General features: G+C 74.1%; 210 protein-coding genes, 1 other RNA gene, 1 pseudogene and 1 riboswitch (1 of these 213 only partly in view). Of the genes and pseudogenes, 84 read left to right on the forward strand and 128 right to left on the reverse strand.

Annotated elements, in window-relative coordinates:
- Positions 1–143: 143 nt before the first annotated feature.
- From ACLE50_RS06135 to ctaC, 3 genes are all read right to left on the reverse strand, one after another.
- Positions 144–1,040 carry a hypothetical protein gene (locus tag ACLE50_RS06135; RefSeq protein WP_410942414.1) on the reverse strand — a complete coding sequence of 299 codons (897 nt, stop codon included), beginning with the start codon at positions 1,038–1,040 and terminating at the stop codon, positions 144–146.
- Between the two features lie 514 nt (positions 1,041–1,554).
- Positions 1,555–1,953, reverse strand: coding sequence for a cytochrome c oxidase subunit 4 (locus ACLE50_RS06140; RefSeq protein ID WP_410942415.1), 399 nt, complete (start codon positions 1,951–1,953; stop codon positions 1,555–1,557).
- Between the two features lie 17 nt (positions 1,954–1,970).
- Positions 1,971–2,921, reverse strand: a complete 951-nt coding sequence (gene ctaC, locus ACLE50_RS06145) for an aa3-type cytochrome oxidase subunit II (RefSeq protein WP_410942416.1) — start codon at positions 2,919–2,921, stop codon at positions 1,971–1,973.
- 306 nt (positions 2,922–3,227) lie between these two features.
- Between ctaC and asnB the strand changes: the two genes are divergently transcribed.
- A complete protein-coding gene (asnB, locus tag ACLE50_RS06150; RefSeq protein ID WP_410942417.1) occupies positions 3,228–5,174 on the forward strand; it encodes an asparagine synthase (glutamine-hydrolyzing) in 1,947 nt (648 codons plus the stop codon).
- 94 nt (positions 5,175–5,268) lie between these two features.
- Here asnB and ACLE50_RS06155 read toward each other — a convergent pair whose 3' ends face one another.
- The 3 genes from ACLE50_RS06155 to ACLE50_RS06165 form a co-directional block, all read right to left on the reverse strand.
- Positions 5,269–6,204 (reverse strand): carbohydrate kinase family protein, encoded by a 936-nt coding sequence (locus tag ACLE50_RS06155; RefSeq protein WP_410942847.1) that lies wholly within the window; start codon positions 6,202–6,204, stop codon positions 5,269–5,271.
- 146 nt (positions 6,205–6,350) lie between these two features.
- Positions 6,351–6,731: a HesB/IscA family protein gene (locus ACLE50_RS06160; RefSeq protein ID WP_410942418.1), complete on the reverse strand. Its 381-nt coding sequence runs from the start codon at positions 6,729–6,731 to the stop codon at positions 6,351–6,353.
- Positions 6,732–6,863: 132 nt separating this feature from the next.
- Complete coding sequence (locus tag ACLE50_RS06165; protein WP_410942419.1) at positions 6,864–8,024, reverse strand: glycerate kinase family protein; 1,161 nt, start codon at positions 8,022–8,024, stop codon at positions 6,864–6,866.
- Between the two features lie 36 nt (positions 8,025–8,060).
- Between ACLE50_RS06165 and ACLE50_RS06170 the strand changes: the two genes are divergently transcribed.
- Positions 8,061–8,732, forward strand: coding sequence for a DUF3043 domain-containing protein (locus ACLE50_RS06170; protein ID WP_410942420.1), 672 nt, complete (start codon positions 8,061–8,063; stop codon positions 8,730–8,732).
- A 54-nt stretch (positions 8,733–8,786) separates the two neighbouring features.
- Here the strand turns inward: ACLE50_RS06170 and ACLE50_RS06175 are convergent, their stop codons facing one another.
- On the reverse strand, positions 8,787–9,407 hold the full coding sequence (locus ACLE50_RS06175; RefSeq protein WP_410942421.1) for a VOC family protein: 621 nt from the start codon (positions 9,405–9,407) through the stop codon (positions 8,787–8,789).
- A gap of 41 nt (positions 9,408–9,448) precedes the next feature.
- Here ACLE50_RS06175 and ACLE50_RS06180 point away from each other — a divergent pair, with 41 nt between their 5' ends.
- Entirely contained in the window at positions 9,449–11,437 is a 1,989-nt protein-coding gene (locus ACLE50_RS06180; RefSeq protein ID WP_410942422.1) for a bifunctional adenosylcobinamide kinase/adenosylcobinamide-phosphate guanylyltransferase, read from the forward strand.
- A complete protein-coding gene (locus ACLE50_RS06185; RefSeq protein ID WP_410942423.1) occupies positions 11,434–12,312 on the forward strand; it encodes an adenosylcobinamide-GDP ribazoletransferase in 879 nt (292 codons plus the stop codon). The genes ACLE50_RS06180 and ACLE50_RS06185 overlap by 4 nt, the downstream gene beginning before the upstream one ends.
- Positions 12,313–12,369: 57 nt before the next feature.
- Here the strand turns inward: ACLE50_RS06185 and ACLE50_RS06190 are convergent, their stop codons facing one another.
- A complete protein-coding gene (locus ACLE50_RS06190) occupies positions 12,370–13,212 on the reverse strand; it encodes a cobalt-precorrin-6A reductase (protein ID WP_410942424.1) in 843 nt (280 codons plus the stop codon).
- 19 nt (positions 13,213–13,231) lie between these two features.
- Between ACLE50_RS06190 and ACLE50_RS06195 the strand changes: the two genes are divergently transcribed.
- A complete protein-coding gene (locus ACLE50_RS06195) occupies positions 13,232–13,933 on the forward strand; it encodes a haloacid dehalogenase type II (RefSeq protein WP_410942425.1) in 702 nt (233 codons plus the stop codon).
- Between the two features lie 27 nt (positions 13,934–13,960).
- Here ACLE50_RS06195 and ACLE50_RS06200 read toward each other — a convergent pair whose 3' ends face one another.
- From ACLE50_RS06200 to ACLE50_RS06210, 3 genes are all read right to left on the reverse strand, one after another.
- Positions 13,961–14,704 (reverse strand): ABC transporter ATP-binding protein, encoded by a 744-nt coding sequence (locus tag ACLE50_RS06200; protein WP_410942426.1) that lies wholly within the window; start codon positions 14,702–14,704, stop codon positions 13,961–13,963.
- Positions 14,701–15,519: an ABC transporter permease gene (locus tag ACLE50_RS06205; RefSeq protein WP_410942427.1), complete on the reverse strand. Its 819-nt coding sequence runs from the start codon at positions 15,517–15,519 to the stop codon at positions 14,701–14,703. Before ACLE50_RS06205 ends, ACLE50_RS06200 begins: the two co-directional genes overlap by 4 nt.
- Positions 15,516–16,550, reverse strand: coding sequence for an ABC transporter substrate-binding protein (locus tag ACLE50_RS06210; protein ID WP_410942428.1), 1,035 nt, complete (start codon positions 16,548–16,550; stop codon positions 15,516–15,518). The genes ACLE50_RS06205 and ACLE50_RS06210 overlap by 4 nt, the downstream gene beginning before the upstream one ends.
- Positions 16,546–16,658: riboswitch (TPP riboswitch) on the reverse strand. Its footprint overlaps the gene before it by 5 nt.
- A gap of 128 nt (positions 16,659–16,786) precedes the next feature.
- Here ACLE50_RS06210 and ACLE50_RS06215 point away from each other — a divergent pair.
- A complete protein-coding gene (locus ACLE50_RS06215) occupies positions 16,787–17,764 on the forward strand; it encodes a hypothetical protein (RefSeq protein WP_410942429.1) in 978 nt (325 codons plus the stop codon).
- Positions 17,765–17,816: 52 nt separating this feature from the next.
- Here ACLE50_RS06215 and ACLE50_RS06220 read toward each other — a convergent pair whose 3' ends face one another.
- Positions 17,817–18,293: a hypothetical protein gene (locus ACLE50_RS06220; RefSeq protein WP_410942430.1), complete on the reverse strand. Its 477-nt coding sequence runs from the start codon at positions 18,291–18,293 to the stop codon at positions 17,817–17,819.
- Positions 18,294–18,433: 140 nt separating this feature from the next.
- On the opposite strand from ACLE50_RS06220, the gene ACLE50_RS06225 reads away from it, so the two are divergent.
- Entirely contained in the window at positions 18,434–20,137 is a 1,704-nt protein-coding gene (locus ACLE50_RS06225) for a choline dehydrogenase (RefSeq protein WP_410942848.1), read from the forward strand.
- 126 nt (positions 20,138–20,263) lie between these two features.
- Here ACLE50_RS06225 and ACLE50_RS06230 read toward each other — a convergent pair whose 3' ends face one another.
- The gene (locus tag ACLE50_RS06230) at positions 20,264–20,452 is read right to left on the reverse strand and encodes a DUF7455 domain-containing protein (RefSeq protein ID WP_410942431.1); all 189 of its coding nucleotides are present in this window, start codon (positions 20,450–20,452) and stop codon (positions 20,264–20,266) included.
- Between the two features lie 391 nt (positions 20,453–20,843).
- Between ACLE50_RS06230 and ACLE50_RS06235 the strand changes: the two genes are divergently transcribed.
- Positions 20,844–21,704 (forward strand): EamA family transporter, encoded by an 861-nt coding sequence (locus ACLE50_RS06235; protein ID WP_410942849.1) that lies wholly within the window; start codon positions 20,844–20,846, stop codon positions 21,702–21,704.
- Positions 21,705–21,799: 95 nt separating this feature from the next.
- Here ACLE50_RS06235 and ACLE50_RS06240 read toward each other — a convergent pair whose 3' ends face one another.
- Entirely contained in the window at positions 21,800–23,530 is a 1,731-nt protein-coding gene (locus ACLE50_RS06240) for a DEAD/DEAH box helicase (protein ID WP_410942432.1), read from the reverse strand.
- A 158-nt stretch (positions 23,531–23,688) separates the two neighbouring features.
- Positions 23,689–24,312: a class I SAM-dependent methyltransferase gene (locus tag ACLE50_RS06245; protein WP_410942433.1), complete on the reverse strand. Its 624-nt coding sequence runs from the start codon at positions 24,310–24,312 to the stop codon at positions 23,689–23,691.
- Between the two features lie 154 nt (positions 24,313–24,466).
- On the opposite strand from ACLE50_RS06245, the gene ACLE50_RS06250 reads away from it, so the two are divergent.
- The 3 genes from ACLE50_RS06250 to ACLE50_RS06260 are packed head-to-tail and all read left to right on the forward strand — an operon-like array spanning position 24,467 to position 27,466.
- Positions 24,467–25,984, forward strand: coding sequence for a hypothetical protein (locus tag ACLE50_RS06250; RefSeq protein WP_410942434.1), 1,518 nt, complete (start codon positions 24,467–24,469; stop codon positions 25,982–25,984).
- A gap of 46 nt (positions 25,985–26,030) precedes the next feature.
- Entirely contained in the window at positions 26,031–26,888 is an 858-nt protein-coding gene (locus tag ACLE50_RS06255; RefSeq protein ID WP_410942435.1) for an alpha/beta fold hydrolase, read from the forward strand.
- Entirely contained in the window at positions 26,885–27,466 is a 582-nt protein-coding gene (locus tag ACLE50_RS06260; protein WP_410942436.1) for a GNAT family N-acetyltransferase, read from the forward strand. Before ACLE50_RS06255 ends, ACLE50_RS06260 begins: the two co-directional genes overlap by 4 nt.
- A 9-nt stretch (positions 27,467–27,475) precedes the next feature.
- Here the strand turns inward: ACLE50_RS06260 and ACLE50_RS06265 are convergent, their stop codons facing one another.
- The 3 genes from ACLE50_RS06265 to ACLE50_RS06275 all read right to left on the reverse strand — a co-directional run bounded on the left by ACLE50_RS06265 (position 27,476) and on the right by ACLE50_RS06275 (position 29,129).
- Complete coding sequence (locus ACLE50_RS06265) at positions 27,476–27,727, reverse strand: DUF3039 domain-containing protein (RefSeq protein WP_410942437.1); 252 nt, start codon at positions 27,725–27,727, stop codon at positions 27,476–27,478.
- 47 nt (positions 27,728–27,774) lie between these two features.
- Positions 27,775–28,173 (reverse strand): DUF3099 domain-containing protein, encoded by a 399-nt coding sequence (locus tag ACLE50_RS06270; protein ID WP_410942438.1) that lies wholly within the window; start codon positions 28,171–28,173, stop codon positions 27,775–27,777.
- A gap of 86 nt (positions 28,174–28,259) precedes the next feature.
- Positions 28,260–29,129, reverse strand: a complete 870-nt coding sequence (locus ACLE50_RS06275; protein WP_410942439.1) for an alpha/beta fold hydrolase — start codon at positions 29,127–29,129, stop codon at positions 28,260–28,262.
- A 38-nt stretch (positions 29,130–29,167) separates the two neighbouring features.
- On the opposite strand from ACLE50_RS06275, the gene ACLE50_RS06280 reads away from it, so the two are divergent.
- A complete protein-coding gene (locus tag ACLE50_RS06280) occupies positions 29,168–30,958 on the forward strand; it encodes a GNAT family N-acetyltransferase (RefSeq protein ID WP_410942440.1) in 1,791 nt (596 codons plus the stop codon).
- Between the two features lie 6 nt (positions 30,959–30,964).
- Here ACLE50_RS06280 and ACLE50_RS06285 read toward each other — a convergent pair whose 3' ends face one another.
- Genes ACLE50_RS06285 through ACLE50_RS06295 form a run of 3 tightly spaced genes read right to left on the reverse strand, consistent with a single transcriptional unit; the run spans position 30,965 to position 33,248 of the window.
- Entirely contained in the window at positions 30,965–32,155 is a 1,191-nt protein-coding gene (locus ACLE50_RS06285; RefSeq protein ID WP_410942441.1) for an AMP nucleosidase, read from the reverse strand.
- A gap of 22 nt (positions 32,156–32,177) precedes the next feature.
- Complete coding sequence (locus ACLE50_RS06290) at positions 32,178–32,615, reverse strand: ArsR/SmtB family transcription factor (protein ID WP_410942442.1); 438 nt, start codon at positions 32,613–32,615, stop codon at positions 32,178–32,180.
- A gap of 27 nt (positions 32,616–32,642) precedes the next feature.
- Positions 32,643–33,248, reverse strand: a complete 606-nt coding sequence (locus tag ACLE50_RS06295; protein ID WP_410942443.1) for an HhH-GPD-type base excision DNA repair protein — start codon at positions 33,246–33,248, stop codon at positions 32,643–32,645.
- Between the two features lie 58 nt (positions 33,249–33,306).
- Between ACLE50_RS06295 and ACLE50_RS06300 the strand changes: the two genes are divergently transcribed.
- The 3 genes from ACLE50_RS06300 (at position 33,307) to ACLE50_RS06310 (ending at position 35,786) form a co-directional block, all read left to right on the forward strand.
- A complete protein-coding gene (locus ACLE50_RS06300) occupies positions 33,307–34,887 on the forward strand; it encodes a DUF7782 domain-containing protein (protein ID WP_410942444.1) in 1,581 nt (526 codons plus the stop codon).
- Position 34,888: 1 nt separating this feature from the next.
- Positions 34,889–35,359 (forward strand): D-aminoacyl-tRNA deacylase, encoded by a 471-nt coding sequence (gene dtd / locus ACLE50_RS06305; protein WP_410942445.1) that lies wholly within the window; start codon positions 34,889–34,891, stop codon positions 35,357–35,359.
- Positions 35,360–35,501: 142 nt separating this feature from the next.
- The gene (locus tag ACLE50_RS06310) at positions 35,502–35,786 is read left to right on the forward strand and encodes a YggT family protein (protein WP_410942446.1); all 285 of its coding nucleotides are present in this window, start codon (positions 35,502–35,504) and stop codon (positions 35,784–35,786) included.
- Between the two features lie 28 nt (positions 35,787–35,814).
- Here ACLE50_RS06310 and ACLE50_RS06315 read toward each other — a convergent pair whose 3' ends face one another.
- The 4 genes from ACLE50_RS06315 to ACLE50_RS06330 form a co-directional block, all read right to left on the reverse strand.
- Complete coding sequence (locus tag ACLE50_RS06315) at positions 35,815–37,092, reverse strand: patatin-like phospholipase family protein (protein ID WP_410942447.1); 1,278 nt, start codon at positions 37,090–37,092, stop codon at positions 35,815–35,817.
- A 93-nt stretch (positions 37,093–37,185) separates the two neighbouring features.
- Entirely contained in the window at positions 37,186–37,563 is a 378-nt protein-coding gene (locus ACLE50_RS06320) for a hypothetical protein (RefSeq protein ID WP_410942448.1), read from the reverse strand.
- 123 nt (positions 37,564–37,686) lie between these two features.
- A complete protein-coding gene (locus ACLE50_RS06325; RefSeq protein ID WP_410942449.1) occupies positions 37,687–38,094 on the reverse strand; it encodes a helix-turn-helix domain-containing protein in 408 nt (135 codons plus the stop codon).
- Between the two features lie 176 nt (positions 38,095–38,270).
- Entirely contained in the window at positions 38,271–40,055 is a 1,785-nt protein-coding gene (locus tag ACLE50_RS06330; protein ID WP_410942450.1) for a PHA/PHB synthase family protein, read from the reverse strand.
- Positions 40,056–40,298: 243 nt separating this feature from the next.
- Here ACLE50_RS06330 and ACLE50_RS06335 point away from each other — a divergent pair, with 243 nt between their 5' ends.
- From ACLE50_RS06335 to ACLE50_RS06350, 4 genes are all read left to right on the forward strand, one after another.
- Positions 40,299–41,669 (forward strand): alpha/beta fold hydrolase, encoded by a 1,371-nt coding sequence (locus tag ACLE50_RS06335; RefSeq protein ID WP_410942451.1) that lies wholly within the window; start codon positions 40,299–40,301, stop codon positions 41,667–41,669.
- Positions 41,670–41,910: 241 nt separating this feature from the next.
- A complete protein-coding gene (locus ACLE50_RS06340) occupies positions 41,911–43,053 on the forward strand; it encodes a sigma-70 family RNA polymerase sigma factor (RefSeq protein ID WP_410942452.1) in 1,143 nt (380 codons plus the stop codon).
- 143 nt (positions 43,054–43,196) lie between these two features.
- Complete coding sequence (locus ACLE50_RS06345; protein ID WP_410942453.1) at positions 43,197–43,772, forward strand: flavin reductase family protein; 576 nt, start codon at positions 43,197–43,199, stop codon at positions 43,770–43,772.
- On the forward strand, positions 43,769–44,320 hold the full coding sequence (locus tag ACLE50_RS06350) for an NAD(P)H-dependent oxidoreductase (protein WP_410942454.1): 552 nt from the start codon (positions 43,769–43,771) through the stop codon (positions 44,318–44,320). The genes ACLE50_RS06345 and ACLE50_RS06350 overlap by 4 nt, the downstream gene beginning before the upstream one ends.
- A gap of 15 nt (positions 44,321–44,335) precedes the next feature.
- Here ACLE50_RS06350 and ACLE50_RS06355 read toward each other — a convergent pair whose 3' ends face one another.
- The gene (locus ACLE50_RS06355; protein ID WP_410942455.1) at positions 44,336–45,010 is read right to left on the reverse strand and encodes an HAD family hydrolase; all 675 of its coding nucleotides are present in this window, start codon (positions 45,008–45,010) and stop codon (positions 44,336–44,338) included.
- Positions 45,011–45,145: 135 nt separating this feature from the next.
- The gene (locus ACLE50_RS06360; protein ID WP_410942456.1) at positions 45,146–45,718 is read right to left on the reverse strand and encodes a GNAT family N-acetyltransferase; all 573 of its coding nucleotides are present in this window, start codon (positions 45,716–45,718) and stop codon (positions 45,146–45,148) included.
- Between the two features lie 138 nt (positions 45,719–45,856).
- Between ACLE50_RS06360 and ACLE50_RS06365 the strand changes: the two genes are divergently transcribed.
- Entirely contained in the window at positions 45,857–47,149 is a 1,293-nt protein-coding gene (locus ACLE50_RS06365; RefSeq protein ID WP_410942457.1) for a cytochrome P450, read from the forward strand.
- A gap of 77 nt (positions 47,150–47,226) precedes the next feature.
- Positions 47,227–47,853 carry a TetR/AcrR family transcriptional regulator gene (locus ACLE50_RS06370; protein ID WP_410942458.1) on the forward strand — a complete coding sequence of 209 codons (627 nt, stop codon included), beginning with the start codon at positions 47,227–47,229 and terminating at the stop codon, positions 47,851–47,853.
- 218 nt (positions 47,854–48,071) lie between these two features.
- On the opposite strand, the gene ACLE50_RS06375 is transcribed toward ACLE50_RS06370, so the two are convergent.
- The 6 genes from ACLE50_RS06375 to ACLE50_RS06400 form a co-directional block, all read right to left on the reverse strand.
- On the reverse strand, positions 48,072–49,085 hold the full coding sequence (locus ACLE50_RS06375) for a methyltransferase (RefSeq protein ID WP_410942459.1): 1,014 nt from the start codon (positions 49,083–49,085) through the stop codon (positions 48,072–48,074).
- Between the two features lie 72 nt (positions 49,086–49,157).
- Positions 49,158–50,213 (reverse strand): ABC transporter substrate-binding protein, encoded by a 1,056-nt coding sequence (locus ACLE50_RS06380; protein WP_410942460.1) that lies wholly within the window; start codon positions 50,211–50,213, stop codon positions 49,158–49,160.
- A gap of 77 nt (positions 50,214–50,290) precedes the next feature.
- A complete protein-coding gene (gene htpG, locus ACLE50_RS06385; RefSeq protein ID WP_410942461.1) occupies positions 50,291–52,195 on the reverse strand; it encodes a molecular chaperone HtpG in 1,905 nt (634 codons plus the stop codon).
- A gap of 74 nt (positions 52,196–52,269) precedes the next feature.
- Entirely contained in the window at positions 52,270–52,908 is a 639-nt protein-coding gene (locus ACLE50_RS06390) for a class I SAM-dependent methyltransferase (RefSeq protein ID WP_410942462.1), read from the reverse strand.
- Between the two features lie 34 nt (positions 52,909–52,942).
- A complete protein-coding gene (locus ACLE50_RS06395; RefSeq protein WP_410942463.1) occupies positions 52,943–53,728 on the reverse strand; it encodes a hypothetical protein in 786 nt (261 codons plus the stop codon).
- 72 nt (positions 53,729–53,800) lie between these two features.
- A complete protein-coding gene (locus tag ACLE50_RS06400; RefSeq protein WP_410942464.1) occupies positions 53,801–54,100 on the reverse strand; it encodes a DUF1905 domain-containing protein in 300 nt (99 codons plus the stop codon).
- A gap of 363 nt (positions 54,101–54,463) precedes the next feature.
- On the opposite strand from ACLE50_RS06400, the gene ACLE50_RS06405 reads away from it, so the two are divergent.
- The 4 genes from ACLE50_RS06405 to ACLE50_RS06420 all read left to right on the forward strand — a co-directional run bounded on the left by ACLE50_RS06405 (position 54,464) and on the right by ACLE50_RS06420 (position 58,617).
- Positions 54,464–55,624, forward strand: coding sequence for an acyl-CoA dehydrogenase family protein (locus ACLE50_RS06405; RefSeq protein ID WP_410942465.1), 1,161 nt, complete (start codon positions 54,464–54,466; stop codon positions 55,622–55,624).
- Positions 55,624–56,466 (forward strand): phosphate/phosphite/phosphonate ABC transporter substrate-binding protein, encoded by an 843-nt coding sequence (locus ACLE50_RS06410; RefSeq protein WP_410942466.1) that lies wholly within the window; start codon positions 55,624–55,626, stop codon positions 56,464–56,466. Before ACLE50_RS06405 ends, ACLE50_RS06410 begins: the two co-directional genes overlap by 1 nt.
- Positions 56,463–57,668 (forward strand): ferritin-like domain-containing protein, encoded by a 1,206-nt coding sequence (locus ACLE50_RS06415; protein WP_410942467.1) that lies wholly within the window; start codon positions 56,463–56,465, stop codon positions 57,666–57,668. Before ACLE50_RS06410 ends, ACLE50_RS06415 begins: the two co-directional genes overlap by 4 nt.
- Positions 57,669–57,762: 94 nt before the next feature.
- Complete coding sequence (locus tag ACLE50_RS06420; protein ID WP_410942468.1) at positions 57,763–58,617, forward strand: aminodeoxychorismate lyase; 855 nt, start codon at positions 57,763–57,765, stop codon at positions 58,615–58,617.
- Positions 58,618–58,665: 48 nt separating this feature from the next.
- Here ACLE50_RS06420 and ACLE50_RS06425 read toward each other — a convergent pair whose 3' ends face one another.
- Positions 58,666–58,914, reverse strand: coding sequence for a hypothetical protein (locus ACLE50_RS06425; RefSeq protein ID WP_410942469.1), 249 nt, complete (start codon positions 58,912–58,914; stop codon positions 58,666–58,668).
- A gap of 266 nt (positions 58,915–59,180) precedes the next feature.
- Between ACLE50_RS06425 and ACLE50_RS06430 the strand changes: the two genes are divergently transcribed.
- A complete protein-coding gene (locus ACLE50_RS06430; protein ID WP_410942470.1) occupies positions 59,181–60,029 on the forward strand; it encodes an acyl-CoA thioester hydrolase/BAAT C-terminal domain-containing protein in 849 nt (282 codons plus the stop codon).
- Between the two features lie 72 nt (positions 60,030–60,101).
- Positions 60,102–60,425: a type II toxin-antitoxin system prevent-host-death family antitoxin gene (locus ACLE50_RS06435; protein ID WP_410942471.1), complete on the forward strand. Its 324-nt coding sequence runs from the start codon at positions 60,102–60,104 to the stop codon at positions 60,423–60,425.
- Between the two features lie 32 nt (positions 60,426–60,457).
- Here the strand turns inward: ACLE50_RS06435 and ACLE50_RS06440 are convergent, their stop codons facing one another.
- On the reverse strand, positions 60,458–61,861 hold the full coding sequence (locus ACLE50_RS06440; RefSeq protein ID WP_410942472.1) for an MFS transporter: 1,404 nt from the start codon (positions 61,859–61,861) through the stop codon (positions 60,458–60,460).
- Between the two features lie 17 nt (positions 61,862–61,878).
- Here ACLE50_RS06440 and ACLE50_RS06445 point away from each other — a divergent pair, with 17 nt between their 5' ends.
- A complete protein-coding gene (locus ACLE50_RS06445) occupies positions 61,879–62,340 on the forward strand; it encodes a MarR family winged helix-turn-helix transcriptional regulator (protein WP_410942473.1) in 462 nt (153 codons plus the stop codon).
- 612 nt (positions 62,341–62,952) lie between these two features.
- Here the strand turns inward: ACLE50_RS06445 and ACLE50_RS06450 are convergent.
- Positions 62,953–63,843 carry a LysR family transcriptional regulator gene (locus ACLE50_RS06450; RefSeq protein ID WP_410942474.1) on the reverse strand — a complete coding sequence of 297 codons (891 nt, stop codon included), beginning with the start codon at positions 63,841–63,843 and terminating at the stop codon, positions 62,953–62,955.
- Positions 63,844–64,037: 194 nt separating this feature from the next.
- Here ACLE50_RS06450 and ACLE50_RS06455 point away from each other — a divergent pair, with 194 nt between their 5' ends.
- Positions 64,038–65,174 (forward strand): MFS transporter, encoded by a 1,137-nt coding sequence (locus ACLE50_RS06455; protein WP_410942475.1) that lies wholly within the window; start codon positions 64,038–64,040, stop codon positions 65,172–65,174.
- A 55-nt stretch (positions 65,175–65,229) separates the two neighbouring features.
- Positions 65,230–65,820, forward strand: coding sequence for an NADPH-dependent FMN reductase (locus ACLE50_RS06460; protein ID WP_410942476.1), 591 nt, complete (start codon positions 65,230–65,232; stop codon positions 65,818–65,820).
- A 316-nt stretch (positions 65,821–66,136) separates the two neighbouring features.
- Here ACLE50_RS06460 and rnpB read toward each other — a convergent pair.
- From rnpB to ACLE50_RS06475, 3 genes are all read right to left on the reverse strand, one after another.
- An RNA gene (rnpB, locus tag ACLE50_RS06465) (RNase P RNA component class A) lies at positions 66,137–66,539 on the reverse strand.
- A 13-nt stretch (positions 66,540–66,552) separates the two neighbouring features.
- Positions 66,553–67,848: an FAD-dependent oxidoreductase gene (locus ACLE50_RS06470; RefSeq protein ID WP_410942477.1), complete on the reverse strand. Its 1,296-nt coding sequence runs from the start codon at positions 67,846–67,848 to the stop codon at positions 66,553–66,555.
- Between the two features lie 19 nt (positions 67,849–67,867).
- On the reverse strand, positions 67,868–69,307 hold the full coding sequence (locus tag ACLE50_RS06475; protein WP_410942478.1) for a protein adenylyltransferase SelO: 1,440 nt from the start codon (positions 69,305–69,307) through the stop codon (positions 67,868–67,870).
- A gap of 85 nt (positions 69,308–69,392) precedes the next feature.
- Here ACLE50_RS06475 and ACLE50_RS06480 point away from each other — a divergent pair, with 85 nt between their 5' ends.
- Genes ACLE50_RS06480 through ACLE50_RS06490 form a run of 3 tightly spaced genes read left to right on the forward strand, consistent with a single transcriptional unit; the run spans position 69,393 to position 71,336 of the window.
- The gene (locus ACLE50_RS06480) at positions 69,393–69,713 is read left to right on the forward strand and encodes a nucleotidyltransferase family protein (RefSeq protein ID WP_410942479.1); all 321 of its coding nucleotides are present in this window, start codon (positions 69,393–69,395) and stop codon (positions 69,711–69,713) included.
- Positions 69,710–70,045 (forward strand): HepT-like ribonuclease domain-containing protein, encoded by a 336-nt coding sequence (locus ACLE50_RS06485; RefSeq protein WP_410942480.1) that lies wholly within the window; start codon positions 69,710–69,712, stop codon positions 70,043–70,045. The genes ACLE50_RS06480 and ACLE50_RS06485 overlap by 4 nt, the downstream gene beginning before the upstream one ends.
- Before the next feature lie 31 nt (positions 70,046–70,076).
- Positions 70,077–71,336: an SLC13 family permease gene (locus ACLE50_RS06490; protein WP_410942850.1), complete on the forward strand. Its 1,260-nt coding sequence runs from the start codon at positions 70,077–70,079 to the stop codon at positions 71,334–71,336.
- A 52-nt stretch (positions 71,337–71,388) separates the two neighbouring features.
- Here ACLE50_RS06490 and ACLE50_RS06495 read toward each other — a convergent pair whose 3' ends face one another.
- From ACLE50_RS06495 to cobC, 5 genes are all read right to left on the reverse strand, one after another.
- Entirely contained in the window at positions 71,389–71,568 is a 180-nt protein-coding gene (locus tag ACLE50_RS06495) for a hypothetical protein (protein WP_410942481.1), read from the reverse strand.
- Positions 71,569–71,850: 282 nt separating this feature from the next.
- Entirely contained in the window at positions 71,851–73,026 is a 1,176-nt protein-coding gene (locus tag ACLE50_RS06500; protein WP_410942851.1) for a bifunctional RNase H/acid phosphatase, read from the reverse strand.
- A gap of 2 nt (positions 73,027–73,028) precedes the next feature.
- Positions 73,029–73,754: a zinc ribbon domain-containing protein gene (locus tag ACLE50_RS06505; protein ID WP_410942482.1), complete on the reverse strand. Its 726-nt coding sequence runs from the start codon at positions 73,752–73,754 to the stop codon at positions 73,029–73,031.
- Positions 73,751–74,911: a Nif3-like dinuclear metal center hexameric protein gene (locus ACLE50_RS06510; RefSeq protein ID WP_410942483.1), complete on the reverse strand. Its 1,161-nt coding sequence runs from the start codon at positions 74,909–74,911 to the stop codon at positions 73,751–73,753. The genes ACLE50_RS06505 and ACLE50_RS06510 overlap by 4 nt, the downstream gene beginning before the upstream one ends.
- Positions 74,908–76,002, reverse strand: coding sequence for an Rv2231c family pyridoxal phosphate-dependent protein CobC (gene cobC / locus ACLE50_RS06515; RefSeq protein ID WP_410942484.1), 1,095 nt, complete (start codon positions 76,000–76,002; stop codon positions 74,908–74,910). Before cobC ends, ACLE50_RS06510 begins: the two co-directional genes overlap by 4 nt.
- Positions 76,003–76,140: 138 nt before the next feature.
- Between cobC and ACLE50_RS06520 the strand changes: the two genes are divergently transcribed.
- A complete protein-coding gene (locus tag ACLE50_RS06520) occupies positions 76,141–76,599 on the forward strand; it encodes a low molecular weight protein-tyrosine-phosphatase (protein WP_410942485.1) in 459 nt (152 codons plus the stop codon).
- On the forward strand, positions 76,596–77,480 hold the full coding sequence (locus tag ACLE50_RS06525) for a fructosamine kinase family protein (RefSeq protein ID WP_410942486.1): 885 nt from the start codon (positions 76,596–76,598) through the stop codon (positions 77,478–77,480). The genes ACLE50_RS06520 and ACLE50_RS06525 overlap by 4 nt, the downstream gene beginning before the upstream one ends.
- Before the next feature lie 51 nt (positions 77,481–77,531).
- Here the strand turns inward: ACLE50_RS06525 and ACLE50_RS06530 are convergent, their stop codons facing one another.
- Positions 77,532–78,809, reverse strand: coding sequence for a class I SAM-dependent methyltransferase (locus ACLE50_RS06530; RefSeq protein ID WP_410942487.1), 1,278 nt, complete (start codon positions 78,807–78,809; stop codon positions 77,532–77,534).
- 49 nt (positions 78,810–78,858) lie between these two features.
- A complete protein-coding gene (locus ACLE50_RS06535) occupies positions 78,859–80,244 on the reverse strand; it encodes an FAD-binding oxidoreductase (RefSeq protein WP_410942488.1) in 1,386 nt (461 codons plus the stop codon).
- 199 nt (positions 80,245–80,443) lie between these two features.
- On the opposite strand from ACLE50_RS06535, the gene ACLE50_RS06540 reads away from it, so the two are divergent.
- On the forward strand, positions 80,444–81,148 hold the full coding sequence (locus ACLE50_RS06540; protein ID WP_410942489.1) for a dienelactone hydrolase family protein: 705 nt from the start codon (positions 80,444–80,446) through the stop codon (positions 81,146–81,148).
- A gap of 89 nt (positions 81,149–81,237) precedes the next feature.
- On the opposite strand, the gene ACLE50_RS06545 is transcribed toward ACLE50_RS06540, so the two are convergent.
- From ACLE50_RS06545 to ACLE50_RS06560, 4 genes are all read right to left on the reverse strand, one after another.
- Positions 81,238–82,224: an aldo/keto reductase gene (locus ACLE50_RS06545; RefSeq protein WP_410942490.1), complete on the reverse strand. Its 987-nt coding sequence runs from the start codon at positions 82,222–82,224 to the stop codon at positions 81,238–81,240.
- A gap of 23 nt (positions 82,225–82,247) precedes the next feature.
- Entirely contained in the window at positions 82,248–83,306 is a 1,059-nt protein-coding gene (locus ACLE50_RS06550) for a CE1 family esterase (RefSeq protein WP_410942491.1), read from the reverse strand.
- A gap of 143 nt (positions 83,307–83,449) precedes the next feature.
- Positions 83,450–84,292: a CE1 family esterase gene (locus tag ACLE50_RS06555; protein WP_410942492.1), complete on the reverse strand. Its 843-nt coding sequence runs from the start codon at positions 84,290–84,292 to the stop codon at positions 83,450–83,452.
- 812 nt (positions 84,293–85,104) lie between these two features.
- A complete protein-coding gene (locus tag ACLE50_RS06560; RefSeq protein WP_410942493.1) occupies positions 85,105–86,184 on the reverse strand; it encodes an alpha/beta hydrolase in 1,080 nt (359 codons plus the stop codon).
- Between the two features lie 84 nt (positions 86,185–86,268).
- Here ACLE50_RS06560 and ACLE50_RS06565 point away from each other — a divergent pair, with 84 nt between their 5' ends.
- Positions 86,269–87,414 carry an acyl-CoA dehydrogenase family protein gene (locus ACLE50_RS06565; protein ID WP_410942494.1) on the forward strand — a complete coding sequence of 382 codons (1,146 nt, stop codon included), beginning with the start codon at positions 86,269–86,271 and terminating at the stop codon, positions 87,412–87,414.
- Between the two features lie 34 nt (positions 87,415–87,448).
- Here ACLE50_RS06565 and ACLE50_RS06570 read toward each other — a convergent pair whose 3' ends face one another.
- From ACLE50_RS06570 to ACLE50_RS06585, 4 genes are read right to left on the reverse strand one after another with little or no spacing between them, the layout of a single operon-like run.
- Positions 87,449–88,636 (reverse strand): trans-sulfuration enzyme family protein, encoded by a 1,188-nt coding sequence (locus ACLE50_RS06570; RefSeq protein ID WP_410942495.1) that lies wholly within the window; start codon positions 88,634–88,636, stop codon positions 87,449–87,451.
- A 16-nt stretch (positions 88,637–88,652) separates the two neighbouring features.
- Positions 88,653–89,528 (reverse strand): ABC transporter ATP-binding protein, encoded by an 876-nt coding sequence (locus tag ACLE50_RS06575; protein ID WP_410942496.1) that lies wholly within the window; start codon positions 89,526–89,528, stop codon positions 88,653–88,655.
- Positions 89,525–90,637, reverse strand: a complete 1,113-nt coding sequence (locus ACLE50_RS06580; protein ID WP_410942497.1) for a FecCD family ABC transporter permease — start codon at positions 90,635–90,637, stop codon at positions 89,525–89,527. Before ACLE50_RS06580 ends, ACLE50_RS06575 begins: the two co-directional genes overlap by 4 nt.
- A complete protein-coding gene (locus ACLE50_RS06585; protein WP_410942852.1) occupies positions 90,634–91,698 on the reverse strand; it encodes a FecCD family ABC transporter permease in 1,065 nt (354 codons plus the stop codon). Before ACLE50_RS06585 ends, ACLE50_RS06580 begins: the two co-directional genes overlap by 4 nt.
- 151 nt (positions 91,699–91,849) lie before the next feature.
- Here ACLE50_RS06585 and ACLE50_RS06590 point away from each other — a divergent pair, with 151 nt between their 5' ends.
- The 15 genes from ACLE50_RS06590 to ACLE50_RS06660 all read left to right on the forward strand — a co-directional run bounded on the left by ACLE50_RS06590 (position 91,850) and on the right by ACLE50_RS06660 (position 103,709).
- Positions 91,850–92,554, forward strand: a complete 705-nt coding sequence (locus tag ACLE50_RS06590) for a dihydrofolate reductase family protein (RefSeq protein WP_410942498.1) — start codon at positions 91,850–91,852, stop codon at positions 92,552–92,554.
- Positions 92,555–92,655: 101 nt separating this feature from the next.
- The gene (locus ACLE50_RS06595; protein ID WP_410942499.1) at positions 92,656–93,135 is read left to right on the forward strand and encodes an Asp23/Gls24 family envelope stress response protein; all 480 of its coding nucleotides are present in this window, start codon (positions 92,656–92,658) and stop codon (positions 93,133–93,135) included.
- Between the two features lie 2 nt (positions 93,136–93,137).
- A complete protein-coding gene (locus ACLE50_RS06600) occupies positions 93,138–93,662 on the forward strand; it encodes a hypothetical protein (RefSeq protein ID WP_410942500.1) in 525 nt (174 codons plus the stop codon).
- Positions 93,659–94,036 (forward strand): hypothetical protein, encoded by a 378-nt coding sequence (locus tag ACLE50_RS06605; protein WP_410942501.1) that lies wholly within the window; start codon positions 93,659–93,661, stop codon positions 94,034–94,036. Before ACLE50_RS06600 ends, ACLE50_RS06605 begins: the two co-directional genes overlap by 4 nt.
- The gene (locus ACLE50_RS06610; RefSeq protein WP_410942502.1) at positions 94,033–94,212 is read left to right on the forward strand and encodes a hypothetical protein; all 180 of its coding nucleotides are present in this window, start codon (positions 94,033–94,035) and stop codon (positions 94,210–94,212) included. The genes ACLE50_RS06605 and ACLE50_RS06610 overlap by 4 nt, the downstream gene beginning before the upstream one ends.
- Complete coding sequence (locus ACLE50_RS06615) at positions 94,209–94,577, forward strand: Asp23/Gls24 family envelope stress response protein (RefSeq protein ID WP_410942503.1); 369 nt, start codon at positions 94,209–94,211, stop codon at positions 94,575–94,577. The genes ACLE50_RS06610 and ACLE50_RS06615 overlap by 4 nt, the downstream gene beginning before the upstream one ends.
- A 43-nt stretch (positions 94,578–94,620) precedes the next feature.
- Positions 94,621–95,175 (forward strand): DUF6286 domain-containing protein, encoded by a 555-nt coding sequence (locus ACLE50_RS06620; protein WP_410942504.1) that lies wholly within the window; start codon positions 94,621–94,623, stop codon positions 95,173–95,175.
- Positions 95,175–95,885, forward strand: coding sequence for an alkaline shock response membrane anchor protein AmaP (locus tag ACLE50_RS06625; RefSeq protein WP_410942505.1), 711 nt, complete (start codon positions 95,175–95,177; stop codon positions 95,883–95,885). Before ACLE50_RS06620 ends, ACLE50_RS06625 begins: the two co-directional genes overlap by 1 nt.
- Positions 95,886–95,953: 68 nt before the next feature.
- Complete coding sequence (locus ACLE50_RS06630) at positions 95,954–96,709, forward strand: SDR family NAD(P)-dependent oxidoreductase (RefSeq protein ID WP_410942506.1); 756 nt, start codon at positions 95,954–95,956, stop codon at positions 96,707–96,709.
- 47 nt (positions 96,710–96,756) lie between these two features.
- A complete protein-coding gene (locus ACLE50_RS06635) occupies positions 96,757–98,379 on the forward strand; it encodes an alpha/beta fold hydrolase (protein WP_410942507.1) in 1,623 nt (540 codons plus the stop codon).
- Between the two features lie 404 nt (positions 98,380–98,783).
- Entirely contained in the window at positions 98,784–99,467 is a 684-nt protein-coding gene (locus tag ACLE50_RS06640) for an ABC transporter permease (RefSeq protein ID WP_410942508.1), read from the forward strand.
- Positions 99,460–100,638: an ABC transporter ATP-binding protein gene (locus ACLE50_RS06645; protein WP_410942509.1), complete on the forward strand. Its 1,179-nt coding sequence runs from the start codon at positions 99,460–99,462 to the stop codon at positions 100,636–100,638. Before ACLE50_RS06640 ends, ACLE50_RS06645 begins: the two co-directional genes overlap by 8 nt.
- Complete coding sequence (locus tag ACLE50_RS06650; protein ID WP_410942510.1) at positions 100,635–101,441, forward strand: ABC transporter permease; 807 nt, start codon at positions 100,635–100,637, stop codon at positions 101,439–101,441. The genes ACLE50_RS06645 and ACLE50_RS06650 overlap by 4 nt, the downstream gene beginning before the upstream one ends.
- Before the next feature lie 98 nt (positions 101,442–101,539).
- A complete protein-coding gene (locus ACLE50_RS06655) occupies positions 101,540–102,532 on the forward strand; it encodes a glycine betaine ABC transporter substrate-binding protein (protein ID WP_410942511.1) in 993 nt (330 codons plus the stop codon).
- 193 nt (positions 102,533–102,725) lie between these two features.
- Complete coding sequence (locus tag ACLE50_RS06660; RefSeq protein WP_410942512.1) at positions 102,726–103,709, forward strand: glycine betaine ABC transporter substrate-binding protein; 984 nt, start codon at positions 102,726–102,728, stop codon at positions 103,707–103,709.
- Positions 103,710–103,716: 7 nt separating this feature from the next.
- On the opposite strand, the gene ACLE50_RS06665 is transcribed toward ACLE50_RS06660, so the two are convergent.
- A complete protein-coding gene (locus ACLE50_RS06665; protein ID WP_410942853.1) occupies positions 103,717–104,793 on the reverse strand; it encodes a DNA polymerase domain-containing protein in 1,077 nt (358 codons plus the stop codon).
- A 113-nt stretch (positions 104,794–104,906) separates the two neighbouring features.
- Here ACLE50_RS06665 and msrB point away from each other — a divergent pair, with 113 nt between their 5' ends.
- Positions 104,907–105,356 carry a peptide-methionine (R)-S-oxide reductase MsrB gene (msrB, locus tag ACLE50_RS06670; RefSeq protein WP_410942513.1) on the forward strand — a complete coding sequence of 150 codons (450 nt, stop codon included), beginning with the start codon at positions 104,907–104,909 and terminating at the stop codon, positions 105,354–105,356.
- Between the two features lie 99 nt (positions 105,357–105,455).
- Here msrB and hemQ read toward each other — a convergent pair whose 3' ends face one another.
- The 3 genes from hemQ to hemE are packed head-to-tail and all read right to left on the reverse strand — an operon-like array spanning position 105,456 to position 108,687.
- Positions 105,456–106,151 (reverse strand): hydrogen peroxide-dependent heme synthase, encoded by a 696-nt coding sequence (gene hemQ / locus ACLE50_RS06675; RefSeq protein WP_410942514.1) that lies wholly within the window; start codon positions 106,149–106,151, stop codon positions 105,456–105,458.
- 32 nt (positions 106,152–106,183) lie between these two features.
- Positions 106,184–107,617, reverse strand: coding sequence for a protoporphyrinogen oxidase (gene hemG, locus ACLE50_RS06680; RefSeq protein WP_410942515.1), 1,434 nt, complete (start codon positions 107,615–107,617; stop codon positions 106,184–106,186).
- The gene (gene hemE / locus ACLE50_RS06685) at positions 107,614–108,687 is read right to left on the reverse strand and encodes a uroporphyrinogen decarboxylase (protein ID WP_410942516.1); all 1,074 of its coding nucleotides are present in this window, start codon (positions 108,685–108,687) and stop codon (positions 107,614–107,616) included. Before hemE ends, hemG begins: the two co-directional genes overlap by 4 nt.
- Before the next feature lie 94 nt (positions 108,688–108,781).
- Here hemE and ACLE50_RS06690 point away from each other — a divergent pair, with 94 nt between their 5' ends.
- The 3 genes from ACLE50_RS06690 to ACLE50_RS06700 all read left to right on the forward strand — a co-directional run bounded on the left by ACLE50_RS06690 (position 108,782) and on the right by ACLE50_RS06700 (position 111,639).
- Entirely contained in the window at positions 108,782–109,390 is a 609-nt protein-coding gene (locus ACLE50_RS06690) for a DUF3000 domain-containing protein (protein ID WP_410942517.1), read from the forward strand.
- Between the two features lie 336 nt (positions 109,391–109,726).
- The gene (locus ACLE50_RS06695; protein ID WP_410942854.1) at positions 109,727–110,380 is read left to right on the forward strand and encodes a LuxR C-terminal-related transcriptional regulator; all 654 of its coding nucleotides are present in this window, start codon (positions 109,727–109,729) and stop codon (positions 110,378–110,380) included.
- A gap of 80 nt (positions 110,381–110,460) precedes the next feature.
- Entirely contained in the window at positions 110,461–111,639 is a 1,179-nt protein-coding gene (locus ACLE50_RS06700; RefSeq protein ID WP_410942518.1) for an HRDC domain-containing protein, read from the forward strand.
- A gap of 8 nt (positions 111,640–111,647) precedes the next feature.
- Here ACLE50_RS06700 and ACLE50_RS06705 read toward each other — a convergent pair whose 3' ends face one another.
- The 3 genes from ACLE50_RS06705 to dxs are packed head-to-tail and all read right to left on the reverse strand — an operon-like array spanning position 111,648 to position 115,411.
- On the reverse strand, positions 111,648–112,790 hold the full coding sequence (locus tag ACLE50_RS06705) for a sensor histidine kinase (RefSeq protein ID WP_410942519.1): 1,143 nt from the start codon (positions 112,788–112,790) through the stop codon (positions 111,648–111,650).
- 3 nt (positions 112,791–112,793) lie between these two features.
- Positions 112,794–113,480, reverse strand: coding sequence for a response regulator transcription factor (locus ACLE50_RS06710; RefSeq protein WP_410942520.1), 687 nt, complete (start codon positions 113,478–113,480; stop codon positions 112,794–112,796).
- Positions 113,480–115,411, reverse strand: coding sequence for a 1-deoxy-D-xylulose-5-phosphate synthase (gene dxs / locus ACLE50_RS06715; RefSeq protein ID WP_410942521.1), 1,932 nt, complete (start codon positions 115,409–115,411; stop codon positions 113,480–113,482). The genes ACLE50_RS06710 and dxs overlap by 1 nt, the downstream gene beginning before the upstream one ends.
- A 648-nt stretch (positions 115,412–116,059) precedes the next feature.
- Between dxs and ACLE50_RS06720 the strand changes: the two genes are divergently transcribed.
- From ACLE50_RS06720 to ACLE50_RS06740, 5 genes are all read left to right on the forward strand, one after another.
- The gene (locus tag ACLE50_RS06720; RefSeq protein ID WP_410942522.1) at positions 116,060–117,493 is read left to right on the forward strand and encodes a GGDEF domain-containing protein; all 1,434 of its coding nucleotides are present in this window, start codon (positions 116,060–116,062) and stop codon (positions 117,491–117,493) included.
- A gap of 72 nt (positions 117,494–117,565) precedes the next feature.
- Positions 117,566–118,735, forward strand: a complete 1,170-nt coding sequence (locus ACLE50_RS06725; protein ID WP_410942523.1) for an ROK family transcriptional regulator — start codon at positions 117,566–117,568, stop codon at positions 118,733–118,735.
- 186 nt (positions 118,736–118,921) lie between these two features.
- A complete protein-coding gene (locus tag ACLE50_RS06730) occupies positions 118,922–120,397 on the forward strand; it encodes a sugar porter family MFS transporter (protein WP_410942524.1) in 1,476 nt (491 codons plus the stop codon).
- A 13-nt stretch (positions 120,398–120,410) separates the two neighbouring features.
- Positions 120,411–121,424, forward strand: coding sequence for a carbohydrate kinase family protein (locus ACLE50_RS06735; RefSeq protein ID WP_410942525.1), 1,014 nt, complete (start codon positions 120,411–120,413; stop codon positions 121,422–121,424).
- Positions 121,421–123,826, forward strand: a complete 2,406-nt coding sequence (locus ACLE50_RS06740) for a glycoside hydrolase family 65 protein (protein ID WP_410942526.1) — start codon at positions 121,421–121,423, stop codon at positions 123,824–123,826. The genes ACLE50_RS06735 and ACLE50_RS06740 overlap by 4 nt, the downstream gene beginning before the upstream one ends.
- A gap of 10 nt (positions 123,827–123,836) precedes the next feature.
- Here ACLE50_RS06740 and ACLE50_RS06745 read toward each other — a convergent pair whose 3' ends face one another.
- The 3 genes from ACLE50_RS06745 to ACLE50_RS06755 form a co-directional block, all read right to left on the reverse strand.
- The gene (locus ACLE50_RS06745) at positions 123,837–125,177 is read right to left on the reverse strand and encodes a sensor domain-containing diguanylate cyclase (RefSeq protein WP_410942527.1); all 1,341 of its coding nucleotides are present in this window, start codon (positions 125,175–125,177) and stop codon (positions 123,837–123,839) included.
- Positions 125,178–125,226: 49 nt separating this feature from the next.
- Complete coding sequence (locus tag ACLE50_RS06750; RefSeq protein WP_410942528.1) at positions 125,227–126,717, reverse strand: MFS transporter; 1,491 nt, start codon at positions 126,715–126,717, stop codon at positions 125,227–125,229.
- A gap of 310 nt (positions 126,718–127,027) precedes the next feature.
- Entirely contained in the window at positions 127,028–127,456 is a 429-nt protein-coding gene (locus ACLE50_RS06755; protein ID WP_410942529.1) for an HIT family protein, read from the reverse strand.
- Between the two features lie 98 nt (positions 127,457–127,554).
- Here ACLE50_RS06755 and ACLE50_RS06760 point away from each other — a divergent pair, with 98 nt between their 5' ends.
- From ACLE50_RS06760 to treY, 3 genes are all read left to right on the forward strand, one after another.
- Positions 127,555–128,022 carry a PPOX class F420-dependent oxidoreductase gene (locus ACLE50_RS06760; RefSeq protein ID WP_410942530.1) on the forward strand — a complete coding sequence of 156 codons (468 nt, stop codon included), beginning with the start codon at positions 127,555–127,557 and terminating at the stop codon, positions 128,020–128,022.
- A gap of 204 nt (positions 128,023–128,226) precedes the next feature.
- Positions 128,227–130,392 carry a glycogen debranching protein GlgX gene (glgX, locus tag ACLE50_RS06765; RefSeq protein WP_410942531.1) on the forward strand — a complete coding sequence of 722 codons (2,166 nt, stop codon included), beginning with the start codon at positions 128,227–128,229 and terminating at the stop codon, positions 130,390–130,392.
- Positions 130,393–130,403: 11 nt separating this feature from the next.
- Positions 130,404–132,794, forward strand: coding sequence for a malto-oligosyltrehalose synthase (gene treY / locus ACLE50_RS06770; RefSeq protein ID WP_410942532.1), 2,391 nt, complete (start codon positions 130,404–130,406; stop codon positions 132,792–132,794).
- 158 nt (positions 132,795–132,952) lie between these two features.
- Here the strand turns inward: treY and ACLE50_RS06775 are convergent, their stop codons facing one another.
- On the reverse strand, positions 132,953–133,606 hold the full coding sequence (locus ACLE50_RS06775) for a TetR/AcrR family transcriptional regulator (RefSeq protein WP_410942533.1): 654 nt from the start codon (positions 133,604–133,606) through the stop codon (positions 132,953–132,955).
- A gap of 33 nt (positions 133,607–133,639) precedes the next feature.
- Here ACLE50_RS06775 and ACLE50_RS06780 point away from each other — a divergent pair, with 33 nt between their 5' ends.
- Both ACLE50_RS06780 and ACLE50_RS06785 read left to right on the forward strand, forming a co-directional pair.
- On the forward strand, positions 133,640–133,948 hold the full coding sequence (locus tag ACLE50_RS06780) for an EthD family reductase (RefSeq protein WP_410942534.1): 309 nt from the start codon (positions 133,640–133,642) through the stop codon (positions 133,946–133,948).
- 361 nt (positions 133,949–134,309) lie between these two features.
- A complete protein-coding gene (locus tag ACLE50_RS06785) occupies positions 134,310–135,956 on the forward strand; it encodes an HNH endonuclease (RefSeq protein ID WP_410942535.1) in 1,647 nt (548 codons plus the stop codon).
- Between the two features lie 439 nt (positions 135,957–136,395).
- Here the strand turns inward: ACLE50_RS06785 and ACLE50_RS06790 are convergent, their stop codons facing one another.
- Complete coding sequence (locus ACLE50_RS06790) at positions 136,396–136,764, reverse strand: hypothetical protein (RefSeq protein WP_410942536.1); 369 nt, start codon at positions 136,762–136,764, stop codon at positions 136,396–136,398.
- Positions 136,765–136,852: 88 nt separating this feature from the next.
- Here ACLE50_RS06790 and treZ point away from each other — a divergent pair, with 88 nt between their 5' ends.
- Positions 136,853–138,598, forward strand: coding sequence for a malto-oligosyltrehalose trehalohydrolase (gene treZ, locus ACLE50_RS06795; RefSeq protein ID WP_410942537.1), 1,746 nt, complete (start codon positions 136,853–136,855; stop codon positions 138,596–138,598).
- Between the two features lie 5 nt (positions 138,599–138,603).
- A complete protein-coding gene (locus ACLE50_RS06800; protein ID WP_410942538.1) occupies positions 138,604–139,656 on the forward strand; it encodes an ABC transporter ATP-binding protein in 1,053 nt (350 codons plus the stop codon).
- A 252-nt stretch (positions 139,657–139,908) separates the two neighbouring features.
- Here the strand turns inward: ACLE50_RS06800 and ACLE50_RS06805 are convergent, their stop codons facing one another.
- From ACLE50_RS06805 to ACLE50_RS06850, 10 genes are all read right to left on the reverse strand, one after another.
- Entirely contained in the window at positions 139,909–140,895 is a 987-nt protein-coding gene (locus ACLE50_RS06805; RefSeq protein ID WP_410942539.1) for a malate dehydrogenase, read from the reverse strand.
- A 90-nt stretch (positions 140,896–140,985) separates the two neighbouring features.
- Positions 140,986–141,471: a CoA-binding protein gene (locus tag ACLE50_RS06810; RefSeq protein WP_410942540.1), complete on the reverse strand. Its 486-nt coding sequence runs from the start codon at positions 141,469–141,471 to the stop codon at positions 140,986–140,988.
- A 2-nt stretch (positions 141,472–141,473) separates the two neighbouring features.
- Positions 141,474–142,787, reverse strand: coding sequence for an O-acetylhomoserine aminocarboxypropyltransferase/cysteine synthase family protein (locus ACLE50_RS06815; RefSeq protein ID WP_410942541.1), 1,314 nt, complete (start codon positions 142,785–142,787; stop codon positions 141,474–141,476).
- Positions 142,788–142,808: 21 nt separating this feature from the next.
- On the reverse strand, positions 142,809–143,717 hold the full coding sequence (locus ACLE50_RS06820; protein ID WP_410942542.1) for an acyl-CoA thioesterase: 909 nt from the start codon (positions 143,715–143,717) through the stop codon (positions 142,809–142,811).
- Positions 143,718–143,742: 25 nt separating this feature from the next.
- On the reverse strand, positions 143,743–145,167 hold the full coding sequence (gene pyk, locus ACLE50_RS06825; protein ID WP_410942543.1) for a pyruvate kinase: 1,425 nt from the start codon (positions 145,165–145,167) through the stop codon (positions 143,743–143,745).
- Positions 145,168–145,261: 94 nt separating this feature from the next.
- Positions 145,262–145,903 carry a DUF2461 domain-containing protein gene (locus tag ACLE50_RS06830; protein ID WP_410942544.1) on the reverse strand — a complete coding sequence of 214 codons (642 nt, stop codon included), beginning with the start codon at positions 145,901–145,903 and terminating at the stop codon, positions 145,262–145,264.
- A gap of 1 nt (position 145,904) precedes the next feature.
- A complete protein-coding gene (gene lgt, locus ACLE50_RS06835) occupies positions 145,905–146,990 on the reverse strand; it encodes a prolipoprotein diacylglyceryl transferase (protein WP_410942545.1) in 1,086 nt (361 codons plus the stop codon).
- Positions 146,991–146,994: 4 nt separating this feature from the next.
- Complete coding sequence (gene trpC, locus ACLE50_RS06840) at positions 146,995–147,840, reverse strand: indole-3-glycerol phosphate synthase TrpC (protein WP_410942546.1); 846 nt, start codon at positions 147,838–147,840, stop codon at positions 146,995–146,997.
- Between the two features lie 60 nt (positions 147,841–147,900).
- Complete coding sequence (locus ACLE50_RS06845) at positions 147,901–148,542, reverse strand: Trp biosynthesis-associated membrane protein (RefSeq protein ID WP_410942547.1); 642 nt, start codon at positions 148,540–148,542, stop codon at positions 147,901–147,903.
- Positions 148,539–150,164, reverse strand: a complete 1,626-nt coding sequence (locus ACLE50_RS06850; protein ID WP_410942548.1) for an anthranilate synthase component I — start codon at positions 150,162–150,164, stop codon at positions 148,539–148,541. Before ACLE50_RS06850 ends, ACLE50_RS06845 begins: the two co-directional genes overlap by 4 nt.
- Positions 150,165–150,219: 55 nt before the next feature.
- Between ACLE50_RS06850 and ACLE50_RS06855 the strand changes: the two genes are divergently transcribed.
- Entirely contained in the window at positions 150,220–150,846 is a 627-nt protein-coding gene (locus ACLE50_RS06855; RefSeq protein WP_410942549.1) for a TetR/AcrR family transcriptional regulator, read from the forward strand.
- On the opposite strand, the gene ACLE50_RS06860 is transcribed toward ACLE50_RS06855, so the two are convergent.
- Positions 150,804–151,454, reverse strand: coding sequence for a response regulator transcription factor (locus ACLE50_RS06860; RefSeq protein WP_410942550.1), 651 nt, complete (start codon positions 151,452–151,454; stop codon positions 150,804–150,806). The two genes, ACLE50_RS06855 and ACLE50_RS06860, sit on opposite strands and share 43 nt — an antisense overlap.
- Before the next feature lie 10 nt (positions 151,455–151,464).
- Positions 151,465–152,859, reverse strand: a complete 1,395-nt coding sequence (locus ACLE50_RS06865; RefSeq protein WP_410942551.1) for a sensor histidine kinase — start codon at positions 152,857–152,859, stop codon at positions 151,465–151,467.
- A 108-nt stretch (positions 152,860–152,967) separates the two neighbouring features.
- Between ACLE50_RS06865 and ACLE50_RS06870 the strand changes: the two genes are divergently transcribed.
- Together ACLE50_RS06870 and ACLE50_RS06875 are read left to right on the forward strand one after the other, a co-directional pair.
- Complete coding sequence (locus tag ACLE50_RS06870; RefSeq protein ID WP_410942552.1) at positions 152,968–153,921, forward strand: hypothetical protein; 954 nt, start codon at positions 152,968–152,970, stop codon at positions 153,919–153,921.
- Between the two features lie 115 nt (positions 153,922–154,036).
- The gene (locus tag ACLE50_RS06875) at positions 154,037–154,969 is read left to right on the forward strand and encodes an oxygenase MpaB family protein (RefSeq protein ID WP_410942553.1); all 933 of its coding nucleotides are present in this window, start codon (positions 154,037–154,039) and stop codon (positions 154,967–154,969) included.
- A gap of 33 nt (positions 154,970–155,002) precedes the next feature.
- Here ACLE50_RS06875 and ACLE50_RS06880 read toward each other — a convergent pair whose 3' ends face one another.
- The 8 genes from ACLE50_RS06880 to ACLE50_RS06915 form a co-directional block, all read right to left on the reverse strand.
- Complete coding sequence (locus tag ACLE50_RS06880; RefSeq protein WP_410942554.1) at positions 155,003–155,194, reverse strand: hypothetical protein; 192 nt, start codon at positions 155,192–155,194, stop codon at positions 155,003–155,005.
- Positions 155,195–155,313: 119 nt separating this feature from the next.
- Entirely contained in the window at positions 155,314–155,694 is a 381-nt protein-coding gene (gene hisI / locus ACLE50_RS06885) for a phosphoribosyl-AMP cyclohydrolase (RefSeq protein ID WP_410942555.1), read from the reverse strand.
- Positions 155,691–156,464, reverse strand: a complete 774-nt coding sequence (gene hisF / locus ACLE50_RS06890; protein WP_410942556.1) for an imidazole glycerol phosphate synthase subunit HisF — start codon at positions 156,462–156,464, stop codon at positions 155,691–155,693. Before hisF ends, hisI begins: the two co-directional genes overlap by 4 nt.
- Positions 156,464–157,213: a bifunctional 1-(5-phosphoribosyl)-5-((5-phosphoribosylamino)methylideneamino)imidazole-4-carboxamide isomerase/phosphoribosylanthranilate isomerase PriA gene (gene priA, locus ACLE50_RS06895; RefSeq protein ID WP_410942557.1), complete on the reverse strand. Its 750-nt coding sequence runs from the start codon at positions 157,211–157,213 to the stop codon at positions 156,464–156,466. Before priA ends, hisF begins: the two co-directional genes overlap by 1 nt.
- Positions 157,214–157,264: 51 nt before the next feature.
- Entirely contained in the window at positions 157,265–158,746 is a 1,482-nt protein-coding gene (locus tag ACLE50_RS06900) for a CitMHS family transporter (RefSeq protein ID WP_410942558.1), read from the reverse strand.
- Positions 158,747–158,891: 145 nt separating this feature from the next.
- On the reverse strand, positions 158,892–159,524 hold the full coding sequence (gene hisH / locus ACLE50_RS06905; protein WP_410942559.1) for an imidazole glycerol phosphate synthase subunit HisH: 633 nt from the start codon (positions 159,522–159,524) through the stop codon (positions 158,892–158,894).
- Positions 159,525–159,544: 20 nt separating this feature from the next.
- Positions 159,545–161,869, reverse strand: coding sequence for an FtsX-like permease family protein (locus ACLE50_RS06910; RefSeq protein WP_410942560.1), 2,325 nt, complete (start codon positions 161,867–161,869; stop codon positions 159,545–159,547).
- Positions 161,866–162,639 carry an ABC transporter ATP-binding protein gene (locus tag ACLE50_RS06915; protein ID WP_410942561.1) on the reverse strand — a complete coding sequence of 258 codons (774 nt, stop codon included), beginning with the start codon at positions 162,637–162,639 and terminating at the stop codon, positions 161,866–161,868. Before ACLE50_RS06915 ends, ACLE50_RS06910 begins: the two co-directional genes overlap by 4 nt.
- 109 nt (positions 162,640–162,748) lie before the next feature.
- On the opposite strand from ACLE50_RS06915, the gene ACLE50_RS06920 reads away from it, so the two are divergent.
- Positions 162,749–163,933 carry a sensor histidine kinase gene (locus tag ACLE50_RS06920; RefSeq protein ID WP_410942562.1) on the forward strand — a complete coding sequence of 395 codons (1,185 nt, stop codon included), beginning with the start codon at positions 162,749–162,751 and terminating at the stop codon, positions 163,931–163,933.
- Positions 163,924–164,589 (forward strand): response regulator transcription factor, encoded by a 666-nt coding sequence (locus tag ACLE50_RS06925; protein ID WP_410942563.1) that lies wholly within the window; start codon positions 163,924–163,926, stop codon positions 164,587–164,589. The genes ACLE50_RS06920 and ACLE50_RS06925 overlap by 10 nt, the downstream gene beginning before the upstream one ends.
- A 24-nt stretch (positions 164,590–164,613) precedes the next feature.
- Here the strand turns inward: ACLE50_RS06925 and hisB are convergent, their stop codons facing one another.
- The 4 genes from hisB to ACLE50_RS06945 are packed head-to-tail and all read right to left on the reverse strand — an operon-like array spanning position 164,614 to position 169,256.
- Positions 164,614–165,213 carry an imidazoleglycerol-phosphate dehydratase HisB gene (hisB, locus tag ACLE50_RS06930; protein WP_410942564.1) on the reverse strand — a complete coding sequence of 200 codons (600 nt, stop codon included), beginning with the start codon at positions 165,211–165,213 and terminating at the stop codon, positions 164,614–164,616.
- A 1-nt stretch (position 165,214) separates the two neighbouring features.
- A complete protein-coding gene (locus tag ACLE50_RS06935; protein ID WP_410942565.1) occupies positions 165,215–166,333 on the reverse strand; it encodes a histidinol-phosphate transaminase in 1,119 nt (372 codons plus the stop codon).
- Positions 166,330–167,673 (reverse strand): histidinol dehydrogenase, encoded by a 1,344-nt coding sequence (gene hisD, locus ACLE50_RS06940; protein ID WP_410942566.1) that lies wholly within the window; start codon positions 167,671–167,673, stop codon positions 166,330–166,332. Before hisD ends, ACLE50_RS06935 begins: the two co-directional genes overlap by 4 nt.
- Before the next feature lie 32 nt (positions 167,674–167,705).
- Entirely contained in the window at positions 167,706–169,256 is a 1,551-nt protein-coding gene (locus ACLE50_RS06945) for a hypothetical protein (RefSeq protein ID WP_410942567.1), read from the reverse strand.
- Between the two features lie 83 nt (positions 169,257–169,339).
- Here ACLE50_RS06945 and ACLE50_RS06950 point away from each other — a divergent pair, with 83 nt between their 5' ends.
- Positions 169,340–170,587 (forward strand): winged helix DNA-binding domain-containing protein, encoded by a 1,248-nt coding sequence (locus ACLE50_RS06950; protein ID WP_410942568.1) that lies wholly within the window; start codon positions 169,340–169,342, stop codon positions 170,585–170,587.
- Here ACLE50_RS06950 and nadC read toward each other — a convergent pair.
- From nadC to nadA, 3 genes are read right to left on the reverse strand one after another with little or no spacing between them, the layout of a single operon-like run.
- Entirely contained in the window at positions 170,553–171,464 is a 912-nt protein-coding gene (gene nadC, locus ACLE50_RS06955) for a carboxylating nicotinate-nucleotide diphosphorylase (protein ID WP_410942569.1), read from the reverse strand. The two genes, ACLE50_RS06950 and nadC, sit on opposite strands and share 35 nt — an antisense overlap.
- On the reverse strand, positions 171,461–173,173 hold the full coding sequence (locus ACLE50_RS06960) for an L-aspartate oxidase (protein WP_410942570.1): 1,713 nt from the start codon (positions 173,171–173,173) through the stop codon (positions 171,461–171,463). The genes nadC and ACLE50_RS06960 overlap by 4 nt, the downstream gene beginning before the upstream one ends.
- Complete coding sequence (gene nadA, locus ACLE50_RS06965) at positions 173,170–174,147, reverse strand: quinolinate synthase NadA (protein WP_410942571.1); 978 nt, start codon at positions 174,145–174,147, stop codon at positions 173,170–173,172. Before nadA ends, ACLE50_RS06960 begins: the two co-directional genes overlap by 4 nt.
- A gap of 166 nt (positions 174,148–174,313) precedes the next feature.
- Here nadA and ACLE50_RS06970 point away from each other — a divergent pair, with 166 nt between their 5' ends.
- Together ACLE50_RS06970 and ACLE50_RS06975 are read left to right on the forward strand one after the other, a co-directional pair.
- Entirely contained in the window at positions 174,314–175,057 is a 744-nt protein-coding gene (locus ACLE50_RS06970; protein WP_410942572.1) for an NUDIX hydrolase, read from the forward strand.
- A complete protein-coding gene (locus tag ACLE50_RS06975; protein ID WP_458788548.1) occupies positions 175,017–175,754 on the forward strand; it encodes an LON peptidase substrate-binding domain-containing protein in 738 nt (245 codons plus the stop codon). Before ACLE50_RS06970 ends, ACLE50_RS06975 begins: the two co-directional genes overlap by 41 nt.
- On the opposite strand, the gene ACLE50_RS06980 is transcribed toward ACLE50_RS06975, so the two are convergent.
- Positions 175,751–177,526: an ATP-binding cassette domain-containing protein gene (locus ACLE50_RS06980; protein ID WP_410942574.1), complete on the reverse strand. Its 1,776-nt coding sequence runs from the start codon at positions 177,524–177,526 to the stop codon at positions 175,751–175,753. The two genes, ACLE50_RS06975 and ACLE50_RS06980, sit on opposite strands and share 4 nt — an antisense overlap.
- A 277-nt stretch (positions 177,527–177,803) precedes the next feature.
- A complete protein-coding gene (locus tag ACLE50_RS06985; RefSeq protein ID WP_410942575.1) occupies positions 177,804–178,328 on the reverse strand; it encodes a type II toxin-antitoxin system PemK/MazF family toxin in 525 nt (174 codons plus the stop codon).
- 81 nt (positions 178,329–178,409) lie between these two features.
- On the opposite strand from ACLE50_RS06985, the gene ACLE50_RS06990 reads away from it, so the two are divergent.
- The gene (locus ACLE50_RS06990) at positions 178,410–179,447 is read left to right on the forward strand and encodes a zinc-dependent alcohol dehydrogenase family protein (protein WP_410942576.1); all 1,038 of its coding nucleotides are present in this window, start codon (positions 178,410–178,412) and stop codon (positions 179,445–179,447) included.
- Between the two features lie 82 nt (positions 179,448–179,529).
- On the opposite strand, the gene trxA is transcribed toward ACLE50_RS06990, so the two are convergent.
- From trxA to dnaE, 3 genes are all read right to left on the reverse strand, one after another.
- Positions 179,530–179,928 (reverse strand): thioredoxin, encoded by a 399-nt coding sequence (gene trxA, locus ACLE50_RS06995; RefSeq protein ID WP_410942577.1) that lies wholly within the window; start codon positions 179,926–179,928, stop codon positions 179,530–179,532.
- Between the two features lie 59 nt (positions 179,929–179,987).
- Positions 179,988–182,294: a SulP family inorganic anion transporter gene (locus ACLE50_RS07000; RefSeq protein WP_410942578.1), complete on the reverse strand. Its 2,307-nt coding sequence runs from the start codon at positions 182,292–182,294 to the stop codon at positions 179,988–179,990.
- 278 nt (positions 182,295–182,572) lie between these two features.
- Positions 182,573–186,127 (reverse strand): DNA polymerase III subunit alpha, encoded by a 3,555-nt coding sequence (gene dnaE / locus ACLE50_RS07005; protein ID WP_410942579.1) that lies wholly within the window; start codon positions 186,125–186,127, stop codon positions 182,573–182,575.
- Positions 186,128–186,479: 352 nt separating this feature from the next.
- Here dnaE and ACLE50_RS07010 point away from each other — a divergent pair, with 352 nt between their 5' ends.
- Positions 186,480–187,118 (forward strand): HAD-IA family hydrolase, encoded by a 639-nt coding sequence (locus ACLE50_RS07010; protein WP_410942580.1) that lies wholly within the window; start codon positions 186,480–186,482, stop codon positions 187,116–187,118.
- A 113-nt stretch (positions 187,119–187,231) separates the two neighbouring features.
- Here ACLE50_RS07010 and ACLE50_RS07015 read toward each other — a convergent pair whose 3' ends face one another.
- The 5 genes from ACLE50_RS07015 to ACLE50_RS07035 are packed head-to-tail and all read right to left on the reverse strand — an operon-like array spanning position 187,232 to position 191,951.
- Positions 187,232–188,029 carry a hypothetical protein gene (locus tag ACLE50_RS07015; protein WP_410942581.1) on the reverse strand — a complete coding sequence of 266 codons (798 nt, stop codon included), beginning with the start codon at positions 188,027–188,029 and terminating at the stop codon, positions 187,232–187,234.
- Complete coding sequence (locus ACLE50_RS07020) at positions 188,026–188,940, reverse strand: RluA family pseudouridine synthase (RefSeq protein WP_410942855.1); 915 nt, start codon at positions 188,938–188,940, stop codon at positions 188,026–188,028. Before ACLE50_RS07020 ends, ACLE50_RS07015 begins: the two co-directional genes overlap by 4 nt.
- A 10-nt stretch (positions 188,941–188,950) precedes the next feature.
- The gene (lspA, locus tag ACLE50_RS07025) at positions 188,951–189,643 is read right to left on the reverse strand and encodes a signal peptidase II (protein WP_410942582.1); all 693 of its coding nucleotides are present in this window, start codon (positions 189,641–189,643) and stop codon (positions 188,951–188,953) included.
- Between the two features lie 23 nt (positions 189,644–189,666).
- Entirely contained in the window at positions 189,667–191,148 is a 1,482-nt protein-coding gene (locus tag ACLE50_RS07030; RefSeq protein ID WP_410942583.1) for a potassium/proton antiporter, read from the reverse strand.
- Complete coding sequence (locus tag ACLE50_RS07035) at positions 191,145–191,951, reverse strand: class I SAM-dependent methyltransferase (RefSeq protein ID WP_410942584.1); 807 nt, start codon at positions 191,949–191,951, stop codon at positions 191,145–191,147. Before ACLE50_RS07035 ends, ACLE50_RS07030 begins: the two co-directional genes overlap by 4 nt.
- A 161-nt stretch (positions 191,952–192,112) precedes the next feature.
- Here ACLE50_RS07035 and ACLE50_RS07040 point away from each other — a divergent pair, with 161 nt between their 5' ends.
- Complete coding sequence (locus ACLE50_RS07040; protein WP_410942585.1) at positions 192,113–192,940, forward strand: HAD family acid phosphatase; 828 nt, start codon at positions 192,113–192,115, stop codon at positions 192,938–192,940.
- A 47-nt stretch (positions 192,941–192,987) separates the two neighbouring features.
- Here ACLE50_RS07040 and ileS read toward each other — a convergent pair whose 3' ends face one another.
- The 20 genes and pseudogenes from ileS to mraZ form a co-directional block, all read right to left on the reverse strand.
- Positions 192,988–196,260 carry an isoleucine--tRNA ligase gene (gene ileS / locus ACLE50_RS07045; RefSeq protein WP_410942586.1) on the reverse strand — a complete coding sequence of 1,091 codons (3,273 nt, stop codon included), beginning with the start codon at positions 196,258–196,260 and terminating at the stop codon, positions 192,988–192,990.
- A 328-nt stretch (positions 196,261–196,588) separates the two neighbouring features.
- Positions 196,589–198,361 carry a hypothetical protein gene (locus ACLE50_RS07050; RefSeq protein WP_410942587.1) on the reverse strand — a complete coding sequence of 591 codons (1,773 nt, stop codon included), beginning with the start codon at positions 198,359–198,361 and terminating at the stop codon, positions 196,589–196,591.
- 88 nt (positions 198,362–198,449) lie between these two features.
- Positions 198,450–199,439 carry a DivIVA-like cell division protein Wag31 gene (gene wag31 / locus ACLE50_RS07055; RefSeq protein ID WP_410942588.1) on the reverse strand — a complete coding sequence of 330 codons (990 nt, stop codon included), beginning with the start codon at positions 199,437–199,439 and terminating at the stop codon, positions 198,450–198,452.
- A gap of 49 nt (positions 199,440–199,488) precedes the next feature.
- Entirely contained in the window at positions 199,489–199,782 is a 294-nt protein-coding gene (locus ACLE50_RS07060; protein WP_410942589.1) for a YggT family protein, read from the reverse strand.
- A 3-nt stretch (positions 199,783–199,785) separates the two neighbouring features.
- Complete coding sequence (locus ACLE50_RS07065; RefSeq protein WP_410942590.1) at positions 199,786–200,562, reverse strand: cell division protein SepF; 777 nt, start codon at positions 200,560–200,562, stop codon at positions 199,786–199,788.
- Positions 200,563–200,667: 105 nt separating this feature from the next.
- Positions 200,668–201,375, reverse strand: a complete 708-nt coding sequence (locus ACLE50_RS07070) for a YggS family pyridoxal phosphate-dependent enzyme (protein ID WP_410942856.1) — start codon at positions 201,373–201,375, stop codon at positions 200,668–200,670.
- Positions 201,376–201,524: 149 nt separating this feature from the next.
- The gene (gene pgeF / locus ACLE50_RS07075; RefSeq protein WP_458788550.1) at positions 201,525–202,271 is read right to left on the reverse strand and encodes a peptidoglycan editing factor PgeF; all 747 of its coding nucleotides are present in this window, start codon (positions 202,269–202,271) and stop codon (positions 201,525–201,527) included.
- A 767-nt stretch (positions 202,272–203,038) separates the two neighbouring features.
- Positions 203,039–204,028, reverse strand: a pseudogene (gene ftsZ, locus ACLE50_RS07080) (cell division protein FtsZ); the annotation flags it as partial.
- 346 nt (positions 204,029–204,374) lie between these two features.
- A complete protein-coding gene (locus ACLE50_RS07085; protein ID WP_410942591.1) occupies positions 204,375–205,241 on the reverse strand; it encodes a cell division protein FtsQ/DivIB in 867 nt (288 codons plus the stop codon).
- A complete protein-coding gene (murC, locus tag ACLE50_RS07090; protein WP_410942592.1) occupies positions 205,238–206,677 on the reverse strand; it encodes a UDP-N-acetylmuramate--L-alanine ligase in 1,440 nt (479 codons plus the stop codon). The genes ACLE50_RS07085 and murC overlap by 4 nt, the downstream gene beginning before the upstream one ends.
- The gene (locus ACLE50_RS07095; protein ID WP_410942593.1) at positions 206,674–207,750 is read right to left on the reverse strand and encodes a UDP-N-acetylglucosamine--N-acetylmuramyl-(pentapeptide) pyrophosphoryl-undecaprenol N-acetylglucosamine transferase; all 1,077 of its coding nucleotides are present in this window, start codon (positions 207,748–207,750) and stop codon (positions 206,674–206,676) included. Before ACLE50_RS07095 ends, murC begins: the two co-directional genes overlap by 4 nt.
- A gap of 1,406 nt (positions 207,751–209,156) precedes the next feature.
- Entirely contained in the window at positions 209,157–210,518 is a 1,362-nt protein-coding gene (gene ftsW, locus ACLE50_RS07100; RefSeq protein ID WP_410942594.1) for a putative lipid II flippase FtsW, read from the reverse strand.
- Positions 210,515–211,966 carry a UDP-N-acetylmuramoyl-L-alanine--D-glutamate ligase gene (gene murD / locus ACLE50_RS07105; RefSeq protein WP_410942595.1) on the reverse strand — a complete coding sequence of 484 codons (1,452 nt, stop codon included), beginning with the start codon at positions 211,964–211,966 and terminating at the stop codon, positions 210,515–210,517. Before murD ends, ftsW begins: the two co-directional genes overlap by 4 nt.
- A gap of 56 nt (positions 211,967–212,022) precedes the next feature.
- Positions 212,023–213,093 (reverse strand): phospho-N-acetylmuramoyl-pentapeptide-transferase, encoded by a 1,071-nt coding sequence (gene mraY, locus ACLE50_RS07110; protein WP_410942596.1) that lies wholly within the window; start codon positions 213,091–213,093, stop codon positions 212,023–212,025.
- Positions 213,090–214,592 (reverse strand): UDP-N-acetylmuramoyl-tripeptide--D-alanyl-D-alanine ligase, encoded by a 1,503-nt coding sequence (locus ACLE50_RS07115; RefSeq protein WP_410942597.1) that lies wholly within the window; start codon positions 214,590–214,592, stop codon positions 213,090–213,092. Before ACLE50_RS07115 ends, mraY begins: the two co-directional genes overlap by 4 nt.
- A complete protein-coding gene (locus ACLE50_RS07120; RefSeq protein ID WP_410942858.1) occupies positions 214,589–216,277 on the reverse strand; it encodes a UDP-N-acetylmuramoyl-L-alanyl-D-glutamate--2,6-diaminopimelate ligase in 1,689 nt (562 codons plus the stop codon). Before ACLE50_RS07120 ends, ACLE50_RS07115 begins: the two co-directional genes overlap by 4 nt.
- A 316-nt stretch (positions 216,278–216,593) precedes the next feature.
- Entirely contained in the window at positions 216,594–218,447 is a 1,854-nt protein-coding gene (locus tag ACLE50_RS07125; RefSeq protein ID WP_410942598.1) for a peptidoglycan D,D-transpeptidase FtsI family protein, read from the reverse strand.
- Positions 218,447–219,235 carry a hypothetical protein gene (locus ACLE50_RS07130; protein ID WP_410942599.1) on the reverse strand — a complete coding sequence of 263 codons (789 nt, stop codon included), beginning with the start codon at positions 219,233–219,235 and terminating at the stop codon, positions 218,447–218,449. Before ACLE50_RS07130 ends, ACLE50_RS07125 begins: the two co-directional genes overlap by 1 nt.
- Positions 219,232–220,269: a 16S rRNA (cytosine(1402)-N(4))-methyltransferase RsmH gene (rsmH, locus tag ACLE50_RS07135; RefSeq protein ID WP_410942600.1), complete on the reverse strand. Its 1,038-nt coding sequence runs from the start codon at positions 220,267–220,269 to the stop codon at positions 219,232–219,234. Before rsmH ends, ACLE50_RS07130 begins: the two co-directional genes overlap by 4 nt.
- A 352-nt stretch (positions 220,270–220,621) precedes the next feature.
- Positions 220,622–221,053, reverse strand: a complete 432-nt coding sequence (mraZ, locus tag ACLE50_RS07140; protein ID WP_410942601.1) for a division/cell wall cluster transcriptional repressor MraZ — start codon at positions 221,051–221,053, stop codon at positions 220,622–220,624.
- A gap of 481 nt (positions 221,054–221,534) precedes the next feature.
- Here mraZ and ACLE50_RS07145 point away from each other — a divergent pair, with 481 nt between their 5' ends.
- Genes ACLE50_RS07145 through ACLE50_RS07155 form a run of 3 tightly spaced genes read left to right on the forward strand, consistent with a single transcriptional unit; the run spans position 221,535 to position 226,307 of the window.
- Positions 221,535–222,599: an AAA family ATPase gene (locus ACLE50_RS07145; protein ID WP_410942602.1), complete on the forward strand. Its 1,065-nt coding sequence runs from the start codon at positions 221,535–221,537 to the stop codon at positions 222,597–222,599.
- A 10-nt stretch (positions 222,600–222,609) separates the two neighbouring features.
- Positions 222,610–223,899, forward strand: coding sequence for a DUF58 domain-containing protein (locus ACLE50_RS07150; RefSeq protein WP_410942603.1), 1,290 nt, complete (start codon positions 222,610–222,612; stop codon positions 223,897–223,899).
- Entirely contained in the window at positions 223,896–226,307 is a 2,412-nt protein-coding gene (locus ACLE50_RS07155) for a transglutaminase family protein (protein ID WP_410942604.1), read from the forward strand. The genes ACLE50_RS07150 and ACLE50_RS07155 overlap by 4 nt, the downstream gene beginning before the upstream one ends.
- A 144-nt stretch (positions 226,308–226,451) precedes the next feature.
- Here the strand turns inward: ACLE50_RS07155 and ACLE50_RS07160 are convergent, their stop codons facing one another.
- The 3 genes from ACLE50_RS07160 to ACLE50_RS07170 form a co-directional block, all read right to left on the reverse strand.
- Entirely contained in the window at positions 226,452–226,676 is a 225-nt protein-coding gene (locus ACLE50_RS07160) for a hypothetical protein (RefSeq protein ID WP_410942605.1), read from the reverse strand.
- An 85-nt stretch (positions 226,677–226,761) separates the two neighbouring features.
- Positions 226,762–227,172 (reverse strand): DUF3040 domain-containing protein, encoded by a 411-nt coding sequence (locus tag ACLE50_RS07165; protein ID WP_410942606.1) that lies wholly within the window; start codon positions 227,170–227,172, stop codon positions 226,762–226,764.
- A gap of 362 nt (positions 227,173–227,534) precedes the next feature.
- Positions 227,535–228,296 (reverse strand): class I SAM-dependent methyltransferase, encoded by a 762-nt coding sequence (locus ACLE50_RS07170; RefSeq protein WP_410942607.1) that lies wholly within the window; start codon positions 228,294–228,296, stop codon positions 227,535–227,537.
- A 97-nt stretch (positions 228,297–228,393) separates the two neighbouring features.
- Here ACLE50_RS07170 and ACLE50_RS07175 point away from each other — a divergent pair, with 97 nt between their 5' ends.
- Positions 228,394–229,221, forward strand: a complete 828-nt coding sequence (locus ACLE50_RS07175; RefSeq protein WP_410942608.1) for a ParA family protein — start codon at positions 228,394–228,396, stop codon at positions 229,219–229,221.
- Positions 229,222–229,259: 38 nt separating this feature from the next.
- Here ACLE50_RS07175 and ACLE50_RS07180 read toward each other — a convergent pair whose 3' ends face one another.
- Positions 229,260–229,832, reverse strand: a complete 573-nt coding sequence (locus ACLE50_RS07180; RefSeq protein WP_410942609.1) for an SAV_6107 family HEPN domain-containing protein — start codon at positions 229,830–229,832, stop codon at positions 229,260–229,262.
- 56 nt (positions 229,833–229,888) lie between these two features.
- Positions 229,889–230,203 (reverse strand): hypothetical protein, encoded by a 315-nt coding sequence (locus ACLE50_RS07185; protein ID WP_410942610.1) that lies wholly within the window; start codon positions 230,201–230,203, stop codon positions 229,889–229,891.
- Between the two features lie 263 nt (positions 230,204–230,466).
- On the opposite strand from ACLE50_RS07185, the gene ACLE50_RS07190 reads away from it, so the two are divergent.
- On the forward strand, positions 230,467–230,686 hold the 5' portion of the coding sequence (locus ACLE50_RS07190; RefSeq protein WP_410942611.1) for a GNAT family N-acetyltransferase. Its footprint extends 404 nt past the window's final position; only the first 220 of its 624 coding nucleotides appear in the window; it begins with the start codon at positions 230,467–230,469; its stop codon lies beyond the right edge, outside the window.

A 230,686-nucleotide genomic window follows, 5' to 3' on the forward strand; every position in this document is an offset into this window, starting at 1 on the left:
CGCGCTCCGCACCCCCTGCCCCGAGGGGCACCCTCGTTCCCTTCGGCGGTAGCGAGGGTGCCCCTCGGGGCAAAGCGAAGGGTGGCGCCGAGGGACACCGGCTCTGTGCTGGCACGGGCCTGTACCGGGTACACGGGCGACAGTCAGTCGGGGTCCGCGACGAGGTCCGGGCGCGGGAGCAGGGCGGCGCGTTCGTAGCTCCGGCAGAGCTCGTCGACGACCGAGGCGGAACGTCTGCGGACATCGCTCGGCAGGCTCTGGACGACGACCACACCCGCCCGGCTGAGGTCGCTACGGCGCCGGACGGTACGCGCATAGTCGGCCGGACCGAGGTGGAACTCGATGGAGTCGATCTCCCAGGCCATGCCCACGTCGTCGAACCAGACGTCCACGACGGCGACGAGCTCACCGGTCGTCCGATCACGAAGCGACACATTGTGCCGCGCTCCCGGCAAGCCGGTCGTCCGCAGCAGCGCCCGGGCGTCGGCCTCGGCCACCGAGCGCACCCCGGCCGTCATCTCGGCCAGGACCGTGCGGGGCATCGCGGTGCCGCGTGAGCTGCAGTTCGCGAGCTCCGTGATCAGGTCGGCGAGCGTGCAGTGGCCGTGCTGGACGAGATCGGCGAACAGCGTCCGAACGAGGTCGCGGTCCCGGGACCGCCGCACCGTGTCGAGCGCGGCCCGCGCAACGGGGGCCAGCGGGAACCGGCCTCCGGCCGCGGCGGGGAGTCGCCGGGTGCGTTCGGCGCACAGAACTGCACCGCTCGCCCGCCGCCGATCGTGCGGGATGAGGACGTGGACGGGACCGTGTGGAGCCGCCGCCGTCCGGACCGAGTGGAGAGCCAGAGCGTCCGCGCCGGTGACGACGGCGCCCGGGCCGGCGAGCAGGACGGCAGCGGCACGGCGGTCGTCGCGGGTCACGGGTCCGTTGTCGAGTTTCACCGCGCCGGTGACCACCCTCGTCCAGGGGCCGTCCGGGCTGCACCGCCGGGAGATCGTGCGCCGGTCGACGCCTGCGTCCTCCAGCTCCCGGACTCGCACGACCCTCCGTCCGGGGAAGCGTGAGCGGATCTCGTGCGGCAGCGGCACTCGTCGTCGGGACATGCCGTGATCCTGTGCCCGGACGATGCACGTGAACCCGCGAATCAGGTCGCTGTGGATGGCTGGGCGGGCTGGGGACAGCCAGTCGCCCGTACCCACGCCGCTCGGGCCCCCGCTGCTCCGGCCGCCGCAAGTCGCTGCCGACCGGTGCTCTTCGCGCGCCCCCGTGCCCCGAGGGGCACCCTCGCTACCGCTGAACGAAGCCAGGGTGCCCCTCGGGGCACGCGGGGCGGAGCAGCCCGGTGCTACCGATGCCTCGAGGGGCCCCCTCGTCACCACCGGTGGGAACGAGGGTGCCCCTCGGGGCGCAGCGCCTCGTCGGCCCGGAGCGCGACGGCACCGAGGCACAGCGCGACGGCTCGGAGGCACAGTGCGCGGCGGTGCCCCGGGCGCCCCGCAGACGACGAACGCCCCGCCCCGGTGATCCGGGAGCGGGGCGTCGTCGTCGGGAAGGTCAGTGGTGCGCGGGCTTGCGGTGGTACTCGAAGACCAGCCCGCCGACGGCGATGAGCACCAGCGTCATCCCGACCAGCAGCAGCCAGATCTGCCAGAAGGCGATGGCGATCGCGGCGAGCGAGGCGGCCGCGGCGATGCCGAGGGGCCAGTAGCTGCCGGGCGAGAAGAAGCCGACCTCGCCGGCGCCGTCGGAGACCTCGGCGTCGGGGTTGTCCTCGGGGCGCTCCTCCAGCCGTCGCGAGACGAACCGGAAGTAGGTGCCGATGATCAGGGCCAAGCCGCCGGTCAGCCACAGCGCGACGATGCCGACGACCTCACCCGCGAGGATCGTGTAGGCGATGGCGCACAGGAAGAAGAACCCGGTGCAGATCTCGAAGATCCGGGACTCGATCTTCATCGGTGACGGGTCCTTCCTCAGCCGGTGACCTGGGCGGCGAGCTGCCCACGGTCGGTGGAGAACGGGTGCGTGGTGACCGCCTCGGGGGCGCACCACTGGCCGCAGTTCAGCGCCTGCAGGGCCTCACCGGTGGTGTAGGGCTGCCCGGACTGCGGGTTGGTCTGCGTCCGCAGCTGCAGGTACCGGTCGAACAGCTCGGGCTTGAGCGCCCGGACCTCGAAGTTCATCTGGGAGTGGTAGGTGCCGCACAGCTCCGCGCACCGGCCGACGAACGCGCCCTCGCGGTCGATCTTGTCGATCACGTAGGTGTTGTCCTGCTCGTTCTTCTCCGGGAAGGGGAAGACGTCGCGCTTGAAGAGGAACTCCGGCACGTAGAACGAGTGGATCACGTCGGGCGAGCGCTGGGTGAACTCGATCGACTTCCCGGTCGGCAGCACCAGGATCGGGATGGTGTCGCTGGTGCCCAGCGTGCTGACGGGCTTGCCGCCGGGGCCCGGGGTGTCGGGGTAGGAGAACTCCCAGTTCCACTGGAAGCCGACGATGTTGACGCGCAGGTCGGCCGGACCACCCGCGGACGGGGCGTCCTTGTCCACGAAGCCCTGCACGTTCATCGTGAAGCCCCACAGGACCGCGACGATGACCGTCGGGATCGCGGTGAAGACCAGCTCGACGGGCAGGTTGTACTGCGTCTGGCGCGGGAGCGAGCCGTCGTCGTCCTTGCGCTTGCGGTGCAGGATCATCGCCCAGAACATCGCGCCCCAGGTGATGACGCCGACGATCAGCGCGGCGACCGCGGACCAGGTCCACAGCGTCCGCATCTCGGCGGCCTCGGGGGTCACGCCGATCGGCCATCCGAAGCGGATGACCTCCTCCACCGAACAGCCGGACAGCGCGGGTACGGCCGCGACGCCCAGCAGACCGAGCTTCGCCGCCCGGGCGATCCGGGAGCGGCTCTTCGTTCGGGCCACCGCGCGCCGCCTTCCTGTCGTGTCCTGCCTCAGCCGCACTGCCAGCACGTTCTTCCTCGTCCAGCCGTCACCACGGAGGTTCGCGAGCGATCTTCCACCACCCGGATGGAGCATCGTCTTCGACCTCGCGTAGAGCCTAGACGAACGCCGCTCACCGCGCCCCCTCCGGGGTGCCCGGATCGTCCCGGCGGCGAGCGGTCGCCCCGGAGCGACGGCCAGCAGCTCACACCGTCCGGTGACGTGCGGGTGACCGCGCGGCGGCGGGGCGTGCACGACCCGTCCGGGCCACTCGGCATACTGATCGGTGTGTGCGGACTGCTGGGACTGCTGACCTCCGGGGCGGATGCCGCGACCCGGGTGGAGCCGATCGCCGACGCGTTGCGCTGTGCGCGGCACCGCGGCCCCGACGAGAGCGCGACGTGGAACGACCACGACCTCGTGCTGGGGTTCAACCGGCTCTCCATCATCGACGTCGAGAACTCCCACCAGCCCCTGCACTGGGGCCCGGTGCCGGGTGAGGACACGCGCTACACGATCGTCTTCAACGGGGAGATCTACAACTACCTCGAGCTGCGCGAGCAGCTGATCGAGGAGTTCGACGCCGTCTTCGCGACCGAGGGCGACGGCGAGGTGATCGTCGCGGCGTACCACTACTGGGGCGCCGAGGCCGTGGAGAAGCTGCGCGGCATGTTCGCGTTCGCGATCTGGGACGTGGTCGACCGCACCCTGTTCCTCGCGCGCGACCCGTTCGGCATCAAGCCGCTCTACATCGCCACCACCGGCGTCGGGACCGTCTTCGCGAGCGAGAAGAAGTCGATCCTCTCCCTGGCCGGCAGCATGGAGATGGGCCTGGACCTGGAGCCGGCGGCGCTGCAGCAGTACCTGACCCTGCAGTACGTCCCCGAGCCGCTGACGCTGCACCGGCACGTCAACCGGGTCGAGTCCGGCACCCACGTGACGGTGCGCCCCGGCGAAGAGCCGGTGCACGAGCGCTACTTCCGCCCGAAGTTCGTCTCGCTGCCCAGCCACACCCCGGCCAGCGCCGAGGCCGAGGCGATCGTGCACGGCGAGATCGCCGACGTGCTGCGCGACTCGGTGTCCAAGCACATGCGCGCGGACGTGACGGTCGGTGCGTTCCTCTCCGGCGGCATCGACTCCACCGCGATCGCGGCGCTGGCCAAGGAGCACAACCCGAACCTGATCACCTTCACGACCGGGTTCGAGCGCGAGGGCTACTCCGAGGTCGACGTCGCGGCCGAGTCCGCGGCGGCGATCGGTGTCCGGCACGTGGTGCGCACGGTGAAGCCGGACGAGCTCATGGATGCCCTGCCGCTGATCACCTGGTACCTCGACGACCCGGTCGCCGACCCGGCGCTGGTCCCGCTGTGGTTCATCGCCCGCGAGGCCCGCCAGTACGTCAAGGTCGTGCTCTCCGGCGAGGGTGCCGACGAGCTGTTCGGCGGCTACTCGATCTACCGCGAGCCACTGTCCCTGGCGCCGTTCGAGAAGGTCCCGGGCAGCCTCAAGCCGCTGATGCGCAAGGCGTCCCGCAAGATGCCGGAGGGCATGCGCGGCAAGGACCTGCTGCGCCGCGGCTCGCTCAACCTCGAGCAGCGCTACTACGGCAACGCCCGCATCTTCCGCGACGACCAGCTGCACGAGGTGCTGCGCGGCTACGACCCGCGGATCTCGCACATCGACGTCACCGCGCCGCACTACTTCGCCTCGCACGACTGGGACCCGGTCGCCCGGATGCAGCACGTGGACCTGTTCACCTGGCTGCGCGGCGACATCCTGGCCAAGGCCGACAAGGTCACGATGGCGAACTCGCTGGAGCTGCGGGTGCCGTTCCTCGACCCCGAGGTCTTCAAGGTCGCCTCGACCCTGCCGCTGTCGCAGAAGATCACGACCGGGCCGAACGGCACCACCAAGTACGCGCTGCGCAAGGCCTGCGAGGGGATCATCCCGCCGCACGTGCTCAACCGCCCGAAGCTGGGCTTCCCGGTGCCGATCCGGCACTGGCTGCGCGACGAGATGTACGGCTGGGCCCGCGACATCCTGCAGAACTCCGGTGCCGGGCACCTGATCGACCTGCAGGCCGTGCACCGCATGCTCGAGGCGCACCGTCGCGGCCCGATCGACCACTCCCGCCGGATCTGGGCGGTGCTGGTCTTCCTGATCTGGCACGGCATCTTCGTCGAGCGCCGGATCAACCCGGAGATCCCGACCCCGCAGTACCCGGTCAAGATCTGAGCCCCTGAGCACTCCTGACCACGCAGAAGGCCCCCGATCCGAACGGATCCGGGGGCCTTCTGCATTCCCACGACGGTCTGCGTTCACACGACGGTCAGGCGGGGAGGACGGGCTCCAGCTCGGTCGCCACGGCCTCGCCGAAGGCGGCGCGCAGGCGGGTCAGGGCGTTGTCCTTGTCCCAGGTCCACTCCTGCGGACCGTCGGACTCCAGCACGTAGGTCGCGATGAGCGCACCCAACTGGGCCGAGCGCTCCAGGCCCAGACCGGCGCCGAGCGCGGTGAGGAAACCGGCGCGCCAGGCGTCACCGACGCCGGTCGGGTCGACCTGCTCGGTCGGCGGGACGACGTCGACCCAGGTCTCGGTGCCGTCGGACTCGACGATCACCGCGCCCTTCTCACCGTAGGTGGTGATCCGGGTGCCGACCTTGGCGGCGACCTCCTCGGCGGTCCAGCCGGTCTTCTTGAGCAGCAGCTCGTACTCGTAGTCGTTGGTGACCAGGTACGTGGCGCCGTCGACCAGCTTCTTGGCCTGCTCGCCGTCGAGCCGGGCGAGCTGCTGGGACGGGTCGGCCAGGAACTTGTAGCCCTTCTCGCGGCACTCCTCGGTGTGCCGGATCATGGCGTCCGGGTCGGAGGCCCCGATGAGGACCAGGTCGAACCCGCCGACGCGCTCGGCGATCGGCGCGAGCTCGATCTCCTTGGACCGGGCCATGGCACCGGTGTAGAAGGACGCGATCTGGCGCATGTCGTCGTCGGTGGTGCAGACGAACCGGGCGGTGTGCACGTCGTCGAAGCTCTGCACACCGGACGTGTCGACGCCCAGGTCGTCGAGCACCTTCTTGTACTCGGCGAAGTCGGATCCCACCGCACCGACCAGCACCGGGTTCTGGCCGAGCACACCGAGCGCGAACGCGATGTTGCCGGCCACCCCGCCCCGGCGCACCGTCAGGTCGTCGACGAGGAAGCTGACCGAGATGCGGTCGAGCTGCTCGGCGAGGATCTGCTCGGAGAACTTCCCGGGGAAGTGCATGAGGTTGTCGGACGCGATGGATCCCGTAACGGCAATAGGCACGGGTGGGACCCTACGACACACGACGGGGCCCCGTCCCGGCCGTGCAGGCCGGAACGAGGCCCCGTCGAGGCTCTGACCTGGGCGGGCGCGCCGCCGGATCTAGATCAGTTGAACGAGTCACCGCAGGCGCAGGAGCCTCCGGCGTTCGGGTTGTCGATCGTGAAGCCCTGCTTCTCGATGGTGTCGACGAAGTCGATCACGGCGCCCTGCAGGTAGGGAGCGCTCATCCGGTCCACGCCGACCTTGAGGCCGTTGAAGTCGCGGAAGAGGTCACCGTCGAGCGAGCGGTCGTCGAAGAACAGCTGGTAGCGCAGGCCCGCGCAGCCACCGGGCTGCACGGCGATGCGCAGGTGCATGTCGTCGCGCCCCTCCTGCTCGAGCAGGGTGCGCGCCTTCTCGGCCGCGGAGTCGGTGAGCTCCACGCCGTGGGTCTCTGCCGTGGCGTTCGCGGTGCTCACAGCGTTCGCGGCGTTGTCTACGGTCATGACTCTCCCAACAGCGTGCGGGACCGCCGTGTTCCCGCCGGCGGCGTTCTTGCTGCCATTCATTCTACGACGGACATCCGGCCCGGGTCGCCTCCGCACGCATCCGATCCCCGGCGACGGCGGTGGGGCGCGTCACGAGGGCGCGTTCCCGCTGGTCGCAGCGCCGCCGGTGCTCCACTGCGGTGCGACGCGCGCGGCGAGCGCCTCCAGGGTCCCCGCCGGATCGGCCAGTGACGCGCCGAGCCCGGCCTCGCCGGCCACGTCGTATGCGGCGTGGATCCCGGCGGCGCGGGCGTCGTCGTCGGGGGCGCTCGCCTGCCCGGCCAGCACCAGGCAGGCGACGCCGCGCTCGGCCGCGCCGCGGGCGACGGCGGTGACGAGCTTGCCGCGCAGCGACTGCGCGTCGAAGCTGCCCTCGCCGGTGACCGCGACGCCGCCGGACTCCGCCACCGCGTCGAGCTCGGCATCGAGGCCGGTCAGCGTGCGGACCAGCCCGGCGCCGGACTCGACCCGCGCCCCGAGCGCGAGCAGCGCGGCCCCGAGCCCACCGGCGGCGCCCGCGGACGGCTCGTCCCGGACCTCGCGCCCGGCCAGCGCCGCCAGCGGTCCCGCGAACACCGCCAGCGCGGCGTCGAGCTCGGCGACGGTTCCGGGGTCGGCGCCCTTCTGCGGGCCGAACACCGCCGCGGCGCCGTGCCTGCCGAGCAGCGGGTTGTCGACGTCGGAGGCGGCGACGAGCTCGACCCCGGCGAGTGCGGGGGCGCCGTCGATCCGGTCGCACACGGCCAGGGCGGCGCCACCGGGCGGGAGCGGGAGGCCGTCGTCGTCGACCGGGACGGCGCCGAGCGCCGACAGCATCCCGGCACCGCCGTCGGTGGTGGCCGACCCGCCGAGCCCGACGACGATCCGCCGCACCCCTGCGTCGCGGGCCGCGGCGACCAGCTCCCCGACGCCGTGGGTGCAGGCCAGCCGGGCGGTCTCCGGCATCCGGTCGGCACGCGGGACGTGGTGCAGCCCGCAGGCCGCGGCGGCCTCGACGTAGGCGGTGCCGCCGGCCTCCAGCCATGCCGCGCGCACGACGTCGCCCAGCGGACCGGTCACCTCGGCGTGGTGCAGGGTGCCGCCGAGCGCGGCGTGCAGGACGGCGACGAAGCCGGTGCCGCCGTCGGCGAGCGGGACCTCCCGGACGTCGTCGCCGGGCACCGCCCGCCGCCAGCCGCGGGCGATCGCCGCGGCGGCCTCGCGGGCGTCGAGCGTCCCGCCGAAGGAATCCGGCGCCACCACGATGCGCATGCGGGCGAGGCTAGCCGCGGCCCGTATCCTGGTCGCGTGAGGTTCCTGCGCCGTTCCGAGACCCCGACGAGCACCGACGCGGCGGGCACGACCGCCACCGCCGGCGAGACCGCCACGGCCTCGCCGCAGCCGGGGCAGGGGCGCGGGCGGACCCACACCACCGAGGGCAAGGGGCACGCCACCCCGAAACGCCGTGATGCGCAGGGCAAGCGGCGCGGCCCGGCCCCGGCGCCGCCGCGGACGCAGCGGGAGGCCGCGAAGTTCGCGAAGGCCAACCGTCCGCAGAAGTCCAAGGAGGAGCGCCGCGCCGAGGCCGCCGAGCGCCGCCGCCGGATGGACGCAGGCGACGACCGCGTCCTCATGCCGCGCGACCGCGGCCCGGTGCGCGGCTACGTGCGCGACATCGTCGACTCGCGGCCGCACCTGATCGGGCTGTTCCTGCCGCTGGCCGCGCTGGTGATCATCGCCGCGCTGATCCAGTCGCCGGTGATCCAGCAGTACATGACGCTGTTCACCTTCCTCATGCTGATCGTCATGGTGATCGAGGGTGTGCTGCTCGGCCGCCAGGTCATGCAGAAGGTGCGGGCGAAGTTCCCGGACGAGGACGTGCGGGCGCTGCCGCTGGGCTGGTACGCCTTCTCCCGGGCCACGCAGCTGCGCAAGATGCGCGTGCCGAAGCCGCGGGTGCAGCGCGGCGCCGACGTCTGAGACCCGGCCCGCGGTCACCCGGAACCCGGCCGGTCCGCGATCCGGCAGCGGGGCTCAGTCCAGGAGCAGGGCACCGTGCGGCTTGTCCAGCGCGGCGGCCAGGCCGGGCCGCTCCCCCACCACGACCTCGACGAGGTCGCGCGGCTCACCGAGTGCGTCCAGCAGCGCGGTGACCCGCGCCGGGGCCGGGTGGGTCAGGCGCAGGACGTCCAGGCTCGCCGGTACCGGCAGGTCGTCGGACGGGTGGCGGGTGCTGCCCCACTCGATCAGGAACGGCAGCACACCGCCGCCGGAGTCCGGCGGGAACGCCAGTCGCCAGCTCAGCAGCTCGCCGTCGGGGCGCCGCCGCGACATCTCCCGGGGCTCTCCCGGGTCGTGCCCGGCGCAGCGGGCGGCCTCCAGCGCGGCGTCGAGGTCGTCGACGCGTACCGCCCAGGTGACCAGTGCGGACGCGGTCAGCGTGTCGATGCCGAACGGGCGCGGGGCCGCCGGCTCGGGCTGCTCCGGGTCCGGCCCGACGACCTCCAGATAGCGGCCCGGCCCGATCCCGGCCAGCCGGTTGCGGGTGCCGACGCCGACGTGCGGGCCACCGTCGACGGTGAACACCCCGCGTGCGGCGAGGTCGTCGACGGTGCGGGCGAGGTCGGGCGTGGCCAGCACCAGGTGATCGAGCACCTTCCCGACGCTACTCCGGGCGGGTACGTCACGATGTGCGCGTGACGAATCGGCTCCCCCTCCGGACGCTCGTCCTCGGCGGCACCCGCTCCGGCAAGTCCCGCTACGCCGAGGAGCTGTTCGACGACGGCGCACCCGTCCGCTACCTGGCCACCGGACGGCGGATCCCCGGTGACGCCGAATGGGACGCCCGGATCGCGGCACACGCCGCGCGTCGTCCGGCCGGATGGAGCACCGAGGAGATCACCACGGGCCCCGGTCTCGCCGCGGCGCTGGCCGTCCCGGGCCCGGTGCTGGTCGACGACCTGGCGACCTGGCTGACCGGTGTCCTCGACGACGCAGGCGCCTGGGATGCCCCGGCCGTGCCCGCCGAGGTGGACGAGACGGTGTCCGCGCTGGTCACCGCGGTCCGCGACGCGCCGGGTCCGCTGGTGCTGGTGTCGGCGGAGGTCGGCCTCGGGGTGGTGCCCGAGTCGCGTGCCGGGCGGCTGTTCCGGGACCGGCTCGGGGAGCTGAACGCGGCGCTGGCCGACGTGTGCGACGACAGCGTGCTGCTGGTCGCGGGGCGCGCGCTGTCGCTGGGTGGGGCCGTGCGGGTGGCGGCGTCCGAGGGCCCAGGTTCCGGAGCGGCCGTCTCCGGCGAAGCCGTGTCCGCAGGCGCCGGGGCCGCCGTGTCCGGAGCCGCTGCGTCCGGAGCGCCGGTGTCCGGCGACCACGTTCCCGGCGGCGCCGTCTCCGGGGCCGCCGTCTCCGGGGCCGCCGCGGACGATCCGGCCGAGCCGGGCACCCCGGCGGGCGACGTCGCGGGCACGCCCGCGCAGGTGCCCGGGGCGGTCGACCCGGCCGGGCCGGTGGCCCCGGACGTCCCGGCAGGCGACGCGGCACCGGACGGGGCCGACCCCGCCACGTCCCCGCCGGCCGTGCCCGATCCGGCGGTGCCCGATCCGGCGGTGCCCGATCCCGTCGTCCCGGCCACCGTCGAACGCCCGGACCGCACGGCCCGGCGGGAGGCGACCGCCCGCGTCGCTGCGCTCGCCACCCCCGCCGGGGGCCTGGGCCGGCTCGGCGAGCTGGGCATCTGGCTGGCGTCCTGCCAGGGGCACTGCCCGCCGCGGCCGCCGGGACGGGCCCGGGTCGTGCTGCTCGCCGCCGACCACGGCGTCGCCGAGGCGGGTGTCTCGGCGTACGGCCCGGAGGTCTCCGCCGCCCGTGCGGTCGCCGCGGCCGCCGAGCGGCTGCCGGTGACCGTCGCCGCCGCGGCGTCCGGGGCCGGGGTGCGGGTCGTCGACGTCGGCCTGGCCACCGCCGGGCACGGGCTCGGCGACGAGCACGTCGTCGCCCGCGGGTCCGGCCGGATCGACCACGAGGGCGGCGCCCTCACCGCCGTGCAGGCCCGCCGCGCCTGGGACACCGGGCGCGCGCTCGCCGACTCCGAGATCGACGACGGCGCCGACCTGCTGCTGCCCGCCACCCTGGCCGTCGGGGTGAGCACCCCGGCGTCGACGCTGGTCGCGGCCGTGACCGGGACCGAGCCGGTCGCCGTCGTCGGCCGGGGGTCCGGGATCGACGACCGCGCCTGGATGCGCAAGACCGTCGCCGTCCGTGACGCGCTGCGCCGCGCCCGCCCGCACACCCGCGACCCGCTCGCGCTGCTCGCCTCCGCAGGCGGGACGGACCTGACGGTGCTGGCCGGGCTCCTCGCCCGCGCCGCCGAGCGCAAGGTCCCCTGCGTGCTCGACGGGCTCGCCGTCGGCGCGGCCGCGCTGCTCGCCGAGGAGCTCGCCCCCGGCGCCCGGGACTGGTGGCTGGCCGCGCAGCCGTCCACCGAGCCCGCCGCCGGGATCGCGCTGGAGCAGCTGTCGCTGACCCCGGTGCTCGACCTCGCCGTCCGCGCCGAGGACGGCACCGCCGCGGTCGCCGTGCTGCCGCTGCTGGTCACCGCCGCCCGGGTGCTCGCCGACACCGCGACCGCCGGGGAGACCGGGATCGTCCCCGCCGGGGACCGGACGACCGCCGCCGCGGGCCGGTGAGCGCACGCCCGCTGTCCGGGCTCGCCCTGGCGGTGAGCTGGCTGACCGTCGTCCCGGCCCGGGTGCGCACCACCGAGGACGGTGCGCTGCCCGACGGGGTGGCCGCCGCCGCGCTGCGCTGGGCGCCGGTCGTCGGCGCGGTGCTCGGGGCCGCCGGAGCCGTGCTGTTGCTGGGCCTCACCGCGCTCGGGGTGTCGCCGCCGGTCGCGGGGCTGGTCGTCGTCGGGGCGGGGGCGCTCGCGACCCGCGGCATGCACGTCGACGGGCTCGCCGACACCGCCGACGGCCTCGGCAGCTACGGCCCGCCCGACCGTGCCCTGCGGATCATGGCCGACGGCGGTGCCGGCCCGTTCGCGGTCGTCACGATCCTGGTGGTGCTCGGCGGGCGCGCCGCTGCGCTGGCCCAGCTCGCCGCGGCCCCGGGGTGGGCGGTGGTCACCGTCTGCGCGCTCGCCGCGGCCACCGGGCGGGCCGGGTTCTGCTGGGTCGCCCGCCGCGGGACCCCCGCCGCCCGGCCAGGTGGGCTGGGCGCGACGGTCGCCGGGTCGCAGCCGTCCTGGGTGGCGCCGCTGTGGTGGGCCGGGCTCACCGTCGCCGGAGCGTTCGCCCTGGTCGCGGCGGTACGGGCGGCCGTCCCGCGCGGCTACGCGGGCTACCTGCCCGGCGCCGGTGCCGCGCTGCCGGGAACGCTCGACGGGGCCGGGCTCGCCGTCGCCGTCGCCGGAGCGGTGCTGCCGGCGGCGCTGGTCGTCGTGGCTCTGGCGGCGCACACCCGTCGGCGGTTCGGCGGGATGAGCGGCGACGTCCTGGGCGCCGCCACCGAACTGGGGACGACCACGGTGCTGGTCGTGCTGGCCGCCGCGCTCACCGGGTGATCACCGGTTGCGGAGCGGATCGCACGCTCAGCGGCGCGAACACTCCTGAACCGTCGATCATGAGCAGGGCTCACCGGGCCACAGCGCGGCGACGGCGGCGTCGACGTCGGGCACCACCGGCACCCCGTACGGCACGGCGGGCCGGTCCACCATCAGCACCGGGACCCCGCGCTCGCGGGCGGCGGTGAGCTTCGGCGCGGTCGCCGCTCCTCCGGAGTCCTTGGTGACGAGCACGTGCGGGGCGACCTCGTCGAACAGGGCCCGCTCGGCGTCGAGGCCGAACGGGCCGCGGTCGAGCAGCAGGGTGTGCCGCACCGGCAGCGGCGGGTCCGGCGGGTCGACGGCGCGGATCCAGAACGCGGCGTCGACGCCCGCGAACGCGGCCAGCCCGCCGCGGCCGGTGGTGAGCAGCACCCGCCCCGCCGGCTCCCGTCCGGCGCCCGGCCCGCTCCCGGTGGCACCCGGCGCCCCCGCGTCCGGCCGGCCCCCGCGGCCCGGGCCCGCGCCCCCCGGCAGCAGCGCGGGCAGCGCGGCCGCGGCGTCGGCGACGGTCGCGACGCGGTGCCAGCGGTCGCCGGGGCCCGCGGTCCAGCCGGGGCGGCGCAGCACCACCAGCGGGGTACCGGTGGCGGCGCAGGCGGCCGCGGCGTTGGCCGTCATCGCCGACGCGAACGGGTGCGTGGCGTCGAGCACCGCGCCGATCCGTTCGTCGCGCAGGTAGGCGGCCAGGCCGTCGGCGCCGCCGAACCCGCCGATGCGCACCTCGCCGTCGGGCAGTGACGGGCTGCGCACCGCCCCGGCCAGCGACGACACCACCCGCGCCCGCCCGGTCAGCGCCGCCGCCGCGGCCCGTCCCTCGGTGGTGCCGCCGAGGACCAGCACCGCGCGCGCGTCGTCCATGTGCAGCAGGGTAGGCGCCATGGCGATCACGACCGTGGTGTTCGACGTCAACGAGACGCTGTCCGACCTGGGCCCGCTGCACGAGGTGTTCCGCGAGCTCGGCGCACCGGACGGGTCCGCACCGCTGTGGTTCACGACGACGCTGCGCGAGGGCATGGGGCTGGCCGCGGGCGGCGAGGCCCGCCCGTTCGCGGAGATCGGCCGGAGCACCGCCGCGGAGCTGCTGCGCCGCAACGGCGCCGACCCCGGCCGGGCGGACCGGGTGATCGAGGCGTTCCTCGGGCTGCCGGTGCACCCGGACGTGCACCCCGGGATCGCCGCGCTGCGGGCCGCCGGGCTGCGGCTGGTGACGCTGTCCAACGGCGCCGCCGCCGTCGCCGAGCGGCTGCTCGGCGACCACGGCCTGCGCGCGATGTTCGACGCCGTGCTGTCGGTGGACGACGGCGTAGACAGCGGAGACAGCCAAGACAGCGGAGACGGCGGAAACGCGGGGGTCTGGAAGCCCGCCCCGCACGCCTACACCCACGCGCTCACCGGGCTCGGCGTCGCACCGGAGGAGGCCGTCATGGTGGCGGTGCACCCGTGGGACCTGCACGGCGCCGCCCGCGTCGGCATGGCCACCGCGTGGCTCGACCGCGACCGCGCGACGTGGCCGGGCTACCTGACCCCGCCGACGTTCACCGTCGCGGCGCTGCCGGAGCTGGCCGCGCACCTGGACTGACGGGCACCCGGAGCCACGGCCGGCGGGTCACGCCCGGAGCGTCTCCAGCAGCTCCGCCTCGACGGCGACGGTGCGCGGGTCGGTGAGCTGCGCGCGCGACCGCGGCCGCGGCAGGCCGACGGTGACCTCGGTGGACACGGTGGCCGGGCGCGCGGAGAGCACCACGACCCGGTCGGAGAGGAACGCGGCCTCCCGGACGTCGTGGGTGATCAGCAGGACCGTCCAGCCGAAGCGCTCGGCCATCGTCGCCAGCCACTCCTGCATGCCGGTGCGGGTCAGCGCGTCGAGGGCGCCGAAGGGCTCGTCGAGCAGCAGCACCTCCCGCCCGCCGACGACGGTGCGCAGCAGCGCGGCCCGCTGCCGCATCCCGCCGGAGAGCTCCGCAGGTCGCGACGTCTCGAACCCGGCCAGCCCGAACGGCGCGAACAGCCCGCGGGCCCGCTCGCGGGCCTCGGCGCGGCCGACGCCGGCGACCTCGAGCCCGAGGGTGGTGTTGTCGAGCACCGTGCGCCACGGGAACAGCAGGTCGCCCTGGGGCATGTAGCCGAACGGCGCGTCGTGCACCGGGGCGCCGTCGACGGTCACGCTGCCGGTGGTCGTCGCGCCGTCGAGCAGGCCGGCGAGCGCACCGAACAGTGTCGACTTCCCGCAGCCGGACGGGCCGACCAGGGACACGAACTCCCCCGCCGCGACCGACAGCGACACGTCGTCGAGGACGGGCAGGTCGCCGTAGCGCACCGAGAGCCCGTCCACCGCCACCTTCGGCGTCACCGGGCATCACCCCGGTACCAGGGCGCCACCAGCCGCTGCACCAGGTAGGTCAGCGCGAACAGCGCGATCGACAGCACCGCGGTCACCGCGACCGCGGCGAGCACCAGGTCGGTGCGGAACTGGTTGCGCTGCAGCTGCATGAAGATTCCCAGCCCGGAGCTGGCGCCCACGTACTCGGCGACGATCGCGCCGGTGACCGCGTAGGTGATCGCGATCCGCAGCGCGGTGAAGAAGCTCGGCAGCGCACCGGGCAGCCGGACGTAGCGGAACTGCTGCAGACGCGTCGCCCCCATCGAGCGCAGCAGCGCGGTCGCCGAGCGGTCGGTCGCGGCGAAGCCCTCGATCAGCCCGACGGCGACCGGGAAGAACGTCACCAGCGCGATGACCAGCACCTTCGGCAGCAGCCCGAACCCGAACCAGATGATCAGCAGCGGCGCGATCGCGATCACCGGCAACGTCTGGGAGGCCACCAGCAGCGGGGTCAGCGCTCGGCGCAGCCACGGCGAGAAGTCGACGGCGACCGCGATCGCCCAGGCCAGGGCGAGCGACACCGCGAACCCGACGACCGTCGTGGTCAGGGTGGGCAGCGTGTTGTCCCACAGGATCCCGCGGAACGCCCAGCCCTGTTCGGCCACCCGCAACGGGGAGGGCAGCACCTGCGGCCGCACCCCGGTCACGACGACGGCGGCCTGCCACACCACGAGCAGCCCGGCGACCACGCAGACGGCCGGGAGCAGCCGGCGCAGGGTGTCGCCGCGCGAGGACGGCGCGGGGGCCGCGGCCCGCCGGGCGCGCGGCGGGGCGGCGACGCTCACTTCGCCACCAGGTCGTCGGTGAACCAGGTGGAGAAGTCCGGCTTCTGCCGGACCGGCTTGCCGTCCGGGCCCGCGACGGTGCCGGTGTCGTAGAGGAACCCGGAGTACCCGGCCCAGCGCTGCAGGGTCTGGTGCCCGACACGGCCCTGCTCGTCGCGCAGGTACTGCTTCGCCATCAGCTCCGCGCCACGGTCGACGAGCGCGGGGTCGGTGAACGCGCCCGGGTTGGCGTCCTGCAGCATCTTCGACGCCGCGGCCGGGTCGTTCGCGGCGAGCTCGTAGCCGCGCTGCACGGCCTGCACGAACTTCCGGGCCTGCTCGGGGTTCTGCTTCAGCCACGGCGAGTTGCCGACGAGCACGACGTTGTAGGAGTCCGGGAAGCCGTAGTCGGTGTAGCGGAAGGTTCGCAGCGGCTCGTTGCGCGCCTGGGCTTCCACCCCCTCGACGGCGACGAAGGGCTCGGTGAAGTCGGCCTGCCCGCCGTAGAGGGCCTCGTAGGCGGCGGTGTCGAGGATCTCGGTGCGGAAGTCGCCCCGGCCGCCGTCGGCCTTGATCACGGCCTGCATCTTCTGCACCTCGCCGGGCTCGCCGAACCCGGCGTAGGTCTTCCCGTCGAGGTCGCGGGGACGCGTGATGTCGGGCCGGTCGGCCTTGACCGCGATCTCGGTGGCCCAGTGCTGCAGCACCGACATCACCGAGGTGATGTCCGCGCCGGCGGCCTTGGAGTAGGTGAACGAGCCCTGGAAGCTGACGCCGAACTCGGCGGCGCCGCTGCTGACCAGCGTGTCCGGCGAGCTCTGGTTGTAGGGCAGCACCTGCACGTCGAGCCCGGCGTCGCGGAAGTAGCCGGCCTGCTGGGCGACGAAGATCCCCAGGTGGTTGACGTTCGGCGTCCAGTCCAGCGCGATGCGGACCGGGGGCCCCTGCGGCGCGGGCCCCTCCTGCGCGGCACCGGAACACCCGGCGAGGACGAGCGCGAGCGCCGCGACCAGCGCGGGGACCACGAGACGGGTACGGGGACGTGCGAGCACCGGAGAACGGCCTCCCTACGCCGGCATCAACCGGATCAGGTTCGAACGGTCGGCGGCCGGTCCTGCCGCCCTCTCAGCCCCGGTGCGTGGGCTCCCGCGGTACGTCACGGCACTTTACGCCGTACGGGTGGGTGCGGCGACCGCCCCGGTGACGGCCCGGAACTCGCTAGGATCGTGACCGCTACGGCGACGCCCCGGGCTCACCCGGTCGGCGCACCGACCTGGGAGGGACCTGCATGGCACGCCGCGGACGGGACCGGACGGCACCCCCACCGCGCGAGCCCGTCCGGGCCGCCGCCCCCGCGCCCCCGGCCGCCGTGCCGCCGCCCGGCCCGGGCGCCGCGCTGACCCGGGTGGCGCTGCAGCTCGGCGCGACCTCCGTCGTGCACGCCGACGTGGCCGCGATGCTGTCGCACCTGTGCGAGTCCGTGGCCGAGGCCGCGGGCGTCGAGGGGGCGGCGCTGCTGCTGCGCGAGCCCGCCGACCCGCGTGACCCCGGCTCCCGGCAGGTGTTCGGCTCCGGCGCCGTCGCCACCCGGCTCGGGGAGCTGCAGCGGCGCGCGGGATCGGGTCCCGGACCGGCCGCGGAGCGTGGTGACCGCACGCTCGTCACCCCCGACCTGACCCGGTCCGGCCCGCCGGAGCTGGCCGCCGCGGCCGCCGACTGCGGGCTGACCCGGTCGCTGTCGGTCCCGGTGCCACCGGCCGGAGTGGCCTCCGGCGACGCCGGGCACGGACCGGTCGGGGTGCTGCAGCTGTTCGACGGCGGCCTGCCGGACGGGCCGCTGGCCCCGCCCGCGTCGGCGGCCGCGCTTCCCGACGGCGCGGGTGTCGCCGCACCGCTGACGACGCCGCTGTGGCCGGTGGTCGCGACGCTCGCGGCACGGCTCGCCGACCTCCGGGCACTGGCCGCCGCCGAATCGAGTGTGGGACACGCCACAACGAACTCCGGTACTGCTGCGAACGGGTCAGACACAGCCGCCCGGTCGGCCGAGAGCTCCACACCCGCGGCGACGAACGGCCACGCCGCACGGGTTCCGGCCGCCCGTCCGGAGGACGACCCCGAGAGCACCGTACGTCCGGAGGACGACCCCGAGAGCACGGTGAGGATCCCGGCCGCGCGGGACGCCCCGCCGGAACCGGGCACCGGCACCGGACCGGGGACCCCGCTCGTCCCGGCACCGCGCCGGGCACGGCACCGCCGCGAGGACTGACCCGGGCGCCGCCCGGACCCGGGCGGCCGCCCGGACCCGGTCGGCCGCCCGGCTACTCGGCCGGCCGGCGACCGGACGTACCGAGTGCCCGGCGGGCCCGGTCGAGCGCCCGGCCCGGCGCGGGATTCGGCGGCTCGTCGCCGTCCGCCCGCTCGGCGCCGGCCTCGATCCGGTCGTGTTCCTGCAGGTAGGCGGACACCCGTTGCCGGCTCACGCCGAACAGCCTGCCGATGCCGGTGATCGACTCACCTTCGGCGTGCAGGGCGACGGCCTCCTCGCGCCGGAACCGCCCACCGATCGCACCGAGGCCGTCCAGCGCGCGGGTGACGCACTCGACGATCAGCGGCCGTTCCTCGCGTGGCACGATGGCCCGCCACGGCAACCCCTCGTCCCGCCACTGCTGGAGCTGCCGGACCCGGTGCCGGGCCAGCTCCAGATCGGCGATCGAGGCCGCCAGCTGCGCGTCGAGGTCGGCCAGCGCGGCGTCCGCGCCCTGCGCGTCGCCGCCGTTCCCCCCGGTCGATCTCACGCGTCCGAGCCTACGGGTCCCCACGACGGTGACGGCACGCCGCGGCGTAGCCTGATGGGCCGCAACGGGGGTTGCTGGGCCAATCGGGGTAATTCGGACACCCTGGTCGAAACAGGAGGCGAGACGTGGCGAGTCGAGACATGGCGAGTTACGACGTCGTCATCGTCGGTGGTGGGTCGGCGGGCGCGGTTCTGGCCAACCGGCTCAGTGAGGACCCGCACTGCCGGGTGCTCGTGCTCGAGGCCGGCCGGCCCGACCACCGCTGGGACCCCACCATCCGGATGCCCGCGGCGCTCTCCCGCGCCTGGGGCAACCCGCGCTACGACTGGTGCTACATCACCGAGCCCGAGGCCGGGCTGGAGGGCCGCCGCATCGCCGTCCCCCGGGGCCGGGTGCTCGGCGGCAGCTCCACGATCAACGGGATGGTCTACCAGCGCGGCAACCCCGGCGACTTCGACCGCTGGGCCGAGCTCACCGGCGACGACACCTGGGACGCCGCGCACTGCATGCCCTACTACCGGCGCCTGGAGCGCCGGTTCTCCCAGCACCGCGTCCCGCTCGCCGACGGGGGCGCGGGCCCGCAGATCCTGGAGCGCGCCGCCGCGGTCGGCCCGCTCAACGACGCCTTCCTCGTCGCCGCGGCCGAGGCCGGGCACGCCCTGGTCGACAGCACCAACGGGCCGCGCCAGGAGGGTTTCTCCCGCACCGAGCGCACGATCTTCCGCGGACGCCGCTACTCCGCCGCCGACGCCTGGCTGCGCCCGGTCCGCGACCGGCCCAACCTGCACGTCCGCACCGAGGTCGAGGTGCGGCGGCTGCGGTTCTCCGGCAGCCGGGTCGTCGGTGTCCGCTACCGGACCGCCGAGGGGCGGGTCGCGGAGGTGTCCGCCGGCGAGACCGTGCTGGCCGCGGGCGCGATCGGCACCCCGCAGCTGATGCAGGTCTCCGGCCTCGGCGACCCGGCGCTGCTGTCCCCGCTCGGCATCGACGTGAAGGCGGCGCTGCCCGGCGTCGGCGAGGACCTGCAGGACCACCTGGCGGTGCACCTGCAGCACGCCTGCACCCAGCCGGTGTCCCTGGCGCCGCAGCGGCGGCCGTACCGGCTGCCCGGCATCGCGGCGCAGTGGGCGCTGCGCGGCTCGGGCACCGGGGCCAGCAACCACTTCGAGATCGGCGGGTTCGCCTCGACCTCGCTGGCCGACGGCGTCCCGGACGTCATGATCCTGTTCGCGCCGGTCGCGATGCGCTTCGCACCCGACGTGCAGCCCCGCGGGCACGGCTACGAGATGCACGTCAGCGTGATGCGTTCCGACGCGCGCGGCAGCGTCCGGATCATCTCCCCCAGCGTGGCGGTGCGTCCGCAGGTGCGGATGAACTACCTCGCCGACGCCGGTGACCGGCAGCGCTGGGTGGAGGCCGTCGAGATCGGGCGGAACATCCTGGCCCAGCGCGCGTTCGAGCCCTACGACGGCGGGGAGACCCTGCCGGGCCCGGACGTGAAGTCCCCCGACGAGGTGCTGGACTGGATCGCGCACCGCGCCCAGAACGGCCTGCACCCGACGAGCACGGCGCGGATGGGCACCGACCCCGGCTCGGTCGTGGACCCGGCGACCATGCGCGTGCACGGCGTCGAGGGGCTGCGCGTGGTCGACGCGTCGGTCTTCCCGGACGTGCCGAACTGCAACACCTACGCCCCGGTCGTCATGGTGGCGGAGAAGGCGTCGGACATCATCCTGGGCGCCACCCCGCCGGAGCCGGACGCGGCGCCGCCGCAGGCGCCCCCGGCCGCGGAGGCGCCGGTGCCGCGCGAGTCCGCGGCAGGCGTCGAGCACCCGGCGGTCTGAGCCGGGTACACAACCCCACAGACGGCCGCAGGGGCGGGGATCCGGTTCTCGGATCCCCGCCCCTGCGGGTTCGTCTGAAGTCCTGCTCGACGCGGCCGGACGGTCGTCCGGTTCGGTCGGCGGGCGCTACTCGGCGCCCTGCTCGACCTCCACGCCGGCCTCGCGCAGCTTGTCGGCGTGAGCACGGCCGTGGTGGTTGCAGAAGAGGAGCTCCCCACCGGAGGGAAGGATCGCGCGCACCTTGGCCGCCGCACCGCAACGGTCACAGCGGTCGGCGAGGGTCAGTTCGGGCCGGGTCAGCGTTTCGGGCTGCATAGCGGTCTCCCTCCATCGCGACGGTGGGAACTCGGGCGTCCCACCGCCGGTTCACTGTGACGACCGCACCTGGCGGATCGCCCACACTTAAGCAGACGCTCGGAGCCCCTGCACGTGTTCCCGGGGCGAGTCGCGACGTCCGTCACGTCCGGATCAAGACCCGTCCGTTCCGGTGTCGCCACGATGTACCCGCGGTGACCGACGACGTATGAAGTTCACTGCGTGTGAATCATGCGGGTCCGCGCGGCCACCCCGCAAGCGCACCACGGTTAACTCGGTGTGTCCCGCGCCACCGCCCGCGACACGGACGATCTACCGTCGAGGGGTGAGCGCACGCCCCCTCGGAGACCGCGTCCCGGCGCCCCTGCTGTTCCTGCTCGGCGGCACCTCGATGTATCTCGGTGCGGCGCTGGCCGTCGGGCTGTTCGACCGGCTCGCGCCGTCGGCGGTGGCCGAGCTCCGGCTGGTCGGGGCGGCGATCGTGCTGCTCGCGTGGCGGCGCCCGGGGCGGCGGGCGTGGTCCGGGGTGCGGCTGGTGCGGGCGGGCTGTTTCGGGCTGGCGACGGCGCTGATGAACGTCGCCTACTACGAGGCGATCGCCCGGCTGCCGCTCGGGACGGCGGTCGCGATCGAGTTCACCGGGCCGGTGCTCGTCGCCGCGGTCGCGTCGCGGCGGCCGCGGGACTGGGGCGCGGTGCTCCTCGCCGCACTCGGCGTCGCGATGATCGCCGACGTCCGCTGGTCCGGGAGCCCGGCCGGGGTGCTGTGGGCGCTGGGCGCGGCGGCGATGTGGGCGGCGTACGTGCTGCTCGGCAAGCGTGTCGCGAACGCCGGGAGCGGGATCGACGACCTCGCGACGGGCTTCGCCGTGGCCGCCGTGCTGCTGTCCCCGCTGCTGCTCCTCGGGGCGGGCCCGCAGGCCCCGGCGGTCGGCTTCGCGAACCTGGCACCGCTCGCCGATCCGGTGCTGCTCGCCCTGTCCGTCGGGCTGGGTGTGCTGTCCTCGGTGATCCCCTACGTGCTCGACCAGGTCGTGCTGCGCCGCGTCGGGCAGGCCCGGTTCGCGGTGCTGCTGGCGCTGCTCCCGGCCGCGGCCACGCTCGTCGGGCTCGTGGTGCTGGCCCAGCTGCCGGGGCTCGCGGAGGCCGCCGGGATCGTGCTGGTCATCGGGGCGGTGCTGCTGCGTTCCCGCGACGGCGACGAGCCCGTCCCCGAGCCCGCCGCACCCGCCGCGGCCGACCGGCCCGGCTGAGCCGGACCGGGCCGCAGTGGCCCGGCCTCGCCGGGCCCCGACGCTCGGCCCGGGTTGCGGGGCCGGGAGGTGTTGCGGGGCCGGGAGGTACGGCCTCAGCGCCAGGAACGCAGGGTCGCGATCCGCTCCTCCAGCTGCTCGATGCTGGCCATCGCGACCGGCGGGCCGCCGCAGGTCTTGCGCAGGTCGTTGTGGATCGCGCCGTGCGGCTTGCGGGTCTTGTGGTTGTGCAGCGCGACGAGCGTGTTGAGCTCCTTGCGCAGCGTCTGCAGCCGCTCCCGGACGTTGCCGGTGCCCCGCTCCGACGGCGGCGGGGGCGTCGGCTCGGTCGCCGGCGTCGCCCTGGCCTGGGCGCCGGTGCGCGGGGAGCCCTTCTCGATCCAGTCGGCCTGCCGCTTGGACAGCAGCGTGCGCACCTGGTCGGGCTCGAGCAGCCCGGGCAGCCCCAGGTAGTCCTGCTCGTCGGCGGAGTAGGTGGCGCCCTCGTAGATCAGCTGGTCGAGCTCGGCGTCGGCGCCGAGCGAGGTGAACGCCTGCTCCTGCTCGCCGGGCTCGTCCTTGGTCCGGTTCACCTCGTTGAGCTCGGCGTCGTTCCAGACCTCCTCGGGCCGCTGCGGCTTGCCGAGGACGTGGTCGCGCTGGGCCTCGAGCTCGCTGGCCAGCCCGAGCAGCACCGGGACGCTGGGCACGAACACCGACGCGGTCTCCCCCGGGCGCCGCGACCGCACGAAGCGGCCGATGGCCTGGGCGAAGAACAGCGGTGTCGACGCCGAGGTGGCGTAGACGCCGACGGCCAGGCGCGGGACGTCGACGCCCTCGGACACCATCCGCACCGCGACCATCCAGCGTTCCTGCGAGCGGGCGAACTCGGCGATCCGGTCGGACGCACCCGCCTCGTCGGAGAGGACGACGGCCGGTTGGGTGCCGGTGATCTGCCGGAGGACCGCTGCGTAGGCGCGGGCGGTGGTCTGGTCGGAGGCGATGACCAGCCCGCCTGCGTCGGGCATGCCGCCGTCGCGGTGGCTCTGCAGGCGTTTGTCGGCCGCGGCGAGCACGAACGGGATCCAGTCGCCGGAGGGGTCCAGCGCGGTCCGCCAGGCCATCGCGGTCTGCTCGCGGGTGAGCGGCTCGCCGAGCCGGGCACTGATCTCCTCACCGGCGCTGGTGCGCCAGTTGGAGGTGCCGGAGTAGGCCAGGAAGACCACCGGCCGGACGACGTTGTCGGCGAGGGCCTCGGCGTAGCCGTACTGGTGGTCGGCGCGGGAGCGGGGTGCGCCCTCGGCGTCGGGGACGTACTCGACGAACGGGATCGGGTTGTCGTCGGACCGGAACGGGGTACCGGTCAGCGCCAGCCGGCGGGTGGCGGGCTCGAAGGCCTCGTAGACGGCCTCGCCCCAGCTCTTCGCGTCGCCGGCGTGGTGGATCTCGTCGAGGATCACCAGCATGCGGCGGTTCTCGCTGCGGTTGCGGTGCAGCATCGGGTGCGCGGCGACACCGGCGTAGGTGATCGCGATGCCCTGGTAGTCCCGGGAGGTGCCACCGGTGGAGTTGCGGAACTCCGGGTCCAGCGAGATCCCGGCGGCCGCGGCCGCCTCGGCCCACTGGTACTTCAGGTGCTCGGTCGGGGTGACGACGGTCACCGTGTCCACGACACGGTCGTTGAGCAGCTCCGCGGCCACCCGCAGCGCGAACGTCGTCTTGCCCGCGCCGGGCGTCGCGACCGCGAGGAAGTCACGCGGGCCGGTGGCCAGGTAGCGGGCCAGCGCACTGCGCTGCCACGCGCGGAGCGGGCGGGTCTCCGGCGACACGAGCTGGGTCTGCGACACACGTCTCCCCTGGTCCGTGGGTCGTTCCCGGGCTGGGAACCTGCGAGCCCCGCACGCGTCCGGGGTCGGCACCGACCGGGCTGCGAGGCGTCGATCAGGGTAGCCGGGCGTCCCCGGGCTCCCGGGCACGGCTCGTCCTCCGGCCGGGTCGTCCCAGGTCAGCCCCGGCGCGGTCGGCGCGCCGTGTACACGAACGCCGGCGGGACGTTCGCGAGCACCGGCGGGGAGGTCACGACGTCGTGGAAGGCGGCATCCAGGTGGCGGCGCAGCCGGCGGGCCGGGGCGGCACGGCGGGTCCACACGTAGCCGAACTGGGCGAAGGCGCCGTCGTCGGTCAGGGTCCCGGCGACGACGTCGACCAGGCTGGGCGAGGTCGGCGGGTGCGCCGCCCAGGGCAGGCCGGACACGACGACGTCGACCGGGCCGAGGCCGCGCTCGGCGAGCAGCGCGGGCAGGTCCGCGGCCGGGGCGACGGCGACGTCGAGGCCGGGGTGGCGGCGCTCCAGCAGCCGGGCCAGCCGCGGGTTCAGCTCGACGGCGAGGTGCCGCCCGCGGCCGCCGAGGCGCTCGGCGAGCACGTCGGTGAACGCCCCGGTGCCCGGGCCCAGCTCGACGACCAGCGGGTCGCCCTCGAGCGGGAGCGCGGTGAGGGCCGCCGTCGCCAGTGCCCGCGAGCTCGGCACGCACGACGCGGTGGCGACCGGGTCGCGAAGGAACTCGCGCAGGAAGATCCCGGATCCGGCCGGGACGGGGCGGCGGGGGCCGGCGGGCGCGGCGGACATCGATCTCCTCGGGGGACGGCGCGGCCGCACCGGGGCCCGGCGCGGCATGATCGCGGGCCACCGTCCCGTGCCCGCCTGTCCGGATCCCGACGACAGGGTGAACGGGACGGGGCCGTCGTGTGTGACGGCGTCGCGAACGGGAAGATGGACGGCGATGAACGCGAGCGGAGCGGGTCCAGAGGTCGCCCGGGCACAGCCGACAACGCAGGCGGAGCCGGGTGCCCCGCCGCTCTCGTCGCTACCCGGGGCCGGGCTGCGGTTCGCCGCGGCGCTGGCGACCCGGCCGGTGGCGCTGCTGCGGCGCGGCGGCGGGTGGGTCGCCGACCTCGGCCGGGCCGGGCTGGGGCTGTCTCCTCGCCCGACCGGCCGCGACGACGCGACGTGCCTGCTCACCGACCCGGTCCGGCGCCGGGCGCTGCAGGCCTGGCTGGCGACCGTCGACGCCGTCGACGGGCTGGTCGACGACGCGGGCGGCGGGATCACCGGGCTCGGCCCCGACGACGCCGCCACGCTGCACGCCGCGCTGTCCGGGCTGAGCGCGTTCGTGGTGGACCCGGCGGGGCCGACGGCCGCTGTGCCCGCCCCCGCCCCGGAGCCGGAGCCGGTCGGTGCCGGACCGGTCAGGGCGGAGCGGGAGCTGGTCCGTGGCCGCGACGTCGCCGCCACCCCGGGTGCGGTCGTGCTGCGCACCCCGATGTTCGAGCTGCTGCAGTACCTCCCGGCGAGCGAGCTGGTGCACGACACCCCGCTGCTCGTCGTCCCACCGCCGGCACACCGGTACTGGCTCGCCGACCTCGCTCCGCGCGCGTCGCTGGTCGAGCACCTGCGCGATGCAGGCCTCCAGGTCTTCGTGCTGTCCTGGCGTCCCGGCGACGGCGGCCCCGGCGACACCCTCGACGCGCGGGTCGCGGCCGTCCTGAGCGCGCTCAACGCCTGCACGCGGATCACCCGCAGCCCGCGGGCGTCGCTGGTCGGGGTGCGGGAAGGTGGGCTGCTGACCGCCGCGGTGCGGGCCCACCTGGCCACCGTCGGGCTCGCCGACCGGGTCGCCGCTGCCGCATGGCTGGGCGCCACCGCGGACGACGACACCGCCGACGGCATCGCGGACCGCACCGCCGACCACACCGCCTCGGGGGACACCGTCGCTCCGGAGGCTGCGGCCGCCCCGGGGGCGGACGGCGGGACCCGCACCGGGCGGGCGCTGCGCGAGTGGGCACGCGACGTACTGCCGGTCTCCCCCGGGCTGAGCGCCGGTCTGGCGTCCCTGTCCGGCACCGGGGACGCGGCGGGGACGTCCGCCGCCCCGAACACCGGGACCGCCCCGGACACCGAGCCGGTGGTCGTGCTCGGCTCCCCCGTGGCCCCCTCGGAGCTGCCCCGGGCCGGCCTGGTCGTCCCCGCCGCGGCCGGGCAGGACGCCTGGTGGGCCGGCGACCCGGTCCCGGACGGTCCCGGGTGGGACGACCTGACGGCGTGGCTGCGGGAACACTGCGGCCCGCTGCGCGACGCGCCACCCGAGCTGGGTGGCCGCAAGCTGCCCGCGCTGTTCCCGGCCCCGGGGACCTACGTCGACCTGCACCCCGGCGACCCGCACCCCGACGACCACGCAGGCCGCAGCTCGGACGGCCGCCCCGAGGGCGCGGACCGGCCGGTGGACCTCCCCACCGGGTGAGCCGCAGCATGCGCACGGCGGGCCGGACGGCTCTACGCTGCGCGTGATGTCCACTGCCGCACCGGACCCGTCCGGTTCCCTCCCCGGCTGCGTCGAGCTCGACGTGACGGTCGGCCGCAGCTCCCTGCGCGTCGTCCGCAGGCCCCCGTCGGGGCCCGGGCCGCGCCGCACCCCGCTGCTGCTGTGCAACGGCATCGGTGCCGCCACCGACGTCCTGGACCCGCTGGTCGAGGCGCTGCCGCCGGAGCTCGACATCATCCGGTTCGACCCGCCGGGCATCGGCGGCTCCCCGCTGCCGGCGTTCCCGTACCACCTGACGTGGATGGCGCACCGCGTCGGCCAGATGCTGACCAGGCTCGGGGTGCGCGAGGCCGACGTCCTGGGCTTCTCCTGGGGCGGCATGCTCGCCCAGCAGCTGGCCCTGACCCGGCGCCGCCGGGTCCGCAAGCTGGTGCTGGCCGCGACCGCGACCGGCGGGCTGATGATCCCGGCCTCGCCGCGGGTGCTGGCCGTGATGACCTCGCCGAAGCGCCACCAGGACCCGTCCTACGTCGACGCCGTCGCCTCCCGGCTCTACGGCGGCACGTTGCGCAGCCATCCGGAGCGGGCGGCGGAGGCGCTGGGTGCGGGTGAGCGGCGCGGCCCGCTGCGCGGCTACTACTACCAGCTGATGGCGCTGACCGGCTGGACGAGCCTGCCGCTGCTGCCGTCGATCACCGCGGACACGCTGATCATCGCCGGCGACGACGATCCGATCGTCCCGCGCGGCAACGCGACCCTGCTGCAGCGCGGCATCCCGCGCTCGCGGGTCCACCGCTACCCGGGCGGGCACCTGGACATGTTGATCGACCCGAAGCCGTTCGCCGAGGAGATCGACCGCTTCCTGGCCGGCCGGGACGGGTGAGCGGGTCCGGTCCGGTGCGGCCGAGCGGGTCCGGTCCGGGGCGGCCCGCCCGCCCCCGCGTCGGGCTGCGGCGCTGCCGCCCGGACGACGCGACCGAGATCGCCGCACTGGTCGCGCTCGACGCCTCGGTCCCGGCCGGGATCCTGGGCGACACCGGTCCGGACTGGCACCGCGCGGCGGCCGCGGACCCCGACCGGCTGCACGTGGTGGCCGCGGGGACGGGCCGGGAGGTCGACGGCTACCTCGTGCTGGCCGCACCGCGCGGCCCGGAGCCGGGCGTGGAGCTGCACCGGCTCGTCGTCGCACCGGCGCGGCGCGGCAGCGGCCTCGGCCGGGCGCTGCTGGACACCGCGCTCACCCTCACCGGCGCCGATCCGGGCGCGCCGTGCCTGGACACGGGCACGACGGAGGTGCCGGCCTGGCTGCACGCCGGCCGGCTGTGGCTCGAGGTCGCGCCCGACAACACCGCGGCGCTGGAGCTCTACCGCGCGGCGGGGCTGGTCGTGGAGACGCAGCTGCCGTCGGTGCCCGGCGATCCGTCGTCGCCGGTACGGCGCCTGGTGCTCAGCCGCGGCTGAGCGGGCAGCTCAGTCGTCGCCCCCGCCGGCGGGCAGCGACTCGAAGATCTCCTTGCACTCCGGGCACACGGGCGAGCCGGGCTTGGGTGACTTGGTGACCGGGAACGTCTCACCGCAGAGCGCCACCACGACGTTGCCCAGGACCGCGCTCTCGGCGATCTTGGACTTCTGGACGTAGTGGAACATCTTCGGCGTGTCGTCGCCGGTGGTCTCGGTGCCCTCCGGCCGGGTGTCGACCTCGGGAAGAGTCGTCGTGGACATGCCCCCATGATGCCCGACGCATGTGTGTCCGGTCAGCCTGTGTCCGGTCAGCCGCCCGCGCTGCGCGGGTGCGGGACCTCGTCCGCGGGCCGCGCCCCCTGCCCCGACGGCTCGCTCTCCGCGGTGGGCGCGTCGGCGGTGTCGATCACCGGGTGCGGGCGGGACTCGAGTTCCGTGCGCTGCGGGACGTAGCGCTTCGGGGTCCGCGCGGTGCGCGGCAGCCGGTCGTTCGCCACGAGCACGGCGATCCACGGCAGCGGGACGGAGACGATGAGCAGCGTCACGGCGATCCACGGGAACTGGTAGAACGCCGCGGCCAGGATCATGCACGGGATGCGCATGCCCATCATCCATTTGTAGCGCCGCTTGCGGACCGCCAGCTCCTCCTCGTAGGACATCTGTGCGTCGGTGATGAGCACAGGTTCCCCGCGCTGCTGGTCGGCCACGTGACCACCTCCGCCACCATGGTGGCACTGGTACGGCGAACCCGCGCAGCGACCACGGTGCGGGGCGAAACGGGCGGGACGACCGGTCAGGCGCCCCGCAGCCGGCCCCACCGACGGCCGGTGTCACGGGGCCGTTCACGCACACCCTCGGGCGCCGGGTCCGCCGTCGGGTCCAGGGACTCCCAGCGGCGCAGCCGGGCCGCGTAGAGCCTGCTCCACCACACGACGTCGTCGGGGGTCGCGGCGATCGACAGGCCGGCCGCGGGCAACCGTTCGCGCAGCGTGGCGGCGGTGGACTCGGGATGCCCGGGGTCGCAGGTCCAGGCCAGGATCTGCACCGGGACGCCGATCCGCTCCAGGTCGTCGGGGAAGGGCAGGTCGGTCCGGGCGGCGCCGCGCAGGATCGTCGGGAGCAGGCCGGGGTCGACGTCGGGCTCGGTGTGCGGGCGGCCGCGGGCCGCCGGGGGCAGCAGCGAGTCGTCGGCGCCTGCGGTGAACGCGCCGATCCCGTCGGCCTCCACGGCGGCCGCGGCCCGCTCGTACTCCCCCGCCCGGGCGGCGCGGGTCTCCCACGCGGCGGGCGGCAGCATCAGCGTGAGGCTCGCGAAGCGGCCCGGGTCGGCGAGCGCGGCGTGCAGCAGGGTGCCGGTGCCCATCGACGGGCCGATGCCGTGCACCCGGCGGCCGGGCAGCACCTCATCGAGCAGGCCGAGCAGGTCGTGCGCCAGCGCGGGCCAGCGGTAGTCGGCCGGGTCGCGGGTGCCGCCGGAGCGGCCGTGCCCGCGTGCGTCGTAGCGCAGCAGCCGGATGCCGTCGACCCGGGCGGCGACGTCGAGCCCCATCAGGCTCTCCCGCCGCCGGCTGGAGGTGAGCCCGTGCAGCCCCACGACGGCCGGCCCGGTATCCCCGGTGACGTCGAAATCCAGTGCCGCACCGGCGATCTCGTACGTGCCCAACGGATTCGCCTCCGATCCTCGACGCATAGGTTAGGCACATGCGGTTGACGAACGTGACGCACCTGCGGCTCCCCTTCGGGCGGCTGCTCGGCTACGACGTCACGCTCGGCCGCAGCGGTGCCGACGTTCCGCTGTCGTTCGACCAGCGCCGCCACGTCGGGCGCGGCGACCGGCCAGGGTCCTGGATGGCGATCACCTGCCGGCTGCCCGAGGTCGATCTCGACGAGCTGGCCGAGGCGTGGCTGGCGGTGATCCGGCGGCACGGCACGCTGCGCACGGTGTTCACCCCCGGCGACGCCTTCTCCCCCGGCGACACGGGGCCGCGGCTGCGGGAGACCGAGATCCGCCCCGGGCGCTGGGTCGAGCACACCATCGCCCCCGGCCAGGCCGTCGACGACGCCGTCCGCCGTGTTCTCGACGAGCGCTGCACCCCGTACTCGGCGCCGTCGCACCGGCTGTGCGTGATCGAGACGGCGGAACGGCCGACGCTGGTCGTGGCCGCCGACCACGCCCACGTCGACATGTGGTCGCTGCTGGTGATCCTGCGCGACCTGATGCAGGGCCTCGGCGAGGCCCTGGAGCCGGGCACGGTGCTGCCGTTCGCCGAGCACACCGCGGCCCTGGCCGCCCGCGAGCCCGCTCCCGACGCGGTGCGCGACCGCTGGGCGGAGATCATCGCCGACAGCGGCGACGTCATGCCCCGGTTCGCGCTGCCGCTCGGTGAGCTCGACCCGCCGCCGCCGGAGCGCGTCGAGGTCCGGGACGTGCTCGGCGTCGACGGCTGCGCCTCGTTCGAGCGGCAGGCCCGCGAGGCGAAGGTGTCGACGCTGGCGCTGGTCACCTCGGTAATGACCCGGGTGACCCGCGAGCTGGGCCGCTCGCCGCTGCGTGCGGTGTTCCCGGTGCACAGCCGCTACGACCCGATGTGGCACGGCTCAGTCGGCTGGTTCATCACCAACTCGGTGCTCGACTCCCCCGACCCGGACCCGGCGGCGTGCGCGGCCGCGGTGCGCGAGGCGGTGCAGCTCGGTTCCTGGCCGCTCGACGACGTGCTGCAGCGGTGGGGCGGCATGCCCGAGGCACCGGGCATGTTCGCGATCTCCTGGCTGGACCTGCGCCGGCTGCCGGTCCGCATCGACCACGGCCGCCTGGAGGCCCAGTACGTCAGCGCCGCAGGCCGGGCCGACGGCGTCATGCTGTGGTTCATCCTCGACGAGGCGGGGCTGCACCTGCGCTGCCGCTATCCCGACACCGCCGAGGCGCGGGTCAACGTCGGCGCCTGGCTGGACCGGCTCGTCGCCGGGATCAGCGAGCTCGGTCACCTCGCAGGCGTCGACCTCGTGCTGGGCAGGCACCGGCTGCAGATCGTGCGGGCCGCCCGCCCGGACGTGCCCGCGGTGGTGGCGCTGCTGGCCGCGGACCCGGACGGCGCCACCCGGGAGAGCGCCGGCACGACCACCCTCACCGACCCCGCCGACCCGGCGCTCTACGACGCCGCGTTCGACGCCCTCGACCGCGACCCGGGCCGGTTCCTCGCCGTCGTCCGCGCCCCCGACCAGCGGGTCGTCGCGACCGTGCAGCTCACGATCCTGCCCGGGCTGGCGCGCCGCGGCTCCACCCGGCTGCTCGTCGAGGGGCTGCGGGTGGCGCCGGGCTGGCGCGACCGCGGGCTCGGCGCCGCACTGCTGGAGTGGGCGCACGACCACGGCCGCACCCGCGGCGCGGTGCTGTCCCAGGTCGTGACCGGCACGAACCGGGTCGAGGCGCTCGGCTTCCTGGAGCACATCGGCTACGAGCGCACCCACGCCGGGTTCGAACGGGAGCTGTGAGCGGGCTCAGGCGCCGTCCGGGCCGTTGCCCAGCAGCGGCTCGTCGGCGGAGCGGACCTCGGAGCCGGGCAGGCCGTCCGGGTGCTCGGTGCGGACCCGCTCCACGGTGTCCAGGGCGATCCCGAGGTGCTTGCGCTTGCTCGCCTCGTAGAACGCCCGTGCCCCGCCTGCCAGCTTCGGCTCGTGGTGCAGCGGCTTGTCCGACACGCACAGCAGCGTCGCGTTCGGGATCCGGTAGCGGAAGCCGTTGGCCGCGATCGTCGCCGACTCCATGTCCACCGCGACGGCCCGGGCGAGCTGCATCCGCTGCAGCGTCGCGGACTGGTTGAACTCCCAGTTGCGGTTGTCGGTGGTGTGCACGACGCCGGGCCGGTACGTCGCGTCGGCGGCGTCGAGGGCGTCCATCAGGTAGCTGTTGAGCCGCAGGCTCGGGATCACCGGGACGTCGGCGGGCAGCACCTCGTCGAGCACGTGGTCGGCCCGCTGGTAGGCGGTGGCCAGCACGAAGTCGCCCAGCTCCTGCCGGTTCCGCAGCCCGCCGCAGTGCCCGATCATGATCATCGTGTCCGGCCGCAGGACGGCCAGGTGGTCGGTGATCGTCTTCGCGTTGGCCGGGCCGACACCGATGTTGACCAGCGAGACGCCGTCGCCGCCCGGGCGGACGTGGTGGTACGCGGGCATCTGGACGCCGTCGCGGTCGGGGCGCTCGGCGTCGGGGAAGCGCTCCAGGAACGACTCGACGTGCATCGCGTAGTTGGTGAACAGCACGTGCCGCTGGAAGGACTCCGCGGGCGTGCCGGTGTAGTGCGAGAGCCGGTCCAGCGAGAGCGCCATCCGCTCCGGGCCGAACAGGAACAGCTTCTTCACCCGCAGGTCGAAACGGTCCTCGTCGAGCGCGGCGAAGAACGCGGGGTCGTCGAAGGGCACCGCGGGGCGCGCGGCGCGGACGGTGACCGTGGCACCGGCGGCGACCAGCGCGGCGAGCTCGCGGTGCAGGTAGCGGCGCACCGCCTCGGGCCGGGCGAACTCACCGGAGATCCGCGGGTTGTGCGTCGACCAGGGGCGGACGACCTCGACCTCGGGGTACCAGCCCTCGGCGTGGACGGACTCGGTCGCGTCCAGCAGGCGGTCGATCTCGCCGTCGAGCTTGTCGGCGGGGACGGGCGGGCGGACCTGTTCGATGATCGACGGCGTCACGCACCGTCTCCCTTCTGACGTGCTACGACTCGGGGGTATCCGGTGTGTCCGGTGTATCGGTGGTCACGTCGTCGTGGCCATGGGCGTGCAGCGGTCCGGGCGCGACGGCGACCTCGGAGACCACCTCCAGCAGGCGGCGGGGCAGCCCCCCGCTGAGTCGGTAGCGGACCAGCCGGCCCTGGCGGTGCGCGGTGACCAGGCCGTGCGCGCGCAGCAGGCGCAGCGCGTGCGAGACGGCGGAGTCGCTCATCCCGACGGCGACGGCGAGGTCGGAGACGCACAGGTCCCCGGCGTGCTGCAGGGCCAGCAGGATGGAGAGCCGGTTGACCTCGCCGAGGACGTCGAGCAGCGTCGCCGCCTGGGCGACCTTCTCGCCGTCGCCGAGCACCGCGACCGCGTCGCAGAGCTGGTCCGGGTCGATCACACGCGCGCCGCTCAGCGTCTCCGGAACCTTGTGCACGGCATCGATGCTAGCCCGGAACCCGGATCAGCTGCCCGCGGCCGCCTTCTTCTCGCGTGCCGCGGCCTTGATCGCCTTCTTGGTGTCGCGGACCTCCAGCAGGGTCGTGGAGTCGACGACGTCGGCCGCCGAGAGCCGGGTGTCCGGCTTGCCGTAGTCCCCGGCGGCCTCCCGCCAGCCGTCCGGGGTGACGCCGTACTGCTTGCCCAGGATCGCGACGAAGATCTTCGCCTTCTGCTCGCCGTAGCCGGGCAGGGACTTGAGCCGGCGCAGCACCTCGCGTCCGTCGGGCGCGGTACCGCCCGGGCCGGGCCGCGTCCAGATCGCGGCCGGGTCGCCGTCCCAGTCGTCGACGATCGCGCGGCACATCTCCTGCACCCGCTTGGCCATCGAGCCGCCGTAGCGGTGGATCGCAGGCGGGGTGGTGGCGATCGTCGCGAACTCCGCCGGGTCGTAGTCGGCGATCACGGCGACGTCGAGGCCGCCGAGGCGCTCGGCCAGCTTCAGCGGCCCGCGGAACGCGGTCTCCATCTGGATCTGCTGGTCGAGCAGCATCCCGATCAGCAGGGCGAGGGGGTCGCGCTCCAGCAGGGCGTCGGCCTCGGGTTCCTGGGCGATGCAGATGCCGCTCATGGCGCACAGGATCGCACGCGGTTCCGGCGGGGCGCAGACCCTCGGCGACAATGCGCGGGTGCCTCCTCCCGAGCCTCCCCGCCTCGACGCCGCGACGACGGCCCGCGTCCGCGGCTGCCTGCTCGACGCCGGCTACACCCCGGACGGTGTACAGGACCTGCTGGGCCGGTCCGCGCACGACGCGCTGACCCGCGGCGAGCCGGAGCCGGTCGCCCGCGCGACCCGCGACGGCGGTGAGCTCGGCACGCTGGTCCGGTTGTTCCTGCTGGAGGGCACCGAGCCCGAGCCCGCGGTGACCAAGGCGCTCGGCGACCTCGACCCGCTGCTGGACGGCCGGGTGCTGCGCCGCACCCCGGATGGCATCCGGGCCGCGGTCGACGTCCGGCCCTACGGCGAGGGTCCCGGCGACGACGGCGAGCCCCCGGCGGACTGGTGGATCGTGTCGGACCTCGACTCCCCCGCCGCACGGCAGGACCGCGACCACGTCACCGGGGTCGGCGGGGCGTCGCTGACCCTGGCCGCGGCGACCGTGCGCCGCCCGGTCGGGTCGCTGCTCGACCTCGGCACCGGCTGCGGGGTACAGGCACTGCACGCCTCCCGGCACGCCGCGCACGTCGTCGCCACCGACGTGCTGCCCCGGGCGCTGGCCCTGTCGGAGCTGACGTTCGGGCTCTCCGGCGTCGACGTCGACCTGCGCGAGGGGCCGTGGTTCGCCCCGGTCGAGGGGCAGCGGTTCGACCAGATCGTGTCCAACCCGCCGTTCGTGCCCGGCCCGCCGCGGGTCGACTACGTCTACCGCGACTCCGGACAGGCCGGGGACTCCGCGCTGGCCGCACTGCTCGGCGAGCTGCCCGGGCTGCTCACCGAGGGCGGAGTCGCGCAGCTGCTCGGGTCGTGGCTGCACGTGCGCGGCGAGGACTGGCCGGACCGCGTCCGGTCCTGGATCCCCGACGGCGTCGACGCGTGGGTCCTGCAGCGCGAGGTCGTCGACCCGGCCATGCACGTCGGCACCTGGCAGCGCGACGCCGGTCTCGTCCCCGGGTCGCGCGAGGCCCGGGAGCGCGCAGGCGCGTGGCTGGACTGGATGGACGCCGAGCACGTCGAGGGCGTCGGGTTCGGGTTCCTGCTGCTGCGCCGTACCGACGCCGAGCCGCGGGTGGTCGTCGAGGACCTGCCCGGTGAGCTCGGCGAACGTCTCGGCCGGGAGATGACCGGCTGGCTGGACCGCATCGACTGGCTGCGCGCCCACGAGCGCGACGACGACCTGCTCGGCGCCACCCTGCTCCTCGCGCCGGAGACGCTGCTGGAGACCGCGTCCTCGGTCGACCCCGACGGCGGATGGGCCGAGCTGCAGAGCACCGTGCGCCGCTGGGGCGGCCCCGGCTGGGAGCACCCGGTCGACGGCCCCGCCGCCGCGCTGCTGGCCGGCTGCCGCGGGGAGCTGCCGCTCTCGGAGCTGGTGGCGCTGCTGTCCTTCGCCCACGACCGTCCGGTCGACGCCCTGGTCGAGGCGACGCTGCCCGCGGTCCGCGAGTTCGTCCGGCACGGGCTGCTGCTCCCGGTCGACGGGTGGCCGCAGGGCACCGGCCCGTCCGCGGCCCGCCGTGGCCCGGCCGCGCCCGCCGGGCCGGTGGGCTGACGTGCGGGCGGTGGTGGCGCGGGTCCGTCGCGCGAGCGTCACGATCGAGGACGACGCCGGGACCCCGCTGCGCGTCTCCGGCGAGATCGGCGCCGGGCTGCTGGTGCTGCTCGGGGTGCACCGCGACGACGTCGGCCCCGACGTGACCGCACGGAAGGTCACCGCGATGGCCCGCAAGCTGCACGAGCTGCGGCTGCTGCGCGGCGAGGACGGCGGACCGGAGCGCTCCTGCGCCGAGACCGGGGCGCCGCTGCTGGTCGTCAGCCAGTTCACGCTCTACGGCGACACCCGCAAGGGCCGCCGCCCGTCCTGGTCCGCGGCCGCCCCGCCCGGCGACGCCGAGCCGGTCGTCGACGCGGTCGTGGCCGCCCTGCGCGAGCGCGGCGCGACCGTGGAGACCGGCGAGTTCGGGGCGATGATGGCCGTCGAGTCGGTGAACGACGGCCCGTTCACGGTGCTGATCGAGACTTAGGGCCGGCCCAGCGACACAGGGCCGGTCGAGCACGGAGGAGCCCGGATTCCCAGGCCCCTCTCATCGGGCTCTCAGGTCGGAACGGGACGATCGGGACACCACCCCCGTGCCCCGGGAGAACCCGGGAGAAGAGGAGCCCGCCGTGGTCGCGAACCTGCTGGGTCTGCTGCTCGTGCTGTTCCAGCTGGTCCTGGTCGCCCGGGCCGTCGTCGACTGGATCGACGTCCTGGGGCGGGGCCGCGGCGGTGCCGCGCTGGACACGGCCCGCCGGATCACGCACTCGGTCACCGAGCCGGTGCTCGCGCCGGTGCGCCGCCGGGTGCGGCCGGTCACGTTCGGCGGGGCCGGGCTGGACCTGTCGTTCCTGCTGGTCTTCGTCGCCGTGCTGATCGCGCGGATCGCGATCGTGCCGCTGATCCCGTTCTGAGTCCCGTGCGAGTCCGGGTCCGGTCCGGCTACCGCGGCGGGCCCAGGGTCAGCTCGGTGACCCGGCCGGCGTCGTCGAGCTCGGCGTCGGCCCGTCCCGGCACGCCGCCGGGCCCGCGCACGGCCCAGACCGCGCCCTCCCCGGTGCGCTGGCGCAGCGCCGGGTCCACGGTCACCTCGTCGAGCAGCTCGTCGGCGTGCCCGGCGAGCGGCACCCCGGTGCGCACCGGGAACGGCGCCGACGACCGCAGCGTCGCCCCCGGCGCGAGCGCGGCCCGCAGCGCGCCGGCGTCGTGCTCGCGCAGCGCCCGCTCGAAGGTGAGCACCGCGAGGAACCGCCCGGCCTGGTCGTGCCCCATGAGCTCCAGGCGTTCCAGGAACGCGGCGTCCCGGTCGATCGCCGACGCCGACCCGAACAGCCGTGACGACGGGATCGGGCCGGGCAGCTCCACGACCCGCACCCGGACCTGCCGGTACCCGGCGTCGTCGCGCAGCGCTCCGTCGGCGAGCAGCCGGTCGATCGTCTCCACGAACCCGAGCTCCTGATGCAGCGACAGGTTCCCGGACAGGCCGTCGCGCCGGACGGTGATCTCCAGCGGGGTCCGCGGCTCGGTGTCGATCTCCGCGGGCACCACCTGCACCCCCCACAGCTCGTCCGGCAGCGCGTCGAGCAGGTCGCGGATCGGCGGGTTCTGCGAGAACAGGCCGTCCCAGTAGACGCCGCCCGCGGTGTGCACGGCGCGGAACGCGGCCGGGATGGCCGACGACGCGAGCACCGTCTCCGAGGAGATCGCGTCGGTGCGGCTGGAGAACGCGCGGAACGCGCCGGTCAGCACGTCCACCGCGCCGAGCAGCAGCAACGGCCCGTCCGGACGGGGCGCGATCTCCCCGGTGGGTCCGAAGTCGACGTGGCGTTCGACGAGGTCGCGGAACTGGCGGGTGCCGTCGAACGGGCGCGGCACCAGGTACGGCGTCCCCGCCGGGATCAGCCCGAGCCCCTGCAGGGTGCCCGCGGTGACCAGCCCCGCGTTCTGCAGACGCTCCAGCGGGCTGCGGGCGGCGTTGTCGTCCCAGAAGGCCTCGAGCGCGTCCGCGGCGCCGGTGCGGTCGCCGTGGCGCAGCCGGTCCCAGGCGACGATCGCGCAGGCCGCCCCGCCGGACGTCCCGGAGATCCCGACGATCTCGCGGTCGTCGAGCGCGGGGTCACGCAGCAGCCGGGCCAGCACGCCCGCGGTGAACGCGGTGTGGCTGCCCCCGCCCTGGCAGGCGATCGCGACGCGGGGTCCGGTGCCGGGCGCTGTGCTCACGCCCCAGGTCTAGCGGATACGCGAACGCCCCCGCCACATCACGTGACGGGGGCGCTGCTCCGTGCTCACCCGGCGGGCCTCACCGGGTGGGCCTCACTTGGTCGTCGAGCGCGTGCTCCGGGACGACGCCGTCTTCTCGGCGGCGCCGGCGTTCTCGGCGGTTCCGGCGGCGCTCACCTGCTCGCCCACGGTCTCCGCAGCGCGGGTCGCGGACTCGGCGACCTGGTCGAACACGGAGGTCGAGGCGCCGACGACGGTCTTGGCGAACTCACGCTGCTGCCCGAGCAGCTGCTCGTAGAAGTCGAAGACGCGGTCCACGGCGGCGCCGGCGTCGGGCAGCTGCGGGCGGGTGCCGCCGGAGATCTGCTGGGCGAAGCCCTGCACGGTGTCGGTCCAGCTGCGGACGGACTCGGTGACCAGGGTCTGGCCACGCTTGGCGATGTCGGCGAACTGGTCGGTCGCTGCGGTCATCGTGACATCCCTCCCGGGATCGTAAGTCTGGTGGGACCGGGGAGATGCGAACCCCGTCGTCCTGCCCACTAAACTACGCACGCCCGTTAAGTATGTCAATCACGCCTGGTCAGCGGTGCTCGCTCAGTCCCGTTCGACGAAGCTCCGGTACACCCCGAGCAGGGCCGCCTTCTGCTCCCCCGACAGCCGGGCGTCCGCGGCGATCGCCGCCTCGACCGACACCACCGCCGGACCGGCGTCCTCGGGGTCCGGCGCCGCCTCGTGGGCCTCGTGCTCGTCGCGGACCGACCAGCCGGCCCGGCTGAGCATCTGGTCGGTGTCCAGGCGCAGCGCGTCGGCGATCGAGCGCAGCACCTTCAGCGACGGCTGGTGCAGCCCCCGCTCGACCTGGCTCAGATAGGCGTTGGACACCTTGGTCATCGCCGCCATCTCGCGAAGCGACAGCTTCGCCATCTGGCGCTGGGCGCGGATGAACCCGCCGAGCGCGTTGACCTGCGCGGTCCAGGCATCCTCCACCGTGGACTTCGTCATCGCGTCCTCCCGCTGCGCCCGCCTCGTCCGAGGCTCCTGCGGGGAGCGGTCCGCGCGGCGGGCGCCGGCGCGCGGACGGCGTACGTACACGATCCGTCGGGGGCATTGTCACCCGTCGTGCCCCGTCACGCACGTACTCCGTCCGCCGCCGGTGATCGACGACGCCCGCCGTGGAGTCAGGAGTCGATCACGTACCGGCCCGGGGCGGGCTCCAGCGGCGGGTACTCCTCGCTGCCGACGCGGGCCGGCGCCGGGACCTCCTTGCCGGCGTGCGCGGCGATCCACGGTGCCCAGTCCTCCCACCACGACGCCTTCTGCTCGGTGGCGTCGTCGCGCCAGTCCTCGGCGGAGCCGGGCAGGTCGTCGGACTCGCCGAACCAGTACCGCGACTTCGGCGACGGCGGGTTCACCACCCCGGCGATGTGCCCGGAGTTCGACAGCACGAAGCGCACCGTGCCGCCGATCTTCGACGCTCCGGTGTAGACGCCCTTCCACGGCGCGATGTGGTCGGACTCGGCGGTGACGACGTAGGTGTCGGGCAGAATGTCGGCCACGTCGAGCCGCTCCCCCGCCAGCTCCAGCTTGCCCTCGGCGAACCGGTTCTCCAGGTAGAGCGTGCGCAGGTACTCGGTCTGCATCGCGGCAGGCATCCGGGTGGAGTCGGCGTTCCAGCTCAGCATGTCGAACGGCCTGGGGTCCTCGCCGAGCATCCAGTCGTTGACGACGTAGTTCCACACCAGGTCGGTGGCGCGCAGCAGGTCGAAGGTCGTCTTCATGCTCGACGCCGGGAGGTAGCCGTCCTTGCGCATGGACCGCTCCAGCCGGTTCACCGTCCTCTCGTCGGTGAACACGCCCAGCTGCCCCGGCCCGCTGTAGTCGAGCAGGGTGTTCATCAGGGTCAGCGAGTTGACGCACTGGTCGCCGGTCGCCTCCAGCCACGCCGTCGTCGCCGAGGCGAGCGCGCCGCCCAGGCAGAGCCCGGCGACGTTGACCTTCTCCTGGCCGGTGATCTCCCGGACCACGCGCAGCGCGGTGAGCGGGCCCTCCTGCAGGTAGTCGCTCATGGTGACGTCGGCGAGCGAGGAGTCCGGGTTCCGGTAGCTGATCATGAACACGGTGTGGCCGTGCTGCACGGCCCACTCCACCAGCGACTTCCCGGGCGCGAGATCCATGATGTAGTACTTGTTGATCCACGGCGGGCTCATCAGCAGCGGGATCTCGTGGACCTTCTCGGTCTGCGGCTCGTACTGGATGAGCTCGATCAGCCGGTTCCGGTAGACGACCTGCCCGGGCGTGACCCCCAGGTCCTTCCCGACGACGAACTGGCCCGGCGTCGTCTGCCGCGGCAGCCCGCGGTTCTGCACGGTGTCGCGCAGCATGTTCCGCGCCCCGCGGACGACATTCAGCCCGCCGGTGTCGACGATCTTCTTCGGCCAGGCCGGATTCGTCACGATCGCGTTCGGCGGGGCGAGCGCCTCGATGCACTGCCCGACGAGCCAGTCCAGTTTGCGCCGCGCGGTCGGCGAGACCTTCGCGGCGCGGGACAGCTCGGTGAGCCGCTGCGCGAGCAGCGTGTGCTCCTGGCGGGCCAGGTAGTACCAGGCGTTGCCCTCCCAGGCGGGGTCGCTGTAGCGCTTGTCCTTCTCCGGCAGCGACGCCGGCCCGGTCGCGGTCCCGCCGACGGCACGGCGGCTCGCGGCGGTCACGGCCTTGGCCGAGTCGAGGCCGAACCCGAGCCCGGCGCGGACCAGCGCGCCCGGGCGCACGGCCAGCGACTTCACCGCCTCACCGAGGGCGCCGCCGAAGCCGACCGGGTCGACGCGGGCGAGAACACCCTCCGGGTTCGCGAGGTCGCGCAGGTCGCGGACGAAGCTGTCGGCCTGTCGTCGCAGCACCTCGGCCCGTTCGTCGGTGGGGGTCACGGCGGTGCCGTCGGACCGGGGCGTGGACTGCGCTGTCACGGTGAATCACTCCTGCGGTGTTTCTCGAGGCGCTGCGATGCGGAGGGCGTGCGCACATCGTGACGGGGTACTCACCGGTAGGCAGCCCCGCACCGGGAGTTCCCGACTGAGAGTCGCCTCACCTGCGCTTGACCGAGCAAGCACTACTCCGGAGTAGGTTCGCGCTTGCTTGGGATCCCGTACGCACTTACCGTTCGGTAACCGGGCACGGCCCCCGGACATCAGAGTCGATGGGAGAGGCCCATGAGCACGGCGACCCGCTCCACCCATGCCCCCACCAGGGACCGTCGCCCCCGCGTCGTTCCCGACGCCGAGCCCACCACCGGAGCCGCCACCCCGGCGGCCTCGTCCCCGGACCCGCTCCGCTACCTGCTGACCTACAACGCGACCAACATCGCGAAGGTCGTGACCGAGGTCGGGCGCGCCACCGGCGCGTACTGGGTCGACGCCGTCCAGCGCCTGGCGAAGCCCGGTGACGCCGCGCGCCGCACGGTGCTGTGGCTGTCGACGATGGCCGACCGCCGCGAGCCGGCCTGGCACCTGCCCAACGAGGCCGTGCTGTCCACGCCGTTCGCGGTGCTGCGTGACTTCACCGCGCCCGAGCACCGCGACGACGACGTCGTGGCCACGATCGTCCTGCCGCCGCAGGCCGGGCACTCCTCGACCGTCGTGGACTACTCGCCGCAGCAGAGCCAGCTGGCGATGATCCGCGCGGCCGGGCTGACCAGGGTCTACGCGCTGGACTGGCGCCCGGCGACGACGTCGACCAAGGACGTCACGATCACCGACTACCTGGAGGTGATCGACCGGTCGATCCGCCGGGCCGGCGGGAAGGCCAACCTGGTCGGCGACTGCCAGGGCGGCTGGCTGGCCGCGATCTACGCGGCGCTGCACCCGGACCGGGTCAACACGCTGACCCTGGCCGGCGCGCCGATCGACTTCCACGCCGGTGAGTCGATCATCTCGGCGTCGACGAAGCTGATGGCCGGGACGATGGGCATGGCCCCGTACAAGGCACTGGTCGCCGCGGGCGGCGGCAACATGCCCGGCTCGGCGGTGCTGTCGAACTTCATCTCGATCCAGCCGCAGTCGGAGATCTCCCGGCAGCTGCAGCTGCTGGAGAACATCGACGATGCCACGCACGTCGAGCGCTACCGGGTGTTCGAGGACTGGTTCAAGTACACCCAGGACATCCCGGGCGCGTTCTACCTGTGGCTGGTGGAGAACCTGTTCTGGAAGAACCGGCTGATCGACGGCACGCTCACGATCGACGGGGAGAAGGTCGACCTCGCCGCGATCGACTGCCCGCTGCTGATGCTGGCAGGCTCCTCGGACCACATCACGCCCGCGCCGCAGCTGTTCGCCACGGGCGACAAGGTGTCGACGCCCGCGTCGGACATCACCTACCGGACGGCGTCGGCCGGTCACCTCGGCCTGTTCATGGGCCGTGACGCGTTGCGCCACGACTGGCCGGTGCTGATGGAGACCGTGTACTCGCACTCGGTGCCGGGGAAGCCGGCGCGGAAGCCGGCCCCGGGCAAGGCCCAGCGCCGGCGCTCGAGCGTCCGGGCCGTGGAGGACCCGCGGGACACCCCGCGCGTGCCCGCGCCCTGACCCGCTCCCCGCGTGCACGCCCGGTGACCCGGGCGCGACGCCGGGTGTGCATGCCTGCACCCGAATGGTTCCCGCAACGTGATGTGAGAGACGTCACCGGCCCCGGCCGCGATTTTCCGCGGCCGGGGCCGTGTTGCGGGAACGATCTGCGCGGAGCGTGCGTTGGTGAGGGCGTAGGGCGATGAGACGGGCAGCCTGATCGGCGGTCCGGCCCGTCCCGCCCGAGCAGGGGAGGACTCACATGACGGCGACCACGACCGCTCCGGCCACGGCCACGACCCCGGCCGTTCCCGGACCCCGCCTCGGATCCGAGGCACCCTCGGCACCCGCGAAGAAGACCGGCCGCGCGGGCGCCACACGGACGAGCAGCCGCGCCACCCGCGGCACCGACGAGTCGCTGACCACCACCGTACCGGGAGCGGCGGCCGCCGTGGCCGGCGATCTCGACGCCCAGAGCCCTGCGGCGGACCTCGTCCGCGTCTACCTCAACGGCATCGGGAAGACCGCGCTGCTGACCGCGGCCGACGAGGTCGACCTGGCCAAGCGCGTCGAGGCGGGCGTGTTCGCGCAGCACCGGCTCGACACCGCTGCCGAGGACGGCTCGCTGGAGCAGCTGGACATGCAGTACCGGCGGGACCTGCGCGCCGTCGTCCGGGACGGGGAGCGGGCGAAGAACCACCTGCTGGAGGCCAACCTGCGCCTGGTCGTGTCGCTGGCCAAGCGCTACACCGGGCGTGGCATGCCGCTGCTGGACCTGATCCAGGAGGGCAACCTGGGCCTGATCCGCGCGGTGGAGAAGTTCGACTACAGCAAGGGCTTCAAGTTCTCCACGTACGCGACGTGGTGGATCCGGCAGGCGATCACCCGCGGGATGGCCGACCAGGCCCGCACGATCCGGCTCCCCGTGCACCTGGTCGAGCAGGTGAACAAGCTGGCCCGCATCAAGCGCGACCTGCACCAGCGCGAGGGCCGCGAGCCCAGCGACGCCGAGCTGGCCGCCGAGTCCGGCATTCCGGAGCACAAGATCTCCGACCTGCTGGACCACGCGCGGGACCCGGTGAGCCTGGACATGCCGGTCGGTGCGGAGGAGGAGGCTCCCCTCGGTGACTTCATCGAGGACGCCGAGGCCGCGGACGCCGAGAACACGGTGATCTCGCACCTGCTGCACGACGACCTGCGCCGGGTGCTCGCCACCCTGGAGGACCGCGAGCAGAAGGTCATCCGGATGCGCTTCGGCCTCGACGACGGCCAGCCCCGCACCCTGGACCAGATCGGCCGCGCGTTCGGGCTGTCCCGGGAGCGGGTGCGCCAGATCGAGCGCGAGGTCATGAGCAAGCTGCGGGTCGGCGAGCGGGCCGACAAGCTGCGCGCCTACGCCAGCTGACACTCCAACGCCGCCCGGTCCCGCACCCCGCCTGACCGGACAGCACACAGCAGGAGTGCCCGGCCTGCGGGACGGGCGAGACATGGGACGCATCGCGGGCCCGGCCGGTGGCCGGGCCCGCGTCGCATGCCTAGGGTCGGGGCATGTCCGGCAGCTCCGTCCGCAGCAGCTCCGCCTCCGGCGGCATCCCGGAGACCGCCACTCCGGAGACCACCCCGGAGACCGACGCCCCGCACCCGGTCACCCCGTCGTCGATGCGGGAGACCCTCGGCGCTTTCGCGTCCGGGGTCGTCGTCGTCACCGCCACGGGCGAGGACGGCCCCATCGGCTTCACCTGTCAGTCGTTCAGCTCGCTGTCGCTGGACCCGCCGCTGGTGAGCTTCGCGCCGTCGCGTTCGTCGTCGTCGTGGCCGCGGATCCGCACCGTCGGCACGTTCTGCGTGAACGTGCTGGCCGCCGACCACGAGCACCACAGCGACGGGTTCGCCCGCTCCGGCGTCGACAAGTTCGCCGGTGTCGACTGGGCACCCGCGCCGAAGGGGTCGCCGGTGCTGTCCGGTGTCGGAGCCTGGATCGAGTGCGAGCTCTGGGACGAGTACGACGGCGGCGACCACACGATCGTCGCCGGGAAGGTGCTGTCGCTGGGCACCGACCCGGAGCGGATGCCGCTGCTGTTCTACCGCGGCGGCTACCACCTGACCCCGCGAGGTGAGTCGTGAGCAGCGCACAGCGGATCATCGGTGTCGTCGGCGGGCCCGAACCGGGCGGACGCACCGCCACCGCCGTCGCCGGGATCCTGACCGGCGCCGAGGCCGAGGGCGCCGATACCGCACTGCTCGAGCTGTCGCAGACCCCGATCGCCGAGGTCACCGCCGCCTTCGCCGACGCCGACGGGGTCGTGTTCGGCAGCCCCGTGTACCGCGCGACGTACACGGCCTCGCTCAAGGCGCTGCTGGAGGCGACCGAGCGCGGGAAGTGGGGCGAGCAGACCGCGCCGTTGCAGGGCAAGGCCGCGGCGGTCGTGCTGACCGGGGCGAGCGGGCACCACTTCCTCGCCGTCGACGACCTGCGCTCGGTGCTCGCAGGGTTCTTCGCCGTGCAGGTCCTCTCCCCCGGGCTGTACCTGGACCACTCCGGCTACGCCGACCGGAGCACGCTCACGCCCGAGTCCGCCGAGCTGGCGGCGTCGCACGGGCGGGCACTGGCCGACCTGACGGCGGCGGTACGCGGCTCCGCGGCGCTGCGGGAGCTCACCCCGGTCGTCTGACCCCGGCCGCGTGCGTCAGCTGGGCAGGCCCAGCAGCGCAGGCAGGTCGGCGACGGAGTCGATCACCGTGTCGGCGCCGGCGGCGCGCAGCCGCTGCTCGGTGTGCGCTCCCCCGCGCACCCCGACCGTCAGTCCCACCCCGGCCCGCACGGCGCCGTCGATGTCGGCGGTGGCGTCCCCGGCGAGCGCGGCCTGCTCCGGGTCGACCCCGGTGGAGCGGACGGCCGCGTGCAGCAGGTCGGGGTCCGGCAGTCCGCGGCCGTCGACGTCGGCGGGTGAGAGCAGCACGTCGACCCGCGAGGAGAAACCCAGCGCCTCCACCAGCACGTCCCGCACCTCGGGGGCGAAACCACAGGTCAGGACGACCGACAGCCCCGCGTCACGCAGCGAGTCCAGCGCCTCGGGTGCCCCGGTGACCGGCCGGACCCGCCCGGCCCCGGCCGCCGCCACGAGGTGGTCGCAGAAGGCGTCGTGCGCGCGGCGGGCGCGGAACATGTCGCCGTCGAGCAGCTCGCCGAACACGGTGATCGTCGAGCGGTCCATGGTGGCGCGGGCCTGCCGGTCCAGCGCGGGATAGCCGGGCCCGTCGACCCGGACGCGGGCCGCGCGCAGCCCGGCGCGCAGCGCGGCGAGGACCAGGCCGTCGTCAGCCATCGTGGTGCCCGCGAGATCGAGGACGGCCAGTTGCACACCGAAACCCCAGTCCCCGCGGATGGCGGCCACGGTGCCGGGAGCCGACGCCCGGGTGAACCCCCGTCGACGCTCCGGAGCGCATCGCCCGGTCAGTGGCCGGACACGGTCACCGGGCCCTGCGGACGCCGCCCCTCACCACAGCTCGCCGTCGCGCCAGTCGCAGGTCAGCGCGTGCCGGGCGTCGAGCCGCATCCCGGCGTCGAGGACGTGCACGGCGCCGGACTCCTTCGGGGTGTCGACGACGCCGTCCGGGGTGAGCGCCCGCAGCGGCCCCCGCCAGGGACACCAGCCGTGCCGGCGGTAGAGCGACGCCGCCCGCTCGTCGGCCCCCAGGGCGCCGACCTCGTAGCCGCCCCGCACGAGCCGGCCGATCACGCTCATCAGCGCGCCGCCGAGCCCGCGCCCGCGGTGCGACGGGCAGACCGCGACCGACTCGACGTAGCCGCAGCGCAGCGCGGTACCCCGGTGCAGGACGCGGCGCAGCACCACCGCCGCATGCCCGACGGGCGCGGTCACCGGTCCCGCGAGGACGTGGACGCCGCCGAGGGCGTGGTCGAAGGAGGTGTCGTCGTAGACGTCGAAGGCGGTGTCGAGCAGGGCGCGCAGCGCGGTGAGCCCGTCCGGGCCGAGGTCCGCGGTGGGCAGGACCCGCATGCCGGGCAGGTCGGGCCGGTCGGACAGCTCGGGGACACCGGGATCGCGCACTGTCGCATCCTGCCCTCCCGCCCGGCGCACCGCTCCGGCGTCCCCGTCCGTGTCGCCAGGGAACAGAAACGACAGCACTCTATCGTTTCGTGCGGTAACGTCGGAACCGACGCGCACCACCACCGTCGAAGGAGCCCGATGACCGACGCCCCGGCCCGTCCCGGCCCGCAGGACACCGCCCCCGGCTACGAGGACACCGCCCCCGGCTACGGCGGCGCCACCACCGGCGTGACCACGCTCCCGCTGCACATGCGCCGCGACCGGTTCACCCCGACCTCCGACCTGGCCGCGTTCCGCGAGTCCGGGGAGATCCCCGTCGTGCCGATGGCGTTCGGGACCGAGGCGTACCTGGTCACCCGGCACGAGGACGTCCGCACGGTGCTCGGCGACGCCGCGACGTTCTCCAACGCCGAGGGCGTCGCGTTGCAGCAGAAGCGGGCCGACCAGGCCGAGCTGTCCGACGCCGAGCGCGAGCGCAACCGCGCCGGGCAGCTGCTCGCGCAGGACCCGCCGGACCACACCCGGCTGCGCCGGATGCTGACCCGCGAGTTCACCCAGCGCCGGATGTCGCGGCTGCAGCCGCGGATCGTGGAGATCGTCGAGGATCACCTCGACGGCCTCGAACGCGCAGGCCGGGGCGCGGACCTGGTGCAGGAGTTCGCGTTGCCGGTCCCGTCGCTGGTGATCTGCGAGCTGCTCGGCGTGCCCTACGCCGACCGGGCCGAGTTCCAGGCGCGATCGTCGAGGATGCTCGACCTGCAGATCCCGCCGCGCGAGCGCATCGCGCTCAACCGGGAGAGCCGCGCGTACATGTCACGGCTCGTCGAGGGCGCAGAGGCCGACCCCGGCGACGACATCCTCGGCATGCTGGTGCGCGAGCACGGCGACGAGCTCAGCCACGACGAGCTCACCGGGATCGCGGGCCTGCTGCTGATCGCCGGGCACGAGACGACGTCGAACATGCTCTCGCTCGGCGCCCTCGCCCTGATGGAGAACCCCGAGCAGGCCGACGCGCTGCGGGCCGACCCGGAGCTCGCCCGCCCGGCGGTCGAGGAGCTCCTCCGCTTCCTGACCATCGTCCACACCGGAGTGGTCCGGGTGGCGACGGTGGACACCGAGATCCGCGGCACGCCGATCCCGGCGGGCTCGCCGGTGGCCTGCTCGCTGCCCGCCGCCGACCGCGACCCGCGGACCGGGACCGAGGACCCCGAGCGGCTCGACCTGCACCGCAACGCGGCCGGACACGTCGCGTTCGGGCACGGCGTGCACCACTGCCTCGGGGCGCCGCTGGCCCGGATGGAGCTGACGACGGCGTTCCCGGCGCTGCTGCGCCGCTTCCCCGGGCTGGCGCCGGCCGGAGACGTGCCGCCGTCGGCGTTCCGGGCGTTCCACTTCGTCTACGGGATGCACAGCCTGCCCGTGACCTGGTGAGACGGCGCCGGTGCGGCGGCCGCCCGATCGGCGTGGTCGTCGCGCCCCGACGCGACCCGGGCCGCTACCGTGACCGGATGGGGACGACGACCGGCGCCGATCGGCCGCTGCGCGCCGACGCCGCGCGCAACCACCGGCGCATCGTCGAGGCCGCCGCTGCGGCGTTCGGGACCGACGGCCCGGACGTCGCCCTGGAGGAGATCGCGCGGCGCGCCGGGGTCGGCGTCGCGACGCTGTACCGGCGCTTCCGCACCCGTGACCAGCTGGTGCGCGCGGTGCTGGAGGAGGTGTTCGTCGAGGAGATCGAGCCGACGATCGCCGACGGCACCGGTGCCCCGTGGGACGACCTCACCGGGTCGTTGACCCGCGCGGTCGACGCGATCGCCCGGCGGCGGACGATCCTGCGTCTCGCCCGGGAGGCCTGCGCCTACGACGTCGAGTCCGTGCAGCGCTACACCCGGGCGCTGGACCGGCTGCTCGACCGGGCCCGCGACGCGGGTGTGGTGCGTCCGGAGCTGACGGTGCGGGACCTGTCCGCGGTCCTGGTGATGGCACTGGCCGTCGCGGGCGAGGGCAACGACGTGGCCGGCCCGGGATCCGGTGCGGCACAGGCAGCCTGCGCGGCCGCGGGACACCGGTACCTCACCCTGTTGCTCGACGGCCTGCGCCCCGGGCAGCCGTCGCTGCCGGTCCCCCCGGCCTGACCAGGCGCATCGCCCGCCCCGGGACGCGCGACACACCGGGCGACACGCGACGCGGCCGGGCAGGACGGCACTGCCCCTGTACTGACCGAACGGTGAGGGGCTACGGTCCACGGCATCCGCTCGGCAACGGCGCCGGGCGGATCCGAGCGACGTTCCGGCGGGGGTACCCGCCGGGGCGCCGACCGGATCCGCCGTGGCGGAGACGCCGCCCGCCCCCCTCAGGCCGGCGCCGCCTCCAGTACCGCGAACCCGGCGGGCAGCCGGTGCACCTGCACCGTGCGCAGCCCGGCCGCGTCGAACAGGGCGTCGAACTCGGCCCGCGTGCGCTCCTTGCCACCCACGTTGACCAGCATGTTCAGGTCCGACAGGTAGATCCCGGCCGAGGCGTCGTCACCGACGGTGTCGGGCAGCACCGGCTCGACGACGAACACCCGCCCGTCGGGGCCGGAGAGCCCCTCGCGGCAGCGGCGCAGCAGGCCGCGGCACACCTCGTCGTCCCAGTCGTGGACGATGCTCTTCATCAGGTACGCGTCGGCGCCGGGCACCGCGGTGAAGAAGTCCCCCACCTCGACGCCGGCGCGGCCGCTCACCCCGGCCCGTTCGAACGTCGCGGCGGCCTCGGCCGAGCCGGGCGCGGTGTCGAGCACCGTGCCGCGCAGGTCCGGGTTCGCGGCGAGCAGCGCGGCGAGCAGTGTGCCGTCCCCTCCCCCGACGTCGACGACGGTGCCGAACGCACCGAGGTCGACCGTCTCGGCGACCTGACCGGCGATCGGCGCGGTCCCGGCCCGCATCGCGGCGTTGAAGCTCGCCGACAGCTCCGGCTGCTCCGCGAGGTGGTCGAAGAACGGGGCGCCGAAGACCGTGTCGAACGCGGGCGCGCCGTCGGCGAGGCTGTCCTCGAGCCGGAACCAGGCCTGCACCATCGTCGGGTCGGTGAAGGCGCGGACGAAGTCCCCCAGCGCCGACGGGTCCCCCGGCGCCAGCCGGGCCAGCACCGGCCTGCCGGCGAACAGGTCCGGCGCGATCTCCGCGGTCAGCCCGAGTGCGGCGGTCGCGCGGAGCAGCCGGCGCAGCTGCGCCTCGGGCAACCCGATCTTGCCGCTCAGGTCCGCGACCGTGGCCTCCCCCTCGCCGAGTGCCGCGGGCAGCCCGATCCGCACCGCCGCCCCGAGTGTCTGCGCGGCCATGCCCCCGAAGGCCAGCCGCATCACGCCGATCCCGTCCAGCTCCATCGCCGATCCCCCCTCGGACTTAGGTCACCCTAACCTAGGGCCGGAGGAGTGGCCGGTCAATGCCGGTCGCGGTCACCCGGTCGCGAACCGGTCCGGGTGCAGCCGCCGGGCCAGCGTGGCGACGGCGTCGGCGTTGCGGATGCCCGGGCTGACCGCGGCGAACGTCGTGGTGAAGATCTTCCCGTTCCGGACGGCGGGGACCTGGGCGAGCGCCGGGGTGGCCTTGAGCTTCGCCACCAGCGGGTCGGCGGCCTCGGGGCCCTTGTCGGCGCCGCAGCAGGCGGGCACGACGATCACGTCCGGTCGGGCGGCGACCAGACCCTCGACCGAGATCTTGCGCTGCCGGCCGTCGAGCTGCGGGAACGCCTGCTGCCCGCCGGCCGCGTCGATGATCGTCGTGGCGACGTCGCCGGTGCCGAACACCCGCAGCTCACCGGAGCCGCTCGGAGCGTTGACCATCGCGACCCGCGGCCGGGCGGTGACGTCGCCGAGGCGGGTGCGGACGTCGTCGAGGGTGGCGCGCATCCGGCCGGTCAGCTCCGCGGCCCGGTCCTCGGTGCCGAGCAGCCGGCCGAGGTCGGTGAGGTCACGCTCGACGGAGTCGAACGAGACGTCGTTGGCGGCGAGGCTGCTCTGGTCGGCGCCGTCGGAGGTCGGGCAGTACTGGCTGAACAGGTAGGTCTGCATGCCCGCGGAGCGCAGCTCGGCGCGAGTGCCGAGCCCTTCGCGGCTGAACGCCCCGGTGAACCCGGCGACGACGAGCTGCGGCGCGATCCGCAGCACCTCCTCGCGCGAGGGGTACTCCTCAGGCCAGTAGACCGGCTGCTTGCGCTCCGGGTGGAAGTCCTTCGCCAGGTCCGGGAGCAACCGGTTGTCCAGGTACGCGGCGCCGACGAGCCGGTCCCCCGCGCCGAGCGCGAGGACGGCCTCGACCGCGTTGTGGAACATCGCCACCACGCGGTCGGGCCGCTGGACCGGCACGTCGACCCCGCAGTTCTGCACGGCAGCCGGTCCGGCCGCCGGGTCCGCGCCCGGCGGCGCGGGTGGCGCCGCCGCGCCGCACCCCGCGAGCGGCGCGAGCAGGACCGAGCACAGGACGACGGCCGGGAGCAGGCGGGAGCGACACACCCGCCCACCCTAGCCATACACCTGAGCGACTGTTCAGGTGTAGTGGGCGGGGTGACTCCTCCGTGTCCTCAGAGTCCTCAGAGGGTGCGCTCCAGCCGCCCCGCCAGCATCGTCACGAACTTCGACGGGTCGGTCAGCTCGCCGCCCTCGGCGAGCAGCGCCATCCCGGCGAGCAGCTCGGCGGTCTCGGTCTCGTCCTTGCCCTCGGCGTGCGCGGCACGCATCCCGACGACCAGCGGGTGCGTCGGGTTCAGCTCCAGGATGCGCTGCACCTTCGGCGGCTCCTGGCCCATCGCCCGGTACATCTTCTCCAGGGTCGGGGTCATGTCCGCCTCGTCGCCGACGAGCACCGCCGGGGACGTGGTGAGCCGCGAGGAGAGCCGGACCTCCTTGACGTCGTCGGACAGCACGCCGGCCATCCACTCGCAGAGCTCGGCGAACTCCTCCTGACGCTCCTTCGCCTGCTCCTTCTCCTCGTCGCTCTGCAGGTCGACCTGGCCCTTGGCGATGGAGTGGAACGGGGTCCCGTCGAAGCCCTCGACGGCGTCGACCCACACCTCGTCGACCGGGTCGGTGAGCAGCAGGACCTCGTAGCCCTTGGCGCGGAACGCCTCCATGTGCGGTGAGGACTCGATCGAGGACCGGGAGTCGCCGGTCATGTAGTAGATCGCGTCCTGGCCGTCCTTCATCCGCTCCTTGTAGGCGGCCAGCGAGGTGGTCCCGCCGGTCTCGCCCTCGGAGTGGGTGGTCGGGAAGGCCGACACCGACAGGATCGTCTCCCGGTTGTCCGGGTCGGAGAGCAGGCCCTCCTTGAGCGCGCGCCCGAACTGGTCCCAGAACGTCTCGTACTTCTCCGGCTGCTCGTCGCGCAGCGAACCGATGGTGGAGAGCACCTTCTTCACCAGGCGGCGGCGGATCGCCGAGATCTGCCGGTCCTGCTGGAGGATCTCGCGGGAGACGTTGAGCGACAGGTCCGCGGCGTCGACGACGCCCTTGACGAACCGCAGGTACTCGGGGACGAGCGCCTCGCAGTCGTCCATGATGAACACGCGCCGGACGTAGAGCTGGACGCCGCGGCGGGCGTCGCGCATGTAGAGGTCCATCGGCGCGATCTGCGGCAGGAACAGCAGCGCCTGGTACTCGAAGGTCCCCTCGGCGGCGAGCCGGATGGTCTCCATCGGGCCCTGCCAGTCGTGGCTGACGTGCCGGTAGAACTCGGCGTACTCCTCCTCGGTGACGTCCTTCTGGGGCCGGGCCCAGAGCGCCTTCATCGAGTTGAGCGTCTCGTCCTCGGTAGTGGGCTCGCCGCCCTCCTCCTGCGCGGGGACGGTCACCTCCATCCGCACCGGCCAGGTGATGAAGTCCGAGTAGGTCTTCACGATCCGGCGCAGGACCGACGGGTCGGCGTAGTCGTGCACGTGGTCGTCGGCGTCGGACGCCTTGAGGTGCAGCGTGACCGCGGTGCCCTGCGGCGCGTCGTCGGCCGGCTCGATCGTGTAGGAGCCCTCGCCGTCGGAGCTCCAGTGCACGCCCTCGCTCGTCCCGGCCTTGCGGGTGGTCAGTTCGACCCGGTCGGCGACCATGAACGCCGAGTAGAAGCCGACGCCGAACTGGCCGATCAGGTTGCGCTGCGACTCGGCGTCGCCGCCGGCCTCCTCGAGCTTCGCAAGCAGCTCGGCGGTGCCGGACTTCGCGATCGTGCCGATGAGGTCGACGACCTCGTCGCGGCTCATGCCGATGCCGTTGTCCCGGATCGTCAGCGTGCGTGCCTCGGCGTCCGGGACCAGCTCGATGTGCAGGTCCGCGGTGTCGGCGCCCAGATCCTTGTCCTGGTACGCGGCGAGCTTCAGCTTGTCCAGCGCGTCCGAGGAGTTCGAGATCAGCTCGCGCAGGAAGACGTCCTTGTTCGAGTAGATCGAGTGGATCATCAACCGGAGCAGCTGCCGGGCCTCGGCCTGGAACTCGATCGTCTCCGTGCTCACGTCACGGTCCTCCCCTGTGCGCGTCGTCGGTGGTGCGACGGCGATTCTGCCGAACTCCGTCGCGGCCGGGGCTGCTACCCCAGCCGCCGGATCCGGGCAAGGTGCGCCGGCACGTCCACCGTGGTCCCGGCGGGCTCGCCGTAGGACTCCGCCTGCCCGGGGGTGACGACGCCGCGGTAGGTCGTCGCCGCGATCTCCTCGACCGCCCAGTCCGGTCCGGTGAACGCGTCGGTGATCGCCGAGGCGTCGATCACCGGGCCGAACTCGGCACCGCCGGTGCGGGCCAGCGCGAGCACGTACACGACCCCGCCCGGGGCGACGAGACCGGCGAGCACGTCGGCGTAGCGGGCCTGGTCACCCGCATCGAACAGGTGGAACAGGGCACTGTCGAGCACGGAGTCGAACGTGCCGAGATCCCCCGGGGCCAGCGCGTCGACCTGTGCGAACGTCGCGTCGACGCCCTCCTGGACGGCGCGGCGGCGGGCTCGGTCCAGCGCGGCGGCCGAGCCGTCGACGCCGAGCACGTCGTAGCCGGACCGGGCCAGCAGGATCGTGTGCTCGCCGATCCCGCAGCCCGGGTCCAGCACCCGCCCGTGCAGCGCGCCGGAGCGTTCCAGGGCGACGACGGCGGGCTGCGGCCCCGGGATCACCCACGGCGGGTCACCCTCGGTGTAGGCCTGGTCGAAGCGGCTGATCGGTGGCGTGACATCCATGCCGCCCAGCGTGGGACCTGAATCTCGGTTCAGGTCAAGAGCGGCCGGGACCGGGGAGGGTCAGGGGCCCCGACGCCCTGCCCTCCGGGCGCGGGGCGGACCGCTCGAAGTCGTAGGTCCGGTCCCCGACTCGCATCAGGTCCGCGGCCCCGCTCGCACCGGGTGTCCCGGTGCCCAGGCCGACGCCGGCGGCGTAGGCGGTGGCGTCGGGGAACTCGGCGAGGACGTCGTCGATGGTCCGCTTCGGGGCGCCGTCGCGGCACTCCTTGTACGGGTCGACGCCGCCGGACACCCGGATGAAGCAGAACGAGGCGGACCCGAGGTCGTAGCGGGTCCAGCGCCCGGCCGGGCTCGACGACGGGATGAACACCAGCCCGACGAGGTCCTGCGGCTCGATCTCGCCGCCGTTCCGGTCGACGGCGATGTTCATCGCCGGTGCCGCGTCGGGGCTGCTCCCGTTGCCTCGCAACGCCCAGTAGCTGCTGTCGCGGAACGTCTCGAGCGGCCCCTCGACCTCACCGGTGGCGTAGAGCGCGCTGTCGCCGGACTTCGGCGTGTTCAGCTCCAGCGACGACGTACCGCCGCCCTCGGGGGCGCCGTAGCGCTCGGTGACCCGCCGGGTCCCGGAGCCCTTCTCGAAGGTCCCGTTGAACGGGCCGGGGTTGTCCGGGGTGACGTAGGTGGTGCCGCCGGAGGGGCCGAACAGGTCGCCGGGTGCGGCGGTGGCCGTGCCGGCCGCGGCCAGGATCGCCGTCGTCACCGCGACGGTCACGGTCGTCGCACGACCGAGCCGTCCGCGCGTCCTGGCTCCGTTCGGCATGGCACTCCTCCCCGGGCGGGACGTGGGCGTCCTGCCGTCGGCGAGCCAACGAACACCGTGGAGCCGAGATGCTCATCGGCCGCCCGGATCACGCACCATCACCCGGGCGGTGATCCGGTCGCCGATTGCGATCCCCTCGCGGTCACGCACCGCATCCTTCAGCGGAAGCAGGTATCCCCCGTCCTTGGGCCACAACGACGTCGTCCAACGGGTAGCGCCGATCTCGGCGTCGACGGGGACCATGCCCCAGCCGTAGCTGACGCCGCGGCCGAGATCGGCGACCTCCTCGGCGTCGTCGCCCGCGATGCGCAGGAAGTGGAACGGCGCCGGCCCGCGCCACTCGAACACCTCGGCCGAGAACTCCACGGTCACGACGACCTCCCCCTGCCCCTCGGTGACCCCGCGGCGCCACGTGCTCGTCATCTCCCCGCCACATGACCGTCGTCACGCCCCGGAAAAGGATCATCACCGCACCCGCGAGGCCTTGCGCCGCCACGACACCGCAGCCGAGGATGTCAGCGCTCGCCCGATAGTCGTACCCACGACGCGGGCCTGGCACCACCGGGAGGAGGCGGGATCGTGTTCCGACGTCGTTGAGCACCCCTGCCGAGCCGCCCGGTCGGGCGGTGTCCTTCGATCGCGGCGACCCTCCCGGTCCGAGCCCACTCCATGCCGAGCTGACGTCGGTGCGCGCTCCGCCGCGATCACACCCGTGACCCGCGAGGAGCGTCTTCCGTGTCCGCATCCGTCCAGTCCCCGCTCGAGCTGTCCGACGTCGTCGACAAGACGGCGAAGGCGATCGAGCAGACCGTCGCGCCAGCCGCCGCCGAGGTCGACAGCTCCGGCGCGTTCCCGCGCGCGAGCATCGACGCCCTCGCCGCCGCCGGGACCCTCGGCCTGATCAGCGCCCCCGAGGTCGGCGGAGCCGGTGGCACGCTCGCCGACGCCGCCGACGTGCTCGAGAAGGTCGCCCGCGTCGACGCGTCCACCGCGATGGTGCTGCTCATGCACTTCGCGGGCACCTCGGTGCTCGAGGCCCAGGCCCCCGACGAGATCCGCCAGGAGGTCGCCGCCGGTCAGAACCTGACCACCCTCGCGTTCTCCGAGCGCGGCTCGCGCAGCCACTTCTGGGCGCCGGTCGGTACCGCCACCCGGCAGGACGACGGCCAGGTCCGGCTCGACTCGCAGAAGAGCTGGGTCACCTCCGCAGGCGAGGCGAACAGCTACGTCTGGTCGAGCCGTCCGGTCTCGGCCGACGCGCCGATGACCCTCTGGTACGTCCCCGCCGACACCCCCGGCATCGCCGTCGCCGGGGAGTTCGACGGCTTCGGCCTGCGCGGGAACTCCTCGCGCCCGATGAGCGCCGACGGTGCCCTGGTCGACGACACCGCCCGCCTCGGTGAGGACGGCGCCGGCCTGGACATCGCGCTCGCCGCGGCACTGCCGACGTTCCTCATCGGCAACGCCGCCGTCTCCCTCGGCCTGATGGAGGCACTGCTCGACGAGGCCGCCGCGCACCTGCAGAACACCCGGCTGGAGCACCTGGACCAGAGCCTGGCGGAGCAGCCGACCGCGCGTCTGGCCTACGCCGAGCTGCGCACCCGCGCCGACGAGGTCCGCGCGTTCCTGTCCGACACCCTCGCCGCCGCCGGCGGTGGCCGCGCCGACGCGACCCTGCGCGTCCTGCAGGTCAAGGCGGTCGCCGCGGAGGCCGCGGCCGAGGTCGGTGACGGAGTGCTGCGGCTGTGCGGTGGTGCCGCGTTCCGCAAGGAGCTCGGCATCGAGCGCCGCTACCGCGACGCCCTGGCCGCACGCGTGATGGCGCCGACGACCGAGGCGCTGCGTGACTTCGTCGGCCGCGCGACCCTGGGCCTGCCGCTGTTCGGGGAGGCGTGATGACGCTGATCATGGGCGGGGTCGCCTACGACCCCAAGGTCGTCACCATCTGGGACGGGTTCCGCACCTGGTTCCGCGAGCAGGGTTTCGACTTCGACTACGTCCTGTACTCCCACTACGAGCGCCAGGTCGACGACCTCGTCGCCGGCCGGATCGACGCGGCGTGGAACTCCCCGCTCGCGTGGATCCGCACCGAGCGCCTGGCCGCCGCGCAGGGCCGCACCGTGCGGTCGGCGGTGATGCGCGACACCGACCAGGACCTCACCTCGGTCGTCGTCGTGCGGTCGGACTCGCCGATCCAGTCGATCGCGGACCTGGCCGGGAAGACCGTCGCCGTCGGTGCGGTCGACTCCCCGCAGGCGACCCTGCTCCCGCTGTCCTACCTGCGCGAGCAGGGTGTCACCGACATCGACGTGCGCCGGTTCGACATCGGTGTCGGGCTGCACGGCGACCACATCGGCGGCGAGCGCGACGCCGCGAAGGCGCTGATCGCCGGTGAGGTCGACGCCGCCTGCATGATCGACGCCAACCACCTGCTGTTCGGGCAGGAGGGCACGCTGCCGCCCGGGTCGACCCGGATCATCGGGCAGACCGACCCGTTCGACCACTGCACGATGGCGATCATCGACAGTGCCCCGGCCGCGGAGTCCGAGGAGTTCGTGCGGCTGCTGGAGTCGATGTCCTACGCCGACCCGGCCGTCCGCCCGCTGCTCGACCTCGAGGGGCTCAAGCAGTGGGTGCCCGGCCGCACCACCGGGTTCGGGCCGCTGACCCGGGCCATCGACGAGACCGGCTTCTACGACGCCGACGGTGCGGTCACCGCGGCGGACTACCGCCCGTGACCAGGGACGTCCCGGGCGCCCCGCTCGACCTCGGCTATCTGGGGTTCGAGCGGGGCGCCCACCTCCTGCTCCAGCGCGAGCTCAACGCCCTCGCCGTCGGCGAGCGGGTCACTGTCACCGGCGGCGACCCGGCGCTGGGGGTGCACCTGCGGGCGTGGGCGCGGGCGAAGGGGCACGGCTTCGCCGTCGTCCCGGACCGGGCCGCGACGTGGGAGATCGCCCGCGGCGCCGCCGAGCTGCAGCGGTGGGCGGGCGCGGAGCGGGCCGGCGGGCCGGGGGTGGACGGCATCGTCGCCCGTCCCCCGGCGCACTGGGGGCTCGCCGCCCGCGGCGCGCTCGTCGAGGCCGGCGGGCCGAGCACCCGTTTCGACATCGACGACCGCGACGTCGTCTGGGCCGACCTCGCGCCGCGGCTCTACGCGCACGCCGCCGCGGCGCAGTGGGACCCGGCGACGGCGATCGACTGGGCGGCGCCGTCGGACGTGCCCGACGACGTCGAGCAGGCCGTCGTGCAGGTCATGACCTACCTGGTGGAGAACGAGCAGGCCGCGCTGGTCGTCCCGGCCGGGCTGCTCGCGCGGGTGCATCCGCACTTCCGCGAGGTGCAGCAGCTGCTGGCGGTGCAGGCCGCCGACGAGGCCCGGCACATGGAGGTTTTCACCCGGCGCGCGCTGATGCACGGCGGGGAGATGGGCACCTCGTCGGCGGGTGGCCGGTCGTCGCTGGCGACGCTGCTCGCCGAGCCGGACTTCTCGCTGGCGTCGTTCCTGCTGTCGGTGCTGGGCGAGGGCAGCTTCCTGTCGCTGCTGTCGTTCCTGGAGCGTCACGCCCCGGACCCGGTGACCGCGCAGATCACCCGCATGGCGCGGGTCGACGAGGCCCGCCACGTCGCGTTCGGCGTCGCGCACCTGGAGCACCAGAGCACTCTCGACAAGACGCTGCCGGGCAAGCTGCGTACCGCCATCGAACGCCGGCACGACGCGTTGCAGGACACCGCCGGGCTCAACGCCGACGTCTTCGACTCGCTGGTGATCCTGGCCGCGGGCGCGTGGACGCCGGAGGCGATCGAGCGCGGGCACGCCGCGGTGCAGGAGCTGCACCACGCGATGGACGACGGCCGGCGCCAGCGGCTCTCGCGGCTGGGCTTCCCGCCCGACGAGGCGGCGGAGCTGTCGGCACTGCACACCCGCAACTTCATGTGAGCGTGGGCGGTCCGACCCTGGCACCGCCGCACGCCGGCCCCTCCGTCATGATCGGGGCGTACCAGCCGTCGTCCAGGGAAAGGTCGTGCCGAACGTGCCGACGAGTGAGTGGCCGGGTGTCGTCGTCCTGCTCGACGGGGGCCTGCGGTCCCCCGAGGACCCGCTGCTGCTCGTCGACGACAACGGCGTCGTCCGCGGGGACGGGATCTTCGAGACCCTCGTCGTCCGCGACGGCGATCCGGTCGGCTTCCGCGCGCACCTCGACCGCATGCGCCGCTCCGCCGCCTACGCCGATCTCGACCTTCCCGACGAGCAGCAGTGGCGCGACGCGGTCGCCACGGCGCTCGCCGAGACCCCGCCCGGGTACGACGAGCTGATGCTGCGGCTGATCTGCACCCGCGGCCCGGCCGGTGGCCGCCCGACCGCGTTCGTACGGACCAACCCGCTCGCGGCGTCGACGCTGGTCCAGCGCCGCGACGGCGTCTCGGTCGTGCTGCTCGACCGCGGGATCGACGCCGGCCGGGTGGCCGCGTCGCCGTGGCTGCTCGGGGCGGCGAAGACTCTGTCCTACGCGGTCGCGATGGCCGCGCTGCGCGAGGCGGAGCGCCGCGGCGCCGACGACGTCATCTACACCGACGGCGACGGCCGGCTGCTGGAGGCGCCGACCGCGTCGGTCGTCGTGGTCGGACCGGGCAACCGCATGCGCACCCCGGCCGCCGAGGGCGCGATCCTGCCGAGCACCACCCAGCACGCCCTGTTCGACGCCGCCGCGGCCGCCGGGTGGGAGACCTCGACCGAGCCGCTGTACGCCCAGGACCTGTTCGACGCCGACGCCGTCTGGCTGGTGTCGTCGGTGCGGATCGCCGTCGCGGTGACCGAGGTCGACGGCACGGTGATCAAGCAGAGCGTGCCGGTGGAGACGGCGCAGGAGATGCTGGGGCTCAGCTGACGGCCACCGGCCGCTCGGTCCGCCTCGGCGGCCGCGGCGGTGCGCCGCTCACATGCGTCTTTTCCACCAAGGGAGCTCGGTGGGAACGTCCGGGTTGTTCACGGTCTTCGCGATGAACAGGGCGTCCCATCGTGCGACCTGCCGGCGCAGCGCCGCCCGATGGCGACGCGAGAGGGCGCTCATCGCCGCTTCGAGCGTGTCGCGCGGGATCGAGCCCACGAATACCCAGTCGAGGCGGTCGTCCTGCAACGCGCGCCGCGGCTGTTGAGCGACGCGCTTCCACCAGCGCAGCTCCAACCGGACGCTCGCGGAGGAAAGCCGCGGCCGGTCGAGACGGTCGAGCGCACGACTCGTCGCGAGCGGAACTCCGTGGATCGGCGTGGGGTGCTTCTGCCTCTGGTTACGAGCCCTGACCTGGGCCGGACGCCTACGTGGCACGGTCCTTTCGGTGGTGTGTCATGCCGCCAGCGTGCCAGGGACGACCCGATCGGCGGAACCCGTCGGCTCCGATACCGGTTGGACGCCGACGTGCACTCGCCGGACGCCGCCGTGATCATGGGCAGGTGGAGTCCCGCCTGACCGATCCGGAGGGTTTCCTCGCCGCTCCCGCATCGGGACGCCCCACTGCGGCGGTCCTCGTGCTCTCCGGGTCCAGCGGCACGATCGAGACCGAGCGGGTCCGCCTGCTGGCCGGTCGGGGCGCCGCTGCGCTGTCGATCCGCTGGTTCGGCGGGCCGGGTCAGGCTCCCGGCATCTGCGAGATCCCCCTCGAGACGTTCGGTCCGGCACTCGACCGGCTCGCCGGTCTCGCCGACCATCTCGGCGTCGTCGGGATCTCGAAGGGAGCCGAAGCGGCGCTGCTGCTGGCCGCGCGCGACGACCGGATCAGGGCAGTCGCCGCCTTCTCCCCCACCGCCGTGGCGTGGGGCAACGTCGGTCCCGGTCACGACGGTTCCGTCCGCCCGGTGCGTTCCAGCTGGACCGACGCCGGACAGCCGGTCCCCTTCGTTCCCTACGACGGCACCTGGCGCCCGCCCGACGACGACGGCCCACCGGCCTTCCGGGGCCTCTACGAGCAGAGCCTCGACACCTACGCCGGTCTCGTCCCGGCCGCGACCATCCCGGTCGAGACGATCACCGCCCGCGTCCTCGTCACCGGTGGTGGCGACGACCGCGTCTGGCCGTCCGACGTGTTCGCCGCGCAGATCGCCGAACGCCGCGCAGCGAACGGCCGGGAGACGACGGTGGTCGTCCACCGCGACGCGGGGCACCGGATCCTGCTGCCCGGGGAGCCGGTCCCGGAACCGCACGGCATGACGATGGCCCGCGGCGGCGAACCCGGCACCGATGCATCGATCGGCCGGGACGCCTGGCCGCACCTGGTGGACATGTTCCGCCTACGGGGGTCGTGACCACCGTCGGCGGCCCGGCCGTCCGCCCGATAGGCGTACTCACATGCGTACGCGTTCGGGTACGCTCCAGATATGCGGGCACCCGAGGTGTTGTCGTTTCGTGAGTTCCGTGCAGGCTTGGCGGCTGTGTTGAGGCGGGTGCAGGATCCGGATGCGGACCCGGTGTTCGTCGGCGCGCACCGCAAGCCCGAGGCGGTGGTGCTGTCCGTGGCCCGCTACGAGCAACTGCTCGGGGCTGCGCAGCAACGCGCTGACGTCGACGAGGCGCTCGCCTCGGTCCGCGCCGAGGGCCTCGAGCCCAGCGCAGCAGGTCTCGCGTTGCTCGACGGAGTCGCCGACGGCTCGCTGAGCACGGCCGAGGCTCGTGAGCGTGTCCTGGCCCGCTGTCGCCGTTGACCGGCCCGGGCCCTTACTTGGAGCTCGCCCCCTTACGGGCGGCGTGGGCTGCGGGGAAGGACAAGTGCGGCGATGAGCGTCGCGACGGCGGCGAGCGCGCCGGTGGCGAGCGCGACCGGGAGGGCTCGGTCGTAGCCGTTCGTGGTGGCGGAGGCGAGGAAGGTTCCGCCGATGGCGGCGACGCCGAGGCTTTGCCCGATCCGTTGGACCGTGTTGATCGCGCCTCCTGCGCCGCCGGCGAGGGCGGGAGGGATGTCGCGGAGTCCGAACGCGACGTTGGGCGGCACGATGAGTCCGTGGCCGAGTCCGACGATCACGAGGGCAGCGGCGAGGGCTACCGGACCGGTGTTCGTGCTGGTGACGGCGATGGCGGTGCCCAGTCCGACGATCACGAGAATTGCGCCGACCGCGATGGTACGGGTGCCGAGTCGCCGGGTGATGCGGTCGGACTGGAGCGAGACGACCATCGACGCAATCGCGAAGGGGGTCAGGCAGAGACCTGCGGCCAAGGGTGTGAGGTGGCTGCCTGCCTGGAGGGAGGTAGCGGCGACGAACAGCATTCCTTGGAAGGCCGCGAAGTAGCAGAGCCCGACGAGCAGCGCTGCGGTGAAGCCGCGATGGCGCAGCAACGTGAGGCGAAGCAGGGGTTCCTGGCGGTGCACCTGCCGGGTGTGCTGTCGCCACGCGAACAGCGCGAGTGCAGGGCCGGATGCGATGGCAGCGGTGATGCTCGCGGCGGACCACCCGTCGTGCTGGCTCAGCGTGAGCGGGACGAGCAGCAGGACCAGCGCGAGCGCGAGGAGCGCGGTCCCGAGGGCATCGATCGTGCCCGGTCGCTTCGGGGAGGCGGGCAGGACACGCCATCCGATCACGAGCGCGGCCAGGCCCAGGACGACCAGCACCCCGAACACGGACCGCCACGCCAGGCCCGCCGGATCCCAGGCCAGCAACAGACCTCCCGCGAGCGGGCCGACCGCGGCCCCCAGGCCGGTCGCGACACCGTAGAGGCCGAATGCGCGCCCGCGCTCCTCCGGAGCGAACAGGGCAGGGATGCTGCCCAGCACCTGCGGGACCGTCAGCCCGGCCGCGCACCCCTGGATCGCGGCCCCGGCGATCATCACCCACCCTTGCGGCGCTGTCGCGGCGATCAGACCGCCCAGGCAGAACCCGGCCAGCCCCACCAGGAACACTCGTTTCCGGCCCGCCAGATCACCCCACCTACCGCCCGGGATCAGCACCACGCCGTAGCAGAGCGCGTACGCCCCGAGCACCCAGACGGTCGCCGTATCGGACAGCTCGAGCCCTGCCCTGATGCTCGGGATCGCCACCGTGACGATCGTGGATGCCAGCACTGCCAGGAAGTTCGCAACCAGCAGGACCGTCAGCGCTACCCACCTGGTACGCACCCGCAGAACGTCACAGTTCTCTGTCTTCATGACAGAGACTCTGCGACATGTCGCAGTTGACTGTCAAGATGGGTCAGGGGAAGATCGACAGCGTGAGCGACTCCTTCTCCCGAGTGCTGTGGCGCGCCGAGAACCTCGCCGACCAGTTCATCGACGCGTCCCTCAGCCCCCTCGGTCTCTCCAGCTCGCTCCTGGGAACACTGCGGATGATCATCGAAGAACCGGGAGTCTCCACCGCCGAGCTGGCCCGTCGCGCCAACGTTCGCCCGCAGAGCATCGCCTACGCGACCGGCAGGCTGGAGCACGCCGGATACATCGAACGGCACCCGCATCCCGTCCACGGAAAGATCGTCGGCATCCACCCGACCCCACGGGCAGAGGCTGCGCTCGGCGACGGCGAGACCGCACTCGCTGCCGCGGAAGAGCGGCTCCTCGACGGCATCGCCGGACGCGATCGCGACACGCTCGTCGCGCTTCTCGAACGCGTCATCGCCAACGCGCAGGGGTAGTCGCTCAGGGGTGGGCGCACAGGGCTTTGGCCAGGTGCATTCGTGCCGCGCCTCAGCTGGACCGACGGGACCGGCGCATGTCGGGAAGAGCGCGGAGCGGACGAGTCTGCATGTAAGCCGGATACAGAGGTCATAGCAGGTCAGAGACCCGCTATACGCCGTGGGCCGTCTCCGGCTTACCTGTCACGGCCCGCTGAACACGGCGGCGATCGTGCGGCAAGTGCAGGCCTAGCTGGACGGCATCAGGTGGGTGTAGGTGCGCAGCGTGAACCCCGGGTCGTGGTGACCCAGGTATTCGGAGAGCGCACGGATGTTCACCCCCGCGTCGAAGAGGACGGATGCGTCGTAGTGCTGGAGTGCGTGCTTCCCGTCCTGACGAGTGCAGCACCGACCGCGCCTACTCGCCTATGAGAGCTCCCCTCCTTGGTGGTGGTCGCGGCCGAGGCGTGGAAGATGGAGCCGGGCACGGTCCGCCGCACGGTGTAGTAGTACTCCTCGCGGTCGCCGTCCTGGCCTCCCAGCTCGTCGGTCCAGTCGCCGACGGCCAGGACTTGCGGATGGGTTCTGTCCCCCCGTCGTCGACGATGCGAACGCTCATCCGGGGAACCGAGGTCAGTGCGCCGACCTCTTGATCACGCTCGACAGCGGGAGTTCGTCGATCAGCGCCAAAGCGGCTAGTGAGGGGGGTTTGGCCCAGATCACTCGCTGCGTTCTTCGTGGGGCGTCCTCGACCTGCACGGCGAGAAGGCCGGTGCTGGCGGTCGAGGGGTCACGCGGCAGCATGCCGATACCGAGTCTGGCGGCTATCGCGGCGCGGAAGGCGTCGGTGTTGTCCACCTCCACGCAGACCCGGCGGGTCAGGCCGGCCTGGTCGAATGCGGCGTCGGACTCTGCTCGGGCATGGCTCTGGGCAGGAAAGTCTACGAACTCCTCACCGACCAGGTCTGCCAGTCGCACCCGGGCTCGGCCGGCCAGACGGTGTCCCGGCCACACCACGAGCTCCAGTCGGTCGCGGGCCAGCTCGTGATCGACGACGCCGCGCCTGGTGGCCCCGATCGGCGAGGCGATGAAGGCGATGTCGACCGAGCGTTCCAGCACGGCTTGATACATGTCCTCGCTACGACGCGCGATCACCTGGAGGTCGACCCCCGGATGCCGGTCACGAAAGGCCCGCAGGGATGCGTTCAGGTCCAGCGCCGTGAGGTTGGGAATCGAGCCGACCAACAGCCGGCCGGTGAGTTCTCCAGAGGCGGCGAGCGCAGCCGATCGCGCGCGATCGACAGCCGCTAGCGCTTCACGTGCGTCCTGGAGGAAGGCGGCACCGGACGGGGTCAGGTCGACTCGCCGGTTGGTCCGAAGGAACAGCCGCACGCCGAGCTCCCGTTCCAGGCCCGCGATCCGATGGCTGAGGGCCGACTGGACGACGTGGCACCGTTCGGCCGCACGGGTGAAGTTCCGAGTCTCGGCCACAGCGATCACGTACCTCAGCTGCTGCAGTTCCACACTCGACCCTCCACGATCATGACGCAGATCGATTGTAGGCTGACAACGATCTGTTGGACAGATTGTGGTCGCCCACCGAGCCTGGATGCATGACCGCCCCGCATCCCGTCAACCCGGAACCGAGGCCGGGTCACGCACCTGGGACGGGCGGGCACCGGAGCCACACCGTCGCTGGCCCGGGCCTGTTCCGCCTGATGGCCCTGGCCGCCGGCCTGGCGGCATCCGCGCTCTATCTCGCCCAGCCCCTGCTCGACCGGCTCTCAGCCGAGTACGGGCTGTCGGCCGCGCAGGCCAGTTGGCTGGTGACCGGCACGCAGGTCGGATACGCCGCCGGCCTGCTGCTGGTATCCCCGCTCGGCGACGTCCTGCGTCAGCGGCGGTTGTCAGCGGCACTGCTGCTGGCGACCGCCGTCGCATTGATCGCGGTGACGGCTGCGGCGAGCGGCCCGGTGCTCATCGCGACGACCGTGGCCGCGTCCGTCGCGGCGGTCGGTGCTCAGGTCTTGGTGCCGATGGCCGCCGCCCTGGCACCCGAGGACCGCAGCGGACGGGCGGTCGGCACCGTCATGGCCGGCGTGCTCTCCGGCGGACTGGTCGGCCGCGCGGCCAGCGGAGCACTGGCCGACCTCGTCGGTTGGCGCAGCGGCTACTGGATCATCGCCGGGCTCCTCATCCTCACGACGCTGCTCCTCCAGCGTCGGCTCTCCGACGGACACGGCTCCCCCACCCGCCTCACAGCGACCCGCTACCTCCGTCTGCTGCGATCGCTGATCACACCGCTGTGTGAGCTGCCTGCTCTTCGTCGCCGGACCCTCGTCGCGGCACTGGCCATGTCGGCGTTTGCGATCCAGCTCGCCGCCATCACCCTGCGGCTTTCCGGTCCCCCGTTCGCATGGAGCACGACGGCCATCGGAGCCTTCAGTCTGCTGGCGGTCGTCGGTGTCGTCCTGATGCCGTTGACCGGCAGGCTGGCCGATGCCGGGCATGCCGAGATCATCATCACCATCGGTCTCGTTCTGGAGCTGGCGGCCTGGCTGCTGATGCTTGCCGCCGGATCGACGATCGTCGGTCTGGCCACTGGCGTCATCGTCTTGATCGCGGGGCAGCAAGCCGTGATGGCCGCTTCGCAGTCCATCGTCTACGCCCTGCGACCGTCGGCGCGCAGTCGCATCAACGCGATCTTCATGACGTTGTGCTTCGCCGGCGGCGCAGCCGGATCGGCGCTGGCCGGAAGCCTCTGGCCAATGGCGGGATGGACAGGCGCGTGCACGGTCGCGATCGCACTCGCGGCACTCGGACTCGCAGCGCAGCTTCTCGCTCACGGACGCTGACGCGCAGCCGAACGGTCCCCGGACTCACAATCACCGAGCAATCGAAAGGACGCCCATGCGACTCCTGACCATCTCTGGAAGCCTGCGCAGCGGCTCGATCAACACCAGGCTGCTCGGCCACGCCGAGACGCTCGCCCGCGAGGACGGGCACAAGGTGCGCCGATTCGATCGACTCGCCGACATCCCGCCGTTCAACGAAGACCACGAGCCTCGACCGCACGCCGCCGTTCGCGACCTGCGGGCGTCCGTTCGCGAGGCGGACGCAGTCCTGATTACCACGCCCGAGTACAGCGGCAGCGTCCCCGGGCAGCTCAAGAACCTGCTCGACTGGGCGGCTCGCCCCGACGGCGACTCCGTCTTCCTCTCCCTGCCCACCGCTGTGATCAGCGCCAGCCCCAGCGCATACGGTGCCGCCTGGGCACGCGAGACCACCGAGCGCGTCCTCACCCGGATGGGGGCACAGGTACTGTCCACTGGTTGGGGCCTCCCGCACGTCGACCGCGCGCACGGTGATGCGGTCCCTCTCATCGACCTCCAGGCACAGGGTCAGCTACGCGCGATCATCAGGCGACTGACCAGCATCGCGCATCACGACCAGCACCTCTTTGCGACACCTCCGACCGGCGTCACCAGCAGCGGACCGTAGCGAACCGCAAGCGGGGGCACGCTGAGGTGGCTGATGCCGTAGGCACCGGGCTCGATGTCGATGGCCTCGGCGAAGGAGCTGGCTCCGGCGATCTTGGTCGGGGACGCGAAGCTCGGCTCGTGGTGCTTCGGATCAGAGAAGGTGGGCAGCGACTCGGCGTCTGTCGCCAGTGGCTCCTCTTCGACCCGAAATTCGAGGGGCCGGTCTTCTTCCCGGCCATCGTCTGGGATGCGCCCGCGCTTCGAGAACTCACGAGAGCATCGCGCCTGCTCAAGACAGGTGCCCCGCCCCCGGGCCTGATGCCGGGAGTGCGGGGCGGACGAGCCGACCTGTAAGCCGGATCCTGTTCCCGGGCACCTCACGGTGCACCGTTCGGCGACCATCCATCTCGGCCTGCCGTTGCCGGCAGGCTCCAGCGGTCCACCCGCAGGCATCGGGCGGGCAGCCCTCGAACGCCTGCGCAGCGACGAGTACTCGTCGCCTCTCGACCTTGCTCCGGGTGGGGTTTACCGAGCCACCCCGGTCGCCCGGGGTGCTGGTGGTCTCTTACACCACCGTTTCACCCTTACCGCCGGTCCGAGGACCGGTGGCGGTCTGTTCTCTGTGGCACTGTCCCGCGGGTCTCCCCGGGTTGCCGTTGACAACCACCCTGCCCTGTGGAGTCCGGACTTTCCTCGGCGGGACCACGAGGGTCCCGACGCGGTCGCCCGACCGACTCGTCCGCGTCGGCCATCATAGTCCGGCAGCGACGGCGGACCGCAGGATCCCCGTCAGCTCGTCGCGGCTCGGCCCGTCCGACGGCGTCGGCCGCCATCCGGACTCGTAGATCGCGTGCGCCAGTGGCTCCACCGCGTCCAGGCAGGACGGTCCCGCCCGCATACCGAGGTAGGGCCCCATCGCCGCCGCGATCCGCGGTTCGACCGCCGCGGCGGCCAGGATCTGGGTGGACGGCAGCGGCGCGGCGAGGTCGACGTCGCCGCCGTCCCAGATCCGGCGGGCGGCGTCGTCGCAGCGGACGTGGTCGGCCACCCAGGGCCGCATCTCGGCGTCACACCAGGCGCCGAAGCCGTCGAGGTCGCCGGTGTCGATGCGGCGCAGCAGCTCGGCGCACTGCAGCATCGTCGTCGCCAGCCCGCGGCCGAACATCGGCGTCGTGGTGCAGACCGAGTCGCCGACCAGCACCAGCCCGGGGATTCCCGGCTGAGCGCGGTAGTGGTTGTGCAGCCGCCCGCCGGGCAGCACCGGAGTGATCGGTGTGGCGCGCTGCGGGTCGGTCCAGTCCGACAGCCCCGGGATCGCGCGGCAGGCGGCGTCGAACGCCACCTCGTGACGGAGGTCGTGCAGCGTCCCCGCCGGGCGGACGATCAGCACCGAGAAGATGCCCCGCTCGTGGCGGAACACGATCGCGAGGTAGCCGTCGAGGTCGGCCTGCCAGGCCAGCGGGTTGGTCATCGGCCCGGGGTCGGCCGGGTCGTGCAGCCGGTACTGGCGACTGACGTACGCGGCGCCGGTGTCACCGACCAGCTCGGGCTCGCCGGCGTACTCGCGGGTGATCCGGCCGGCCCGCCCGGACGCGTCGACGACCAGGTCCGCGTCCAGCGGGTCACCGTCGACGACGAGCCCGCGAGCCCGGCCCTCGTCGAGTACGACCCGGTCGGCGTGCCCGCGGACCACCGCAAACCCCGGCTCCCGGACGGCGACCGAGCGCAGCGCGCGTTCGAACGTCTCTCGGCGCATCCGCAGTCCGCCGGAGACCCGGGTCCCGTCGTCGAGGACGAACGAGAGCGGTTCCGCGCCGGCGGCCAGGCAGGCGTCGTAGGCCTCGGGCAGCTCGGCCCGCAGCGCCTCCCCCACCTGCGGGCGGACACCGTGCGGGTGGTGGAACTGCATGACCCCGCGGCGCGACCAGCTGCCGTCCGGCTCCGGTCCCCCGTCGCGGTCGACGGCGGTGACCGCGTGCCCGCGACGGGCCAGCGTCGCGCCCAGGAACAGCCCGGCCGGGCCTGCTCCGATGATCGCCACCCGCACGACGGCCTCCCGGTCTGCCTCAGGTCCCGCAGAACGTCACGAACCGCGGCACGTCCGGTCCCGCGGGCTCCGCGAACCGCTCGTAACCCTCCCGCTCGTCGTAGGGATGCGACAGTACCTGCAGCAGCCACTGCACCGGCTCGAGGTCACCGCGCACGGCCGCGCGCAGCGCCTCGTCGACGAGGTGGTTGCGCGGGATGTAGATCGGGTTGACGCGGTCCATCGCGTCGGCGTCCGGGCCTGCGGCGCGCCAGGACCCCAGCCAGGCGTCGAGCGCGGTGGGGTCGGTGACCAGGGAACGGACCGGGCCGGTGTCGCCACGGGCGGCGTCGGAGAGCCGCCGGAAGAACAGCGTGTGGTCGGGCTTCTGCTCGTCGAGCAGCCGGTAGAGGTCCTCCAGCAGCTCCGGCGTCCCGACGCCGATCTTGGCGAGGTAGCCCTCGTCGCGGGCCGCGAGGTAGGCGTCGGCGAAGCCCTGCAGCGCCTCGGTGGCGAGCCCGATCGCGGTGTCGGAGTCGTCGTCGAACAGCGGCAGCAGCGCCTCGCCGAAGCGTGCCAGGTTCCACTGCGCGACGCCGGGCTGGTTGCCGTAGGCGTAGCGGCCGCCCTCGTCGATGGAGCTGTAGACGGTGGCGGGGTCGTGCGCGTCGAGGAACGCGCAGGGGCCGTAGTCGATCGTCTCGCCGGAGATCGTCACGTTGTCGGTGTTCATGACGCCGTGCACGAACCCGAGCCGCATCCACTGCGCGACGAGGCGTGCCTGCGCCGCGATCACGGCGCGGTAGAGCGCGAGGTAGGGGTTCTCCTCGTCGGCGAGCTCGGGGTAGTGGCGCGCGATGGCGTAGTCGGCCAGGCGGCGCAGCAGCTCCGGCTTGCCGAGCGCGGCGGTGAGCTGGAAGGTGCCGACGCGCAGGTGGCTGGCCGCGATCCTGGCCAGCACCGCGCCCGGCTCGGGGCCCTGCTCGCGCAGCACCGGCTCGCCGGTCGTGACGACGGCGAGCGAGCGCGTCGTCGGCACCCCGAGCGCGTGCATGGCCTCGGAGATCACGTACTCGCGCAGCATCGGGCCGAGCGGGGCCTTCCCGTCGCCGCCGCGGGCGAACGGGGTGCGGCCGGATCCCTTGAGGTGCAGGTCGCGGCGGGTGCCGTCGGCGCCGACGAGTTCGCCGACCAGCAGGGCGCGGCCATCGCCGAGGCGCGGCGAGTAGTTGCCGAACTGGTGCCCGGCGTAGGCCTGCGCGACGGTCGTCGCGGACTCCGGCGGCGCGGTGCCGGTGAGCAGACCGAGACCGGCCGGGGTGCGCAGCTCGACCGGGTCGAGGCCGAGGTCGGCGGCGAGTGCGTCGTTGACCAGTACCGCCTGCGGGTCGGGCGCGGGTGCGGCCTCCCACGGCAGGTACAGGCCCTCCAGGTCGCGGACGAAGGTGTTCTCGAACGCGATCTCCGTGGCTGCGGTCATGACCCCAGGCTACGAGCCGTACGGCGTCGCGGCTGCCGCCGCGGGCATGCCGGATGTGCGACGATCGACGCGGAGGAGGCCGACCATGCGTCTGCGGGACCGCACCGGCGACGTCGCCCCGTCGCTCGACGAGCTGCGGGCGCAGCGCGATGCAGTGCTGGCGATCGCGCGGCGCCACGGAGCGTCGAGGCTGCGGGTGTTCGGTTCGGTCGCTCGCGGCGAGTCGACCCCGACGAGCGATGTGGACCTGGTCGTCGACATGGCGACCGGCCGTACCCTGTTCGACCTGGGTGGGCTCGCGGCCGACCTGGAGGAGTTGTTCGGGCGACCGGTCGACGTCGTCTCCTCCTCAGGGCTCGCTCCGCGGCTCGAGAAGCGGTTGGACGACGAGGCCGTCCTGCTGTGAGGTCGGATGCCGACCGAGCCCAGGACATCGTCGACGCGATCGTCCGGATCCAGCGGTACACCAACATGGGCCGGGACGAGTTCGACGACAACGAGCTGATCCAGGTCTGGGTCGTGCAGCACCTCCAGATCGTGGGCGAGGCCGCCGCCAAGATGTCGGCCGACACACGAGAGTGCTACCCCGACGTGCCCTGGAAAAAGATCATCGGCATGAGGAACGTCCTCGTGCACGGCTACTTCAGCATCGACCGCGACCTGGTCTGGGGAGTCGTCGACCGCGAGCTCGGTCCACTGCTCGGCACCGCACAGAACATGGTGACCGAGCTGTCCTGAGCGCTCCCCGCAGTACGGTTCAGCGGTGACGATCACGCCCGCGTCCGTGCTCGCGGTCGGGCTCCTGGCGCTGGTGCTCGTCGCGGCGACGGTGCGGCCGTTCGGGCTCCCCGAGGCGGTGCTCGCGATCCCGGCCGCCGGGGTTGCCGTACTCGCCGGGCTGGTCTCCCCCGCGACGGCGTGGCGGGAGGTCACCGATCTCGGCCCGACGATCGGGTTCCTCGCCGCGATCCTGCTGCTCGGCCACCTCGCCGACGCCGAGGGTGTGTTCCGGTGGCTCGGCGCCCGGCTCGCGACGGCGTCGCGCGGGTCCCCGCGCCGACTGCTCGCACTGGTCACCGTCGCGGCCGCGGTGACGACGGCGGCGCTCAGCCTGGACGCGACGGTCGTCCTGCTCACCCCGGTGGTGCTGGCGACGGCGGCCGGGCTGCACCTGCCGCCCCGCCCGCACTCCTACGCGTGCGCGCACCTGTCGAACTCGGCGTCCGGGCTGCTGCCGGTGTCGAACCTGACGAACCTGCTGGCGTTCTCCGCGTCCGGTCTGAGCTTCCTCGGGTTCGCCGGGCTGATGGCGGCGCCCTGGGTGGTGGTCGTCGCCGTCGAGTACGTCGTGCTGCGGTGGTTCTTCGCCCGCGACCTCCCCGCCGGGCGGACCGAGGTGGTTCCGGCGCCCGCCGGACCGGCTCCGGTGGCCGCGCTGGCGGTACTGGGGCTGACGCTCGCCGGGTTCGGCGCGTCGTCGGCGCTCGGCGTCGCACCGGGCTGGGTCGCCGCCGCGGGGGCCGCGGTGCTCGCCGTCCGGGCGTTGGTGCGCCGCGAGATCGGTGTGTCCGGGCTGGTCACGGCGGCGTCGCCGGGGTTCTGCGTGTTCGTGCTCGCGCTCGGGGTGGTCGTCGCCGGGGTGAGCGGTCAGGGGCTCGCCGCCCGGCTGGGCGGGCTGCTGCCCGGTGACGTGTCGTTCGGGGCGCTGCTGGCGACCGCGGTGATCGCGGCGGTGCTGGCGAACGTGGTGAACAACCTGCCCGCGACGCTGGTGCTGCTCACCGCGCTCGGCCCGAGCCCGTCGGCGGGGCTGGTGCTGGCGATGCTGCTCGGGGTGAACATCGGCCCGAACCTGACCTGGACCGGGTCGCTCGCGACGTTGCTGTGGCGCCGGGTGAGCGCTGCCCGCGGGGCCGCGCCGTCGTTCCCGACGTTCGCCGGGCTGGGCCTGCTCACCGTCCCGCTCGGGCTGGTGGGGGCGACGGCGGCGCTGTGGGCGGCGCTGCGGCTCGCGGGCCGAGCACCGTAGGAACGCCGACGGCCCCGCGCCGGAACGCGGGGCCGCCGGGACGTGCGCAGGATCAGAGTTCGTGGGCCAGGTCGTGCCCGAAGTCGGTGTCCGGGTCGAGGTCACGCGCGATCCGCGCACCGATCGGCCGGGACGATCCGCGACGCTGCTGCGGCAGCCGCGCGATCACCTTCATCTCGTGAGCCAGGTCGTAACCGTAGTCGTGCTCGTGGGACACCACGCCACCGGACATCGTCGTCTCTCCTGTTCCCCGCGACACCGAGACTGATCACGCACCGTAGGTTGACCACCCCGTACGGTGCGCGCTGATCATCACCCGGCGAGTGATACGCGAGCAAGGGTCACCGAGTGTGAGCGGTCAGGTGCAACCCGTTCGGGGCAGCACTCGATCGATCCAGAGGGGACGGTCGAGGGTGCAGGCGGCGAACTACCTCAGCAGGTGACGCATCTCCGGACCATGACGTACCCGGCCGGCCCGGTGCCCGCAGGGCGTGCCGCGGCCGGGCGCCACGGATCACCCCAGGTACGACGTGTCGTTCACCAGCCGCACCGACGCCCCGCCGTCGGGGTAGAACTCGACGACGTTGGTGCAGGCCAGGTCCAGGTGCATCCGGTAGAGCACGCCGTCACCGGCGTCGAGGGCGTCGCGCAGCATGAGCTTGATCGGCGTCACGTGGCTGACCACGACCACAGTCTCCCCCGCGAACTCCTCGACGATCCGGGCGCGCTCGGCAGCGACCCGCTCCCCCACTGCGGCGAAGCTCTCCCCGCCGGGCGGTGCGACCTGCGACGACCCGAGCCAGCGTCCGTGCAGCTCCGGGTCGCGCTCGCGGGCCTCGGCGAAGGTCAGCCCCTCCCAGCCGCCGAAGTCGGTCTCGATCAGCGCGTCGCGGACCTCCAGCGGCGCCCCGGTCGTCTCGGCGACGGCCGCGGCGGTCTGCCGGGCCCGGCGCAGTGGCGAGGTCAGGATCGCGGCCGGACGGCCCTCGGCGGAGACGTAGCGGGCAGCCAGCTCGCGGGCGGCGGCGACGGCCTGCGCCTGCCCGGCGTCGGTCAGCTCGGGGTCGCCGTGCCCGGAGTAGCGGCGGTGCACCGACAGCTCGGTCTGCCCGTGGCGCAGCAGCACCATCCGCACCGGCGTGCCGACCTGCCCGGTCCACGCCGTCGCCGCCGCACGGGCCCCGGTCGATCCGGTGGAGCGCTCCGTGGACTCGGGCTCCGGGTCGCTGTCGGGGTCGGTCGCGACCGGCGCGGCCGGGGCCTCGGCGGGCCCGGTCGTGGGCACCGACGGCTGGGAGTCACCGTCCATCGCCTTGTTGGCCAGGGCGTCGGCGCGGGAGTTCTCGGCGCGCGGGATCCAGGCGTAGCGCACCGCGTCGAACTCGTCGGCCAGGCCGGTGGCCTCGGCGGCCAGCTCCCGCAGCGCCCCGTTCTTGATCTTCCAGTTCCCGGACATCTGCTCGACGACGAGCTTGGAGTCCATCCGGACGTCGACCTCGGTCGCGCCCAGCTCCAGCGCCGCGGCGAGCCCGGCGATCAGGCCGCGGTACTCGGCGACGTTGTTGGTGGCCGACCCGACGCCGTCGTAGACCTCGGCCAGGACCTGCGTGCCGGACTCGTCCAGCACCGCCGCCCCGTAGCCGGCGACACCGGGGTTGCCGCGCGAGCCGCCGTCGGCCTCGACAACCAGCCTCACGACGCGCGCACCAGAATCGCGCCGCACTCCTCGCAGTGCACGACGTCGTCCTTCGCCTTGCCGCGCACCTGCGCGAGGAAGGTGCGGTCCAGCTCGAGCCGGCAGGCGCCGCAGCGGGACTCGCGCAGCGCACCGGCCGCGATCCGGCCCTTGGCGCGGATCCGCTCGTACTCGGCGTGCAGGTCCTCGGGCAGCTTCGCGACGACCTCGGTCCGGGCCCGGTCCCGCCCGGCCTGCGACGCGTCGAGGTCGGCCTCGGCGGCGTCGCGGCGCTCGGCGAGGTCGGCCACCTCGGCGGCGATCTTCTCCTGGTCGGTGCGGGCGTGGTCGAGCTCGGCGCCGACCGCCTCCCGCTCCTCCATGATCTCGAGCTCCTCGTCCTCCAGGACCCCCTGGCGGCGGGCGAGCGTGTCCAGCTCGTGCTGCAGCTCGGTCGCCTGCTTGGCACCGATCCCGGACCCGGCCAGCATCTGCTGGTCCTTGGCGGTGCGGGCGCGGACGCCCTCGACGTCGCGTTCGATGCGGGCGATGTCGCGGTCGAGGTCCCCGGCGCGGGTCTCGGCACGCACGACCGCGTCCTTCGCCGCCTGCAGCCGCTGCTCGGCCTCGGTGAGCTGGGCGTGCTCGGGCAGCGTGCGGCGCTGGTGGGCGATCCTGCCGATCTCGACGTCGACCTCGGCCAGCGTCAGCAGCGTGGACTGCGCGGCGGGATCGGCCTTCATCTGGGGTCCTCCTGCTGATCGGCGTGGGTGGTCCACGGGTCGGTTCGCGCCCGGGACACGGAGACCTCGACGCTACCGTCGAAGGCCGTGCGGACGACGTCCGCCGCCTGGGCGCACCACGGCCACTCCGACGCCCAGTGTGCGACGTCGACCAGCGCGGGCGCCGGGCCACCCGGCCCGGTCCCGGCCAGCGCGTGTTCCGAGGCCGGGTGGTGGCGCAGGTCGGCGGTGACGAACGCGTCGACCCCGGCTGCGGTCGCGGAGCCGAGCGCGGAGTCCCCGGAGCCGCCGCTGACCGCGACCCGGCGGATCTCCCGGTCCGGGTCACCGGCGCCGCGCACGCCCCAGGTCGTCGCGGGCAGGGCGTCGGCGACGCGGCGGGTGAACGCGGCGAAGCTCTCCGCCGCCGGCAGTGTCCCGACCCGGCCGAGTCCCTGCGACGACGGCAGCGGCGCCATCTCCAGCAGGTCGAACGCCGGCTCCTCGTAGGGGTGCGAGGCCCGCAGCGCCTCGACGACGGCGCGCCGCTTCCCGCGGGGCAGCACCATCTCGATCCGGGTCTCGGCGACCCGCTCCAGCTTCCCGACCTCGCCGACGGCGGGGACGGCGCCGTCGAGCGGGAGGAACTGGCCGGTCCCGGCGGTGGCGAACGAGCAGTGCGAGTAGTTGCCGAAGTGCCCGGCGCCGGCGTCGGCGAGCGCGGCGTGCACCTGCGCGATCGCCGGGCCGACCGGCACGAACGTGACGATCTTGTCCAGGGCCGGGCCGGGCTCGGGCTCCAGCGGCCCCTCGACGGTGACCCCGAGCGCGCCGGCGAGCGCGTCGGAGACGCCGGGGTCGGCGAGGTCGGCGTTGGTGTGCGCGGTGAACAGCCCGACGCCGCCGCGGATCAGCTTGTGCAGCAACGCACCCTTCGGCGTGTCGGCACCGACGCCGTGCACCCCGCGCAGCAGCAGCGGGTGGTGGGTGACGAGCAGCTGGGCGCCGGTCTCCAGGGCCTCGTCGACGGTCTCGACGACCGGGTCGACGGCGAAGAGCACCTTCCCGACCTTGTCGTCGGGGTCGCCGCAGACCAGCCCGACGGCGTCCCAGTCCATCGCCAGGTGCGGCGGGTAGGCCGCCTCCAGCGCCGCGACGACCTCTCCGAGCGTGCTCACACCGTCACCGCCAGGGTCCGCAGGGCCTCGTCGAGGGCCTCGACGAGCCGGTACGCGGTCTCCGGCGGGCGCACCGCGACGCGCACGTGGTCCGGGCCGAGCCCGGGGAAGGTGTCGCCCCGCCGCACGGCGATCCCGTGCTCGCGCAGCAGCCGCCGGACGTCGTGGCCGGTGCCGTCGGGCAGGTGCAGCAGCAGGTACGGCGCCAGGCCCGGCTGCACCGCGACTCCCTCGATCGCGGACAGCGCGGTGGCCTGGGCAACCCGGTGCGCGGCGAGCTCGCGGGCGCGCTGGTCGGCCGCGGACAGCGCGTCGGGCTCGCAGCAGGCGATGATCGCCTCCAGCGCGAGCGACGACACCGGCCACGGCGGCCGCGGGGCGGCGAGCCGGGCGAGCAGCGCGGGGTCGCCGATGGCGTAGCCGGCGCGCAGCCCGGCCAGCGCCCAGGTCTTGGTGAGCGAGCGGAACACGAGCAGGCCGGGCACGGCGTCGTCGGCGGCGAGGGACTCCGGCTCGCCCGGGACGGCGTCGGCGAACGCCTCGTCGACGAGCAGCACGCGGCCCGGGCGGGCGAGCGCGCGCAGGTCGGCAGCCGGGTGCAGCACCCCGGTCGGGTTCGTCGGGTTCCCGACGACGACCAGGTCGGCCTGGTCGGGGACGGCGCGCGGGTCCAGTGCGTGGCCGTCGTCGGGGTCGGTGAGCACCCGTTCGACGGGAATCCCGGCGTCGCGCAGCGCGGCCTCGGGCTCGGTGAACCCCGGGTGCACGACGGCGGCCAGCTCCGGGCGCAGCGCGGGCAGCAGCGCGAAGCCCTCGGCGCTACCGGCCAGCGGCAGGACCTCCTCGGGGCGGCGGCGGTGCCGGGCGGCGGCGACCTCGCGGGCGCGGCGGTCGTGGGCGGCCTGCGGGTAGCGGCCGAGCCCGTCGAGCGCGGTGACCAGGCGCTCGCGCAGCCAGGGCGGCGGCCCGTCGCCGACGACGTTGACCGCGAAGTCGATCAGACCGTCCCCGGTATCGGCGTCCCCGTGGTGGCGCAGGTCGTGGCCGTCGGACGCGGGATCCGCGCCCGACGCTGCTGTTCGGCCGGCCATCCACCCACCCTACGACCGCGCCGGAGCCCGCCAGGCGGGCCCGGTCGTGTGTGACGGGACCGTGACGATCGGATGACCGTACGGAGTGCCCCCGACCTGGTACTTCACCCCGGGACGGAAGCCTCTACCGTGGACGGCGTGCACGTGTGCTTCGTCTGTTCCGGGAACATCTGCCGCTCGCCCATCGCGGAGAAGATGCTGGCCTCCGAGGTGGAGGCCATGGGCCTGTCCGACCGTGTCCGGGTGACCAGCGCCGGCACGGGGCACTGGCACGTCGGGGAGTCGATGGACGCCCGCTCGGCGGAGATCCTCGACGAGCACGGCTACGACACCGCGCATGCGGCGCGGCAGGTCGACTCCGAGATCCTCGGCGCGGACCTGCTCGTCGCGCTCGACGGCGAGCACCTGCGCTGGCTGCAGCGCTCGGTGCCCGAGCCGAACCGGGTCCGGCTGCTGCGCTCGTTCGACCCGTCCGCCGCCGACGGCGCCGAGGTGCCCGACCCCTACTACGGCGGGCCGGACGGCTTCACCGAGGTCTACGAGATGGTCGACGCCGCCCTGCCCGGCCTCGCCGAGTACGTCAAGCGCCACGCGTGAGCCCCGACGCCGGCACCGTCGCGCGGCTGACCGGCCGCGACGTCGTCGGCGGCGGGCGGGGCTTCCCGCCGCGGTTCACTCTCGACGACCGCGCGGGCGGGACGACCGAGGTCGTGGTGAAGGACGGCGCCGCCGATCCGGGCTCGATCCCGGCCGAGGCCGCGGGTCTGCGCTGGCTGGCCGTGCCGGGCGGCCCGCCGGTGCCCGAGGTGCTCGGCGCCGACGACACGCTGCTGGTGAGCACCGCGGTCCCGGGCGGGCGCCCGTCCACCGACGCCGCGCAGGAGCTGGGCCACCGGCTCGTCGCGCTGCACGGCAGCGGCGCCGACGCGTTCGGGGCTCCCCCGCCCGGCGGACCCGAGGACGCCTGGATCGGGCACACCGGGATGCGCAACCGGCCCTGTGACGGTCCGTGGGGCGCCTGGTTCGCCGACGAGCGGGTGCTGCCCTATCTGCGTACGGCACGGGACCGGGGCGCGGTCGACGCCCGCGGGGCGACCGTGGTCGAGCGGGTGTGCGAGCGCCTGCACGACCCGGCCGACGACCTCGCCGGGCCGGCCGAGCCCCCGGCCCGGCTGCACGGCGACCTGTGGTCGGGCAACGTGCTCTGGTCCGCGGAGGGGGCCTGGCTGATCGACCCGGCCGCGCACGGCGGGCACCGTGAGTCGGACCTGGCGATGCTGGAGCTGTTCGGGCTGCCGCACCTGGACCGGGTGCTCGGCGCCTACGCCGACGCCGCGGCCGGCGCGGGTGTCCCGCTCGCCCCGGGCCGCGAGCACCGGGTGCCGCTGCACCAGCTGTTCCCGCTGCTGGTGCACGCCGTGCTGTTCGGCGGCGGGTACGGCTCCCGGGCCGTGGCGGCGGCCCGGGAGCTCGGCTGATCCTCCGGATTCCCCGGAGCAGGGCCCCGGAACAGGGCCCCGGAGCAGGACTCAGTAGGCCCCGTGCGCCCCGCGCAGCGGGAAGCCGGAGGACTTGTCGTCGTGCAGCTTCACGCCGAGCACCTGGTGCAGCTGGATGTTGTCCAGGTCGAACCCGAGGCGGCAGGCGGCCATGTAGAGCCGCCAGACCCGCGCCCGGCCGATCCCGACCTCGGCGACGGCGTCGTCCCAGTGCTTCTCGAGGTTGGTCCCCCAGTCGCGCAGGGTCAGCGCGTAGTGCTCGCGCAGGTTCTCCTCGTGCCGCACCTCGAAGCCGGCCTCGTTCATCTCCGAGACCAGCGAGCCGATGGTCTCCAGCTCGCCGTCCGGGAAGACGTAGCGGTGGATGAACGGGTCGGTGTGGCGGTGGTCGGGCTTGTAGGGCTGGGTGATGCAGTGGTTGAGCATCCGCCCGCCCGGGCGCAGCTTGGCGTACATCGACCGGAAGTAGCCGGGAATGTTCGCCTTGCCGATGTGCTCGGTGAGCCCGATGGAGGAGACCGCGTCGTAGACGCCGTCCGGGACGTCGCGGTAGTCGAGGTGGCGCACCTCGGCGAGGTCGGCGAGGCCCTCGCGCTCGATGGCTGCCTGCGCCCAGGCCGCCTGCTCCTTGGACAGCGTGACGCCGAGCGCCTTCACCCCGTGCTCGCGGGCGGCGTGGCGGACCATGCCGCCCCAGCCGCAGCCGACGTCGAGCAGCTTCATGCCCGGCTCCAGCGCGAGCTTGGTGCAGACCATCTCGTACTTCGCGGCCTGCGCGGTCTCCAGCGACGCGTCGGCGTCGGGGTAGGCGGCGCAGGTGTAGGTCATCGACGGGCCGAGGACGTACTCGTAGAAGGTGTTCGAGACGTCGTAGTGGTGCGAGATGGCCTGCGAGTCCCGCCGCCGGGAGTGCAGGAACCCCTTGGGCCGCGCCTCCAGGTCCGGCGGGGGCATGCGGTGCTCGCGCCAGTACGGCAGCAGCTGGCGGACCAGCTTCAGCTGCTCGCGCCGCGGGATCGAGTGCAGCGTGACCTCGGCCATCGCCGCCAGCGCGGTGTGCAGGTCGCCGTCGACGTCGATCTCGGAGGTGACGTAGGCCCGCGCCAGGCCGAGCGTGCCGGGCGCGCTCACCAGCCGGCCCAGGGCCCGCGGCGAGTTGACGTGCAGCGTCACCGGCGCGTCCTTCGGCCCCGTGGCGGAGCCGTCGAAGGCCTCGACGCGCAGCGTCGGGGTGTTGCCCAGTACCCGGGCCAGGATGCCGGCCACCGGCTCCGTGGACGTGGCCGCTCGCTCCAGCACTCCGGTCATTGCCGTTCTCCCAGTGTCGGTCGTCGCAGGTCGCGATCGATGTGCAGGCTCACCGGCGTCCGGTGACCTTGCGGAACAGGTCGAGCGCCCGCCCGTCCGGGTCGTAGCGCTCCTTCACCGCGCGGTAGGCGTCGCCGTTGTAGTGCGCCCAGAACTCGTCCTCGTCGTAGTGCACCGTCGAGTACAGCGACTTGTGGCCGCCGAGGGAGGCCACGAGCTCCTCGATCAGCCGGTTGTGTGCCCACGGGTCGCCGGGCTTCTCCGGCACCGAGGACCAGAACCCGACGTTGACGTAGAGCCGGCCGGGTTCCATCGGGTACAGCGGCCAGGACCGCTCGCCGCGCAGCTCGAGCGGGCACAGCCACACCGGCTCGATCGGCACCTCGCGGTGGAAGACCTCGAGGAACTCCGGCAGCCGCTCGACCGGGATCTCGACGTCCTGCACGACCATCTCCTCGGCCGTGCCGCCGAGCGCTTCGCGGACCCGGTTCGACGCGCCGTAGCGCTGGTCGAGGGCGACGAGGCGGCGGTAGACGTCCGAGCGGCGGTAGCGGCGCGGCCAGAACCGCCGCACCGCCGGGTTCTGCACGCCGAACGCGCGCGAGCACCAGAACCAGTCCGGGTCCCAGCGCCAGATGAAGTCGTGCGTGGTCAGGTGGTCGACCGGGCGCTGCTGCAGCGAGCGGTAGAAGACCTCCTGACCGGTGTAGTCGGAGATCCGCGCTCCGGGCATCGGGGCGTCGACGAACTCACCGACGGTCAGGTACTGCTCCTCGGGCGAGAAGACCACGCCGTCGAGGAAGTCGACCCCGCCGGCGGGACCGGCCTCGACGAAGCCGGGGATCGCGTCGGACAGCGCCTGCGCGGTCGGGTACCGGTGGTGGGTGAGCTTGACGAAGGGCTTGACCGGCGCCAGCTCCACGACCAGACGCATCGCGTAGCCGAGGGTCCCGTAGGAGTTGGGGAACGCGGCGAACAGGTCCGCGTGCTCGCCGTCGGGGGTGACCGTGAGCAGCTCACCGGACGGGGTGAGGACGTCCATCTCCAGCACCGACTCGTGCGGCAGCCCGTCGCGGAACGACGACGCCTCCACCCCGAGCCCGGTGACGGCGCCGCCCAGGGTGATGGTCTTGAGCTGCGGCACGACCAGCGGCATCAGGCCGTACGGCAGGGTCGCGGCGACGATCGTCTCGTAGGTCGCCATGCCCTGGACCTCGGCGGTACGGGCCTCCGGGTCCACCGACAGGACACCGTTCAGCGCGGTGGTGTCCAGCGCGGTGGCGCCGCGGCCGCGGTCCCGGTCGCCGAACCGGAACAGGTTCGACGACGGCTTGGCCAGCTGCACCCGGCCGGCACCGCTGCGGGCCGCACGCAGCCGCTCGACGGCCGCGTCGTGCGTGGACCGGGCGGTCGGCGCAGCTGCGAAGGTCACCATGACCTCGACGATATCCCCGCATCGTTTGCGACGCTCACGGTTGACTCACTCGTCACACAGGCCGTCCCCATGACCCGATCGGCCCTGCCCATGACCCCATTCATGATCGTCTTACGTTCCGCAACCGTCCGTGATGGACCGACCTGACCGGGTGAGCGCCACCGCGCGGAGCGGGCCGGGGCGTGGTGTCATCCGGCGCGTGGCACACACGAACGACAACCCCGCGCAGAACGTCACCTTCCCCTCCGGCGGCGGCACCGCCCACGGCTACCTGAAGCTGCCCGACTCGGGCTCCGGGCCCGGCGTCGTCGTCATCCAGGAGTGGTGGGGGCTCACCGACCACATCGTCGACGTGACGAACCGGCTCGCCGCCGAGGGCTTCGTCGCACTCGCCCCGGATCTCTACGGCGGCCGCACCACCCACGACTCCGACGAGGCCGGGCAGCTCATGGGCGAGCTGCCGGTGAACCAGGCGGCGACCGACCTGGGCGGCGCCGTGGACTACCTGCTCTCCCTCGACGAGGTCACCTCGTCGACCGTCGGCGCGATCGGCTTCTGCATGGGCGGCGGCTTCGTGCTGGTCCTGGCCGCGCAGCAGGGCGACAAGGTCAGCGCCGCGGTGCCGTTCTACGGCGTGCTGAAGGAGGACTACCCGTCCTTCGCGAAGCTGACCGCCGCGGTGCAGGGGCACTTCGGCGAGCAGGACACGATGGCGCCGCCGGAGGCCGTGGAGGCCCTCGCCGACCGGATCGAGAACGAGTCCGGCTCGCGCCCGGAGTTCCTGGAGTACCCGGCAGGGCACGCGTTCTTCAACGACGAGAACCACATGGGCACCTACGACGCCGAGCAGGCCGAGATCGCCTGGGACCGCGCCGTGCAGTTCCTGCGGCAGCACGTGAAGTAGGTCCGCCGCCGCTCCGTCCGCGCAGCAGGTCCGCCGCGGTGTCAGCCGAGCGGCCGGTCAGCCGAGCAGCAGGTCCACCGCTCAGCAGGTCAGCCGCGCAGCAGGTCACGGGCCAGGGCGGGGTACGCGCGCGGGCCGACCGTGCGGTGCACCGCCTCGGCCGCGGCGGTGAGCCCGGCGTGCTCGTCGTCGCGCAGCCGGATCTCCGCGGCCGCGGCGTTGGACTCCACCTGCGCGACGCTCGACGCCCCCGGGATCGCCACGGTGTTCGGGTGGTGCACCACCCATGCCAGGGCGACCTGGGCGGGCGTCGCGTCGTGCGCGGTGGCGACGTCGCGGAGCGCGTCGGTCAGCGGGGCGAGCGCCCGCAGGTTCGCCGGCAGCCACGCGGTGTTGCGCCGCACCCGGTTCGACGGCCGGTGGGTCTCGTCGTAGCGGCCGGTGAGCAGGCCCTGGGCGAGCGGGCTGTAGGCGATGACGACGCGCCCGTGCTCGGCCGCCCACGGCACCAGGTCCGCGGCGGGCTCGCGGCGCAGCAGGCTGAACTCGACCTGGTTCGACAGCACCGGGCCGCCGAGCGCGGCCTCGGCGGACCGCCAGCGGCGCAGCGGGTAGGCCGACACCCCGGCGTCGCGGACCAGCCCGATGCGCTGCAGCGTGGCCATGCCGCGCATGGCCGACCGGTCGTCGAGCACGGGGTGGGGCTTGTGCACCTGGTACAGGTCGATCGCCCGGACCCCGAGCGCCGACGCCGAGGTGACCGCCCGCTGCTCCAGGATCGGGGCCAGCGGCAGGATCGGCAGGAACTTGGTGGCGAGCACGACGCCGTCGCGCGGGTCGGTGCCGCCCGAGGCCCGCAGTGCGTCGCCGAGGATCTGCTCGCTGCGGCCGAAGCCGTAGAGCTCGGCGGTGTCGAAGAACGTGATGCCCAGCTCGCGGGCGCGGGCGACGATGCGGTGCGCCTCGGCGCGGAAGTCCTCGCCGTAGCCCCACTCGGTGGAGCCGAACTGCCAGGTCCCGAGCCCGATCACGGACCAGGGGATGCCGGCGGAGCCGAGGCCCTCGAGGTAGCGCATGGGGCGATCCTCCCCCGCCGCGGTCAGCGGAGCCCGAAGAACCTCGCGACGAGGTCGGTGGCGCGCACCGTCTGCGTGGTCCGCCCCTCCCCGCTGTAGCTCGTGGCGCCGGGCCAGGTGTGCCCGCCGCCGTCGACGGCGACGTGCTCGACCGTCGCCCCCGCGGTGCAGCCGGTATAGGTGCTGGTCGTGACGTCGGGCTCGGTCCGCCGGGTCGCCGGGCGGGGCGTGCAGCCGTCGCGGCGCACCCACTCGGCGACCTTGTCCGGGATCGGCGGGAGGCCACGGCTCGCGTTGCCGCCGTAGGGAATCGTGCTGTCCGCGGTGCCGTGCACGAACAGCGCGGGGACCGCACGGCCGGGCGCGCAGGCCGGCTCGCCCTTCCGGTAGTACGCCCCGGCGACGGCGGCGACCGAGGCGATCCGGTCGGCCATCCGGCAGCCGAGGATCTCGGTGAACCCGCCGCCGTTGGAGATGCCCGTGGCGAAGACCCGCTGCCGGTCGAGGCAGAGGTCGGACTCGAGGTCGTCGAGCAGGGTGCGGGTGAAGGCGACGTCGTCGACACCGGGCGCGGAGTACGGCGCGCCCTGCCAGGCCTGCCGATCGTCGGCGCCGCGGACGCCCTCCGGGTAGGCGACGACGGCAGGCTGCGACGACAGCCCGGTGAAGTTCTCGGTCTTCTCGGCGCCGGCGCCGCGGCCGTGGAAGGCGAGCACGACCGGGGTCGGGCGGGCCGGGTCGTAGTTCGCGGGGACGTGCACCCGGGCGGCACGTTGCAGGCCGCCGCTGGTGACGGTGCGGACGACCGTGGTGCCGGGCTGCTGCGGAGCGGCGGTGCCGCAGCCCGCGCTGCCGCCCACCGGAGCGCTCGGCGCCGCAGGGTTCTCCGCTGCGGTGGCTCCCGGCGCCGCGGTGGCTCCGTAGCCCGGGACTGCCGCGGCGGCTGCGTGGTTCGGGACTGCCGCGGCCGCTCCGTGGTTCGGGACTGCCGCGGCGGCGCCGCCGGCGGTGACCGTCAGGCCGGCGGCGACGGCGGTCGCGCAGGCCAGCACGGCGCGCAGGCAGGTCCTCGGTGCGGGCACAGCGGTTCCCTCTCGTCGCGGGGCGGCCACCGGCCGCCCGGGATCGATGATCACACTCACCGCCCGATCTCCTCGCGCACAAGGCATCCCGCGCGACCGTGCGGGCGACGGCAGATCACGACGGTTCAGCGGGGCCCGAGGAGTCAGCGGAGCCCGAAGAATTCCCCGATCAGCTCGGTGGCCCGTACGGTCTGCGTGGTCCGGCCCTCACCGCTGTAGGTCGTGGCGCCCGGCCAGGTGTGGCCGCCGCCCTCGACGGCGACGTGCTCGACCCGGCTCCCGTCGGCGCAGCCGGACCAGGTGCTGGTCGTGACGTCGGGCTCGGTCCGCCGGGTGGCGGGCCGCCGGTCGCAGCCCTCGCGGCGGGCCCACTCGTCGACCTTCTCCGGGATCGGCGGGAGCCCGCGCTCGGCGCTACCGGTGTACGGGACGACCGGGTCGGCGGTGCCGTGGACGAACAGGGCCGGGACCGAGCGGCCGGGTGTGCAGGCCGGTTCACCCGCCCGGTAGTACGCCCCCGCTACCGGGGCGATCGCCGCGATGCGGCCCGCCATCCGGCAGCCGAGGATCTCGACGAACCCGCCGCCGTTGGACTTGCCGGCCGCGAACACCCGCTGCGGATCGACACAGAGGTTCGACTCGAGGTCGTCGAGCAGGGCGCCGGTGAACGCGACGTCGTCGACGCCCGGTGCCGCGTACGGCGCGCCCTGCCAGGACCGCTTCCCCTCGCCGCCCTCGACGCCGTAGGGGTAGGCGACGATCGCCGGCAGCGACGAGAGCCCGGAGAACTCCTCGGTCGTCCTCCCGCCGTTGCCGCGACCGTGGAACATCAGCACCACCGGGGTCGCGCGGTCCGGCGTGTAGTCCTGCGGGACGTGCAGGCGTACCCGGCGGTCGATCCCGCCGCTGCGCACGGTGCGGTCGACGCTCGTCCCGGGCTGCTGCGGCGCGGGAGTGCCGCAGCCCGCGCTGCGCTGCCGGGTCACGCGGGGCGCGGTGCTGCTCCCGCCGGCGCCGGCCGGTGCGGCGGTGTCCTGTGTGTCCTGCGGCCCGCGGACCGGTGCGGCGGTGTCCTGTGTGTCCTGCGTTCCGCGGGACGGTGCGGCGGTGTCCTGCGTTCCGCGGGGTGGTGCAGCGGTGGCGACGCCTGCCGTGCCGGCCAGGAGCGTCGCGACGGCGGCCGCGCAGACAGAGGCGGCGCGAAGGCGTTGCGCGACAGAGGATCGGTCGATCGGTCGGGACATGCGGAGCTCCCTCGGGACGACGTCGCCGGCAGCTGCGGCGCACACCCCGTTCGAGGCGAGCGGCCACCGACAGCGTCACGTCTTGATCGACTTCGCGCACATACGGCCACCCGGGCGTGGTGGTGCAGCACCCGGGCGGCCCAGCGCGGCCGGACGTCCGGCGGAGCGCGGATCACCCACCGCGACGACGTCTCACCCGATCGCCCGCAGTCACGGACGGCACTCGTACGAGCAGCGCGGGCGCGGCCGGTCGTCACACCCGGCGCCCGGTTCGCACACCGGATATTTCGGGTGTCGGAACCGGCTCCGGGGTGTGCAGTCGGGCTGGGCCATCGGCGGAGACACCGGACGGAGCCATCGGCGGAGACACCGGCCGGAGATGCCTCAGCAGGTGAAGCATCTCCGGCCGACGTCTCACCTGCTGAGGCATCTCGCGCCCATGACTGCCGTCCGGCGCCGTGCCACCGGCGGGGGCACCCTCGACCACCTGCGTTCCGCGGAACGCGCGGCGACCGCCGGTCGCGGGCGGGAAGGGCGGAAAGGGCCGGTGCGGCTCAGGCGCTCGCGGCGGGCTCGGCCTCGGCGTCCCAGTCCGCGAGGGCCCGGTCCAGCTCGGGCCAGGTCGTGTCGCGGGCCCGTCGTCCGGTCAGCACACCGAGGTGGCCGCCGGGCGCGGTCGCGTAGCGGACGTCGGGGCTGCCGGGCAGCAGGGCCACCAGCCGTCGTACGGCCTTGAGCGGAGCGATGACGTCGTCCCGCCCGGCGACGACGAGCACCGGCACGTCCACCGAGGCCAGCTCGACGTCGCGGCCGTCGAGGCGCAGCGCCCCCGACGCGAGTTCGTTGCTGCGCAGCATCAGGTGGAAGATCTGGCCGAACACGCGCCCGGGGTAGGCCCGCATGTTGTTCATCAGGTGGTCGACGGCCTCGATCTGGGCGAGGCAGTCGCGGTCGTCGAGCCGGGACAGGATCGCCAGCGGCTTGGTGATCAGCTTGTCGACCGCGGTGAGCTGGAACGCCCAGCTGACCATCGGCGCGGGGAAGCTGCCGATCCCGCGGTAGACCGAGGAGAGGAGCCGTCCGCCGGTGATCTGGGCCAGCGGGCGCAGCGGTGCCACCAGCGGCACCCCGGAGATGTCGATCGGCGTCGCGATCGCCGACACCGACCGCACCGGCAGCGGCGCGCGTTCCTGCACCGCGGCGGCCACCGCGAGCAGCGCGAACACCCCGCCCAGCGACCAGGCGACCAGATGCACGTCGGAGTCCTCGATCGCCGCGACCTCACGGACCATGGCCGGCACCAGGTCGTCGACCCAGTGCTCGATGCCCAGCGAACGGCCCTCGAACGAGATCGGGCCGTAGTCGACGATGTAGACGGTGCGGCCCTGCTGGAGCAGGTGCTCGACCAGCGAGCAGCCGTGCCGCAGGTCGTAGGCGAAGTCGGGCGCACCCAGCGGCGGGACGAGGAGCACCGGGGCCCCGCCGTCCGGGTCGATCCCCGAGAGCGGGGTGTAGCGGTGCAGGATCCCCGCGGGCGACCCGACGATCGCCTCCCGCGGCATCCGGTGGAGATCGGCGACCCGCCCCACGACGGTCCGGTCCCAGGCGTTGGCGAGGGCGTCGAGGACGTTCACGAGCGCACCCTACCGGTACCGGTGTGAAAAAACCGTACCGCCGGTAGCCCCCAAGTTACCTGCGAGTATGTGAGACTCGCGACCATGCAGCGCGAGATCTTCAACGACGAACACGACGCGTTCCGCGACCTCTGCCGGACCTTCATCGCGAAGGAGGTCCTCCCCCATCACGAGCAGTGGGAGGAGGACGGTCAGGTCGACCGAGCGGTCTGGACGCAGGCCGGTGCGGCCGGCCTGCTCGGCATGGGTGTCCCCGAGGAGTACGGCGGCGGCGGGGTCGACGACTTCCGCTACAACGTCGTGCTCGACGAGGAGATCGTCGCCGCCGGCACCAGCGGAATCGGCTTCCCGCTGCACAACGACGTCGTGCAGCCCTACCTGCTGCGGCTGTGCACCGAGGAGCAGAAGCAGCGCTGGCTGCCCGGGTTCTGCTCCGGCGAGCTGATCACCGCGATCGCGATGACCGAGCCGGGCACCGGGTCCGACCTGCAGGGCATCGCCACCCGCGCGGTCCGGGACGCGAACGGCGACTGGATCCTCAACGGCTCCAAGACCTTCATCACCAACGGCATCCTGGCCGACCTGGTGATCGTCGTGGCGAAGACCGACGCCGACGCAGGGCACCTCGGCTTCACGCTGTTCGTCGTCGAGCGCGGCATGGAGGGTTTCGAGCGCGGACGCCGGCTGAAGAAGGTCGGTATGAAGGCCCAGGACACCGCCGAGCTGAGCTTCACCGACGTCCGGGTCCCGGATGCGAACCGGCTCGGCGAGGTCGGCCAGGGCTTCATCTACCTGATGCAGAACCTCGCCCAGGAGCGGCTGTCGATCGCCGTCGCGTCCGCCGCGGGTGCCGAGGCAGCGGTGCGGATGACGCTGGAGTACACCAAGGAGCGCAAGGCGTTCGGCCGTCCGGTGTCGAAGTTCCAGAACACCCGGTTCGAGCTGGCCGAGATGGACACCGAGGCCTCGGTCGCCCGGGAGTTCGTGGACCGCTGCATCCGCCAGCACGTCGAGTCCGAGCTGTCGGTGCCCGACGCGGCCAAGGCCAAGTGGTGGTGCTCGGACCTGCAGAACAGGATCGTCGACCGCTGCGTGCAGCTGCACGGCGGCTACGGCTACATGCTCGAGTACCCGATCGCGCGCGCGTTCGTGGACTCCCGCGTGCAGGCGATCTACGGCGGCACGAACGAGATCATGAAGGAGATCGTCGGCCGCGCGCTGATCGGCTGACCCGCGCGGCCGGTCCCCGTCTCGCAGAACGCCGTCAGCAGACGGCGTCCAGGGCCCGCGCGATGTCGGCCACGAGGTCGCGCGGGTCCTCCAGCCCTACCGACAGCCGCAGGTGCCCGTAGCGGCGGAACGGCTCCGGGAAGTGCGCGGCCCGCCCTTCTCCGCCCGCGCCGACGTGCACGACCAGCGACTCGTCGTGGCCCAGCGACACCGCCGAGGTGATCACCTCGAGGGCGGCGACGAACCGGTTCTGCAGCTCCGGCGGTCCGTCGAGGGCGAAGGCGAGCATGCCGCCGAAGCCGCCGTCGAGGGTGCGGGCGGCCAGCTCGTGCTGCGGGTGCGACGCCAGGCCGGGGTAGGCGACGTAGGCGATCCGCGGGTCGGCGTCGAGGAACTCGGCGACGGCCAGGGCGTTCGCACAGTGCGCCCGCATCCGCATCGGCAGGGTGATCGCGCCGCGGGCGATCAGCCACGCGTTGAAGGGGCTGATCACTCCCCCGGCGTCGACCATCGCGTCGCCGCGGATGCGGTCGACCAGCTCCCGGCGGCCGAGCACGGCGCCGCCCATGGCGTCGCCGTGGCCGTTGACGTACTTGGTCAGCGAGTGCACGACGAGGTCCGCGCCGCGTTCCAGCGGCCGCTGCAGCACCGGGGTGGCGAACGTGGCGTCGACGCTGCACAGCGCACCGTGCTCGTGCGCGACCGCGGCGACGGCGTCGACGTCGGTGATCCGGGTGGTCGGGTTGGCCGGGGTCTCGACGTGCACGAGCCGGGTCCGCGGGCGCATCGCCGCCCGCACCGCCTGCGGGTCGGAGGTGTCGACGAGCGTCGCGGTGATCCCCCACCGGTCCGGCAGCAGCTCGGTCAGCAGCCGGTGGGTGGCGACGTAGGTGACGTCGGAGCTGACGACGTGGTCGCCGCTGCGCAGGAACGTGAAGAACACCGCGTGCAGCGCCGCCACCCCGGACGCCAGCGCGACCGCGGCACAGCCGCCCTCGCTGACTCCGTTCGGGTCCTCGAGAGCGACGAGCTTGTCCTCCAGCCAGCCCTGGTTCGCGCCGCCGTTGCGGGTGTAGAGCCGGGTCGCGGTGCCCGACCAGTCCAGCTCGGACGGGTCCTCGGGCAGCGCGTAGGAGTTCGCGGTGACGATCGGGCGGCGAACGGCGCCGGTGCCCGGGTCGACGTCGTTGCCTGCGTGGACGGCGCGGGTCTCGAGGTGCACCCGGCCAGTCTCGTGCTCAGTCCTGCGCGACCGGCTCCGGGGCCCGCTTCGACGGGCCGGCGGAGGGGACCACCATCGGCGTCCCGGTCTCCGGGTCCTCGATCACCCGTGCCCGCAGCCCGAAGACCTCGTCGAGCATCTCCGGGGTGATCACCTCGTGCGCCGAGCCCGCGGCGTGGATCGCCCCGTCCTTCATCGCGACGAGGTGGTCGGCGTAGCGGGCCGCCAGGTTGAGGTCGTGCAGCACCATGACCACGGTGCGCCCGGCCTCGGACTGCAGCCGCCGGACCAGCTCCAGGACGTCGACCTGGTGGGCGAGGTCGAGGAACGTCGTCGGCTCGTCGAGCAGCATCAGGTCGGTCTCCTGGGCCAGCGCCATCGACAGCCACGCGCGCTGCCGCTGCCCGCCGGAGAGCTCGTCGACCGGACGCTCGGCGAGGTCGGTCAGCCCGACCCAGGCCAGCGCGTCGGCGACGGCGCGCTCGTCGTCCGACGACCACTGGCGGTACCAGGCCTGGTGCGGGTGCCTGCCGCGGGCGACGAGGTCGCCCACGGTCAGGCCCTCCGGCGCCACCGGGGACTGCGGCAGGATGCCGAGCACCTTCGCGACGTCGCGGGTGGGGACGCTGTCGATCGCCTTGCCGTCGAGGAACACCGAGCCGCGCCGGCACGGCAGCAGCCGCCCGAGCGCGCGGAGCACGGTGGACTTGCCGCAGCCGTTCGGGCCGATCACGGTGGTGACCGCGCCGGGCATGACCTCCAGGTCGAGCCCGTCGACGATCAGCCGCTCGCCGTAGCCGAGGCAGACCGACTCGGCCCGCAGGCGGCACTCGTCGGAGGTCCGGACGGGCGACGCATCGGCGGCGACGGCACCGGTGGTTCGCGTGGTCATGCGCGGGCCTCCTGACGGGCGCGGGACAGCAGGAAGAGCAGGTAGGGGGCGCCGAGGACGGCGGTGACGATGCCGACGGGCAGCTCCACCGAGCCCAGCGCGGTGCGGGCGATGAGGTCGGCGACGACGGTCAGCGCCGCGCCGAGGACGAGTGAGACCGCGATCGGCGGCGACCCGACCCGGCACAGCCGCCGTGCGATCTGCGGGGTCACCAGGGCGACGAACGAGATCGGCCCGGCGGCGGCGGTGGCGACCGAGGCGAGCCCGACCGAGACCAGCAGCAGCCAGCTGCGGGCGGCGTCGACCCGGATGCCGAGGCCGCGGGCGGTGTCGTCGTCGAAGCGCAGGCCGCCGAGCAGGTGGGTGAGCACCAGCGACACCGGGACGAGCACGGCCATCGCGATCGCGAGCGGGATCGCCTCGTCCCAGCTGCGGGCGTTGAGGCTGCCGTTGATCCAGACCTGGGCCTGGGCGGCCTGGTAGATCTGCGCGACGGTCAGCAGCCAGTTCACCGCGGCGACCAGCACGGCCTGGATGCCGATCCCGATGAGCACCAGCCGGTAGCCCTGGATGCCACGGCGCCACGCCAGCACGTAGACCAGCGCGGCGCTGACCAGGCCGCCGACCAGCGCGGCCAGCGGGATGCCGAGCGAGGCGAACGCGCCGCCGACCCCGGAGGCACCGCCGCCGAGGACGATCACGAACACCGCGGCGGCCGAGGCGCCCCACTGGACACCGATGATGTCCGGGCTGGCCAGCGGGTTGCGGGCGATGGACTGCAGGATCGCGCCGGACACCGCGAGCGCCCCGCCGACCAGGGCGCCGACCAGGGTGCGCGGCAGCCGCAGCTGCAGGACGACGAGCTGCTGGCCGGCGTCGCCGCCGCCGAACAGCGTGGCGAGGACGTCGGTGATCGCGATCGGGTAGTCGCCGCGGCCCATGTTGACCGAGGCGGCGAGTACCAGCACGACCGCGGAGACCACGAGCACGACCAGCGGCCGGACCCGCAGGACGCCGGAGAACGGGCCGACCCGCAGCGGGCGGCGCCCGGTGACCGGCTCGGGCTGCGGTGTGGAGCGCTCGGCGCGCTCGCGGGCGGGGGCGCTCACACCGCCGCCAGCTTCTTGCGGCGGACCAGGGCGACGAAGAACGGGCCGCCGATCAGCGCGACGACGATGCCGACCTGCAGCTCACCGGGCCGGGCGACCACGCGTCCGACGACGTCGGCGAGCAGCAGCAGCACCGCCCCGGCCAGCCCGGACGCGGGCAGCAGCCAGCGGTGGTCGGGCCCGGTGAACGACCGCACCACGTGCGGGACGACCAGGCCGAGGAAGGTGATGGGCCCGCAGGCCGCGGTGGCGGCCCCGGCGAGCAGGGTGATCGCGACGACGCCGATGACCCGGGTGCGCTGCACCGAGTGCCCCAGCGAGGTGGCGACGTCGTCGCCGAGCGAGAGCGCGTTCAGCGCAGGCGCACTGGCCAGGGCCAGCAGCACCCCGGCGACGATGAACCAGACGACCTGGCCGGAGACGTCGGCGTCGCGACCGGCGAGCGAGCCGACCACCCAGAACCGGTAGGCGTCGAGGCTGGACTCGTCGAGCAGCACGATCGACGAGGTCAGCGCGCCCATGAGGAACGCCATCGCGGCCCCGGCGAGTGCGAGCGAGACCGGGGTGGCGCCGCCGCGGGCGCGGGTGCCGATGAGGAACACCGCGACACTGGCGACCAGGGCGCCGGCGAAGGCGAACCAGACGTAGCCGAACAGCGAGGTGACGCCGAACAGGTAGATCCCGCAGACGACGAACAGCGCGGCGCCGGCGTTGACGCCGAGCAGTCCGGGCTCCCCGAGCGGGTTGCGGGTGAAGCCCTGCACCAGGGCACCGGACAGGCCGAGTGCGAGACCGACCAGCACGCCGAGCTCGGTGCGCGGGATCCGCAGCGAGCGGACCACGACGTCGTTCTCCGAACCGGTCGGCGCGACGAGTGCCGAGATCACCTCGTTCAGCGGGATGACCTTGGTGCCGATCGCGATGCTGGCCAGCACCGCGGCCACGAGCGCCGCGGTGAGCAGCAGCAGCCCGATCAGCCGGCGGGTGCGCAGCGACCGCGGGCGGTGCTGTTGCTCGGGCGCGGCGTCGGTCGTCGGCGGGGAGGCACCCGCCCCGGTCACGGTCACTGCTACCTGCTCCCCCCCTGATCGGCCTCGACGCCGTGGCCAGCGGGTCACGACGTCCGTGCTCACCATAGGTGAGGCATGCCTTCGGGGGACACACCCCTGGGGAACGGCTGCATCACGGCCGCACCGGCGGCATGATCGCGCGATGACCGACCGACCCCACGTCACCGCGGTGATGGTGTCCTCGCTCGACGGCGCCGTACACGCGGATGGCGGTTCGCAGGGGCTCAGCACCGACGCCGACCGTGTGCTCTTCCGGTCGCTGCGCCGGGCGGCGGAGGTCGTGCTGGTCGGTGCGGGCACGGTGCGCGCCGAGAACTACCGCGGGATCCGGCCGCGCCGTCCGAGCGCCGACGACCCGCAGCCCGGCCCCCCGCCGCCGGTCGCGGTGGTGACCGGCTCGGCGGGCCTGGACCCGGCGTCGCGGCTGTTCACCGACACCGTCGCCGCCCCGCTCGTGCTCACCACCGCGGCCGCGCCGGCCGCCCGCAGGGACGCCATCGCCGCGGCCGGGGGCGAGGTCGTCGTGCTCGGCGACCTGTCCCCCGCCACGGTGCTGGGCGCGCTCGCCGCCCGCGGGTACCGGCAGGTGCTGTGCGAGGGCGGCCCGACACTGCTGGGTGATCTCGTCGCCGCCGACGCCGTCGACGAGCTGCGGCTCACGCTCGTCCCCCTGCTGGTCGGCGGGCCTGCGGCCCGGATCGCGGCCGGCCCGGACGCCGTGGTGCCGCCGCACCGGATGCGCCTCGCCGGGCACGAGGCAGCCGTGGACGGCACCCTGCTCCTGCGCTATCTCCGCGACCGCCCCGCAGGCTCCGTCACCACCGCCGTCACTCCTCCGAACGAGTGAAGCCCGGTGAAGCCGCGTGAGGACGGGCATCCCGGAGGCATCACACGGGTGTCCGCACGATCGATCCGCCGGCGCCGCCCGCGCCGGGAGAGGAGCCAGGGATGACCACCAGCACCCCCGCCACGACCTCCGACAGCTCCGCCGCGACCAAGATCGGCGGTGACACGAGCCAGGGCCGCACGTCGATCGCGGCGTCGGTCGTCCAGAAGATCGCCGGCATCGCCGCGCGCGAGGTCAACGGCGTCTACCGCATGGGCTCCGGGGCGTCCCGCGCGTTCGGCGCGCTGCGCGAGCGCATCCCGGGTGGCGGCGCGACCGGCGCCTCCAACGTCGCCGGGGTCGCCGTCGAGGTCGGCGAGAAGCAGGCCGCGGTGGACCTCGACATCGTCGTGGAGTACGGCGTCTCGATCGCCGACCTGTCGAAGGCGGTCCGCCGCAACGTGATCGGCGCCGTCGAGCGGATGACGGGTCTCGAGGTCGTCGAGGTCAACATCGCCGTCAACGACATCCACCTGCCCAACGAGGACGACGAGGAGGACACCGAGTCCGCCCCGGCGTCCACCGGCCGCGTCGTGGAGTGACCGTGCCCCGTTCCCCCCAACCCGTACCGGGCGGCACGTCCGCAGGCCGCACCACCGAGGTCGTGCCGGCCGAGGACGCCCGTCCCGACCCGGCGACGCTCGCCGAGCTCGTCGCGGGTGCGCTGGCCGCCCATCCGGCGGTCGCCCGGCTCGACGGCGGCACCTACGGCGGCGTCGTCACCTGGCTGCCCGGCCGCAAGCTGGTCGGGGTGCACGTCGGCGACCCGGGCGAGCCGATCGAGGTCGGCGTCGTCCTCACCCTCGACCGGCCGATCCCCGACGTCGTGTCGGCGCTCCGCGAGGAGCTGTCGGCGCTGGTCGGCGGGGCACCGATCGACGTGACGGTGTCCGACGTGGTGGTCGCGGGCGAGCCCGCGGCCCCGACGGGGGATCCCGCCGGGCCCGGCCGGGTGGACACCGCAGGCACCGTCGACACCGCAGGCACCAGCGACACCGCAGGCACCGGCGGCACCGGCGGCACTGTCGACACCGCGGGCACGCCCCGCACCGGCAGGACACTGGCATGACCGCGGGGACGGAGGCACCGATGCGCGACGGGCTCACTCCCGAGCAGCGTGCGGCGTACCGGGCGTTCGTCCGGACGCACCATCCGGACCGCGGTGGCGACCCCGTGGTGTTCCGCGAGGGGCTCGCGCGCTTCCGGGCGCTCGAGCGCGCGGGAAACCCGGGGAACACTTCCTCGCGCACCGCGCCCGACGACGACGCACGTTTCGACCGCCCGATCGAGATCGTCCCGGACCTGCCGCTGCCGACCAGGGTGCTGGTCGCGGCGATCCGGACGGTCCGCCGCCGCACCCATCCCCGCGTCGACCGGCCCGCGCACCGCCGCCCGCGGTGGCCCGGGCCCGGCCGTCCCACATCGTTCGGAGGAGAATCATGAACGCCACCCAGACCGGCCTCCTGGCAGGCCTGCTGCTGGGCATCGCCGGTGCGATCGGCGGTTTCCCGGCCTTCGTCATCGCCCTCGTCCTGGGCGTGATCGGTTTCGCCGCGGGCCGCGCCCTCGACGGCGAGCTGGACGTGTCCGCGCTGCTCGGCCGCGGGCGCGACCGATGAGCAGCCTGCCGGATCCGGAGGACCGCGGGCGGCTCGACGTCGACCCGTCGGTCCTGCGCAAGATCGTCGAGTACGCGGCGGACACCGCCCCCGCGACCCGCCGGCGCACCCGCACCGTTGCCGGTGTGGGGGTCGGCGAGAGCGGACCGAGCGCGAAGGTCACACCGCGCACCGCCGACGAGGTCGACGTCCGGCTCACCCTGGCACTCGCCTACCCGGGTCCGGTGCGGGCCGCCGTCGCCGACGTCCGCGAGCGGGTCACCTCCGACCTGCGCCGGATGACCGGGCGCCGGCTCGGCGCGCTGACCGTGGACGTCGACCAGCTGCAGAGCGACCGCGCCCCGGAGCCGGCCCGGGTCTCCTAGGCCCCTTCCCCATCCACCACCCGATCACAGCAGGAGGAACACCGTGCGGGTCCTGCTCCGCGTGCTGGCACCGCTGGTCAGCCTGGCCGTGGCCGCGCTCGGCGCGCTCGTCCTCGTCGAGACCGTCGCAGACTGGGCGCAGTTCGAGGCCGGGCCGGCCGCCCCGGCCGGGGTGCTCGTGCCCTGGCGGGACTGGCGCACCACCCTCGAGAACCTGCTCTGGACCGACCCGGTCGTGCTGTGGGTCGCGATCGGGGCGATCGTCGCCGGGGTGATCCTGCTGGTCGTCGCGCTGCTGGCGCGCCGCCACGAGGTCCCGATCGTCTCGCCGTCGGCGGGGCTGACGGTCAACACCTCGCCGCGGGTGCTGGCCCGCCTGGTCGGCAGCCGGGTCCGTGCCGAGGACGTGATGACCGGCGCCTCGGTCACGGCGTCGAAGCGTTCGGTGCTCGTGCGGGCGACCGGGCGCGGCGACACCGTCCGCGACGACGCGCGCGCCGCGGCCTCCGCCGTGCTCGACGGCCTGCCGCTGATGCGCAGGCCCAAGCTCACCGTGCGGGCCACCGAGGACCAGCCCGGTGCGAAGGGAGTCCACTGATGACCGTCTCCGCCACCCCGGAGTCCGGGCCGGACACCTCGCCGATCCCGACCGCGTCGCCGCCCGCGCCGCCGTCGCCGGAAGGCACGCGCCGGTCGACGCGCCGCGCCCGGAAGGCCCGCGCCCGTTCCGCAGGCGGCGCCCGCTGGGGGCTGACCCTGCTCGGGCTGCTGCTGCTCGCCGCGGGCGTCCTGACCGTCCTGCTGGTCACCGGGCTGTTCGGTGCCGGGCGCGCGATGCGCCCGGTGATCGACCCGATGATCGTCGACGCGCTGTCGGCGCAGCCGGACATCACCCGCGGGGTCGCCGTCGCGGCCGGCGTGGTGCTGCTCGTGCTCGGCCTGGTCTGGACGGTGCGCGCGGTGCGCCCGGAGTCCCGCCCCGACGTCGTCCTCGACGACGGTGCAGGCACCACCATCCGGGTCGACGCCTCGGCCGCCGCGGACGCCGTCGCCGACGGCGCCGCCGCGCTGCCCGGTGTCACCCGGGCCCGCGCCCGCACGGTCGGCTCGGCGGCGAAGCCCGCGGTGCGTGCCGTCGTCTGGATCGACGAGGACGCGCCCGACCACACCGTGACCGAGCTGTGCCGCCGTCTGGACGACGAGGTGCTCGCCCAGGTGCGCGACTCGCTGAGCCGTCCGGACCTGCCCGTCGCCGTCCGGCTGGAGCTGGACAGCAAGGCGGCGAAGAAGGCCCCGCGCGTCGAGTGACCCCCGGGACCGCATCGGGTGACCCGGCTCACTCCTGAGCCGGGTCGCCGGCGTCGTACGGTCGGGCCATGAGTGGGTTGCTGGAGGGGAAGAAGGCCCTGGTCACCGGGGCCGGCAGCGGGATCGGTGCGGCGGTGGCCCGGCGGGTCGCCGCGGACGGGGCCGCCGAGGTCTACGCCGTCGACCTCGATCCGGAGCGGGTGAAGGCGCTGGCCGCGGAGGTCCCCGCCGTCACCCCGATCGGCTGCGACCTGTCCGACCTCGACGCCGTCGAGACCCTGCCCGCCGACGTCGACGTCCTGGTCAACAACGCCGGCCGCCAGCACGTGTCCCGGCTCGAGGCCTTCGATCCGGACCTGTTCTCGAACATCCTGCGGCTGATGCTGGAGTCGCCGTTCCGGCTGATCCGCCGCAGCCTGCCGCACATGTACGAGCGCGGCTGGGGCCGGGTCGTGAACATCTCCAGCGCGCACGGGCTGCGGGCCTCGCCGTACAAGTCGGCCTACGTCTCGGCCAAGCACGGCCTGGAGGGCCTGTCCAAGGTGACCGCGCTGGAGGGCGCCGAGCACGGCGTCACCAGCAACTGCATCAACCCCGCCTACGTCCGCACCCCGCTGGTCGAGGCCCAGATCGCCGACCAGGCCCGCACGCACGGCATCAGCGAGGACGAGGTGATCGAGAAGATCATGCTGACACCGGTGGCGCGCAAGCGGCTGATCGAGCCGTCCGAGACCGCGGAGCTGGCCGCGGTGCTGTGGGGCCCGGCGTCGCCGTCGATCACCGGCGCCTCGCTGACCCAGGACGGCGGCTGGACCGCCCGCTGACCGGCTCACCGGGGCCACACCCCGCCCGCGGCACACTCGGCTCGATCATGGGTGAGCTGTGGGCGGGACGCGGGACGGGCGGGATGCGCAGGCGGTGCGCCCCCGCGGTGTTCGTGCTGCTGCTCGCGCTCCTCGCGGGCTGCTCGGTCGGCCCGTCGATCCGCCCGCCGGTGGCGGTGCGGGGCGAGGACCTGCCCGCCCCGCCCGCGGCCGCGGGCCCGGCGCAGCCCGAGCCCGCGGACCCGGACGCGCTGCCGCCCTCCGAGCCCGTCCGGTCGGGCCCGGAGTTCACCGACTGCACCGCACCGGTGCTGGCCGGGCTGAAGGCCGCGGGCACCGCTCCCCCGGCCGGGCGGGTGCTGTCGGTCGGCTGCGGCAGGCTGTCCGTGCCCGCCGACCGCACCCGCCCGGACCTGGGGCCTGCCCGGCTCGGGCTGACCCGGGTGACCCAGCGCGGCGCCGCGCCGGACCTGCCCGCGCTCGTCGTCGTCGGGGACACCGGGACCGACGGCTCCGCGCGCGCCGCGGCGACGCTGGCCGCACGGCTGCCCGCCGACGTGCTGAAGCACTACCAGGTGATCGGGATGGACCGGCGCGGCAGCGGCGAGGACCTGCTCGACTGCGGCCCGCCCGATGCCCGCGCCGCGCTCGTCGACGCCCGTCCGACCGACGCCGACGAGGCCGCGATGACCCGGCTGCTGGAACGCTCCCGGTCGATCGTGCAGGACTGCTACCTGCTGCTCTCCGGCACGCTGACCGACTTCCGCGCCGCGTCCACCGCCGACGACCTGGAGTCGCTGCGCAGCGCGCTGGGCACCCTGCGCCTCGACGTCGTCGGGACCGGCGACGGCGCCGACGCGACGGCCACGTGGCTGGCCCGTCACCCCGAGGCGGCCGGCCGCGTCGTGCTCGACGGTCCCACCGACCCCTCCGTGGACGGCCCGGCCCGGGCCGAGGCCGCCACCGCCGCGGCCGAGGGCGCGTTCGACGCGTTCGCCGAGGCCTGCACCGAGGCCGGCTCCTGCCCGCTGGGCGCCGACCCGCGCGCCGCCGTCACCGGGCTGGTCGCCCGGCTCGGCCGCACCGCCCTCCCGCTCGGCGACGGCGACTCGATCACCTCCGGCGCGGTGCTGCACGCCGTGCGGGGACTGCTCCCCCAGCCGGCCCGCTGGCCCGAGCTGGCGGCGGCGCTCGGCGCGGCGAACCGCGGCGACCCGGCCGGGCTGGAACGCGTCCTCGGGCCGCTGGCCGGGCCGCGCAGCCGCTTCGACGGCGCTCTGGCCACCCGCTGCAACGACAGCCGGGTCCGAACCACACCCGGCGAGGGCGCGGCGCTGGCCGGCCAGTGGCGCGGGCGGTATCCGCTGTTCGGGGTGGTCGCCGCGCAGGACCTGGTGACCTGCGGACCGTGGCCGTCCGGCGGGCCGGAGACGCCGGGCGCACCGGCCGGGGCCGGGCCACCGGTGCTCGTGGTGGGCACCGCGCACGACCCGCGGGCCCCGCAGGCCGGAGCCGAGCAGACCGCCCGCCGGCTCGGCACCGGGCGGCTGGTGCGCTGGGAGGGCGCCGGGACCGGCGCCTACCCGCGCACGCCGTGCGTCACCGCCGTCGTCGGGAAGGCGCTGGTCGGCGGCCGCGCCCCGGCCGATGACGTCGTCTGTCCGCCGTAACGCAGCCTGCCCGCCGTAACCCGCTGCACCGGACGGACGACGCTCGGTGGTCATCGGGCCGCCGCGGAAGGTCACGATTCCGTATCCGCAGTTTTCCGGCACTGTTGCCGGACCCCCGCCGACGGGTCCCTCCACCTGCGGGGACGGTTCGAGTAATGGTTTCGCGAATCGGGAGCGGTTCGGTCACGGAACTCCCGGAACTGCTGACCCGGGGCCCCTCTCCGGGCTAGTCTCAGCTCCGGTGACGCGGTCGCCGCAGGTCGCCGGGGGGATCACGGCGCCGGGCGGTGACCGGTCGACGCCGTCGGAGGGTGTAACGCCGGTAACACCCGTGGCCGAGTGGTCCCGAAGGACCGGCGGGTCCGGGCCGCTCGGCGGAACCGGTTGTGGGCGGAAGGAGCACAGTGGATTTCTTCTCGTATGTCAGCGATCAGTTCTCCACCATTTTCTTCAACGGGCAGCAGCACTTCCTCCTCGTCGCCATTTCGGTGGGGATCGCTGCGGCCATCTCGCTGGTGGCGGGGATCGTGCTGCACACGAACCGGCTGACGCCGGAGTCGTGGAGCAAGCCGCTGCGGGCGGGCACGCGGGAGGGGCTGCTGCTCATCACCTCGGCGGCGCTCACGGTGCCGTCGCTGGCCCTGTTCGGCCTGCTCGTGCCGCTGGTCGGCCTCGCGGTCGCCCCGTCGGTCACGGCGCTGACGATCTACTCCATCTACCCGGTGCTGCGCAACGTCGTCGCCGGGCTGTCCTCGGTCGACGACGCGGTGCTGGAGTCGGCCCGCGGGATGGGGATGGGGCCGATCCGCCGGATGGCCCGCATCCAGCTCCCGCTGGCGTGGCCGGTGATCCTCTCCGGGCTGCGCGTCGCCGTCCTGATCATGATCGGTATCGCGGTCGTCGCGGGCACCGTGAGCGGCCCGGGCTTCGGCTCGGAGCTGTTCCGCGGGCTCAGCCGCCTCGGTGCCACCAACTCGCTGAACCAGATCCTCGCCGCGACCCTCGGCTGCCTCGTCGTCGCCGCGGTCTACGAGGTCGTCTTCTACGTCGTGCAGCGACTCACCACTCCCAGGGGGATCCGTGTCTGAGCCGTCCCAGTCCGTCTCGTCCGGCGCCGTGCCGCTCGGCAGCGAGGACGCGCCCACCGGCACCGCGACCACCGGATCCCCGGCAGGCACCGCGGGCGGCTCCGCGGGCCGGGCGATGATCTCCCTCGAGGGCATCACCAAGACCTACCCGGGCACCGAGGCCCCTGCCGTCCAGACCCTCGACCTCGACGTCGAGGCCGGCCACATCGTCATGTTCATCGGCCCCTCGGGCTGCGGGAAGACGACGACGCTGAAGATGATGAACCGGCTCATCGAGCCGAGCAGCGGCCGGATCGTGCTCGACGGCGAGGACGTCACCTCGGTCAACGCCAACGAGCTGCGCCGCAAGATCGGCTACGTCATCCAGCAGGTCGGCCTGTTCCCGCACTTCACGATCGGCGACAACATCGCCGTCGTCCCGAAGATCCTCGGCTGGGAGAAGAGCCGGATCTCCGCACGGGTGGACGAGCTGCTGCACCTGGTCGGGCTGGAGCCCAAGGACTACCGGGACCGCTACCCGCGCCAGCTCTCCGGCGGCCAGCAGCAGCGCGTCGGCGTCGCCCGCGGTCTCGCCGCGGACCCGCAGGTCATGCTGATGGACGAGCCGTTCGGCGCGATCGACCCGATCACCCGCGAGCGGATCCAGGACGAGTTCCTGGAGCTGCAGCGCCAGATCGCCAAGACGATCTGCTTCGTCACCCACGACCTCACCGAGGCCGTGAAGCTGGGTGACAAGATCGCGGTGTTCGGGCCCGGCGGGACGCTGCAGCAGTACGCCTCCCCCGACGACATCCTGACCCACCCGGCGAACGACTTCGTCGCCGAGTTCGTCGGCTCGGGGGCCGCGGTGCGTCGGCTGTCGCTGCTGGACCTGTCCCGCCTGGAGCTGGGCACGATCGGGCTCTACGGCCAGGGCGAGCGCAACGGCTCCCCCACCTACCACGCCGACGCGGCAGGCCGCCCGGAGCGCTGGGCCTCGCTGCCCGGCACCGAGCAGCTGCCGCAGCTGGTCACGGTGCCCGCGTCCGGGACCGTCTACGACGCCGTCGACGTCATGCTCGACGCCGGGTCGCCGCTGGTCGCCGTGGTCGACGACCAGCAGAAGGCCACCGGCGTGCTGTGGTGGAAGGACCTCGTCGGGGGCCTGCACACGAAGCGGCCGGGCCGGTGACCGCCGTCGCGGACGCCGAGGCCGAGGCCCGGCCGGACGACGGCGGCAGTGCCGGACCGTCGGCGTCGCCGCCGCGGAAGAAGCTCGACAAGTCGCTGATCGTCATCCCGGTCATCGTGATCGTCGGGCTGGCGCTGGTGTTCGGCTACCTGTCGACCCAGACGCTGGACTCCGTCGAGCGCACGGTGATCAACGCCGACAACATCTCGGCCCGGCTCGGCGAGCACCTGCTGCTGACGGCGCTGTCCACGATCGTCGTCATCGTGGTGGCGATCCCGCTGGGCATCCTGATCAGCCGCCCGCAGTTCGGCCGCATGCAGCGCCCGATCCTCGCCTTCGGCGGATTCATGCAGGCGCTGCCGCCGTTCGGCGTGATCGTGCTGCTGGCGTTCAGCCCGCTGGGGCTGGGCACGCCGACCGCGGTGATCGCGCTGGCCCTGGCCGCGCTGCTGCCGGTGCTGACCAACACCGTCGTCGGGCTGCAGCAGGTCGACCGGGGTGTCATCGAGGCCTCGCGCGGCATCGGGCTGTCGGCGAAGCAGACGCTGCTCAAGGTCGAGCTCCCGCTGGCGACCCCGGTCATGGTCGCCGGGGTGCGGGTCGCGCTCGTGCTGAACGTCGGCACGGCGGCCCTGGCGACCTACATCGGCGCCGGCGGCCTCGGCCAGATCATCAAGGGCATGCTCGAGCTGAACCGGCCCAACGGCACGCTGGCCGCCGCGGCGCTGGTCGCGGCGCTCGCGCTGATCGTCGACTGGCTGGCGGGCATCGCCGAGTTCCTGGTCTCCCGGCGAGGTGGGTGACCCCTCCCCGGACCGCTCCCCGCGCACCACTTCCCGCTCCACCCCGAACCGGCCGCCGGTCCCACCGGACGCCGAACGCAGTTCTCCAGGAGGAACACGTGAGAATCGGACGATCCACGCTCGCCGCGTCGGCGATCACCGCCGCGGCGGCGCTGCTGCTCTCGGGCTGCGGCGGGCTCAGCAGCAGCGGGCCCTCGGCCGGTGCGGGCTCGCTGGCCAAGGCGGCCAACCTGCAGGGGCAGAACTACACGGTCGGCGGCAAGAACAACTTCGACGAGCAGTTCGTGCTCTGCGAGGCCACCGACGCCGCGCTGGAGTCCGCGGGCGCCACCGTCACCAACCGCTGCGGTACCGGCGGCACCGACGTGACCCGCCAGGCGCTGCTGCGCGGGGACATCGACACCTACTGGGAGTACACCGGTACCGCCTGGGCGTCGTTCTACAAGAACCCGACCGACAGCGTGAAGGACGACAACCAGCTCTACGAGAAGGTCAAGCAGACCGACGGGGCGCCGAACAAGACCAACAACAACGTCCCGATCGTCTGGATGGACAAGGCCGGGTTCAACAACACCTACGGCTTCGCCATCCCGCAGGCCAAGTCGCAGGAACTGAAGATCAACACCCTGTCGGACATGGCCGCCTACCTGAAGGCGGGCAAGCCCGGCAAGATCTGCGTCGAGACCGAGTACCAGAGCCGCGACGACGGCCTGCGCGGCCTGCAGAAGACCTACGGCTTCACGCTCAAGCCCGAGCAGGTGGAGACCCTCGACGCCGGCGTCATCTACGACTCCACGGCCAAGGGCCAGTGCCTGTTCGGCGAGGTCTACACCACCGACGGCCGGATCAACGGCCTGAACCTCAAGGTCCTCGAGGACGACAAGAAGTACCACGTCACCTACAACGCGGCGCCGACCATGCGCAAGGACGTCTACGACCGCAACCCCGACGTCGCGAAGGTCCTGGACCCGATCGCGCAGGCACTGGACTACCCGACGATCCTCGAGCTCAACAAGCAGGTGTCGGTGGACGGCAAGAACGCCCGCGACGTGGCGCGTGACTGGATGAAGCAGAAGGGCTTCATCGGCTGATCCCCTTCATCGGCTGAGCACGCCGCCGTCGCGCGACGGTACGGCGGCCGACCCGCAGGACCAACACGCAGGACCACACGGAGGCCTCCACCCGCACCGGGTGGGGGCCTCCGGTGCGTCACCGTTGCGCCTCCGGGGATTCCGTGGTCGGCTGAGCGGGCCGCCGCCCGCTCCCCGTCCGGGAAGGACACCCGTGACCGCACGCCGCCCGCTGCGCCGCGTCCGCGCCGCCGCGCTGTGTGCGGTGACCGTGCTGGCCGCGGGGGTGGTCGCCGGCTGCGGGCTGTCCTCGGCGGGCCCGGACGTCTCCCCCGGCTCGCTGGCCGACGCCGCGGACCTCACCGGGCGCACCTACGTCGTCGGGTCGAAGAACTTCGACGAGCAGATCCTGCTCTGCCACATCACGATCGCCGCGCTGCAGTCGGCGAACGCCTCGGTGACCGACCGGTGCGACACCGGCGGGTCGGACGTCACGCGCCGCGCACTGCAGTCCGGCGACATCTCGATCTACTGGGAGTACACCGGCACCGCGTGGGCGTCGTTCCTGCGCCAGACCCGCAAGCTGCCCGAGCCGCAGCTGCTCACCGCGTTGCGCCACGAGGACGAGCAGCGCAACGGCATCCTCTGGCTGCAGCCCGCCGGGTTCGACAACACCTACGCGTTCACCGTCGCCGGGACGACCGCGGCCCGGCTGAACCTGCGCACCCTCGACGACATGGCCGCCTACGTCCGGGCGAACAAGCCGGGCACGGTGTGCGTGGAGACCGAGTACAGCTCCCGCGAGGACGGGCTGCGCGGCCTGCAGAAGGCCTACGGCTTCACGCTGCCGCCCGGCCGCTCCGAGGTCCTCGACGCCGGGCTGATCTACCAGTCCACCGCCGACGGCGTCTGCCTGTTCGGTGAGGTCGGGACCTCCGACGGCCGCATCCCCGGCCTGGGCCTGAAGGTCCTCGCCGACGACCGCGGCTACCACGGCACCTACAAGGCCGTCCCGACGATCCGCAAGGACGTCTACGACCAGGACCCGGACGTCGCGAAGGTGCTCGACCCGATCGCGTCGGCGCTGGACTACCCGACGATCCTCGCGCTCAACGAGAAGGTCTCCGCGCAGGGCCAGGACCCGCGCACCGTGGCGCGGGAGTGGCTGGCCCAGCGCGGGTTCACCGGCAGCGAGTGAGCCCGGGCTAGGGGTGCTCGACGCGGTTGCCGTCGTCGTCCCAGTGCTCGGCGACCTTCTTGCTCGGCTGTACCCGCGGCGGCTCGCCGGGCTGCTTCGGGTGGTCCGGCGGCCAGTTCAGCTCCCCGCCGGGCAGGGTCTCCCACAGCTCCAGCAGCGGCTCCAGCGAGTACGCCTGCTCGTCCATCTCCGCCCACGGGTCGCCGCCGGCGAGGTACTCCGGCACGGTCGTCAGGTCGAACTCGGCCGGGTCGTCGAGGGCGGCGAGACGTTCCCAGGTCAGTGGGGTGCTCACCGGGGCACCCGGGCGGGCGCGCAGGCTCCAGGCGCCGGCGATGGTGCGGTCGCGGAGATTCTGGTTGTAGTCCAGGAAGAGCCGGGCGCCGCGCTCCTCCTTCCACCACGAGGTGGTGACGCCGCCGTCGCGCCGCTCCAGCTCGCGGCCGAGCCCGATGGCGGCGTGCCGGACGTCGTCGAAGCTCCAGCGCGGCTCGATGCGGACGTAGACGTGCACGCCGCGGTTGCCGCTGGTCTTCGGGAACCCGCGCAGGCCGAGCTCGGCGAGCAGCTCGCGGGTGACGCCGGCGACGCGGCGTGCGTCGGCGAACGTCGTGCCGGGCTGCGGGTCGAGGTCGATGCGCAGCTCGTCGGGATGGTCGAGGTCGGGGCTGCGGACCGGCCACGGGTGGAACGTCAGCGTGCCCATCTGCGCCGCCCACACCAGCGCGGCCGGTTCGGTCGGGCACAGCTCGTCGGCGGTGCGGCCGCTGGGGAACCGGATCCGGGTGGTCTCGACGAAGTCGGGGGCGCCGCGGGGCAACCGCTTCTGGTAGAAGCCGTCGGCGTCGCGGTCCTGCGGGCCGGTCGCCAGCCGCATGCCCTCGCGCCAGCCGCCGGGCCAGCGCTCCATCGCCGTCGGCCGGTCGCCGATGCTGCGCATCATGGTGGGGCCGACGGTGGCGACGTACTCGCAGACCTGCAGCTTGGTGATCTCCGGGGTCCGGCCGGTCGCCGCGTAGACGACCCGGCCGGGGCTGGACACCCGCACCTCTCGCGGGCCGTCCGGCCCGTCGACCGGCAGCATCACGGCATCGCGGCTCGCCACGGCGTGAACCTACCGCTGCGGGGTGTCCGCCGACACCGCTCGCCCTCCCGCGGTCACGGGCGTGCACGGCGGAGACGGGTTAGCGTGGGTGCATGGGTCTGTTCAACCGCAACACCACCGCGGCGGCCGAGGAGCTCCCGGCGCCGGCGGTGCAGAAGTCCGAGGACGAGTGGCGGGCCCAGCTCAGCCCGGCCGAGTTCCAGGTGCTCCGCAAGGCCGGGACCGAGCGCCCGTTCACCGGGGAGTACACCGACGAGAAGCGCACCGGCGTGTACCGCTGCCGGGCGTGCGGGTCCGAGCTGTTCCGCAGCGACTCCAAGTTCGATTCGCACTGCGGGTGGCCGTCGTTCTTCACCCCGCTGGCCGGGGACGCCGTCATCGAGCGCACCGACTCCAGCCTGGGCATGGAGCGCACCGAGGTGCTGTGCGCGAACTGCCACGGCCACCTGGGGCACGTGTTCGCCGGTGAGGGCTACGGCACGCCCACCGACCTGCGCTACTGCATCAACTCGGTGTCGCTGGAGCTCGAGCCCACCGAGTGAGCCTTCCCGACACGACGGCGGCCGGTCCCGGAGCTCCGGGGCCGGCCGCCGTCGTCGGTCGTGCGGGTGCTGAGGCAGGGACAACTACGGCAGGGACTACTACGGCAGGGACGCGACCAGGTCGCCGACCTGGACCCGCGGCCCGGTGTAGAACGGGGTCTCCTCTCGGACGTGCCGGCGGGCCTCGGTGGCGCGCAGGTGCCGCATGAGGTCGACGATCCGGTACAGGTCGTCGGCCTCGAAGGCGAGGATCCACTCGTAGTCCCCCAGCGCGAACGCGGGGACGGTGTTGGCCCGGACGTCGGGGTAGTCGCGGGCCTCCATGCCGTGGTCGGCGAGCATCTTGCGGCGCTCGGCGTCGGGCAGCAGGTACCACTCGTAGGAGCGGACGAAGGGGTACACGCAGATGTAGCCCTTCGGCTCCTCCCCCGCCATGAACGCCGGCACGTGGCTCTTGTTGAACTCCGCCGGGCGGTGCAGCGCGGTCTGGCTCCACACCGGCTCCGACGCGCGGCCGAGCGCGGTGGTGCGGCGCAGGTCGTTGTAGGCGGCCTGCAGCGGCTCGATGTTCTCCGCGTGCCACCAGATCATGTAGTCGGCATCGGCACGCAGGCCGGCGAGGTCGTAGACACCGCGGACGGTCACGTCCTTGTTCGCCAGCGAGTCCAGGTACTCCGTCGCCTCGCGACCCGCCGCGGCACGGTCGTCACCGAGCTTGCCCGGCTCGATCCGGAACACCGACCACATGGTGTAGCGGATGCTGTCGTTGATGGCTTTGACGTCGACACGGGCCATGACCCGATCCTACGCCCGAGGTCAGGGCACCCTCACCGAGGAGTGACGAGCCCCGCGGCCAGCCGATCGGCGGCAGCTCGGGCGGTCCCGACGCAGGCCGGGACGCCGACACCGTGCAGCATCGCGCCGGTCACCTCCAGCCCGGCGACGCCGGCGAGGGCGCCGGTCAGCGCGGCCACGACGTCACCGTGCCCGACGCCGTACTGCGGCAGGCCGCCGCCCCAGCGGGCGACGTGCGCGGCGACCGGCTCGGCACCGATGCCGTCCAGCTCGGACAGTGCGCGGCGGGTGCGGGCGACGAGCTCGTCGTCGTCGACCTGCAAGCCGGCCTCCTCGCCGAACCGGCCGGTGGACGCCCGGATCCGGACGAGGCCGTCGGCGCCGAGGTGCGCCCACTTCGCCGAGGAGTGGGTGACACCCTTGACCGGCAGCGGCTCGTCGGCGGCGACCAGGCAGCCCGACGTGGCGGGCATGCCGGTCACGTCGCAGGCACGGTAGGCGAGCGCCACCACCGCCGACGACGCGAGGTCGATCCGCCCCGCCGCCGCGGCCGCGGCGGGCACCACCGGCTCCAGCAGCCGGCGCACCGCGGGCGCGGGGACGGCGAGCACGACGGCGTCGACGTCGAGGTACTCCGGCGACGGCACCGGGCCGAGCGTCAGGCGCCAGGCGTCGGGGGCCGCACCCGTCCCGGTGTGCTCCAGCGCCCGCACCGTCACCCCGGTGCGTACCCGGGCCTTCGCGGCCCCGGCGAGGGCGTCGACCAGCTCCCGGTAGCCGCCGCGCAGCGCGCCGAACACCGGCCCGGCGAGCGTGCCTGCCCTCTGCCCGGACGCGGCCATCCCGGCCCCGGCGGCGGCGGTCACCGAGCCGGCGCCGTCGTCGAGGGCGGTGGCCAGCGCCGGGACGGTGGCACGCAGGCCGAGGGCGTCGACACGGCCGGCGTAGACCCCGCCGAGCAGTGGATCGGCGATCCGGTCGACGACCTCCGGGCCGAAGCGCTCGCGCAGCAGCGCGCCCAGCGCGACGTCGGACCCGGGGGTCCAGGACAGCGGCCGCGTGGCCTCGGCGGCGGCGCGGGCGAGACCGTCGGCGGACAGGACGCCGTCGAGCGCGGCGGCCGGGCCGGGTACCCCCATCAGCGTCCCGCGGGGCAGCCCGACGGTGCGGCCACCGGCGCGGATGGTGGCGGTGGCGGCCGTGGGGTGGGTCAGCGAGTCGCCGAGCCCCAGCTCGGTGACGAGGTCGAGCACCTCGGGGCGGCGCACGAGGAAGGCCTCCGCGCCGACGTCGACCGGGGTGCCGGCCAGGTCCACGGTGTCGAGCACTCCGCCGAGCCGGTCACGCTGCTCCAGCAGCAGGATCTCCGCGGCCGGGCCCAGCTGCGTCCGGAGCCGGTGCGCCGCGGCGAGACCGGAGACCCCGCCACCGACGACGGCGACCCGGGGCGCGGCCCCCGCGGTCACGGGAGCGGCTGGGCGTGGATCGTCTCGACGGCGCGGGTGATCGCGTCCGGGTCGGTCGCGGGGAGCACCCCGTGGCCGAGGTTGAACACGTGCCCCGGGGTGCGGGTGCCCTCGTCGGCGATCCGGGCGACCTCGGCGTCGACGGCGTCCTGCCCGGCGAACAGCACGGCCGGGTCGAGGTTGCCCTGCACCGGGGTCGCTCCCCCGGCGCGGCGGGCGGCCTCGTCGAGCGGGGTGCGCCAGTCGACGCCGATGACGTCGGCGCCGGCCTCGGTCATCGCACCGAGCAGCTCACCGGTCCCGACGCCGAAGTGGATCCGCGGGATACCGGAGATCGACCCGAGCACCGCGGCGGAGTGCGGCAGCACGAAGCGGCGGTAGTCGCGCTCGGACAGCGCCCCGGCCCAGGAGTCGAACAGCTGCACGGCGTCGGCCCCGGCGGCGACCTGGCGGCGCAGGAAGGTGCCGGTCAGCGTGGCGAGCTTGCCCATCAGGGCGTGCCACAGCTCCGGGTCGGAGTACATGAGCGCCTTGGTGCGCTCGTGGTTGCGGCTGGGCCCGCCCTCGATCAGGTAGGACGCGAGGGTGAACGGGGCACCGCAGAAGCCGATCAGCGGCGTCGTCCCCAGCTCGGGCAGCAGCAGCCCGATGGCCTCGCCGACCCGGTCGGCCTGCTCGGGGGCCAGCTCGGGCAGCGCCTCGACGTCGGCGGCGGTGCGCACGGGGGCGTCCATCACGGGCCCCGTGCCGGGCACGATGTCGACGCCGATCCCGGCCAGGTACAGCGGCACGACGATGTCGGAGAACAGGATCGCCGCGTCCACCCCGTGCCTGCGCACCGGCTGCAGGGTGATCTCGCAGGTCAGCTCCGGGGTCAGGCACGCCTCGAGCATGGCGTTGCCCTCGCGCAGCTTCCGGTACTCCGGCAGCGAGCGCCCGGCCTGGCGCATGAACCACACGGGCAGGCGCGAGGGACGACGCCCGTGGGCGGCGTCGAGGAACGGGGATCCGGCGAGGTCGCGACGCGCGGCCGGAGCGGGGGCGTCGCCTGCGAGGGTGCCTGCTGTCATGACCGGCCCATCGTCCCACGCGCCCGCGGCGCCCGCGCACGCGCCCGGCGCGCCTGCCCGTACCGGCCGACGGGCGTGCCTAGAGTGTCCCGCCGTGCCCGACCCGATCTCACCACCACCGCTGTTCCGCCGCGCCGTGCGCTCGCTCGGTGCCGTGGCGCCGCGTCCGGAGCTCGTGGTCCGCCCGCTCGAGGCCCCGCCGAGGCTCGCCCCCTACAGCTGGGCGACCAGCATGGAGGCCGACATCGGCCACCGTGGGGACGGCACCGACGATCTCGACGAGCCGGACACCTCGGGCCGGCTGATCCTGCTGCACGACCCGGACGGCCACGAGCGGTGGCAGGGCACCTTCCGGCTCGTCTGCTTCGTCCAGGCCCGTCTCGAGGCGGGTCAGCTGGGTGACGAGATGCTTCCCCGGATCGGGTGGTCCTGGCTGACCGATGCACTCGATCAGGCGGGCGCCGGTCACACCGCGCTCGCGGGCACGGTGACCCAGACGTCGTCGGTCCGGTTCGGCGGCCTGCAGGACGGGCCGGACGCCGAGCCGCCGCAGGAGGACGACGTCGAGCTGCGGGCCTCCTGGTCACCCACGGAAAGTGACGGTGACCTGTCCCGACACGCCGCAGCGTTCGCCGCGCTCATCGCGACGGCCGCCGGGCTGCCACCGGTCGGCGCAGTACCGCTCAGCCGTTCGCCGGGCTGATTCCTGCTGGTCAGTGACCCGTGGCAGATTCGTGGCCACGAATCGTCACCCGACGGAGTGGGACGACGGCCACACGTGTGTAACTTCGCGGCCCAGAAGTTCGAGTGCACACGCGACGTTAGGCCGCATGGCGGGATACCATCTCCGCCATGGCACCCACCCGGGCGGCCGAGCGCCACTCTCCGTCCCTCGGGTTCCGGTGTTGGTCGGGGGCTGACGACCGACTCCAGGAAGGTTGACGACGTGGCTGTACTTGGCCAGCAAGCGCCCGCACAGGGCTCCGGGAACGCCGCCACCGGCGGTGCCCCGCTCGGTGGAGCGATGCTCTCGCCGTCGATGGTCCCGCACCCGCGGGAGGAGTTGTTCACGGTTCTCGTCGTGGACGACCACCCGCTGCTGCGCGAGGCGATCGCCGGCCGCCTGCGCACGATGGGCGCCGGCACCGTGCACGAGGCGGCCTCGGTGACCGAGGCGCGGGCCCGGGCACACGCGGCGGGTCCGTGCGACCTCGCCATCCTCGATCTCACACTGCCCGACGGCAGCGGCCTGGACCTGGTCAGCGAGCTCCGCTCCCTCGGGTGGAACCGGCTCGTCGTCCTGGCCTCCTCCGACGACCCGTACGCGGTCCGCTCGGCCTTCCAGGCCGGCGCGCAGGCGTACCTGCTCAAGTCCGCGTCGCCGTCGGTCGTGACCGACGGGGTCAAGCGGGTGCTCGACGGCGGCGTCTACGCCGACCCGACGGTCGCCCCGCTGCTGGCCACCGGCTCCCGGGTGCCCGGAACCGACAACACCCCGCGCGAGCTGTCGGCCCGCGAGGTCGAGGTGCTGCAGCTGGTAGCGGACGGGCAGTCCAACAAGGAGATCGGTGAGGCGCTGAACCTGTCGGCGCTGACCGTGAAGAGCCACCTCTCCCGGATCGGGCGCAAGCTCGGCACGGGTGACCGCGCCCAGATGGTGGCGCTGGCGATGCGTGCGGGGGTCATTCGCTGAACCAGGGGCCGGGCACAGGGGGCGACACGGAGGTCATCCGGTCGCCCGGCTCGGCGAGTCCGGACGGTTCACCCGATCCGGTGCCCCTGCTCCGGCCTGCCGACGGCCTGCCCCCGGTGACGGCGTCCGCGGACGCCCTCGCCGAGGTCGCGTCGGCGTTCACGTCCGGTACCGGCCCGGTCGCCGTCGACGCCGAACGGGCCTCGGGTTTCCGCTACTCCCAGCGCGCCTACCTGGTGCAGCTGCGCCGCGAGGGTGCGGGCACCGCGCTCGTCGACCCCATCCCGCTGCACGGCGCGCTGACCCCGCTCGCGACGGCCCTGGACGGGCCGGAGTGGGTGCTGCACGCCGCGTCCCAGGACCTGGCCTGCCTGGCCGAGATCGGGCTGCGGCCGGCATCGCTGTTCGACACCGAGCTGGCCGGACGCCTGGCCGGGCTCCCCCGCGTCGGGCTGGGCCCGATGGTGGAGAACCTGCTCGGGCTGTCGCTGGAGAAGGGGCACGGGGCCGCGGACTGGTCGCGGCGGCCGCTGCCCGAGGACTGGCTGGTCTACGCCGCCCTCGACGTCGAGGTGCTGGTCGAGCTGCGCGACGTGCTCACCCGGATGCTCGACGAGGCAGGCAAGCTCGAGTGGGCCCGCCAGGAGTTCGAGGCGGTCCGCACCGCCGGGCCGCCTGCCCCGCGCGCCGAGCCGTGGCGGCGGACCTCGGGCATCCACAAGGTCCGCAAGCCGCGCCCGCTGGCCGCGGTCCGCGAGCTGTGGCAGGCCCGCGACCAGCTCGCCGCCGAGCGCGACATCGCGCCGGGCCGGGTGCTGCCGGACGCCGCGATCGTCGACGCCGCGGTCAAGAACCCGGAGTCTCCGCAGGTCCTGGCCGGGCTGCCGGTGTACCGGGGCCGTTCCCAGCGCCGGCTGGCCCGCTACTGGTTCGACGCACTGCGCCGCGCCGCCGACCTGCCGGACTCCGACCTGCCCCGCGGTTCCGCCCCGGTCGACGGCCCGCCGCCGGTGTCGCGCTGGGCCGACCGCGACCCGGACGCCGCCGCCCGGCTGTCCGCGGCCCGCTCGGCGCTGGCGTCGGTGTCGGAGTCGCACGACGTGCCGGTGGAGAACCTGCTCCAGCCGGACCTGCTGCGCAGGCTGTGCTGGGCCCCGCCCGCCGACGGCGACGTCCGCGGCGCGCTGGGCACCGGCGGTGCGCGGCCCTGGCAGGTCGAGCTGCTGGCCCCGCTGCTCGAGCCGGTCCTCGCGCCGTAGCCGCCCGGTCAGGGCAGCGCGGGCGCGTCCACCGGCATCCGCACGGCGGGAAGCTCCACCCGCACCGCCAGTCCTCCGCCGTCGACGGCCGTCCCGGTGACGGTGCCGCCGTGCGCGGCGGCGACCGCGCGGACGATCGACAGGCCCAGCCCCGACCCGCGGGTGTGCGCGGTCCGCGCGACCGGGCCGCGGCGGAAGGGCTCGAACAGCTCCCCCACCCGGTCGGCGACCAGCTCCGGCCCGGAGGAGGCGACCCGCAGGACGACGGTCGTGGCCTCCACGTGGCACCCGGCCTCGATCCAGCCGCCGTCGCAGTTGTGCCGCACCGCGTTCTCCAGCAGGTTCGCCACCAGCCGGCGGAGCAGGACGTCGTCGCCGCTGGTCGGAGCGGGTCGCGGGTCGGTGCGCACGGTGAGCCCGCGTGCGGCGACCCCGGCGGAGACGGCGTCGAGCTCGGTGTCGAGGACCGCGGACAGGTCCACCGGGCACCGGTCGGCGGCGGCGAGCGGACCGGTCGCCTCGGTGCGGGCGAGGAGCAGCAGGCCGGTGACGAGCTCGTCGCAGCGCCGGCCGGCATCGCGCACGACCTCGGCCATCCGGCGCAGCTCGGCCGGGTCGGCGTCGGGGTCCTGCAGGGTCACGTCGATCTCGGTGCGCAACACGGCCAGCGGGGTGCGCAGCTCGTGCCCGGCGTTGGCGACGAACCGGGACTGGGCGTCGAATGCCGCCTGCAGCCGGTCGAGCATCGCGTCGAACGCGGCGGCCAGCTCGGCGACCTCCCCGCGGGCCGAGGCGAGGGCGACCCGCTCGTCGAGCGAGCGGGCGGACAGCCGCGAGGCGGTGTCGACGACCCGGTGCAGCGGCTCCAGTGCCCGCCCGACCAGCACCCACGCCGAGACGGCCCCGGCCAGCACGACCAGCGGGAACGCGATGAGCCCGGCGCGCAGCACCTCCCGGCGTGCCGACGCGGCGACGGCGGCGCGGGCGGTGTCGGCGGGCACCAGCACGCCGCCGACCTCCACGGTGCCGGGCAGCGCCGGGGTGCCGGCGACGGCCGCGCCGACGAGCAGCCAGCCCAGCCACAGCAGCAGGGCGGCGACCGCCGCGACCAGCGCGGTGGCCAGCAGGGTCAGCCGGGGCCGCAGCGACACGGCTCAGCCCGCAGCGGTTCCGGGGGCCGCGGCGTCCGGGACCCGGTAGCCCGCCCCGACGACGGTGTCGATCAGCCCGGGCTCGCCGAGCTTCTTGCGCAGCGTCATCACGGTGACCCGGACGGTGGTGGTGAACGGGTCGGCGTTCTCGTCCCAGACCCGTTCGAGCAGCTCCTCGGAGGACACGACGGTGCCGCCCGCGGCGAGCAGCACCTCCAGCACCCCGAACTCCTTGCGGGTCAGCTCGACCGGCCCGGCGTCGCGGTGCACGGTGCGCCGCGCCGGGTCGAGCACGAGGTCCCCGGCGACGAGCGTCGGCGGGACCGCGGGGGTGGCGCGCCGGCCCAGCGCACGGACCCGGGCGACGAGCTCGGGGAAGTCGAAGGGCTTGGCGAGGTAGTCGTCCGCGCCGCGGGACAGGCCCTCGACCTTGTCGGCGAGGGTGTCCGACGCGGTCAGCATGAGCACCCGGGTGGTGCCGCCTGCGGCGACGAGCTCGTCGCACAGCTCGTCGCCGGAGCGGCCGGGCAGGTCCCGGTCGAGGACGGCGACGTCGTAGCGGGTGACCGAGAGCTTCTCCGAGCCCTCGTCGCCGTCGTGGGCGACGTCGACGGCCATCCCGTCCCGGCGCAGGCCGCGGGCGACGGCGTCGGCCATCGCCGGCTCGTCCTCGACGACGATGACCCGCATCAGCCTGCCCGCTCCGCGTCGAGGGCGGGGACCTGCGGCACGGCGACCGCGGCCCACTCGATGACCCGGCGCGCCACGTCCTGCGCGGTGAGCCCGGTCGCGGCCAGCACGTCGTCGCGGCTGCCGTGCTCCAGGTACTCCTGTGGCAGCGCGAGGTCCCGCTGCCGGACGTCGATGTCGTTGCCGCGCAGAGCGTCCGACAGCGCGGAGCCGAACCCGCCGTGGGTGCAGGCGTCGGAGACGGTGACCACGAGGCGGTGTTCGGCGGCCAGCTCCAGCAGCTCGCCGGGCACCGGCAGCACCCACCGCGGGTCGACGACGGTGACGTCCACGCCCTGGTCGGCGAGCCGCTTCGCCACGGCCACACCGAGCTGTCCGAACTCGCCGACGCACACCAGCAGCACCTGCGCGTCGCGCCCGTCCGGCTCGTGCAGCACGTCGACGCCTGCGGAGCCGGCGAGCCGGCGCACGGCGGGCACCGAGCCGATCACCGAGCCCTTCGGGTAGCGGAGCGCGGTCGGCCCGTCGGTGACGGCGACGGCCTCGCGGAACTCCTCGCGCAGCGTCGGCTCGTCCCGCGGGGCGGCGACCCGCATGCCGGGCACGATCCCGAGCAGCGACAGGTCCCACATGCCGTTGTGCGACGGCCCGTCGGAGCCGGTGACCCCGGACCGGTCGAGGACCAGGGTGACGGCCTCGCGGTGCAGCCCGGCGTCCATCAGCAGCTGGTCGAAGGCCCGGTTGAGGAACGTCGAGTACAGCGCGACGACCGGATGACGCCCGCCGCGGGCGAGCCCCGAGGCGCAGGTCAGGGCGTGCTGCTCGGCGATGCCGACGTCGACGATGCGGTCCGGGAACGCGGCGGCGAACGGCGCGAGACCGGTCGGGCCGAGCATCGCGGCGGTGATCGCGACGACGTCCTCGCGACGCCCGCCCAGCTCGACGAGCTCCTCGGCGAACACGTCGGTCCAGCCGGTCTTCGCCTCACCGGTCGGCTCCCCGGTCTCCGGGTCGAACGCGGCCGGGCTGTGCATCTGCTCGGCCTCGTCGTTCTCCGCCGGCGGGTAGCCGTTGCCCTTGCGGGTCACCGTGTGCACGATGACCGGCCCGCCGAAGCGCTTGGCGCGGCGCAGCGCGGACTCGACCTGGCCGATGTCGTGGCCGTCGACCGGGCCGAAGTACTTGATGCCGAGGTCGGCGAACAGTTCCTGCGGGCTGAGCGCGTCCTTCACCCCGGCCTTGAACGCGTGCACCCCCGCGTAGAGCGCAGGCCCGACGACCGGGGTGCCGCGCAGCGTGTTCTTCCCGGCCTCGAGCACGCGCTCGTAGCCGGGCTGCAGCCGCAGCGACGCGAGCCGGTCGGCCAGCCCGCCGATCGTCGGCGAGTAGGAGCGGCCGTTGTCGTTGACGACGACCACCAGGTTGCGGTCGGGGCCCGAGGCGATGTTGTTGAGCGCCTCCCAGGCCATGCCGCCGGTGAGCGCGCCGTCCCCGATCACCGCGACGACGTGCCGGTCGCGGTGGGTCAGCGCGTTGGCGCGGGCGATGCCGTCGGCCCAGGACAGCGACGACGACGCGTGCGAGGACTCGACGTGGTCGTGCTCGGACTCGGTGCGGCTCGGGTATCCCGACAGCCCACCGGTCTTCTTGAGCCGCTCCCAGCCGTCCTGCCTGCCGGTGAGGAGCTTGTGGACGTACGCCTGGTGCCCGGTGTCCCAGATCAGGGTGTCCTGCGGCGAGTCGAACACGCGGTGCAGCGCGATCGTCAGCTCGACCACACCCAGGTTCGGGCCGAGGTGCCCGCCGGTGCGCGAGACCGCGCGGATCAGGAAGCCGCGGATCTCCGCCGCGAGCGACGCCAGCTCCTCGGCGCCCAGTGCCCGCAGGTCGGACGGCCGCCGGATCGCGGCCAGCCCCCGGGTCTTCGTCACGTGCTGCCTCCTCGCCGCCGGCCCTGGTTCGGACCGGCCTCGACTCGTCGGCACCACTCTACGGAGCAGTAGCGGAGCCGACGCGTCGGCGCGCGTCGGATCTCCGGTAGCGCTCGTCACCCGGACGGGGAGCAGCCATTGCGCGCCCGTCCGGCTCCGTGACGACCGTCGTGCTCCACACCGTTCCCGGAGACGTGGAAGAAACGCACTCCACGCCCCCGGGTCTCATACATGGATACGCAATCAGTACTCGAAACCGCGCACGGTTGAACACCACCTTTCATCCTCGTGAACTGGCGATCTTCGACGAACGTGATCGAGTTCTCGTCGGCGCATCGGCCCCGGTGCGCCGCTCCCCGGAATTCTGACCCACGAACGCAGGAAATGCACGACCTTCGTGACGGGTTTCAAAGCGAGCGGGGCGCAGACGGCGGAACACGCTGCGCCGCTCGCGAGGAACTACTACTCTGTGTGAGCGCCTCGCCGCGGCGAGCTGGGGCAACGACGCGACACCCCGGCGCCGATCACGATGAGCGATGTTTCCCGGCTACGATCGGCCGGGACGGTGGCGGGGACGCGGATCGCGTCGGAGATGACAGCGGGGGGCTCATGACCTCGTCGGCCGCGCTGTCCACGCCACTCCAGCGGATGTCTCGCTGGCAGCTCTGGCGGGCCCCCGCAGCGGTCATCGCGCTCTCGCTGCTCGTCGACGCGGCCGCGGTCGGCGTCATCGTCGGCGACTTCACGCAGCTGGCCCTCCCGCCGCACCGCACGGTGTTCACAGGAGTCTTCCTCGCCGTCGCCGGCGTCCTGCACACCGAGATGGTGTCCGGCGTCGAGCGGCTGCGCCGGTATGCGATGGAGACCCACCACGTCAACCTGACCTCGGTGTGGACGCTCGCCGGGGCACTCCTGCTGCCGCCGGCCCTGGCGACACTCGTGGTCCTGGTGATCTACGCACACCTCTACCTGCGGGTGCAGCGCGCCATCCCCGCCCCGGACCGCCGACCGCTGAACCGCACCCTCTACAACGCCGCGACCATCGTGCTCGCCGTCGAGGCCGCCGCCCTGGTCACCGCGACGGCCCGGCCCGGCGGCCCGCTGGCCGGCACCTCCGAGCTGGTCACGACCGCCCTGGCGATCCTCGCGTTCACGGCCGTCAACGCCGGGCTGGTGATGACCGCGGTCCGGCTGGTCGACCCGCAGGCCCGGCCGCTGCACATCCTGTTCCGCACCGATGCACTGACCCTGGAGCTCGCGACCCTGTGCCTCGGCGCGCTCACCGCGGGCGCGCTGGCGCTGCTCGGGCCGATCATCTCGCTGCTCGCGGTCCCGCCGATCCTCGCCCTGCACCGCACGATCCTGGTGCGTGAGCTGCGCAGGCGCGCCGACACCGATGCCAAGACGGGGCTGCTCAACCACTCCGCCTGGCGCCGGCGCAGCGCCCACGCACTCCGGGTCGCCGAGCAGGAGGGCCGGCCTGCCGCGCTGCTGCTGCTCGACCTCGACCACTTCAAGGCCGTCAACGACACCTACGGCCACCTCACCGGCGACCAGGTCCTCGCCACGATCGCCGGGGCGCTGCGGGCCGAGCTGCGCGACCACGACCTGATCGGCCGCTTCGGTGGCGAGGAGTTCGTCGTACTGCTCCCCCACCTGCACCCCGGGGACGGCCGCGAGGAGACCTGGCACATCGCCGAGCGCCTGCGTCGCAGGGTCGCCCGGTCGGCCGTCGTGGCCCCCCACGACACGGTGTGCCCCCGCGGCGCCGCGGCCCCGGCCGACGGCCCCGCCGGACCGGACGGCACCACCACCGGCAGCACCGCCACGGGAAGCGCCGCCACGGGAAGCGCCGCGGGCCCGGACGACGCCCCCCGCCCAGGGATCGCCGTCACCGTCTCGATCGGCGGCGCCGTCTTCCCCGCCGACGCAGGCGCCCTCACCGCCCTGCTGGAGATCGCCGACGGCGCCCTGTACGCGGCCAAGCACTCCGGGCGGGACACCGTCCGCATCGGAGCGCAGCCCGCCCGCTCCCGGAACGACACGGATGCCGGTGTCGTCGAGGACCTTCCCGCCGAGTGAGAATCGGGCGGCGAACGTTCAACTCATGAACATTCGCGCTACAGTCGCGTTCCTCGACGTGGAGGGACCGACATGCAGGAGCAGGACGACCGGCGCAACCCCGGCTCGCAGGGCGCGCTGCGCCGCGCGAACCGGGCACGGGTGGTCGCCGAGCTCCAGCGCGGCGGCACCCCCAGCCAGGCCGAGCTCGCCCGGACGACCGCGCTCGCCCCGGCCACGGTGTCCAACATCGTGCGCGACCTGGAGGCCGACGGCGTCGTCGTCGTCGACGGGAACGGGCGCCGGCGCCGTATCCGCCTCGACCCCACCGGGGGCCGCCTGGTCGCCGGGATCGACTACGGCCACCGGCACGTCACCGTCGCGCTCGGCGACTCCGACGGCACGATCCACTCCGAGCGGCGCACCGACCTCGCCGCCGGGCTCGACGCCCGCGACGGCATGCGGATCGCCGCGGGGCTCCTCGACGAGCTGGTCACGGCCGTCGGCACCACCGTCGACGGACTCGCCGCGGTCGGCATGGGCATCCCGGCCCCGCTGGACAGCCGCTCCGGCCGCGTCGGCTCCCCCACGATCCTGCCCGGCTGGGTCGGTGTGCCCGCCGTCGAGATCGCGAGCGACTGCCTGGGCCGGCCGGTCGTCGTCGACAACGACGCCAACCTGGGCGCCCTGGCCGAGCTGCGCTGGGGCAGCGGCACCGAGGTCGCCAACCTGATCTACGTGAAGCTCTCCGACGGCGTCGGCGCCGGCCTGATCACCGACGGGCGGCTGTTCCGCGGGCCATCGGGCACGGCGGGCGAGTTCGGGCACACCACCGTCGACGAGCTGGGGACGCTGTGCCGCTGCGGCAACCGCGGCTGCCTGGAGACCCGGATCGCCGCCCGCAACGTCGTGCAGCTGGTCAGCACGGTCGCCGGGCGGGACCTGTCGGTGGGCGAGATCGTGGCGCGGGCCCGCGGCGGCGACCGGGCCTGCGCCCGCGTCCTCGCCGACACCGGCGAGGAGGCCGGACGCGCCGTGGCCGACATGTGCAACGTGTTCAACCCCGAGCTCGTCGCGATCGGCGGGGAGCTCGCGCAGGCAGGCGACCTGCTGCTCGACCCGTTGCGCCGGGCCGTGATCCGGCGCGGCATCCCCGGCGCCGTCGAGAGCCTGGAGATCACCACCGCCACGCTCGGCGCCCGGGCGCACGTGCTCGGCGGGATCGCGGCGGCGCTGGACTCGGTCACCGTCGTCGACGCGTGAACCGCGACCGGCACGGCCGGACCGTCCTGTTCCGTCCCGTTCGGTCCTGTTCCGTCCTGTTCCGCGACCGTTCAAGCAATAGCGACGTAAACTGATCTTCACTTCGGTCTTGTTCACAGCTTCACTTGTGTCTAGGGTCACAGGCTGCTACGGGGCGATCCCCGGAACGGACGAAAGGGCTCACCGATGAGCGAGCACGGGGCATTCAACGACGAACCGTCCGTCTTCGACGACGACGAAGGAGGCGGCGGCTCCGGCGTCGTCCGGATCGCGTCCGTCGCCGCACTCGGCGGTCTCCTGTTCGGCTACGACAGCGCCGTCATCAACGGCGCGACCAGCTCCATCCAGGAAGTGTTCGGCACCAGCGAGGCAGGGCTCGGGTTCGCCGTGGCCTCGGCCCTGCTCGGCGCCGCCGCCGGCGCGATGACCGCGGGCCGCATCGCGGACAGGATCGGCCGGCTCAAGGTCATGAAGATCGCCGCGGTGCTGTTCTTCGTCAGCGCCGTGGTCACCGCGATCACCCCGAACCTCGAGATCCTGGTGCTCGGGCGGATCATCGGCGGGCTCGGCGTCGGCGTCGCCTCGGTGATCGCCCCCGCCTACATCGCCGAGACCTCCCCCGCCCGTATCCGCGGGCGCCTCGGCTCGCTGCAGCAGCTCGCGATCGTCGTCGGCATCTTCCTGTCGCTGGTCATCGACTGGATCCTGGCCGAGCTGGCCGGCGGCGCGAACGAGGAGCTGTGGCTCGGGATGGCCGCGTGGCGCTGGATGTTCCTCGCCATGGCGGTGCCCGCGGTGGTCTACGGCGTGCTCGCCACGACCATTCCCGAGTCCCCGCGGTTCCTGGTCGCGCAGCAGCGGATCCCGGAGGCCCGCAAGGTTCTCTCCGCGCTGCTCGGCGAGAAGAACCTGGAGATCACGATCAACCGGATCCAGTCCACGCTGGACAGCGCAACCCAGCCGTCGTGGAGCGACCTGAAGCGCCCGGGCGGCGGGGTCTGGCCGATCGTCTGGGTGGGTCTGCTGCTGTCGATCTTCCAGCAGGCCGTCGGCATCAACGTGATCTTCTACTACTCGAACGACCTGTGGCAGGCCGTCGGCTTCGACGAGAGCGCCGCGTTCGGGATCAGCGTGTTCACCGCCGTGCTCAACATCCTGACCACGCTCGTCGCGATCGCGCTGGTCGACAAGCTCGGCCGCAAGCCGCTGCTGATGATCGGATCGACGTCGATGAGCATCGCGCTCGGCGCGATGGCGATCTGCTTCGTCACCGCCGACGTCGGCCCGGACGGCGGGCTCGTCCTCAACGGCATCGCCGGGCCGATCGCGCTGATCGCGGCGAACGTGTTCGTCATCGGGTTCGGCATGTCGTGGGGCCCGATGGTGTGGGTGCTGCTCGGCGAGATGTTCCCGAACCGGATCCGCGCCGCCGCGCTGTCGCTGGCCGCGGCCGGCCAGTGGGCGATGAACTGGGTGGTCACGGTGTCGTTCCCGGCCCTGGCCGCGTTCTCGCTGGGCTTCGCCTACGGCCTCTACACCCTGTTCGCGGTGCTGTCGCTGCTGTTCGTCGCCCGCTTCGTCCGCGAGACCAAGGGCATGGACCTCGAGAGCATGGGCGGGGACGTCACCCCCGCCCGCAAGCCCACCTCCGACGCGAGCTGACGGGAGAGACGCGATGAGCCCCACGACCGGACGACGGGTGGCCGTGCTCGGCCCCATCCCCCGCGACCACGTCACCACCCACCGCGGCGAGGTCTTCGACAAGTACGGCTGCGCGCTCTACACGACCGCGGCGCTGGCCGCCCTGCTCGGCCCGGACGACGTCGTCATCCCGGTGGCGCACGTGCGCGAGCAGGACCGCGGCCCGATCGAGGACCTGCTCGGCCACCTCGGCAACGTCGACCTGTCGCTGGTGCGCACGCGCACCGACCGCGGCGACGTCATCGACCTGACCTACGTCGACCAGAACGCCCGCAACGAGCGCCAGTCCGGGTTCATGCACCCGATCGTCCCGAACGACGTCGGCGAGATCGAGGACGTCGACGCGATCGTCTGCGTCCCGATCACCGACTACGAGGTCCCGGCGACGACGCTGGCGTACCTCAAGGCGCGCACGAACGCGACGATCCTGGTCGACGCGCACGGTCCCTGCGTCAGCCTCGCCCCGGGCGGGGTCCGCACGCCGCGGCTGTGGATCGACCGCGACGCCTGGCTGCCCAGCATCGACATCCTCAAGATGAACCTGGAGGAGGCCGGGCGGACCTGGTTCCCGCCACCCGGTGGCGACCCGGACGAGATCGGCCTCCCGCTGGACCGGGCGCAGCTGCCCGACCTGGCCGCACACTGCATCGACCGCGGGGTGAAGGCCGTCTGCGTCACCCTCGACGAGGACGGCTGCGCGCTGTACTTCCCCGGCCCGGACGGCACCATCGCCGAGCACCTGGTGCCCCGCATTCCGGTCGACGACGTCGTCGACACCACCGGCTGCGGCGACTCGTTCGCGGCAGGCATGGCGTTCGGGCACCTGATGTTCGGTGACTTCGTCGCGGCCGCGCACTACGGCAACGCGATGGGAGCCCAGCGCGCCGGGGGCGCGGACCTGACGTCGTACCTGTCGTTCGAGCGGACGGCCAAGCAGATCGAGGCCGCGTACGGCGAGCAGGACTACACGCGGGCGGAGCCCGCGTGACCGCGCAGGCCGCACCCGCGGGCGAGGCGGCGGAGCCGGGACCGGTGCCGCGGCTCGACCACCTGGGCGCGCCGTCGGGCGAGCCGGGCTGGACGCTGGCCGAGCACGGCTTCGACCCGGCCCGCGCCGGGTACCGGGAGACGGTGTTCACCGTCGGCAACGGCCGGCTCGGGACCCGCGGGTCGCTGGAGGAGGGCCACCTCGGCGCGCTGTCGGGGACCTACCTGGCGGGGGTGTACGACGCGCACGACTCCCCCGTCGTCGACCTGGTGAACTGCCCGGACTGGCTGGACACCGAGGTGTGGGTGCACGGTGTGCGGCTCGACGTCGACTCCGCCGAGGTCGTCGAGCACGAGCGGGTCCTGGACCTGCGCACCGGGCTCCTGCACCGCAGCACCACCTTCGCCGACCGGGACGGGCGCCGCACCCGGGTGCGCAGCCTGCGGCTGGCGAGCGTCGCGGACCGGGACCTGGCCGGGTTGCGGGTGGAGGTGACCCCGCTCGGGCACGACGCCGACGTCGTCGTCGTCAGCGGGGTGGACGCACACCGGCGCAACCTCGAACGCCTCCCGCTCTACCCGGACGGGCTGGACCTGGCGCCGCAGCAGCGGTGGGACAAGTGGGCCCGCTCCACCCACCTCGACGTCCGCGGGGTCGGCTTCCACGGCGACGGCACCGGCTGGGCCGACGTCCGCACGATCGAGCGTGACGTCCGGGTCGCCTACGCCTTCACCGTGACCACCGCTCCGCAGCCCGAGCGGGCGACCGACCAGGTCGGCGCCGAGCGGGCGGGCAGGCGGTGCGAGTTCCGGGCCGCAGCCGGGGAGGCCGTGACCGTCGACAAGCTCGTCGGCGTCGCCACCTCCCGGGACCCGGGCGTCTCCGGCGACCCGGGCGAGCGCGCACGGGCGACGGTGACCGGCCGGACGTTCGACGACGCCGTGCGGGCGAGCACCGCGGCGTGGGGCGAGCAGTGGCGCGACGCCGACATCGAGATCACCGGGCACGCGAAGGACGCGCTGGCGCTGCGGTTCGGCGCCTACCACCTGCAGATCGCCGCCAACCCGGACGACCCGACGGTGAGCATCGGGGCGAAGTCGCTGTCCGGCGAGGGCTACCGGGGCCACGTGTTCTGGGACTCGGAGATCCTGCTGCTGCCGTTCTACCTGTTCACCCACCCCGAGGCGGCCCGGTCGCTGCTGCGCTACCGGCACCACACGCTGCCCGGCGCCCGCGCGCTGTCGGAGAGCTACGGCACCCGCGGCGCGCGCTACGCCTGGGAGGCCGCCGACACCGGTCTCGAGGAGTGCCCGCGCTGGACCCCGGACGGCAAGGACCGGTTCTGGACCCGGGAGGAGGAGCTGCACGTCACCGCGGACGTCGCACACGCCGTCGGCGAGTACGTGGCCGTCACCGGGGACGAGGCGTTCCTGCTCGACGCCGGCGCCGGGATCCTGTTCGAGACCGCCCGGTACTGGGTGTCGCGGCTCGACGAGCGCCCGGGCGGGCGCCTCGGGCTCGACGACGTCATGGGCCCGGACGAGTTCCACAGCCACGTCGCGGACAACGCCTTCACCAACCGCATGGTCGCCCGGAACCTCACCGACGCCGTCGCGGTGCACGAGCGCCTGTCCCGGACCGCACCGGAGCGCCTCGCCGTGATCGTCGCCGAGCTGGGTGTCGACGACGACGAGGTCGCGGGCTGGGCCGACACGGCAGCCCGGATCGTGGACCCGGTCGTCCGGCCGGACGGGGTGGTCGAGCAGTTCACCGGCTACTTCGACCGGCTCGACGTGCCCATCGAGTCGTGGGACGAGAACGACATGCCCCGCTACCCGGCGGGCTACCACCACTTCAACTGCGAGCCGACGATGCTGCTCAAGCAGCCCGACGTGCTCATGCTGATGTACCTGCTGCCCGACGAGTACGACGAGGCGGCGCGGCGGGCGAACTTCGAGTTCTACGAGGAACGCACGCTGCACAAGTCGTCGCTGAGCCCGTCGATCCACGCGATCATCGGGCTGCAGGTCGGCGACCCGAGCATGGCGGTGCGCTACTTCGAGCGGTCCGGCTACGTCGACCTCGACGACAACCAGGGCAACACCGCCGACGGCATGCACATCGCCGCGGCCGCCGGGACCTGGCAGATCGCCGTGCACGGCTTCGGCGGGATGCGGGTACTGGGCGGGCGCCCGACGTTCGCGCCGCAGCTGCCCGAGCGCTGGGAGCGGCTGCGGTTCACGGTGCGGTGGCGGGGCGACGCGATCCGGGTCGACCTGGGCCACGACGCGTCGACGTTCACCCTGGACGCCGCGCCCGGCACCTCGCTGACGATCGTGGTCGACGGCGCCGAGGTGACCCTGCGGGCCGGCGAGCCGGTGACCGTGCCCGCCGGGCGCTGACGCTACGGGCTCAGACGCGCGGGCCGGGCAGGTCCGGTCCGGCTCCGGCGAGCCGGACCCGGTTGCGGCCCGCGCGTTTGGCCTCGTAGAGGGCGTAGTCGGCGACCTGCAGGAGCTCGTCGAGCCCGTCGCCGTCGAGCCCCTGCAGGGCGACGCCGACCGACACGCTCAGCTCCCCGACGGTCAGCCCGCCCTCGGGGGCGTCCACCTGGACGTCGAGGGTGTGCACGGTCCGCCGGATCCGCTCCGCGGCGGCCTGGGCCTGCACCCGGCCGTCCGGGCCGTCGGGCAGCCCCACCAGCAGGACGACGAACTCCTCCCCGCCGAAGCGGCCGACCGGGTCGGCGTCGCGGACCTCGGCGAGCAGCGTCCCGGCGATGGCCGAGAGCACCTCGTCCCCGGCGAGGTGGCCGTGGGTGTCGTTGACGACCTTGAAGTGGTCGACGTCGAGGATCAGCAGCGCCGCCGTCGTCCGCTGGCGGCGGCTGCGGACCATCCCGCGGTGTGCGCGGCTGCGCCAGGCCGCGGCGGTGAGCAGCCCGGTCTTGGCGTCGGTGTTGGCGCGTTCCTCCAGCTGGCGGATCAGCACCGCGCGGTGCAGCACCAGCAGCGGCGGCAGGACCAGCAGGGTCAGCGCCGGCTCGCGGGTCGCGGCCAGCGACGCCAGCGCCCCGAGACACAGCGTCGCGAGCTCGAGGACGTGGTCGTCCCAGTCCCCCATCATCGACCGCAGCGGGACCCGGGTGCTCGACGACGTGGCCAGTGCCGCCGCGACCAGCACCTGGTTGACCAGCACGTACACCAGCATCGCCACGAGCAGGATGCCGCATCCGGCGATCCGCGAGGCGATGGTGCCGACGGAGACGATCCCCTGCACCCCGTGGGGGACCAGCACGGACACCGCCATCGCGGCCAGCACCACCGTCGCCATGGTGAACACGTGCCGGTGCAGCGCGGCCCCGGCCGGGCGCCACACCCGCCACCACAGGTGTCCGTAGATCGCGGCGACGACGAGCCCGGCCAGCCCCGCGGGCAGCAGCAGCGCCGCGGCGAAGGTCCAGACGCTCGACAGGTCGAAGTACGAGCTGTGCGCCACCCGGCGGCGGACGCGTTCGATGCCCGTCGCGAGCTCGGTCTGGAGCATGCCCAGCACGGCCAGCGCGACGGCACCGAGGACCTCGCGCCCGGTCGTCGCGTCCGGGGGCAGCCGCAGCAGCCCGATCAGTACCAGCACCCCTGCGGCGACCTCGACCGCGGTGAGCAGGACCAGGGTGGCCGTCGGCTGGCGGCGGACGGGCCACTCGTCGATCCGGAAGACGCGGTACCGCCGGGCATGCCCACGGAACGTCACCGCCGCACCACCCCGGATCGTCCGCAGGCCACCACATCCGGCTCCCGGGTCATCCGGTGGCCCCCGCCGCCTCGTCCGCCACCACCCGGCCGGACCGGCCCAGTGTGAACAGCATCAGCGTGAGCAGCACGCCGAGCACCCCGAACGCGGCGAGTGCCTCGGCCGGTGCGCTCCACTGCGCGACGATGCCTGCCAGCAGGATCGCGACGCCCTGCGAGGCCATGAGCCCGGAGGCCGCCACCCCGACCGCGCGGCCGCGGACCTCCGACGGCGTGGCCCGGATGAAGCCGGTCTGGGCCTGCACCATCGAGGCCATCGCGCAGGCACCGGACACCGTCCAGAGCGCGAACGCCGCCCACATGCCGGTGGCCAGCGGCGTCAGCGTCAACGGCACCGCCGCCCCGACGGCGAGCGGCACCATCCACGACTCGCGGCGGGCGGCCGGGATCGCGAACGCGAACAGCGCACCGCCGACGACGCTGCCGACCGGGCCGGCTGCCATCAGGATCCCGGTGTCGGCGGGGTCGGCACCCAGCTGGGCCGCGTATCCGGCGGCGAGCGCCTCGGGGAGCACGTAGATGCCGATCAGCCAGGACATCAGCGCGGTGTAGCGGCGGCGCGGGTGGAGCAGCACCGTCCGGAGCCCGGTGCGCGGGTCGGCGAGCGCGCGCCGCTTCCCCTCCGGCGCACCACCGGCCGGATCGGTGCCCGTGGGATCGGGGCCGGTGGGATCGGAGCCGGTGGGATCGGAGCCGGTGGGCAGGCCCGCATCCACGGCGAGGTCGGCCGCCGCGGCATCGGGATCCTCCGCGGAGCGGGAGGGCCCGGCCGCACCGGATGCCCCGGTGGCCTCCGCCGGGCGGACCGCGGCGGCCGCACGGACCCCGAACGCGACCAGCAGCGAGGACACCGCGAAGGTCACCGAGTCGATCAGCAGCGCCCCGGCCGGGGTCGCGGCCGCGACCAGGACACCGCCACAGGCGAAGCCCACGACCTGCGCGAGCTGCGCGGACACCTGCCGCAGGGCGATCCCCTGTGGCAGCAGGTTCCCGCCGAGGATGTCCGGCAGGACCGACGAGCGGGCCGCTCCGTGCGGGCCGGTCAGCAGCACCGTCACCACCAGCAGCGCACACACCACCGGCAGCGGGATCCCCGGCACGGCCATGAGCGCGACCAGCACGCACCGCACGAGGTCGCACGCGGCCATGACGGTGCGCCGGGCGAACCGGTCGGCGAGATGACCGAGGAACATGCCGCCCAGCAGGGCGGGCAGGAAGGTCAGGGCGTAGACCGCGGCCGACCCGGCGATCGACCCGGTCCGCTGCAGCACCAGGACGGTGAGCGCGACCCGGGCGACCTGGTCACCGGCCACGGAGAGGATCTCGGCCAGCCAGAGGTAACGGAAGTCACGGTGGCGCAGCAGGGCAAGCCGCTGTGCCCACCGGCCCTCCGCGGGCCCGGCCTGCGACCCGGTCGCGGACTCGGGCATCGGCTCGGGGGACGATTCGGGGCCGGAGGCGTCCGCGCCGGTGCTCACCATCGGTGCTCCGGATCCTTTCGCCCAGCTCGGAAACCTGCGACACCCGATGAGACGTGTGCATGCCCGGACATGGGGACCGGACACGGACCGGCACCGGCTCGGCGCCGTGGTCTGGACGCCGCGGAACCGGACGCCCGGTGATCACCCGGGCGTCCGACGCGTCCCGTCGAGCGTAGATACACGACCGTACGGCGTCAGGTCGGGACACGGTCGTGCCGCCGGACGGCCCCCTGCGCACGACGAACGGGCGGACCTGGTCGCCGGGTGCTGATGCGGCGGCTCCCCCACCCGAGGGAGCCGCCGGGGGAGATCAGCTTTCGGGGACGAACTCCCCGTGGCCGTGGCCCTTGAGCGCGGCGCGCAGGGACTCCGCGTGGGCGTCCTGCTCGGTCGCGTCGGTGTCCGCGGCGGCGTTGGCGAAGTCGAAGGCCGTCATGTCCCACGCCGGGAAGACATGGACGTGCATGTGCGGTACCTCGAAGCCGGCGATCATGGTCCCGACCCGCGGCGGGGTCCAGACGTCGCGGATCGCGCGGCCGATCAGGCGGGCCACGCCTGCGATGTGCTCGTTCAGCTCAGGGCTCGCGTCGAGCCACTCGTCGACCTCCTCGCGCGGCACGACGAGCGTGTGCCCCGGCCCGAGGGGGTTGATCGAGAGGAACCCCACGCACTGGTCGTCGGACCAGACGAACCGGCCCGGGATGTCACCGTTGATGATCTTCGTGAAGACGCTGCTCACGGGGCCGGACCCTAGAGCATGCGGCGGGGCCCGGGGGACGGTCGACCGCGCCGGGCGCCGGTCGGGCAGGCCGGTCGGGGCGGTTCTAGGGTTGGCCCATGCCACGTTCCGTCGCCACGAACACCCGCGTCGGGTCCGATGAGCTGCTGGAGTTCGTCCGCCCGCGCCACCACATGGTCCTGATGACCACCCGGTCCGACGGCGGTGTGCAGGCGTCCCCGGTCACCGGCGGCGTCGACGACGAGGGCCGGATCGTCATCTCGACCTACCCCGAGCGGGCCAAGTCGGCCAACGTCGCCCGGCACGGCCGGGCCGCGGTGCTGGTGCTCTCCGACGAGTTCGACGCCGCGTGGGTCCAGGTCGAGGGCGACGCCGAGCTGCTGACCCTGCCCGACGCCCTCGAGCCGCTGGTCGACTACTTCCGCGCGATCTCCGGCGAGCACCCCGACTGGGACGAGTACCGGCGGGCGATGTCCGACCAGGGCAAGGCGCTCATCCGGATCACCCCGGCCCGGTGGAGCCCGGTCGCGACCGGTGGCTTCCCGGCCCGCCTCGCGGACTCCTGACCGCCTGCCACCACACCGGTTTCCACGACACCTTCCACGACACCGCCGCACACCCCCTTCCGGGACCTCCGCGAGGGGGTGTCCGGTGATCTGCGTCCCCACCCGGCCCCCGGCCGGGCGCGGAGCCTGCGACGACGCCGTCCACCCCGATAGGTTGGAGCGCGCACCACGGCCGCTGGCCGGGTCGCGACGAGAGGACCACTGATGCAGCCCTGGCCCGGGCACGCCTACCCGCTGGGTGCCAGCTACGACGGCACCGGCACCAACTTCGCCCTCTTCTCCGAGGTCGCGGAGAAGGTCGAGCTGTGCCTGTTCGACCCCGACCCCGACGCGCCCGGCGGGCTCGCCGAGACCCGGGTGCCGCTGACCGAGGTCGACGGCTTCGTCTGGCACGGCTACCTGCCCAACGTCGAGCCCGGCCAGCGCTACGGCTTCCGCGTGCACGGCCCCTACGACGTCGAGCAGGGCCTGCGCTGCAACCCGAACAAGCTGCTCATCGACCCCTACGCCAAGGCCGTCGACGGCCCGGTGGACTGGGACGAGGCCGTGTTCGGCTACAACTTCGGCGACCCGGACTCGCGCAACGACACCGACTCCGCGCCGCACGTGCCGAAGTCGGTCGTGGTGAACCCCTACTTCGACTGGGGCTCGGACCGCCCGCCGAAGATCCCGTACAACGAGACCGTCGTGTACGAGGCGCACGTGCGCGGCCTGACCGTGCAGCACCCCGACATCGAGGAGGAGCTGCGCGGCAGCTACTCCGGCATCGCCCACCCGGCGATGATCGAGCACTACAAGCGGCTCGGGATCACCGCGGTCGAGCTGATGCCGGTGCACGAGTTCGTGCAGGACCACCACCTGATCGAGAAGGGCCTCTCCAACTACTGGGGCTACAACACGATCGGCTTCCTGGCGCCGTACCACGGCTACGCCTCCGGCCCGGCGCGCGCCGGCTCGCAGGTCCAGGAGTTCAAGGCGATGGTCCGCGACCTGCACGCCGCGGGCATCGAGGTCATCCTCGACGTCGTCTACAACCACACCGCCGAGGGCTCGGACATGGGCCCGACGCTGTGCTTCCGCGGGATCGACAACCACGCGTACTACCGGCTGGTCGACGACGACACCCGCTACTACATGGACTACACCGGCACCGGCAACTCGCTGAACGTCCGGAACCCGCACACCCTGCAGATGATCATGGACTCGCTGCGGTACTGGGTCACCGAGATGCACGTCGACGGTTTCCGCTTCGACCTCGCCTCGACACTGGCCCGCGAGTTCTACGACGTCGACCGGCTGTCGACGTTCTTCGACCTCGTCCAGCAGGATCCGGTGATCTCGCAGGTCAAGCTGATCGCCGAGCCGTGGGACGTCGGTCCCGGCGGCTACCAGGTCGGCAACTTCCCGCCGCTGTGGACGGAGTGGAACGGCAAGTACCGCGACACGGTGCGCGACTTCTGGCGCGGTGAGGAGGGCACGCTCGGCGAGTTCGCGTCCCGGATCACCGGCAGCTCGGACCTCTACCAGGCCGACGGCCGCCGCCCGCACGCGTCGATCAACTTCGTGACCGCGCACGACGGCTTCACCCTGGCCGACCTCGTCTCCTACAACGAGAAGCACAACGAGGCCAACGGCGAGGGCGGCAACGACGGCGAGAGCCACAACCGCTCCTGGAACTGCGGCGTCGAGGGCGTCACCGACGACGAGGCGGTGCTCGACCTGCGCGGCCGCCAGCAGCGCAACTTCCTCGCCACCCTGCTGCTCAGCCAGGGCACGCCGATGATGCTGCACGGCGACGAGCTGGGCCGCACCCAGGACGGCAACAACAACGTCTACTGCCAGGACAACGAGATCTCCTGGCTGGACTGGGAGCAGTCCGGCAAGTACGAGGGGCTGACCGCGTTCACCGCCGGGGTCGCCGCGCTGCGCCACGCGCACCCGGTGTTCCGCCGCCGCCGGTTCTTCGCCGGGCGCCCGATCGGCCGTTCCTCGACCTCGGACGCGATCGCCGACATCGGCTGGTTCACCCCGGCCGGGCGGGAGATGACCGAGGAGGACTGGGACAACGACCTGGGCCGTGCCGTGATCGTGTTCCTCAACGGCGAGCAGATCGCCGACGTCGACCACCGCGGCCAGCGGATCACCGACGACTCGTTCCTGCTCTGCTTCAACTCCTACTGGGAGGACATCGACGCGACCCTGCCGCCCGCCGAGTTCGGCCAGGCCTGGGAGGTCGTCGTCGACACCCACTCCGGGGAGGTGCACCCGCCCGGCGCCAACGGCTCCGGCGAGGACCTCGACCCGGTCTCGGCGGGCTCGGTGCTCACCCTGCCCGCGCGTTCCCTGCTCGTCCTGCGATCGAAGGGCTGAGGCACCACCGCATGAGCCTTCCCGGGTCCACCTACCGGCTGCAGTTCTCCGCCGAGCGGACGTTCGACGACGCCCGCGCGATCACCGGCTATCTGGACCGGCTGGGGATCGGGGCGCTCTACGCCTCGCCGCTGCTGGCGTCGGGCACCGGGTCGAACCACGGCTACGACGTCGTCGACCCGACCCGGATCTCCGCCGAACGCGGCGGCGAGGCGGCGCTGCGGACCCTGCTCGGCACGCTGCGCGAGCACGGGCTGCGGATGCTGATCGACATCGTGCCCAACCACGTCGGCGTCGCCACCCCGGTGGAGAACCCGTGGTGGTGGGACGTGCTCACGCACGGTGCGGCGTCGCGGTGGGCCGACCACTTCGACGTCGACTGGGGTGCGGAGAAGCTGCTGCTCCCGGTGCTCGACGCCGACGAGGAGGGCGCTCTGAACAAGCTGGAGCTCTCCGCCGACGGCACCGAGCTCCACTACTACGAGCACCGCTTCCCGGTGGAGCCCGGCACCGGGCCGGACGCCGACGAGACGGGCACCGCCACCGCGCAGGAGGTGCACGACCGCCAGCACTACCGGCTGGTGTCCTGGAAGCGCGGTGCCGGTGAGCTGACCTACCGGCGGTTCTTCGACGTCTCCGATCTGGCCGCGGTGCGCGTCGAGGACCCGGCGGTGTTCGACGACACCCACCGGAAGGTCCTGGAGATCGTCCGCTCCGACGACACCGTCGCGGGCCTGCGCGTCGACCACCCGGACGGCCTGTCCGACCCGGGTGGCTACGCCCGCAGGCTGCGCGCCGAGCTGGGCGCGGACAAGTGGCTGCTGGTGGAGAAGATCCTGGCCGTCGGCGAGGACCTGCCGATCTCCTGGCCGGTCGACGGCACGACCGGCTACGAGGCGCTGCGCGAGGTGTGCGGGGTGTTCGTCGACCCCGACGGCGCCGGCCTGCTCACCCAGTTCACCGCCGAGCACACCGGCGGGAAGCGGTCCGCGCACGCCGTCGAGTACGACGGCAAGCGCCTGGTCTGCGACGAGATCCTGGTCGCCGAGGTGGAGCGGATCGCCGACGCGTTCCGCGCAGGCCCGGGTGCCGACGACGCGCTCACCGGACTCGACCTCACCACCGTCACCGCGGGCGACCTGCACGACGCGGTGTCGGAGTTCCTCTGCGCGTTCCCGGTGTACCGGTCCTACCTGACCCCGGAGATCGCCGAGGGCCGCGCGCACGCCGACACCGCCGTCGCCACCGCCCGCACCCGCCGCCCCGACCTGGCCGCGGTGATCACCGCGCTGCACGCCGGGCTGGTCGGCGACCCGGGATCGCTCTACGCCACCCGGCTGCAGCAGACGTCGGGGATGGTGACCGCGAAGGGCGTCGAGGACACCGCGTTCTACCGGTACAACCGGTTCGTCGCACTCAACGAGGTCGGTGGCGACCCGGCCCGCTTCGGCGTCTCCCCCGACGAGTTCCACGCCGGGCTCGCGCACCGCGAGGCCGGCAGGTCGCGCACCATGACCTGTCTGTCCACGCACGACACCAAGCGCTCCGAGGACGTCCGCGCGCGGCTGGCCGTGCTGGCCGAGCGGCCCGCGGAGTGGGCGGAGAAGGTGCGCTGCTGGTCGGTGCGCCACCCGCTGCCCGACCGGTCGCTGGAGCTGCTGGCCTGGCAGAGCGTCGTCGGGGCGTGGCCGATCTCCGCCGAGCGGCTCGCCGGCTACCTGGGCAAGGCCTCGAAGGAGGCCAAGCTGGTCACCTCGCACACCGAGGCCGTCGCCGAGGTCGACGAGGCGATCGCCGCCTGGCCCGGGGAGATCCTCGCCGACGACGAGCTGGTCGCCGAGATCGACGCGTTCGTCGAGGAGATCGCCGGCCCCGGCCGCTCCAACTCGCTGGGCCAGAAGCTGCTGCAGATGGCCGGGCCGGGTGTGCCGGACGTCTACCAGGGCACCGAGCTGTTCGAGTACTCGCTGGTCGACCCGGACAACCGGCGCCCGGTGGACATCGAGGAGCGCTCCCGGCTGCTCGCCCGCCTCGACGAGGGCTGGCAGCCGCCGGTCGACGCCGACGGTGCGGCGAAGCTGCTGGTCACCGCCGCGGTGGCCCGGCTGCGCCGGTTCCGCCCGGAGCTGTTCTCCGGCTACGGCCGGATCGACGCCCAGGGCGAGGCCGCCGGGCACGCCGTCGCGTTCTCCCGCGGGGGCGGCGCGATGGTCGCCGTCGCGACCCGGTTGCCCGAGGGCCTCGCCCGGCGCGGCGGGTGGGGGGACACCACCCTGCCGCTGCCGGGCGGGTTCGACGACTGGCACGACATGGTCGCGAACCGGCCGGTGAACGGTCCGGCTCCGCGGCTGGCGGAGCTGCTGGACCGCTATCCGGTGGCGCTGCTGGTGCGGCCTGCCTGAACGCGTATGTCGGCGGCACAGCCGGCCGGCTGACCGCCATACGTCTCAGGCGGGAACGGCAACGTCCGCTCCGCGGGCCGGGACAGGTGTGGCTGCAGCCGTGTGCGTCGTCGCGGTGCTGGTCTAGGACGGCACCCGGCGATCGTGGGACTGTGGTGTCAGGCGAGCAGGAGTTGGCACAGCGTCTGGTGCAGCCAGGCTTCGACGCGGTCCGGTGACCAGCCGCGTTCGCCGGTGAGCACGCGGTAGACATCGATGTTGCACAGCGCGGCGTAGGTGTCGACGGCCTGGTTCTGGTCGAGTCCGGCGCGCAGTGCCCCGCGCGGCCAGGTGGCAAGCACCGCGTGGCGCACGTGGTCGGCGTGGGCTCGGGCGGACTCGTAGGCGGCGGCGAGGTCGGGTTCCGAGCGGCCGGCGTCGCGCAGCGCGGCGAGTACGCCGCCGCCGTGCTCGTACAGCCTTCGGTCGAAGCCGATCATCGCTGCGAGCTGCGCGGCCGGGTCTCCTTCGGCGGTCGACAGCTCGGCGGCTTGCTGGTCGCGATCTGCAGTCGATGCGATCGCATCGACGAGCGCATTCGCCAGGCCGGCTTTGTTGCCATAGGTCGCGTACACGGTGGGCTCCGACACACCGGCCTCGCGCGCGACGTCGCGCACCGTCGTGCCGGACCAGCCGCGTTCGGCGAACAAGCGCCGTGCCGCGGTGGCAACAGCGGCGCGGGTCGCCTCGGCCCGTGCGCGCCGCTGCGGCGAGTCGTAACGGCGCACGGCGCCGGTTTGCCTGCGGGTCGTGCGCCGCCCGTGTACCGTCACTTTAGTGAGTCTATATCGAATTCCGAGGCGGCCGTGACCGCGCGACTCGTGATCCTCTACGGGCATCCCGACGATGCCGCGGCGTTCGAGGACTACTACGCGAGCACCCACATCCCCTACGCCGTGAAGCACATGCCCAACGTGCGTGACGCCCAGAACTCGCGTGTCGTCGAGCTCGCGGACGGCAGCAGGGCGCCGTACTACCGCGTCTCGCAGATGAGCTACGACGACCTCGCGGCGCTACGAGCGGGGATCGAGTCCGAGGACGGCCGGTCGACGATCGCCGACCTCGCCAACTTCGCCACCGGCGGCGCGACGCTGCTCGTCGTCGAAGACGACTGACGACCGGCTGCCGGCGTCGACGAGACGTTCCGGGTCGGCCCCGTCCATCGGCCCCCGCCCACGCCCACCGGTCGAGCGGGGAGGCCTTGACGATTCGCAGCAGGGCCTGCACGGCGGCTACCGGGCCGGCCGAGGCGGGCCCGGGAGAGCGCGCTGTCGGACACCGGTGGGGACACCGAGGAGAAGCACCCGCGGACGAGGCGCATGGCCTCCGAGTTCCGCACCGTGAACGAACGGCCGGCCCACGTGGCCCCCGGCCGCCGGAACACGTGCCGCGCTCCGGCCAACGGCCGGATCCCTGCGCCGAATGACCGCAACTTTTACTGGAGAACTGACTGCACACTCCGGTAGAATCGAACACGTGGTCGACACAACGGTCGAAGAGGCACTCGCCGGGCACATGCCGCCCGGCGGGACCCTCGCCGCGTTGTGCGAGACCACCGCCGCCGTACCCGGCGACCTGTCCGACCGCGACCTCCTGAAGACCGTCGAAGCCGCCGTGCAGCTGGAACGCTGGGCCGGTGCGGTCCGCACCCGCCTGCTCGGCGCCCTGGTCGAACGACACCCACCCGGCAGCACCGCACCCGTCCCCGACGCTGCCGGGAAGACTCCGGTGCCGGTGGCCCGCTGGCTACCGTCGCAGGTGGCCATGGCGACGCACCTGACCGAGGACCAGGCCCGCGGCGAGCTCGGCATGGCCGAACGCCTCTACCGGGTGCTGCCCGAGACCCTCGCCGAATGGGAGGCCGGGCGGATCGGGGAACGTGGCGCCGAAGCGATCGCCGAGTCCACCCAGGTCCTCGACGACGATGCCGCCCGGACGGTGCAGGCCGCGATCCTGCCCGGCGCCTCCACGATCACCCAGACCCGGCTCCGCGCCCGGTTGCGCACCGCGATCCACCGGACCGATCCCGAGGGTGCGTCCAAGCGTCATCAGCGGGCGTTCGACGACCGCGAGGTGTCGATCAGCCGCAGCGACAACGGCATGGGCTCACTGTGGCTGTCCGGCTCGGCGGCGCAGACCGAAGCGTCCTGGAACTCCCTGGACCGCCTCGCCCGCTCACTGGGCACCGAGGATCCGCGGACGCTGGCACAGCGGCGCTGCGATCTGGCCCACGAACTGCTGCAGGGCACGGTCACGATCACCAACCTCTCCGCAGTGGCCTCCGCGGTCACCAGCGTGATCACCGAGCGTCGATCCACCGGCACCGCAGCAGATACTGAGACCGCGCAGGTCACGGAGTCGACGACAGGCACAGAGACCGGCGCAGCGACCGACGAGCCGACCGGAGTGGACCCCGAGATCATCGCCACCGCCGTCGCCGAAGTCCTCGCCCACAAGCCCGACCCGAACGCCACGATCGGCCGCAAACCGCTGATCCAGGTCGTGGTCGGCCTCGACACCCTGCTCGGCGGTAACCGACCCGGGGAAATCACCGGCCACGGACCCATCCCCGCCACCACCGCCCGCGCCCTCGCCGCCGGAGGCGACTGGAAACGCCTGGTCACCGACCCCGCCACCGGACAACTCCTCGACTACGGACGCAACACCTACCGGCCACCGGCGAACCTGCACGACCACGTCCACGGACGTGACGGCACCTGTCGTGGTCCGAACTGCGAACGCCGGATCCGAGATCTGGATCATCACCAGGACTGGGGCAAGGACGGCCACACCGTCGACGACAACTTGTTTGGCCTGTGTCAACGGCATCACAAGCTCAAGGACGTCACCGGCTGGCACGCACTGGTACGCCCCGACGGTGGACTGACCTGGATCAGCCCGGACGGGTATCAGTCGACGACGTATCCGAAGGACTACCGCGTCTTCACCGAAGACACCGTGGTGACCGAGGGCGTCGCGGAGCGGCGGGTGATCGACCCCGACGCCGATACCGGCACCGACGTGCCCAGCGTCCGGACCAGGTTCACTCGCCCCACAGGCGACGGGGAACCCTTGATCCCGGAACCGCGCGACGGCGAGGACGACACCCCGGCCCCGTTCTGAGACCGGGTTCCGGAGCCGGTTCCGAGTCGGGTCCCGAGTCGGGTTCCGAGTCTGTCTGGTTCCGAGACCGGCCCACGACGGGAGAGCCGGGTCATGGGAACCGATCAAGTACTGCGTCTCGGCGCAGAACGTAAGCAGGGACGTACATGGGGACGCCGACCTCGGCGTCGGCGTCGTCTACGCGTTCATTGAGCCCGTCCGCCGGCCGGTGACCGCCGTCCTCGCGGTGAGCTCCCGCAGACCGGGAGCTCACCGCGACCAGCTGACGACGAGCGACGAACGGCGCCTCCACCTCGCCCCCGAGATGGCCGAGATGCCGGGCCGGGTACGGCGGGCACAGCGGCTTGGCACGGTGGGCCGGGCACGACGCCCGGGCACGGCGGGCCTGGCACGGCGGCCGGGCACGGCGGCCGGGCACGGCGGGCGATGCCCGCCCCGCTCAGGCCTCGTCGCGGGTGCGGACCTGCTCGACGCGGCGGTCGCCGACCTCCTCGTCGAAGGTGTCGTCGCCGTCGTCGACGAGGTCGTAGCGGTCCTCGGCCGGGTCGTCCTCGTCGGACTCGGCGGCGTTCACCTCCTCGGCCCAGGTGTCGGGCTCCTCCTCGGAGAGCTGCTCGTCGAGGGACTCGTCCTCGCTGTCGTCCCACTCGCTGGGGCGGGTGGGGGCGGCGGAGCCGTCGTCGAGCTCGTCGTCCAGCCCGTCGTCGAGGAGGGTGTCCTCGGGCTGGAGCTGGTCGTCGGTCTCGTAGCTGTCGTCGGGATCGATCTGGTCGCCGGCCGGGTCGGCCGCGGAGTCCGGGTAGCTCACCCGTACAGGGTAGATCCGGGCGGGGTGAGCGGTGCCACCACGGGCCGGAGGCGCGCGGACCCGGTCCGGTACGGGAGGATCGCTCACCGTGACGGAGTTCTCGGTGTGGGCCCCCGGCAAGAACCGGGTCAGTGTGCTGATCGGCGACCAGCGGCTGCCCCTGCAGCCCGCGCCGGGCGGGTGGTGGCGCGCGGACCTGCCCGACCACGGCCACGGCACCGACTACGCGTTCCTGCTCGACGACGATCCGCGCCCGCTGCCGGACCCGCGGTCGACCTGGCAGCCCAAGGGCGTGCACGAGCGCTCCCGGGTCTACGACCAGGACACCTTCTGGTGGACCGACGACGGCTGGACCGGCCGCGCGCTCGCCGGTTCGGTGCTCTACGAGTGCCACATCGGCACGTTCACCGAGAAGGGCACCTTCGACGCGGCCATCGCCAAGCTCGACCACCTGGCCTCGCTGGGCGTCGGCCTGGTCGAGGTGCTACCGGTCAACGCCGTCGACGGGCCGGTGAACTGGGGCTACGACGGCGTCGGCTGGTACGCGGTCACCGAGAACTACGGCGGCCCGGACGCGTTCAAGCGGTTCGTCGACGCCTGTCACGCCCGCGGCCTGGGCGTCGTGCTCGACGTCGTCTACAACCACCTGGGCCCGTCCGGGGCCTACCTGGACCGGTTCGCGCCGTACTTCGCAGGCTCCAACATCTGGGGCCCGTCGCTGAACCTCGACGGCCCGGAGTCCGACGAGGTCCGCCGCTACGTCATCGACAACGCGCTCATGTGGCTGCGCGACTTCCACGTCGACGGCCTGCGGATCGACGCCGTGCACGCGTTGCGCGACACCCGCGCCCAGCACGTGCTGGAGCAGCTGGCCGTCGAGGTGACCGCGCTGGAGTGCCACGTCGGTCGGCCGCTGTCGCTGATCGCCGAGTCCGACCTGAACGACCCGCGGCTGATCACCTCCCGGGAGGGCGGCGGCTACGGCCTCGACGCCCAGTGGGCCGACGACGTGCACCACTGCCTGCACGCGGTGCTCACCGGGGAGAGCCAGGGCTACTACGGCGACTTCGCCGACGCCGGGCTCAACGGACTCGCGCACGTGCTCACCCGCGGCTTCCTGCACGAGGGCACCTGGTCGTCGTTCCGGCGGCGCAGCCACGGCGCGGCCATCGACACCGGGAAGATCCCGGGCTCGCGGCTGGTCACCTACCTGCAGAACCACGACCAGGTCGGCAACCGGGCCACCGGCGACCGGATCACCCACAGCGTCTCCCCCGGCATCCTGGCCTGCGGGGCGGCGCTGCTGTTCACCTCGGCGTTCACCCCGATGCTGTTCATGGGTGAGGAGTGGGGTGCGCGGACGCCGTGGCAGTTCTTCTCCCGCTTCCCCGACCCGGGCCTGCGGCAGGCGGTGCGTGACGGGCGGCGCCAGGAGTTCGCCGACCACGGCTGGTCCGACGCCGCCGAGGTGCCCGACCCCGGCGCCGAGTCCACGGTGATCGACTCCACGCTGGACTGGGACGAGGCCGAGGTCGAGCCGCACGCGACGCTGCTGCGGATGTACCGGGAGCTGATCGCGTTGCGGCGCAGCTGCCCGGAGCTGTCCGACCCGTGGCTGGACTCGGTCGGCGTCGACGTGCACGAGGCGGCGCGCACGCTCGTCGTCGCGCGGGGGGCGATGCGGATCGTGGTGAACCTCGGGCCGGAGCCGGTGACGCTGTCGCTGGGCGCGACGATCACCCAGATCCTGCTGGCCTCGGAGCCGACGCAGAGCGAGGACGACTCGTTCACCGTGCCGGCCGAGGCGTTCGCGATCTGCCGGCTGGCGAGCTGACGAGCATGGCCTCGGTCGGGTACGAGAAGGCCACCCGGACCTACCCGGGGGCGGACCGCCCGGCCGTCGACGAGCTGGAGCTGGAGATCGCCGACGGCGAGTTCCTGGTGCTCGTCGGGCCGTCGGGGTGCGGGAAGTCGACCTCGCTGCGGATGCTGGCCGGGCTCGAGGACGTCGACTCCGGCAGCATCCGGATCGGCGACCGCGACGTCACCGACGTCCGGCCGCAGGACCGCGACATCGCGATGGTGTTCCAGAACTACGCGCTCTACCCGCACATGACCGTCGAGCGGAACATGGGGTTCGCCCTGGCCAACGCCGGCAGGCCACGCGCGGAGATCGCCCGGCGGGTGGACGAGGCCGCCGGGATCCTGGACCTGACGGAGCTGTTGCAGCGCAAGCCGCGGGCGCTGTCCGGCGGGCAGCGGCAGCGGGTCGCGATGGGCCGGGCGATCGTGCGCGAGCCCGCCGTGTTCTGCATGGACGAGCCGCTGTCGAACCTGGACGCGAAGCTGCGGGTCTCCACCCGGACGCAGATCGCGTCGCTGCAGCGGCGGCTCGGGGTGACCACCGTGTACGTCACCCACGACCAGGTCGAGGCGATGACGATGGGCGACCGCGTCGCCGTGCTCGACCACGGGGTGCTCCAGCAGTGCGCACCGCCGCGGGAGCTCTACGACCACCCGGCGAACGCGTTCGTCGCCGGGTTCGTGGGGTCACCGGGGATGAACCTGGTGACGCTGCCGGTCTCCGACGGGCGGGTGTCCCTCGGGGACAGCACGATCGCCGTGCCGCGGGGGTCGTCCGGGTCGGTGACGGTCGGGGTCCGGCCGGAGGACCTGCGGATCGTGGACACCGGTGGCGTGGAGGCGACCGTCGACGTCGTCGAGGAGCTGGGGGCGGACGCGTACGTGCACGGCAGCGCGCCCGGCGGCAGCACGTTCGTGGCCCGGGTGGACCCGCGGGCGATGCCGGCACGCGGGGCGGCGGTGCGGCTGGCACCGGACCCCGAGCGGGTGCACCTGTTCGACGGGGCCACCGGCGCACGGCTGGACTGAGTCCCGGCGCGCCACGCCTCCCGCGACGCGCGCGGCCGCGACGGCGCTGCACGACGCGGCCTCCACGACACGGCACGGCGCGAGCGCGGGCGCGGGTGCGGGTGCGGGTGCGGGTGCGGGTGCGGCCCCCAACGACGCGACCCCCACGACGCGACGCGGCCGCGACCACCTCGGACAAGGTGACCGCGGCCGCGTGATGCGCTGTGCGCGGGGCGCAGCGACGGAGATGCTGCGCCGGGGATCGGACCGGGATCAGATGAGCCCGAGCTTCTTCACCGCGTCGCGCTCCTCGAGGAGCTCGTCGACGGAGGCGTCGATGCGGCCACGGGAGAAGTTGTCGATGTCCAGCCCCTGGACGATCTTCCACTCGCCGCCCTCGGAGGTGACCGGGAACGAGGAGATGATGCCCTCGGCGACGCCGTAGGACCCGTCGGACGGGATCGCGGCGGAGGTCCAGTCGCCCTCCGGGGTGCCGTTGACCCAGTCGTACACGTGGTCGATGGCGGCGTTCGCGGCCGACGCGGCCGAGGACGCGCCGCGGGCCTCGATGATCGCGGCGCCGCGCTTGGCGACGGTCGGGATGAAGTCGTTGACCAGCCAGTCCTCGTCCACCTGCTCGGCGGCGATCTTGCCGCCGACCTCGGCGTGGAACAGGTCGGGGTACTGGGTGGCGGAGTGGTTGCCCCAGATCGTGAGCTTCTTGATGTCGTCGAGGCCGACGTTCAGCTTCTTCGACAGCTGGGCCAGCGCACGGTTGTGGTCCAGGCGGGTCATCGCGGTGAAGCGGTCGGCCGGGACGTCCGGGGCGGCCGCCTGGGCGATGAGGGCGTTGGTGTTGGCCGGGTTGCCGACGGCGAGGACGCGGATGTCGCTCGCGGCGCCGTCGTTGATGGCCTTGCCCTGCGGGCCGAAGATGCCGCCGTTGGCCTCGAGCAGGTCGCCGCGCTCCATGCCCTTGGTACGGGGGCGCGCGCCGACGAGCAGGGCGACGTTGGCGCCGTCGAAGGCCGGCGTGGCGTCGTCGTGGATGTCGATGCCGCGCAGCAGCGGGAAGGCGCAGTCGTCGAGCTCCATCGCGGTGCCCTCGGCGGCCTTCACGGCCTGCGGGATCTCCAGCAGGTTCAGCTTGACCGGGGTGTCGGGCCCCAGCAGCTGCCCGGAGGCGATCCGGAAGAGCAGCGCGTAACCGATCTGGCCAGCGGCTCCGGTGACGGTGACGGAAACGGGGGTAGCAGACACGCCCCGGACCCTAGCCCCGTCGCGGCTCGCGCACCGCGACGGGGAGCACACGGATCGCTTCAGGTGGTCAGGACCACACGGAGGGTGTCCTCATTCGCGGCGCCGCGCGCTGATCACCCCGGTGTCGAACCCGGCCAGGTGCAGTCCCCCGGCGAACCGGGCGTGCTCGACCTTGAGGCACCGGTCCATCACCACCTCCAGCCCGGCGGCCTCGGCGCGGCGGGCCAGGGCGGCGTCGAACAGGCCGAACTGCAGCCAGAACGTGCGCGGCCGCGGGTCGAGGGCCAGGACGTCGTCGAGCACCCCGGGCAGGTCCTGCGGCCTGCGGAACACGTCGACCAGGTCCGGGGTCACCGGCAGGTCGGCCAGCGAGGCGTACACCGGGCGGCCGAGGATCTCGGTGGCGTTCGGGTTGACGAAGCAGACGTCGTAGCCGGTGGAGGCCAGCAGGTAGGTGGCGACGAAGTTGCTGGCCCGGGCCGGGTTCGCGCTCGCCCCGACCACCGCGACGGTCCGGGTGGCGCGCAGGATCTGCTGCCGCCGCCACGCGGGCGGGTTCTCCCAGGTCTCGCTCACGCTCACGCCTCCTTCACGGCCGCGGTCAGTGCCTGGTCGAGGTCCCAGACGATGTCCTCCGGGTCCTCCAGACCCACCGAGATCCTGATCATGTCGGCGGGGACGCCTGCCTGCTCGAGCTGCTCGGTGGTCAGCTGCTGATGCGTCGTCGACGCCGGGTGCAGGACCAGGGTGCGGGCGTCGCCGACGTTGGCGAGGTGGCTGCACAGCTGCACGGACTCGATGAACCGGGCCCCGGCCTCGCGGCCACCGCGGACACCGAACGCGAACACCGCGCCGGGCCCGTCGGGCAGGTAGTGCTCGGCCCGGTCGTGGTGCGGGTGCGACGCCAGCCCGGCCCAGGTCACGTACTCCACCCGCGGGTCGGCCTCCAGCCACTCGGCGACGTGCCGGGCGTTCGCGACGTGGGCGGGCATCCGCTGCGGCAGCGTCTCCACGCCCTGCATCAGCAGGAACGCCGAGTGCGCGGACAGCGTCGCCCCGACGTCGCGCAGCTGCTCGGCGCGCAGCTTGGTGAGGAACCCGAGCTCCTGGAAGTTCCCCCACCAGGACAGCCCGCCGTAGGACGGGACCGGCTCGGTCATGCCGGGGAAGTTGCCGTTGCCCCAGTCGAACGTGCCCGCCTCGATCACGACGCCGCCCAGGGTGGTGCCGTGCCCGCCGAGGAACTTGGTGACCGAGTGGATGACGATGTCGGCGCCGAACTCGATCGGCCGGCACAGGTACGGCGTCGCCAGGGTCGCGTCGATGATCAACGGGACGCCTGCGGCGTGCGCGACCTCGGCGAGCCCGGAGATGTCGGTGACCTCGCCGCCGGGGTTGGAGATCACCTCGGCGAACACGAACTTCGTCTCCGGGCGGATGGCCGCGGCGTAGTCGGCCGGGTCGGTGCCTGCGACGAAGGTGGTGTCGACGCCGAAGCGGCGCAGCGTCACGTCGAGCTGGGTGATGGTGCCGCCGTAGAGCCCGGCCGCGGCGACGGCGTGGTCCCCGGCCCCGGCGAGCGCGGCGAAGGTGAGGAACTCCGCCGACTGGCCCGACGCCGTGCACACCGCGCCGATGCCGCCGTCCAGGCTGGCCAGGCGTTCCTCCAGCGCGGACACCGTGGGGTTCGCGATGCGGGAGTAGATCAGCCCGTACTTCTGCAGCGCGAACAGTGCCGCGGCGTCGTCGGTGTCGCGGAAGACGTAGCTGGTGGTCTGGTGGATCGGCACGGCGCGGGACCCGGTGGCCGCGTCCGGCACCGTCCCGGCGTGTACGGCCCGGGTGCGGAAACCCCAGGCGCGGTCCGGTTCGTGCTGCTCGGCGTCACTCACGCCCCCATCCTGCCCCGGCGATCAGCCGGAGGCCTTCGGCAGGCGTACCAGGCCCTCCTGCATGGTCGTCGCGACCAGCCGGCCGTCGGCGGTGAAGAAGCGCCCGCTGCCCAGCCCGCGCCCGCCGGACGCCGCCGGGGAGAAGCACTCGTAGAGCAGCCACTCGTCGGCGCGGAACGGCTCGTGGAACCACATCGCGTGGTCCAGGCTGGCCATCTGGATGCCGGTGGACGGCACGTCGTGCCGGGCGACGACCGAGCCGAGCAGGGTGAGGTCGCTGGCGTAGGTGAGCAGGCAGACGTGCAGCAGCGGGTCGGCGGGCAGCACGCCGTCGGCGCGCAGCCACAGCCGCATCGGCTCGTCGGAGGCCCCGGTGCGGCGCTGCGACCAGATCGGCTCGTCGATCAGCCGGATGTCCAGCGGGCGGGGCAGGTTCGCCAGCCACCCGCCGTCGCCGCGCAGGGCCCGCTCCCCCAGGTCCTCGACGTCGTCGGGGCCGGGCAGCCCGAGCGGCATCGGCTCGGAGTGCACCAGGCCCTCCTGGGCCATCTGGAACGACGCCGACAGCGCGAATATCGGCTCGCCGCGCTGGATCGCGAGCACCCGCCGCGTGGTGAACGAGCGCCCGTCCCGGACCCGCTCGGTCTCGTAGACGATCGGGATGCTCGGGTCCCCGGGCCGGATGAAGTACGCGTGCAGCGAGTGCACACCCCGGTCCTCGGGCACCGTGCGCCCGGCCGCGACCAGCGCCTGCGCTGCCACCTGACCGCCGAACACCCGCGGCAGCGACTCGGGCGGGCTGACCCCGCGGAACAGGTTGTCCTCCAGCCGCTCCAGGTCGAGCAGCGCGACCAGGTCGTCGAGGACGGCCTGGCCGCGCGGCCTCCCGTCGGCGGCGGTCTGCGGGGACGATCCGGTCTCGGCACTCACGAGGGGTGAGTATGCCGAATCCGGCTCAGGTCAGGTCGTCCTCGCCCAGCCGGTGCACGCGGATCAGGTTCGTGGAGCCGACCGTCGAGGGGGGCGAGCCCGCGACGATGACGACGACGTCGCCCGGCTTGAACCGGCCGATCGACAGGATCGCGTGGTCGACCTGGCGGACCATCGCGTCGGTGGTCTCCACCTGGTCGACCAGGAACGTCTCGACGCCCCAGGTCATCGCGAGCTGGCTGCGGACCGCAGGCTCCGGGGTGAAGGCCAGCAGCGGCAGCCGCGAGTGCAGCCGCGCGAGGCGCCGCACGGTGTCGCCGGACTGGGAGAACGCGACCAGCGCCCGCGCCGAGAGCCGCTCGCCGATGTCGCGGGCGGCGTAGGACAGCACGCCGCGCTTGGTCCGCGGGACGTGGTTGAGCGGCGGCACGGTCGCCGGACCGGCCTCGACCTCCTCGATGATCTCGGCCATCGTCCGGACGGTCTTGATCGGGTACTTCCCGACGCTCGTCTCGCCGGAGAGCATCACCGCGTCGGTGCCGTCGAGGACGGCGTTCGCGACGTCGGAGGCCTCGGCGCGGGTCGGGCGCGAGTTGGTGATCATCGAGTCGAGCATCTGGGTCGCGACGATGACCGGCTTGGCGTTCTCGCGGGCGATCTGGATCGCGCGCTTCTGCACCAGCGGCACGTTCTGCAGCGGCAGCTCGACGCCCAGGTCACCGCGGGCGACCATGACGCCGTCGAAGGCGAGCACGATGGCCTCGAGGTTGTCGACGGCCTCCGGCTTCTCCAGCTTCGCCACGACCGGGATCCGGCCGCGGCCGGAGTTGTCCATGATCTTGTGGACGAGGTCGATGTCGGCGGGGCTGCGGACGAACGACAGCGCGATGACGTCGACGCGCAGCGACAGCGCGAACTCGAGGTCGGCGACGTCCTTGTCCGACAGCGCCGGGACGGTGATGTTCATCCCGGGCAGGTTCAGGCCCTTGTTGTCCGAGACGGGGCCGCCCTCGGTGACCCGGCAGACGACGTCGTCGCCCTCGACGGCGACGACGCGCAGGCCGACCTTGCCGTCGTCGACGAGCAGCCGATCGTCGACCTTGGCGTCCTCGGCGAGGCCCTTGTACGTGGTCGACACGCGGTCGTGGGTGCCGGGGACGTCCTCGACGGTGATCCGCACCTCCTCCCCCGTCTGCCACTCGGTGGGGCCGTCGGCGAACCGCCCGAGCCGGATCTTCGGCCCCTGCAGGTCGGCGAGGATGCCCACGGAACGGCCGGACGCGTCGGCCGCCTCCCGGACCATGTCGTAGACGTGTTGGTGGTCCTCACGGTCTCCGTGGCTGAAGTTGAGCCGGGCCACGTCCATCCCGGCGTCGATCAGGTCGCGGATCCGGTCCGGCGTCGCGGTGGCGGGGCCGATGGTGCAAACGATCTTGGTACGACGTGTCACGGGGCTAAGCGTAAACCCGGACTGGAACGATCAGGTTGTCGGAACACGGCGGAACGGTGGCCGGTTGCGCCGTCCGGTGTACCCGGTCGCCCGATCAGCGGCGCCGCGGCAGCTCCGACGGGCCGACGTGGTCGTCGAGCCACTCGGTGACCGGCCGGGCGGCCCGCCAGACCCGCCGCACGCGGTCGCGCGCGCCGGGGCCGTGCAGCACGTCGTCGGGCGCCCAGCGCCGGGAGACGAACAGTCCCTTGTGCCGCAGCAGGTCCAGCCGCGGGTGGTCCGGGTCGGTGCCGCGCGGGCGGGTCCGCAGGGTCTCCCCGCCGACGGTCAGGCCGGTCCGCTCGGCCTCGGCGAGGCGGGCGCGGAGGTCCTCGCCGCGGCGCTCGTCGTCGACGGCGGTGCGGTAGCGGGTGAGCTGGTCGGGCGCCATGGCGTAGTAGCCGCCCGCGGCGAGCAGCCCCTCGGCGGACACCTCGGCGTAGAACGGCGGGGTGAAACCACCGCAGTGCGTCTTGTACGGCGTCTTGTCGTGGGAGAACCGCACGTCGCGGTACGGGCGGAAGACCTTGCCCGCGCCGAACTCGGGTTCGAGGTCGGCGAGCAGCGCGATCATCGGGCCGCGGACGTCGGCCTCGTACTCGGCGCGGTGGTCGGTCCAGTAGGCCTTGGAGTTGTCGGCGAGCAGGCCGTCGTAGAACTCGACGGCGCCGTCGCCGAAGCCGGAGAACGACGGCACGTCAGGAGTCGCCGGCGCCCTCGCGGGCGGTGCCGGCCGGGGCGCTGCCGGGGCTGCCGGTGTCCTCGGTGCTGCCGGTGCTGCCGGTGCTGCCGGCGTTGTCGGGGCTGCCGGTGCTCCCGGTGCTGCCGGTGCTGCCGGTGCTGCTTCCGGGGCCGTCGGCGCTGCCGGTGCCGGTCCCGTCCGGGTCACCCGCGCCGGGGTCGTCGGGGGTCACCGGAGGCTGCTCGCGGCCCCGCTTCGCGAGCGCCAGGTAGGCCGCTGCGGCGAGGAACACGACGACGGAGACGACGACGTTGATCCGCAGGTCACCGAACACCCGGGTGGCCGGGTCGGTGCGCATGATCTCGATGAAGAACCGGCCGAGGGTGTAGCCGGCGACGTAGACGGCGAACGTACGGCCGTGCCCGAGCCGGAACCGCCGGTCGGCCCACACCACGAGCACCGCGACGAGCAGGTTCCAGATCAGCTCGTAGAGGAACGTGGGGTGCACGACGGCGATCGGGGTGTGGTCGAGCGCGACCCCGGCGAGCGGGTCCTCGGCGCCGGTCGCGGGGTCGACGCGGCGGTAGATCTCCAGACCCCAGGGCAGCGTCGTCGGGCCGCCGTGCAGCTCCTGGTTGAACCAGTTGCCGAGCCGCCCGATCGCCTGGGCGACGACGATCCCGGGCGCGACGGCGTCGGCGAACAGCGGCAGCGGGACTCCGGCCTTGCGGCAGCCGATCCAGGCGCCGACCGCGCCGAGCGCGACCGCGCCCCAGATGCCGAGGCCGCCGTTCCAGATCTCCAGTGCGCCCCACGGGTTCCCGCCCGGCCCGAAGTAGGTCCGCCAGTCGGTCGCGACGTGGTACAGCCGTCCGCCGACGAGGCCGAACGGCACCGCCCACACGGCGACGTCGAGCACGGTCCCGGCCGGGCCGCCGCGGGCGACCAGGCGCCGCTCGCCCCACCACAGGGCGACGACGATGCCGGCGATGATGCAGAGCGCGTAGGCCCGGATCGGGATCGGGCCGAGGTGCCAGACGCCCTGGTCGGGACTGGGGATGTTCGCGGGGAGCAGTGCGGGGAGCACAGCGGCGGTGGGCACGCGCTCAGGCCCGGCTGCAGGACGGGTGGAACCCGGCCGCGACGAGGCCGCGCACGGCCGCCGCGGGGTCCCCGCTGGTGACCAGGCCCTCGCCGACGAGCACCGCGTCGGCGCCCCAGCCGGCGTAGGTCAGCAGGTCGCCGGGGCCGCGGACGCCGGACTCGGCGACCCGCAGGACGTCCGAGGGCAGGCCGGGGGCGATCTCGCCGAACACCGAGCGGTTCACCTCGAGGGTGTGCAGGTTGCGCGAGTTGACGCCGATGAGCTTGGCACCGGCCTCCAGCGCGCGGTCGCACTCCTCCTCCGTGTGCACCTCGACCAGCGGGGTCATCCCGAGCGACTCGACGCGGTCGAGCAGCGACTCGAGCACCGGCTGCTCCAGCGCGGCGACGATCAGCAGGACGACGTCCGCGCCGTGCGCGCGCGCCTCGTGGACCTGGTACGGCGTGACGATGAAGTCCTTGCGCAGCAGCGGGACGTCGACGCGGGCGCGGACGGCGTCGAGATCGGCGAGCGAGCCGCCGAAGCGCCGCTGCTCGGTCAGGACGCTGATCACGCGGGCGCCGCCGTCGGCGTAGATCTCCGCGAGCTCGGCGGGGTCGGGGATGTCGGCCAGCGCACCCTTGGACGGGCTGGCGCGCTTCACCTCGGCGATGACGCCGACGCCCGGGCTGCGCAGCGCGGCCATCGCGTCCCGCGGGGCGGGTGCAGCGGCGGCGCGGCGCTTGATCTCGTCGAAGTCGACGGCCTTCTCGCGCTCGGCGAGGTCGGTACGGACGCCCTCCACGATGGACGCCAGCACGCTCGGCACGCCTCCCGTGGCTCCGTCGTGCCCGCTCGCTGTGGCCATCGCGTCGATTCCTCCTCCGCTCACACGCCGCTCTGCCGCTCGCGCCATGCTAGAACTCGGTCAGCTCTCGCCCTCACGCGGGCGGACCGTGGGGTCCCCACCCGCGTCGAGGCTCTCCCAGGCCGCACGGTCGGGATCGGCGGGCGCGGTCTCCTTGCGGGCTCCGGGGGCGTCGTAGCGCGACCCCAGCTTCGGCAGCCGCGGCTCCCGCACCACCAGCAGGACCGCGGCGGCGAACGCGACGACCGCACCGGCCACCGCGAGCCACGGCGCCGCCGTACCGGCCACCGGCCCGACGCCCTGCGGGGCGCCGCCGGTGTTGAGCCCGGCCCGGGCCGAGGCCAGCTCGGCGGCGGTCGGCGGGACCGTCATCAGGTGCACGGTCAGCACCAGCGCGGCGACCGAGGCCAGCCCGACCAGCCCACCGAGGATCCGGCGGGCGATCCCGGAGAGCGCGACGAGCGCGGCGACCGCGGCCAGCAGCAGCGCCGCGACCGCGGTGAGCGCCGGCTGCAGCTGCGCCCCGGTGGCGGACGCCTGCACCGTGCCGCGGGTCGGTGTGGGGACGTCGACGGTGAACCAGGCCAGCGCGCCGGAGCCCCACAGCGCCGCGGCGCCGGCGAGCTGCCCGACGACGACCAGGCCGTAGGACCGCTTGTCGTCACGCGGCGGGTCCTCGCGCGGCGTGCCGGCGCTGCTCACGTGCGCTCCGCGGCCGGGGACCCCGTCACCTCGTCCGGCGCGGCGAGCGTGCCGGCGGCGGCGATCGCCGACAGCACGGCGCGGGCCTTGTTGAGGGTCTCGGTGTCCTCGGCCGCCGGGTCGGAGTCGGCGACGATTCCGCCGCCGGACTGCACGTAGGCCGTGCCGTCACGGATCAGCGCGGTACGGATCGCGATGGCGGTGTCGGCGTTCCCGGCGAAGTCGAGGTAGCCGACGATGCCGCCGTAGAGCCCGCGCCGGGTCGGTTCGAGGCGGTCGATGACCTGCATGGCGCGCACCTTCGGCGCGCCGGACAGGGTTCCGGCCGGGAAGCAGGCGACGACGGCGTCGAACGCGGTGCGGTCCTCGCGCAGCAGGCCGGTCACCGTCGAGACCAGGTGCATGACGTGGGAGTACCGCTCGACCTCGAAGAAGTCGACGACCTTGACCGTGCCGGGCTCGCACACGCGGCCGAGGTCGTTGCGACCCAGGTCGACGAGCATGAGGTGCTCGGCGCGTTCCTTCTCGTCGGCGCGCAGGTCCTTCTCCAGGAACCGGTCCTCCTCCTCGGTCGCGCCGCGCCAGCGGGTGCCCGCGATGGGATGCGTCGTGGCGCGCCGGTCGAGCACGCTGACCAGCGCCTCCGGGCTGGATCCGACGATGGAGAACGGCGGCCCGCCCGCGGCGTCGTCGAGGTGGAACAGGTACATGTACGGGCTCGGATTGCTGGTCCGCAGCACCCGGTACACCTCGAGCGGGTCGGCCTCGCACGGCATCTCGAAGCGCTGCGACAGCACGATCTGGAACGCCTCGCCGGCCCGGATCTGCTCCTTGGCGTCCTCGATCGCGGCGTGGTGCTCGGCCGGGGTGCGGCGGCGCAGGAACTCCGGCTCGCCCGGCCGGTAGACCGAGACGGTGCTCGGCGCGGGTGCCGCGAGCTCGCCGGTCATCCGGTCGAGGCGGGCGACGGCGTCGTCGTAGGCCTGGTCGACGCGTTCGTCGGTGGCGTCCCAGTTGATCGCGTTCGCGATGAGGGTGACGGTGCCCTCGTGGTGGTCGAGCGCGGCCAGGTCGGTGGCCAGCAGCATCACCAGCTCGGGCAGCTGCAGGTCGTCGACGGCGGGGTCGTCGGGGTCGGCGATGCGCTCCACCCGGCGGACGATGTCGTAGCCCAGGTAGCCGACCATCCCGCCGGTCAGCGGCGGCAGTCCGGGCAGCGGCTCGGAGTGCAGCTCGGTGACGACGGTGCGCAGCGCCTCGAGCGGGTCACCGGAGGTCGGGAGCCCCTCGGGAACTCCGCCGATGCTCGTTCCGCCTGCGCTGCTCTCGGTACCCGTCCAGCGCAGCTCTCCGTCGACCGAGGTGAGCGCGGCGGCGCTGCGGGCACCGACGAACGACCAGCGCGACCAGGACCGGCCGTTCTCGGCCGACTCGAGCAGGAACGTTCCCGAGGCACCCCCGGCGAGCTTGCGGTAGACCCCGACCGGCGTCTCGTCGTCGGCGAGCAGGCGGCGGGTCACCGGGATGACCCGGTGGACCTTCGCCAGCTCACGGAACTCCTCGCGGGTCGGGGTCACCGCGCCGAGGGCGGCCGCGGCCGGGACGGGCGTGGCGCTGGTCATGGTCGTCATTCTCCCCGACCGCGACCGGGGCCGGCCGCGGGGTGAAGATGGAGTCGTGAACGCCGCACCCGATCCCGCGCCGCGCCGCCGCGGGCGCCGCTCCGGCGGGACCGACACCCGCTCCGGCCTGCTCGACGCCGCCCGCGCCGAGTTCGCCGAGCGCGGTTTCGAGGGGGCGACCGTGCGCCGGATCGCCGAGCGCGCCGGGGTGGACCCGGCGATGGTCAACCACTGGTTCGGCGGCAAGGAGAAGCTGTTCACCGCGTCGCTGGAGCTGCCGCTCGACGTGCACCGGGTCCGCGGGACGATCCTCACCGCCGACCCGGACGACATCGGCGAGGCGGTCGTGCGCGGCTTCCTGACCGTGTGGGACGGCGCGGAGGGCGGCGCGATTGCGGCGATGCTGCGCTCGGTCACCGCGCACCCGACGGCGGCGCGGATGCTGCGTGAGTTCATCACCCGGGCGATCCTGCGGCCGGTCGTCGAGCGGGTGTCGCCGGACCGGCACGACGAGCGCGGCGCGCTGGTCGCCTCGCAGCTGATCGGGATCGGGATGATGCGCTTCGTCGTGGGGCTGGAGCCGCTGGCGTCGGCACCGCAGGAGGAGATCGTCGCGGCCGTCGGGCCGACGGTGCAGCGCTACCTGACCGGGAACCTGGGGTCGACGAACCCGGACTCGTAGGCCCGGACGACGGCCTGGGTGCGGTCCCGCGCGCCGGTGCGGGCCAGCACGCTGCTGACGTGGGTCTTCACCGTCTCGACGCCGAGGTGCAGCTCCGCGGCGATCTCGGCGTTGGACAGGCCGCGGGCCATGGCGCGCAGCACCTCGCCCTCCCGTCCGGTGAGCCCGGCCCCGGCGAGCCCGTCCCCGCCCCCGGCGAACCCGGCGACGAGCTCACGGACCGCGGCCGGGAACAGCAGCGACTCCCCCGCCGCGACGGTGTGCACGGCACGGACGACGTCGCGCGGCGGAGTGCGTTTGAGCAGGAACCCCGACGCGCCGGCGCGCAGGGCGTCGTAGACGTACCGGTCGTGGCCGAACGTGGTCAGCACCAGCACCCGCGGCGGATCCGGGCGGCGCAGCACGGCGCGGGTGGCGGTGATGCCGTCGACGGTGGGCATGCGGACGTCCATCAGGACGACGTCCGGGCGCAGCCGCTCGACCAGTCCGGGCACCTCGGCGCCGTCGGACGCCTCACCGAGCACGGCGAGATCGGGGTCGGCGCCGAGGACGGCGAGCAGCCCGGTGCGGATGAGCTCCTCGTCGTCGACCAGCAGCAGCCCGATCATGGTCCCGGTCCTACCGGGCCGGGCGGGTGTCGTCGTCGTGCCGCGCCGGTGACGCGGCCCAGCTGGTCCGGTCGGAGCAGTGCGGTGCCGCCGTGGGGAGTACGGCGTGCAGGACCCAGTCGGTGCTGCCGGTGCTGTCGGGGCCGGCCGTGAGGGTGCCGCCGAGCGGGGTGACGCGGTCGGCGGCACCGGTGAGCCCGCGCCCGCCGACGCGACGCCCACCGCTGCTCTGCTCACCGCCCCGGGAGCGGCGCGGGTTGCGGACCGTCAGCTCGACCGCGGTTCCGGTGCGGCGCAGCGTGACCGATGCCGAGCCGGTGCCGTGGCGCAGTGCGTTGGTGAGGCCTTCCTGGACGAGCCGGTAGATCTCGCGGGAGACGGGGCCCGGGATCGCGGTCAGGTCGTCGAGATCGGTACGCAGGGCGAGTCCGGCGGTGCGGGCGCCGTCGAGGAGGTCGTCCAGCATGCGGAGGTCGCGGACCGGCGAGGCGCCGTCCGCCCCGCCCCGGTCCGCGCCGCGTCCGCCAGGTGCCCGGTCGTCCCTCCCGGCCGGCCCGGACTCACGGGGCTCGGCGGTCCCGTCGGTCCCGTCGGCTCCCTGGGTGTGCAGCAGCCCGAGGACGTGGTCGAGGTCGTCGAGGGCCGCCCGGCCGGTGCGGGCGATCGCCTCCAGCGCCGTCCGGGCGAACGCGGGGTCGGAGTCCAGCAGCTCCGCCGCCGCGCCCGCCTGCAGGGTGGTGACGGTGAGCGCGTGCCCGACCGAGTCGTGCAGCTCCCGGGCGAGCCGGGCGTGCTCGGCGTCGCGGGCGGCGGCCCTGCGGGTGCGGTCCAGCTCGTCGGCGAGCCGCTCGGCCGGGGTCGGGCCGAGGAACCACGGCGCGACCCGGGCCTGGGCGGCGCCGAGCAGCACCGGGACCGCGCCCGCGACCAGCAGCAGGACCGGCCCGAGGATCGGCGCCCACCAGGCACCGGCGCCGGTCGGGAAACCCGGGTAGGCGACCCACGGTGCCGTGATCAGCCCGATCGCCTGCGGGATCCCGGCGAGCAGCGCCGACGCCGCGAGCAGGCCCACCGCCATCCCGAGCAGCACCCAGAGCGCGCCGCGCAGCCGCCCGCCGCGCGGAGTACGCCGGTCCGGGAGGGGGGTGTCGGGCAGAGGGCAGGCGTCGAGCAGGGTGCGGGCGGCGGCGACGGCCAGCTCCCGCACCCCCGGCAGCACCAGAACGCCGAGCCCGCCGGCGACCGCGGGCACCGTCAGCAGCACGGTGACGAGCGCGCTGTCGCTCTCCTGCCCGGTCCGGACCAGCACCCAGCCGAGCCCGAGGTAGGGCAGCAGGACGGCCGCGCCGAGCAGCGCGTGCAGCGCCCGCCGCGCGGCCGTTCCGGCGGCCCGTCCCCTGGTCACGGGGGAATCGTCGCAGATCAGCAGGGTTCCGCGGCTCCCTCGCGGGAGGGAGGCGGTCCCCACGCGGGCGGGATCCGGCGACGACGGCGCCGCAGCACGCTCGACGGCATGACCTTCACACCGCTGTCCACCCGGGCGACCGGTTCCACACCGGTCCGCCACCGCGCCCTCGCCCTCCGGCGGGCCCTCGGCGTCGCCGCGGCGCTCGGCACGCTGCCCTACCTCGGCCTCAAGTGCGCCTGGCTGACCGGCGCCGCCGTCGGCGTCACCGACGCGGCGCTGCTCACGAGCGGGTCGATGCGGGTGCTGAACGCGGTGACCGTCGTGCTCGACCTGTGCGTCGTCGTCCTCGCGGCGGCTCTCGGCTCGCGCCGCGCCGGCCGGATCCCCGCGCTCGCCGTGCTGTTGCCCGCCTGGGTGGCGACCGGGCTGCTGCTGCCGATGGTGGTCACGTTCCCGCTCACCATGCTCGCCGGCGGGCCGGCCGCGTCGGTCGGGCTCCAGCCGTGGGTGCGGCCGCTGGTCTACGGCGGTTTCGCCTGGCAGGGGCTCTGCCTGCTCGCCGCGTTCGCGGTGTACGCGGCCGACCGCTGGCGGGACCGGCTGCGCCGCCCGGCCCCCGTGGACACCGCCGTCCGGCCGCTCCTGCACGCCACCGCCGGTGGTGGCGCCGTGCTCGGTGTGCTCGCCGCCGGACTGCTCATGGTGTCCGGTGCAGGCAGCGGATCGGGGGTTCTCGTGATCGTCGCCGCACTGGACGCCGGGTTCGGGCTCGCCGGGGTGGTCGCGGTGGTGCGGCTGGCCCGCGGCCGTGGCTCGGCGGCCGTGGTGGTCACGGCGTGGGCCGGCACGGCGGTGCCGTTCGCGAACGGGCTCTGGTCTGCGGTGACGACGATGGGCGCCACCGCGCTGTCCGGGTCCGGGGACCCCGCGCAGGGGCTCGCACAGCTGTGCGGGCTGCTCGGCGGGTTCGCCCTCGCCGTCGCCGGGCTCCTGGCCGTCGGCGGCAGCAGTGTCGTGGAATCGTCGTGGAGTCCGGCGCCACGGGAGCCGGGGCCGTGAATCCGGGCACCGCACGACCGGGCGGCATGGAGTCCGGCGCGGCGGGATCGGTTGCCGCACAGGGAGCCGGGATCGACCGGTCGCCGACCGCCCGGACCGGCCGCACACTGGGGTGATGGCCGACCTCACCGCCGTCGCCGACTACGTCCCCGACGCCGTCACCGCCCGGCTCGCGGCACTCCGGTCCCAGGTCGGGCAGGCGGTGTTCTCCCGGGTCGCCGGCGACGAGGGTGCCGGTCGCCGCAGGCGCATCCTCGGCGCCGAGGGTCCCCGCTGGTTCGACGACGACGCCGCGATCCGCCGCGTCCACGGCGACGCCTCGATGTTCATCGGCGGTCTGCGCGCGCTGCTGCTCCAGTCGCTGCACCCGCTGGCGATGGCCGGGGTCGCCGGGCACTCCGGTTTCCGCGGCGACCCGTGGGGACGGCTGCAGCGCACCTCGTACTTCCTGGCCGCGACGACGTTCGGCCCCGCCGACGAGGCCGACCGCGTCATCGCCGCGATCAAGCGCGCCCACTCCTACGTCCACGGCACCGCCCCCGACGGGCGCCCCTACTCCGCGTCGGATCCGCACCTGCTGCGCTGGGTGCACATCGCCGAGATCGACAGCTTCCTGTCCGCGCACGACCGCTACGGCGGCGAGCCCCTCGACCCGGCCGGGCGCGACGCCTACGTCGCCGACACCGCGCGGGTCGCCCGTGAGCTCGGCATCCCGGACCCGCCGGAGACCACCGCGGAGCTGGCCGCGCAGATCGCGGCGTACCGGCCGGAGCTGCGCGGCACCCCGGAGGCCCGCGACGCGGCGAAGTTCCTGCTGTGGGAGCCGCCGCTGCCGCTCGCCGCCCGGGTGCCCTACGGCGTGCTCGCCGCCGCGTCGGTCGGGCTGCTGCCCCGCTGGGCGCGGACACCCCTGCGGCTGCCGTGGCTACCGGTCACCGAGGCGACCGCCGTACGTGCCGGCGGGATGCTGATCACCGCAGGGATCCGCTGGGTGACCAGCGCGCCCCGGGAACCCACGCCCCCGCCGATGCCGCCGGTGCACGCCTGACCCGCAGCGGACCGCGCGCCGGGTGCCGCGGGGTCAGAGACCGCCGCCGCCGGCGAGCCGGGTGGCCACGTAGGTCCGTTCCTGCTCCAGACGCCGGGCCTCGGCGTCGGACAGGGACTCCGGGATCGGGTCCGTGTCGTGCTCGGCCACCCACTGGTCCGGGCGGATGGGCTCGGGCATCGTCCGCCAGCGCGCCCGCGGATCGGTGTCGTCGTCAGGCTCCATGTGCCGACGATGCCGTGCGGCGCAGGCCTCGGCAAGTGGGCCGATGGGGTCGGCCCCCGGTCACGCTGCGTCGGTGTGCATGGTTCAGGCGCCGTCCCTGGCGAGCAGGACGTCGGTGTTCAGGCGCCGCCCCTGGCGAGCAGGACGTCGGTGTCGAAGCAGGTCCGGGTGCCCGTGTGGCAGGCCGGCCCCTCCTGGTCGACGACGACCAGCACCGCGTCGCCGTCGCAGTCCAGCCGGACCTCGCGCACGTGCTGCACGTGCCCGGACGTGCCGCCCTTGACCCAGTACTCCTGCCGCGACCGCGACCAGTACGTGCCACGGCCGGTGGTCAACGTCCGGTGCAGCGCCTCGTCGTCCATCCAGCCCACCATCAGCACCTCACCGGCGCCGGACTGCACGACCGCGCAGACCAGCCCGTCGGCGTCGCGCTTGAGTCGCGCGGCGATGGCGGGGTCGAGCGCGGACTCGAACGGACGAACCCGCTCGGAGACGCTCATCGGACCTCCACTCCCCCGGCGCGCATCGCGTCCTTGACCTCCCCGATCCGCAGCGTGCCGAAGTGGAAGACGCTCGCGGCCAGCACCGCGTCCGCCCCGGCCTGCACGGCGGGCACGAAGTCGTCGACCGAACCGGCGCCGCCGGAGGCGATCACCGGGACGTCGACGACCTTGCGCACCGCCTCGATCAGCTCGATGTCGAACCCGGCGCGGGTGCCGTCGGCGTCCATCGAGTTCAGCAGGATCTCCCCGACGCCGAGCTCCTGGCCGCGCCGGGCCCACTCGACGGCGTCGATCCCGGCCGAACGACGGCCGCCGTGCGTGGTGACCTCGAACCCGGACGGCTGCGGCGCCTCCCCCTCGGGGACACGCCGCGCATCGACCGACAGCACGATGCACTGCGACCCGAACCGGCGCGACATCTCGTGCAGCAGCTCCGGGCGCGCGATCGCCGCGGTGTTCACGCTGACCTTGTCCGCACCGGCACGCAGCATCCGGTCGACGTCGTCGGGAGTCCGGATGCCGCCGCCCACGGTCAGCGGGATGAACACCTGCTCGGCGGTGCGGCGCACCACGTCGATCATCGTGCCGCGCTCGGACGACGACGCGGTGACGTCGAGGAACGTCAGCTCGTCGGCACCCTCGGCGTCGTAGACCCGGGCCATCTCGACCGGGTCGCCCGCATCGCGCAGCTCCTTGAAGTTCACGCCCTTGACCACCCGGCCGTCGTCGACGTCCAGGCACGGGATGACGCGCACGGCGACGCCCATCAGGCACCCACCTTCGCGACCGCGGCCAGCGCGTCGGGCAGGGTGAAGCGGCCCGCGTAGAGCGCCTTGCCGACGATCGAGCCCTCGATGTTCACGCCGGTCGCGGCGACCTCGGCGAGCCGGGTCAGGTCCTCGATCTCGGAGATCCCGCCGGAGGCGATCACCGGGGCGGTCGTGGCCTGCGCGACCTCGGTGAGCAGCTCGACGTTCGGGCCCTGCAGCGTGCCGTCCTTGGAGACGTCGGTGACCACGTAGCGGGTCGCACCGGCGCCGTCGAGCCGGGCGAGGACCTCCCAGAGGTCGCCGCCGTCGGAGGTCCAGCCGCGGCCGGCGACCCGGCGACGCCCGTCGATCATCTTGACGTCCAGGCCGATCGCGATCTTCTCGCCGTGCTCGGCGAGGACCTTCGCGCACCACTCGGGCTGCTCCAGCGCGGCGGTTCCCAGGTTCAGCCGGGCCGCGCCGGTGGACAGCGCGCGCTCCAGCGAGGCGTCGTCCCGGATGCCGCCGGACAGCTCCACCGACACGTCCAGCTTCCCGACGACCTCGGCGAGCAGCTCGGCGTTCGAGCCGCGACCGAACGCCGCGTCGAGGTCGACCAGATGGACCCACTCGGCGCCGTCGCGCTGCCAGTTCTGGGCGGCGTCGAGTGGCGAGCCGTACCCGGTCTCGGTCCCGGCCTCGCCCTGCACCAGGCGCACGGCCTGACCGTCGACGACGTCCACCGCGGGAAGCAACGTGAAGCTCACCGCCCCAGGGTATCCAGCGGGCCCCGAGCCTCCGCCGGTGCCCGAGCTGCCTCAGATCACGCCGATGGCGACGGCGGCGAGCACCATCAGGATCGAGAAGATCCACATCGGGAGGAACGAGTACTTGATGTGCCGGCCCATCTCCGCGCCGGCCAGGCCCAGCGCCAGCCACACGGCGGCGGTGAACGGGCTGACGTAGGTGCCGATGATGTTGCCGACGACCATCGCCGCGGCGACCGAGGTGCCCTCCACGCCGAACTGCCCGCCGATCTCGACGGCCAGCGGCAGCAGCGCGAAGTAGTACGAGTCGGTGGACAGCGCCAGGTCGAACGGCACCCCGAGCAGGCCGACGATCACGTGCATCTGCGGGCCGATCGACTCCGGCAGCACCGAGACCATGTCGGTGGCCAGCGAGCGAAGCATCCCGGAGTTGTCGAGGATCCCGAGGAAGCTGCCGGCCGCGAGGACGATCGCCCCGGTGCCGAACGCCGGGCCGCCGTGCCGCTTGATGGCGTCCATCTGGTCGGAGACCTTCGGGTGGTTGACCATCAGCGCGACGCTCAGTCCGAGCATGAACACCAGCGCGGGCGGCAGCACGTCGGCGAGCAACAGGCCGATCGTCGTGACGACGATGCCGGCGTTGAGCAGAAGCATCCGGGTCGACGTCGGAGCCGCTCCGGTGTCGGTGATGTCGGTGCCGGCCTCGGTGCCGGCCCCGGTGTCGGTCTCGGTGTCGGTCTCGGCCTCGGTGTCGGTGTCGGTCTCGGTGGTCTCGTGGCTTCCGGTGATCGCGTGGCCGCCGGTGTCCCGGGCGGCTCCGGACGATCCCGCTCCGCCGGTCCCGCCGTCCCGCCCGGCACCGCCGTCACCGTCGGCCGGCAGGAAGCCCTCACCGGCGCCGTCGCCGTCGCCTCGCCTGGCGATCCGCCGCTGTTCCCGCAGCCCGAGCAGCACCGCGGCGGCGACCGCCAGCACCAGGCCGACGATCTGCATCGGGAACAGCGTGCGCCACAGCGCGACCGGGTCCATGCCGAGCACGGCCGCCGCCCGGCCGACCGGCCCCGCCCAGGGCAGCATGTTCATGACACCGAGTGCCAGGCCGAGCAGCAGGAGCAGCAGGTAGGGGCTCATCCGCAGGGCGCGGTACACCGGCAGCATCGCCGGGATGATGATCAGGAACGACGTCGCGCCGGAGCCGTCGAGATGGATCACCGCGGACATCAGGACGGTCGCGACGGCGACCCCGACGACGCTGCCCCGGCTGACCCGCAACATGCCGTTGATCATCGGTTTGAACAGCCCGATGTCGTTCATGATCCCGAAGAACAGGATCGCGAACATCAGCATCGCCGCGACGTCGATCACCGAGGACAGGCCGTCGGCGTAGAACTCACCGATGTCGTCGAGCGTGAACCCGGCGACGAGTGCGCCGGCCACCGGGATGACGGCGAGACCGACGATCGGCGAGATCCGTCCGAGGATCAGCAGCGTCGCGATCGACGCGATGACGAGGAAGCCGACGAGGCTGAGCATGACCACACCCTTGTGTCCGGATTGTCCGTCTCAGGACGGTCCCAGGACGTTCCGGGCAGGTCGAGCTTCTGGTCACCGACGCCGTTGTGGTCCTTGCGGACGCGGTCCGGACCGGGTTCCGGCCGGTGGGTGCGGGACGGGGCCGTCAGCCGACCGTCGACAGCCAGTTCTTCAGCACCGCGGCGCCCTCGTCGCCGGACTTCTCCGGGTGGAACTGGGTCGCCGACAGCGTCCCGTTCTCCACCGCGGCGACGACGTCCTCGCCGTGGTGCGCCCAGGTGACCTTGGGCGGGGCGATGGCGTGCGACTCGGGCAGCACCCACTTGCGCACGCCGAAGGAGTGCACGAAGTAGAAGCGGGCGTCGTCGGGCAGCCCGGCGAACAGCACGCTCTCCTTCGGCGCCCGCACGGTGTTCCAGCCCATGTGCGGCAACACGTCCGCCTGGATCTGCTCGACCGTGCCGGGCCACTCCCCGCAGCCCTCGGTGTCCTCGCCGAACTCGACGCCGCGGTCGAACATGACCTGCATGCCGACGCAGATGCCGAGAACCGGGCGCCCGCCGGCGAGGCGGCGGCCGATGATCTGCGGGCCGCGGACCTCCTTGAGGCCCTTCATGCACGTCGCGAACGCGCCGACGCCGGGGACGACGAGACCGTCGGCCTCGGTCGCGGCGTCGAAGTCGGACGTGACGGTGACGTCCGCCCCGACGCGTTCCAGCGCCCGCTCGGCGGAGCGGAGGTTTCCCGAGCCGTAGTCGAGGACGACGATGCGTGCCACGGGTCCAGGGTAGTCGCGCCTCACCGGCGGGCGACCGCGGCCGCCGTGCCCGCCGCCGTGACCACGCAGAGCCCGCTCGCCAGGGCGAGCACCCCGGGGTCGAGAACCGGTGTCACCGGCACCCCGGTCGCCGACGCGAGCCCGGACGCGACCGCGGCCAGCGGACCTGCCGCGACCAGCACCCCGAGTACCGCCCCCAGCGCCGTGCCCGCCGCCGACTCGGCCGTGGCCAGCCGTATCCGTTGCCCCCCGGTGGCTCCGACGGCAGCCAGTACCGCGCGGTCGGCCCGCCGGGTCAGGGCCGACGCGGCGACCCCGTTGGCGACGGCGAGTGCCCCGTACCCGGCGGACACCGCGACTAGCAGCGCGGCGAGCACGCCGGTGAGGCGGGCGTCGACGGCGTACTCGGCGAGCGCGTAGGCCTGCGCGTCGCGGACGACGGCCCCGGGCGGCAGCGGCTGCGGCACAGCGGTCGCGGGGACGAAGGCGGTGTCGGTGACCGCGGCCGGGTCGTGTGCGCGGACGTCGTCGCGGGCGAGGGCGACGTCGCCGCGACGCTCGTCCGGCGGTGCGACTGCGACACGCAGCTCCCGCGTGGTGCCGTCGGCGAACGTGACCGGGAGCCGTCCACCGGCGCCGACGCCGAGCCGGTCGGCGTAGGGCCCGGACAGCACGACGTCACCGGACCGCAGCCACGACCAGCCTGCGCCGTCCACGGTGGTCGTCCCGGCCGGCCCCCGCGCGGTGAGCACGGTGGGCAGCGGGACCCGGGCTCCGGGCACGTCCAGGGCGCGCGCTGCCGCGTCCGGGAGACCGGGCGCCCCGTCCTGCTCGACGGCGGCCGATCCCGCCAGCACGGCGGTGCGCTGCGCCGGGTAGGCGGCGGCGGTGGTGTCGACGAGCCCGCCGATCAGCACCGCGAACCCGACCGCGACGACGGCCGGGGCCGCGACCGCGGCGGTCCGGGCCGGGGCCGCGGACAGCTCCGCGCGGACCAGGATCCCCGCCGCTCCGCGGCCGAGCAGCAGCCCGGCGGCCCGGCCGAGCGGGCCGACGCACACCGGTGCCAGCAGCGCCGCCGCGACGACCAGCACCGACCCGGCGAGCAGGGCGAGACCGACCCGGCCGTCGCCGTCGGCGCCGACGGCGAGCACCGCCGCCACCGCGCCCCCGGCCAGCGCGATCGCGCCGGTGACGAGCCGGGAGCGGGCGACCCTCCGGACCGCGCCGCGCTCGGTGGCCGCGTCGAGCGGGGCCGCCCGGGACGCCGTACGCGCGGCCACCAGCCCACCGGTCACGGCGAGCAGCAGGCCCGCGGCCGCCGCGGCGAGCAGCGGGCCGGGCACCGCGGGTACCGCGGCCGGGCGGGCTGCGCCTGCGGTCAGCAGCACGTGCTGCAGCACCGGGGCGAGACCGGTCGCGGCGAGTGCCCCCGTCACCGACCCGGCCGGCCCGGCGAGCGCCGCCTCGCCGAGCACGATGCGCCGGACCTGGGCCGGGGTCGCGCCGACGCAGCGCAGCAGCCCCAGCTCGCGGCGGCGTCCGGCGACGGCGGTGGACAGCGCCGACCCGGTGACGACGACCGTGGTCGTACCGGTGAGCAGGCCGAGCGCGAAGAGCATCTGCGTTCCGCGGAACCGGACCCGGGCGTCCTGCACCGGCTCGACGGCACCACGGTCGTCGCCGGTCAGCACGCTCGCCCCGGCCGGCAACGCCCCGGGCCGCAGCAGGCCGGGCGGCACCGCTCCGAGCACCCCGATCGTCCGCACGCCGGGCGCGAGGCGGGCCGCCTCGGCGTCGGACACGTGGACGCCGGGGGCGTCGGTGACGCCGGTGACCCGCACGTCGCGGAGCGCGTCCGGGAACAGCACCGGCAGTGTCGCCCCGGGTGCGACGCCGAGCGCCCGGTCCACGACGGCCTCGCCCGGTGCCCGGGGTTCGGTCCCGCTGATCCGGTGGCCGCCGAGCGCCAGGCTCGCGACGCCGTGCCCGCCCTCGCGGTCGTCGGGGTCCCCGGCCGCCCGGCCGCCGGGCATCGGGACGGCGGGGAACGACCGGTCCGGTACGGCCGCGGTCACGCCGGGATCGGCCGCGATCCGTGCCGCGAGCGCGCCCGCCGCGGCGCCGGTCCACGGGATCCGCCCGTCCGAGCGCGGTGCCGCCTGCCGGTCCGCCGGTGGGGCCACGACCAGCGCGGACGTCGCCGCGAACCGGTCGGCGACCGGTGGGCGGGCGGCGAGCGCGACGAGTCCCACCGCCCCCAGCAGCCCGACGCCGACGGCGACGGCGAGCGCCACCGCCACGAGCTCCCGCCACCGGGTCCGCAGGTTTGCCCAGGCGATCACCGGGCACCTCCGGCGATCGATCCGGTGGCCTCGGCGAGCCGCAGCCCGATCGCGGCCGCGGTGTCCGTCCCGCCGACCGGTCCGGGCGCGGCGAACCGGTCGTGGACGCGGCCGTCGCGCAGGACGACCACCTCGTCGGCGTGCGCGGCCGCCCACGGGTCGTGGGTGACCAGCAGCGTCGTCGTGCCGCGGGTGTCGGTGGCCCGGCGCAGCAGCGCCAGCACGGTCGCCGACGCCGCCGAGTCCAGCGCCCCGGTCGGCTCGTCGGCGAACAGGACCTCCGGCCCGCTGAGCAGGGCGCGGGCGATCGCGACGCGCTGCTGCTGGCCTCCGGAGAGCTGCCCGGGCCGGTGCCCGGCGCGGTCGGCGAGCCCGACCTCGGCCAGCGCGGCGGCGACCGCGCCCGCCGGCACGCGGCGTCCGGCGAGGCGGCCCGGCAGTGCCACGTTCTGCGCCGCGGTCAGCGAGGCGACGAGGTTGAACGCTTGAAACACCACACCGATCCGGTTGCGGCGCAGCACGGTGCGCCGCCGCTCGGACAGTGCGGTGAGGTCGGTGCCGCCGAGCAGCACGCGTCCCGACGTCGGCCGGTCCAGCCCGGCAGCGCAGTGCAGCAGGGTGGACTTGCCGGATCCGGACGGCCCCATGACCGCGGTGACGGTCCCGGGGTCCAGGGCGAGGTCGACGTCGTCGAGGGCGGTCACCGGAGTGGCGCCGCCGGTGTCGTGGACGCGGCGCAGCGCGTCCAGCCGCAGGGCTGGTTCGGTCATGACCCGATCCGACCGCGGGCGCGGTGTCCGGCGCGGTCACCCGCACGGGACAGCTGAGGTAGCCCTGGCACTACCGCGGCCGGGCCGCCGATCTCCTACGTTGCGGGGTGTGCGGATCGCGACGGCCTGGCAGGCCATGGACCAGCGGCCGCTGCGGTTCCTCGCGACGCCGTGGCCGTGGCGGTCGCTCGCCTACCTGCTGACGGGTGCGGCGCTGGGTGCCGTGCTGGTCGGGGCGTTCGCCGTCCCGGCGTCCGGGCTGGTGCTCGGCGGGACGATCACCGCGGTGGTGACGGCGGTGCTGCTGGTCGCGGCGGTCCTCGCCGCAGGGCCGCTGCTGGGGCGCCTCGAGCGTCACCGGCTCCGGCTCGTCGACGACGACCGGCTAGCCACCCCGGGACGCGGCTCCTTCTGGCGGGCCCCGGCGACCTGGCGGGAGATCGGGTTCGGGCTGCTGGCCGCCACCGGTCTGGCCGGCCTGGACGCGCTGGTGCTCGGGGTCGTGTTCGTGCTGCCGGTGCTGCTGTTCGTCTCGCCCGCCGACGACCCGGCCGCGTGGCCGCTGGTGATCCTCGGGGTGCTGCTGCTCGGGGCGGCACCGTGGACGGTCACCGCGTGGGCCGGAGCCCGGGCGACGCTGACCCGGACCGTGCTCGGCCCCCGCGACGGCGAGCTGGGCGCGGAGATCACCGAGGTGCGGCGTCTGGTGAGCGCGTTCGAGTCCGAGCGGTCCCGGATCGAGCGGGACCTGCACGACGGCGCCCAGCAACGGCTCGTCGCCCTGGGCATGACACTCGGCCTGGCCCGCCTCGACGTCCCCGACGACTCCCCCGCCGCCGCCCGCGTCGACGACGCCCGGGACCAGCTCGGCGTCACGCTCGCGGAGCTGCGCGATCTGGTCCGCGGCCTCGACCCGGCGCAGCTGGCCGACCACGGTCTGGCCGCCGCCGTCGCCGAGCGGGCCCGCCGCTGCCCGCTCCCGGTGCAGGTGGACCTCCCGCTGCCCGAGCGGCTGCCGCCGCGGGTGGCGACGACGGCGTACTTCGTCATCGGCGAGGCGCTGACCAATGCCGTGCGGCACAGCGGCGCCACGGTGGTCGCGGTGCGCGGCAGGGTGCACGCCGGGCAGGTCGTGCTGGAGGTCGGCGACGACGGCCACGGCGGCGCCGACGCGGATGCCGGCACCGGTCTCGCCGGGCTGGCCGAACGGGTCGCCGTCGCCGGCGGGCGGATGCGGCTGTCCAGCCCGGCCGGCGGGCCGACGTTGCTGCGGGTGGAGCTGCCGTGCGGGTGACCGTCGCCGAGGACGCCGCGCTCATGCGGGCCGGGCTGGTCGCGCTGCTGGAACGGTTCGGGCACGAGGTCGTCGCCGCCGTCGGGGACGCCCCGGCGCTGATCGGGGCGGTCGGGCGCGACCGGCCGGACCTGGTGCTGGCCGACGTCCGGATGCCGCCGGGCCACACCGACGACGGCCTGCGCGCCGCCGTCGCGCTGCGTGCGGCCGACCCCGGGCTACCGGTGCTGGTGCTGTCCCAGTACGTGGAGCCGGCCGCCGCGGAGGCGCTGCTCGACAGCGGCTCCGGCAACGGCGGCTCCGGCGGTGACGGGGTCGGCTACCTGCTCAAGGACCGGGTCGCCGACGTGACCGCGTTCGCGACCGCGCTCGAGCGGGTCGCAGCCGGCGGGACCGTGCTGGACCCCGAGGTCGTCGCCCGGCTGGTCCGGCGCCGCCGCGACCCGGTCGGCCGGCTGTCCCCGCGCGAACACGAGGTGCTCGGCCTGATGGCGCAGGGGCGTTCGAACACCGAGATCGCCGCCGAGCTGGTGCTGTCCGACGCCGCGGTGAACAAGCACGTCCGGGCGGTGTTCACCAAGCTCGACCTGCCTGCCGAGACCGCCGGGCACCGCCGCGTGCTCGCGGTGCTGGCCTGGCTGCGGTCGGGCGGGTGAGTCGTCGGGCCGCCACTCCGGCGGCTACAGCGCGCCCTTGGTGCTGGGCACGCCGGTGACCCGCGGGTCGTCCTCGGTCGCGGCCCGCAGCGCCCGGGCGACGGCCTTGAACTCGGCCTCGGTGATGTGGTGCGGGTCCCGGCCGTCGAGCACCCGCACGTGCAGGGCCAGCTGCCCGTGGAAGGCCAGCGACTCGAACACGTGCTTGTTCAGCACCGTCGGGTAGTGCCCGCCGACGACGAAGCCGCGCATCATCTCCGGCTCGCCGGTGCACACCGTGTAGGGCCGCCCGGACACGTCGACGACGGCCTGGGCCAGCGCCTCGTCCATCGGGATCCAGGCGTCGCCGAACCGCCGGATGCCCTTCTTGTCCCCCAGCGCCTGGTGCAGCGCCTGGCCGAGCACGATCGCGACGTCCTCGACGGTGTGGTGCGCGTCGATCTCGATGTCGCCGTCGGCGTGCACCGACAGGTCGAACGAGCCGTGCTTGCCGAACGCGTCCAGCATGTGGTCGAAGAACGGCACGTGCGTGTCGATGTCGGTCTTGCCGGTGCCGTCGAGGTCGATCTCGACGGTGATCCGGGTCTCCTTGGTGACGCGCTCGACGCGTCCGATCCTGCTCACGTCACAGCTCCTGGGTCGCGAGGTCGGTGGCGGCCTTGAGGAACACGTCGTTCTCCTCGGGAGTGCCGAGGGTGACGCGCAGCCGCCCGGGAATGCCGTTGTCCCTGATCAGCACGCCCCGCTCGAGGAAACCGCGCCAGGCGCGGTCGGCGTCGGCGAAGCGGCCGAACAGGATGAAGTTGGCGTCGGAGGGAACCACGTCGTAGCCGGCGGCGACGAGTTCGGCCGACACCCGGTCCCGCTCGGCGGCCAGCAGCGCCACCGAGCCGAGGGTGGCGTCGGCGTGGCGCAGCGCTGCCCGCGCGGACGCCTGGGCCAGCACCGACAGGTGGTACGGCAGCCGGACCAGCTGCAACGCGTCGATGACGGCCGGCGCGGCGGCCAGGTAGCCCAGCCGGCCGCCGGCGAACGCGAACGCCTTGCTCATCGTGCGGGACACCACGAGCTTGTCGCCGTGCTCGGCGAGCAGCGTCGTGGCGCTGGGCCGTCCGGTGGCCTCGGCGAACTCGGCGTAGGCCTCGTCGACGATCACCATGCCGGGCGCGGCCTCGACCAGGCGCGCCAGGTCCTGCGGCGCGATGGACTGGCCGGTCGGGTTGTTCGGGCTGGTCACGAACGTGATGTCCGGACGCTTCTCGGCGAGCAGCGCGACCGCGGCGTCGACGTCGAGGGAGAAGTCCTCCCGGCGCGGGACCGCGACGAACTCGGTCTGCGTGCCCGAGGAGATGATCGGGTGCATCGAGTAGCTCGGCACGAAGCCCAGCGCGGTGCGCCCCGGCCCGCCGAACGCCTGCAGCAGCTGCTGGATGATCTCGTTGGACCCGTTGGCGGCCCAGAGGTTGCGCTCGGACAGCTCGACGCCGGTCTGCCGCGTCAGGTACGCGGCCAGGTCGGTGCGCAGCGCGACGGCGTCGCGGTCGGGGTAGCGGTGCAGCTCACGTGCCGCCTCCTCCACCGCCGCGGCGACGTCGGCGACCAGCTCCGGCGGCGGCGGGTACGGGTTCTCGTTGGTGTTGAGCCGCACCGGGACGTCGAGCTGCGGCGCCCCGTACGGCGTCTCGCCGCGCAGATCCTCGCGCAGCGGCAGGTCCTCCAGCCGGACGTTCTCCCCGGGGATCACGAGCGGGCCTCCTCGAATCGCGCGGACACGGCCTCGCCGTGCGCGGGCAGGTCCTCGGCGTCGGCGAGGGTGACGACCTGGCCGGCGACGTCGCGCAGCGCCTGCTCGGAGTAGTCGACGACGTGCACGCCGCGCAGGAACGTCGCGGTGGACAGCCCACCGGAGTGCCGCGCGCAGCCCCCGGTCGGGAGTACGTGGTTGGACCCGGCGCAGTAGTCGCCCAGCGAGACGGGCGCGTACGCCCCGACGAAGATCGCGCCGGCGTTGCGGACGCGGGCCGCGTCGGCGGCGGCGTCGCGGGTCTGGATCTCCAGGTGCTCTGCGGCGTAGGCGTCGACCACGGCGATGCCGTCGTCGACAGAGCCGACCAGGATCACCCCGGACTGCGGGCCGGACAGCGCGGTGCGGACCCGCTCGGTGTGCTTGGTGGCCGCGACCCTGCTCGTGAGCTCGGCCTCGACCGCCTCGACGAGCTGCTCCGAGGTGGTGACCAGCACCGACGCCGCGTTCGGGTCGTGCTCGGCCTGCGAGATCAGGTCGGCGGCGACGTGCGCGGGGTCCGCGGTGTCGTCGGCCAGGATCGCGATCTCGGTGGTGCCGGCCTCGGCGTCGATCCCGACGACGCCGCGCAGCATCCGCTTCGCGGCGGTCACGTAGATGTTGCCCGGCCCGGTGACCATGTCGACCGGCTCCAGCTCCGCGCCGTCGGTGTCGGTGCCGCCGTGGGCGAGCAGGGCGACGCACTGCGCACCGCCCACGGCCCACACCTCGTCGACGCCGAGCAGCGCGGCCGCGGCCAGGATCGTCGGGTGCGGGCGGCCGCCGAACTCGGCCTGCGGCGGCGACGCGACGACCAGCGACTCGACGCCCGCGGCCTGCGCCGGAACCACGTTCATGATCACCGACGACGGGTAGACGGCCAGGCCACCGGGTGCGTAGAGCCCGACCCGGCGCACCGGGACGAACCGCTCGGTGACGGTGCCGCCGGGCACCACCTGGGTCACCACGTCCGGCCGGCGCTGCTCCTCGTGCACCGTCCGGGCGCGCTCGATCGAGGTCTCCAGCGCCTCGCGGACGCCCGGGTCGAGGTCGCGCAGCGCGTCGGCGAGCGCCGCGGCGGGCACCCGGACGGTCTCCGGGCGAACCTTGTCGAAGCGCTCCGTGGCGTCCAGCGCGGCCTCGGCACCGTGCTCGGCGACGGCCTCGACCAGCGGGCGGACGGCGTCGATCGCGCCGTCGACGTCCATCTCGGCGCGCGGCATCATGCCGCGCAGCGTGGCCGGACGGGGCAGCGGATCCCCGTTCGACGCGGTCGGTCGCAGGTCGAGGCGGCGGAGCATGCCCCTCAGGGTACGGGCGGGGACCGACAGGATCAGCGGGAGGGATTGACCGGCACCAGGATCACGTTCTTGCGCCCGGACCAGGGTGTCCCCACGTTCACGCCGTCCGGATGCCATCCCTTGCGCATGACCAGCTTCGTCGTCGCGTGCACGTACGGCGCCGGCTGCAGCCAGCGGTAGTTGACGTCGAGCAGTGCCGCCTCGACCGGCCCGGCCGCGGCCCGCTGCTTCGCGATCCGGGCCAGCATCGGGGCGCGTTCGGACAGCGAGTCGTCGATCGCACAGCGGTCCCCGCAGAAATACGCCAGTGTCCCCAGCTCCCCCGCACTGCCGACCTTCCCCTGCAGGTAGGAGGCGATGTAGGCGTACTGCGCGGGGGTGGCCCAGTTCGACTCGATCGGTGACACCGTCCACGGGGTGCCGTGGTCGAGGTCGAAGGACGCGCCCGCAATCACCAGCACCGCGAGTGCCCCCGCCACGACGGCCCGGACGACGGCGCCGCCGAGTGCTCCGGCCGACCAGGCGGCGAGCACGGTCAGCGCGCCGATCGCGGGGCCGTAGTACCAGTGGAACGGCGCCGTGCCGAGTGCCGCGAACGCCACCACGTGCGCCACCGCGCCGGCTCCGAGGACGGTGACCGCAGCGCCGCCAGGGCGCCGCGCGAGCAGCCAGCCGAGCCCGCCGAGGATCCCGGCCGCGGCGGTGAGCAGGGCCAGCGTCGTCGCCGTCGGGAAGACGCGGTCGTAGGTCTCGAGGCCGTTGGTGAACGTGGTGTGGCCCCAGCTCGAGCCGACCTTCCACAGCACGGTGTCCGGCACGATCGACCCGAGGACCACCCAGGACACCAGGTACCAGGGCAGTGACACCGCCAGCGCCGCGGCGACCGTCGTGAGCAGCCGGCGGCGGAAGGCGGGCACGGCGAGCGCCGCGACGGCGGCGACCACCACCAGGTCCGGCCGGGTGAGCGCGAGCAGCCCGCACAGCACCCCTCCGAGCACGACCCGGCGGGCGACGGCGGCGTAGGCGAGCCCGACGAGCAGGGTGATCGCCAGGTAGGTCTCCAGGCCGACCGTCGAGAGCAGCAGCGGGTTCGTGACCAGCAGCGGGACCGGCAGCGCTGCGGTCCACCGCGGCCACCCGAGCTCGTCGGCGACACCACGGGACCACACAGTGACCAGCGCGGCGAGCCCGGCGAGCACGATCCCGGCGGCGAGCACCGCGTCCCGGACGACGACGGTCACCGCCGCCTGCACCAGTACGTTCAGCGGTGAGGTGGCGGTGTGCGAGATGCCGTCGAGGTTGGCGCCCCAGTGCCCGTGGAACGCGAGGTTCCGGACGTAGGTCAGGGTGATGTAGGCGTCGTCGACGAGTGCACCGCGGACCAGCAGGAACGCGACGTAGGCGAGCAGCGCGGCGGCGGCCGGGAGCAGCAGCGGGCGGACCCGGGCGGCAGCGCGGCCGGGCGGGCGCGGGGGTGCCGGCCACGGCTGCCCGGCCCGTTCCCACGGCGCAGGACGACGCGGCGCCGGTACCCGGTGCCGCCCCCGTTCCCACGTCGCCGGGCGGTGCAGAACGCTGACCACCGACGCAGTCTTGCATCACTGTGTTGCCAAGTCGTGTCACTTCGCACGACTTTTCTGTCGGTGTCGCGTGCGACGGTTCCGTCGTGCCCCGATCCGCGACCCCGGCCCCGGTCCGCCACGTGACCGACGACGAGCGCCGTGCCCGCCTCGTCGTCCGGCACCGGCTGGCACCGGACGGGCGCACCGACGACGTCGTCCGGCTCGCCGACGACCTGGTCGCCCTGCACTCCAGCGACCCGGTGACGGTGTACCTGTCGGCGGCGGCGCGGATGGCCACGCCTGCGCTGGAGCCCGTCGAGCGGGCGCTCTACGAGGACCGCACGCTGCTCCGGCACCACGCGATGCGCCGCACGCTGTGGGTGCTGGGGCACGCCCACGCCGCGTTCGCCCACCACGGCGCGACCGCCGGTGTCGCCGCCGCGCAGCTGCGGGCGCTGCTGGGGCAGCTGGGCGCCTCCGGGATCGCCGATCCCGGCGCCTGGTACGACGAGCAGGCCGCCCGGGTGCTCGACCTGCTCACCGAACGCGGCCCGACGACGGCGCGCGAGGTCGGTGCCGCGCTGCCCGACCTCGCCGGGCACCGGGTCACGATCCAGGGCGGCACCCAGCCCACGCACACCCGGCTGCTGCTCCTGCTCGGCTTCACCGGCCGCGTGCTGCGCGGCCGCCCGACCGGGACGTGGATCAACGGGCAGTACCGGTGGTCGGCCACGGAGGACTGGCTGCCCGGCGGTATCCCCGACGTCGCGCCGCGGGAGGCCGCGGCCGGGCTGGCCCGGGCGTACCTGCACGCGTTCGGGCCCGCGACGCGCGAGGATCTGCGCTGGTGGGCGGGCTGGACGGTCACCACGACGACGACCGCCCTGGCCGACGTGGGCGCCGTCCCGGTCGCGCTCGACGGTGGCTCGGGCAACACGACCACCGGCTATCTGCTGCCCGACGACGTCGATCCGGTCCCGGACCCCGGCCCGTCGGTGGCGCTGCTGCCCGGCCTCGACCCGACGACGATGGGCTGGAAGGCCCGCGCCTTCCACCTGTCCCCCGAGGCCGCCGCGCAGGTGTTCGACCGCAGCGGCAACGGCGGCCCGGCGATCTGGGTGGACGGCCGGGTCGCCGGCAGCTGGGTGCAGCGGCCGGACGGGGAGATCGCGACCCGGCTGTTCACCGACGTGGGCGCCGCCGCCGAGCGGGAGGTCGCGGCCGCCGCCGAGCGACACCGGGTGCTGCTCGGCGACGCCTGCGTCTCGGTCCGCTACCCCGCTCCGATCCAGGCCGAGCTGCTCGGTTCCGGTGACATCAGGTCAGGTCCAGCCCCAGGTCGAGGGCGGTGACCGAATGCGTCAGTCCACCCACGGCGAGGAAGTCGACCCCGGTCGCGGCGTAGTCGTGCGCGGCCGGGAACGCGAGCCCGCCGGAGGACTCCAGCAGCGTCCGGTGCCCGGTCGCGGCGGCAGCGTCGTCGCGGCGGCGCACCGCCTCGGCGGTCTGCTCGACGGTGAAGTTGTCCAGCAGCACCAGCTCGGCCTGCAGGTCGAGGACGTCGTCGAGCTGGTCGAGGGCGTCGACCTCCACCTCGCACGGCAGGTCCGGCGCGGTGGCTCGGGCGGCGGCCAGCGCGGCCGACACCGATCCGGCCGCGGCCACGTGGTTGTCCTTGATCAGTACGGCGTCGCCGAGACCGAGCCGGTGGTTGACCCCGCCGCCGCAGCGCACCGCGTACTTCTCCAGCAGCCGCAGCCCGGGCAGCGTCTTGCGGGTGTCGCGGATGCCCGCCCCGGTCCCGGCGACGGCGTCGACCCAGGCCCGGGTGGTGGTCGCGATCCCGGACAGGTGGCAGAGCAGGTTCAGCGCGGTGCGCTCGGCGGTGAGCAGCCCACGCACCGGCGCCCGCACGACCAGCGCCGGGGTGCCCGCGGTGAGCCGGTCCCCGTCGGCGGCCGCGGTCAGAACCTCGTAGCCGTGCGCGCCGAGGACCTCGTCGAGCACCGCCCGCGCGGCGGGCAGCCCGGCGAGCACCCCGGGAGCGCGCGGAGTGAACGCGGCGGTCGCGACCGCGTCGGCGGGGACGGTGGCGGTGGTCGTGGCGTCCGGGCCGTGGGCGAGGTCCTCGGCCAGCGCGGTGCGCACGACCCGCAGCAGGTCCTCGTGGTCCGGGGTGCCGATCCCGGTGCGTCCGCCGACCCCGGCGGCGACCCGTGCGGCGGTCACGCGGCACCCACCAGGGCGTCGGCGACGACGACCGGGCGCCCGCCCGCGTCGAGCCGCACCGGCAGCGAGGCCCGCTGGTGGGCGTCGTCGCGGTCCGGGAAGTCGGTGCGGACGTGACAGCCGCGCGACTCCCGGCGGGTGCCGGCCGCGGCGAGCAGCGCCTGCGCCACCAGCGTCAGCGCCGCGTCCTCCACCCCGGCGCGGCCGGCCGGGCCGGCCCCGGCACCCGTCGCGCCGGTCCCGGTCCCGGTCCCGGTCCCGGTCCCGGTGTCGGCTGCGGCGTCGATCGCGTGCTCGATCACGTCCGACGCGGTCGCCAGCCCGGTGGCGTCCCGGCCGATCCCGGCGAACGCCGACATGGCGTGCTGCAGCACGGCCCGGTCCGCGGCCGGGTGCAGCGGGGCGGGCGCGGTGCCGTCCCCGAGTCCGGCCAGCGGCCGGTCGTCGAGCACGGCGCGGACCGCCCGCTCCCCGACGACGAGGCCTTCGAGCAGCGAGTTCGACGCGAGCCGGTTCGCCCCGTGCAGCCCGGTGCGGGCGACCTCCCCGGCGGCGTAGAGCCCGGGGACCCCGGTGCGGCCGTGCGTGTCGGTGACGACGCCGCCGCAGCTGTAGTGCGCGGCCGGGGTCACCGGGATCGGATCGGTGCGCGGATCGACCCCCGCGGCCCGGCAGGACGCGAACACCGTCGGGAACCGGGTCGCGAAGCCGTCGATGCCGGTCGCGTCGAGGTACACGCACTCCGCGCCGGTCGCGGTGAGCCTGCGGGTGATCGCCCCGGCGACGACGTCACGCGGGGCCAGGTCGGCCCGCGGGTGCACCTCGGCCATGAACGCGGCCCCGGCGCGGTCGCGCAGGATCGCGCCCTCCCCGCGGACGGCCTCGGTGACCAGCGCCCGGCGGCCCGCGGCCCCGGCCGCACCGGTCCACAGGACAGTGGGGTGGAACTGCACGAACTCCAGGTCCGACGCCGTCGCACCGGCCCGCAGGGCGAGCGCGATGCCGTCCCCCGTCGTCGTCGCGGGGTTGGTGGTGGAGGCGTAGACCCCGGCGTAGCCGCCGGTGGCCAGCAGCACCGCCGGGGCACGCAGCACGCCGGCGCGACCGGCGTCGTCGAGGACGGTGAGGCCGGTGACCCGCCCGCCCGCGTCGTGCAGCGTGTCGAGTGCGGTGTGCCCGGCGAGCACCGTGAGCCCGCCCGACCAGGTCGAGTCGGACCGGGTCGAGGCCGGCCGGGTCGAGGTGGACCGTGCCGACGTCCGCGCCGCGGCGACCAGCGCGCGCTCGATCTCGGCGCCGGTCGCGTCGCCACCGGCGTGCACCACCCGGTACGCCGAGTGCCCGCCCTCGCGGGTGCGGTCCAGCCGCGGCCCGGAGAGCGCGTCGAACAGCGCGCCCCGCTCCCGCAGCCGGCGGACCGCGTCCGGGCCGCCGCGGACGATCGCGTCGACCGCGGCCGCGTCGTTCAGCCCGCCGCCGGCGCCGACGGTGTCGGCGACGTGGGCCTCCAGGGTGTCCCCGGCGACGTCGCCGAGCACGACGGCGATCCCGCCCTGGGCCCAGCGGGTGGAGCCCTCCTCGACCGCGTCCTTGGTGACCACGACCGTGCGCAACCCGGCCGCGGCGGCGTCGAGCGCGGCGGTCAGCCCGGCGACACCGGACCCGACGACGACCAGGTCCGCCCCGGCCTCCCAGCGCGGCGCGGTCACTCCCCGCCCCCCGGCGTACCGATCTCGATCATGCGCTGGACCGCGGCGCGCCCGCGGGCGGCCAGGTCGGCGTCGACGTGGACCTCGTCGGTGCCATCGCGCACCGACCGCAGCAGCGCCTCGGGGGTGATCATCTTCATGTAGGTGCAGGACGCGCGGTCGTTCACCGCCCGGAAGTCGATCTCCGGGGCGGCCCGGCGGAGCTGGTGCAGCATCCCGACCTCGGTCGCGACCAGCACCTCCTTCGCGCCGGTGGCGCGCGCGGCGTCGATCATCCCGCCGGTGGAGAGGATCTTGACCTGATCCTCGGGGACCGCACCGGTCCCGGCCAGGTAGAGCGCCGAGGTCGCGCAGCCGCACTCGGGGTGCACGAACAGGTCCGCCTCCGGGTGCGCCTGTGCCTGGTCGGAGAGCTGCTTGCCGTTGATCCCGGCGTGCACGTGGCACTCCCCGGCCCACACGTGCATGTGCTCGCGGGCGAGCACCCGGCGCACGTGCGCGCCGAGGAACTGGTCGGGCAGGAACAGCACCTCACGCTCACGCGGGATGGAGGCGACGACCTCGACGGCGTTCGACGACGTGCAGCAGATGTCGGTCTCGGCCTTCACCGCGGCGGTGGTGTTGACGTAGGAGACGACGACGGCACCGGGGTGCTCGGCCTTCCACTCCCGCAGCTGCTCGGCGGTGATCGAGTCCGCGAGGGAGCAGCCGGCGCGGGCGTCGGGGATCAGCACCGTCTTCTCCGGCGCGAGGATCTTCGCGGTCTCGGCCATGAAGTGGACGCCGCAGAACACGATCGTCGACGCCTCGGACTCCGCGGCGATCCGCGACAGCGCCAGCGAGTCCCCGACGTGGTCGGCCACGTCCTGGATCTCGGGCAGCTGGTAGTTGTGCGCCAACAGGACCGCGTCCCGTCGGCGGGCCAGCTCGCGGACCTCGTCGGCCCACGTCGGGGCCGTCAGCGTCGACGTCATGTCGCCCTCCCGGGCTTTCCAGGTTTTCGCCTAGTGAGCGGAAACTAGCGGGATCGTAACACCGCGATCCGCTCCTGAGTAGCTCTCCGGTGACCGGGACCTCACCGGACGGACACCCGGCCGTCATGTTGCGGTGCCGGGAGCCCGGCCCCCTAGGCTTCGGTGCGTGACGTCTCCCCCGGTGCTGCACGAGGTCCTGGCCGCCGTGCTGAGCATCCGGGACGGCCGGCTGTGCGTGCTGCTCTGGCAGCGCGCCCTGTCCCCCGACGCCGGCCGGTGGGCGCTGCCGGGCGGGCGGCTGGCCGCCGACGAGGACGTCGAGACCTCGGTACGGCGCCAGCTCGCGGAGAAGGTCGACGTCCGGGAGGTCGCCCACGTCGAGCAGCTGTCGGTGTTCTCCGACCCGCACCGCACCCCGGGCGCCCGGACCATCGCGACGGCGTTCCTCGGTCTCGTCCCCTCCGACGCCGACCCGGAGCTGCCGCCGGACACCGCGTGGTGCGAGATCGACGCGCTGCCCCCGACCGCGTTCGACCACGCCGAGATCGTCGGGTCGGCGCGGGCGCGGCTGCGCGCCAAGCTCTCCTACACCAACCTCGGGTTCGCGCTCGCCCCCGCGGAGTTCACGATCTCCGCGCTGCGCGAGCACTACGTCGCCGCGCTCGGCCACCCGGTGTCGGCGACGAACCTGCAACGGGTGCTCACCCGCCGCCACCTGCTGGAGCCGACCGGCGAGGTCGCGCCGTCCGGACGTGCGGGCGGGCGCCCGGCCGCGGTGTTCCGGTTCACCGACCGCACTCTGCGGGTCACCGATGCGTTCGCGGTGCTCCGGCCGCCGGGCGCTCCGGGTGGGCGCGACGGTGAACCACATGCACGACCGGGCACGGGGGCCGACGCCGTACTACCGTGAGCCGGTGACCGCCACGCTTCCGCTGTTCCCGCTGGGGACGGTGCTGATGCCCGGCGCGCCACTGCCGCTGCACATCTTCGAGCCGCGCTACCGCGCGCTCACCGCGGACCTGGTCTCCGAGAAGGTCCCGGGCGGCGAGTTCGGCGTCGTCGCGGTCCGGGAGGGCCACTCCGCCGACCGCGACGGCCTGGCCGGCGTGCAGCCCGTCGGGTGCAGTGCGGTGCTGCTCGACGCCCGCCCGCTGCCCGACGGCCGCTACGACGTCGTCACCCGCGGGGCACGGCGGTTCCGGCTGCTCGACGTGCTCGACCCGGCCGACACCGGCCGGCCGTACCTGTGCGGGACGGTGGAGTTCCTGCCGGACGCGATCGAGGGCGACGCCCCGGACCCGCGGCTGGTGTCGATGCTGGAGAGCTCCGCGCGAGCCGCGCACCGCGCGTACTGCGACACGGCCTGGCGCAACGACGACTGGTCCGAGCCCGGCGAGGACGTCCCGACCGCCGAGCTCCCGCACCTGCTCGCCGGGGACTGTCTGCTGCCGATGGGCGACCGGCAGGACCTGCTGGAGCAGACCTGCCCGGTGCAGCGGCTGCGCGACGTCCGGCGGCTGCTGGTGCGCGAGCAGGGGCTGCTGCGCAGGCTGCACGCCGTCCCGGCGCCGCTCGACGCGTTCCCCGCCGAGCCGAGCCCGAACTAGAGTTCCAGCTCACGGCCGGTCCAGCGCTCACGCAACCACCGGTCGTGCGAGGTGACGACGACGGTGCCGGGCGCGGTCCCGATGGCGTCCTCCAGCTCGCCGGCCAGCCGCAGCGAGACGTGGTTGGTGGGCTCGTCGAGCAGCAGCAGGTCCGGCGCGTCGGCGACGGCGACGGCGAGCGCGAGGCGGCGCCGCTGGCCCAGTGACAGTGCGCCGACCGCCGTGGCGTGTTCCGCCGGTGGGAGCAGCCCGAGCTCGACCAGCGGGACCCGGTCGGCGAGCTCCGGTCCGAGCAGCGCGGCGTAGGCGTCGCGGGCGCTGCGCTCCGGCGGGCCGACGTCCGGGTCCTGGGCGAGCAGCCCCACCCGCCGCGCCCGGACGTCGACGGTGCCACGCGTCCGCGCGAGATCGCCCTTCAGGACGGCGAGCAGCGTCGACTTCCCGGCCCCGTTCGGGCCGGTGACCAGGATCTTCTGCCCCACGGCCAGGTCCAGCCGGTCGAGCGCGAGCCGCCCGGGGATCCACAGGTCGCGCACCCGTACCGCGAGGCCGTCGGCCGGGCCGGGGCCGGTGAGGGCGCCGGAGAACCGCAGCGGCGCGGGTGGTTTCGGCAGGGCCTCGCGCTCGGCGACCTCCAGCCTGCGGCGGGCATCGGCGACGCGGCGGGCCCGGGTGCGCTCGACGCGGGCGCCCTTGAACGTGGTGATGAACTTGTCGTTGTCCCGCGGCCCGCGGCCGGGCGCGATCGTGCCGAGGCCGTCGCGGGTACGGGCACGCAAAGTCGTGATCCGCTCCTGCTGGGCGGCGAACGTCTCCTCCCAGCGGCGGCGGCTCGCGGCCTGGGCGTGCAGGTACGCGGTGAAGCCGCCACCGAAGCGGCGTCCGCCGCGCCCGTCGGTGCCCAGTGCGCCGGCGTCGAGGTCGAGCAGCTCTGTGCAGACGCGGTCGAGGAACGTGCGGTCGTGGCTCGCGGCGACGACGATGCCGGGCAGCGCGACCAGCGAGCGTTCGAGCAGGTCGAGGGCGGTGTCGTCGAGGTGGTTGGTGGGCTCGTCGAGCAGCAGCACCGCGGGGCGGCGGACCAGCGCGGTGGCCAGCGCGAGCCGGGTGCGCTGCCCACCGGACAGCGCGCCCAGGGCACGGCCGCGGTCCAGGTCGTCGACGCCGAGGGCGCCGGCGACGACGGTGGCGCGGCGGTCGGCGTCCCAGGCGTCGTGCGCGACGGCCCAGGCCAGGACGCGGTCGTAGGCGGCCGAGACGTCGCGCCCCGGGACGCCGGGCCTCGGATCACCGGGCGCCGGGTCGCCGGTCGCCGCGCCATCGGGGGTCGGGTCCGTGGTCGCCGCGCCATCGGGGGTCGGGTCCGTGGTCGCCGGGCCACCGGGCTCCGGAGCACCGGTCGCCCTCCACCCGGCAGCGGCCACTCCGGAGGCTCCGGCCAGCTCGGCGGACAGCTGCTCCAACTCGGCGACCGCGTCGTGCAACGGCTGCAGCGCGGCGTCGAGCAGCTCCCCGACGGTGTCGTGCGCGTCCAGGACGGGCTCCTGCGGCAGGTACACCACGTCGGTGGGCCCCGCGACGGTGCCGGAGTCCGGTAGGTCGACGCCGGCGAGCAGCCGCAGCAGCGTGGACTTGCCCGCGCCGTTCTCCCCGATCAGCCCGAGCCGGGAACCGGGGGCGACGCTCAGGTCGACGCCGTCGAGGACCGGCGGGCGGTCGGCCCGGGTGGCGTAACTGCGGACCAGGCCACGGGCGGACAGGGATTCGGGCACGACGACGCTCCGGTGTTGCGGAGGACGACCGCGCGGGCAGTGCCGCGGCGCGGTCGGGACGTCGTCAGAGCTCCATGATGAACGGAACGCTAACCGCCCCCGCCCCGGCCGCGCCACCGGATAAACCCGCTCCGGTCGATCAGCACCCCGATACGGCCGCCGCGGCGGAATCGTGCTGATCAACCACCGGAGCGCTGTCGATCAGCACGGTAGCGCTGCGCACAGCGCGGAAAGGTGCCGATCAACAGCGGGACGGCGGGGCGCCGGGGCGGCGGAGCTACCGCCAGCCGTAGCGCGACCGCAGCTGCTCGGCGACCCGGTCGAAGCGGTCGCGCTCCAGGACCGCACCCTCGCGGCGGATCCCGTGCTCAGCGACCTCGAGGACCCGGTCGAGGCGGATGTAGGAGTCGCGGCCCTCCCGGTCCCACGGCCCGGTGCCGATCGCGACCCAGTCCGGGTCACCGGCGCGCTTGCCCTGGCTGGACAGCATCAGCCCGAGCAGGTCCGGCCCCGAGCGTCCGACGACGAGCAGCGGCCGGTCCTTGCCCTGGCTCGCGTCCTCCTCGAACGGCACCCAGCTCCAGACGATCTCGCCCGGGTCGGCGGCGCCGTCGGGCTCCGGGGCGTAGACGACCTCACGGGCGCGGTCCCCGGTCGACGCGGTGCGCACCCCACCGGGCCCGCCCGAACCACCGCCGGAAGGACGCCCGGGCCCGGACCTGCGTCCGGAGTCGGACTCCTTCAGCAGCTGCATCGCGATGTCGACGCCCTTGCGCAGGACCCGTCCCCAGTCGATCGCCATGCCGCCACCCTGCCGCATGCGCGGTCCCCCGGACGCAGGAGGGCACGCATACGCCGGTGCGCATGCGGGAATGCCAGGTGCATGAAGGCCACCCTCATCCACGGCAAGCACGACATCCGGATCTCCGACGACGTGCCGGACCCACGGATCCGCGACGACACCGACGCGGTCGTGCGGGTCGTGCGGTCCTGCATCTGCGGCAGCGACCTGTGGCCGTACAACTCGGCCGAGCCCAGTGCGCAGGGCAACCGGATCGGCCACGAGTTCCTGGGCGTCGTCGAGGAGGTCGGGTCCGGGGTCCGGAACACGAGGAAGGGGCAGCTCGTCGTCGCCCCGTTCGTGTGGGCCGACAACACCTGCGACTACTGCGAGCAGGGCCTGCAGACCTCGTGCCGGCACGGCGGCGGCTGGGGCTCCGACGACACCGACGGCGGCCAGGGCGAGGCCGTCCGCGTCCCGTTCGCCGACGGCACCCTGGTCCCGATGCCCGGCGAGCCCGACGAGGCGCTGCTCGCCTCGATGCTCACTCTGTCCGACGTGTTCCCGACCGGCCACCACGCCGCGGTCTCGGCGAACGTGCGCAAGGGCGACACCGTCGCGGTCGTCGGTGACGGCGCGGTCGGCCTGTCCGCGGTGCTCGCCGCGCACCGGCTCGGCGCGGAGCGGATCATCCTGCTCGGCAGGCACACCGACCGCACCGACCTGGGCCGCGAGTTCGGCGCCACCGACGTCGTCGCCGAACGCGGCGACGAGGCCATCGAGAAGGTGCGGGAGCTGACCGGCGGCGACGGCGTGCACGCCGCACTGGAGTGCGTCGGGTTCACCGAGGCGCTGCGCACCGCCATCGAGGTCACCCGCGACGGTGGGCTGGTCGGCCGCGTCGGCGTCTCCCAGTACGACGAGGTGCCGCTCGGGGTGAAGTCGTTCATGCGCAACGTCGGCATCCGCGGCGGTGTCGCCCCCGCGCGGGCCTACATCGAGGAGCTGCTGCCCGACGTGCTCGACGGCACCGTGCAGCCGGGCAAGGTCTTCGACCGCACCGTCGGCTTCGACGGCGTCCCCGACGGCTACCGCGCGATGAACGACCGCGAGGCGCTGAAGGTCCTGATCAAGCCCTGACCCGGACACCGTCCCCCGGACACACGCCGGCCCCGCACACGATTCCGTGTGCGGGGCCGGAGTACGTCGTACGTGCCGGGGCTCAGGCCTGCGGGGCCTGGCCGCCCTCGGCCTCCTGGCGCTCCTGCTCGGCGACGGCGGCACGGACCTCGTCCATGTCGACCTGCTTGACCTGGCCGATCAGGTCCTCCAGGGCCTCGGCGGGCAGCGCGCCCGGCTCGGAGTAGAGCACCACCCCGTCCCGGACGGCCATCAGCGTCGGGATCGAGGAGATGCCGAACGCACCGGCCAGCTCCTGCTGCGCCTCGGTGTCGACCTTCCCGAACGTCACGTCCTGGTGCTTCTCGGATGCCTCGTCGTAGACGGGCGCGAACTGGGTGCACGGCCCGCACCACGAGGCCCAGAAGTCGACCAGCACGGTCGCCCCGGGCGCGCCCACGACGTCGTTGAAGTTGTCGGTGGTCAGTTCCACGGTGGCCATGCTGTCTCCAACGAGCTGCTGATAGGTGGCATTCCCGAGCCGCGGAGTGTAGTAGCCGATCACGTGTCGAGCAGGTTCCGAGCGGCGGCGGCGACGCCGTGCCCGTGACCGGCGGCGATCCGGTCCAGGCCGGAGCCGACCGCGTGGGGGTCCGGATGGACCTCGACGAACCGCTGGGCCTGCTCGTCGAGCACCAGCACCCGGGCGGACCCGATGTCGTAGAACAGGCCCAGGACCTCGGCCCCGGAGTCCTGCGCCCGCAGCAGCTCGAGCTGCATCGCGACGTTGACCATGGCGAGCTGGTCGTTCTCGTCGAAGCCGTCGCGGGCGGCGGCCTCGCCGACCGGGTGCCCGGTCTCGAACGCCCGCAGCACCGGTCGCGCCTCCAGCAGCCAGCTGCCCAGCGCGCCCTCGGTGCCGGCGGCTCCGGCGCGCAGGCCCTTCATCGCGCCGCAGGACGAGTGCCCGCACACGGTGATCATCGGGACGTTCAGCGCGCTCGTGGCGAACTCGACGGCCGCAGCGGTGCCCGGCCCGCAGGCCAGGTTGCCGACGTTCTGCACCGTGAACACGTCGCCCGGGCCGCTGTGGGTGATCAGGTGCGGCAGCACCCGGGAGTCCGCACAGGTGATCATCATCGCCGACGGGGCCTGCCCGTTGGCCAGCCCGGACATCGTCGGGCGGATCTGCTCGCGGGTGTTCTCGTGGTACGCGGCCAGGCCCGCCATCAGCGGCTCGTGGGCGCCCTGCTCGGCGTTGCGGGTCTGCCACTCGCCCCAGGTCAGGAAACGGGCACCGTCACCGTCCCCGGCGGCGTGTGCGGCCGCGGCCGCCCGCGCATCCTCCGGCTCGATGACGGTGACGGTGCCACCGGTGGCCTCGTGCAGGGCGGTCCAGGCGTGCAGGTGGTCGTAGGCGGCGTGGTCGAGGTAGTCGGTGACCAGCCGGACGGTGACGTCGGCGCCGCGCGGCACCGAGTTGAGCTCGCGGGACAGCCGCGGCACGGCCAGGAAGCTGACCGAGCCCTCGATGACCAGCTCGCAGCTGCCGTCGGCGTTCTGCTCCAGGTGCGGGCGGGACCGCACGGCGCGCCAGAGCAGCATCAGCCCGGCGAGCACCAGACCGGCGAGGACACCCTCGAGCAGGTTGAGGAACACCACACCGGCCAGCGTGGCCAGGTAGATCGGCAGCTCGCCGTGGGTCTTCGCGGTGCGCAGGTCGGCGGGCTTGACCAGGTTGACGCCCATCATCACCAGCAGGCCTGCCAGCGCCGCCATCGGGATGAGCTCGATGACACCGATCAGCACGATCGCGAACAGCGCGATCCAGACGCCGTGCAGCACGGCCGACGCGCGGGTCTCGGCACCGGCACGGACGTTGGCGGCGGACCGGACGATCACACCGGTGATCGGCAGACCACCGATGAGACCGGAGACGGTGTTCGCGGCGCCCTGGCCGAGCAGCTCACGGTCGGCGTTCGTGCGCACGCCCGGCTTCATCCGCTCGACGGCGACGGCGGAGAGCAGCGACTCGACGCTGGCGATCAGCGCGACGGTCAGCATGCCGCCGAGCACGCTGCCCCAGTTCGACTCGGGCAGCATCGGTGTGGAGAGCGCGTCGAGCAGCGACCCGCCCAGCTCGACGCGGGTGACGGCCGGGCTGCCGGCGAACAGCAGCAGCGACACCGCGGTGGCCAGCACGATCGCGACCAGCGCGGCCGGGACGACGGTGAACCTGGCGGGCAGCTTGGCCCAGCTCAGCATCACGGCGATGACCAGCACGCCGAGCAGCACGGCGGGCCAGGAGATGTTCGCGATCGACGAGGGCAGTGCGGCGATCGAGGCGATACCGCCGGTCTTCGCGGTGCTGCCGAGCACGACGTTGATCTGCGCGAGCGCGATCGTCACCCCGATGCCGGCGAGCATGCCGTGCACGACGGCCGGCGGGATCGCCTGGGCGAACCGCGCGAGGCGGCTGAGCCCGAAGATCACCTGCAGGACACCGGCTCCGGCGGTGATCAGGCAGGTGACCTCCCAGCCGAACTTGTTCACCAGCTCGGCGACGATCACCGTCAGGCCGGCGGCGGGGCCGGAGACCTGCAACGGCGAGCCGCCGAGCAGGCCGGCGACGACCGCACCGACGACGGCGGCGACCAGACCGGCGAGGATCGGGGCGCCCGAGGCGACCGCGATGCCGAGGGAGAGCGGCACGGCGACCAGGAACACCACGATCGACGCGGAGAGGTCGGCGCGGGCGTGCGGGAACATCCGGCCGAACGGGCCGGGCAGGCCACCGCCGGCCGGAGCGGCTCCGGCGGCGGTGGCACCAGCTGCGCTGGTGGGACTGTTGTTGCTGGGCGAGGGCACCGGGTTCCTCCGGGACGGATCCGTTGGGGGCGAACGGACCGCGGCGCTGCGGTCTCGGTGACGACCCGGGAGGCCCGGCGCGGCGGCTGCCGCACCGGCCCGTTGATCGTCTGACCCGTTCACGGAAACCGATCACCATGAGAGCGCTTCTCATGGATCCGGTGGCACACGACGAAACCGCCGGTCAGCGACGCCCTACGCAGCGCTATGTGATCTGTGCCACTGCAATGATCACCCGTTCGGGACGCCCGGTGCCCCGGGCCGACCGGCGGCCGCGCTCAGCCGGTGAGGCAGCCCGGTCCCAGCAGCGCCTTCAGATCCCCCATCAGCGCGGAGGTGTGCAGCACCTTCAGCGAGTCGTCCAGCTTCAGCGCGGTGACCTTGCTGCCGTAGACCAGCGACAGGTGGACCTCCGAGGTGCCGGGGTGGTGGGTGAGCACCTCCTTGAGCGCGGCAACGCGCTCGGGGGTGCACTGGTCGGTCCGCAGCGACACCCGCACCGGCAGGCCGCCCTCCCCCGCCATCGCCAGCTCCGGCACGGCGAGGTCGTTGGCGATCAGCGAGACCCGGTCGTCGCGCTTGTTCACCCGCGCCTTGACCAGCACGATCGCGTCCTCGGCGACGTCGACGCCGACCACCTGGTACGCCCGCGGGAAGAACAGCACCTCGATGCCACCGGCCAGGTCCTCGATCTGCGCCGACGCCCACGGCTCGCCGTTCTTGTTCACCCGGCGGTTCACGTTGGCGAGGATGCCGCCGACGGTGACCTGCGCGCCCTCGGCGACGGTGCCCTCGACGATGTCGGCGATCGAGGTGTCGGACTTCGCGGCGAGTGCCTGCTCGACGCCGTGCAGCGGGTGCCCGGAGACGTAGAGGCCCAGCATCTCCCGCTCGACGGCGAGCTTGTACTTGGTGTCCCACTCCTCCTCGGGCACCTTCACGTCGAAGATGCCGCCGAGGCCGCCGTCGTCGGCGTCGTCACCGGTGCCGTCCATCGACCCGAACAGGTCGAACTGGCCCATCGACGCGGCCTTCTTGGTGCTCATGACGGCGTCGATGGCGTCGGCGTGCACCAGCAGCAGGCCCTTGCGGGAGTGCCCGAGCGAGTCGAACGCGCCCGCCTTGATCAACGACTCGACGACCTTCTTGTTGCAGACCACCGCGTCGACCTTGCGCAGGAAGTCGGAGAAGTCGACGAAGTTCCCCTTCTCCCGCCGGGCCGCGACGATCGCGTCGACCACGTTGTGCCCGACGTTGCGGATGCCGCCGAGGCCGAACCGGATGTCGGAGCCGACCGGGGCGAAGTTGCGCACCGAGTCGTTGACGTCCGGCGGGAGCACCGTGATGCCCATCCGGCGGCACTCGGCCAGGTAGACCGCGGCCTTGTCCTTGTCGTCCTTGACCGAGGTGAGCACCGCGGCCATGTACTCGGCCGGGTAGTTGGCCTTGAGGTAGGCCGTCCAGTACGAGACGACGCCGTACGCCGCGGAGTGCGCACGGTTGAACGCGTAGTCGGAGAACGGGAGCAGGATGTCCCAGAGCGTCTTGACGGCATCGGCGGAGTAGCCGTTGTCCTTCATGCCCTGGGCGAACCCGACGTACTCCTTGTCGAGGATCTCCTTCTTCTTCTTGCCCATCGCGCGGCGGAGCAGGTCCGCCTGGCCGAGCGAGTAGCCCGCCAGCACCTGTGCGATGGACATGACCTGCTCCTGGTAGACGATCAGACCGTAGGTCTCGCCCAGGACGTCCTTCAGCGGCTCGGCCAGCTCCGGGTGGATCGGGGTGATCTCCTGGCGGCCGTTCTTGCGGTCGGCGTAGTCGTTGTGCGCGTTCGCGCCCATCGGGCCCGGCCGGTAGAGCGCGCCGACCGCGGAGATGTGCTCGAACTCCGAGGGGGCCATCCGGCGCAGCAGGTCCCGCATCGGGCCGCCGTCCAGCTGGAACACGCCCAGGGTGTCGCCGCGGGAGAGCAGCTCGTAGGTCTTCGCGTCGTCCAGCTCGACGTGGTCGAGGTCCACCGGCTCCTTGCCGTTGAGGACGATGTTCTCCAGGGCGTCGTCGAGGATCGTGAGGTTGCGCAGCCCCAGGAAGTCCATCTTGAGCAGACCGAGGGTCTCGCACACGCCCATGTCGAACTGGGTGATGATCGCGCCGTCGGACTCACGGCGCTGGATCGGGATGACGTCGAGCAGCGGCGTCGACGACATGATCACGCCGGCGGCGTGCACACCCCACTGGCGCTTGAGGCCCTCCAGGCCCCGCGCGGTGTCGACGATCTCCTTGACCTGCGGGTCCGCCTCGTAGAGGGCGCGGACCTCGGTGGCCTCGGAGTAGCGCTTGTGCGCCGGGTCGAACACCCCGGACAGCGGGATGTCCTTGCCCATGACCGCGGGCGGCATGGCCTTGGAGATGCGGTCGGCGACGGAGTAGCCGGGCTGGCCGTAGAGCACCCGCGCCGAGTCCTTGATCGCGGCCTTCGCCTTGATCGTGGAGTAGGTGATGATCTGAGCGATCCGGTCGTCGCCGTACTTCTCGGTGACGTAGCGGATCATCTCGCCCCGGCGGCGCTCGTCGAAGTCCATGTCGATGTCGGGCATGGACACGCGGTCCGGGTTCAGGAACCGCTCGAAGATCAGCTTGTGCCGGATCGGGTCGAGGTCGGTGATGCCCAGGACGTAGGCGACCAGCGAGCCGGCCGCCGATCCGCGGCCGGGGCCGCAGCGGATGCCGACGGACTTGGCGTGCTGGATGAGGTCCGCGGTCACCAGGAAGTAGCCGGGGTAGCCCATCTTGATGATGACGCCGACCTCGTACTCGGCCTGGCGCCGGTACTGCTCGGTGATGCCGCCGGGGAAGCGCTTGTGCATCCCCCGCTCGACCTCCTTGATCAGCCAGGACTCCTCGGTCTCGCCCTCGGGCACGGGGGCCTTGGGCTGCAGGTCCTGGCCGGTGGTGAAGTCGATCTGGCAGCGCTCGGCGACGAGCAGCGTGTTGTCGCAGGCCTCGGGGTGGATCGGGTCCCACAGCGAGCGCATCTCGTGCGCGGCCTTGAGGTAGAAGTCCTGGGCGTCGAACTTGAAGCGGTTCGGGTCGGCCAGGGTCTTGCCGGTCTGGACGCAGAGCAGCACCTCGTGCGCCTTGCAGTCGTCCGGGTAGGTGTAGTGCAGGTCGTTCGTGGCCAGGCCGGGCAGGTCGAGCTTCTTCTTCAGCCGGAACAGGTCCTCCTGGACCTGCTTCTCGATCGCGATGCCGTGGTCCATCAGCTCGCAGAAGAAGTTGTCCTTGCCGAAGATGTCGCGGTAGTCGCTCGCGGCCTGGCAGGCGCCGTCGAAGTCGTCCTGCTGGAGCAGCCGCGCAACCTCCCCGGACGGGCAGCCGGTCGTGGCGATGAGGCCCTTGCCGTACTGCGCGAGCAGCTCGCGGTCCATACGCGGCTTGTAGTAGTACCCCTCGAGGCTGGCCAGCGAGGAGAGCCGGAAGAGGTTGTGCATCCCCTCCGTGTTCTCCGCGAGCAGCGTCATGTGGGTGTACATGAGGTCGGGGTTGTTCTCCGACCCGTTGCCCAGCGCGGTCCGCTTGCGCTCGTGCCGGGAGCCGGGGGCGAGGTAGCCCTCCATGCCGATGATCGGCTTGATGTCGTGGGCCTTGGCCTTGCGCCAGAACTCGAACGCGCCGTACACGTTGCCGTGGTCGGTCATCGCGATCGCGGGCATGCCGAACTTCTTGGCCTCGGTGAACAGGTCGTCGAGGCGGGCCGCACCGTCGAGCATCGAGAACTCGGTGTGGGTGTGCAGATGGACGAACGAACCCGTGTCCGAGCTACCGGCTGCCATGTGTGTTCCGCGCTCCTCTCCCGCGCCTGGGGACGGCGCGGTCTCCCCGCTTCCGCGGCGCCCTGGCGGGGGCGCGCCGCGGGAGTGCTGCCACCGGTCGCCGGACGGCTCGGGGCTCGGCGTGGCCGCCGCCGCGGGGCCCTCCGGGGAGGAGCCACGGGGCGCCGGTGGGACCCCGCTGCGGGGCCCGGCCGACCGGATCCGGTGGAGGGTTCAGGGTAGCCGCGGGCACCGACAGTTCCGGCGACGGCGCCCGCTGCGGACCGGGCCCGGCGTGTCGGTCCAGCTCAGGGCCCCGGCAGCCGGGAGGTGGCGTGTCGGGACCGGCGCCGGCGGGGTTACCGTCGACGGGATGGAGCACCACGGAGCGCCCGGCGACCCACCCGCACGGCCGCCGCGGACGGTGGTGTTCGACCTCGGTGAGGTGCTGGTCCCCTCCACCGGGCTGATCCGGACCCTCGCGGCCGAGCTGGGCGTCCTGGAGCGGGCCCTCGACGAGGCCTACTGGCGGCATCGCCACCGGCACGACCTGGGCGACGCGCCGCAGCGGTACTGGTCCGCGGTGTTCGCCGACCTCGGGCTGGCTCCCGACCCGGACCGGATGGACGCCGCCGAGCGCAGCGACGTCGCGTTCTGGTCGACGCTGCCGACCGAGTCGCTGACCCTGCTCGCCGGCCTGGCCCGGGCGACGGTCCGGCTCGCGGTGCTGTCGAACGCGCCGTGCGGACTCGCGGCCGCCGTGCGCTCCTCCGCGTGGCGGACCCCGTTCGCCCGGATGCTGTTCTCCGCCGACGTCGGGGTGGCGAAGCCGGCGGCGGACATCTACCGCCGCGCCGACGTCGAGTTCGGGACGCTGCCCGATCAGGTCGTGTTCTTCGACGACCGCGCCGACAACGTGCGCGCCGCCGTCGCGCACGGGTGGGACGCCCACGTCTGGCGGGGCGGGACGGCGGCGGTGCGGGTGCTGCGCGAGCGCGGCGTCCTGGGCTGAGCCGGGCCGGTGATCACCGGTTGTGGAGCGCTGCGACCGCTGGGCGTGCGTTCCGCTCCTGAACCGGTGATCACCGGGCCGGATCAGCCCGCCCCGGTGATCAACGGTCCGGGTCAGCCCGCGGGGACCGGGCCGTCGTCGGCGGGCGGGGTCACCGTGCGGGTCTGCTCGGGCAGCAGCGGCGAGAGCGCCAGGTCCCGCGGTCGGGTGCCGGGCGGCGCGGCCTGGACGGCGCGGACGCCGTCGTCGCGGGACAGCGCCTCCAGCCCGGCGCGGTCGGCGGTCACCACCAGCGCGAGTACGCAGGTGCAGCCGGGGTCGTCCAGCGCGCGCTGCTCGGCCCGGGCGACCGCGGCGCGGCGGGCCAGGGCGGTGCGGGCGTCGGCGGGGGCGTCCGGGGCGAGCGCGGCGACGGCCTGGTCGGCGCGGGCCGCGTCGGCGTCGGCGGCGTGCGCGGCCCCGGCCCGGGCGACGTCGAGCGCGGCGACGAGGTCACCGGTGCCGGTGACCGGCTGGAACCGCAGCGCCGTCTGCACCCTGGTCAGCGGGACCCGGAACACCGCCGTCGCGACATCGGCTGAGCCGGCGGAGCCGGAGCGATCGGCAGAGCCGGCGGGGGCGGCGGGGTCGACGGAGCCGGCGAGCGCCGCGGCGTCCCGGACACCGACCGGCCGGGTGAGCTGCACCAGCGCGGGCGCCGGTGCCCCGGCGGGCGGCAGCGTCGCGGGCAGCCCGGCCAGGTAGGTCCGCACGTCCTGCCCGGGGTCGGGGCCGAGGCGCACCGAGCCGACCGGTCCCCCGGAGTCGGGCGCCGCGGGGCGGAACCCGCCTCCGGCGGCGTACGCGGCCACCGCCAGCACCACCAGCAGCCCGGCCGCCACCGCGAGCCGGGCCCGGAGCCGGGTCGTCACGGGTCGCGCAGGACGTCCAGCGCCGCGGCCAGGTCGGCCGGGTACGGGCTGGTGAACTCGACCCACCGGCCGTCGGCGGGGTGGTCGAAGCCGAGCGTGCGGGCGTGCAGCCACTGCCGGGACAGCCCGACGCGCTGGGCAAGGGTCGGGTCGGCGCCGTAGGTGACGTCGCCGACGCAGGGGTGGCGCAGCGAGGAGAAGTGCACCCGGATCTGGTGAGTGCGGCCGGTCTCCAGGTGCACGTCGAGCAGGCTGGCGTGCCGGAACGCCTCGATCGTGTCGTAGTGGGTGACGCTGTCCTTGCCGCCCTGTACGACCGCGAAGCGCCAGTCGTGGCGCGGGTGCCGGTCGATCGGCGCGTCGATCGTCCCCGACGACGGGTCCGGGTGCCCCTGCACGACGGCGTGGTAGCGCTTCTCCACGGTGCGTTCCTTGAACGCCCGCTTGAGCACCGTGTACGCGTGCTCGGAGGTCGCGACGACCATCACCCCGGTGGTGCCCGCGTCGAGCCGGTGCACGATGCCCTGGCGCTCCGCGGCGCCGGACGTCGAGAGCCGGTAGCCCAGCGCGGCGAGCCCGCCGGTGACGGTCGGCCCCGTCCAGCCCGGCGACGGGTGCGCGGCCACCCCGACGGGCTTGTCGACGACGACGATGTCGTCGTCGGCGTAGAGCACGTCCAGGCCCGCGACGACCTCCGGGGCGGCCTCGATCGTCGCCGGCGCCGCCGGGTCGGGCAGCTCGACCTCCAGCCACGACCCGGCCGGGAGCCGGTCGGACTTGCCGGCATCGTGGCCGTCGAGCCGGATGCGGCCCTCCTCGGCCAGCCCGGCGACGACGGTGCGGGACAGCCCGAGCAGCCGGGCCAGTCCGGCGTCGATCCGCATGCCGTCGAGACCGTCGGGGACGGGCATGCTGCGCAGCTCACCCACGGCCTGCCTCCCCGCTGTCGGTGTCATCGGCCCTGTCGGTGTTGTCGGCACTGCCGGCTTTGCCGGTGTTGTCGGCACTGCCGGCGTTGCCGGCACTGCCGGGTTCCCCGCCGCGGCTGCCGTCGATCTCGATGCCGCGCAGCGCCATCAGCACCAGCAGGATCCCGCCGCAGACGATCCCGGAGTCGGCGATGTTGAACACCGGCCAGACGCTGCCGTCCGGGGCGAACAGCGAGAACATGTCGACGACGTGCCCGCGCAGCGGCCCGGGTGCGCGGAAGAACCGGTCGCCGAGGTTGCCGAGCGCACCGCCCAGCACCAGGCCGAGCCCGAGCGCCCAGCCGGCCGAGGCGAGCCGCCGCGCGATCCGCACGATCACCACGACGACGAGCACCGCGACCAGGGTCAGCACCCAGGTGTAGCCGGTGGCCAGCGACCACGCCGCACCCGGGTTGCGCAGCACCGTCAGGTACAGCGCGCCGCCGGCCAGCTCGACCGGCGGCTTGCCCTCCAGGGTGGCGACGGCGATCGTCTTGACGATCACGTCGAGCACCAGGACCGCGGCGGCGACCACGGCCAGCAGCAGCACACCGCGGTTGCGGGCCCGCGCGTCGAGAGGATCGGCGGGGCCCGCGGACTCCGCGGCGTCGCCGCCGGGTGGTCCGCTGCGGGGTTCGGTGCTCACCCCCCGATTATGCGGGCGCCCACTCAGCCGCCGTCGCTCCGCCCCTCGTGCCAGCGCACGAGCTTGCCGCCGCGGTCGACGTCGCGGATGCGCTGCTCGGTCGCCTCCCGCGAGTCCCGGGTGCTCACGACCAGGAACTGGTCGCCCTCGCGCAGCCGCGTCCCGGGCTCCGGGGAGAACGCCGCGGACTCCCGGACGACGAGGCTGACCGTCGCCCCCTGCGGCAGCCGCAGCTCGCGCAGGTAGACGCCGTGCAGCCGCGACCCGCCGGGCACCTTGACCTGCAGCAGCTCGGCGTCGGCCTCGTCGAGCGGGGCGGCGTCGATCGCGACCTCGCGGGTCTCGGTGCGCGACACCACCCCGAGCAGCTTCGCCACCCACGGCAGCGTGGTGCCCTGCAGCAGGGTCAGGAACACCACCAGCACGAACACGACGTCGACCAGCTCCTGGTTGGCCGGGCCACCCTCGGTGAGCGCGACCAGCGCCAGCACGATCGGCACCGCGCCGCGCAGCCCCGCCCAGGACAGGAACGCCTGCTCCCGCCACGGCATCCGGTACGGCAGCGCCGCGGCCAGCACCGACAGCGGCCGCGCCGCCAGCAGCACCACCGCCGCGCAGATCAGCGCGGGCACGATCGCGCCCGGCAGCCGGGCCGGGGCCGCGTACAGCCCGAGCAGCACGAACAGCCCGATCTGGGCGAGCCAGCCGGTGCCCTCGGCGAAGGACACGACACCGCCGCGGTGCGGCAGCGCGGAGTTGCCGAGCACCAGCGCGCAGACGTAGGTGGCGAGCAGCCCGGAGGCGTGCACGGTCTGCCCGCCGGCGAACGCGAGCAGGCACACCGCGATCGCGGCCAGCGGGTACAGGCCGGTGGAGGGCAGCGCGGCGCGGCGCAGCGCCCACGCCCCGGCGAAGCCCAGCGCCGCACCGACCGCCGCGCCTGCGACGAGCTCGTAGCCGACCAGGAACGGGGTGTACCAGGCGATCGGGTCGGTCCCGGCGAGGACGGCGACGGCGATGACCACCGGCGCGTCGTTCATGCCGGACTCGAGCTCCAGGGTCCCGGCCAGGCGCCGCGGTACGGCGACGCCGCGCAGCACGCTGAACACCGCCGCCGCGTCGGTCGAGGACAGCACCGCGCCCCACAGCAGCGCCACCCGCCACGGCAGGTCCAGCAGCAGGTGCAGCAGTCCGCCGGCGACCGCGATCGACACCGCCACCGACAGCGTCGACAGCAGCAGCCCCAGCCCGAGGGACGGGCGGACCGCCTTCCACGACGTCGTCAGGCCGCCCTCGACGAGGATGAGCACGAGCGCGGCGAGGCCGAGGGTCTCGGTGAGACGGGCGTCGGAGAACTGGACGCCGAACACCGCCTCGCCGAGCAGCACCCCGATGCCCAGGTAGAGCAGCAGCGACGGCAGCCCGAGCCGCACCGACAGCCGGACGGCGACGGCCCCGAGCAGCAGGACGCCGGCGATCACGCCGAGCGTCGCCTCCAGGCTCACGTGCGGCCCGTCCAGACCAGGGTGACCGCGGTGGTGGTGCGCGCGGTGACGTCGCCGAGCGCGGCGGCGACCTCACCGGCCCGGTCCTCGGGCAGGCAGAGGCGGCGGGCGACCCACGCGGCGTCGTGCGGCAGCCTGCGGGCCCGTTCCCAGGTGCGGACCTCGGGGACGATCCCGAGCTCCTCGCCCAGCACGGCGACGACGTCGTCCGCGGTCGCCGACGCCGGTCGGTGCAGGTCGTGGAAGCGGGCCCACAGCGGGTCGAGCCAGGCGAGCGGGTGCTCGGGCAGCATCTCGACGACGACCCCGCCCGCCGGGCGGGCGGCCGCGGTGAGCGCGTCGAGGAACGGCGGCAGGTCGACGACGTTGTGCAGCACGTGGTGGCAGAGCACGACGTCGTGGCGGCCCGCCTCGCCGGCGGCCTGCGGCCAGGAGCCCTGCACGGTGGCGTACGGCAGGTCGCGGGCCCGCGCGGCGGCGGCGAACACGGCGAGCATGTCGGCCTGCCGGTCGACGCCGACGACCCGCGCCACCGGTGACGGGTCCGGCCACGCCGCGGCGAACACGGCGTCCCCTCCCCCGCAGCCGACGTCGAGCACGCTCGCCCCGGCGCACGACCAGGCGGCGGCGCGTTCGGCCAGGGCCCGGGCGGCGTGCCGGGACGGCGTGTCGGCGGGGACGTCGGCCGGGGTGAAGTCGGCGGCGTCGTGGGTCCACGGGTCGGCCGGGGCGTCGCGCAGGATGCGCTCGGGGATGCCGCGCGCGGCCTGCCGCTGCGCCCACCGATCCGCCGCCCCACCCACACCAGGAGAGTAGTGGGCGGGTGCTCCGTGGCCGGTCGGCGCGGGTGCGGTGTCCCGCACACCCGCACCCGGGTGCCCCGGCGCGCGTCCCGCACCGCGGTGTGACGCCGGTTTACCGTCACCGGGGTCCGACGCTGTGTTCCACGTCTCCCGGAGTGATCATGCGCGTTCCCCGGCTCCGCCCGGCCGTCCTCGTCGCCGCCCTCACCGCGGCGCTCACCGGAGTGGGCGGCGTCGCCTGGTCCGCGACCCGTGAGCCCGCCATCCGGACCACGACGCCGTCGTCGGCGTCGCAGATCACCAACATCGACGTCCTGCGCCAGCAGATCCGCAACTACTACGGCGACCCGCTCGGCACCGGCACGTTCGCCCCGGACGGCAACTACGCGAAGGAGGCCGGCCGGGTCGCCGCCGACGGCAGCCGCTGGCTCGACGCTCTGGCCCGGACTCCGGGGCGCAAGGCGGTCGTCCTCGACGTCGACGACACCACGCTGTCGACCTGGAACTACGAGGTCGCGAGCAACTGGGACTACGACAAGGCCGAGAACGGCGAGTACGTCACCGGGCAGCGCTTCCCGGCCGTGCCGGGCATGGTCGCGATGGTGCAGCGGGCGCAGAAGCAGGGCTACGCCGTGTTCTACCTGACCGGGCGCGGTGCGGCGCAGGAGCAGGCGACGCTGGGGAACCTGACCCGCGACGGCATCGGCGTCGACGCGGGCTACCCGGTCCCGGCCACGCTGCCCGACGGCGAGGACGGCATGTTCACCAAGCCCGCCGCGGGGCAGGGGCCGGACTACCTGAAGCAGGCGTGCGCGAAGGACCCGGGCGGGGCGTGCACCACGGTGCACTACAAGGCCGCGACCCGGGAGCAGATCGAGAAGCAGGGCTACCGGATCGTCGGGAACTTCGGCGACCAGGACAGCGACTTCAGCGGCGGGCACGCGCTGCGCACCTTCCGGCTGCCGAACCCGAACTACGTCGTGCCCTGAGCCGTGACGATCGCGGGCCCGGGACGTCCCGGGCCCGCGATCGTCGTTCAGGCCCTGGTGACCGCGGCGCGCAGCTCGACCGTGGCCCCGTCCGGGCCGACGACCTGCCCGGACGACGCGGCGTCGGCTGCGCCGTAGGCCACCGACGTCGCCAGCACCTCACCGGCGACGAACGCCTCGTGCGCGCGGACCGCGTCGAGCACCCCGCCCGGGCCGTCGAGGGCCAGCGCGATCCGGTCGGCGACGGCCAGGCCGGCGTCGCGGCGGGCCTGCTGCACGACGCGGACGACGTCGCGGGCGGTGCCCTCCGCGGCCAGCTCCGGGCTCACCGCGGTGTCGAGGACGACGAGGCCGGCGTTGCCGGGCAGCGCCTGGGTCCGCTCCGGGTCGGCGGCGACGAGCTTCTCGGTGAACTCGCCGTCGTGCAGCGCGATCCCGGCGGCGACGACGATGTCGTTGCCCTCGGCGTCGGTCTCGCGGGTCCAGTCCCCCGCCTTCACCGCGCGGATGCAGGTCTGCACGTCCTTGCCCAGCCGCGGCCCGGCGGCGCGGGCGTTGACCGCGACCTCGAACCGGCCGTACGCGGCGACGTCGTCGGTCAGCTCGACCTCGCGGACGTTGACCTCCTCGCGCAGCAGGTCGACGAACGGCAGCAGCGTCTCCGCGTCGTCGGCGGCGACGGTCAGGCCGGGCAGCGGCTGACGCACCCGGACCTTCGCCGACTTGCGCAGCGACAGCGCCGCCGACGCGACCTGACGGATGCGGTCCATGCCCGCCACCAGCGCCTCGTCGTGCGGGAGCCCCGCGCCCCGCTGCTGCTCGGAGACCTTCGGATCGGTATTGATGGTCCGCTTCGCAAGCTTCGCGTCCGGGTTGATGGTCCGCTTCGCAAGCTTCGCGTCCGGTCCCCCCGGCCAGTCAGTGAGGTGCACCGACCGCTCACCGGTCAGCCCGCGCCAGATCTCCTCGGTGGTCAGCGGCAGCAGCGGCGCCGCGACCCGGCAGGTCACCTCCAGCACCGTGTGCAGGGTGTCGACGGCCTCCCGGCGCACCGCATCGTCGTCCGACCAGAAGCGCTCGCGGGAGCGGCGGACGTACCAGTTGGTCAGCGTCTCGGCGTGCTCGCGGATCCGCTCGCAGGCCCCGGCGATGTCGTAGGCGTCCATCGCGGTGGTGACGCCGTCGACGAGGTCGGCGGTCTTGGCCAGCACGTAGCGGTCCAGCACGTGCTCGCTGTCGGTGCGGAACTCGCCCCGCTGCCCGCCGGCGTAGAGCGACAGGAAGTACCAGGTGTTCCACAGCGGCAGGATCGCCTGCCGGACACCCTCGCGGATGCCCTGCTCGGTGACGATCAGGTTCCCGCCGCGCAGGATCGGGCTCGCCATGAGGAACCACCGCATGGCGTCGGAGCCGTCGCGGTCGAAGACCTCGTTGACGTCCGGGTAGTTCTTGCGCGACTTGGACATCTTCGCGCCGTCGTCGCCCAGGACGATGCCGTGCGCGACGCAGTTGCGGAACGCGGGCCGGTCGAACAGCGCCGTGGCCAGCACGTGCAGCGTGTAGAACCAGCCGCGGGTCTGGCCGTTGTACTCGACGATGAAGTCGCCCGGGTAGTGGTGCTCGAACCAGTCGCGGTTCTCGAACGGGTAGTGCACCTGGGCGAACGGCATGGAGCCGGACTCGAACCAGCAGTCCAGCACCTCCGGCACCCGGCGCATCGTGGACTGCCCCGTCGGGTCGTCCGGGTTGGGCCGGGTGAGCTCGTCGACGTAGGGGCGGTGCAGGTCGTCGGGCCGCACGCCGAAGTCGCGCTCCAGCTCGTCGAGGGAGCCGTACACGTCGGTGCGCGGGTAGCGCGGGTCGTCGGAGACCCACACCGGGATCGGGCTGCCCCAGTAGCGGTTGCGGGAGATGCCCCAGTCGCGGGCGCCCTCCAGCCACTTGCCGAACTGGCCGTCCCGGATGTGCGCCGGCGTCCAGTTGATCTCCTGGTTGAGCTCGACCATGCGGTCGCGGAACTCGGTGACGCGCACGAACCACGAGTCGACGGCGCGCTGGATCAGCGCGTTGCCGCAGCGCCAGCAGTGCGGGTACGGGTGGTCGTAGGTCTCGTGGCGCAGGAGCACCCCGCTGACGTGCGGGTTCGTGCGCTCCTTGAGGTCCCGGATGATCTGCGGGTTGGCGTCGAAGACCTGCATTCCCGCGTACGGCGGGACCTCGGTGGTGTACTCGCCGCGCGCGTCGACCGGGTTGACGACCTCGATCCCGGCGGCGTCGGTGACCTCCTTGTCCTCCTCACCGAAGGCGGGGGCGATGTGCACGAGCCCGGTGCCGTCCTCGGTGGTGACGTAGTCGGCGGCGAGCACCTGATGGGCGTTCGCGCGTCCGGTGAAGAAGTCGAACGGCGGGGTGTAGGTCAGCCCGAGCAGGTCGGTGCCCTTGAAGGTCGCGAGGACCTCGGGCTCCTCCCCCAGCTCACGGGCGTAGGCGGCGACGCGTGGCTCGGCGAGTACCCAGCGCTCGCCGTTCGCGCGCAGCACGACGTAGTCGACGTCGGGGTGCACGGCGACGGCGAGGTTCGACGGCAGCGTCCACGGGGTCGTCGTCCACACCAGGGCGAGCGCCCCGTCGAGCTCGGGACGGTCCGGGGCCGACAGGCGCAGCCCGACGGTGACGGCCGGGTCCTGCCGGTCCTGGTAGACGTCGTCCATCTTGGTCTCGGTGGCCGACAGCGGCGTCTCGCAGCGCCAGCAGTACCAGAGCACCCGGAAGCCGGAGTAGACCAGCCCCTTGCCCCACAACGACTTGAACGCCCACATGACGGACTCCATGTAGTCCAGGTCGAGCGTCTTGTAGTCGTTGTCGAAGTCGACCCAGCGGGCCTGGCGGGTGACGTAGTCGCGCCACTCACCGGTGTAGCGCAGCACCGAGGTGCGGCACGCCTCGTTGAACGCGGCGACGCCCATCTCGTCGATCTCGGACTTGTGCTTGATGCCGAGCTGGTTCTCGGTCTCGACCTCGGCGGGCAGGCCGTGGGTGTCCCAGCCGAAGCGGCGGTCGACCCGGTTGCCGCGCATGGTGCGGTAGCGCGGGACGACGTCCTTGACGTAGCCGGTCAGCAGGTGGCCGTAGTGCGGGAGGCCGTTGGCGAACGGCGGGCCGTCGTAGAAGACGAACTCGTCGGCGTCGTCGGTGCCGGCGGGGCGCTGGTCGATCGAGGCGCGGAAGGTGTCGTCGGCGTCCCAGGACGCGAGCACCTCGTGCTCGAGCGTCGGGAAGGACGGGTGTGCCGGGACCTCGGGGTATCCGGTCTCGCTCACGGCTGGCTCCTCGTGCGGTGCTCGCGCTTCGCACGGGGACGACGGCGACCCGTCCGGATCGCGCCGCGGTACCACCCCGCTTGCCCGCGCACGACGTGCCCGGGCCTCTCGTTCGGCGGCGCTGACGGGCCGCACCCGTCCGGTTCTACTCCGGCCGCGCCGTGGGAGACGTCGCCCGTTTCTTCCGGAGGCTCCCCGGTGATGGCCGGATCGGTGCCTGTGTGACCAGGGTAGCGCGGATGCGCACGTCGATATTCCCGGGCTCGGTACACCGCGGCGGCGCCTTGCCTCCGGAACGTTCCACCGGCGAGGCGCCGCCGGCAGTCGATCAGCGGGCCTGCGCGGGGTGGCGACGGTCGAGGGTGCGGTTCGGCGAGCACCAGCCGCACGGCGTGAATCCCAGCTCGACGGCCTCGCTGACCGGCAGCGGGATCACCGAGTTCCCGGGCAGTGCCCGGCAGGCCTGCACGTGGTAGCGCGGGTGCTCGTCGATGACGAGGACCTCGTCGGCCAGCCGGGCGACGCGGTGGGTCAGTGTCGGGGTGCCGGACTCCTCGGGGGCGTCGCCGTCCATCAGCGGGCCGCCGGTCTGCTGCGGCTCGTGCCCGGTGGCCGCGCCGCTGCCGCCGGTTGTCGAGGTGGTTCCGTAGGCCGCGCCGGTCGCGGCGCCACCGGCCGCTGCGGTGCCCGCGGCGGCAGCGCCGCCGCGGCTCCCGGCGGTGTCGGACGCGGCCGCGGTACGGCCCGCCCCGTCCTGCTGCTGTGCTGCGGCGCCCTGCTGTGCTGCGGTGCCCTGCTGTGCTGCGGTGCCCTGCTGTCCGGTGCCGGTGGGCTGCCGGTCGGCTCCGTGGCCGACAGGTGCACCGGCGCCGGTCCACGGCGAGTGCGCGGTCGTCCCGGTGTGCGACACCGCGGCGCCGGTACCGGCGGGGGCATCGGAGCGGTGAGGAGCCTCGGAGCTGCCGGAGGCATCGGCGTTCCCGGAGGTGTCCGTGTTCCCGGGTGCGCCTGCGTTGTTCCCGAGTGCGCCTGCGTTGCCGGATGCACCTGCGGGGGTGTCGGCGGTCGCGGCCCGGTCCTGGGACGTGGCGGCGTCCCGCTCGCCGGGAGCGGCGTCGTCGGCCGGACCGGAGGTCGTCGGCTCGGCCGTGGGCGGGGCATCGGCCGTGGGCGGGGCACTCGTGCTCGAGGCACCAGTGGCCGGGATCTCTCGTACGGGGATTCCGGGTGCGGCGGTCCCGGGTGCGGAGGTGGAGCTCGAGCCTCCACCGCGGGATGCGGCCACGGCGGCTCCCGCCGCACCGGCCAGTCCTGCTGCACCCGCGGCACCGGCCACGGCACGCCCGGGGCCGCCGGAGCGGTCGTGCGTGTCCGCGGTGGCACCGGATGCGGGCTCCGACCCGGACTCCGGCGAACCGGTCGTCGGACCGGTGGAGTCCGGGGAACCCGGCACGGCGTCCGCGGCCGACCCGGACGGGCCGGACCGGGCGGGGTCGCCGCCACGATCCGCGCCGTCCGGCCCGTCCGTTCCGCCGTGTTCGTGTGCGGACCCGGCCGCGTTCGGCGTCCGGTCCGACGGAGCACCCGCACCTCCGTCGGCCGGCACCGCCGCAGCGGGGCCCACCGGATGACCGTCGGCGGATCCCGAGGGACCCGATTCGGTCACCGAGGGTGACGAAGAAGCACTCGATCGGGAGTCGCCCGACGGTCCGCCCGGAGAGCCGGACGGTGGCACCGCCGGCATCCGGATCGTCGCTTCGGAGGCGTTCACGCCGCCGTCGCCGGCCGCGTTCCCGCCACGGACCGCCGGGAGGACCTGTGTGGCGGGCTCCATGTCGGCGCCGTAACGCGCCTGCATGGCCGCCCGCTCGGGGTCCTGCCCGGCTCCCGGCCGACCCACGTCGTCACCGGTGCCGGAGCCCTCTCCCCGGTCCCCGGACCGCACTGCGGACCGGGTCTGCCACCAGTCGTAGGCCAGGAGGGCGGCAGCGACCAGCGTCACTGCCACCGACACCCAGGCCAGGGCCACGACCTGCAGGAACCAACCTGCGAGCAGCAGCGCCAGAGCGATGACCACGAGGATCAGGACCAGCACCAACATCGGTGAACTCCGTGGGTCGGCAGCGGAACCCGTCCGCCACCCGTTCGTCGTCGGTCGTCTCCGGGGCGGCTCTCACCGCCCCGGGACATCAGCTCCCGGTGTCGGCGCGCTGCGCGTACCCGGAGGACGCGTAGCCGCCGTTGGAGCCCGACCCGTTGGCGGACCCGCTGGTGGAGCTGCCGGACGAGCTCGAGCCGGAGCCCGAGCCGCTACCGGACGACGTGCCGGTGGAGCTGCCTGTGGCGTTCGCCGAGTCCGACGGTGCGGCCGACCCGCGGCCCTCGAGGTCCCGCAGCTGGGACTCCAGGTAGGTCTTGAGCCGGGTGCGGTACTCGCGCTCGAACGTGCGGAGCTCGTCGATCTTCTTCTCCAGCACGGACTTGTCGCGCTGGATGGCACCGATGATCTCGGTCTGCTTGCGCTCGGCGTCGCTGACCAGGCCGGATGCCTTGTCGCGCGACTGGCGCTCGAGGGTCTCGGCCCGCGTGCGGGCGTCGTTGAGCATGGTCTCGGCGCGCGAGCGCGCGTCATTGACCAGGCCGTCCGCCTTGGTGCGGGCGTCGGAGAGGAGCTGCTCGGACTTGGTCCGGGCATCCGACAGCATCGTGTCGGCCTCGTTCTTCGCCTCGGCGGTCAGCCGGTCGGCCATCTCCTGGGCGAGGCCCAGGACCTTGGCCGCCTGCACGTGGTGGTCACCCCCCTCGTCGGACGAGGAGCCCGTGCTCGCACCGGCGGCGGCGAGCTGCGGGGCCGGGGCACCGGTGGACGGACCACCGTGCGCACCGCCCTGGGCGGGCTGAGCGGTCGTCGGGGCGGACGCCTGGATCGCCTGGGTCTGGGCGGGCGCGGACTGGGACTGGCTTCCGCGTGCCTCCTCCAGGTCGGACTCGGCATCGCCGAGCCGCTGCTCCAGCTGCGCGACCTGGTCGCGCAGGTCGTCGTTCTCCCCGATCAGGCGGGCCAGCTCGGCCTCCACCAGATCGAGGAACGCGTCGACCTCGTCCTCGTTGTAACCCCGTTTCCCGATAGGGGGTTTGCTGAACGCGACGTTATGAACGTCGGCGGGCGTCAGCGGCATCGTCGGATCACCTCATGCGGTCCTCGGCGGCAAACCGGGTGACTGGGGCTCACACCGGTCTAGGGTCGGTGACGTTCATCAGGATGAACACCACCAACAGAAGCACCATAATCGACAGGTCCAGTCCGACGCCTCCGATGCGGACGACGGGGATCACTCTCCGCAGCAACTTGATGGGCGGATCGGTGACCGTGAACACGACCTCGAGGGCGACCGCGCCGGCTCCGGCGGGCCGCCACTGGCGCGCGAACGTCCGGACCATCTCCACGACGATCCGGGCCGCGAGCAGCAGCCAGAAGAAGAACAGCAGGTAGTAGATCAACAAGCCGATCGCTGAGGACACGGCTCAATCCTGTCGTACGGCTCCGCGCTCGGCGAGCCTGCGTGCGTCATCGGCCGACACGTCGACATCGGCCGGGGTGAGGAGGAACACCCGGTCGGTCACCTTGTCGATCGATCCGCGGAGGGCGAACGCGAGGCCTGCGGCGAAGTCCACCAGGCGTTTCGCGGCCGCACCGTCCAGGTCGGTCAGGTTCATGATGACCGGGACGCCGTCCCGGTAGCGCTCGCCGATCGTGCGCGCCTCGTTGTAGCTGCGCGGGTGCAGCGTGGTGATCGAGGCCGGCCCGGAGGCGGCGCGGTCGCGCTGCTCCGGGCTCGACGACGGCGCGGGCACGGCGGCCACCGCGGGCCGCTCCTCGCGGGCCGGGCTGCGGACGCTGTCGGGGTCGACGGCGAGGGCTCCGCGGACCGGTGCGCCTGCGCCGCCACCGATCGGCGTGGGCAGCCCGCGGTCGGTTCCGCGGCTGCCCGGGAGCGACTCGGTGTCCCGCTCGACGCGCGGATCCGTCCGCACGGCGCGCGCCGGACGGAGGGCCTCCCGCGCCGGGCGGCCGCTCCAGGGCTCCTCGAAGCGGTCCGCACGCTCGTAGCGGTCGCTCTCGTAGTCGTCGGCGTAGGTGTCCGGCTCGGCGAAGCGACGGTCCGCGGAGGACCAGCGGTCCGAACGCGACCCGGCGTGGTGGTCGTGGCCGCCCAGGTAGTGGTCCTGTTCGTCCACATAGTCCATCTCGTCCGCCGGGACCATGCCGAAGTAGGCCTTCAGCCGGTACATCGCGCTCATCCGCTGTCCCCTCGCGTTACTGCTCGACTCCACGCGCACGAGTCGTGCGTACGCGCGTGTTGGCGACGGTCTCGCCGATGGCCTCTTACCCGTACCGACCAGCGATTAGTCGGAGGTTATCCGTCGTTCCCCCACAAGAGCCGTACCGACACGCACCACGGTCGAACCGTGCGCGATCGCGGTCTCGAGGTCCCCGCTCATGCCGGCCGACAACTCCACGGCGCCGGGGTGGGCCGCCCGGACCCTGGCGGCGGCCTCGGCGATCCGGGTGAACGCCTCCTCCGGCGTACGGTCCAGCGGTGCGACGGCCATCAGGCCGCCGAGGGTGAGGCCGTCCAGCTCACCGATCAGATCGGTCAGCTCGGCGAGTCCCTCGTCGGGCACGCCGCCGCGGTCCGGGTCGCCGTCGACGCTGTACTGCACCAGCACCGGCAGCGGTGTGTCCCGCTCGCCGCGGTCGCGGGCCTTGACGACCTCCTTGTCGATCGCCCGGGCCAGCCGCGGCGAGTCGACGGAGTCGATGCGCGCCACCCAGGGCAGCACGGCGCGGACCTTGTTGCGCTGCAGCCCGCCGACGAAGAACCAGCGGGGCGCGGCGTCCGGGCGCAGCGCGGCGACCTCGCCGACCTTCGCCGACGCCTCCTGGGCCCGGTTCTCGGCGAACGCGGTCTGCCCGAGGTCGAGCAACCCGGCGACGTCGGCGGCGGGCACCGTCTTGGTGACCGCGGTCAGCGCGACCTCGGCCGGGTCGCGGCCGGCGTCCCGGCAGGCCGCGTCGAGGCGTTCGCGGACGGCGGCGAGCCGGTCGGCCAGCTCGGCGGCCCGGTCCGCGGTGACGTCCCGGGGCCCGGTCGCGCCACCGGGATCGGTCGCGCCACCGGGATCGGGGGCGCCATCGGGATCGGTCGTGTCTCGGGGGTCGGGCGCGTCGTGGGGATCTGAGGGAGCGGAGGACACGCCGCTCATCGTGCCGGGCGACCCGCCGGTGCGCCCTCGGGGCGGGGGTCGAGCCAGGTGATCGCGGCGTGGCGCCCGCAGCGGCCCTCGCCGCGGTGGCTGTAGAGGTCGGGGTCCTCGACGGTGCAGCGCGGGTCGAGCCCGACCCGGGTGACGCCGCGGTCGGCGAGGCGGCGGGTCAGCCCGGCCCGCAGGTCGAGCCCGGCGGTCCCCCGCCGGGTCCGCGACGCGCTGCCCGGCAGGGCGGCGTCGACCTCGGCGCGCATGGCGGCCGGGACCTCGTAGCAGGCCCCGCAGACGGCCGGGCCGAGCAGCACCTCGACCTGCTCCGGGCGGGCGCCGAGGGCGACCATCTCGTCGAGGACGGCGTCGAGGACGCCGTCGGCGGCGCCGACCCGTCCGGCGTGCGCGGCCCCCACGACCCCGGCGACCGGGTCACCGAGCAGCACGGGGACGCAGTCCGCGGCGAGCACGGCGATGCCGAGCAGCGGTACGTCGGTCACGACGGCGTCGACGTCGGCGATGTCGGGGGCGACGCCACCGGTCCCGGGCCGGGCCCGGGGCGGCTCGCGCAGCACCGCGACGTCACGACCGTGGACCTGCTTGAGGAACACCAGGCCGGCCAGACCCAGCTCCCGGACGACCCTGGCCCGGTTCGCGGTGACCGTGGCGGGGTCGTCACCGACCCCGGAGGACAGGTTGAACGTCGAGAAGGGGCCGCCGGAACGGCCACCGGCCCGGGTCGTCGTCACCCGCCGCACCCGGAGTGGGGTGGTGGGGCGCCCGGACTCCGCGGAGGGAGCCGGGGTGGACGATCCCGGGCCGGTGGTGGTCACCGTACGAGGGTACTGCTCGGCGTCACAGGAGGACCTGCGCCGTGGACTGCTCAGCGCCGCATGAACGGCGGCACGTCGACGTCGTCCTCGACCTGCTCGTCGGCCGGCCGCGCGCCCGAGGACCGCTCCGGCGTCGACGCCTGCGGGGCCGGGGTGGCGGCCTGCTGCTGGGTCTGGGTCGCGACCCCCGAGGTCTGCTCGCCGCCCTCCGGGCGGACCTCCGGCTGGCGCGGTGCCGGGGCGGTCGGCTGCGCGGGCGGCAGGACGCCGGTGCGCTCCGGGTTCTGGTTCTGCTGACCCGGCTGGTTCTGCGGCTGCACCGACGCGGGCAGGCCCGGGGCCTGCTGGTTCGGCGCGCCCTGCCCGTTCTGGTGCTGCCCGTTCTGGTACTGCCCGTTCTGCTGCTGGCCGTTCTGGCCGTTCTGCGGCAGGCCGTTCTGCTGCGGCTGGCCGTTCTGGGCCTGCCCGGCGTACTGGCCCTGCTGCTGGTTCTGCGCGTACGGGTTCTGCTGCTGGGCGTACGGGTTGGGCTGGTTCTGCTGCCCGTACTGGTTCTGCTGCCCGCCGTACTGCTGCTGGTTCTGCTGCTGGTTCGGCTGGGAGGCGGTGAACCGGGCGTTCGGCGACTGCTGCTGGTTCTGGTTCTGCTGCTGGTCACCGCCCTGCTCGGATGCCTTGGAGCTGCCTCGCCCGAAAACGCCCGGGTCGAGCTTCTTGTGCGTCGGGGTGCCGCCCTCGAACCCGGCCGCGATCACGGTGATCCGGACCTCGTCGCCGAGCGAGTCGTCGATCACCGTGCCGAAGATGATGTTGGCCTCGGGGTGCGCGGCCTCCTGCACCAGCGACGCCGCCTCGTGGATCTCGAACAGACCCAGGTCGGAGCCACCGGCGATCGACAGCAGCACGCCCTGGGCGCCGTCCATGGACGCCTCGAGCAGTGGCGAGTTGATCGCACTCTCCGCGGCCTGCACCGCTCTGCCCTCGCCGCGGGCCGAGCCGATGCCCATCAGCGCGGACCCGGCACCGGACATGACCGACTTGACGTCGGCGAAGTCCAGGTTGATCAGACCCGGGGTGGTGATCAGGTTCGTGATGCCCTGGACACCGGAGAGCAGCACCTCGTCCGCGGAGCGGAAGGCGTCCATCAGGGAGACCCCGACGTCACCGAGCTGCAGCAGCCGGTCGTTCGGGATGACGATCAGGGTGTCGCACTCGTCGCGCAGCTGCTGGATGCCGTCCTCGGCCTGACCGGCGCGGCGACGGCCCTCGAAGGTGAAGGGGCGGGTGACGACACCGATGGTCAGGGCGCCGAGCTTGCGGGCGATCGACGCGACGACCGGCGCTCCGCCGGTGCCCGTCCCGCCGCCCTCGCCTGCGGTCACGAAGACCATGTCGGCCCCCTTGAGGACCTCCTCGATCTCCTCGGCGTGGTCCTCGGCGGCCTTGCCACCGACGTCGGGGTTCGCGCCGGCACCGAGACCGCGGGTGAGCTCGCGGCCGATGTCGAGCTTGACGTCGGCGTCGGACATCAGCAGGGCCTGGGCGTCGGTGTTCACCGCGATGAACTCGACACCCTTGAGGCCGACCTCGATCATGCGGTTGACGGCGTTCACGCCGCCGCCACCGATGCCGACGACCTTGATCACGGCCAGGTAGTTGTGCGGGGGCGTCATGCGGCACCTTCCAGTCACTCGGGGTTTCCGGTTGCAGCTCCGGGTGCCCCGGGCCGTCAGAGCGCGACGCTAAGTGGCGGGCAGGCCCCGGGTCCAGCAGGCGCGCCGCGCGTCGGCAACACCCCGCCCGGGTGGTGCCGGTCCCGGACGGCGTGAACCGCGCAGCGTGGCCGCACCGTCACGCAGCGCATACCGTGCCGGTACGCGCGCGGGAGAGCCGAGCGTCCACCGCCGCGGGCCGCCGCGACACCGCCGGACGGACGAAGTGGATCACCCGATCGGGACGACGTCCCGGCGCGTCGCACCGGGCCCCGGCCGGGCCGTACCGGCCGGGAGCCGGACACCGTCAGCGACGGACGGTGACCAGGTCCGGGCTGGAGACGTCGTAGACCGAGCCCTCGCGGGACAGCAGCGGCCCGAGCGCGACGGCCCGCCGCTGGGTCGCGGCCGGGTCGGCGGTGTCGGCCCACGGGCCGAACAGGACCCGGCGGTTGCCGGACAGGGTGAGCTCGACCGTCGACCCGCCCGCTCCGAGCACGACGGTCTCGACCTGGCCGCGGATCTGCGGCGGCAGCGCCTGCAGCACGGCGACGGCGCCGTGGGTGGCCGGGTCGTCCGGGGCCACCCGGGGCAGCGCCAGCACCGGCAGCTTCGCCGTCGGCGGCGCGGTGCGGTAGGCGAACCCGTTGACGTCGACGAGCTTGCGGCCTCCCGGGGTGTCGATCACCCCGGCCGGGGTCCGCTCGGTGACGGTCACGGTGAGGGTGTGCGGCCAGGACCGGCCGACGTCGACGGTGGCGACGCCGGGGATGGCCGATACCCGGGAGGCGACGGCGTCGGTGTCGACGGCGGCCAGCGGCGTGCCGGGGTCGACGGCGGCGGCGTCGGACACGTCGCGCTGCGGGATCTGGCGGGTCCCGGCGATCTCGACCTGGTCGACGCCGGGGCCGAAGCGCGACAGCGCCCACCAGCCGCCCGCGGACACCCCGAGCACGACGACGACCGCCGTCGCGACCAGCGCGATGGCGCGGCGCATCGCGTGCCGGCCACGGGGGCGTGCGGCCGGTGCGGGACCGCTGCGGGTGCTCCGGGTGCGGGTGTCGCGGCCCGCGGGGCGGGAGCCCGAGCCGCCGCGGCGGTCGCGGCCGGGCGCCGGACGGGCCCCCGACGAGCCGCGCCGGGCGCCGTCGCGGGCACCGCCGGCGCCGCTCATGCCGGGTCCCCGCCCGCCAGCTCGCGCAGGACCTCCGGTCCGAGCACGGTCACGTCGCCCGCTCCCATCGTGATGACGGTGTCGCCGTCGGCGGCCAGCCCGGCCAGCGCGGCGGGCACCTGCTCCCAGGACGGGGCACGGTGCACGTGCTCGTCGGGCAGCCGGACGGCGTCGGTGATCAGCGCCGGGCCGACGCCGGGCTCCGGGTCCTCCCGGGCGCCGTAGACGTCGAGGACCATGACCTCGTCGGCCAGCGACAGCGCCTCGCCGAACTCGGCGGCGAACAGCCGGGTCCGCGAGTACAGGTGCGGCTGGAACGCCACGAGCACGCGTCCGCGGCGGCCGTGGCCGGAGCCGGTGGCCTCCCGGGCGGCGCGCAGGGTGGCGGCGACCTCGGTGGGGTGGTGGGCGTAGTCGTCGTAGACGGTGACGCCGCGGACCCGGCCCTTGAACTCGAAGCGGCGCTGGACGCCGCCGAACCCGGCGAGGCCGTCGAGCAGCACGTCCGGGTCCTGCCCGACGGCGACGCCGGCCAGGAACGCCGCGAGCGCGTTGAGCGCCATGTGCTCGCCGGGCACGCCGAGGCGCAGCTCGCGCTCGACGCCGGCGTGCCGGAAGCGGGTCACCGAGCCGGTGCCGTCGGGGGTGAAGTCGAGCAGCCGGGCGTCGCCGGCGCCGGTGGCGCTGCGGCCGTAGCGGGCGACGGTGAACCCGGCCCGCTCCCCCGCGACGGCGACGTCCTCGGCGCCCGGGTCGTCGGCGCAGGTGATCAGCGTGGCTCCGGGCACCAGCCGGTCGAGGAACCGGCGGAACACCGCGTGGTAGGCCTCGGCGTCGCCGTGGTGGTCGAGGTGGTCGGGCTCGACGTTGGTGACGATCGCGACCGACGGCGCGAACACGGTGAACGAGCCGTCGCTCTCGTCGGCCTCGACGACGAACACGTCGCCGCTGCCGTGGTGCGCGCCGGTCCCCGACACGGTGAGGTCCCCGCCGATCGCGAACGACGGGTCGGCCCCGGCGTGCTGCAGGGCGACGGTGACCATCGACGTCGTCGAGGTCTTGCCGTGCGTCCCGGCGACGGCGACCAGGCGCCGTCCCTCGGTCAGCGCGGCCAGCGCGACGGACCGGTGCACGACGTCCAGGCCCTGCTCGCGGGCCGCGGCCAGCTCGGGGTTGGTGTCGCGGATGGCGGTGGAGACGACGACGGTGGGTGGGTCCTCGCCGTCGTGCTGCAGGTGGGCCGCGTCGTGCCCGGTCTCGACGCGGGCGCCGAGGGCGCGCAGCGCGGTGACCGCGCGGCTCTCCCGGGCGTCCGATCCGGTCACGGTCACCCCACGCGCCAGCAGGATGCGGGCGATGCCGCTCATGCCGGCACCCCCGATCCCGATCAGGTGCACGTGGGTGCCGAGCGCGTTGTCCTTACCGGCGGAGTTCACCGGCGTGCCACCTCCATCACGATCTTCGCGAGCTTCTCGTCGGCCTCGCCGTGGCCGGCGGCACGGGCGTGCCGTCCCATGGCCTCGGCGCGGTCGGAGTCGGTGAGGATCGGCAGCAGCTCCCGCAGGGCGGCCTCGCCGTTCATGTCCTCGTCGGGGATCAGGACCCCGCCGCCTGCCTCGACGACGGGGCCGCAGTTGAGGGCCTGTTCGCCGTTGCCGTGCGGCAGCGGGACGTACACCGCGGGCAGCCCGACGGCGGTGAGCTCGGCCACCGTGGTCATTCCGGACCGGCCGAGAACGGCGTCGGCGGCGGCGTAGGCCAGGTCCATCCGCTCGATGTAGGGCATCGGGTGGTAGCCGGGCCGCGGGTCGGCCGGGGTGCCGTGCTTGCCGTAGGCGTGCAGCACCGACACCCCGCGCTCGACGAGCCCGGGCAGTGCCTCGGCGACCGCGGAGTTGAGCGTGCGGGCTCCCTGCGAGCCGCCGAACACCAGCAGCACCGGACCGTGCGGGGGCAGGTTGAAGTAGTTGCGGGCCTCGGGGCGCAGCGCCGCGCGGTCGAGCGTGGTGATCGACCGGCGCAGCGGCATTCCGACGACCTGCTCGTGCGGCAGCCCCGTGCCCGGGACGGCGGTGGCGACGGCCGCGGCGAACCGCGCGCCGACCTTGTTCGCCAGCCCGGCGCGGGCGTTGGCCTCGTGCACGACGATCGGCACCCGGCCGCGTGCGCCCAGGTAGGCGGGCAGCGAGACGAACCCGCCGAACCCGACGACGACGTCGGCGTCGACGTCGTCGAGGACGTCGCGGACCCGGCGGACGGCGCCGCGGACGTTCCCGGGCAGCTTCAGCAGGTCGGCACTGGGCTTGCGCGGCAGCGGGACCGGCGGGATCAGCTCGAGCGGGTAGCCGCGGGCCGGGATCAGCTGGGTGTCCAGGCCCTTGTCGGTGCCCAGCGCGGTCACCCGCGAGTCCGGGACGAGCCTGCGGATCGCGTCGGCGACGGCGAGCGCGGGCTCGATGTGCCCGGCCGACCCGCCACCGGCGACGACGACGGACAGCCCGCCGCGCACGGCGGTCGTGGCCTGCTCCCCCGCCGGACGCGTGGTGGCCGGCGGGCGGCCGGGGGCCGCGTCGGGCTGCGGATCGGCGCGTGCGGAGAGGGTCGGCGCCGGACCCTGCTGGGCCGGGCCCTGCTGAGCCGGACCCTGCGGACCCGGCCGCTGCGGGCCGGGGCCCGGCGGTGGGCCGGGCGGCAATCCGCCGGGCGGCGGTCCGGGGCGGCGCGCGCCGGGCGGCGCGATCCCCGGCTGCTGCGGTCCCCGGGGACCCTGCGGCGGGGTCTGCGGATTCTGCGGCGGGGTCTGCGGATTCCCCCGGCCCTGCGGACTCCGGGGACCCGGCGAAGCCGGGAAACTCTGCGGCGCATCCGGTCCGGACGACATCGGCCCCTGCGGACCGTGCCCCTGCGGACGTGCGGGGTCATGCGGATGTGCGGGGTCGCTCGGAGGTACGGGGTCGTGCGGACGTACGGGATCGTGCGGACGCGGCCCCGGGGGCGGCGCGGCACTCGGGTCGAACAGCCCGCCGGGCTGCGGCGCGTTGGGGCGCGCACGCCCTGGCCCGGACGGCAGCGGTCCACGACGCCCTGGCACCTGCGGGCCCGTTCCCGGCGAACCGGGACCGGGCTGACCGGGCCCCTGCGGACCGGCACCGGGCTGCCCCGGGCCCTGCGGACCGGGAGCCCCCTGACCCGGACCCTGCTGCCACGGGCTCTGCTGCTCCGGAACACCCTGACCCGGGCTCTGCGGAGCGGGGCCCTGCTGCCACGGCCCCGGCTGTGCCGGACCGTGCGCGTCCCGGCCCTGGACGTCCTGACTCTCGATGTCCCGGCCCTCGATGTCCCGGCCCTGAACGTCCCGATCCTGCGCGTCCTGGTCCCGCGCGTCCCGGTCCCGCGCATCGTCGTCCTGCGGGCCCCGGGGCCCCGGACCGAACTGCTGCGGTCCCCCCGGCTGCCGCGGACGCCCGGGCGGCATCCCCGCCGGAGGCATCCCGACTGGCGGCGTCCCCTGGTCCCCGGAAGGCTGGTCCCCGGACGGCTGGTCCCCGGACACCGGGCCGCGGTGCGCACCGTCGGACGGCGCACCCGCAGACCCCGCCGCCCCCTCGGCGGACGCGGACCCGGCGGACGCGGAGCGGCCCTCCGCGTCGGGGTCCGCGGCCCGCGGCACGCCGTTGCGGCCGGAGCGGGCGCCGTCGTGCAGGTCCGGGTTCCAGCCGGTCGCGGGGAACCGGGCCCCACCCCCGTCGTCGGCCGGTCGGTACGGCGCCTGGCCGCCGGTCCCGGTGGAACCGTCGTCGGCGCTGCCGTCCTGCTCCCTGCCCGTCACGCTCTCGTGCCCCTCGTCCCAGTCGCGGTCATCGGTGTCGCTCACACTCGCACCCGCGGATCATCCGATCGCGCGGGGCACCTTCATCATCGGGCCGCCGACCGCGGCGCCGGCGGACCGGCCGCGCGGTACGGCTCGGGCAGCGGCAGCCGCAGCAGCCGCGCCACCCGGCCCTGGCCGTCCTTGCGCAGGGCCGCGATCGCCTCCGGCTCGTGCCGGGCGGCGTTGGTCAGCACACCGAACACGAACATCGTGACGACCATCGACGTCCCGCCGGAGGAGATCAGCGGCAGCTGCAGGCCGGTGACCGGCAGCAGACCCACCACGTAGCCGATGTTGATCGAGGCCTGGACGATCAGCCCGGCCGTCGACGTCGCCACCACGATCCGCAGCCACGGGTCGGTGTTGCGGGCCGCGATGCGCATCCCGGTGTAGGCCAGCACCGCGAACAGCGCCAGCACCGCGAACGCGCCCACCAGCCCGAGCTCCTCGCCGATGATGGCGAAGATGAAGTCGTTGTGGGCGTTGGGCAGGTAGTCCCACTTCGCGCGCCCCTGCCCGAGCCCGACGCCGAACAGGCCACCGTCGGCGAGCGAGTACAGCGCCTGCGTCGCCTGGTAGGCCGGGCCGAGCGGGTCCGAGCCGCCGGACAGGAACGAGGAGATACGGCTGGCCCGGTAGCCGGCCGTCAGACCCAGGACGATCGCGCCCACCAGGCCCCCGCCGGCGATCAGGGCGAGCAGCCGCATCGGGGCGCCGCCGAAGTAGAGCAGCGCGAGCATCGCGATCCCGATCGAGATCGTCATGCCGAGGTCGGGCTGCAGGACGAGCAGCGTGAAGATGACCAGGGTGACCGGGACGACCGGGTTCAGTGCGTGCTTCCAGCGGTGCATCACGGCGCGGCGGGCGGCGAGCACGTGCGCGCCCCACAGTGTCAGCGCGATCTTCACCGCCTCCGACGGCTGCAGCGAGATCGGCCCGAACGCGAACCAGGACCGGGAGCCGCCGCGGACCGCGCCGATCCCCGGGATCAGCACCGCGACCAGTGTGCCCAGCCCGATCAGCAGCAGGATCGGCGCGACCGAGCGCAGCCGCTGCGGCGACACCCGCAGGCCGATGTAGAACAGCACCAGCCCGACCGCGCAGAACATGAGCTGCTTGGTGAAGATCGAGTACGACGACCCGCCGGTGGACAGCGACGACACCGACGACGCCGAGAGCACCATGACCAGGCCGAACAGCGTCAGCAGGCCGAACACCCCGAGCACCAGGTGCAGCGAGGTCAGCGGGCGACGCAGCCAGCGCCGCAGCCGGCGCGAGGCGGACCGGGTGCCGGTCCCGAGCGCGACGGCGGCGGTGCGGACCGGGCTGTCGTCGGCGCCCGAGCCGGACCCGGGGCTCTCTCCCGGGCGCCGTGCACCGGCGGACTGCCTGCTCGCCGGGCTCACGGGGTCTCCCCGAGCGCGGCGACCGCGGCCGCGAAGGCGTCCCCGCGGTGGCCGTAGTCGCGGAACTGGTCCATCGACGCCGCCGCCGGGGCCAGCAGCACCACGTCACCGGGCCCGGCCAGCGCCGCGGCACGACGCACGGCCTCGGGCATCGGGTCCGCGGGAGTGTCCGCGGGTGTGCTCGGGGCAGGGGTGTCTCGCTCGGAAGAGGGCACCATCGCTCCATCGTGGCCCCCGGTGACCTCCTGAACCGGGAGGCCGGGGGCGTGTCGCGTGAGCGCCTCGACGATCGGCGCACGCTCGGTGCCGATCACGACGGCCCCCGCGAGCAGCGCGGAGTGCTTCGCGGCGAGCTCGCCGAGCACCTCCGGGGCGACGCCCTTGAGCAGCCCGCCGACCACCCAGACCGCCTTCGCACCGGGCGAGCGGGCGGTGACCGCGGCCAGCGCGGCGTCGGTGGCGTGCGGGTTGGTGGCCTTGGAGTCGTCGAGGTAGCGGACGCCGTCGTGCTCCCCCACCGGGGCGCTGCGGTGCGGGCCGGGGGTGAACTCGGCCAGGGCCTTGCCGATGGTCCCGGCGTCGACGCCGTACGCGCGGGCGAGCGCGGCCGCGGCCAGCGCGTCGGTGACCCCGGGCGGTCCCGGCGGGACGACGGCGTCGGCGGGCAGCAGGTCCCCGCCGCCGAACGCGCGGTCGACCAGCATGCCGTCGACGACGCCGAGCTGGTCCGGCCCGGGCTCGCCGAGCGTGACCCCGGCCTTGCGCGGCGCGGGCGCCCCGGCGAGCAGCGCGGCGGCCACGGCGTCGTCGGCTCCGGCGACGGCCACGTCCCCGACCAGGGCGTGTGCCTTCGCCGAGGAGTAGCCGGCCATCCCGCCGTGCCAGTCCAGGTGGTCCTCGGCGACGTTGAGCACGACGCCCGCGGCCGGGTGCACCGACGGCGACCAGTACAGCTGGAAGCTCGACAGCTCCACGGCCAGCACCTCGTAGCGGGGCCCGGCCGACGCCACGGCGCTGACCACCGGGTAGCCGATGTTCCCGCAGGCCACCGAGGACAGCCCGGCGGCGTGCAGGATCGCGGCGAGCATCTCGGTCGTCGTCGTCTTGCCGTTGGTGCCGGTGACGACCAGCCAGGCAGGCGGGTTCGACGACGCCCGCCCGAGCCGCCACGCCAGCTCCGGCTCGCCGATCACCTCGGCGCCCGCGGCGTGCGCCTGCGCGACCAGCGGGTGGTCGGGACGCCGTCCCGGCGAGGTGACGACGGTGTGCACGCCATCGGGCAGGCCGTCGCCGGTCCACGGCGCGACGCCGTCGGGCAGCGCGGCCAGTGCGTCGGCCCGGTCGTCGGAGACCAGGACCTCGGCGTCGGCGTCGCGCAGTGCGGCCGCCGCGGCGAGCCCGGAGATCCCGGCCCCCGCGACGAGGACCTTCCCGAAACCGCTGCCCATCCCGACCCCTGTCCTCGAAAACTCCGCATGCCGGACGCCGTCGCGCCCGGACCCCGTCACGCCGAACCGGACGCGGCGAGCCACTCGCTGTAGAAGATGCCCAGCCCCATCGCCGCACAGATCGCGGCGAGCAGCCAGAACCGGATGATCACCGTGGTCTCGGCCCATCCGGCGAGCTCGAAGTGATGGTGGAACGGCGCCATCCGGAACAGCCGCCGCCGGGCCGTCCGGAACACCACGATCTGCAGCGACACCGACAGCGCCTCGACCACGAACACGCCGCCGATGACGACGATCAGCAGCTCGGTGCGGGTCACCATCGACAGCCCGGCGAGCAGGCCGCCGAGCGCCAGGGACCCGGTGTCGCCCATGAAGATCCGGGCCGGGGCGGCGTTCCACCAGAGGAAGCCGATGCAGCCGCCCATCGCGGCCGCGGCGACCAGGCCGACGTCGAGCGGGTCACGGATCTCGTAGCAGCCGGCGTTCGCCGCGATCGCGCAGCTGTTGCGGAACTGCCAGAACGCGATGATCACGTAGGTGCCGAGCACCATCGCCGCGGTGCCTGCGGCGAGGCCGTCGAGCCCGTCGGTCAGGTTCACCGCGTTCGACCAGGCTGCGACGATCAGGTTGCACAGCACGATGAACCCGATCGTGCCGAAGCTCAGCACCGTGATGTCCCGGACGAAGGACAGGCTGTCCGAGGCCGGGGCCAGGTTGCGGTCGTTGGCGAATCGCAGCGCGACGACACCGAACACGGTCGCCGTCAGCACCTGCCCGACGATCTTCGAGGTCTTGTTCAGACCCAGGTTGCGCTGGCGGTGGATCTTGAGGAAGTCGTCGAGGAACCCGACGACGCCCAGCGCGGTGGTCAGGAACAGCACCAGCAGCGCCGACGCGGTCACCGGCTCCTGGGTGAACACGTGCGAGCCCAGGTAGCCGACCCAGATCGCCAGCAGGATCGCGACGCCGCCCATCGTCGGCGTGCCCCGCTTGGACTTGTGGCTCTGCGGGCCCTCCTCGCGGATCTCCTGCCCGAAGCCCTGCCGGGCGAAGAACTTGATCAGGTACGGCGTCAGCAGGATCGACACCGCGAGCGCGAGGCCCGAGGCCAGGAAGACACCCCTCACCGGCGCACCAGCCCCTCGGTCGTCTCCGCCAGGACGGCGGCCGCGACGCGCTCCAGCCCGGCGCTGCGCGAGGCCTTGACCAGTACGACGTCACCGGGCTCCAGCTCGTCGCGCAGCAGCGCGGCCGCCGCGCCGACGTCGTCGACGTGGGTGACGCCCGTGCTGTCGGTGCTGCCGGTGCTGCCGGTGCTGTCGGTGCCGCCGTAGTCCGGGGCGCCGACGGCCAGCACTCGGGCGCCTGCGGCGCGCGCCGCGGCCGCGGTGTCCCGGTGGGCGGCGGCGACCTCGCCGGGATCGCTGCCGATCTCGGCCATCGGCCCGAGCACCGCCCAGGTCCGGCGTCCCTCCCCGGCCAGCGAGGCCAGCGCGGTGAACGCGGCGGCCATCGACTCGGGGTTGGCGTTGTAGGCGTCGTTGACCACGGTCACGCCGTCGGCGCGGTCGGTGACCTCCATCCGCCAGCGCGACGCGGGCGTCGCCGCGGACAGCGCGGCGGCGACCCCCTCGGGGGTCCCGCCCAGCTCCAGGGCGACGGCGGCCGCGGCCAGCGCGTTCGACACCTGGTGCTCGCCGAGCAGCTGCAGCGCGACGTCCGCGGATCCCTGCGGGGTGTCCAGCCGGAACGACGCCCGGCCGGCCTGCACCGTCACGTCCTCGGCCCGGACGTGCGCGTCCGCCGAGCGCCCGAAGTACACGACCCGGGCCGGGGTGCGCGTGGCCATGGCGGCGACGGCGTCGTCGTCGGCGTTGAGGACGGCGACACCGCCCCGGTCCCCTGGCAGGTCCCCTGGCGGCAGCGACTCGACCAGCTCGCCCTTGGCCTGCGCGATCCCGGCGCGGGAGCCGAACTCGCCCAGGTGCGCGGACCCGACGTTGAGCACGACCCCGATCCGGGGCGGCGCGACCGCGCACAGCGCGGCGATGTGCCCGGTGCCGCGCGCGGAGAACTCCAGCACGAGGTGGCGGGTCGTCGCGTCGGCGCGCAGCGCGGTGTAGGGGGTGCCGAGCTCGTTGTTGAACGACTCCGGCGGCGCGACCGTCGGCCCCAGCGGGGCCAGCACGGCCGAGAGCAGGTCCTTGGTGGAGGTCTTGCCCGCGCTGCCGGTCACCCCGACCACGGCCAGCCCGGGCAGCGCGCCCAGCACGTGGCGGGCCAGCCGGCCCAGCCCGGCGAGGACGGCGGCGCCGTGCCCCTCGGGGTCGACCGCACCCAGGTAGGTGTGCGCGTCGCGGTGCTCGGCAGGCGGGCAGACCACCGACGGCGCGTCGACCTCGCGGCCGGCGAGCACCCCCGCGCCACCGCAGAGCGTCACCTCGCGGGCGAAGTCGTGCCCGTCGGCCCGCTCACCGGGCAGCGCGAGGAACAGCCCGCCGGGGCCGATCCTGCGGGAGTCGAACTCCACCGCCGTGACGGTCGTCGCCGCCGCCTTCTCGTCGGTGACCCCGTGCAGCCGTCCCCCGGTCACCGCAGCGACCTCGGACAGCGTCATCTCGATCATCGCCGGCTTCCGCTCCTGTCCACCTGCTCGTTCGTCCCCCCACCGGCACCGGTCGCCGCGACCGCGGCGGCCAGCTCGTCGGCGTCGTCGAAGGGGTGTTTCACGCCGCGGATCTCCTGGCCGGTCTCGTGTCCCTTGCCCGCCACGACGACGGCGTCGCCGGGCCGGGCGTGCGCCACCGCGTACTCGATGGCCGCGCGCCGGTCGCCGATCTCGACGACGTCGCCCCCGGCAGGCTCGCCGTGCGCGCCCTCGAGCATCGCGGCCCGGATCGCGGCCGGGTCCTCGCTGCGCGGGTTGTCGTCGGTCACGACCAGCAGGTCCGAGCGGATCGCGGCGGCCGCGCCCATCAGCGGGCGCTTGCCGGTGTCGCGGTCCCCGCCGCAGCCCAGCACGGTGATCACCCGCGCGGACGGCTCGACCTGGTGGCGCAGCGCGTCGAGCAGCGCCGCGACCGCGGCCGGCTTGTGCGCGTAGTCGACGACGCCCAGCCACGGCTGGCCCGCCTCGACCTTCTGCATCCGGCCCGGGACCGACAGCCGGGCGAAGCCCTCCGCGGCGGTGGCCGGGTCGATGCCGTCGGCGTCGAGCACGGCCAGCGCGACCAGCGCGTTCGCCACGTTGTAGTGGCCGGGCAGCGGCAGCGTCACCGGCTGGGCCAGCCCGCCCGGGCCGACCGCGGTGAAGGTCTGGGTGCCGTCCGGGTGCGCGACGAGGTCGCGGACGGTCCACGAGGCGTGCGGCCCGTCCGGGTTCGACGACACCGTCACCGCGTCCGGGCGGCGGGTGGCCAGCTGGCGGCCCCACTCGTCGTCGACGCAGACGACGGCGTGCCGGGACGCCTCGACACCGGCCCCTCCCCCGCCGAACAGCCGGGCCTTGGCCTCGAAGTAGTCGGCCATCGTCGGGTGGAAGTCCAGATGGTCCTGGGACAGGTTGGTGAACGCACCGACGGCGAACCGGGACCCGCCGACGCGGCCGAGCGACAGCGCGTGGCTCGACACCTCCATCGCGACGTCGGTGACCCCCTCCTCCACCATCACCGCGAACAGTGCCTGCAGGTCCGGGGCCTCCGGGGTGGTGAAGGCGCTCGGCAGTGCACGCGACGGCGCGCCGGGCACCTGCACCCGGGTGCGGACGGTGCCGAGCAGCCCGGTCGCCCGCCCGGCGGCCACCAGACCGGCCTCGAGCAGGTGCGCGACGGTCGTCTTCCCGGACGTGCCGGTGACCCCGAGGATCCGCAGCCGGGCGGTCGGCTCGCCGTAGATCGCGGCCGAGACCGGGCCGAGCACCTCGCGCGGGGCCGGGTGGACCAGCACCGGGAGCCGGGAGTGCCGGATCTCGGCGCGGTCGGCGCCCGCGGCGTCGGTGAGGATCGCCGCGGCACCGGCGGCGATGGCCTGGCCGGCGTAGTCCGCTCCGTGCACCCGGGCGCCGGGCAGCGCCGCGAACAGGTCGCCGGGGCGCACCGCTCCGGCGCGCAGCGTGGCGCCGGTGACGGTGTACGGGCCGCCGGGCGAGGCCGGGGCCAGCGCGTCGTCGAGCAGCGGGCCGGGGCCGGCACCCGCGGTGCGCGGGTTCAGCTCCGCCCCGGCCAGGCGGGCCAGCAGGGCGACGTCGACCGGTCGTACGGTCGTCGGGCGGTCGGGCAGGGGGTCCGGGGCACGGTGGTGCCGCCCGGTCACGGGGGGCGCCGGGGTCGAGGCTCGGGCCGTCACGGCGCGGAGATTACCGACCGCGCGGGGCCGCCCCGGGCCCGGCACCGGCCTGGCCCGCCGGGGGCCGACCGGTCGGCGCAGCGGGACGCGACCCACGTCACCGTTCCACCGTACGAGTGGCGGCGCGCCGCCATCCGGCGCAGCGTGACGGCCGGTGAGCGGGCCGCCGGCGGGGCCGGGGACACCGCCCGTCGTGATCCGGACGGGTGAGCGATCGGGCCGACCGGCCGACGCACGCCGCCGCCGTTCCGACGGCCCCGGCGCGCCGGGGCCGGGCACGCGGTCACTTGATCTGCAGGATCTGCGGCGGAGCCGGCTGCGTCTGCACCGGCAGGCCGTCGCGCTGGGCCAGGTAGGACGCGATGTCGTGGAACAGCGGCGCCGCGCTGGTGCCGCCCTTCGGGGCATCCAGCATGATCCCGACGACGAAGCGCGGGTCCTGCGCCGGGAGCATCCCCGCGAAGGTGATCCAGTACGACGACCGGGAGTAGGCCCCCGTGGTCGGGTCGACCTGCTGCGCGGTGCCGGTCTTGCCCGCCACCTCGAAGCCCGGGACCGCGGCACCAGGGCCGGTGCCGGTCTGGCCGTGCTCCTTCTGCGTGACCGCGGTGAGCATGGTGCGCAGCGTCGCCGCGTTCTCCGGGGACATGACCCGCACCGGGGCGGGCGGCTGCGCCGGCTCCCGGGTGCCGTCCGGCGCGGTCTGGGCGGCAACGACCCGGGGCGGGATGCGCATGCCGTCGTTGGCGACGGCCTGGTACATCCCGGCCATCTGCAGCACGGTCATCGACAGGCCCTGACCGATCGGCAGGTTGCCGAACGTCGAGCCCGACCAGGTCGGCCGCGGCGGGACGCTGCCGCCGCTCTCGCCGGGCAGCCCGATGCCGGTCTTCTGCCCGATCCCCATCTTCGCGAGCATGTCGGAGAAGGCGTCCGGGCCGATCTTCTGCGCGGTCATCAGGGTGCCGACGTTGGAGGACTTCGCCAGCACGCCGGTCAGGGTGTAGCGGTCCAGGCCGTGCGACCAGGCGTCCTTGACGGTGCGGTCGGCGACCTGGATCTGGCCGGGGACCTCGAGCACGTCGTCGGGCTTGGCGGCGTGTGCCTCGAGCGCCGCGGCCATCGTGACGATCTTGTTGACCGAGCCCGGCTCGAACGGCGTGGTGACGGCCCTGTTGCCCAGCGTCGCCGGGTCCGACTTCAACAGGTTCGCCGGGTCGAACGAGGTGTTGTCGGCCAGTGCGCGGACCTCACCGGTGGCCCGGTCCAGCACGACCGCGGACCCGCCGCGGGCGCCGGACTTGGCGGTGTAGTCGGCGAGCATCCGCTGCACCTGGAACTGCAGGTCCGAGTCCAGGGTCAGCTGCACGTCGGCGCCCGCGACCGCGGGCTGCTCGGCACGCACGCTGCCGGGGATGACGGCGTTGCTGCCCTCGGCGGTGTCGGCGATCTGGAAGCCGTCGCGTCCGGCGAGGAGCTGGTCGTCGGAGGACTCCAGGCCGATCCGGCCGATGAGCTTCTGTGCGTCGGCGCTCCAGGTGGCGGCGCCGATGATGTTCGAGGCCAGGGTGCCGTTGGGGTAGTTGCGCGACTCCCGCGACTCCTGGGCGATCTCGGGGAATCGTTCGGCCAGGTCACGGGCCGGTCCGGGGTCGACGGTCGTGGAGAGCACGACGTAGCCGCGGTCGCTGGCCAGCGAGCGCTGCAGCTCGCCGAGGTCGCCGTGCGTCACCTGGGCGACGGCCTGGGCCATCTGCTCCTTGTACGCCGGTGCCTGCGCGCCCTTGATCTGGTTGATCTGGCGCGGGTTGGTGACCAGCGCCTTCGACTCCGTGGAGAAGGCGAGGACCTTCCCGTCCTTGTCGGTGATCGCCCCGCGCTCGGCCGGGATGACGATCTTGCTGGTGCGCTGCTTCTCCGCGTCGGCGGCCAGCGAGCCCGCCTGGAACGTCTGGATGAAGACCAGCCGGGCTCCGGAGATCAGCAGCAGCCCGGCCAGGAGCACCCAGGCCAGGCGGAGCCGGAAGCGCGGCTCGTCGGCCGCGGACCGGCGACGGCGCCGGGGGCGGCGCGGTGGCGGCCCGCCCCCGGTCCCGGGACGGCGGCCGCCCGCACGCGGCGGAGCGGCGGTCGACATCAGCCCTGCCCGCCCGCGGCGCGGTTCCGGGTCTGCTCGGCCGGCTTCTGGTCGGCGGGCTTCTGCTCAGCCGGCTTCTGCGCGGCGGGCTTCTGCTCGGCCGGCTTCCGGTCGTTCGCCTGCGGCGCGGGCGGCTTCGGCGCGGAGCCCTGGGCACCCGCGGACGCGGCCGCGTCCCCGCCCTGGGCCTGCGAGTCGGTGGTGTCCCCGGTCGGCGACGCCGGCGCGGGCGGCGGCACCGGCGCACCCGGTGCGGCCGGCGGCGCGGGCGGGGCCGTCGCGACGGCGGCCTGCGGCTCGCCGACGACGTCGACCTTCCCGTCCGGGGCGACGACGATCCGGGCCGGGTCGGTGACCGGCACCAGGCCCTGTGCGGTGGCCCGCTGGGCCAGCGACCCCGGGCTCTGCAGCACCGAGACCTCCTTGCGCAGCGCCTCGGACTGCTCGGTGAGCGTGCCGGTGCGCTGGCGGGCGTCGTTGAGGGCGTAGGAGTCGGCGGCCGCGGCCGTCGACAGCCACAGCGTCGCGACCAGCCCGACCGTCAGCAGCACCATGACGACCAGCACGAACTTCGCGCGGCCGGTGGTGTCGCGGGTGGAGCGGGCCGCGCGGGCGCCCGCGCTGCGGCGGTCCTGGGGTGCCCGCTGCGCGGGAACCGTCGCGGACCGCTGCGCGGGACCCCGCCCCGTCCGGGGTGCCGGGATGCCCGCGGGTGCCGTCGCCGTACGACGGGACTGCGGTCGCGGCCGTCCGGGGGTGCCCGGGCGCTCGATGACGGGTGTGCTCATCGCCGTTCCTGCCTCTCCGCAGTGCTGGTGGTGCTGCTGGTCGTGCTCCGCTCCGCGGCCCGCAGGCGTACCGGGGCGGCCCGCGGGTTGCGGGCCTCCTCCTCGGCGGAGGCGGTCTCCGCCCCCCGGGTGAGCAGCCGGAACTCCGGCTCGTGCCCGGGGAGCTCGACCGGGAGGTCGAGCGGGGTGCGCGAGCGCGTGCGCTCGGCCAGCACCCGCTTGGTGATCCGGTCCTCCAGCGAGTGGTAGGACAGGACGACGATGCGCCCGCCCGGCGCCAGCGCGTCGAGGGCCGCGGGCAGCGCGTCGCGCAGGACGTCGAGCTCGCGGTTCACCTCGATCCGCAGCGCCTGGAACGTGCGCTTGGCCGGGTGGCCGCCGGTGCGCCGCGAGGCGGCGGGCACCACGCCGTAGAGCAGCTCGACGAGCTCGGAGCTGCGGGTGAACGGCTGCTTCGCGCGGTTGCGGACGATCGCCTTCGCGATCGGCCCGGCGAACCGCTCCTCGCCGTACTCGTGCAGGATCCGGCGCAGGTCCGGGGCCTCGTAGGTGTTGAGGACGTCGGCGGCGGTCGGCCCGGTCGTCGGATCCATCCGCATGTCGAGGTCGGCGTCGCGGGAGTAGGAGAAGCCGCGCTCGGTCTCGTCGAGCTGCAGCGAGGAGACGCCGAGGTCGAACAGGATGGCGTCGGCGTGGCCGGCACCCGCCTGCTCCAGGGCGTCGCCGATCCGGTCGTAGACGACGTGCACGCGGTGCAGCCGGTCGGCGTACGCGGCGAGGCGGCGTCCGGCGAGGTCGAGGGCCTGCGGGTCGCGGTCCATGCCGACGACCGTCAGCTCCGGGTGCCGGGCGAGCAGGGTCGCGGCGTGGCCACCCATGCCGAGGGTGGCGTCGAGGTAGACCGCGCCGGGGTGCTCGAGTGCGGGGGCGAGCAGGTCGGTGACGCGGTCCAGCAGGACCGGGACGTGCCGGTCGCCGGGCTCGCGGGTGGTGCCGTCGCCGGTCCGTTCGTCGTGCCCACGGTCGTCGTCCACGTACCCCACCCCCCTTGCGCCGCCCCGTGTGGTTCCGGTCCCGGCCCGTACGGGCCGGGACCGGTCAGACCTGTCCGTGGACGGCCGCCCGGCCGGTTCCCACAACCGGCCTTCCGTCCGTCCGCAGACGACGAAGGCATCCACCTCCCACCCGAACTCCCCAGTCGGGGTGGTGCACCGGCGCCGTTCCCACCCGGGGACCGTGGCCCGGGGACCTGGCACCGGGGAAGGTGTGCCAGGGCCCCGCGATCACGGCACCCGGGTCGGAACGGCGACAGCGAGGTGGCCGTCCTGTCGTGCTCTGTCGTGCCTGTCGTGCTGCTGTCCGTCGGTCCCGCCCGCCAGCGGTTCGTCAGAACAGCCCGGGCAGAACCTCGTCCTGAGCCTTGGCGAACTCGTTCTCGTGCCGCTCCTGGTACTCCTGCCAGGCCTGCGCGTCCCAGATCTCGGCACGTGTGAACGCGCCGATCACCACGCAGTCCTTGGACAGTCCGGCGTACCGGCGCAGCTCGGACGTGATCGCGATCCGGCCCTGGCCGTCGGGGTTCTGCTCGTCGGTGCCCGAGAAGAGGTTCCGCTGGAAGACCCGCGCCGACTCGTTCGTCAGCGGGGCCGCGGCGACCTTGCGCGCCATCTCGGTGAAAGCGTCACGGGTGAACACGTAGAGGCAGTGGTCCTGCCCTTTCGTGATCATGCAGCCGCCTCGCAACTCGTCGCGGAATTTCGCGGGCAGCGTGAGCCGCCCCTTGTCGTCCAGCTTCGGGGTGTAGGTGCCGAGGAACACCGGACCCCACCTCCACCTGGGGCACCTGTTTGCCCCAGCGAGCACCACAGTACCCCACCGTCCCCCACCGTCAACTCGAAACGCCTGCGCCTCTTGACTTCTTCGCGGTGTTTCCGCAGGTAGATCGCAGTGGGGCGCTGTGGGGACACGCGCGTCGCGCCACTCGTACGCGGGACGGACCGCCCCGCCGGGCCCCGGGGGCGCGCCGCGCACCCACCACTCCCCCCACCGTCGTTTCCGCAGGTCGGGGGCGGATCCGGCGTCCGCGTGGGGTGCGGTGGGGGGCGAGGTGGGGAACGCCTGGGGAGCAGGGTGGGGGGACCGTGGGGTGGGAAGTGGGGAACGCGGTGGGGGACGGTGGGAACAGGGCCGTTCGGGCCAACGACGCATGCCATTCGGCGCAGCCACGACCGTGCGCGACTCGCACCCCTCGGGGTTTGACAGACTGACCCGTGCCCGCCCCTGCCCCCGAGGAGGCCCGTTGTCGCCGAGCGCCCCGTCCGTGCCGACCCCGCTGGGGCGTCGTGCCGAGTCCACCGGCTCGCACCCCGCGCCCGGGTACGCCGAGATGCCGGGCACGTCCGAGCAGCCGATGGACGCGGCCACGGTCGCCGACCTGGCAGGCCGGATCGCCGGAGCCGTGCAGCACGTCGTCGTCGGCAAGCCCGAGGCGGTGCGGCTCGCGCTCGTCGCGATGCTCGCCGAGGGCCACCTGCTCGTCGAGGACGTGCCGGGGGTCGGGAAGACCTCGCTGGCCAAGGCGCTCGCCCGCGCCGTCGACGGCGCCGTCAGCCGGATCCAGTTCACCCCGGACCTGCTGCCCGGCGACATCACCGGCAGCTCGATCTACGACCGCAACACCTCCGAGTTCGAGTTCCGCCCGGGCCCGGTGTTCGCCAACGTCGTGATCGCCGACGAGATCAATCGCGCCTCGCCGAAGACGCAGTCCGCGCTGCTGGAGTGCATGGCCGAGCACCAGGTCACCGTGGACGGCGGCACCTACTCCCTCGGTGACCCGTTCATGGTCGTCGCGACCCAGAACCCGGTCGAGATGGACGGCACCTACCCGCTGCCCGAGGCCCAGCGCGACCGGTTCACCGTCCGGATCTCCGTCGGCTACCCCGACCCGGCCGCCGAGCTGGCGATGCTCGACGAGCACGGCGCCTCGGACCCGATGGACCGGCTGCGTCCGGTCACCGACCTGCGCACCGTGCGCGCGATGATGGCCGCGACGCGGAACCTGCACACCGCCGCCGAGGTGCGGCGCTACTGCGTGGACATCGTCGGGGCGACCCGGCGGCTGCCCGAGGTGCGCCTCGGCGCGTCCCCGCGGGCGACGCTGCACCTGCTGCGCGCGGCACGCGCGTGGGCGGTCACCTCCGGGCGCGGCTACGTCGTGCCCGACGACGTGCAGGCCGTCGCCGGGCCGGTACTGGCGCACCGCCTGGTCCTGAGCCCCGAGGGGGTCGCCGCCCGCCGGTCGGAGGCCGACCTCGTGCGGACCGCCGTCGGCCGGGTGGCGGTGCCGTCCCCGCCGCGGGGCTGAGGTGCCCGGGATGTTCGGCCGCACCCGCGCCGGCGGGCGCCGGGCCGGGCTGACCGTGCGCGGCCGGTGCCTGCTGGCCGGCGGCCTCGCCATGATCGTCTCGGCGGTCGCGCTGGACGAGCGCGACCTCGTGCGGGTCGGGGTCTTCGCCGCTCTGCTGCCGGTGCTGTCGCTGCTGCTCGCGCTGCGCTCCCGGCGCACGCTCGAGGTCGACCGGCACATCGACCCGTTCCGGGCCGAGGCAGGCACCCCGGCGACGGCGACGCTGCGGATCGCAGGCGGCTCGCTGCTGGGCGCACTGCGGATCGCCGACGTCGTCCCGGACGCCGCGGGCCCCTCGGACCGCTACCCGCCCCGGTTCACCGTGCACCGGCTCGGCCGCCGCGGTGCCCGGGTCGGCTACCCGCTGCAGCCCGCGGTGCGCGGCGCCTACCAGGTCGGGCCGCTGCGCGGGCGCGGTACCGACCCGCTCGGGCTCGCCGAGTTCCGCCACGACCTGCTGGCCGCGACGCCGTGGCTGGTACTGCCGCGGGTCACCCCGCTCACCGGGCGCCCGCCGCTCGGTTCGACCGCGGCCGGGCGCGGCGCCGAGGGCGGCAGCCGCCCCGGCAACGGCACCCCGGACGTCCTGCTCCGCCAGTACCGCGAGGGCGACGGGCTGCGCCGGGTGCACTGGCGTTCCAGCGCGCGCCGCGACGAGCTCATGGTGCGCCTCGACGACCGGCCGGACCCGACCGGCGTGACCCTGCTGCTGGACCGGCGCGACGGCGCGCACCGCGGGCACGGGCCTGCCTCGAGCCTGGAGTGGGCGGTGGAGTTCACCGCCAGCGTCGCGGTGCACCTGCTGCGCCGGGGCGAGGCCGTCACCCTGGTCGACGAGGCCGGTGAGCAGCTCGGCCGCACCGAGGTCCCCGGCTCCGGCGGCGAGGACGTCGTCATGCACCGGCTCGAGTCGCTGGCCGTGCTGCGCCCGACCGCGACCGCCGGGCTCTGCTCCGGCGGCACCACCACACTCTCCCCGGACGGGGTGCTCGCCGTGCTCGGTGCCGTCTCCCCCGACGACGCCGCCGCGCTCACCGCGGTCTGGCCGCGTGGCGGGCACGCGATCCTGCTCGACGTCGAGAACTGGGGCGGTACAGCAGGTCAGCCGGGACGCGGGGTGCTCGCCGCCGCGGCCGCGCTGCGCCGCAGCGGGTGGTCGACGACCGTCGTGCCGGCCGGGCAGAGCGTGCAGGGCGCCTGGGCCGACGCCTGCGGGTCGCCGTCGCTCGCGCCTGCGCTGGCCGGAGGTGGCTCGTGAGCGCCCCCGCCGCACCCGCACCCCCGGCCCCGGGCGACACCCCGCCCACCCCGCCGCCGTCCGGGCGTGCGCCGGGCCGTCCGCGCTGGATGTCGGTGCTGCCGCCGCTGGCCTCGGGGCTGGCGGTGCTGCTCGCCGGGTCCGCGACCGGCGTCGTCGTGCAGGGGTCCGGGTGGATCGTGCACGGCGCGGTCGCGGTGGCGCTGGTCGTCGTCGTGGGCGCGCTGCTGCCGCTGCGGGCGTGGGCCGTGGCGCCCGGCCAGCTCGTCGCGCTGGCGCTGCTGGTCACCGGCTGGTTCACCACGAGCGGGGTCGCCGCGGTGCTGCCCGGGCCCGCGGCGCTGCGCGAGCTCGCCGCGCTGCTCGGCGGAGCCGGCACCCAGATCGACACCGGGCTGCCACCGGTGCCGGAGACCCCGGAGATCCTGCTGCTGGTCACGCTCGGGTTCGGGACGCTGGCGATCGCGGTCTTCGGGCTCGCGGTGACCGTCGGCGCGCCCGCCGCGGGCGGGGTGCCGCTGCTGGCGATGATCGCCGTGCCGACGGCGCTGGACCCGGACCTGCTGCCGTGGTGGGCGATCGTCGCCGCGACGGCCGGGTTCGGCCTGCTGCTGCTCCTGCGCCCGGACACGCTGCGCCAGGCGCCCGGCGGGGCCGCGGTCGTCGCCGTCGCCGTGGTGGGTGCGCTGCTGATCGGGTCCTCGGCGACGGCCGTCGGCACCGCGGGCCGCTTCGAGGCGGGCTCCGGCTCCGGCGGGCAGAACGCCGACGGCTCGATCGGGCTCAACCCGTTCACGTCGCTGCGCGGGCAGCTGACCCGCAGCGAGCCGCGGGACCTGTTCCGGGTCCACGGACTCACCACGCCCACCTACCTGCGCGCACTGACGCTGGAGAACTACGTCCCGCAGGAGGGTTGGAAGGCGAGCCGCCCGCTGCCGGGGGTACCGCTGGCCGGGCCGCTGCCGCCGTCGACGTCCGGGCCGGCCGGGCAGCAGACCGTGCAGGTCGAGAACCTCGGCTTCACCGACTTCTGGCTGCCGGTGTTCGGCGACCCGGTGTCGATCACCGGCCCGTCCGAGACCGACTGGTCCTACGACGCCTCCGGTGCCATCGCCTACAGCGAGCGCCCGCGCGAGGAGGACGGCTGGACCGAGGCGATGCGGGTACCGGCACCGTCGGCGGACCAGCTGCGCACCGCGTCCGGGCCGACGACGGTGGACCGCGGCTACACCAGCACCGCCGGGATCGACCCGCGGGTCACCGCGATCGCCCAGCAGGTCACCCGGGACGCGCGGACCCCGTTCGACAAGGCGATGGCGCTGCAGGACTACTTCACCGGGCCCGGCTCGCCGTTCACCTACAACCTGTCGACCGCCCCCGGCGGCAACGGCGACGCGCTCGCCGACTTCCTGACCCGCGGCCGTACCGGGTACTGCGAGCAGTTCGCGTCGGCGATGGCGGTGATGCTGCGCGCGTCCGGGGTGCCGGCGCGGGTCGCGGTCGGCTTCACCGCGGGCAACGACGGCCCGGACGGCCGCACGATCACCACGAACGACGCGCACGCCTGGGTCGAGGCGTGGTTCCCCGGCTACGGCTGGCAGACCTTCGACCCGACCCCGCTGCAGGACGGCCGGACCATCGAGCCGAACTACGTCCAGCAGGCACACGAGCAGGAGGGCGGGGACCCCGCGCAGGCGCAGCCGCCGGCCGACGCTCCTCCCCCGCCGCCTCCGCCGGACGCCGGTGCCGACGGCGCGTCGTCGCCACCGCCGCCGGAGCCGGAGCAGGCCCCGGCCGACGCGGCGCCGCAGGATGCGGGTGACCAGGGGTCGTCGTGGTGGCCGGCGGTCGTTGCCGTGGCCGGCGCGCTGGTGCTCGCGGGTCTGGCGCTGCTGGCGCCCGGATTCGTCCGGCGACGCCGCTACGCCGCCCGGATCGCCGCCGCCCGTGCCGGCGGGCCGGGTGCCGCGGCCGCCGCGTGGGACGAGGTCCGCGACTCCGCCACCGACGCCGGGCATCCGGTCCCCGCCGGGGACACCGTGCGCGGCGCCGCGGGCCGGATCACCGAGGACGCCGGGCTCACCGGCCGGCCCGCCGACGTGCTGCAGGAGCTGTCCGGGCGGGTCGAAGCCAGCTGGTACGGCGGCATGCAGCCGCCCGAGGGCGTGCTCGACGGCCCGGTCGACGAGGTCCGCGCGGCCCTGGCCGACGCGGGCGGGACGTCGTGGAAGCAGCGGCTGCTGCCGGCGTCGGTGCTGGCCGGGCTGCCGGGGATCACCGGGGTACGGACCCGGCTGCCGGGCCTGGCCCGGCTGACCGGCCGGTTCGGCCGTCGGGGGCCCGGGGCATCCGCCGGGCACACCGAGACGCCGTCCCCCGACGACGAGACGGTGGGCGCCGGGCGCTGAGCCCGCGCCACGGTCGGTCGGCCCCCACGGCCGGTCGGTCCCACAGTCGGTCGGCACGCCACCTCGGCGGACACCGGTCTGCCATGATCGCTGCGTTCGTGACCAGGCGTTCGCCCAGCGACCGCTCAGTCACGAACGTGCCGATCACCGATCCCCGAACCGGCCACCTCGGCGAACACCAGGCGACCGGCCCATGATCGGTGCGTTCGTGACCAAACGATCGCCGGGCGAACGGCTGGTCACGAACGTGCCGATCACCGCCCCGGACCGGCCGGCCGACTCGCACCGGCCTGCCATGATCGCTGCGTTCGTGACGTCGCGATCGCCCGGCGAACGGCTGGTCACGATTCCGACGATCTCGAACGACACCGGATGCACCGCACCCCGTACACAGCAGCGGGGCGGGACACCGTGGTGTCCCGCCCCGCCGTGGTGGTTCAGCTGTGCGCCCGCGTCACTCCTGCTCGAAGCGACGGCGGAAGCGCTCCTCCATGCGACCGGTGAAGCCACCGTTGTCGCCGGACTTGTCCTTGTCCTGCTGCGGGGACCCGGGTGTCCCCTCCTCGGTCTCCTTGGCTCCGCGCGCCCCGATCGACGTCAGCGCGAGCAGCGCGCCACCGACCATGGCGAGGAAACCGACGATGCTGAGCACCGGCACGTCGCCGACCCACAGGGCCTTCAACCCGATACCGGCGACGAGCAGGACCAGCCCGAGGACGAAGAGGACGGCCCCCTGGATCCGGCGGCGCCGAGCGGGCTTGCTCATGCGACGTCCGCTCACCGAGGAGGCGAACTTCGGGTCCTCCTGGTAGAGGGCCCGTTCGATCTGGTCGAGCAGGCGCTGCTCGTGCTCGGAGAGCGGCATGCCTTCACCTCCGGCACACGTAAACGGACGGTAGGCCGACCGGTGTGAACAAAGTGTTCGCACCGATGCGACGGGCGCCCCACCCGGGCGTCTACCGACAAGAGTACGAGCACAACCCGGTCGCGACCACCCGGACCGGACAACCCGTAGGGCTGATCGTCGAGCGGACGGCGTGGCGCGGCGTGGCGCCACCCGACGGTCATCACCGCAGGTCACCCGACCGGGGACCGTCGGTGGGATGAATATCGCCCCAACGGTGACCGTCGGTCCCGGGTACCGCGACATCGGTCACGTTCAGCAACGACGAGCGACCGGAGAGCCACCCGGGAACCTCCCCGCAGCGAAGGACTGCTCCGGACGGGTCAGCGTCGGCGCGCGAGCAGGTGAAGTCGCGGCGCGACCTCGGCCAACGACGGCACCGTCGACGCCAGCGCGTCCAGTTCGTCGCGTTCGTCACGTCCGGCCGCCTCGCCGTCCGGGCCGGGGCCGGGCAGCCACGCCTCGAGGGTGCCGTCGCCCTGCAGCGTGCCGATGTCGAGCAGCGCCGTCGCGGCGACCAGCGACCGCAGGTACGACGCGTCGAAACGGCGGACCAGCCGGTCGTCCGGGCCGTCGCGCCCGTCCGGATCGGTCAGGACGGCACGGGCCTCCGCGAGCCGCCCGGCCGCGACACGCCCGATGAACGCGCCGTAGCGCCCGACGGTCAGCACCGACACGACGCCACCGGGGGCGGTGGCCTCGGCGAGCGCCCGCAGGACCGCACCGGGGTCGTCGACGACCTCGAGCAGCCCGTGGCCGAGCACGAGGTCGGCGCCACCGGCGGGAGCGACCTCGGCGAGGGTGTCGACGTCGCCGTTGATCGGGGTGACCCGGTCGGTCACACCCGCCTCGCCTGCCCGGCGCGACAGCGTGGCCAGCGCGTTCGGGCTGGTGTCGACGACCGTCACCGCGCACCCGGCCGACGCCAGCGGCACCGCCCAGGTCCCGCTGCCGCCGCCCACGTCGAGCACGCGTGGGGTCCGGCCGCCGGAATCCCCGCGCATCCGCTCGATCTCGCCGTCGAGCGCCCGGAACACGGCGGCTCCGTGCGCGCCTCCGGCCTGCTCCCGCGTCGCTGATGCCACGCCCGCAGACTAGTGGTCCCCGGACCGGCTCGGCCCCTGGTCCCCGAACCGGCACGGCCCCGGGCACGCCCGACGGTCCGCAAGGTAGGTTGAACGGGTGCAGGTCGTCGCCACGCTCAGTCTCAAGGGCGGCGTCGGCAAGACCACCGTCGCACTCGGTCTCGCCGGCGCAGCGCTGCGACACAACGTGTCCACACTCGTGGTCGATCTCGACCCGCAGGCGAACGCGACGACCGCGCTCGACCCGGAGCCCACCACCGCGACCGTCGCCGACGTCCTCGACGACCCGCGACGCCCGGTCGTCGAGCGGGCCATCGCCCGTTCGGCCTGGGGCGATGGGCTCGACGTGCTCGTCGGTGCGGAGCAGACCGAGCGGCACAACCACCCCGATCCCGGCGCTGCCCAGCTGCACCGCCTCGACCGGGCGCTGCAGCGGATGGCAGGCGAGCTCCTCGCCGACGACGAACCCGCCGGCGACTTCCCCACCGACCGCTACCGGCTGGTGATCATCGACTGCCCGCCGTCGCTGGGACAGCTCACGCGCAGCGCGCTGTCGGCCGCGGACCGGGCGATCCTGGTGACCGACCCGACGATGTTCTCGGTGTCGGGGGTCCAGCGGGCGTTCGACGCGGTGCAGACCGAGCGGGAGCGCTCCAACGACCGGCTGCAGCCGCTGGGTGTGCTGGTGAACCGGGTCCGCCCGCGCAACACCGAGCACGACTTCCGGATCGCCGAGCTCCGCGAGCTGTTCGGGCCGCTGGTGTTCAACAGCGTGCTGCCCGACCGGTCGGCGGTGCAGCAGGCCCAGGGCGCCTGCCTGCCGATCCAGGCCTGGGACACCCCCGGCGCACGGGAGATCTCCGCGGTCTTCACCTCCCTGCTCGGACGCGTGCTGCGCAGCACCCGCACGGTTCCCTCCGCCTGACCCCCGGTCACCGGCACACCGCCCGGCGCCGGGCCGGCTCAGCGCGGCAGCAGTTCCTGGACCCGCCGGACGAACAGCTCGGACCGGTGCAACAGCTCGTCCGCCGTGTCCCGGTCCACCAGCCGCTCGATGCCGGCCTCGACGGCGGTGCGCGTGCGCGAGCAGGACGCGAAGAACGCCGCCCACTCCGCCAGCTCCGGCTCGGCCTCGGTGAGGCGGTGCCAGACGTCGCGCGGCTCCCCGCGGCGCGGACGTGCCCGGGGCCGCAGCGCCAGCGCCGCCGCCCCGCCCCGCAGCGCGGCCAGGTAGGCGAGCGGGTACCGGCGCGCCGGCTCGGTCGCGTGGTGGGCGTCGGTGAGCAGCCCGGCCGCCTCGCGGAGCAGCGACAGCGCCTCCCGCGACGCCGGCACCCCGGCCGCGTCGGGACGCGGAGCCGGGCGCGCACCACCTCCGCCCGGGCGGCGACCCGGACCACGGGCCGGGCGCCGCCGCCCGGCGTCCTCCGCCGGCTGCGGCTCCCGGCCCTGGGCCTGCCGGACGGGCAGGCACTCCCGGGGCACCGCCGGGACACCACTGCCCCGCGGCGCCGGCACCCACAGGTCGAGCTGCATGGGGTCGGACCGTGTCGTCGTCCGCATCGCGCACCTCCCTCTCGCTCCGCGCCCGTTCACTCCGCCGCCCGCACCAGGTCCCAGACCCCGGGCCCGGCGCGCATCCGCAGCACCACCTCGCGGGGCGGCTCGTGCGGCTCCTCCACCGACCGCGCCAGTACCCGCCAGCAGCTCAGCCGGTCCCCGCCCACCGGCATCGGCGACGGGAACGGCCACGGCGACTCCTCGATCCACTGGTCCCGCACCCCGGTGACCAGGTAGCGCTCACCCCGCCGCGTCGGCCGCCGCTGGAACTCGACGGGCTCGCCGTTCTGCCAGCGGACGTCGATCGCCGCCGGATGCCGTGCCCCGAACAGTCGGGAGAAGCCCACTGTGACCACGTCCCTTCCCGGTGACCGGGCCCTCGGCTCCCGCTCACCGCCCTCGCCGGACGCCCGGCCACGGGGTGCTTCCCCCACCCCGCGGGCCGGACGACCGCCCGTCGAACGCGCGTTCGACGTATCAAGTAGAACGCGCGTTCGACCTCCCGTCAAGTCGCCGTTCGGACGCAGCCCGGGCCACACCGGGGACCGCGTCGTGATGTGATGGGGGGTATGGAGCCGCCGCACCGGGGACGCACGACCCGGGTGGCGTCGTGACCGCGGCGCCGCCCCAGCCGCGGCTGGTCTCGTTGAGCCGCACGGACTTCGCGGACCGACTGACCGAGGCGATCGACGTCTACGTCACCGCCATGGACTACCCCCGCTCGACCGCCCGGCAGCGTCGCTCGCTCTGGCTGGAGCACTCCTACCGCCCGGGCTGGCGCGCGGTCGGCTGGATCGACGGCCGGGACCGGCTCGTCGGCATCGGCTACG

Origin of the sequence: Pseudonocardia phyllosphaerae, assembly GCF_046546475.1 — a bacterium.
Taxonomy (GTDB): Bacteria; Actinomycetota; Actinomycetes; order Mycobacteriales; family Pseudonocardiaceae; genus Pseudonocardia; species Pseudonocardia phyllosphaerae.

Bases quoted from the DNA above. Each gene is read 5' to 3' on its own strand.
- ACLE50_RS06985 (WP_410942575.1), bottom strand. From the start codon at position 178,328: ATGGCGATCGACTGGGGACGGGTCCTGCGCAAGGGCGTCGACATCGCG.
- ACLE50_RS07010 (WP_410942580.1), top strand. From the start codon at position 186,480: ATGGAGCACCACGGAGCGCCCGGCGACCCACCCGCACGGCCGCCGCGG.
- ACLE50_RS06190 (WP_410942424.1), bottom strand. From the start codon at position 13,212: ATGGACGACGCGCGCGCGGTGCTGGTCCTCGGCGGCACCACCGAGGGA.
- trxA (WP_410942577.1), bottom strand. From the start codon at position 179,928: ATGGCCACCGTGGAACTGACCACCGACAACTTCAACGACGTCGTGGGC.
- ACLE50_RS06530 (WP_410942487.1), bottom strand. From the start codon at position 78,809: ATGACCGGAGTGCTGGAGCGAGCGGCCACGTCCACGGAGCCGGTGGCC.
- ACLE50_RS07020 (WP_410942855.1), bottom strand. From the start codon at position 188,940: ATGCCCGTCCCCGACGGTCTCGACGGCATGCGGATCGACGCCGGACTG.
- ACLE50_RS07125 (WP_410942598.1), bottom strand. From the start codon at position 218,447: ATGTCGACCGCCGCTCCGCCGCGTGCGGGCGGCCGCCGTCCCGGGACC.
- ACLE50_RS06725 (WP_410942523.1), top strand. From the start codon at position 117,566: ATGCAGGAGCAGGACGACCGGCGCAACCCCGGCTCGCAGGGCGCGCTG.
- ACLE50_RS07085 (WP_410942591.1), bottom strand. From the start codon at position 205,241: ATGAGCGGCGCCGGCGGTGCCCGCGACGGCGCCCGGCGCGGCTCGTCG.
- ACLE50_RS06390 (WP_410942462.1), bottom strand. From the start codon at position 52,908: ATGGATGTCACGCCACCGATCAGCCGCTTCGACCAGGCCTACACCGAG.
- ACLE50_RS06440 (WP_410942472.1), bottom strand. From the start codon at position 61,861: ATGAAGACAGAGAACTGTGACGTTCTGCGGGTGCGTACCAGGTGGGTA.
- hemE (WP_410942516.1), bottom strand. From the start codon at position 108,687: ATGACAGCAGGCACCCTCGCAGGCGACGCCCCCGCTCCGGCCGCGCGT.
- ACLE50_RS06280 (WP_410942440.1), top strand. From the start codon at position 29,168: ATGCGGTTGACGAACGTGACGCACCTGCGGCTCCCCTTCGGGCGGCTG.
- ACLE50_RS06340 (WP_410942452.1), top strand. From the start codon at position 41,911: ATGACGGCGACCACGACCGCTCCGGCCACGGCCACGACCCCGGCCGTT.
- ACLE50_RS06630 (WP_410942506.1), top strand. From the start codon at position 95,954: ATGAGTGGGTTGCTGGAGGGGAAGAAGGCCCTGGTCACCGGGGCCGGC.
- ACLE50_RS06250 (WP_410942434.1), top strand. From the start codon at position 24,467: ATGAACGCGAGCGGAGCGGGTCCAGAGGTCGCCCGGGCACAGCCGACA.
- ACLE50_RS06395 (WP_410942463.1), bottom strand. From the start codon at position 53,728: ATGCCGAACGGAGCCAGGACGCGCGGACGGCTCGGTCGTGCGACGACC.
- ACLE50_RS07050 (WP_410942587.1), bottom strand. From the start codon at position 198,361: ATGTTGGTGCTGGTCCTGATCCTCGTGGTCATCGCTCTGGCGCTGCTG.
- ACLE50_RS06460 (WP_410942476.1), top strand. From the start codon at position 65,230: ATGCGACTCCTGACCATCTCTGGAAGCCTGCGCAGCGGCTCGATCAAC.
- murD (WP_410942595.1), bottom strand. From the start codon at position 211,966: ATGGGCAGCGGTTTCGGGAAGGTCCTCGTCGCGGGGGCCGGGATCTCC.
- hemQ (WP_410942514.1), bottom strand. From the start codon at position 106,151: ATGGCCCGTGTCGACGTCAAAGCCATCAACGACAGCATCCGCTACACC.
- ACLE50_RS06505 (WP_410942482.1), bottom strand. From the start codon at position 73,754: ATGAAGGCCGATCCCGCCGCGCAGTCCACGCTGCTGACGCTGGCCGAG.
- ACLE50_RS07150 (WP_410942603.1), top strand. From the start codon at position 222,610: ATGTTCGGCCGCACCCGCGCCGGCGGGCGCCGGGCCGGGCTGACCGTG.
- ACLE50_RS06345 (WP_410942453.1), top strand. From the start codon at position 43,197: ATGTCCGGCAGCTCCGTCCGCAGCAGCTCCGCCTCCGGCGGCATCCCG.
- ACLE50_RS06445 (WP_410942473.1), top strand. From the start codon at position 61,879: ATGTCGCAGTTGACTGTCAAGATGGGTCAGGGGAAGATCGACAGCGTG.
- ACLE50_RS07180 (WP_410942609.1), bottom strand. From the start codon at position 229,832: ATGCAGCTCGACCTGTGGGTGCCGGCGCCGCGGGGCAGTGGTGTCCCG.
- ACLE50_RS06335 (WP_410942451.1), top strand. From the start codon at position 40,299: ATGAGCACGGCGACCCGCTCCACCCATGCCCCCACCAGGGACCGTCGC.
- ACLE50_RS06295 (WP_410942443.1), bottom strand. From the start codon at position 33,248: ATGAGCGGCATCTGCATCGCCCAGGAACCCGAGGCCGACGCCCTGCTG.
- ACLE50_RS06565 (WP_410942494.1), top strand. From the start codon at position 86,269: ATGCAGCGCGAGATCTTCAACGACGAACACGACGCGTTCCGCGACCTC.
- ACLE50_RS06410 (WP_410942466.1), top strand. From the start codon at position 55,624: ATGACGCTGATCATGGGCGGGGTCGCCTACGACCCCAAGGTCGTCACC.
- ACLE50_RS06875 (WP_410942553.1), top strand. From the start codon at position 154,037: ATGGCCGACCTCACCGCCGTCGCCGACTACGTCCCCGACGCCGTCACC.
- ACLE50_RS06475 (WP_410942478.1), bottom strand. From the start codon at position 69,307: ATGACCGCAGCCACGGAGATCGCGTTCGAGAACACCTTCGTCCGCGAC.
- ACLE50_RS06140 (WP_410942415.1), bottom strand. From the start codon at position 1,953: ATGAAGATCGAGTCCCGGATCTTCGAGATCTGCACCGGGTTCTTCTTC.
- ACLE50_RS06230 (WP_410942431.1), bottom strand. From the start codon at position 20,452: ATGCAGCCCGAAACGCTGACCCGGCCCGAACTGACCCTCGCCGACCGC.
- ACLE50_RS06615 (WP_410942503.1), top strand. From the start codon at position 94,209: ATGAGCAGCCTGCCGGATCCGGAGGACCGCGGGCGGCTCGACGTCGAC.
- ACLE50_RS06915 (WP_410942561.1), bottom strand. From the start codon at position 162,639: ATGACCGAACCAGCCCTGCGGCTGGACGCGCTGCGCCGCGTCCACGAC.
- ACLE50_RS06235 (WP_410942849.1), top strand. From the start codon at position 20,844: ATGTATCTCGGTGCGGCGCTGGCCGTCGGGCTGTTCGACCGGCTCGCG.
- ACLE50_RS06155 (WP_410942847.1), bottom strand. From the start codon at position 6,204: ATGCACTTCCCCGGGAAGTTCTCCGAGCAGATCCTCGCCGAGCAGCTC.
- ACLE50_RS06800 (WP_410942538.1), top strand. From the start codon at position 138,604: ATGGCCTCGGTCGGGTACGAGAAGGCCACCCGGACCTACCCGGGGGCG.
- ACLE50_RS06545 (WP_410942490.1), bottom strand. From the start codon at position 82,224: ATGCGCTACCTCGAGGGCCTCGGCTCCGCCGGCATCCCCTGGTCCGTG.
- ACLE50_RS06365 (WP_410942457.1), top strand. From the start codon at position 45,857: ATGACCGACGCCCCGGCCCGTCCCGGCCCGCAGGACACCGCCCCCGGC.
- wag31 (WP_410942588.1), bottom strand. From the start codon at position 199,439: ATGCCGCTGACGCCCGCCGACGTTCATAACGTCGCGTTCAGCAAACCC.
- ACLE50_RS06575 (WP_410942496.1), bottom strand. From the start codon at position 89,528: ATGACCACGCGAACCACCGGTGCCGTCGCCGCCGATGCGTCGCCCGTC.
- ACLE50_RS07040 (WP_410942585.1), top strand. From the start codon at position 192,113: ATGCGCGTTCCCCGGCTCCGCCCGGCCGTCCTCGTCGCCGCCCTCACC.
- ACLE50_RS07065 (WP_410942590.1), bottom strand. From the start codon at position 200,562: ATGAGCGCGATGTACCGGCTGAAGGCCTACTTCGGCATGGTCCCGGCG.
- ACLE50_RS06975 (WP_458788548.1), top strand. From the start codon at position 175,017: ATGCACGACCGGGCACGGGGGCCGACGCCGTACTACCGTGAGCCGGTG.
- ACLE50_RS06245 (WP_410942433.1), bottom strand. From the start codon at position 24,312: ATGTCCGCCGCGCCCGCCGGCCCCCGCCGCCCCGTCCCGGCCGGATCC.
- ACLE50_RS06370 (WP_410942458.1), top strand. From the start codon at position 47,227: ATGGGGACGACGACCGGCGCCGATCGGCCGCTGCGCGCCGACGCCGCG.
- ACLE50_RS06590 (WP_410942498.1), top strand. From the start codon at position 91,850: ATGACCGACCGACCCCACGTCACCGCGGTGATGGTGTCCTCGCTCGAC.
- ACLE50_RS06320 (WP_410942448.1), bottom strand. From the start codon at position 37,563: ATGACCGCAGCGACCGACCAGTTCGCCGACATCGCCAAGCGTGGCCAG.
- ACLE50_RS06610 (WP_410942502.1), top strand. From the start codon at position 94,033: ATGAACGCCACCCAGACCGGCCTCCTGGCAGGCCTGCTGCTGGGCATC.
- ACLE50_RS06860 (WP_410942550.1), bottom strand. From the start codon at position 151,454: ATGATCGGGCTGCTGCTGGTCGACGACGAGGAGCTCATCCGCACCGGG.
- ACLE50_RS06880 (WP_410942554.1), bottom strand. From the start codon at position 155,194: ATGGAGCCTGACGACGACACCGATCCGCGGGCGCGCTGGCGGACGATG.
- treY (WP_410942532.1), top strand. From the start codon at position 130,404: ATGAGCCTTCCCGGGTCCACCTACCGGCTGCAGTTCTCCGCCGAGCGG.
- ACLE50_RS06760 (WP_410942530.1), top strand. From the start codon at position 127,555: ATGCCACGTTCCGTCGCCACGAACACCCGCGTCGGGTCCGATGAGCTG.
- ACLE50_RS06850 (WP_410942548.1), bottom strand. From the start codon at position 150,164: ATGACCAGCGCCACGCCCGTCCCGGCCGCGGCCGCCCTCGGCGCGGTG.
- ACLE50_RS07115 (WP_410942597.1), bottom strand. From the start codon at position 214,592: ATGATCGAGATGACGCTGTCCGAGGTCGCTGCGGTGACCGGGGGACGG.
- ACLE50_RS07165 (WP_410942606.1), bottom strand. From the start codon at position 227,172: ATGCCGCTCTCCGAGCACGAGCAGCGCCTGCTCGACCAGATCGAACGG.
- hisF (WP_410942556.1), bottom strand. From the start codon at position 156,464: ATGGGCGTCGCCGTGCGCGTCATCCCGTGCCTGGACGTCGACGACGGC.
- msrB (WP_410942513.1), top strand. From the start codon at position 104,907: ATGGGTCTGTTCAACCGCAACACCACCGCGGCGGCCGAGGAGCTCCCG.
- glgX (WP_410942531.1), top strand. From the start codon at position 128,227: ATGCAGCCCTGGCCCGGGCACGCCTACCCGCTGGGTGCCAGCTACGAC.
- ACLE50_RS06255 (WP_410942435.1), top strand. From the start codon at position 26,031: ATGTCCACTGCCGCACCGGACCCGTCCGGTTCCCTCCCCGGCTGCGTC.
- ACLE50_RS06665 (WP_410942853.1), bottom strand. From the start codon at position 104,793: ATGCTGCCGGTCGACGGGCCGGACGGCCCGCGAGAGGTGCGGGTGTCC.
- ACLE50_RS06990 (WP_410942576.1), top strand. From the start codon at position 178,410: ATGAAGGCCACCCTCATCCACGGCAAGCACGACATCCGGATCTCCGAC.
- cobC (WP_410942484.1), bottom strand. From the start codon at position 76,002: ATGGCCGGCCGAACAGCAGCGTCGGGCGCGGATCCCGCGTCCGACGGC.
- ACLE50_RS06870 (WP_410942552.1), top strand. From the start codon at position 152,968: ATGACCTTCACACCGCTGTCCACCCGGGCGACCGGTTCCACACCGGTC.
- ACLE50_RS06225 (WP_410942848.1), top strand. From the start codon at position 18,434: ATGGCGAGTTACGACGTCGTCATCGTCGGTGGTGGGTCGGCGGGCGCG.
- ACLE50_RS06325 (WP_410942449.1), bottom strand. From the start codon at position 38,094: ATGACGAAGTCCACGGTGGAGGATGCCTGGACCGCGCAGGTCAACGCG.
- ACLE50_RS06635 (WP_410942507.1), top strand. From the start codon at position 96,757: ATGGGTGAGCTGTGGGCGGGACGCGGGACGGGCGGGATGCGCAGGCGG.
- ACLE50_RS06710 (WP_410942520.1), bottom strand. From the start codon at position 113,480: ATGCGGGTCATCGTCGTCGAGGACGAGCCGGCGATGGCCGACGCCGTC.
- ACLE50_RS06480 (WP_410942479.1), top strand. From the start codon at position 69,393: ATGCGTCTGCGGGACCGCACCGGCGACGTCGCCCCGTCGCTCGACGAG.
- ACLE50_RS06730 (WP_410942524.1), top strand. From the start codon at position 118,922: ATGAGCGAGCACGGGGCATTCAACGACGAACCGTCCGTCTTCGACGAC.
- ACLE50_RS06455 (WP_410942475.1), top strand. From the start codon at position 64,038: ATGGCCCTGGCCGCCGGCCTGGCGGCATCCGCGCTCTATCTCGCCCAG.
- ACLE50_RS06750 (WP_410942528.1), bottom strand. From the start codon at position 126,717: ATGGTGAGCACCGGCGCGGACGCCTCCGGCCCCGAATCGTCCCCCGAG.
- ACLE50_RS06435 (WP_410942471.1), top strand. From the start codon at position 60,102: ATGCGGGCACCCGAGGTGTTGTCGTTTCGTGAGTTCCGTGCAGGCTTG.
- ACLE50_RS06735 (WP_410942525.1), top strand. From the start codon at position 120,411: ATGAGCCCCACGACCGGACGACGGGTGGCCGTGCTCGGCCCCATCCCC.
- ACLE50_RS06535 (WP_410942488.1), bottom strand. From the start codon at position 80,244: ATGGTGACCTTCGCAGCTGCGCCGACCGCCCGGTCCACGCACGACGCG.
- ACLE50_RS06625 (WP_410942505.1), top strand. From the start codon at position 95,175: ATGACCGTCTCCGCCACCCCGGAGTCCGGGCCGGACACCTCGCCGATC.
- ACLE50_RS06195 (WP_410942425.1), top strand. From the start codon at position 13,232: ATGGCGATCACGACCGTGGTGTTCGACGTCAACGAGACGCTGTCCGAC.
- ACLE50_RS06375 (WP_410942459.1), bottom strand. From the start codon at position 49,085: ATGGAGCTGGACGGGATCGGCGTGATGCGGCTGGCCTTCGGGGGCATG.
- ACLE50_RS06165 (WP_410942419.1), bottom strand. From the start codon at position 8,024: ATGCGCATCGTGGTGGCGCCGGATTCCTTCGGCGGGACGCTCGACGCC.
- ACLE50_RS06595 (WP_410942499.1), top strand. From the start codon at position 92,656: ATGACCACCAGCACCCCCGCCACGACCTCCGACAGCTCCGCCGCGACC.
- trpC (WP_410942546.1), bottom strand. From the start codon at position 147,840: ATGGCCACAGCGAGCGGGCACGACGGAGCCACGGGAGGCGTGCCGAGC.
- nadA (WP_410942571.1), bottom strand. From the start codon at position 174,147: ATGACGTCGACGCTGACGGCCCCGACGTGGGCCGACGAGGTCCGCGAG.
- ACLE50_RS06605 (WP_410942501.1), top strand. From the start codon at position 93,659: ATGACCGCGGGGACGGAGGCACCGATGCGCGACGGGCTCACTCCCGAG.
- ACLE50_RS06495 (WP_410942481.1), bottom strand. From the start codon at position 71,568: ATGTCCGGTGGCGTGGTGTCCCACGAGCACGACTACGGTTACGACCTG.
- dnaE (WP_410942579.1), bottom strand. From the start codon at position 186,127: ATGGCAGCCGGTAGCTCGGACACGGGTTCGTTCGTCCATCTGCACACC.
- ACLE50_RS06720 (WP_410942522.1), top strand. From the start codon at position 116,060: ATGTCTCGCTGGCAGCTCTGGCGGGCCCCCGCAGCGGTCATCGCGCTC.
- hisI (WP_410942555.1), bottom strand. From the start codon at position 155,694: ATGAGCGTCTCCGAGCGGGTTCGTCCGTTCGAGTCCGCGCTCGACCCC.
- ACLE50_RS06900 (WP_410942558.1), bottom strand. From the start codon at position 158,746: ATGCTCAGCCTCGTCGGCTTCCTCGTCATCGCGTCGATCGCGACGCTG.
- ACLE50_RS06160 (WP_410942418.1), bottom strand. From the start codon at position 6,731: ATGACCGTAGACAACGCCGCGAACGCTGTGAGCACCGCGAACGCCACG.
- ACLE50_RS07130 (WP_410942599.1), bottom strand. From the start codon at position 219,235: ATGAGCACACCCGTCATCGAGCGCCCGGGCACCCCCGGACGGCCGCGA.
- hisD (WP_410942566.1), bottom strand. From the start codon at position 167,673: ATGCTCCGCCGCCTCGACCTGCGACCGACCGCGTCGAACGGGGATCCG.
- ACLE50_RS06695 (WP_410942854.1), top strand. From the start codon at position 109,727: ATGGTCCCGCACCCGCGGGAGGAGTTGTTCACGGTTCTCGTCGTGGAC.
- ACLE50_RS06215 (WP_410942429.1), top strand. From the start codon at position 16,787: ATGGCACGCCGCGGACGGGACCGGACGGCACCCCCACCGCGCGAGCCC.
- ACLE50_RS06265 (WP_410942437.1), bottom strand. From the start codon at position 27,727: ATGTCCACGACGACTCTTCCCGAGGTCGACACCCGGCCGGAGGGCACC.